The organism is Nocardia sp. JCM 34519.1 (genome assembly GCF_020361265.1).
Classification (GTDB): domain Bacteria; phylum Actinomycetota; class Actinomycetes; order Mycobacteriales; family Mycobacteriaceae; genus Nocardia; species Nocardia arthritidis_A.
In genome coordinates this window covers 57140-249554 of sequence record NZ_JAIRBR010000013.1, presented here as the reverse complement: position 1 = coordinate 249554, position 192415 = coordinate 57140, and the positions used below count along the sequence as shown (strand labels likewise).

At 67.1% G+C, this 192415-nt stretch carries 187 protein-coding genes, 2 tRNA genes, 1 pseudogene and 1 riboswitch (1 of these 191 only partly in view); of the genes and pseudogenes, 62 read left to right on the top strand and 128 right to left on the bottom strand.

Translation table 11 applies throughout. The features are described 5' to 3' along the window. From LGY53_RS28840 to LGY53_RS28830, 3 genes are all read right to left on the bottom strand, one after another. Window positions 1-2646 (bottom strand): SDR family oxidoreductase (locus LGY53_RS28840; protein ID WP_225729827.1); only part of this gene is annotated, 2646 nt, incomplete at its 3' end. Between the two features lie 9 nt (window positions 2647-2655). Then, entirely contained in the window at window positions 2656-4089 is a 1434-nt protein-coding gene (locus LGY53_RS28835; protein ID WP_225729826.1) for an acyltransferase domain-containing protein, read from the bottom strand. Window positions 4090-4247: 158 nt separating this feature from the next. Beyond that, on the bottom strand, window positions 4248-5237 hold the full coding sequence (locus LGY53_RS28830) for an RNA polymerase subunit sigma-70 (RefSeq protein WP_374111252.1): 990 nt from the start codon (window positions 5235-5237) through the stop codon (window positions 4248-4250). A gap of 197 nt (window positions 5238-5434) precedes the next feature. On the opposite strand from LGY53_RS28830, the gene LGY53_RS28825 reads away from it, so the two are divergent. Then, complete coding sequence (locus tag LGY53_RS28825) at window positions 5435-6331, top strand: LysR family transcriptional regulator (protein ID WP_225729824.1); 897 nt, start codon at window positions 5435-5437, stop codon at window positions 6329-6331. 64 nt (window positions 6332-6395) lie between these two features. Continuing rightward, the gene (locus tag LGY53_RS28820; RefSeq protein ID WP_225729823.1) at window positions 6396-7490 is read left to right on the top strand and encodes a low specificity L-threonine aldolase; all 1095 of its coding nucleotides are present in this window, start codon (window positions 6396-6398) and stop codon (window positions 7488-7490) included. Window positions 7491-7519: 29 nt separating this feature from the next. Here LGY53_RS28820 and LGY53_RS28815 read toward each other — a convergent pair whose 3' ends face one another. Continuing rightward, entirely contained in the window at window positions 7520-8410 is an 891-nt protein-coding gene (locus LGY53_RS28815) for a helix-turn-helix domain-containing protein (protein ID WP_225729822.1), read from the bottom strand. A gap of 126 nt (window positions 8411-8536) precedes the next feature. Here LGY53_RS28815 and LGY53_RS28810 point away from each other — a divergent pair, with 126 nt between their 5' ends. After that, window positions 8537-9319 (top strand): SDR family NAD(P)-dependent oxidoreductase, encoded by a 783-nt coding sequence (locus LGY53_RS28810; RefSeq protein WP_225729821.1) that lies wholly within the window; start codon window positions 8537-8539, stop codon window positions 9317-9319. 9 nt (window positions 9320-9328) lie between these two features. On the opposite strand, the gene rlmN is transcribed toward LGY53_RS28810, so the two are convergent. Further along, window positions 9329-10438: a 23S rRNA (adenine(2503)-C(2))-methyltransferase RlmN gene (gene rlmN, locus LGY53_RS28805; protein ID WP_167476949.1), complete on the bottom strand. Its 1110-nt coding sequence runs from the start codon at window positions 10436-10438 to the stop codon at window positions 9329-9331. 124 nt (window positions 10439-10562) lie between these two features. On the opposite strand from rlmN, the gene LGY53_RS28800 reads away from it, so the two are divergent. Beyond that, window positions 10563-10898 (top strand): lipopolysaccharide assembly LapA domain-containing protein, encoded by a 336-nt coding sequence (locus LGY53_RS28800; RefSeq protein WP_225729820.1) that lies wholly within the window; start codon window positions 10563-10565, stop codon window positions 10896-10898. A 28-nt stretch (window positions 10899-10926) separates the two neighbouring features. On the opposite strand, the gene LGY53_RS28795 is transcribed toward LGY53_RS28800, so the two are convergent. The 4 genes from LGY53_RS28795 to LGY53_RS28780 form a co-directional block, all read right to left on the bottom strand. Then, complete coding sequence (locus LGY53_RS28795; RefSeq protein ID WP_374111249.1) at window positions 10927-11907, bottom strand: phosphatidate cytidylyltransferase; 981 nt, start codon at window positions 11905-11907, stop codon at window positions 10927-10929. Window positions 11908-11939: 32 nt separating this feature from the next. Beyond that, window positions 11940-12497, bottom strand: a complete 558-nt coding sequence (gene frr / locus LGY53_RS28790; protein ID WP_167476951.1) for a ribosome recycling factor — start codon at window positions 12495-12497, stop codon at window positions 11940-11942. 52 nt (window positions 12498-12549) lie between these two features. Next, entirely contained in the window at window positions 12550-13278 is a 729-nt protein-coding gene (gene pyrH, locus LGY53_RS28785; RefSeq protein ID WP_167476952.1) for a UMP kinase, read from the bottom strand. Window positions 13279-13378: 100 nt separating this feature from the next. Next, window positions 13379-13921: a LysR substrate-binding domain-containing protein gene (locus tag LGY53_RS28780; RefSeq protein ID WP_255664582.1), complete on the bottom strand. Its 543-nt coding sequence runs from the start codon at window positions 13919-13921 to the stop codon at window positions 13379-13381. Here LGY53_RS28780 and LGY53_RS28775 point away from each other — a divergent pair. Continuing rightward, complete coding sequence (locus tag LGY53_RS28775) at window positions 13910-14398, top strand: putative quinol monooxygenase (protein ID WP_225729847.1); 489 nt, start codon at window positions 13910-13912, stop codon at window positions 14396-14398. The genes LGY53_RS28780 and LGY53_RS28775 overlap by 12 nt on opposite strands. Before the next feature lie 98 nt (window positions 14399-14496). On the opposite strand, the gene tsf is transcribed toward LGY53_RS28775, so the two are convergent. Both tsf and rpsB read right to left on the bottom strand, forming a co-directional pair. Further along, window positions 14497-15321 (bottom strand): translation elongation factor Ts, encoded by an 825-nt coding sequence (tsf, locus tag LGY53_RS28770; RefSeq protein ID WP_167476955.1) that lies wholly within the window; start codon window positions 15319-15321, stop codon window positions 14497-14499. Window positions 15322-15421: 100 nt separating this feature from the next. Continuing rightward, window positions 15422-16237 (bottom strand): 30S ribosomal protein S2, encoded by an 816-nt coding sequence (rpsB, locus tag LGY53_RS28765; RefSeq protein ID WP_167476956.1) that lies wholly within the window; start codon window positions 16235-16237, stop codon window positions 15422-15424. Between the two features lie 403 nt (window positions 16238-16640). Here rpsB and LGY53_RS28760 point away from each other — a divergent pair, with 403 nt between their 5' ends. From LGY53_RS28760 to LGY53_RS28750, 3 genes are read left to right on the top strand one after another with little or no spacing between them, the layout of a single operon-like run. Beyond that, the gene (locus LGY53_RS28760; RefSeq protein WP_225729819.1) at window positions 16641-16913 is read left to right on the top strand and encodes a hypothetical protein; all 273 of its coding nucleotides are present in this window, start codon (window positions 16641-16643) and stop codon (window positions 16911-16913) included. A 6-nt stretch (window positions 16914-16919) separates the two neighbouring features. Continuing rightward, complete coding sequence (locus tag LGY53_RS28755) at window positions 16920-17453, top strand: M23 family metallopeptidase (protein ID WP_225729818.1); 534 nt, start codon at window positions 16920-16922, stop codon at window positions 17451-17453. A 22-nt stretch (window positions 17454-17475) separates the two neighbouring features. Continuing rightward, window positions 17476-17985 (top strand): DUF1990 family protein, encoded by a 510-nt coding sequence (locus LGY53_RS28750; RefSeq protein WP_225729817.1) that lies wholly within the window; start codon window positions 17476-17478, stop codon window positions 17983-17985. Between the two features lie 39 nt (window positions 17986-18024). Here the strand turns inward: LGY53_RS28750 and LGY53_RS28745 are convergent, their stop codons facing one another. The 3 genes from LGY53_RS28745 to LGY53_RS28730 all read right to left on the bottom strand — a co-directional run bounded on the left by LGY53_RS28745 (window position 18025) and on the right by LGY53_RS28730 (window position 19847). Then, window positions 18025-18897 (bottom strand): zinc-binding dehydrogenase, encoded by an 873-nt coding sequence (locus LGY53_RS28745; protein WP_225729816.1) that lies wholly within the window; start codon window positions 18895-18897, stop codon window positions 18025-18027. Further along, window positions 18890-19267, bottom strand: a complete 378-nt coding sequence (locus LGY53_RS28740) for a hypothetical protein (RefSeq protein WP_225729849.1) — start codon at window positions 19265-19267, stop codon at window positions 18890-18892. Before LGY53_RS28740 ends, LGY53_RS28745 begins: the two co-directional genes overlap by 8 nt. 160 nt (window positions 19268-19427) lie before the next feature. Then, entirely contained in the window at window positions 19428-19847 is a 420-nt protein-coding gene (locus tag LGY53_RS28730) for a helix-turn-helix domain-containing protein (RefSeq protein ID WP_255664581.1), read from the bottom strand. 130 nt (window positions 19848-19977) lie between these two features. On the opposite strand from LGY53_RS28730, the gene LGY53_RS28725 reads away from it, so the two are divergent. Beyond that, complete coding sequence (locus LGY53_RS28725) at window positions 19978-21273, top strand: MFS transporter (protein ID WP_225729815.1); 1296 nt, start codon at window positions 19978-19980, stop codon at window positions 21271-21273. 45 nt (window positions 21274-21318) lie between these two features. Next, window positions 21319-21984 (top strand): flavin reductase family protein, encoded by a 666-nt coding sequence (locus LGY53_RS28720; protein ID WP_225729814.1) that lies wholly within the window; start codon window positions 21319-21321, stop codon window positions 21982-21984. 71 nt (window positions 21985-22055) lie between these two features. Here LGY53_RS28720 and LGY53_RS28715 read toward each other — a convergent pair whose 3' ends face one another. The 17 genes from LGY53_RS28715 to LGY53_RS28635 form a co-directional block, all read right to left on the bottom strand. After that, window positions 22056-22682: a hypothetical protein gene (locus tag LGY53_RS28715; RefSeq protein ID WP_225729813.1), complete on the bottom strand. Its 627-nt coding sequence runs from the start codon at window positions 22680-22682 to the stop codon at window positions 22056-22058. A 194-nt stretch (window positions 22683-22876) separates the two neighbouring features. Next, a complete protein-coding gene (locus LGY53_RS28710; RefSeq protein WP_225729812.1) occupies window positions 22877-23242 on the bottom strand; it encodes a GatB/YqeY domain-containing protein in 366 nt (121 codons plus the stop codon). Window positions 23243-23305: 63 nt separating this feature from the next. Beyond that, the gene (locus LGY53_RS28705; protein ID WP_225729811.1) at window positions 23306-25201 is read right to left on the bottom strand and encodes an alkyl/aryl-sulfatase; all 1896 of its coding nucleotides are present in this window, start codon (window positions 25199-25201) and stop codon (window positions 23306-23308) included. A 45-nt stretch (window positions 25202-25246) separates the two neighbouring features. Continuing rightward, the gene (locus LGY53_RS28700) at window positions 25247-25576 is read right to left on the bottom strand and encodes a DUF202 domain-containing protein (RefSeq protein ID WP_225729810.1); all 330 of its coding nucleotides are present in this window, start codon (window positions 25574-25576) and stop codon (window positions 25247-25249) included. Further along, complete coding sequence (locus LGY53_RS28695; protein WP_225729809.1) at window positions 25573-25935, bottom strand: YidH family protein; 363 nt, start codon at window positions 25933-25935, stop codon at window positions 25573-25575. Before LGY53_RS28695 ends, LGY53_RS28700 begins: the two co-directional genes overlap by 4 nt. A 216-nt stretch (window positions 25936-26151) precedes the next feature. After that, window positions 26152-26871, bottom strand: a complete 720-nt coding sequence (locus LGY53_RS28690) for an acetoacetate decarboxylase family protein (protein ID WP_225729808.1) — start codon at window positions 26869-26871, stop codon at window positions 26152-26154. A gap of 74 nt (window positions 26872-26945) precedes the next feature. Then, window positions 26946-27869, bottom strand: a complete 924-nt coding sequence (locus tag LGY53_RS28685) for a tyrosine recombinase XerC (RefSeq protein WP_225729807.1) — start codon at window positions 27867-27869, stop codon at window positions 26946-26948. A 17-nt stretch (window positions 27870-27886) separates the two neighbouring features. Continuing rightward, window positions 27887-28072: a hypothetical protein gene (locus LGY53_RS28680; protein ID WP_225729806.1), complete on the bottom strand. Its 186-nt coding sequence runs from the start codon at window positions 28070-28072 to the stop codon at window positions 27887-27889. 213 nt (window positions 28073-28285) lie between these two features. Beyond that, the gene (gene dprA / locus LGY53_RS28675; protein WP_225729846.1) at window positions 28286-29428 is read right to left on the bottom strand and encodes a DNA-processing protein DprA; all 1143 of its coding nucleotides are present in this window, start codon (window positions 29426-29428) and stop codon (window positions 28286-28288) included. A gap of 153 nt (window positions 29429-29581) precedes the next feature. Continuing rightward, window positions 29582-31090 (bottom strand): YifB family Mg chelatase-like AAA ATPase, encoded by a 1509-nt coding sequence (locus tag LGY53_RS28670; protein WP_225729805.1) that lies wholly within the window; start codon window positions 31088-31090, stop codon window positions 29582-29584. Between the two features lies 1 nt (window position 31091). Beyond that, window positions 31092-31448: a YraN family protein gene (locus tag LGY53_RS28665; protein ID WP_225729804.1), complete on the bottom strand. Its 357-nt coding sequence runs from the start codon at window positions 31446-31448 to the stop codon at window positions 31092-31094. Window positions 31449-31598: 150 nt separating this feature from the next. After that, on the bottom strand, window positions 31599-31904 hold the full coding sequence (locus LGY53_RS28660) for a DUF2469 domain-containing protein (protein ID WP_011210678.1): 306 nt from the start codon (window positions 31902-31904) through the stop codon (window positions 31599-31601). 46 nt (window positions 31905-31950) lie between these two features. Then, window positions 31951-32706, bottom strand: a complete 756-nt coding sequence (locus LGY53_RS28655) for a ribonuclease HII (protein WP_225729803.1) — start codon at window positions 32704-32706, stop codon at window positions 31951-31953. A 158-nt stretch (window positions 32707-32864) separates the two neighbouring features. Then, window positions 32865-33626 (bottom strand): signal peptidase I, encoded by a 762-nt coding sequence (gene lepB / locus LGY53_RS28650; RefSeq protein ID WP_225729845.1) that lies wholly within the window; start codon window positions 33624-33626, stop codon window positions 32865-32867. Between the two features lie 125 nt (window positions 33627-33751). Then, on the bottom strand, window positions 33752-34546 hold the full coding sequence (lepB, locus tag LGY53_RS28645; protein WP_225729802.1) for a signal peptidase I: 795 nt from the start codon (window positions 34544-34546) through the stop codon (window positions 33752-33754). Window positions 34547-34623: 77 nt separating this feature from the next. Beyond that, window positions 34624-34965, bottom strand: a complete 342-nt coding sequence (rplS, locus tag LGY53_RS28640; protein WP_011210681.1) for a 50S ribosomal protein L19 — start codon at window positions 34963-34965, stop codon at window positions 34624-34626. 193 nt (window positions 34966-35158) lie between these two features. Then, window positions 35159-35743 (bottom strand): helix-turn-helix domain-containing protein, encoded by a 585-nt coding sequence (locus LGY53_RS28635; protein ID WP_225729801.1) that lies wholly within the window; start codon window positions 35741-35743, stop codon window positions 35159-35161. Window positions 35744-35817: 74 nt separating this feature from the next. Between LGY53_RS28635 and LGY53_RS28630 the strand changes: the two genes are divergently transcribed. Next, entirely contained in the window at window positions 35818-36246 is a 429-nt protein-coding gene (locus LGY53_RS28630) for a hypothetical protein (RefSeq protein WP_225729800.1), read from the top strand. A 37-nt stretch (window positions 36247-36283) separates the two neighbouring features. Here the strand turns inward: LGY53_RS28630 and LGY53_RS28625 are convergent, their stop codons facing one another. From LGY53_RS28625 to LGY53_RS28610, 4 genes are all read right to left on the bottom strand, one after another. After that, complete coding sequence (locus LGY53_RS28625) at window positions 36284-37213, bottom strand: hypothetical protein (RefSeq protein WP_225729799.1); 930 nt, start codon at window positions 37211-37213, stop codon at window positions 36284-36286. 16 nt (window positions 37214-37229) lie between these two features. Continuing rightward, the gene (locus LGY53_RS28620) at window positions 37230-39623 is read right to left on the bottom strand and encodes a Tex family protein (protein WP_308103007.1); all 2394 of its coding nucleotides are present in this window, start codon (window positions 39621-39623) and stop codon (window positions 37230-37232) included. 124 nt (window positions 39624-39747) lie between these two features. Further along, window positions 39748-41391, bottom strand: a complete 1644-nt coding sequence (locus LGY53_RS28615) for an AMP-binding protein (RefSeq protein WP_225729798.1) — start codon at window positions 41389-41391, stop codon at window positions 39748-39750. After that, a complete protein-coding gene (locus LGY53_RS28610; RefSeq protein ID WP_374111251.1) occupies window positions 41391-43058 on the bottom strand; it encodes an AMP-binding protein in 1668 nt (555 codons plus the stop codon). The genes LGY53_RS28615 and LGY53_RS28610 overlap by 1 nt, the downstream gene beginning before the upstream one ends. 110 nt (window positions 43059-43168) lie before the next feature. Between LGY53_RS28610 and LGY53_RS28605 the strand changes: the two genes are divergently transcribed. Together LGY53_RS28605 and LGY53_RS28600 are read left to right on the top strand one after the other, a co-directional pair. Next, entirely contained in the window at window positions 43169-44014 is an 846-nt protein-coding gene (locus tag LGY53_RS28605) for a LuxR C-terminal-related transcriptional regulator (RefSeq protein WP_225729796.1), read from the top strand. 22 nt (window positions 44015-44036) lie between these two features. Next, complete coding sequence (locus LGY53_RS28600; protein ID WP_225729795.1) at window positions 44037-45218, top strand: PQQ-binding-like beta-propeller repeat protein; 1182 nt, start codon at window positions 44037-44039, stop codon at window positions 45216-45218. 11 nt (window positions 45219-45229) lie between these two features. Here the strand turns inward: LGY53_RS28600 and LGY53_RS28595 are convergent, their stop codons facing one another. From LGY53_RS28595 to LGY53_RS28560, 8 genes are all read right to left on the bottom strand, one after another. Then, the gene (locus LGY53_RS28595; RefSeq protein ID WP_225729794.1) at window positions 45230-46567 is read right to left on the bottom strand and encodes a Fic family protein; all 1338 of its coding nucleotides are present in this window, start codon (window positions 46565-46567) and stop codon (window positions 45230-45232) included. Between the two features lie 257 nt (window positions 46568-46824). Then, window positions 46825-47517, bottom strand: coding sequence for a tRNA (guanosine(37)-N1)-methyltransferase TrmD (gene trmD / locus LGY53_RS28590; RefSeq protein ID WP_225729793.1), 693 nt, complete (start codon window positions 47515-47517; stop codon window positions 46825-46827). Then, window positions 47514-48038: a ribosome maturation factor RimM gene (rimM, locus tag LGY53_RS28585; protein WP_225729792.1), complete on the bottom strand. Its 525-nt coding sequence runs from the start codon at window positions 48036-48038 to the stop codon at window positions 47514-47516. Before rimM ends, trmD begins: the two co-directional genes overlap by 4 nt. Further along, a complete protein-coding gene (locus LGY53_RS28580; protein ID WP_011210690.1) occupies window positions 48039-48281 on the bottom strand; it encodes an RNA-binding protein in 243 nt (80 codons plus the stop codon). An 82-nt stretch (window positions 48282-48363) separates the two neighbouring features. Next, window positions 48364-48789: a 30S ribosomal protein S16 gene (gene rpsP, locus LGY53_RS28575; RefSeq protein ID WP_225729843.1), complete on the bottom strand. Its 426-nt coding sequence runs from the start codon at window positions 48787-48789 to the stop codon at window positions 48364-48366. Window positions 48790-49068: 279 nt separating this feature from the next. Continuing rightward, window positions 49069-49809: a class I SAM-dependent methyltransferase gene (locus tag LGY53_RS28570; RefSeq protein WP_225729791.1), complete on the bottom strand. Its 741-nt coding sequence runs from the start codon at window positions 49807-49809 to the stop codon at window positions 49069-49071. Window positions 49810-49872: 63 nt separating this feature from the next. Then, a complete protein-coding gene (locus tag LGY53_RS28565; protein ID WP_225729790.1) occupies window positions 49873-50967 on the bottom strand; it encodes an amidohydrolase family protein in 1095 nt (364 codons plus the stop codon). Between the two features lie 50 nt (window positions 50968-51017). Then, window positions 51018-51941: a LysR family transcriptional regulator gene (locus tag LGY53_RS28560; RefSeq protein ID WP_225729789.1), complete on the bottom strand. Its 924-nt coding sequence runs from the start codon at window positions 51939-51941 to the stop codon at window positions 51018-51020. Between the two features lie 73 nt (window positions 51942-52014). On the opposite strand from LGY53_RS28560, the gene LGY53_RS28555 reads away from it, so the two are divergent. After that, window positions 52015-52179 carry a hypothetical protein gene (locus tag LGY53_RS28555; protein ID WP_167476987.1) on the top strand — a complete coding sequence of 55 codons (165 nt, stop codon included), beginning with the start codon at window positions 52015-52017 and terminating at the stop codon, window positions 52177-52179. Between the two features lie 47 nt (window positions 52180-52226). Here the strand turns inward: LGY53_RS28555 and ffh are convergent, their stop codons facing one another. From ffh to ftsY, 6 genes are all read right to left on the bottom strand, one after another. Next, on the bottom strand, window positions 52227-53792 hold the full coding sequence (ffh, locus tag LGY53_RS28550; RefSeq protein WP_225729788.1) for a signal recognition particle protein: 1566 nt from the start codon (window positions 53790-53792) through the stop codon (window positions 52227-52229). A gap of 134 nt (window positions 53793-53926) precedes the next feature. Next, window positions 53927-54241, bottom strand: coding sequence for a hypothetical protein (locus LGY53_RS28545; protein WP_225729787.1), 315 nt, complete (start codon window positions 54239-54241; stop codon window positions 53927-53929). Between the two features lie 101 nt (window positions 54242-54342). Further along, window positions 54343-56766, bottom strand: a complete 2424-nt coding sequence (locus tag LGY53_RS28540) for a [protein-PII] uridylyltransferase (RefSeq protein WP_225729786.1) — start codon at window positions 56764-56766, stop codon at window positions 54343-54345. 121 nt (window positions 56767-56887) lie between these two features. After that, window positions 56888-57226 carry a P-II family nitrogen regulator gene (locus LGY53_RS28535; RefSeq protein WP_167479663.1) on the bottom strand — a complete coding sequence of 113 codons (339 nt, stop codon included), beginning with the start codon at window positions 57224-57226 and terminating at the stop codon, window positions 56888-56890. 5 nt (window positions 57227-57231) lie between these two features. Next, window positions 57232-58584 carry an ammonium transporter gene (locus tag LGY53_RS28530; protein WP_225729842.1) on the bottom strand — a complete coding sequence of 451 codons (1353 nt, stop codon included), beginning with the start codon at window positions 58582-58584 and terminating at the stop codon, window positions 57232-57234. A gap of 437 nt (window positions 58585-59021) precedes the next feature. Then, the gene (ftsY, locus tag LGY53_RS28525; protein WP_225729785.1) at window positions 59022-60707 is read right to left on the bottom strand and encodes a signal recognition particle-docking protein FtsY; all 1686 of its coding nucleotides are present in this window, start codon (window positions 60705-60707) and stop codon (window positions 59022-59024) included. A gap of 193 nt (window positions 60708-60900) precedes the next feature. Here ftsY and LGY53_RS28520 point away from each other — a divergent pair, with 193 nt between their 5' ends. Further along, complete coding sequence (locus LGY53_RS28520) at window positions 60901-61290, top strand: DUF2237 family protein (protein ID WP_019048221.1); 390 nt, start codon at window positions 60901-60903, stop codon at window positions 61288-61290. Between the two features lie 159 nt (window positions 61291-61449). On the opposite strand, the gene LGY53_RS28515 is transcribed toward LGY53_RS28520, so the two are convergent. Continuing rightward, window positions 61450-62211, bottom strand: coding sequence for a TetR/AcrR family transcriptional regulator (locus tag LGY53_RS28515; RefSeq protein WP_225729784.1), 762 nt, complete (start codon window positions 62209-62211; stop codon window positions 61450-61452). Between the two features lie 100 nt (window positions 62212-62311). On the opposite strand from LGY53_RS28515, the gene LGY53_RS28510 reads away from it, so the two are divergent. Next, complete coding sequence (locus LGY53_RS28510; RefSeq protein WP_225729783.1) at window positions 62312-63229, top strand: NmrA/HSCARG family protein; 918 nt, start codon at window positions 62312-62314, stop codon at window positions 63227-63229. Window positions 63230-63266: 37 nt separating this feature from the next. Here LGY53_RS28510 and smc read toward each other — a convergent pair whose 3' ends face one another. Beyond that, window positions 63267-66875, bottom strand: coding sequence for a chromosome segregation protein SMC (gene smc / locus LGY53_RS28505; protein WP_225729782.1), 3609 nt, complete (start codon window positions 66873-66875; stop codon window positions 63267-63269). A gap of 231 nt (window positions 66876-67106) precedes the next feature. Here smc and LGY53_RS28500 point away from each other — a divergent pair, with 231 nt between their 5' ends. Further along, window positions 67107-67832, top strand: coding sequence for a hypothetical protein (locus tag LGY53_RS28500; RefSeq protein ID WP_225729781.1), 726 nt, complete (start codon window positions 67107-67109; stop codon window positions 67830-67832). Window positions 67833-67851: 19 nt separating this feature from the next. Here LGY53_RS28500 and LGY53_RS28495 read toward each other — a convergent pair whose 3' ends face one another. From LGY53_RS28495 to LGY53_RS28460, 8 genes are all read right to left on the bottom strand, one after another. Continuing rightward, window positions 67852-68280: a DUF1707 domain-containing protein gene (locus tag LGY53_RS28495; RefSeq protein WP_225729780.1), complete on the bottom strand. Its 429-nt coding sequence runs from the start codon at window positions 68278-68280 to the stop codon at window positions 67852-67854. Between the two features lie 184 nt (window positions 68281-68464). Then, window positions 68465-69631, bottom strand: coding sequence for a glutathionylspermidine synthase family protein (locus tag LGY53_RS28490; protein ID WP_225729779.1), 1167 nt, complete (start codon window positions 69629-69631; stop codon window positions 68465-68467). Beyond that, the gene (locus LGY53_RS28485; protein ID WP_225729778.1) at window positions 69631-70500 is read right to left on the bottom strand and encodes a hypothetical protein; all 870 of its coding nucleotides are present in this window, start codon (window positions 70498-70500) and stop codon (window positions 69631-69633) included. The genes LGY53_RS28490 and LGY53_RS28485 overlap by 1 nt, the downstream gene beginning before the upstream one ends. A gap of 244 nt (window positions 70501-70744) precedes the next feature. Continuing rightward, window positions 70745-71020: an acylphosphatase gene (locus LGY53_RS28480; protein WP_225729777.1), complete on the bottom strand. Its 276-nt coding sequence runs from the start codon at window positions 71018-71020 to the stop codon at window positions 70745-70747. After that, complete coding sequence (locus LGY53_RS28475) at window positions 71020-71460, bottom strand: OsmC family protein (RefSeq protein WP_225729776.1); 441 nt, start codon at window positions 71458-71460, stop codon at window positions 71020-71022. Before LGY53_RS28475 ends, LGY53_RS28480 begins: the two co-directional genes overlap by 1 nt. Before the next feature lie 89 nt (window positions 71461-71549). Then, on the bottom strand, window positions 71550-72257 hold the full coding sequence (locus LGY53_RS28470; RefSeq protein ID WP_167477003.1) for a response regulator: 708 nt from the start codon (window positions 72255-72257) through the stop codon (window positions 71550-71552). 53 nt (window positions 72258-72310) lie between these two features. Then, window positions 72311-74812 carry a sensor histidine kinase KdpD gene (locus tag LGY53_RS28465; RefSeq protein ID WP_225729775.1) on the bottom strand — a complete coding sequence of 834 codons (2502 nt, stop codon included), beginning with the start codon at window positions 74810-74812 and terminating at the stop codon, window positions 72311-72313. Between the two features lie 63 nt (window positions 74813-74875). After that, window positions 74876-75043, bottom strand: a complete 168-nt coding sequence (locus tag LGY53_RS28460) for a hypothetical protein (RefSeq protein WP_167477005.1) — start codon at window positions 75041-75043, stop codon at window positions 74876-74878. 381 nt (window positions 75044-75424) lie between these two features. Here LGY53_RS28460 and kdpF point away from each other — a divergent pair, with 381 nt between their 5' ends. The 5 genes from kdpF to LGY53_RS28435 all read left to right on the top strand — a co-directional run bounded on the left by kdpF (window position 75425) and on the right by LGY53_RS28435 (window position 80664). Further along, complete coding sequence (gene kdpF, locus LGY53_RS44485; RefSeq protein WP_225729841.1) at window positions 75425-75511, top strand: K(+)-transporting ATPase subunit F; 87 nt, start codon at window positions 75425-75427, stop codon at window positions 75509-75511. Further along, window positions 75512-77194, top strand: a complete 1683-nt coding sequence (gene kdpA, locus LGY53_RS28450) for a potassium-transporting ATPase subunit KdpA (protein WP_225729774.1) — start codon at window positions 75512-75514, stop codon at window positions 77192-77194. Beyond that, window positions 77191-79350, top strand: a complete 2160-nt coding sequence (gene kdpB, locus LGY53_RS28445; RefSeq protein WP_225729773.1) for a potassium-transporting ATPase subunit KdpB — start codon at window positions 77191-77193, stop codon at window positions 79348-79350. Before kdpA ends, kdpB begins: the two co-directional genes overlap by 4 nt. Window positions 79351-79354: 4 nt before the next feature. Then, window positions 79355-80320: a potassium-transporting ATPase subunit C gene (locus LGY53_RS28440; protein ID WP_225729772.1), complete on the top strand. Its 966-nt coding sequence runs from the start codon at window positions 79355-79357 to the stop codon at window positions 80318-80320. A 155-nt stretch (window positions 80321-80475) separates the two neighbouring features. Beyond that, window positions 80476-80664, top strand: a complete 189-nt coding sequence (locus LGY53_RS28435) for a hypothetical protein (RefSeq protein WP_225729771.1) — start codon at window positions 80476-80478, stop codon at window positions 80662-80664. A gap of 88 nt (window positions 80665-80752) precedes the next feature. On the opposite strand, the gene LGY53_RS28430 is transcribed toward LGY53_RS28435, so the two are convergent. Beyond that, entirely contained in the window at window positions 80753-82783 is a 2031-nt protein-coding gene (locus LGY53_RS28430; protein WP_225729770.1) for an APC family permease, read from the bottom strand. A gap of 192 nt (window positions 82784-82975) precedes the next feature. Here LGY53_RS28430 and LGY53_RS28425 point away from each other — a divergent pair, with 192 nt between their 5' ends. Continuing rightward, a complete protein-coding gene (locus tag LGY53_RS28425) occupies window positions 82976-83269 on the top strand; it encodes a hypothetical protein (protein WP_167477012.1) in 294 nt (97 codons plus the stop codon). Here the strand turns inward: LGY53_RS28425 and LGY53_RS28420 are convergent. The 9 genes from LGY53_RS28420 to LGY53_RS28380 form a co-directional block, all read right to left on the bottom strand. Beyond that, window positions 83260-83706: a carboxymuconolactone decarboxylase family protein gene (locus LGY53_RS28420; RefSeq protein ID WP_225729769.1), complete on the bottom strand. Its 447-nt coding sequence runs from the start codon at window positions 83704-83706 to the stop codon at window positions 83260-83262. The two genes, LGY53_RS28425 and LGY53_RS28420, sit on opposite strands and share 10 nt — an antisense overlap. A 75-nt stretch (window positions 83707-83781) precedes the next feature. Then, window positions 83782-85317 (bottom strand): substrate-binding domain-containing protein, encoded by a 1536-nt coding sequence (locus LGY53_RS28415; protein ID WP_225729768.1) that lies wholly within the window; start codon window positions 85315-85317, stop codon window positions 83782-83784. Window positions 85318-85511: 194 nt separating this feature from the next. Continuing rightward, the gene (locus tag LGY53_RS28410) at window positions 85512-86573 is read right to left on the bottom strand and encodes a PHP domain-containing protein (RefSeq protein WP_225729767.1); all 1062 of its coding nucleotides are present in this window, start codon (window positions 86571-86573) and stop codon (window positions 85512-85514) included. 5 nt (window positions 86574-86578) lie between these two features. After that, complete coding sequence (locus tag LGY53_RS28405) at window positions 86579-87160, bottom strand: dihydrofolate reductase family protein (RefSeq protein ID WP_167477015.1); 582 nt, start codon at window positions 87158-87160, stop codon at window positions 86579-86581. 62 nt (window positions 87161-87222) lie between these two features. Beyond that, entirely contained in the window at window positions 87223-88083 is an 861-nt protein-coding gene (gene mutM / locus LGY53_RS28400; protein ID WP_225729766.1) for a bifunctional DNA-formamidopyrimidine glycosylase/DNA-(apurinic or apyrimidinic site) lyase, read from the bottom strand. Window positions 88084-88093: 10 nt separating this feature from the next. Beyond that, complete coding sequence (gene rnc / locus LGY53_RS28395) at window positions 88094-88822, bottom strand: ribonuclease III (protein ID WP_374111250.1); 729 nt, start codon at window positions 88820-88822, stop codon at window positions 88094-88096. Between the two features lie 14 nt (window positions 88823-88836). Then, window positions 88837-89019, bottom strand: a complete 183-nt coding sequence (rpmF, locus tag LGY53_RS28390) for a 50S ribosomal protein L32 (RefSeq protein ID WP_167477018.1) — start codon at window positions 89017-89019, stop codon at window positions 88837-88839. Window positions 89020-89021: 2 nt separating this feature from the next. Next, window positions 89022-89699, bottom strand: a complete 678-nt coding sequence (locus LGY53_RS28385; RefSeq protein WP_225729840.1) for a DUF177 domain-containing protein — start codon at window positions 89697-89699, stop codon at window positions 89022-89024. Window positions 89700-89778: 79 nt separating this feature from the next. Further along, window positions 89779-90525 carry a DivIVA domain-containing protein gene (locus tag LGY53_RS28380; RefSeq protein ID WP_225729764.1) on the bottom strand — a complete coding sequence of 249 codons (747 nt, stop codon included), beginning with the start codon at window positions 90523-90525 and terminating at the stop codon, window positions 89779-89781. A 215-nt stretch (window positions 90526-90740) separates the two neighbouring features. On the opposite strand from LGY53_RS28380, the gene LGY53_RS28375 reads away from it, so the two are divergent. After that, on the top strand, window positions 90741-91295 hold the full coding sequence (locus tag LGY53_RS28375; RefSeq protein ID WP_225729763.1) for a GtrA family protein: 555 nt from the start codon (window positions 90741-90743) through the stop codon (window positions 91293-91295). 27 nt (window positions 91296-91322) lie between these two features. Here the strand turns inward: LGY53_RS28375 and LGY53_RS28370 are convergent, their stop codons facing one another. Continuing rightward, a complete protein-coding gene (locus LGY53_RS28370; RefSeq protein ID WP_225729762.1) occupies window positions 91323-91931 on the bottom strand; it encodes an XRE family transcriptional regulator in 609 nt (202 codons plus the stop codon). A 112-nt stretch (window positions 91932-92043) separates the two neighbouring features. Here LGY53_RS28370 and LGY53_RS28365 point away from each other — a divergent pair, with 112 nt between their 5' ends. Then, entirely contained in the window at window positions 92044-92862 is an 819-nt protein-coding gene (locus LGY53_RS28365; RefSeq protein ID WP_225729761.1) for an MBL fold metallo-hydrolase, read from the top strand. A gap of 68 nt (window positions 92863-92930) precedes the next feature. Here the strand turns inward: LGY53_RS28365 and LGY53_RS28360 are convergent, their stop codons facing one another. From LGY53_RS28360 to LGY53_RS28335, 6 genes are all read right to left on the bottom strand, one after another. Next, a complete protein-coding gene (locus LGY53_RS28360; RefSeq protein WP_225729760.1) occupies window positions 92931-93203 on the bottom strand; it encodes a hypothetical protein in 273 nt (90 codons plus the stop codon). A gap of 157 nt (window positions 93204-93360) precedes the next feature. Further along, window positions 93361-93849 (bottom strand): pantetheine-phosphate adenylyltransferase, encoded by a 489-nt coding sequence (gene coaD / locus LGY53_RS28355; protein WP_225729759.1) that lies wholly within the window; start codon window positions 93847-93849, stop codon window positions 93361-93363. A gap of 148 nt (window positions 93850-93997) precedes the next feature. Beyond that, window positions 93998-94570, bottom strand: a complete 573-nt coding sequence (gene rsmD / locus LGY53_RS28350; protein WP_225729758.1) for a 16S rRNA (guanine(966)-N(2))-methyltransferase RsmD — start codon at window positions 94568-94570, stop codon at window positions 93998-94000. After that, window positions 94567-97971, bottom strand: coding sequence for a pyruvate carboxylase (locus LGY53_RS28345; protein ID WP_225729757.1), 3405 nt, complete (start codon window positions 97969-97971; stop codon window positions 94567-94569). The genes rsmD and LGY53_RS28345 overlap by 4 nt, the downstream gene beginning before the upstream one ends. A gap of 162 nt (window positions 97972-98133) precedes the next feature. Further along, window positions 98134-99006, bottom strand: a complete 873-nt coding sequence (locus tag LGY53_RS28340; protein WP_225729756.1) for a glycosyltransferase family 2 protein — start codon at window positions 99004-99006, stop codon at window positions 98134-98136. Between the two features lie 200 nt (window positions 99007-99206). After that, window positions 99207-99923, bottom strand: a complete 717-nt coding sequence (locus tag LGY53_RS28335; protein WP_225729755.1) for a polysaccharide deacetylase family protein — start codon at window positions 99921-99923, stop codon at window positions 99207-99209. Between the two features lie 132 nt (window positions 99924-100055). After that, window positions 100056-100297: riboswitch (cobalamin riboswitch) on the top strand. Window positions 100298-100435: 138 nt separating this feature from the next. Between LGY53_RS28335 and metE the strand changes: the two genes are divergently transcribed. After that, window positions 100436-102703: a 5-methyltetrahydropteroyltriglutamate--homocysteine S-methyltransferase gene (metE, locus tag LGY53_RS28330; RefSeq protein ID WP_225729754.1), complete on the top strand. Its 2268-nt coding sequence runs from the start codon at window positions 100436-100438 to the stop codon at window positions 102701-102703. A gap of 68 nt (window positions 102704-102771) precedes the next feature. Next, a pseudogene (locus tag LGY53_RS44230) lies at window positions 102772-102954 on the top strand (hypothetical protein); the annotation flags it as partial. 80 nt (window positions 102955-103034) lie between these two features. Here the strand turns inward: LGY53_RS44230 and LGY53_RS28320 are convergent. Beyond that, window positions 103035-104381: a serine/threonine-protein kinase gene (locus LGY53_RS28320; protein WP_225729753.1), complete on the bottom strand. Its 1347-nt coding sequence runs from the start codon at window positions 104379-104381 to the stop codon at window positions 103035-103037. 57 nt (window positions 104382-104438) lie between these two features. Next, window positions 104439-107204, bottom strand: coding sequence for a LuxR C-terminal-related transcriptional regulator (locus LGY53_RS28315; RefSeq protein WP_225729752.1), 2766 nt, complete (start codon window positions 107202-107204; stop codon window positions 104439-104441). Between the two features lie 197 nt (window positions 107205-107401). On the opposite strand from LGY53_RS28315, the gene LGY53_RS28310 reads away from it, so the two are divergent. The 3 genes from LGY53_RS28310 (at window position 107402) to LGY53_RS28300 (ending at window position 108769) form a co-directional block, all read left to right on the top strand. Then, complete coding sequence (locus LGY53_RS28310) at window positions 107402-107749, top strand: VOC family protein (RefSeq protein ID WP_225729751.1); 348 nt, start codon at window positions 107402-107404, stop codon at window positions 107747-107749. A gap of 23 nt (window positions 107750-107772) precedes the next feature. Then, a complete protein-coding gene (locus tag LGY53_RS28305; protein WP_225729750.1) occupies window positions 107773-108228 on the top strand; it encodes an iron chaperone in 456 nt (151 codons plus the stop codon). Window positions 108229-108310: 82 nt separating this feature from the next. After that, a complete protein-coding gene (locus LGY53_RS28300; protein ID WP_225729749.1) occupies window positions 108311-108769 on the top strand; it encodes a DoxX family protein in 459 nt (152 codons plus the stop codon). Here LGY53_RS28300 and LGY53_RS28295 read toward each other — a convergent pair. Together LGY53_RS28295 and LGY53_RS28290 are read right to left on the bottom strand one after the other, a co-directional pair. After that, window positions 108756-109520 (bottom strand): glutamine amidotransferase, encoded by a 765-nt coding sequence (locus LGY53_RS28295; RefSeq protein ID WP_225729748.1) that lies wholly within the window; start codon window positions 109518-109520, stop codon window positions 108756-108758. The genes LGY53_RS28300 and LGY53_RS28295 overlap by 14 nt on opposite strands. A 41-nt stretch (window positions 109521-109561) precedes the next feature. After that, complete coding sequence (locus LGY53_RS28290; protein ID WP_225729747.1) at window positions 109562-109981, bottom strand: hypothetical protein; 420 nt, start codon at window positions 109979-109981, stop codon at window positions 109562-109564. Between the two features lie 375 nt (window positions 109982-110356). On the opposite strand from LGY53_RS28290, the gene LGY53_RS28285 reads away from it, so the two are divergent. Then, window positions 110357-110971 carry a hypothetical protein gene (locus LGY53_RS28285; protein WP_225729746.1) on the top strand — a complete coding sequence of 205 codons (615 nt, stop codon included), beginning with the start codon at window positions 110357-110359 and terminating at the stop codon, window positions 110969-110971. 19 nt (window positions 110972-110990) lie between these two features. On the opposite strand, the gene LGY53_RS28280 is transcribed toward LGY53_RS28285, so the two are convergent. Further along, window positions 110991-111410 carry a hypothetical protein gene (locus LGY53_RS28280; RefSeq protein WP_225729745.1) on the bottom strand — a complete coding sequence of 140 codons (420 nt, stop codon included), beginning with the start codon at window positions 111408-111410 and terminating at the stop codon, window positions 110991-110993. A gap of 390 nt (window positions 111411-111800) precedes the next feature. Between LGY53_RS28280 and LGY53_RS28275 the strand changes: the two genes are divergently transcribed. The 3 genes from LGY53_RS28275 to LGY53_RS28265 all read left to right on the top strand — a co-directional run bounded on the left by LGY53_RS28275 (window position 111801) and on the right by LGY53_RS28265 (window position 114976). After that, the gene (locus LGY53_RS28275) at window positions 111801-112238 is read left to right on the top strand and encodes a VOC family protein (protein WP_225729744.1); all 438 of its coding nucleotides are present in this window, start codon (window positions 111801-111803) and stop codon (window positions 112236-112238) included. A 483-nt stretch (window positions 112239-112721) separates the two neighbouring features. After that, window positions 112722-112898: a DUF1737 domain-containing protein gene (locus LGY53_RS28270; protein ID WP_167477040.1), complete on the top strand. Its 177-nt coding sequence runs from the start codon at window positions 112722-112724 to the stop codon at window positions 112896-112898. Between the two features lie 656 nt (window positions 112899-113554). Next, window positions 113555-114976: a short-chain fatty acyl-CoA regulator family protein gene (locus LGY53_RS28265; RefSeq protein ID WP_225729743.1), complete on the top strand. Its 1422-nt coding sequence runs from the start codon at window positions 113555-113557 to the stop codon at window positions 114974-114976. Here LGY53_RS28265 and sigJ read toward each other — a convergent pair whose 3' ends face one another. Next, window positions 114977-115876 (bottom strand): RNA polymerase sigma factor SigJ, encoded by a 900-nt coding sequence (gene sigJ, locus LGY53_RS28260; protein ID WP_225729742.1) that lies wholly within the window; start codon window positions 115874-115876, stop codon window positions 114977-114979. It lies immediately after the preceding gene. A 164-nt stretch (window positions 115877-116040) separates the two neighbouring features. Between sigJ and LGY53_RS28255 the strand changes: the two genes are divergently transcribed. Further along, window positions 116041-117492, top strand: a complete 1452-nt coding sequence (locus LGY53_RS28255; protein ID WP_225729741.1) for an MFS transporter — start codon at window positions 116041-116043, stop codon at window positions 117490-117492. Between the two features lie 2 nt (window positions 117493-117494). Here the strand turns inward: LGY53_RS28255 and recG are convergent, their stop codons facing one another. Beyond that, complete coding sequence (gene recG, locus LGY53_RS28250; protein WP_225729740.1) at window positions 117495-119768, bottom strand: ATP-dependent DNA helicase RecG; 2274 nt, start codon at window positions 119766-119768, stop codon at window positions 117495-117497. Between the two features lie 15 nt (window positions 119769-119783). Then, on the bottom strand, window positions 119784-121367 hold the full coding sequence (locus tag LGY53_RS28245) for a DAK2 domain-containing protein (protein WP_225729839.1): 1584 nt from the start codon (window positions 121365-121367) through the stop codon (window positions 119784-119786). 298 nt (window positions 121368-121665) lie between these two features. Here LGY53_RS28245 and rpmB point away from each other — a divergent pair, with 298 nt between their 5' ends. From rpmB to LGY53_RS28230, 3 genes are all read left to right on the top strand, one after another. Then, on the top strand, window positions 121666-121857 hold the full coding sequence (gene rpmB / locus LGY53_RS28240) for a 50S ribosomal protein L28 (protein ID WP_011210730.1): 192 nt from the start codon (window positions 121666-121668) through the stop codon (window positions 121855-121857). A 78-nt stretch (window positions 121858-121935) separates the two neighbouring features. Next, window positions 121936-122424, top strand: a complete 489-nt coding sequence (locus LGY53_RS28235) for a GNAT family N-acetyltransferase (RefSeq protein ID WP_225729739.1) — start codon at window positions 121936-121938, stop codon at window positions 122422-122424. Window positions 122425-122459: 35 nt separating this feature from the next. After that, window positions 122460-123311 (top strand): enoyl-CoA hydratase/isomerase family protein, encoded by an 852-nt coding sequence (locus tag LGY53_RS28230; RefSeq protein WP_225729738.1) that lies wholly within the window; start codon window positions 122460-122462, stop codon window positions 123309-123311. A 107-nt stretch (window positions 123312-123418) separates the two neighbouring features. Here LGY53_RS28230 and LGY53_RS28225 read toward each other — a convergent pair whose 3' ends face one another. Genes LGY53_RS28225 through LGY53_RS28210 form a run of 4 tightly spaced genes read right to left on the bottom strand, consistent with a single transcriptional unit; the run spans window position 123419 to window position 126432 of the window. Further along, a complete protein-coding gene (locus LGY53_RS28225; RefSeq protein ID WP_225729737.1) occupies window positions 123419-124279 on the bottom strand; it encodes an alpha/beta fold hydrolase in 861 nt (286 codons plus the stop codon). Window positions 124280-124337: 58 nt separating this feature from the next. Then, window positions 124338-124616 carry a hypothetical protein gene (locus tag LGY53_RS28220; RefSeq protein ID WP_225729736.1) on the bottom strand — a complete coding sequence of 93 codons (279 nt, stop codon included), beginning with the start codon at window positions 124614-124616 and terminating at the stop codon, window positions 124338-124340. 50 nt (window positions 124617-124666) lie between these two features. After that, window positions 124667-125350, bottom strand: coding sequence for a uracil-DNA glycosylase (locus LGY53_RS28215; RefSeq protein ID WP_225729735.1), 684 nt, complete (start codon window positions 125348-125350; stop codon window positions 124667-124669). 11 nt (window positions 125351-125361) lie between these two features. Then, window positions 125362-126432, bottom strand: coding sequence for a thiamine-phosphate kinase (locus LGY53_RS28210; protein ID WP_225729838.1), 1071 nt, complete (start codon window positions 126430-126432; stop codon window positions 125362-125364). A gap of 160 nt (window positions 126433-126592) precedes the next feature. Here LGY53_RS28210 and LGY53_RS28205 point away from each other — a divergent pair, with 160 nt between their 5' ends. Next, a complete protein-coding gene (locus LGY53_RS28205; protein ID WP_225729734.1) occupies window positions 126593-127249 on the top strand; it encodes a DUF3515 domain-containing protein in 657 nt (218 codons plus the stop codon). Window positions 127250-127252: 3 nt separating this feature from the next. On the opposite strand, the gene LGY53_RS28200 is transcribed toward LGY53_RS28205, so the two are convergent. Further along, window positions 127253-128350, bottom strand: a complete 1098-nt coding sequence (locus LGY53_RS28200; RefSeq protein WP_225729733.1) for a D-alanine--D-alanine ligase family protein — start codon at window positions 128348-128350, stop codon at window positions 127253-127255. 40 nt (window positions 128351-128390) lie between these two features. Beyond that, on the bottom strand, window positions 128391-129386 hold the full coding sequence (locus LGY53_RS28195; RefSeq protein ID WP_225729732.1) for an NAD(P)H-dependent glycerol-3-phosphate dehydrogenase: 996 nt from the start codon (window positions 129384-129386) through the stop codon (window positions 128391-128393). 31 nt (window positions 129387-129417) lie between these two features. Between LGY53_RS28195 and cofC the strand changes: the two genes are divergently transcribed. The 3 genes from cofC (at window position 129418) to LGY53_RS28180 (ending at window position 133404) form a co-directional block, all read left to right on the top strand. Beyond that, a complete protein-coding gene (gene cofC, locus LGY53_RS28190) occupies window positions 129418-130098 on the top strand; it encodes a 2-phospho-L-lactate guanylyltransferase (protein ID WP_167477048.1) in 681 nt (226 codons plus the stop codon). 199 nt (window positions 130099-130297) lie between these two features. Continuing rightward, entirely contained in the window at window positions 130298-132445 is a 2148-nt protein-coding gene (locus tag LGY53_RS28185; protein ID WP_374111248.1) for an RNA degradosome polyphosphate kinase, read from the top strand. Between the two features lie 17 nt (window positions 132446-132462). After that, window positions 132463-133404: a bifunctional NUDIX hydrolase/histidine phosphatase family protein gene (locus LGY53_RS28180; RefSeq protein ID WP_225729731.1), complete on the top strand. Its 942-nt coding sequence runs from the start codon at window positions 132463-132465 to the stop codon at window positions 133402-133404. Between the two features lie 138 nt (window positions 133405-133542). On the opposite strand, the gene LGY53_RS28175 is transcribed toward LGY53_RS28180, so the two are convergent. From LGY53_RS28175 to leuC, 3 genes are all read right to left on the bottom strand, one after another. After that, on the bottom strand, window positions 133543-134154 hold the full coding sequence (locus tag LGY53_RS28175; protein WP_225729730.1) for an HU family DNA-binding protein: 612 nt from the start codon (window positions 134152-134154) through the stop codon (window positions 133543-133545). A gap of 155 nt (window positions 134155-134309) precedes the next feature. Then, the gene (leuD, locus tag LGY53_RS28170) at window positions 134310-134918 is read right to left on the bottom strand and encodes a 3-isopropylmalate dehydratase small subunit (RefSeq protein WP_167477051.1); all 609 of its coding nucleotides are present in this window, start codon (window positions 134916-134918) and stop codon (window positions 134310-134312) included. Window positions 134919-134985: 67 nt separating this feature from the next. Then, window positions 134986-136410, bottom strand: a complete 1425-nt coding sequence (leuC, locus tag LGY53_RS28165) for a 3-isopropylmalate dehydratase large subunit (protein ID WP_225729729.1) — start codon at window positions 136408-136410, stop codon at window positions 134986-134988. Between the two features lie 158 nt (window positions 136411-136568). On the opposite strand from leuC, the gene LGY53_RS28160 reads away from it, so the two are divergent. From LGY53_RS28160 to LGY53_RS28150, 3 genes are all read left to right on the top strand, one after another. Beyond that, window positions 136569-137270 carry an IclR family transcriptional regulator gene (locus LGY53_RS28160; RefSeq protein WP_225729728.1) on the top strand — a complete coding sequence of 234 codons (702 nt, stop codon included), beginning with the start codon at window positions 136569-136571 and terminating at the stop codon, window positions 137268-137270. Between the two features lie 34 nt (window positions 137271-137304). Next, window positions 137305-137805: a PPOX class F420-dependent oxidoreductase gene (locus LGY53_RS28155; protein WP_225729727.1), complete on the top strand. Its 501-nt coding sequence runs from the start codon at window positions 137305-137307 to the stop codon at window positions 137803-137805. A gap of 126 nt (window positions 137806-137931) precedes the next feature. Continuing rightward, a complete protein-coding gene (locus tag LGY53_RS28150; protein WP_167477055.1) occupies window positions 137932-138132 on the top strand; it encodes a DUF5302 domain-containing protein in 201 nt (66 codons plus the stop codon). Window positions 138133-138532: 400 nt separating this feature from the next. Here LGY53_RS28150 and LGY53_RS28145 read toward each other — a convergent pair. The 4 genes from LGY53_RS28145 to LGY53_RS28130 form a co-directional block, all read right to left on the bottom strand. After that, a tRNA-Glu gene (locus LGY53_RS28145) sits at window positions 138533-138605 on the bottom strand. A gap of 172 nt (window positions 138606-138777) precedes the next feature. Beyond that, window positions 138778-138849 (bottom strand) — tRNA-Gln (locus LGY53_RS28140). A 120-nt stretch (window positions 138850-138969) separates the two neighbouring features. Continuing rightward, the gene (gltX, locus tag LGY53_RS28135) at window positions 138970-140442 is read right to left on the bottom strand and encodes a glutamate--tRNA ligase (RefSeq protein ID WP_225729726.1); all 1473 of its coding nucleotides are present in this window, start codon (window positions 140440-140442) and stop codon (window positions 138970-138972) included. 45 nt (window positions 140443-140487) lie between these two features. Beyond that, window positions 140488-141264, bottom strand: a complete 777-nt coding sequence (locus LGY53_RS28130) for a fumarylacetoacetate hydrolase family protein (protein ID WP_167477057.1) — start codon at window positions 141262-141264, stop codon at window positions 140488-140490. A gap of 173 nt (window positions 141265-141437) precedes the next feature. Between LGY53_RS28130 and LGY53_RS28125 the strand changes: the two genes are divergently transcribed. Further along, the gene (locus tag LGY53_RS28125) at window positions 141438-142622 is read left to right on the top strand and encodes an MFS transporter (protein ID WP_225729725.1); all 1185 of its coding nucleotides are present in this window, start codon (window positions 141438-141440) and stop codon (window positions 142620-142622) included. Window positions 142623-143024: 402 nt separating this feature from the next. Continuing rightward, window positions 143025-143642 carry a TetR/AcrR family transcriptional regulator gene (locus LGY53_RS28120; RefSeq protein ID WP_225729724.1) on the top strand — a complete coding sequence of 206 codons (618 nt, stop codon included), beginning with the start codon at window positions 143025-143027 and terminating at the stop codon, window positions 143640-143642. 266 nt (window positions 143643-143908) lie between these two features. Here the strand turns inward: LGY53_RS28120 and LGY53_RS28115 are convergent, their stop codons facing one another. Both LGY53_RS28115 and serA read right to left on the bottom strand, forming a co-directional pair. Next, window positions 143909-144916, bottom strand: a complete 1008-nt coding sequence (locus tag LGY53_RS28115) for a 3-isopropylmalate dehydrogenase (protein ID WP_225729723.1) — start codon at window positions 144914-144916, stop codon at window positions 143909-143911. A 372-nt stretch (window positions 144917-145288) separates the two neighbouring features. Then, complete coding sequence (gene serA / locus LGY53_RS28110; protein WP_225729722.1) at window positions 145289-146887, bottom strand: phosphoglycerate dehydrogenase; 1599 nt, start codon at window positions 146885-146887, stop codon at window positions 145289-145291. A 148-nt stretch (window positions 146888-147035) separates the two neighbouring features. Between serA and LGY53_RS28105 the strand changes: the two genes are divergently transcribed. Together LGY53_RS28105 and LGY53_RS28100 are read left to right on the top strand one after the other, a co-directional pair. Continuing rightward, window positions 147036-147596: a TetR/AcrR family transcriptional regulator gene (locus LGY53_RS28105; protein WP_225729721.1), complete on the top strand. Its 561-nt coding sequence runs from the start codon at window positions 147036-147038 to the stop codon at window positions 147594-147596. Between the two features lie 72 nt (window positions 147597-147668). Beyond that, complete coding sequence (locus LGY53_RS28100) at window positions 147669-149375, top strand: alpha/beta fold hydrolase (protein WP_225729720.1); 1707 nt, start codon at window positions 147669-147671, stop codon at window positions 149373-149375. A 598-nt stretch (window positions 149376-149973) separates the two neighbouring features. Here the strand turns inward: LGY53_RS28100 and LGY53_RS28095 are convergent. Next, a complete protein-coding gene (locus tag LGY53_RS28095) occupies window positions 149974-150858 on the bottom strand; it encodes a LysR family transcriptional regulator (protein WP_225729719.1) in 885 nt (294 codons plus the stop codon). Between the two features lie 96 nt (window positions 150859-150954). On the opposite strand from LGY53_RS28095, the gene LGY53_RS28090 reads away from it, so the two are divergent. Next, window positions 150955-152154 carry an MFS transporter gene (locus LGY53_RS28090; protein ID WP_225729718.1) on the top strand — a complete coding sequence of 400 codons (1200 nt, stop codon included), beginning with the start codon at window positions 150955-150957 and terminating at the stop codon, window positions 152152-152154. A gap of 37 nt (window positions 152155-152191) precedes the next feature. Continuing rightward, window positions 152192-153001, top strand: coding sequence for a nucleotidyltransferase domain-containing protein (locus tag LGY53_RS28085; protein ID WP_225729717.1), 810 nt, complete (start codon window positions 152192-152194; stop codon window positions 152999-153001). Window positions 153002-153068: 67 nt separating this feature from the next. Here the strand turns inward: LGY53_RS28085 and LGY53_RS28080 are convergent, their stop codons facing one another. The 9 genes from LGY53_RS28080 to LGY53_RS28040 all read right to left on the bottom strand — a co-directional run bounded on the left by LGY53_RS28080 (window position 153069) and on the right by LGY53_RS28040 (window position 161807). Next, complete coding sequence (locus tag LGY53_RS28080; RefSeq protein ID WP_225729836.1) at window positions 153069-153275, bottom strand: cold-shock protein; 207 nt, start codon at window positions 153273-153275, stop codon at window positions 153069-153071. A gap of 151 nt (window positions 153276-153426) precedes the next feature. Beyond that, window positions 153427-155268 (bottom strand): 3D-(3,5/4)-trihydroxycyclohexane-1,2-dione acylhydrolase (decyclizing), encoded by a 1842-nt coding sequence (iolD, locus tag LGY53_RS28075; protein ID WP_225729716.1) that lies wholly within the window; start codon window positions 155266-155268, stop codon window positions 153427-153429. Window positions 155269-155278: 10 nt separating this feature from the next. After that, a complete protein-coding gene (gene iolB, locus LGY53_RS28070) occupies window positions 155279-156172 on the bottom strand; it encodes a 5-deoxy-glucuronate isomerase (RefSeq protein WP_225729715.1) in 894 nt (297 codons plus the stop codon). A 34-nt stretch (window positions 156173-156206) separates the two neighbouring features. Then, on the bottom strand, window positions 156207-157094 hold the full coding sequence (locus LGY53_RS28065) for an aldolase (protein WP_255664842.1): 888 nt from the start codon (window positions 157092-157094) through the stop codon (window positions 156207-156209). Between the two features lie 19 nt (window positions 157095-157113). Next, window positions 157114-158052 (bottom strand): 5-dehydro-2-deoxygluconokinase, encoded by a 939-nt coding sequence (gene iolC / locus LGY53_RS28060; protein WP_225729713.1) that lies wholly within the window; start codon window positions 158050-158052, stop codon window positions 157114-157116. Then, window positions 158049-158834 (bottom strand): ATP-binding cassette domain-containing protein, encoded by a 786-nt coding sequence (locus tag LGY53_RS28055; protein ID WP_225729712.1) that lies wholly within the window; start codon window positions 158832-158834, stop codon window positions 158049-158051. Before LGY53_RS28055 ends, iolC begins: the two co-directional genes overlap by 4 nt. Then, window positions 158831-159883, bottom strand: a complete 1053-nt coding sequence (locus LGY53_RS28050) for an ABC transporter permease (protein ID WP_225729711.1) — start codon at window positions 159881-159883, stop codon at window positions 158831-158833. Before LGY53_RS28050 ends, LGY53_RS28055 begins: the two co-directional genes overlap by 4 nt. Before the next feature lie 9 nt (window positions 159884-159892). Then, a complete protein-coding gene (locus LGY53_RS28045) occupies window positions 159893-160888 on the bottom strand; it encodes a sugar ABC transporter substrate-binding protein (RefSeq protein WP_225729710.1) in 996 nt (331 codons plus the stop codon). Between the two features lie 16 nt (window positions 160889-160904). Then, window positions 160905-161807: a TIM barrel protein gene (locus LGY53_RS28040; RefSeq protein WP_225729709.1), complete on the bottom strand. Its 903-nt coding sequence runs from the start codon at window positions 161805-161807 to the stop codon at window positions 160905-160907. A gap of 265 nt (window positions 161808-162072) precedes the next feature. On the opposite strand from LGY53_RS28040, the gene LGY53_RS28035 reads away from it, so the two are divergent. From LGY53_RS28035 to LGY53_RS44225, 4 genes are all read left to right on the top strand, one after another. Beyond that, window positions 162073-163077 (top strand): LacI family DNA-binding transcriptional regulator, encoded by a 1005-nt coding sequence (locus LGY53_RS28035; RefSeq protein ID WP_225729708.1) that lies wholly within the window; start codon window positions 162073-162075, stop codon window positions 163075-163077. 65 nt (window positions 163078-163142) lie between these two features. Then, entirely contained in the window at window positions 163143-164153 is a 1011-nt protein-coding gene (locus LGY53_RS28030) for a Gfo/Idh/MocA family oxidoreductase (protein WP_225729707.1), read from the top strand. Window positions 164154-164798: 645 nt separating this feature from the next. After that, complete coding sequence (locus LGY53_RS28025; protein ID WP_225729706.1) at window positions 164799-165299, top strand: endonuclease domain-containing protein; 501 nt, start codon at window positions 164799-164801, stop codon at window positions 165297-165299. 159 nt (window positions 165300-165458) lie between these two features. After that, complete coding sequence (locus LGY53_RS44225; protein ID WP_225729705.1) at window positions 165459-166493, top strand: HNH endonuclease; 1035 nt, start codon at window positions 165459-165461, stop codon at window positions 166491-166493. On the opposite strand, the gene LGY53_RS28015 is transcribed toward LGY53_RS44225, so the two are convergent. Then, entirely contained in the window at window positions 166474-167871 is a 1398-nt protein-coding gene (locus LGY53_RS28015; protein ID WP_225729704.1) for a VWA domain-containing protein, read from the bottom strand. The genes LGY53_RS44225 and LGY53_RS28015 overlap by 20 nt on opposite strands. Before the next feature lie 999 nt (window positions 167872-168870). Further along, window positions 168871-169764, bottom strand: coding sequence for a MoxR family ATPase (locus tag LGY53_RS28010; RefSeq protein WP_225729703.1), 894 nt, complete (start codon window positions 169762-169764; stop codon window positions 168871-168873). A gap of 60 nt (window positions 169765-169824) precedes the next feature. Between LGY53_RS28010 and LGY53_RS28005 the strand changes: the two genes are divergently transcribed. Beyond that, window positions 169825-170247 (top strand): PPOX class F420-dependent oxidoreductase, encoded by a 423-nt coding sequence (locus LGY53_RS28005; RefSeq protein ID WP_225729702.1) that lies wholly within the window; start codon window positions 169825-169827, stop codon window positions 170245-170247. Between the two features lies 1 nt (window position 170248). Here LGY53_RS28005 and LGY53_RS28000 read toward each other — a convergent pair whose 3' ends face one another. The 4 genes from LGY53_RS28000 to LGY53_RS27985 form a co-directional block, all read right to left on the bottom strand. Beyond that, window positions 170249-170632, bottom strand: coding sequence for a VOC family protein (locus LGY53_RS28000; protein ID WP_225729701.1), 384 nt, complete (start codon window positions 170630-170632; stop codon window positions 170249-170251). 20 nt (window positions 170633-170652) lie between these two features. Then, window positions 170653-171120: a nitroreductase/quinone reductase family protein gene (locus LGY53_RS27995; RefSeq protein WP_225729700.1), complete on the bottom strand. Its 468-nt coding sequence runs from the start codon at window positions 171118-171120 to the stop codon at window positions 170653-170655. A gap of 25 nt (window positions 171121-171145) precedes the next feature. After that, entirely contained in the window at window positions 171146-171538 is a 393-nt protein-coding gene (locus LGY53_RS27990) for a nitroreductase family deazaflavin-dependent oxidoreductase (protein ID WP_255670239.1), read from the bottom strand. Window positions 171539-171600: 62 nt separating this feature from the next. Continuing rightward, on the bottom strand, window positions 171601-172689 hold the full coding sequence (locus tag LGY53_RS27985) for a questin oxidase family protein (protein WP_225729698.1): 1089 nt from the start codon (window positions 172687-172689) through the stop codon (window positions 171601-171603). Window positions 172690-172753: 64 nt separating this feature from the next. Between LGY53_RS27985 and LGY53_RS27980 the strand changes: the two genes are divergently transcribed. Further along, complete coding sequence (locus tag LGY53_RS27980; protein WP_225729697.1) at window positions 172754-173251, top strand: MarR family winged helix-turn-helix transcriptional regulator; 498 nt, start codon at window positions 172754-172756, stop codon at window positions 173249-173251. A 107-nt stretch (window positions 173252-173358) separates the two neighbouring features. Here LGY53_RS27980 and LGY53_RS27975 read toward each other — a convergent pair whose 3' ends face one another. Beyond that, window positions 173359-174714 carry a DUF2252 domain-containing protein gene (locus tag LGY53_RS27975; RefSeq protein WP_225729696.1) on the bottom strand — a complete coding sequence of 452 codons (1356 nt, stop codon included), beginning with the start codon at window positions 174712-174714 and terminating at the stop codon, window positions 173359-173361. Window positions 174715-174966: 252 nt separating this feature from the next. Here LGY53_RS27975 and LGY53_RS27970 point away from each other — a divergent pair, with 252 nt between their 5' ends. Further along, window positions 174967-175272, top strand: coding sequence for a hypothetical protein (locus tag LGY53_RS27970; RefSeq protein ID WP_225729695.1), 306 nt, complete (start codon window positions 174967-174969; stop codon window positions 175270-175272). Window positions 175273-175338: 66 nt separating this feature from the next. Here the strand turns inward: LGY53_RS27970 and LGY53_RS27965 are convergent, their stop codons facing one another. The 3 genes from LGY53_RS27965 to LGY53_RS27955 form a co-directional block, all read right to left on the bottom strand. After that, window positions 175339-175587, bottom strand: coding sequence for a hypothetical protein (locus LGY53_RS27965; protein WP_225729694.1), 249 nt, complete (start codon window positions 175585-175587; stop codon window positions 175339-175341). Beyond that, window positions 175588-175998 carry a DUF6247 family protein gene (locus tag LGY53_RS27960; protein WP_225729693.1) on the bottom strand — a complete coding sequence of 137 codons (411 nt, stop codon included), beginning with the start codon at window positions 175996-175998 and terminating at the stop codon, window positions 175588-175590. It lies immediately after the preceding gene. A 118-nt stretch (window positions 175999-176116) separates the two neighbouring features. After that, window positions 176117-176590, bottom strand: coding sequence for a MarR family winged helix-turn-helix transcriptional regulator (locus tag LGY53_RS27955; RefSeq protein WP_225729692.1), 474 nt, complete (start codon window positions 176588-176590; stop codon window positions 176117-176119). Between the two features lie 136 nt (window positions 176591-176726). Here LGY53_RS27955 and LGY53_RS27950 point away from each other — a divergent pair, with 136 nt between their 5' ends. Then, on the top strand, window positions 176727-178235 hold the full coding sequence (locus LGY53_RS27950; protein ID WP_225729691.1) for an FAD-dependent monooxygenase: 1509 nt from the start codon (window positions 176727-176729) through the stop codon (window positions 178233-178235). 117 nt (window positions 178236-178352) lie between these two features. On the opposite strand, the gene ilvC is transcribed toward LGY53_RS27950, so the two are convergent. From ilvC to LGY53_RS27935, 3 genes are all read right to left on the bottom strand, one after another. After that, entirely contained in the window at window positions 178353-179354 is a 1002-nt protein-coding gene (gene ilvC, locus LGY53_RS27945; protein WP_225729835.1) for a ketol-acid reductoisomerase, read from the bottom strand. 116 nt (window positions 179355-179470) lie between these two features. Further along, on the bottom strand, window positions 179471-179974 hold the full coding sequence (ilvN, locus tag LGY53_RS27940; RefSeq protein ID WP_167477094.1) for an acetolactate synthase small subunit: 504 nt from the start codon (window positions 179972-179974) through the stop codon (window positions 179471-179473). After that, a complete protein-coding gene (locus tag LGY53_RS27935) occupies window positions 179971-181911 on the bottom strand; it encodes an acetolactate synthase large subunit (protein ID WP_225729690.1) in 1941 nt (646 codons plus the stop codon). Before LGY53_RS27935 ends, ilvN begins: the two co-directional genes overlap by 4 nt. A gap of 365 nt (window positions 181912-182276) precedes the next feature. Here LGY53_RS27935 and LGY53_RS27930 point away from each other — a divergent pair, with 365 nt between their 5' ends. Together LGY53_RS27930 and ilvD are read left to right on the top strand one after the other, a co-directional pair. Further along, window positions 182277-182834 (top strand): PH domain-containing protein, encoded by a 558-nt coding sequence (locus LGY53_RS27930; protein ID WP_225729689.1) that lies wholly within the window; start codon window positions 182277-182279, stop codon window positions 182832-182834. 317 nt (window positions 182835-183151) lie between these two features. Then, complete coding sequence (ilvD, locus tag LGY53_RS27925; RefSeq protein WP_225729688.1) at window positions 183152-184993, top strand: dihydroxy-acid dehydratase; 1842 nt, start codon at window positions 183152-183154, stop codon at window positions 184991-184993. A gap of 45 nt (window positions 184994-185038) precedes the next feature. Here the strand turns inward: ilvD and LGY53_RS27920 are convergent, their stop codons facing one another. Beyond that, window positions 185039-185560, bottom strand: coding sequence for a hypothetical protein (locus LGY53_RS27920; protein WP_225729687.1), 522 nt, complete (start codon window positions 185558-185560; stop codon window positions 185039-185041). A 63-nt stretch (window positions 185561-185623) separates the two neighbouring features. Then, the gene (locus tag LGY53_RS27915) at window positions 185624-186487 is read right to left on the bottom strand and encodes a DoxX family protein (RefSeq protein WP_225729686.1); all 864 of its coding nucleotides are present in this window, start codon (window positions 186485-186487) and stop codon (window positions 185624-185626) included. A gap of 111 nt (window positions 186488-186598) precedes the next feature. Between LGY53_RS27915 and LGY53_RS27910 the strand changes: the two genes are divergently transcribed. Continuing rightward, window positions 186599-187699, top strand: a complete 1101-nt coding sequence (locus LGY53_RS27910; protein WP_225729685.1) for a PQQ-dependent sugar dehydrogenase — start codon at window positions 186599-186601, stop codon at window positions 187697-187699. Window positions 187700-187759: 60 nt separating this feature from the next. Here LGY53_RS27910 and gatB read toward each other — a convergent pair whose 3' ends face one another. The 4 genes from gatB to LGY53_RS27890 form a co-directional block, all read right to left on the bottom strand. Further along, window positions 187760-189265: an Asp-tRNA(Asn)/Glu-tRNA(Gln) amidotransferase subunit GatB gene (gatB, locus tag LGY53_RS27905; RefSeq protein WP_225729684.1), complete on the bottom strand. Its 1506-nt coding sequence runs from the start codon at window positions 189263-189265 to the stop codon at window positions 187760-187762. A 122-nt stretch (window positions 189266-189387) separates the two neighbouring features. After that, complete coding sequence (locus tag LGY53_RS27900) at window positions 189388-190767, bottom strand: S9 family peptidase (RefSeq protein WP_225729683.1); 1380 nt, start codon at window positions 190765-190767, stop codon at window positions 189388-189390. 92 nt (window positions 190768-190859) lie between these two features. After that, window positions 190860-191894, bottom strand: a complete 1035-nt coding sequence (locus LGY53_RS27895; RefSeq protein WP_167477102.1) for an ATP-dependent 6-phosphofructokinase — start codon at window positions 191892-191894, stop codon at window positions 190860-190862. Window positions 191895-192081: 187 nt separating this feature from the next. After that, window positions 192082-192415 carry the 3' portion of a serine/threonine-protein kinase gene (locus tag LGY53_RS27890; protein ID WP_225729682.1) on the bottom strand. Its footprint extends 1526 nt past the window's final position, so only the last 334 of its 1860 coding nucleotides appear in the window; its start codon lies off the right edge, out of view; its stop codon occupies window positions 192082-192084.

The following is a 192415-nucleotide window of genomic DNA, read 5'->3' as shown; positions in this document are numbered from 1 at the left end:
CTCGGCCGCAACGGGCTCGGCCGCAACGGGCTCGGCCGCAACGGGCTCGGCCGCAACGGGCTCGGCCGCAACGGGCTTACCGGGATCGACTGTGGCGGCGACAGGTTCGGTCACCACGAGATGGGCGTTCGTGCCGCCGAAGCCGAAACCGGACACCGAGGCGACCCTGGGTGCGTCGGACGCGACCCAGGGCACCGGAGATGTCGGAATCGCCAAATCGCCGGAGTCGAGGGCGAATTCGTCGGGTGGCGAGGTATAGCGATGCTGCGGTGTGATGGTCTCGTGCTGGAAGCCGAGTAGTACCTGGATCAATGACGCGGTACCCGCCGCCCAGCCCGTATGTCCGATCACCGACTTGTTCGAGGTCACCCGGATAGGCCGGGCACTGTCGAAACTGTTTCGCAGCGTGCCGAATTCGGTGACATCCCCGGCGGGTGTGCCGGTGGCGTGCGCGATGATCCAGTCCGGTGTGCGGTCGGTTCCGGACAGGGCGCGGCGGATGGCCAGTTCCTGTCCGGCGGCGCTCGGCGCGTAGATCGCCTTGCCCTTCCCGTCCGACGAACTTCCGAACGCCGTGATCGTCCCGAGCACCCGGTCACCGTCGGCCCGGGCCCGGCTCAGCCGTTTGAGCACAACGGTTGCGGCGCCGTCGGAGAACAGCACACCGTCGGCGGTCCGGTCCAGGGCGCGCACCTCACCCATGCGCGACAGCCCATTGAGTTTGCCGAACAACACCGAGCCGCGCGGACCCACCGCGAAAGCTCCCGCACAAACCGCGATGTCGTACCTGTTCTCCAGCAGTCCCTTGGCGCCGATATCGACGGCGTACAGCGATGAGGAGCACGCGGTGTCGACCATCACCACATCGGTATCGGCGGGCAATACGCCGGTGATGGCATTGTGCCCGACCCGGTGCGGGAAGAACCGCGATGTCTCGCCGACACTGCGCGGATACCTTGTGCGCAAACGCTTTTCCGCGCGAGCCGCCATGCGGTCCGCATCAGGTACGCCGCGCTGCGCGAGCGCAGTACGCAGCCGCCGCAGCACGCCCGACACAACGGTCGCCTCTTCCAGATGCTGGTTGCCGTCGGCGGTGTAACCGGCCTGAAAACTAACCCGGTCACCCCGGCGCCGACGCACCGAATCCATTGCCTGCAGCACCGAATGGCGCAGCCACAGCGTTGTCGCTTCCATCTCCTTGCCGTCGCGCAGTTCCTCTGCGAGCACCTGGTGCGGCTGGAAATCTCTGATGAAGGCACCATGCCGCGAATACGACTTGTCCTCGCCCGCACCGTCGGCCGAGTAGAAACTGTCGCTGTGCCACCGCTGCGGCGGCGCAGGCTCGAACAGATCCGCACCCGAAATCAGTTCATCCCAATACTGTTCGGGATTGCTGGCGCCGGGCACGACAATGCCCATACCAACGATGGCGATAGCGTCGGAACCGGCGTCGTCGGAAGCGGCGCCCGGATCGGAGACCGCGTCATCATTGAAGGCCGCGTGAACATTCGAGACCGCCGCGTCATCGAAGACCTCGTCATCATCCGGGACCGCCGCACCACCGAAGCCTGCCTCATGATCGAAGGCCTCGCGATCATCCGGCACCGCCGCACCATCGGAGCCCGCGCCATCCGGGACCGCCGCACCATCGAAGCCCGCGCCATCCGGGACCGCCCCACCATCGAAGCCCGCGCCATCCGAGACCGCCCCACCATCGAAGCCCGCGCCATCCGAGACCGCCCCACCATCGAAGCCCGCATCATCCGGGACCGCCCCACCATCGAAGGCCTCGTCATCCTCGGAGCCCGCATCATCGGGAGTCACATCATCGTCGACAGCACCCACGGCAATGTGCGTCCTGCTCATCCTCGGGGCGAGGAGTGCCGCACCCGTTGACATTCCACCGTCGGCGAGCACCACCTGACCGGTGATCCAACTTGCGTCGGGTGAGGCGAGGAATGCGACGAGCGCGGCCAGTTCCTCAGGCGTGCCGAGACGCCCCATCGGCGTGGCATCGACAACGGCCCGCTGCATCGCCTCGGCGTCCGGGAACTGGTCTGCAACAGGAGTTTTCAGCATCCCCGCCGCGGCGGCGTTCACTCGGATACCGTGCTGTGCGTATTCGACGGCCAGGTAGCGGGTCATCGCCTCCACCGCTGCTTTGGCTGGGCCGCACGCGAAATAGTTGGCCATCACCAACTGGCCGCCGCCGACGGTGGAGAGGTTGACGATATTCGCCCCGTCCCGGCCCGCCATCAGCTCGGACGCGCGCTGCGCGCAACCGAACCCGCCTTTCAGGTTGGTGTCGACGGCTTTGTCGATCATCGCGTCGGTGACCTCGCCGACGCCGACGAGCGCACCGTCGGCGGCGTTGTTCACCAGGATGTCGAGGCCGCCATATTCTTGCGCGACCTGATTGAACATTCGATTCCGCTGTGCCACAACGGCTACCGATGCGCGGATCACCGCGCCCCGGCCGCCGCGTGCCTGGATCTCGGCCAGGGTTTCGCGCGCATGAGCCGGTGATCGCCAGTGGTTGACGATGACGAATGCGCCCTCGGCGGCCAGCCGCAACGATATGGCCTTGCCGACGTTTCGGGCTCCACCCGTGACCAGTGCGATCTTGCCTTCGAGCCGTCCAGTCATCCTCATACCTCAGGCCGCGATGATCAGGTCCGCGATGCGGCCGAGCGTATTGTGTTCGCCCACTGCGAAATTGGATGGTCGCGGCGGCAGCCCGCGCTGTTCACCCACCCTGGTCAGCAGTTCGGTCTGCTTGACCGAGTCGACACCGAGTTCGGCCTCCAGATCGGTGTCCTCCTCGAAGACCTCCGCCGGATATTCCAGGGCGTCGGCATAGAAGTTCACCAGCCAGTCGAGAACCTGTGCGCGGGACCCGTCGTCCGCCGTAGGTATCGATGCGGGCGTCGCCGATGCCGCAGGGACCGCAGCCGGTCCAGCAATCGGCACCGCAGCCGGTCCAGCAGTCGGCACCGCCGAGGGCACCACCGCCAGCTCGGCCCGCACGAGTTCGGTGATCCGCGCACCGTGCAGCCGCCAGAGCCGGTCGAAATCCGTCGCGGCGAGTTCCGGTGCGAACAATCGGCGCAACTCGCCGACCTCGGCGGGGATGAGAACACCAGCGCTCGTCAGCGTCGAAATCACGGTGGTGATAGGCGCAGTCGGCAACAGTGTCGCCGTGTTGAGCTCGGCACCAGGGACGAGGTGCCGCACGATCTTCGTCAACGTATCCCCCGCACCACATTCGATGACGATGTCGGCCGGTACCGCACGCATCGTGTCGGCGAAATTCACGCGGTGGGTGAAATGCTCGGCCAGTTCGGCGGCTAGTCCATCGGAATCGACGTAGGCGCGCCCGGTGATCGGCGAGTGGACGGGATGTTCGAGCGACCGTTGCGGCAGATCTTGGATCCGGCTGTGAAAGTCCTTCGCCGCCAAGGTCAACAGTGGACTGTGGAACGGATAGGGCGAGGGCAGTGTGCGCGCGCCGACGCCGAGCACCGCGGCGATGGCGCATGCCGCCTCGACCGTCGACCGACGCCCGGAGATCACCGTCTGGCCCGGGCGATTCTCCACGGCGATAACGGTTTCCGGGTCGCCGAGCAGTGCGAGCAACCGCTCGGCCTGCACGGTGTCGGTGCCCAGCGCGGCCATCGCACCGTCGGGAATCCCCGCCTCGCGCAGTGCGGCGTTGCGGTGGAACACGATTCGCGCGCCGTCGCTTGCGGAGAACGCTCCGGCGGCGACCAGGGCGGCGATCTCGCCGAAGCTGTGCCCTATCAGCACCGCCGGTGTGAGCCCGCGGGCGGCCAGAATCCGATATGTGACAACCGATGTCGTATAGATGGCCAGTTGCAGTAGATCCGGATCGGCGGCGAGCAGCTTGTCGAGGTCCGGGCTGTCGGCGGCGGTCAGGCGATCGGTGATGCGGCGGCCCAGCAGATCGATTGCGGCCGCATCGATCTCGGCGAGCACCTCCACCGCTTCCGGAAAGCTCCGGGCCTCTGCCAATGCCCCCGCGAACCAAGCGCCTTGGCCGGGGAACAGGATTGCGATTCTATTGTTCATCGGATGAACTCCTCACGACGACTTCACTGATACAGACCCCGCGGGAACCCGAAATTCGTCTGTGTGTTCGAAAACTGTTCGTGAACGACAGGTCTCGATCCGGTCACATCCGATCTTGTTCGGGCGGAATGTAATCGGAGGAGTTCGACCGATGTCGGTCAGCGACCGGAGAAGGCGCTGGGCAACCCGAACCGGTGCAGCAGATCGCCGTCGAACCGGACAATCGAGCTGACCCTCGCGTCGGTGATGCCGACGACCAGGAGTCCGCTCCGCCCGCACCCCCCGACCCCGTCGCTCCCGTACACCCCGAACGCCGGCTGCCCGTTGGCCCGCGTCGGCACAAGGCGGTATCTGCGCCCGGCATCGAACAGCATGCCGAGGAATCGCGCTACCGCGTTCAGGCCCTGGTATTCCAGCGGGACCGGCGGCATCGAGAGGAAGACATCGTCGGTGAACAGGGCGATCAGGGCTTGGAGATCCGCGGCCTCGTAGGCGGTGACGAACTTCGCCACGATGGCGTCCTCGGCGGGGGCCTCAGAGGCGGGCGCCGGCAGCCGACGCCGCAGGCTGGTGCGTGCCCGCTTCAGCGCACTGTGCACCGAGTCGACCGTCGTATCGAGCATGTCGGCGACCTCGTTCGCCGGGTAGCCGAGGACGTCGCGCAAGACGAGGACGGACACCTGACGCGGCGGCAACACCTGTAGTGCGGTGACGAAGGCCAGCGAAATGGATTCGGTCTGCTCGTAGCGAGCCTCCGGCCCGGGCGGGATGTGCGGCACACCGGCCAGCAGATGGTCGGGAATCGGCTGGAGCCAAGGGATTTCGCCGAGCCGCGTCGGTTCGGGCGGCTCGATACCGGGCAGATCCCACGCCACCGCCGACCGTCTGCTCGCGGCGCGCCGGACGTTGAGGCATCGATTGGTCGCGATCCGATACAGCCAGGTGCGGATCGACGCCCGCTCCTCGAATCCACCGAGACCCTGCCAGGCCGCCAAAAGCGTGTCCTGCAAGGCATCCTCGGCATCCTGCAGCGACCCGAGCATCCGATAACAGTGCACTTGCAACTCGCGCCGGTACGGTTCGGTCAGCTGACGAAACGCCGCATCATCGCCGGCTCGTGCCCGCAGCACGAGGTCGTCTGTTCCCACCAACACCAGGAACTCCCACTTCTCTTCATCCGGTCATGTCCCCCCTCGTATAGACACCGTTCGCGGGCAGAACTGGGCGGTCCAACAGCGACTAGTTTCGGGGCGTTGTACATCGGCTGGGCGATCGCGACGGCTCTCACATGAGCAGAGTAGGAAGATTACGTTACTGTTTTCTCCTCGAACTGAAAGAAGTTCTTATGCTTGATGTTCGGCGCCTGCGACTGCTGCTGGAGCTCGCCCATCATGGAACCGTCGCCGCGACGGCCAAGGCGATGTGTCTCACCGGACCGGCGGTATCGCAGCAGCTCGCCGTTCTCGAACGCGAGGCCGGCGTGCAACTGCTCGAGAAAGAGGGCCGGAACGTGGTGCTGACCGCGGCCGGTCGGCTTCTCGTATCCCATGCCGACATCATCCTGAGCGATGTCGCGGCCGCGGAATCCGCGCTTGCGACGGTGCGGTCGAACGGCGTCGGCGCAGTGCGGATCGGCGCTTTCCCTTCGGCGGCACGGAATCTCGTGGCCCCGCTGTGGACGAGCGTGCCCGGTGTGTCCCTGCGGCTGGTGGAGCAGGAACCGGACTCGGCGGTCGAATCGCTGATGCGGCGCGAGATCGATATCGCGATTGTGCACAGCTATACGCTGCTGCCGCGGGATACGCCGGTGACGTGCGAGATGCACCCGATCACCGACGACCCGGTGTTATTGGCTGTGCCACCGGACATTTCGCGCAGACGCGGGCTCACGCCGGGGCAGCGGGTTCGCCTCGCCCGATTCGCCGACGCCGCGTGGCTGACACCGTCGAAAGACCTGTCCTGCTACGAGATGACCCAACGTGCTTGCGGCGCGGCAGGTTTCGTGCCAACAGTGGTCGCCGAGGCCACGGACTTCGGGGTGCTCACCGCGCTGGTCGCCGCCGGGGCCGGGGTCGCGTTGCTACCGCGCATGGCCCTACCGCCGGATAACGCACAGGTCGATCTGTACCCGCTGACACATCCGGTCGTGCGCAGGGTGTACGCCATGACGCGCATGAATTCCGCAGGCAGACAAGATGTTCGGGCTGTCTTGGCAGGACTGGGGGCGATCGGCGAAGCCTGAGCTTCTCGGTTCGGAAAGTAGATCGAACTGGTCCCGATCCGGATGAGCGAGCAGTCTCATCGCCATGACGCTCATCGATCTCCGCAGTGATACGTGCAGTCGGCCGACCCCGGCCATGCGCCGGGCAATGGCCAGGGCCGAAGTCGGCGATGATGTCTACGGCGACGACCCCACTGTCAGGGAGCTGGAAGCCGAGACCGCGCGGCTGCTGGGAACAGACGACGCGGTGTACATGCCGACGGGAACGATGACCAATCAGGTCGCTATTCGCACCCACACCGAAGCCGGAGATGCGGTGCTGTTCGACCAGAACGCCCATGTCTACCTACTCGAAGGCGGTGCGCCCGCCGCATACTCCGGTGTCCTCCCCCGACTGCTCCCCGGGGTTCGGGGGATCTTCACTCCGGATGACGTCCGCACCGCGGTCGGCCACAAGCACCCGTTCTTACCGGCGACGATATCGGCGCCGGCAAGTCTGCTGTGCCTGGAGAACACCCACAACCTGGGTGGCGGTTCGATCTGGCCGCTGGAGGCGCTGCGTGACGTTGTGCGCGCCGGACGGGAGGCCGGGCTGAAACTACACCTCGATGGTGCACGGCTCTGGCATGCGAGCGCGGCCACCGGAGTCGAACTCACCGACTACGCCACCCTCTTCGACACCGTCAGCGTCTGCTTCTCCAAGGCCCTCGGCGCGCCGATCGGTTCGTGCCTGGCGGGCCCCGAAGCGGTGATCGCCCGAGCCCGCCGGTTCAAGCAGCAGGCCGGCGGTGGTTTCCGGCAGGCGGGTATCGTCGCGGCGGGCGCACTGTACGCGCTGCGCCACCACCGGTCCCGGCTGACTGAAACCCACTCCAACGCAAGGAGATTCGCGCAAGCGCTGGCCGATATGAACGGTATCGCGATCGACCCGGCCGAGGTCGAAACCAACATCGTCCGATTCCGGCTGACCGGCGCCGATTCGGCCGCATTCGTGCACGAGGCACATCGCCTGGGCGTCCACCTACTACCATCCGGTGCCGACGGGGTCCGAGCCGTGTTCTACCTCGATATCTCGACCGATGACACGGACCGGGCCATTGACGTGGTGGCAGAGGCCCTTCGCAACCAATCCCGAAATGCGAACCGGCACAGTAGCGTCACGGCATCAGGTAATCGGTGAACGTCTCCCCCGGGTACATGGACACACGGCTATCTCGTCTCGACCACCACGACCGGGGCCTCACTCCCGAGTGACGGAGCGGATGCCGGGCCTAGATTCTGCAGACCGATCACTGACAGGAGCCCGAGCTGCTCGACCGCAGCTGTGCCGGGTGGCGCGGTGAACCAGAGCAGGCGCTGGCGGCCGTCTTCGCTGACCAGGGTTAGGCAGTTGAGCTCGAGCACGCCCAGTTGCGGATGCGCGATGCGCTTGCGGTCGTCACGACGTACGGCGACGTCCTGCTGCTCCCACAGCGCGGCGAATTCCTCGCTGTAGCGCAGCAGATTGTCGACGACGCTCCTGACGTCCGCGTCGTGGCCGCGGCGGCCGACCACGGCGCGCAAGTCCGCCACGAAGACACGGGAGTGGTGTTCGTGCTCCTGTTCCGGGTAGATCCGTCGGCTGTCGGGTTCGGTGAACCAGCGGTACAGGAAGCTGGCCCGCAGTCCCCGCGCCTGAATCGGGGGACCGAGCAGAGCTTGGGCCAGCGGGTTCTGCACCAGGACGGCATGCAGATCCGTGATCACCATCGCAGGAGTTCGCTCCAGCCGGTCGAGCAAATCGAGCATCCCCGGCTGGACGTGCGCGCCGGGGCCGCTCGGTAACGGTAGCGGTCGGCCTGCCAGACGGAAAAGGTAGTCGCGCTCGTCGTGGGTCAGTCGCAACGCGCGGGCGAGCGCGGCGAGCATCTGCTCGGACGGCTGGGCGGCGCCGCGCTCGAGTTGCGTGTAGTAGTCGGTGGACGCGCCCGCGAGGTGCGCGACTTCGTCGCGGCGCAGCCCGGTCACCCGGCGCCGTGGGCCTGACGGGAGGCCCACGTCCTCCGGCCGCACCCTGTCACGCCTGCTGCGGAGGAAGGTGGCCAGTGCGTCGAGATCCATTCCCCCAGTATCTGCGGGCGGACGGGCACAAGACAGGGTGCGTCATCCCCTGGGTAGGCGCCCTCTGTTTCCGCACAACGTTCCGGAGCAATCTCGGGTCCGACCATTACGGAAAGAAGGAAATCCATGTCTACACCTAGGATCGCGCTGGTCACCGGAGGGAACCGCGGACTTGGGCGGGCCACCGTCGAGGCACTTGCCACCGCGGGCGTCGACGTCGTGTTCACCTACCGCTCTCACGAAGACGAGGCGAAGCAGATCACCGAGTCGGTGGCCGCCATGGGCCGTATCGCCGAAACGATCCAATTGGACACAACACGCACCGGCACCTTCGCTGAGTTCGCCGAGTCACTGCGCGATACCCTGCGGCGTCGCTGGGGACGTGACAGCTTCGACATCCTGATCAACAACGCCGGTTTCTCGGGCAACACCGTGCTCGGCGCCACCGACGAGGACACGATCGATCAGCTGTTCACTGTGCACTTCAAGGGCGTATATCTGCTGACTCAGACATTGGCGACTGCCCCGGCGGGCGCTACACCGCTATTGGCCGACGGCGGGCGCATCGTCAACTTCTCCTCCGGACTCGCCCGCTTCGTCACCAAACCCTATGCCGTCTATGCCTCGATGAAGGGCGCGATCGAGGTGCTCACACGGTACTGGGCCGTCGAGCTCGGTCACCGTGGCATCACGGTCAACACAATCGCTCCCGGCCCGGTCGCCACCGACTTCGCCGACGGCTATCTGCGGGCCAGCGAAGAGGTCCAGAAAAGTATGAGCGGCATGACCGCGCTCGGCCGGATCGCCCACGCCGACGATATCGGACCGGCCGTGGCCGCGCTGGTCAGCGAGGGTACCGGCTGGATCACCGGCCAGCGCATCGAAGCCAGCGGCGGGTTCCGCCTCTGAGACTCGTCATCAGCCTTCTGCGGCCAACTGCCCGCACGCCGCCGCGATCTCCTGCCCTCGCGTATCCCGCACCGTACACGGCACACCAGCGGCGTTGACCCGCCGAACGAACTCCCGCTCAACAGGTTTCGGCGACGCATCCCACTTCGAACCCGGCGTCGGGTTCAACGGGATCACATTCACATGCACACGCGAACCGAGAGCCTTGTGCAGCTTCGAGCCCAACATGTCGGCCCGCCACGGCTGATCGTTCACATCGCGGATCAACGCATACTCGATCGAGACTCGGCGACCCGACTTGTCGGCGTAATACCTTGCGGCGTCGAGAACCTCAGCCACCGGCCAGCGATTGTTCACCGGCACCAACGTGTCTCGGAGTTCATCGTCCGGAGTATGCAGGGACACAGCCAAAGTCACCGACAGGTCCTCGTCGGCGAGCTTGCGGATGGCGGGAGCCAAACCGACGGTGGAGACCACGACATTGCGCTGGGAGATACCGAGACCGTCGGGAGCCGGGGAGGTGATGCGGCGCACCGCGTTGACCACACGCTTGTAATTGGCAAGCGGCTCACCCATACCCATGAAGACGATATTCGACAGCCGCCCCGGCCCGCCCGCGACCTCACCGTCGCGCAGCGCGGCCGCGGCGGCACGCACCTGGTCGACGATTTCGGCGGTGGACAGGTTGCGGTTGAGTCCGCCCTGGCCGGTCGCGCAGAACGGGCACGCCATACCGCAGCCCGCCTGGCTGGAGATGCACAGGGTGTTGCGGTCGGCGTAGCGCATCAGCACGCTCTCCAGCAGGGTGCCGTCGCCCGCGCGCCACAGCGTCTTCCGAGTTTCCCCGCCATCGCATGCGACATGCCTTACGACATTCAGCAGCGGCGGGAACAGCGCCTCGCCGATTTTTTCGCGCACCGACGCGGGCAGATCGGTCATCTGCTCCGGATCGGCCTGTAGACGGCCGAAGTACTGCCGCGCGATCTGGTCGGCACGGAACTTCGGCAACCCGAGCTCCTCGACCGCCGCCCGCCTGCCCTCGGCATCGAGGTCGGCGAGGTGCCGGGGCGGCATGCCGCGGCGTGGGGCATCGAAGACGAGGGGCAGGGAGGCGGTCATAATTTCTCGATTCTCCCATCAGGGCGAATCCGCCGCACATCCGCCCGGCCGCCGACCGGCCGACATGCGCTTTCGTTGTGACGAAATACATCCGAGTTCAATAGCCATCGGCAATGATCGTGGTATGTCCACCAATGCTGAACCGCTGCCCGAGCCGCAGGTGTCCGACGAGCCGACGGCCACCACCACCGGCAAGAAGGACACCACAGGCAAGAAGGACATCGCCTCGCGCACCGGCTACACCTGGACCGGTCTGATCGCGGGCGCGCTGATCCTGATCGTGCTGCTGGTGTTCATCCTGCAGAACCTGGAACAGGCCCGGGTGAGCCTGTTCTTCTGGGATTTCTCGATGCCCCTCGGCATCACGATGCTACTGGCGGTGATCGGCGGCGCACTGGTGATGGCGCTGGTCGGCGGGGTTCGCATCCTGCAGCTGCGCCGCGCCGCCAAGAAGCACTGACGCCGAGCAGCACCGACCAGGCGGCGCGTCAGAGCAGGGTGCTGAGCACCAGCCAGGCGACGAACGCCGAGGGCAGCATCGAATCGAGCCGGTCCATGATGCCGCCGTGGCCGGGCAGCAGGGTGCCCATATCCTTGATGCCCAGCTCCCGTTTGATCTGCGATTCGATGAGGTCGCCGCAGGTCGCCACCAGCACCAGTCCGATGCCGAGCACCACGCCGATCATCGAATTCGCCTGCAGCAGCAGGGTGACGGTGAGCAGGCCGCCGATCACGCTGAACACCAGCGAACCGGCGAAGCCCTCCCAGGATTTCTTCGGGCTGATCGACGGCACCATCGGATGTTTGCCGAACAGGACGCCCGCCACATAGCCGCCGACATCGGAGCAGACCACCAGGATCATGAAGGTCAGCACCCGCAGATTGCCGTTTGGATCCTCCAGCAACAGCAGCGTCGCGAACGAGGCGAGCAGCGGAATCCAGGCCAGCGTGAAAATGGTGATGGCGGTGTCGCGCAGGAAGTTTCGCGGCGCGCTGCGCAGCCCGTGATCGAACAGCCGCCACACCATGCAGACCAGCGTCGTCGCGGCGAACGCGCCCGCCACCCCGCTCGCACCGTAGGGCCAGCCCAGCCAGAACACCGCTTGACCGCCGACGATCAGCGGAATCCTCGGCACCAGCACATCGGCCTCACGCAGCCGCTTCGCGACCTCCCAGGTGGCCACCGCGACCGCGACACCGACGACGCCGATGAAGACCTTGGGCACGAACAGCAGGATCGCGATGAGCGACAGGCCGAGACCGAAGCCGACGGCAAGCGCCGCCGGCAGGTTTCGCCCGGCCCGCGAGGCAGGTGGCGCGGCACCGCCGGACCCGCCGGCGTCTGTCGCACCGGTGGACCCGCTCCGCGCAGGTGTCTCGCTGACCGGTACCGGATCTCCGGCGGCACCGGTGGCGGCGGCATTCTCGGCCACGATCGTCCCGTCGCTCAAATTCGTCGTTCCGTTCATCCCCCGCCCTGGCGGGCTTGCGCTGACGAGCGTCAGACCTCGAGCAGCTCGGATTCTTTGTGTTTGACCAGCTCATCGATCTGGCCGACATATCTGGCGGTGGTCTTGTCGAGATCCTTCTCGGCGCGCCCGACCTCGTCCTCGCCCGCCTCGCCATCCTTCTGGATGCGACCCAGCTCATCCATCGCCTTGCGCCGCACGTTGCGGATGGCGACCTTCGCGTCCTCGCCCTTGGCCTTGGCCTGCTTGACGAGTTCGCGCCGCCGCTCCTCGGTCAGCTGCGGCACCGAAATCCGAATGATGTCACCGTTGTTCGTCGGGTTGACACCTAGGTCCGAATTGCGGATGGCGGTTTCGATCGCGCCCAGCTGCGACTGCTCGTAGGGCTTGATCACCACCATGCGCGGCTCCGGCACCGTGATGCTCGACATCTGGGTGATCGGGGTCGGCGAACCGTAGTAGTCGATGACGATCCGGGAGAACATGCCCGGATTCGCCCGGCCGGTCCGAATCGCCCCGAGATCGTCTTTCGCGACCGAGACGGCCTTCTCCATCTTCTCCTCGGCGTCGAAGAGCGCTTCTTCAATCACGACCGTTTCCTCCACAGCGTCGTCATCGTCATGATCCGCGATCGGGCGGGTGTCAAGACCGAACCAGTGTGCCGATCTTCTCACCGGCGACCGCTCGGGCGATATTGCCCTTGGTCAACAAATTGAACACCAGCATCGGCATCTGGTTGTCCATACAGAGACTGAAAGCTGTCGCGTCCGCGACCTTCAGGCCGCGTTCGATCACCTCTTTGTGGGTGATTTCGGAGAACATGGTCGCGCCGTCGTCGGACTTCGGGTCGGCGGTGAATACGCCGTCGACCGCCTTGGCCATCAACACCACTTCCGCGCCGATCTCCAGCGCGCGCTGGGCGGCGGTGGTGTCGGTCGAGAAATACGGCATGCCCATACCGGCGCCGAAGATCACCACGCGCCCCTTCTCGAGGTGGCGCTTGGCGCGCAGCGGCAGGTACGGCTCGGCGACCTGACCCATGGTGATGGCGGTCTGCACGCGGGTGTCGATGCCCTGCTTCTGCAGAAAGTCTTGCAGGGCAAGGCTGTTCATCACGGTGCCGAGCATGCCCATGTAGTCGGAGCGGGCGCGGTCCATCCCGCGCTCCTCGAGTTCGGCGCCGCGGAAGAAGTTGCCGCCGCCGATCACCACCGCGACCTGCACGCCGGTGGAAACCACCTCGGCGATCTGTTCGGCAACCGTCTGCACGACGTCGGGGTCGAGTCCGACCTTGCCGCCGCCGAACATCTCACCGCCCAACTTGAGCAGCACCCGGCGATATCCTGGGCGATCGGTCCCCGGGTCCGTCATCGGTGTTCTACTCCTTCGGTGCGAGAGTGGTCACGGTGCGATTCGTCAAGGGCCGCGTACGTCGCGGCGCAGCTTCCGCACAAAGCGACCCTATCCTGCCTTACCGGGGCTCGGCGCCGACGAGCCACCCCCGCTCCAGCGCGAGTTCCCTGGCAACCGCACGGATCTGCTGGGAGACCGGCGCGGAATTCCGGGGCAGTACAAGGTAGGTGCACAGCTCGATACCCGGGTCCCGCAACGGGATCCAGCGCAGACCGGCGGGCTGCGCACGCACCCCCGACTCGCCGACTATGGCGATCGCCGCACCGGAGCTGATCAACCCGCGGGACATCTCGAACGCGATCACCGGTTCGACGAACTCCGGATCCAGGCCCGCGAACAACTTTCGCACCTCGTCGTAGTGCGCCGGATTGTCCGCACGCGGATGCTGCATGATCGGAAACCGCGCCGCCGCAACCAGATCCAGTTCGGCGTGCGCGGTGAGCGGATGATCGGCCGCCAGTTGCCCGCCACGGCGTTCCACTCGCAGCAGAAAGCGGCGTGTCCCGTCGATCGGCTGCGCCGACCTGGTGATGCCCGCATCCGCCGAACCCGAGGCCACCTCGGGGGTGATGAGGGGTGTCGGCAACGGATGCCCCGACAACCGGAATCCCGGCAGCTCCCGCTCCAGCGCGGCCAGCAGCGCGGGAACGGTATCGGAACCATGCTCGCGCTGAATACGATTCGCATGGCACCGGATTCGCCCGCGGCCGTGGCACGCACCCGCGCCAACAACCGATCCCAGGTGGCCAGCGCGGCGGGCCCCTCCTCGGCGAGCAACCGACCGGCCGGTGTCAGCTTGTCCGTCGCCCTCCGCCTGCGCGCCGACGCGCGCCCGGATTTCCTTGCGGCCGTAGCGAAATTGCGCGCGTCCGTGGCCACCGAACCCGGTGTGCTCGACTACCGCGTCGGCCAGGATCCCGACGACGAGACCCGCGTGTACTTCTTCGAGCGCTACCGGGACCAGGCGGCCTTCGAGGCGCACCGCGCGACCGCCGCGGCGGACGACTATCTGACGGCGCTGCCCGGCTGGTTGGCCGAACCGTCGCACGTCGTCATCGAGAACGCGGAAACCGCGTAACCGAATTCGCGGTCGCACCGAAGGCGTGACCGACCCGCAACCGACACGCATCGGCCCCGCAGTCCGAGACTGCGGGGCCGATTCACGCATTCATCGACTCAGTTCTGGCCGACCTCGAAGCGGGCGAAGCGGCTCACGGTGACACCGGCCTCGTCCAGCAGCGCCTTCACGGTCTTCTTCGAATCGGTGACCGACGGCTGCTCCAGCAGCACGTTGTCCTTGAAGAAGCCGTTGAGCTTGCCCTCGACGATCTTCGGCAGCGCGGCCTCCGGCTTGCCCTCCTCGCGGGTGGCCTGCTCCAGGATGGCGCGCTCCTTCTCGACCACGTCGGCCGGAACGTCCTCGCGGGTCAGGTACTTGGCCTTGAGCGCGGCGACCTGCATGCCCGCGGCACGCGCGGCCGCGGCGGCCTCGTCACCCTCACCCTGGTACTCGACCAGCACGCCGACGGCGGGCGGCAGGTCCGAGGAACGCTTGTGCAGGTAGGTGGCGACCGGGCCCTCGAAGGATACGACGCGACGCAGTTCCAGCTTCTCGCCGATCTTCGCGGCGAGCTCCTGCACGGCCTGGTCGGCGGTCTTGCCGCCCAGGTCCAGCGCCTTCAGCGCGTCCAGGTCGGCGGGGCGGGCCTTGGCGGCGGCCGCGACGATCTGGTTGGCGAGACCCTGGAATTCGGCGTTCTTGGCGACGAAGTCGGTCTCGGAGTTGAGCTCGATCAGCACGCCGTCCTGCGCGGCGACCAGGCCCTCGGCGGTGGCGCGCTCGGCGCGCTTGCCGACATCCTTGGCGCCCTTGATGCGCAGGACCTCGACGGCCTTGTCGAAGTCGCCCGCGGTCTCCTCGAGCGCCTTCTTGCAGTCCATCATTCCGGAGCCGGTCAGCTCCCGGAGCCGCTTCACATCGGCAGCGGTGTAGTTCGCCATCCTCGGCGAGCCTCCTTCGGAGAAAGTCGGTGAGTACTGGGCAGCGGTGATCACGATGGCACGGCCTCGTGATCACCGCTGGAACAGCCGGTTACGAGTCTCAGGCCTCGGCCGGAGCGTCGGCGGCGGCCTCGGCGTTCGGCGCGGCCTGCGCCAGCAGCTCCTGCTCCCACTCGGCCAGCGGCTCACCCGCGCCGGCCTCCGGCTTGTCGTCACCGCTGGACAGACCCGCGCGGGCCTGCACGCCCTCGGCGACGGCGGAGGCGACGACCTTGGTCAGCAGGGCGGCGGAACGGATGGCGTCGTCGTTACCCGGGATCGGGTAGTCGACCAGGTCCGGATCGCAGTTGGTGTCCAGGATCGCGATGACCGGGATGTTCAGCTTGCGCGCCTCGCCGACGGCGATGTGCTCCTTGTTGGTGTCGACGACCCAGATCGCCGAGGGCACCTTCTGCATATCGCGGATGCCGCCGAGGGTGCGCTCGAGCTTGTTCATCTCACGCGTCAGCATGAGGATTTCCTTCTTGGTGCGACCCTCGAAGCCACCGGTCTGCTCCATCGCCTCGAGCTCCTTGAGGCGCTGCAGGCGCTTGTGCACGGTGGAGAAGTTGGTGAGCATGCCGCCCAGCCAACGCTGGTTCACGTAGGGCATCCCGACGCGCGTCGCCTCGGCCGCGATCGACTCCTGAGCCTGCTTCTTGGTACCGACGAAGAGGACGGTGCCACCGTGGGCGACGGTCTCCTTGACGAACTCGTAGGCCTTGTCGATGTAGGTCAGCGTCTGCTGCAGATCGATGATGTAGATGCCGTTGCGGTCGGTGAAGATGAACCGCTTCATCTTCGGGTTCCAGCGCCGGGTCTGGTGGCCGAAGTGTGCGCCGCTGTCGAGCAGCTGCTTCATGGTTACGACAGCCATGGCTCTCGTATCTCTCTTTCGTTGCCGGTTGACGCGACGGATCGGCGATCCATCGCCCTGGCGCCGCCGAATCATCGGAACCCGACCACCGTGGCGGATCGGGACCAGCCGACGATTCCCTGTTTCGCGAATGCACTGCGTCGAACGAGCGTTCTCGAACTGGAGCTCGGTTCGAACAGCGCCGTTACGAACAAGCACGGGTGGCGCGCGAAGTCGGTCAGCGTGTGCGGACCGCCGCAACAGTTTACGGGGTTCCGGCGCGAGGTTCTAAATCGGCCCGTCAGGGAGGTGGACTGCGGCCGGTCAGCGGTGCGAAACGGGAGATGTCCACAGTTCGGAAAGTTGTCCACATTCCGCGATTGGGGGTGTTGCCGAAGGGGTCGCGGCGGCTGAGCTGGAAGGCATGAATCGCACATACCTTTCGCTCGGATTGCTCGTTTCGATGATGGTCGGCGCGCTGTTCGCGACCACGGGGTCGGCGGTGGCGGCGCCCCGCGACGATGGCGCGGTGACCATCGGCGCGGGTTCGGTCGCGGTACTGGACCCGGTCGCGGCCGATCGCGGTAAGGCGCGCACGTTGGAGGCCGTGCTCGGCGGCTGCACCGGATCCGCTGGCGGCCTGCCGCTGCTGGCGTGGCTGGTCCGGCTCACTCCGCTGCCGGTGCGGCCGCGCTGATTTCGGATGCTCCGGCGCCGGATAGGTTGGGCGGCAACGGTTTTGCTGCTGCTCACGGTGCTGGCCGCCGAGAACGACCCGGTCGCGGCGGCGGCGCCGGGCGGCCGGTTCGGCTGGCCGTTGCGGCCGCGGCCCGCGGTCGTGCGACCCTTCGACAACCCGGTGCACGACTGGCTGCCGGGCCATCGCGGGGTCGATCTGGCGGGCACGCCCGGTCAGCCGGTGCTGGCCGCCGGGGACGGGATCGTGGTGTTCGTCGGTTCGGTGGGCGGTAAATCCGTTGTCTCGCTGGATCATCCGGGCGGTCTGCGCACCACCTACGAACCGGTGCGCGCGGCGGTTCCGGTCGGTGCGCGGGTCGCTCGGGGCAGTGTGCTCGGAACGCTCGAGCCCGGGCACGCGGACTGTCCGGCGGCGGCCTGCCTGCACTGGGGGCTGCGCGACGAGGGCGGCGGCAGGCGCGGGCGGGTCTACCTCGACCCGCTCCGCCTACTGCATTCGAATCCGCTGCGGCTGAAACCGGTGGATCCGACCGCCTGAGCGTGGGGCAGGATCGATGGATATGGAGTCTCAGCCTGGATTCACCTATCCGGAAGTCGGTGCGACCGCGGGTCCGCCGCCCGCCGGCTACCACCACTTCCGGCTGCGCCGCCGCATCGGGCACGGCCGCGCGGTGTTCGAGCGCGCGGCCGCGGAGGTACTGGCGTACCGAATGCAGAAGGGCACCGGCGTTTTCGAATCCGCCGACACACCCACGGCCGCGCCGGGTACCGGCATCACCGTCCGGCTCGGCCTGGGCCCGTTGGCAATTCACGCGCCATGCCGAGTGGTGTACGTCCTCGACGAACCGAACCGCCGCGGCTTCGCCTACGGCACCCTGCCCGGCCATCCCGAAATCGGCGAGGAACTCTTCGCCGTCGAATTCGACCCCACCGACGAATCGGTCCACGGCCTGGTCGCCGCCTTCTCCCGCCCCGCAACCTGGTACGTCCGCCTAGGCGGCCCGGTGGTACGGGCCATCCAACATTTCATCGCAGGCCGATATATCGCCGCACTGCCGAAATCGGAGTAGCGCAACCGTTTACGGCTAGTCCCGCGACCAAGGCACGGGCTAGCTCACGTCGAGCACCGCCTTACCGGCGACCTTGCGGGTGAGCAGCGCCTCGGCCGCGTCGCCGGCGCGTTCCCAGCCGCTGTGCCAACCCACTTGCGGATCGAGGCGGCCTGCGACTACCAGCGAAGCCAGGTAGGCAAGATCCGGGCCGAAGCCGGGACCGACCGTGAACGCCTCGATCCGAGCGCCCGGATTGGTCAGCCGGGCCTGCTCGAAATCGATCGTGGAAGGTTCCAACGATGCTTTGCCGACGCTGACGGCGAGGCCGTGCGGGGCAAGCAGCCCGAACGCGTCGGCCAATAGCTGTCCGCCCACATTGTCGATCACTGCGGACACCGGCTCGCGCACCTCGGTCAGGCCACCGGAGACCACCTCCGCCGCACCCAGCTCCGTGAGCCCGATGCCGCGCTCCGGCCGGCCGACAACGGCGACCACATGTGCGCCCGCCTGCGCGGCGAGCTGGACGGCGAACCGGCCGACCCCACCGGATGCCCCGGTGATCAGCACACGCTGTCCGAGGATCGAACCCAGTCTGCGCACCGCGCGCAACGCGGTCACTCCGGCCACCGGCAGCGCTGCCGCCGCACTATGTTCGAGGCCCTCCGGCAACACGGCGAGCTCACCGGTATCGACAGCCCGCAACTCGGCCCACCCGCCACTCCAGCCGAAGGTCACTACCCGCGTCCCGACCGCGGGGCCGCTGCCATCCGCCGCCGCAGCCACGACGACCCCGGAGGCGTCCCAGCCGGCCACCCCGCCTGGCGCGTAGTTCTTACTCAGATACGCAACCTCACCGAAGTTGAGCGAAGTCGCCGCGACCTGCACCAACGCTTGCCCGGGACCGGGGACTGGATCCGGCGCTTCACCCAACAGGAGACCGTGCCTGGCAGTCGGGTCGTAAACCAAAGCTCTCACGATCTCGATAACCCGAGACCCAAAGCCTGAATTCCGTGCCCACTAAAACCGACATCCCCGGGGAGTCGAAATCATCCAGCAGGATAAGAACATTGGTGTCGACAAGCACCGCTCGAGTCCAGCCGTCAATTAGCGAACCTGCCTCGACGGTAAGCCCTGTCGTACGGGTCGTACAGCGAATCATCAACGAGGCTGTCAGCATCGCCGTGCGACCATTGCGGTCGAGACGACAACCCTTTGAAGGCAGCGACCACTTCCTCTCGGGGAACGTAGACCCGACGATGCGCATGGCGATGCGGCACAAGGTCGGCAGCAGGGCTGCCATCCACTGTGATGGTGTACGAATGTCCCGCACGGACTTCGCGCAACACCCTCCTCATATTGTTGGGGAGTTCCTGTTGCGGGATCTCCGGAAGTTCGTGCGGTAGCGACATATTCGCAGGTTAGACGATGTGTGATAGCTGTGATCCGGGAATGCCGCGGCCCTAAATTCGCGACCAGCCCTGGTGATCTTGTACTGCGGGTACGGGTGGCAGTGCCTGTTCCTCTGGGGTGGTGGGGTGGGCGGCGGCTAGGTAGTGGCGGCCCCAGCGGGCGAGGGCGTCCATGAGTTCGGAGGTGCTGCCGCCCAGGTCGGTGAGCGAGTATTCGACCTTCGGGGGGACCTGCTGGTAGATGCGGCGGTGGACGAGGCCGTCGTCTTCGAGTTCACGGAGTTGGTGGGTGAGCACCCGCGGGGTGATGGTCTTGATGGCGCGGGTCAGTTCGCCGTAACGGAGTATTCCGTGCGTGGCGAGCAGCTGAATGATGGTCGGCTTCCAGGAGCCGCCGACCACGACGACGGCGATTTCGGCGGCGCACTTCGGATTCCAGTGTGCGACGGCGTCTGCGGTTCTCGGGCGCATGGTATCCATTTTGTGCGTATGGACAAGATTGTGCGTACTGGTTCGAACCGGTGGTATCCACCAAACTGAGCCAGTGATCATTGGTATTTCCCGAAATCGACTGTGGCACAAGTGGCTTCCGATGATTCCGATGCTGCTCGGCATTGCCGTGCAGGGCCTGGCGACGACCATGACCAGTCCGGCGCTGCCCGCGATCGCGGCCGATCTCGGGATGTCACCGCGCGCACGGCTGTGGGTAATCGACGTCGTACCACTGGCTTTGGCCGCGGGCCTGGTCGCGGCGGCCCGCGCGGGCGATCAGTGGGGACGCCGAAAGGTGTTGGCCTGCGGGCTCATCGGCTACGCGATATGCGGCCTGCTGGCGGCCGCGGCAACCACCCCGTGGGTGTTGATCGCGGCGCGCACCGGTACCGGTTGCGCAGCCGCCGCGGTGCTCGCCAGCGTTGTCGCCTCGATCGGCGCGATATACGCCGCGCACGAGCGGGTGCTCGCCTATGGGTTGTGGACCGGAACATTCGGCGCGGCAGCCGGATTCGGGCCGATCGCGGGCGGACTGCTCGGCACCGGCTCCGGTTGGCGCATCGGGATGACGGCCTGCGCCGCCGTGGCCGTACTCGCGGCGGCCCTCACCTTTCGGCTGCTGCCGGACAGCCGCGCCACCGCGGTGCACTGGGATCTGCCCAGCCTGGGCCTCTCGGTCGCCGGGCTGGCCGGATGTGTGACCGCCATGCAGGAGCTACCCGACAACCTTTCGCTCGCGGCCGGACTCGGCTTCGTCGGCGTCGGCTCTTTGACCGGCTTCATCGTGCGGCAACTGCGAATGAGCGCGCCGTTCATCGCGATCCGGATCTTCCGGAATCCCGGATTCACCGCCAACTGGCTGCGGGCCGTCGCCGGGGCCGCGACCACATCCGCCGCCGTCTACCTCGTCACCCAGCATCTGATCCAGAGCCGGGGTGATTCGCCCGCCGCCGTCGGTGCGGCGCTCCTCCCGGAGGCGGTGGGTGTGGTGCTGGGCGCGGTCTGCTCACCGCGCCTGGCGAAACGCTTCGGGCAGACCGTCGTGCTCACCGCGTCGGTGGTGCTGCATACGGCGAGTCTCACCTGGCTGTCGACGGATCCGAGCAGCATTCTGGTGCCGATCACCGGCGTCGGCATCGGTCTCGGCGTGCTCGGCACGGTCGCGGCGGCCGCACTGTTCGACGCGGTCACCGCAGAGGAAGCGGGTCATGTCGGTGCCATCCAGGAGGTCGGCTTCGCACTCGGCAACGGTCTCGGTGTGGCCGTATTCGGTTTACTCGCAATAAGTTTCGATGACGGATACCCGATCGCGATGATCGTCGCCGCCCTCACCATCGCCCCACTCGCCCACTCGCGCCGCCGACCGCGCATCGCGGCGGTAGCGGAGCGGCAGCGCTGCGGGTGAGTTCCTTCGGCGTCGACCGAAGTATTCGACTTCTACGCTCCCCCAATGCATCCCACCGACAGCGACGTTATCTCCCCGTCTTGCACCGCAACCCACCTCGCCGTCGAGCCGAAGATCCTGTACTTCGGGACACCGGTGGCGCTCATCTCGACCGAAAACGAGGACGGTTCATTCAATCTCGCGCCGATGTCTTCCGCATGGGCGCTCGGACAGGTTGTCGTGCTGGGGCTCGGCGCGCAGGGACAAACCGCGCACAACCTCCGCACCCGACCCGAGCTCGTGATCAATCTGCCTTCCGCGGCCCTGTGGCAAGCGGTGGAACGATTGGCGCCATTGACCGGTCGCTATCCGGTGCCGCCCACCAAACATGCCGACTGCCGCTTCGAACCGGAGAAGTTCGCGGCGGCCGGATTGCATGCGGCTCCGGCGGATAGGGTGCGACCGCCGCGCGTCGTGGAATGCCCACTGCAACTGGAGGCATACGCGGACCGGGTCGGCCCGAGTTCCACCGGCGGGTTCGTCATCGTCGAGGCATCGGTGCGAAAAGTGCACGCCCACCGTGACATCGTCGTACCCGGCACCGACCACATCGACCCCGCGGCCTGGAACCCACTGATCTACAACTTCCGCCACTATTTCGGGCTCGGGCGGGAACTCGGCCACACCTACCGGTCCGAAACTCCCCGTGGGACCGAGCATTCCGGCACATGATCACGTAGTGCCGTTGGTGCGAGCCCGAATCGGCACTGGACGCAATCACGATGTGGCGCAAGGGCCGCCGACTATGGGCAGCCGTGCCACGGTGGGGCGGCCTTGAAGTCGGGGTGGAGTTCGATGGTCGGGGCGAGGGTGGATAGCAGTCGGCGGGCGCGAGACAGGGGGTGGGTGGGGTACGCGGCGTCGAGTTCGGGTTCCTCGGAGAGGTTGCGCGGGAGTCCGCCGGAGATGTCGGGGGCGTACGGGTGCACCGCCCACATTCGCATGACGTCGGCGAGGGGACGTCCCTTACCGTATTCGGCGCTGAACTGGGTGAAGACTATCGAGTCGCGAATTCCGGTGGTGCCGTGCTCCGGACAGTGCAATTTCAGCACGACGCTGCGGTCCGCTCGCGGGATGGTGACGGCGGCGATATAGGCGACGCCCAACTCCTTGCCCGGCGGGCGCACCTTGACGATCTGCTGGATGGCGGGCAGCCCATCGATGACGACAACGTCGAGTTCGATGACGCCCGCACCCAATTCGGCGGTGTGCGCGACGATCTCGCGGCGCAGCCGGTCCAGATCGGCGAGCGAAGCGGGTAGGTCCGGCGGCATATCGAAGAACTGCACCTCGGCGAGGTCGTCATCACGATTGCGGAAGACGTTGGGCTCCAACTGTTCCCACCCGGTGGTATCGAATCGCAACGCCATATCGGCGAATCTAGTGCGCCGGGCCGGAATATGCACCGCCGCGCATTCTCAAATGCGCAGCGGCACTACCTATTCCGTTGGTCACCTCGAAGTCCGGCCGCGCGGTCCAGCGCGTCGCCTGACAAGGCGAGGAAGAGCCGGAGTTGCGCCAGCGACGACGCGGCGAACTGGACCGTGCAAGCGCCGGATAGGACTTAGAGCAGCACCTCCAGCGCGGCCGCCTCGGCACGCAGGTCCCCGGCGTGCTCCGGTCGGCCGAGCGCGTCGTATTCGGCTGCGGTGCTGTGGCGATCGGCGATCTCGGCGCGCACGATCGATTCGATATCGGCCTCGGTGAGATCCCGGCGGCGCACCTCCTGTGCGCCGAGCCCGACGGCGCTCGCCTCGATCGCGCCCGCGCGCACGTCGACGGCGTCGACGGCCTCCGCATTATCGATCGCGCCGAGCGCGGAGCGCAGCGCCTTCGTGGCATTGCGGTCACGCGCCTTCATGGCGGTGGGCAGGGCGGCGCGCAGCCGGTCCCGCAGCGGTACGGATCTGTCCACGATCGAATTCGGCATGATCGTGACCGTACGCGCCGCCGGATCACCGGTCGAGCGATTTACTCAATCGAGTAAGGCAGGTCACGGGGTCACGATCGCGAAATCCGGATCCGGTGCATCGAAGACGCCGATCAGCTCGGACAGCTTGGTGACATCGCCATCGATCGCGATATGCCCGGCGGCGACCGCGACGCCGAAATCCTCACCGGCCAGCAACACTCGGATCAGCGTCGGCTTGGTGAGGGTGAAGGTGGCATCGGGATCCGGCAGTCGCACGCCGGCGGGCCGGTCGTAGTGGGTCAGCCTGCCGTTGCGCAATTCCAGCCGGTGCACCCGGTTTTCGTCGCTGAACTCCCAGTCGGTCACCACCCGCTGATTCCACGCCTTCGGCCCGTCGACGCGCAGCGCCACGGCATCGAAGATCTGGTCGACCGTCATCGCGGCGAGCACGGTGGACGATCCGGCCTTGGTGGGCGTGCCGAAGGGGCCGTAGCGCAGTTCGTACGCACCGCTCAGATAGAAGTTGCGCCAGGTGGCGTTCTCCGCACCGTAACCGAGTTGCTCGAACGTGCTGGCCTGCAACGCTTTCGCGGCATCGTTGGCCGGATCGGCGAAGATCACGTAGTTCACCACCTGCGCCACCCACCGGTAGTCGCCGGACTCATAGGCGGCCTTGGCCTTTCGCAGCACCTCGTCCGCGCCACCCATGAATTCCACATGCCGCCTTGCCGATTCGACCGGCGGATGCTCCCAAAGATGCGCCGGATTACCGTCGAACCAACCCATATAGCGCTGGTAGATGGCCTTCACGTTGTGCTGCACCGAGCCGTAATAGCCACGCGCGTGCCATGATTCGGCGATAGCGGGCGGCAGCTCCAGCATTTCGGCGATCTCGCCGCCGGTGTAGCCCTGGTTCAGCCGCCGTAGCGTCTGATCGTTCAGGTAGCCGTATAGATCACGTTGCACCGCAAGATATTCCACCAGTCGGTCGGTGCCCCAGGTCGGCCAGTGGTGGGAGGCGAAGACCACATCCGATTCGCGGGCGAACAGGTTGATGGCCTCGGTGAGGTATTTCGCCCACACCCGCGGGTCCCGCACCAGCGCCCCGCGCAGGGTGAGCAGATTGTGCATGGTGTGCGTGGCGTTCTCGGCCATGCAGAGCGCCCGCCGGTCGGGGAGATAGAAGTTCATCTCGGCCGGCGCCTCGGTGCCGGGGGTGAGCTGGAAGACGAACCGCACCCCGTCGATCGTCTCGTCCTGCCCGGTGCGGACGATATCGACCGTCGGCGCGAGCAGCGTCACGGTGCCGACCGAATTGGTCTGTCCCAGGCCGGATCCCACCGAGCCCTTGGGGCCGCGCGGCAGCACCGTGCCGTACATGTAGCCCGCACGGCGCGCCATCGCCGTTCCCGCGTAGATGTTTTCGGCGACGGCATGCTCCAGGAACCCGTCCGGGGCGAGCACCGGGCAGCGTCCGGCCGCGACCTCCGCCTCGGTGATCACCCCGAGCGCACCGCCGAAATGGTCGACGTGTGAATGGGTGTAGATCAATCCGGTCACCGGGCGCGGTCCGCGGTGCTGCCGATACAGCGCCAACCCGGCCGCGGCGGTCTCCGTGGAGATCAGCGGATCGATCACGATGACGCCCGAATCCCCTTCCACCAGTGTCATATTCGACAGATCCAGGCCACGGATCTGGTAGATCCCCGGAATCACCTCGTAGAGACCCTGTTTGACGACCAGCCCCGACTGCCGCCACAGGCTCGGGTTCACCGAGGCCGGACATGGTTCGCGCAGGAAGGCGTAGGAATCGGCGTCCCACACCACGGCCCCGTCCGCGGCGGTGATCACGCCGGGTTCCAGTGCGGCGACGAACCCGCGGTCGGCGTCGTCGGTGCTGTCGGCGAACGGCAGCGCGGCGGCGACGCGCCGCTGTTCGGCGACGATGTAATCGCTCGGCTCGGTCGCTGTGGTCATCGGTCATCCTCCTCTGGTCGCGGCCGGACAGGTGGGTGTAGCGGATCAGGGTGCGGGATCGGTGAATCCGAGCAGCACCGCGACGACGGCGACGGCGACCACCGCGGCGGCGGCGACGCCGATCACGAAAGCGCCATGGCCGTAGCGGCCTTCGTGCAGGCTGCGGTTGCGCAGGCTGCACAGGACGGCGACCGCGACCATGGTCGCGGCGGAGCCGAGCGTGGCCAGTTGCGCGCGATGCCAACCCACCGACACCGCGTGCTGCAGGAACAGCGCGGCGACCGCCATCGCCGACACCGCGGTGCGGCGCCACGCCAGCGCGGTCCGTTCGACGGCCAGCCCCTCGGGACCCGTGTCTGTGCTCGGCTCATTCATCGCAGCAACACCGCGACACAGGCCAGCACCGCGACGATGGCGATGCCCGCGGACAGAATCGGCACCAGCATGGTGTCCGGCAGCCGGTGGCCCCGGCGCATCGCCGCGCCGACTCGCCGCCAGTGCGTGTAGGCGCCGATCGAGACGATCACCGCCAGCAGCAGGCAGCTCAGCGCGAGCGCCTGGCGTATGCCGGTCAGCCGGAACGGCTGCACCAGCGTATGCACCGCGACGCCGCCCGCGAGCAACCCGAGCGAGGTGCGCATCCAGGCCAGGAAGGTCCGTTCGTTGGCGAGGGTGAACCGATAGTCGAGTTCGGCGGGTTCGGGTTCCGGATCCGCGCCCGATCCGGAATTCATGGCCGGGCTTCCACTGTGGACCGCTGCACGACAGACAACGCTACTTCGGGTTCCGCGAAACCGTGCCGCGCTGCGCCGATCTCGGCGCGGGCATGATCATCGCCGAACACCACGGGCACCTCTTTCGCCGACCGAGTTCCGAGTCCGTAGCTAACTATTCGCAACCCGAGCCTAGTTGGCATATCCGGGAGCGTCCACGAACCGGACCGGCGGGGCTCAGATCGGGGTGGCGTCCGCGAAGGTCATGGCGAGCCGATCGACGGTGGAGCTGGTCAGGGCCCGGCGCGGCAGGCCGAGCGATCTCAGCTCCGCGGCGATCGGGTGGTCGCCGAGGATCAGGCGGGCACCGCCGGGGCGGGCGCGCATGCCCGCCGGATGCATCCGCCATTCGGTGCGCCGGGTGACGCCGTCGATGTGCGAATATGCGGCGAACGCCGCCGACCGGCCGCGCCCACCCGGTACCGAAACACCGTGGCGCAGCGTCAGATCGACGGCGAGCCGTCCGTCCTGGCGCAGCGCGCCGCAGCGCGTCGGGCCGCTGTGGTCGGTGTCGAAATCGGCGAGTTCCTTTGGGAAGCCCCAGATGCCGCGGCCCGCGGCCAGGGTGAACTCGCCGTCGACGGGGAGCCGGTGGATGAAAACGCCCGATCTCCGGGCGATGAGCGCACGCAGATCACCGGAGTCGAGTCCGTGCTCGCGGACCATGAACGACACGCCGAATTCCTGGTACGGCCCCAGATCGCCGTCGCGATAGTCGACGAAGACCAGCGTGCACGCGGCCCTGCCGCCCGGCAATCGCAGTATCCGCAGGCCGGAGTAGTCGATCAGGCGCTGTGCCGCCGCCGCGGGCACCAGGTACGTCGCCATGAACGCACGTGCCGACCGGATTCGCACCGGCATCCGGACTTCCCGGCCGCGGATCGTGTGCGCTGTCATCGGACCGCCCTCCGAAACTAGAACTCGTTTCAGAATAATGGCACAGCCGATCGACCGAATCGGGCGAAAGCCGTTCAGGCGCGCGGATGGGCCTGGTCGTGCACCTTCTTCAAGCGTTCGATGGACACGTGTGTGTACAGCTGGGTGGTCGCCATGCTCGCGTGGCCGAGCAGCTCCTGCACCACCCGCAGGTCCGCGCCGCCCTCCAGCAGGTGGGTGGCCGCGGTGTGCCGCAAACCGTGCGGACCCATATCGGGCGCGCCCGGAATGGCGGAAACCACCTCGTGCACAACGCTTCTGGCCTGGCGCTGGTCCAACCTGCGCCCGCGACGGCCGAGCAACAGCGCGCGACCCGATTCGGCGGCGGCGAAGGCGGGGCGCCCGAACCGCAGCCAGGCCGCCACCGCCGCGTCCGCCGGTCCGCCGAACGGGACAGAGCGCTCCTTGTTGCCCTTACCGAGCACGCGCACCAACCGCCGTTCCCGGTCCACATCCTCGATGTCCAGCCCGCACAGCTCACTGACCCGGATACCGGTCGAATACAGCAGCTCGACGATCAGCCGGTCTCGCAGCGCCATCGGATCCTGCTGGGCCGCACCGGATTCCGCCGCGTCCATGGCCTCGAGCGCCTGCTGTCTGCCGAGGACGGCAGGCAGCACCCGGTGCGCCTTGGGTGAGCCGAGCCGCAGGCCGGGATCGGTGGCGAGCCGCCCGGTCCTGGTGAGCCACGCCGTGAACGTGCGCGCCGAGGACGCCCGCCGCGCCATGGTGGTGCGGGCCGCACCACTCGCCGACTGAGCCGCCAACCAGGATCGCAGCAGCGCCAGATCCAGCTCCCGCACCGCCGAATCCGACGACCGGGCATATAGGTGGCCCAGCAGCGACCGCGCGTCCCCGAGGTAGGCGCGCACGGTATGCGCCGACCGGTTCCGCCCCAACCGCAGATGCCGCCCGTACTCGGCCAGCAGCCCCTCCAGATCCTCCGGCAGTTCCTCCATCCCTCCACCGTCGCGGCTCACTTCTGGTCACGCAAGTCACCGCGCCGCCGCCACCCGCCCACACGTTCGACGTGGCCCGCCCACGACCAACCCGACGCAGCATTCCGCCACAGCACCCGGGCCACAGCGACCACCAGTTCCTGCCACGCCAGTTCCGGCACCGACATCCCGGGTAGCCCGCCGAACGACAGATCCGAATCCACCAGCCGTCGAGCGCCGCATCCTGCTGAGCGGAGGTGACGCGGTGCGTGCCAACCATCGCCCATACCTCACCGCAGGATGCCCAGCCACTTCGTCCCGAGCGCTGCCTATCACCCACTCCGACAACGGATCCGCCGCAACAACAGGCCGAGCCCCGACGACCATCCATCGCCGAACACCGCACCGAACGAGGGCGATCCGAGTGGCCGACCTGCTCATCCGGATTCGCGGCTTACCGCACGACGCCGGGTGACAGCGGTTCGGTGCCAACCGTTTTCGTCGGTGCCGACCAGTTCGGCCAGTTCGAGTGCGGACAGTGCGGCGCGGACGGCGGGCAGGGCGAGGCCGGAGCGGTCGGCGAGTTCGCGGGGTTGGCGCGAGCCGATGGTCGGCAGCGCGTCGAAGACCTGGGCGAGCTCACCGGTGAGCGCGTCGGTGCGGTCGGCTACGGGTGGGCCGTCGGGCAGCGACAGCCGCAGCGGACCGGTCTCGTCGATGATCTCCTCGGCCCTCGTCACCAGCAGCGCCTCGCCGTCGCGGATCATCCGGTGACAGCCCGCGGAACTGGCCGAGGTGACCGGGCCCGGTATCGCCAACGCCGGACGGCCGAGGCGGCGAGCCCATTTCGCGGTGTTGCGGGCGCCGCTGCGCACCCCCGCCTCCACCACGACCACACCGTCGGACAGCGCCGCGATCAACCGATTCCGGGCCAGGAACTGATGTTTGCGCACAACCGTGCCGGGCGGATATTCGCTGAGCACCAAACCGGTTTCGGCGATTTCGGCGAGCAACCGTTCGTGTTCGACGGGATACGGGCGATCCACGCCGCATGCCAGCACCGCGATCGTCGTCCCGCCCACCGCGAGCGCCGCCCGGTGCGCGATGCCATCAATGCCATACGCCGCGCCGGAGACGATCGTCCAATCCCGTTCGGCGAGTTCGCCCGCCACCTCGGCGGTGACCTGCCTGCCGTAACCGCTGTTGCATCGCGCACCCACCAGCGCAACCGCACGTTCCGTCGACTCGGGCAGCGAGCACGGACCGCGCACCCACAGCACCAGCGGCACCACGCCGCCCGGGTCGCGGGCCGCGTCGAGTTGGGCGAGGCCGAGCATGCGCCAGGCGGGCCATTCGATGTCGTCGGGCGTGACGACGCGCCCGCCGATTCGCTCTATCAACTCCAGATCCCGTGCCGCCCTGTCGATTCCACGTCGCTGCTCGGTGGGTTTGCGCAGTGATTCGGGAAGTGCGGACTCCCGCACCGCACGCGCGGCCTCGACCACGCCGACCGATTCGATCAGCGCCGACAGCGCCGCGCACGGCCCCGCCACCACCCGGGACAGGTAAACCCACGCCAACCGCCGCTCATCAACGGAATCCGCATCCAGATCCACCGTCGGCGACCACCCACGCGCCCCCACATCCGCCACCGCCCCACGCGGTTCACCCACAGCACCCTCCCGTGCTCCGCCGCCGTACATTTCGGCACGCAAGCCGATTCATCGCGTCGCTCATGACGCGCTCCGCTGCCGGAAGTTCAGGGCGAGCAGAACGTCCTGTTGGGCAGGCATGGTGGCACCGCGCAGGTCGGCGATGGTCCAGGCGCAGCGGATGGCTCGGTCGGCGGCACGGGCGGACATGCGGCCGAGGCGAAGGGCGGCCTCGATCGGCGCCACCGCGTCGGGCGGCAGCCGGAATCGTTGGCGCAGAATGTGTCCCGGTACCTCAGCGTTGGTGGTCCAGCCGTATTCGCGCCAGCGCTCGATCGCCGCCGACCGCGCGACCGCCACCCTGGCGCGCACCACCTCGCTGCTCTCCGCCGAATCACTGCTCAACGCGGCCCCGGCTTGACCGTGCATCTGCACCCAGATATCGATGCGATCCATCAGCGGACCGGACAGTTTGCCGAGATACCGGCGGCGGGCCAGCGGCGCGCAGATACAGTCCACGTCGCGGGCAGGCGCACACGGGCAGGGGTTCGCCGCCAACACCAGTTGGAAGCGGGCGGGATATCTGGCGACGCCGTCACGCCGGGCGATGCGAACCTCGCCCTCTTCCAACGGTGTTCGCAACGCCTCCAGCACCTTGGTGCTGATCTCTGCGCACTCGTCGAGGAAAAGGACACCGCGGTGGGCCCGGCTGACGGCGCCGGGCCGGGCCGAACCCGTTCCGCCGCCGATCATCGCGGCAGCCGAGGTCGAATGATGCGGTGCGACGAACGGTGGCGTGGTGATCAGCGGTTGTTCGCCCGAGAGCGCGCCCGCCACCGAATGGATGGCCGTCACCTCCAGCGCCTCCGATTCGGTCAGCGGCGGCAGCAAGCCCGGAAGACGTTGCGCCAGCATGGTTTTCCCGATGCCCGGCGGACCGGTAAGCAGCAGGTGATGGCCACCCGCCGCCGCCACCTCCAGCGCCCAGCGGGCCTCGTCCTGGCCGACCACCTCGCTGAGGTCGCCGCCGGGGCGCACGACATCGGGCAGCGTGCCATCCGGTTCGGACAGTGCGCCCTCGCCGCGCAGCCATGCGATGAGAGTGCGCAGGCTCGACGCGCCGAAAACCGTTATCCCGTCCACCAATCCGGCCTCGGCCAGCGCCGCCTCGGGCACCACCACCGTCGGCCGACCGGCATTGCGCGCCGTGATCACCGCGGGCAGGATGCCGCGGACCCGGCGGACGCGGCCGTCGAGCGCCAACTCCCCGAGCAGCACGGACTTGGCGAGCCGTTCGGACGGGATCACCCCCGCCGCATCCAGAACGGCTGCGGCACAAGCCAGGTCGTATACGCTGCCGACCTTCGGCAGGGTGGCCGGGGACAGCGCCAGGATGACCCGGCCGTCCGGCCACTTCTCCCCCGAATTCGCCACCGCGGCGCGCACCCGATCGCGCGATTCGCTCAACGCGGTATCGGGCAGACCGACCAGATGCACCGATGGCAGCCCCTGACCGACATCGGCCTCGATTTCGACCAGCTGACCGTCGATCCCGGTCACGGCGACGGAATAGGCTCGGCCGAGGGCCATTTCAGAACACCCCCCGCAGATGTTCGATCTGCGGCCGGAAGCCGCGGCGCAGCAGCACCGACACCACGTCGAAGCGGACATTCGGCCAACGCCCGTCTTGTTCGGCCAGCCAGAGCAAGGCGAGCCGCCGAATGCGTTGCTGTTTGGTGAACGTCACCGATTCGGCAGGTACGCCGTAACCCATCCCCGTACGCGTTTTGACCTCGACGAACGCGGTGACCGCCGGATCACGGGCGATCAGATCCAATTCGCCGTACCTGCACCGCCAGTTCCGCGCGACGATCTCCATTCCCGCATCCCGCAGGAACCGGGCCGCGAGCTCTTCCCCGTGCGCGCCGAGCGCCTTCTTGTCTGCCACCGGATCAGCGTGACCCGTACCCGGTCCGCGCCTGACGACGCGACCTGGGCGAATACAAACCCTGTTGATAACCGCCCGGCTGTGGACAACCCGCCGCGGCAGGCGCTACGCGCGACGGATTCTGTCGGTGCCGTGCGGTAAGGGCGCGCCTTACTCCGGCAACCGCAGGTCGGGTTTCTCCAACTCCTCGATATTCACGTCCTTGAACGTGATCACCCGGACGTGTTTGACGAAACGCGCGGGCCGGTACATATCCCAGACCCAGGCGTCGCTCATCCGTACCTCGAAGTACACCTCACCGTCGGCGTTCTGCGGCCGCAGCTCTACGGAGTTGGCGAGGTAGAAGCGGCGCTCGGTCTCCACCACGTACGAGAACTGACCGACGATGTCCTTGTACTCGCGATACAGCGAGAGTTCCATCTCGGTTTCGTATTTCTCCAGGTCCTCGGCACTCATCGGGTGGGACTTCCTCCTTCTGGCCGCACTGCGTCGGGTTCTGACATCATCGCGCATGGGCGGCGTCGGTAGCCACTCGGCCTTCGGCGTCGACGCCTTCGGCCAGGACCGCGTCGGCGTAGTCGACCGGCGATCCGCCCGTTTCCCGGACGTTGCGCCAGGATCTGCGGTGCTCGCTGCTCGGTCCGAGGCGGTTCAGCGCGGCGATGTGCTCGGGTGTGTTGTAACCCTTGTGCGCCGCGAAACCATACCCGGGGAACCGTTCGTCCAGCTCGACCATGATCCGGTCCCGGGTGACCTTGGCCAGGATGCTGGCCGCGGCGATGCAGGCGGCCGCGGCGTCGCCGCCGATCACCGGCAGTGACGGCACGGGTATGCCGGGCACGCGGAACCCGTCGGTGAGCACGTATCCGGGCTGGTGTGCGAGTCCGGCGACCGCGCGGCGCATGCCCTCGATATTGGCGACGTGGATCCCGATCGAATCGATCTCCCAGGCCGGGACGACGATCACGTTGTAGGCCAGCGACAGCCGGGTGATGACCGGGAACAGCTCCTCGCGCGCGGCCTCGGTGAGCTTCTTCGAATCGTCGAGCCCGGCCAGCTTGTCGTATGCCTTGGGCGCGAGCAGGCAGGCGGCGATCACCAGCGGCCCCGCGCACGGACCGCGCCCGGCCTCGTCGACCCCGGCCACCGGCCCGAGCCCACCGCGAATCAACGCCGCCTCCAACGTGCGCAATCCGCCGGCCTTCCGCATCACCGCACGCGGCGGCCAACCCGGTGCGGTCCAGCCACGTTGAGCCACCCGACTACCTCGCGCCACTCGCCCTTGCCCCACCGTCCAATTATCCTGCGGCCCTGACGAACTAAATCGTCCGGGGTCCGGCATCGACTTCGGGCCGACGCGTCCGCGAGGCTACATCGCCGACGAGCCCGCTTCCAGCAGACATGGTGATACCCGCGCTACTGCTGTGGGTCCTGTGCGCGCACTGGACCGATTCGGCCCGGCGGCCAGATCTTGAAGACGGCCTTGCCTCGGATGTTGTCGACCGGCACGGTGCCCTGATATTGGTCGGCGACGTGGGCGCGGGAGTCGGCGGATTCGTTGCGGTTATCGCCCATTACCCAGATATTGCCCTCGGGCACCTTGATCGGACCGAACACCCGCCCGGCCGGGTAAACCGCGTTGGCCCCGTTGGGATTCCACGGATAGTCCTTCTTGACGTACGGCTCGTCCAGTGGTTTGCCGTCGACCGTAACCCGGCCCTGCGCGTCGCAGCACTGGACGGTCTGGCCGCCCACCGCGATCACCCGCTTCACCAAATCGTTCTCGTCCGGCGGCACCAGACCGAAGAAGGAGAAGAAGTTCTGCACACCGCGCACAACGACATTGTCCGACCGGATCGACTGGTACCTGGTGTTCCACGATGGCGGACCGACGAACACCACCACGTCGCCGGGTTTCGGATCACCCCAGTAGTAGCTGAGCTTCTCGACGTAAATGCGGTCGCCGGTGCAGCCGGTGCAGCCGTGCAGCGTCGGTTCCATCGACTGCGATGGGATGACGTACGGACGCCCGATGAAGGTGACCATCAGCGCGGCGATCACTGCGGCGATGACGATCAGGATGGGCAGCTCCTGCCAGAACGGGCGCTGCTTCTTGTTCGCCCGCCGCTTGCCGCGGCGCCGACCCGTCCCTTCGCCGTCCGAATCGGACACCGTCATCGACCCACTTTCGTCTGCCACGCGGAACAGAGTAGCCCGGCATCGAACCGAACGTCCGCTGCCGGGCTACCGTGAAGATCTTTCTCAGGAAAGGCGGTTCGACGCCTTTGCCGGCCGCGCCTCGATCAGTGTGATTGCGGGTCCTGTGCATGCACCGGACCGATGCGCGACGGCGGCCAGATCTTGAAGACGGCTTTGCCGCGGACATCCTCGACCGGCACCGTACCCCCGAGCTCATCACCGACGTGTGCGCGCGAGTCCGCGGAATTGCTCCGGTTGTCACCCATCACCCACAGCCGTCCCGGCGGCACGGTGATCGGCCCGAAGATTCGGCCTCGATGCGCGAAGTCCTGGTTCGGTCGATCCGTGTACCACGGGAAGTCGTTCTTCACGTACGGCTCGTCCAATGGTTTGCCGTCGACCATGATCCGGCCCTGGGCGTCGCAGCATTGAACGGTCTGACCGCCGACCGCGATCACCCGCTTCACCAAATCGTTCTCATCCGGCGGCACCAGACCGAAGAACGAGAAGAAGTTCTGGATCCCGCGAACTACGGTGTTGCCCGAGCGAATCGAACGATGACTCCAGTTCCACGACTGGGTGGGACCGACGAATACCACCACGTCACCGGGCTTCGGATCGCTCCAGTAGTAGCTCACCTTCTGCACATAGATTCGGTCCCCTGTACAACCTGTGCAGCCGTGCAGCGTCGGCTCCATCGATTCGGACGGAATGACGTAGGGACGCCCAACGAAGGTCACCATCAGTGCGGCGATCACCGCCGCGATCACGATGAGGATCGGAAGTTCCTGCCAGAACGGACGCTGCTTCTTGGACTTCTTCGCCCTGCGCCGCCCGCGCCGTCCGGTTTCGTTGTCGTCGGGTTCGGAAACCGCCGCCCCCACACTTTCGTCTGCCATGCGAAACAAAGTAGCCCGGCATCGAACCGAACGTCCGATGCCGGGCTACCCGGAAGATCCTCTTCAGGAAAAGGCGGTCAGCGCTTTTCCTTGATCTTGGCGGCCTTGCCGCGCAGATCGCGCAGGTAGTACAGCTTGGCCCGGCGGACGTCACCGCGGGTCACGACATCGATGTGGTCGATGTTGGGGCTGTGGACCGGGAAGGTGCGCTCGACACCGACGCCGAAGGACACCTTGCGGACGGTGAAGGTCTCGCGGATGCCGCCGCCCTGACGCCGGATGACGACGCCCTTGAAGACCTGGATGCGCTCCTTCGAACCTTCGATAACCTTCACATGCACGTTGAGGGTGTCACCCGGTCGAAAGTCGGGAACGTCGCTGCGCAGCGACTTCTCGTCGACGAAGTCAAGGGTGTTCATATCCATCCTTTATGGGTTGGCGCGAACAGAGGACCCTGGCGGCACGCTATGTGCTCGGCCGGTTCATGCTCCGAATAAGTGTGGTCGCCGGGTCGACATCTACCCAGGGCAACCTGAGTATTGTGCCAGATCGGCATACCTGCGGAGAAATCGGACCCCGCGCGGGCGTATCTCCGCATGCGCTCCGGCCATGCTAGGCCGGATCCTCCGGAACGGCGAAGAAGCGGATGTTCATCGCCCGCGCCCCCTCGGGTGCGTCCGCCCGCTGCGTGGCATAGCGCATGACGAGCTCGTGGTACTCGCCGATGAACGCCACCCACTGCTCGTGCGTCATATACGTGCCGGTCCGCCGCACCTGCGCCCAACCGGTCGGACCCGAGTATTCCTTCATGGCACGCAGGTAGAGCTCGATATCCCGACTGGTCTTCAGCCCGGCGAGGTGGGCTGCCGCCGCGTATTCGGCCGGTTCCATCGTCGCCGGATCGGGCGAGGTATGCCCGTACGGCAGCGACTTCCACCAGCGTTCCCGGCCCGCCGACTTCTCCGCGATCTCCTCGATCAGCCCGAGTTCGGCGAGTTTGCGCAGGTGATAGCTGGTGGTGCCGGTGCTTTCGTGCAGCACCTCGGCCAGCGTCGCCGAATTCGCCTCACCGTGTTTGCCGAGGTAGTCGAGGATCTGCGCGCGCAACGGATGCGCGAGCGAGCGATAGAGCGCGGTGCGCTGCGCGCTGGTCATCTGTTCGGCTACGTGTGTCTCTCCGGACCTGTGCGTCGGCATGCGCCCACGATAGCAAAGATTTCTTTGCAAATTCTTATTTGCAGAGATTTCTTTGCGATCGTATGGTTGTCGGCATGACCACTGCGCTCCTCCAGCGACCCAAGCCCATCGGCCGAGCCGTTCGCGACAAGTCCATCCGGGGCAAGGCCCGCAGGCTGATCATGCTCAGCGCCATCGGACTCCTGCCGTGGGCGAGCGTGCTCGCGACAACCCTGCCGAGCAGCACGCACGTCCGGAACTGGTCGACGGCGTGGGTCGGCCTGGATCTATTACTCGCCGCGGGCTGCGGATTGACCGCGATCCTGTTGCACCGCAATGATTCCCGAGCTCGGCTGACCGCGTCCGCGGTGGCGGGCGCGGCGCTGATCGATCTGTGGTTCGACGTGATCACCGCCGAACCGGGCGGGCCGCTGGCCGTCGCGATGCTATGCGCGGTGGCCGAATTCGGTTTGATCGCCGCGTGTATGCACGTCGCACTCGCCACACCGGAACAGCCGGAGTGACGGAAAACCGGTAGACCGCAAACGTTTTCGAGGGCCGTTAAGGCGTACCCGAGGTGCTACGCGCTCCCCCGTCGGCCGAATCCTCCACCGGCGCAGCGGCATCCCCGTCGCCGTGTTCACCGGAGAACAGCCCGTGGTACCGATGCGGTGCGGGCGGCGCCGGCACCACTATCCGGGTCAGCTCCGCCTCGGCCGCACTGCGCACATGCTCCACATCCGGTTTCCCGGCGATCAAGTCCTGTACGAAGATCTTCGCGCGGATCACCGGCCGCCGATAGCGCCGCTCGCGCACGATGGCCCGATACATCAATCGCCTGCGGTCGGCGTAACGCCAGCGCGCCCACGGTGCGCCGGGCCTGCTCAACCGCAGCGCACCGACCACGAGCAGCGGCAGGAAGAACATGCCGAACAGGCCGGTCCAGATCTTGCCCTTGGCGATGACGATCGCGGCCAGCCCGAGATTCACCACCGCGAAGCCGACGACGAAGACCCGCACCTCGGGGCTCGGATCGCGGCGAAAGTCGTTGATATCCAACAACCACAGCGGATGGAAGCCGAGCAGCAGCAGCCCGGTCACCGCGAGCGCGACGAATACCGCGTCGACCGAGGTGCGGCCCTGCTCCTCCCAGTACACGTCGCGCAGATAGAAGATCAGCGCGAATTCGTCGAGCACCAGCGCGGCGCCCACCCCGAAAGCGGACGCCAAAGCGCTGGCGGTGACCGTATCGGCGCTCTGATAGAGGGTGACCATGCCGATGCCGGACAGCAGCACCAGCACCACCCCGAACACCATGTGGTGGATGTGCACGCCGCCGGACCGCAGGTTACCCGGCCACCAGCGCACCTTCTTGCGGATCAGCCGGACGCTGAGCCGGATGAACAGGAACCCGACGATGAACCCGAGCAGGAAGCACAGCAGCGGCAGGCGGCCGTGCGCGATCACATCCTGCTCGAGCCACCGTCGCATGGGGGCCTAAGTCCTCCTACTGCCCGAATCCGGCCCGCCGCAACGCATCCGCCATCGCACCGCTCGGTGCCGGCGCATTGCGGCGCTGGTTGTTGTTGCGGCCCTGCTGGTTTCGCTGACCCTGCTGCTTACCCTGTCCGCCCTGCCGCTGCCGGTTGTCGTTACCGCCGCGGCGCTCGCCCTGTGCCCGTCCGCGCGACTGATCGCCCTTCGGCGCGCCGCCGCTCGGTTCGTCGTCGAGACGCAGCGTCAGCCCGATGCGCTGGCGGGCCACATCGACCTCGACCACCTTCACCTTCACCACGTCACCGGATTTGACCACCTCGCGTGGATCCTTGACGAAGTTGTGCGACATGGCCGACACGTGCACCAGGCCGTCCTGGTGCACGCCGACGTCGACGAACGCGCCGAACGCGGCCACATTGGTGACGACGCCCTCCAGCACCATGCCCGGCTTCAAATCGGCGACTTTCTCGATGCCGGCGGCGAATTCGGCGGTTTTGAATTCCGGGCGCGGGTCGCGGCCCGGCTTCTCCAGCTCGGCGATGATATCGGTGACGGTGGGCACACCGAACTTATCGTCGGTGAATTCGACCGGCTTCAGCGAACGGAGAACCGCTGTGTTGCCGATGATTTCGGAGACGCCGCGCCCGGTGTTCTCCAGGATGCGCCGCACCACCGGGTAGGCCTCGGGGTGCACGGCGGAGGTGTCGAGCGGATCGTCGCCGCCGCGGATGCGCAGGAAGCCCGCGCACTGTTCGAAGGCCTTCGGTCCGAGCCGCGGCACGTCGAGCAGCGCGGTACGGCTGCGGAACGGGCCGTTCTTGTCCCGGTGCGCCACAATGCTTTCCGCGACCGAGGTGGCGATGCCGGACACCCTGGACAGCAGCGGCACCGATGCGGTGTTCACGTCGACGCCGACGGCGTTCACCGCATCCTCGACCACCGCGCCGAGCGAACGGGCCAGCAGCGTCTCCGATACGTCGTGCTGGTACTGGCCGACACCGATGGACTTCGGTTCGATCTTCACCAACTCGGCGAGCGGATCCTGCAGCCGCCGCGCGATCGACACCGCGCCGCGCAGCGACACGTCCATATCGGGCAGCTCCTGCGAGGCATACGCCGACGCGGAATACACCGACGCGCCCGCCTCGGAGACCACGATCTTGGTCGGCTTGTTCTCCGGGATACGCGAAATCAGTTCCGCGGCAAGGGCATCGGTTTCGCGTGAGGCGGTGCCGTTGCCGATCGCGATGAGTTCGACACCGAACCGGGCGACCAGCGCGCCGAGCACCGCGAGCGCCTCCTCGGTCTTGCCCTGCGGTTTGTGCGGGTAGATGACCTGGGTGGCGACCACCTTGCCGGTCGCGTCGACGACGGCCACCTTCACACCGGTGCGGTAGCCCGGATCCAGGCCCATGGTGGTCCTGGTACCGGCGGGCGCGGCCAACAGCAGATCGCGCAGGTTGGCCGCGAATACGTCGACGGCGTCCTTCTCCGCCTGCTGACGCAGCCGCATCCGGGTGTCGATGCCAAGGCTCACTTGAAGTTTCGTGCGCCACGCCCAGCGCACGGTGTCCAACAGCCACGAATCGGCGGGGCGGCCCTTGTCGGCGATGCCGAAGCGCACCGCGATCCGGCCCTCGTAGATGGTCCGCTCGCCAGGTTCGGGCTCTTCGGTGTCCGGTTCGAGGTGCAGCGTCAGCACCTCCTCCTTCTCCCCGCGCAGCAGCGCCAGGATCCGGTGCGAGGGCAGCTTGTCGAACGGCTCGCTGAACTCGAAGTAGTCGGCGAACTTGGCGCCCGCCTCCTCCTTGCCGGGCCGCACCGTCGAGGTGACCTGGCCGCGGTTCCACATCAGCTCGCGCAGCTCGCCGACCAGGTCCGCGTCCTCGGCGAAACGCTCGACCAGGATGGCGCGGGCGCCGTCGAGCTGTTCGGCGGAGTACTGCGCCGGATCGGTGGTCGGATCGTTGATCAGCGCGTCGGCCACCGGCTCGTGCCCGGCCTCGCGGGCGATCTGCGCCTTGGTGCGCCGCTTCGGCTTGTACGGCAGGTAGATGTCCTCCAGCCGGGCCTTGGTCTCGGCCAACAGCAGCTGCCGGTGCAGCGCCTCGTCCAATTTGCCCTGGCCCCGGATGGATTCGATGATCGAGACCCGCCGCTCGTCGAGTTCGCGCAGGTAGTGCAGGCGCTCCTCCAGCGTGCGCAGCTGCGCGTCGTCCAGCCCGCCGGTGACTTCCTTGCGGTAGCGGGCGATGAACGGCACCGTCGAACCGCCGTCGAGCAGATCGACGGCGGCGGCCACCTGGGTCTCCCGCACGCCTAGCTCGTCGGCGATGCGACGGTTGACTCCGGCGATACCGGCTGTGGTGCCGGCCGCCGGGCCGGTCGGTTCGGAACCTGCGATCTCGGGCGCTGTCGTCACAGCCGCAAACACTAGCTCGTCCGCCTCTCCGCGTCTGTTGCCGGTGGTAAGAGCCGCGGCGGTCCGCTCTCGTCGTACGCGACGAATTATCGACGTGCCGCCGAAATCAATTGTCCGGCCTCGCGGCGTCGGCCGGTGCGAGGATCGCCCGCGCGAGTTCGCGCATCCGCGCTTTGCGGATCTTGCCGGTCACCGTCATCGGGAATTCGTCGACGATGTGCACATAGCGCGGGATCTTGAAGTGCGCGAGCTTCCCCGTGCAGAACGCGCGCACCGCGGCCGCGTCCAGTGGGGTCGCGCCCTCGCGCATCCGGATCCAAGCCATCAGCTCCTCACCGTATTTCGGGTCGGGCACGCCGATCACCTGCGCATCCAGAATGTCCGGGTGGGTGTAGAGGAATTCCTCGATCTCGCGCGGGTAGACGTTCTCGCCACCGCGGATCACCATATCCTTGATGCGTCCGGTGATCGCGAGGTAGCCGTCGGCGTCCATCAGGCCGATATCGCCGGTGTGCATCCAGCGGGCCGCATCGATCACCTCGGCCGTTTTCTCCGGTTGTCCCCAGTAGCCGAGCATCACCGAGTAGCCGCGGGTGCACAGTTCACCGGGCTCGCCGCGCGGTACCGTCAAACCCGTTGCGGGATCGATGATTTTGACCTCCAGGTGCGGGCCGACGCGGCCGACGGTCGCGGTGCGGCGATCAATGCTGTCGTCGCGCCGGGTCTGGGTGGAGACCGGTGAGGTCTCGGTCATGCCGTAGCAGATGCAGACCTCGCTCATCCCCATCCGGTCCATCACCCGCTTCATCACCTCCACCGGACAGGGCGAGCCCGCCATGATGCCGGTGCGCAGCGACGAAAGATCGGCCGCCACACCGGAATCCAACGCGTTTAGCAGATCGATGAACATGGTCGGCACGCCGTAGAGCGAGGTACACCGCTCCTCGGCCACCGCGGTCAAGGTGGCCGCCGGATCGAAGGACGGCGCCGGAATGACAATGGCCGCACCGTGACTGGTACTCGCCAGGTTGCCCATCACCATTCCGAAGCAATGGTAGAAAGGCACCGGCACGCAGATCCGGTCCTGCTCGGTATATCCGCACAGCTCGCCGACGAAATACCCGTTGTTCAGGATATTGTGGTGACTGAGCGTCGCACCTTTCGGGAAACCTGTTGTGCCGGAGGTGTATTGGATATTGATCGGATCGTCCATGGACAGGGTCGCCGCGATCTCGGCGAGCCGGTCGGCCTCGATCGCGGTGTGCGCCACCGCATCCCATTCCGGGGTGCCGAGTATCAACACCTGCGCCAGCTCCGGACAGTTCGGACGCACCTGCTCGATCATGCCGACATAATCCGACGACTTGAAGGCGCTCGCGGCGACGAGCAGCCGAATCCCGGACTGGTGCAACACATATTCCAGCTCGCTGGTGCGATAGGCCGGGTTGATGTTCACCAGGATCGCGCCGAGTTTCGCGGTGGCGTACTGCACCAGGAACCATTCGGCGCAGTTCGGCGCCCAGATGCCGACCCGCTCGCCCTTGCTTATGCCCTGCGCGGCAAGGCCGGTGGCCAGGGCGTCCACGGCCGCGGACAGCTCGCGATAGGTCCAGCGGCGCCCGGTCGGGCGGTCCACCAACGCTTCTCGATCCGGATGTGCGGCCACCGTGCGATCGAAATTGCCGCCGATGGTGTCGCCGAGCAGCGGAGTCTCCGAGGCGCCGGAACCATAACTGGGCAGCGCGGACATCACCGGACTCCCTTCTGTCGCAGGATGTATCGCTGCACCTTGCCGCTCGGCGTCTTGGGCAGCTCGTCGACGAAATGCACCCGCCGCGGATAGGCGTGCGCCGCGAATTTCCGTTTGACCAGATCCTGTAATTCGGCCGCCAACTCGTCGCTGCCGTGACAACCCTCGCGCGGCACCACGAATGCCTCGATCACCTCGCCGCGCAGTTCGTCGGGCAGGCCGACCACCGCGGCCTCGGCGACCTGCTCGTGCAGCACCAGCACGCTCTCCACCTCGAACGGGCCGATGCGGTATCCGGCCATGATGATCACGTCGTCGTCGCGGGCGGAGAAGCGGAAGAAGCCGTCGGCGTCGACCGAACCCGCGTCGCCGGTGAGGTACCAGCGGCCGTCCGGGGTGTAGCGCTCGGCGGTGCGTTCGGGTGCGTCCAGGTAGCCGAGGAACCACATCAGGGGGCTGTGCTCGGTATCGATCACCACACGTCCGAGTTCACCCGGTTCGGCCGGTTCATCGATATCCTCGCGCAGCACCCCCAGCGTCCAGCCGGGCAGCGCGCGGCCCATCGAACCGGCCGGGGCGCCCGGGGATGGTAGGGAGGCGGAGCCGACCGGGGGCGGGTAAGCATGAGTGTTCAACGCGTCGTGCCAGGAGTTGCAGATGAGCATGCCGTGCTCGGTCTGGCCGTAGTGGTCGCGCACCGCGACGCCGAGATGCTCGACCGACCAGGCCACCACCTCCGGAGTCAGCGGCTCACCCGCCGACGACGCCCGGCGCAGCGTGAGATGCATTGTGGCCGTTGCGGGATCGCTGCGCAGCGCACGATAGACGGTGGGCGCCGCGGTGAAATTGGTGACGCCGAAACGCTCCAGCACCCGCCGGGTGAGCGCGGGCGCGAAACCGGCGTGCAGCAGCAGGCTGTGCCTGCCGGTGGCGAGCGGGCTCAGGATCGCCCAATACAGCCCATATGCCCATCCGGGATCGGCTGCGTTCCAATACATGTCGTCGGCGCGCACGTCCAGCGCGAATTCCTGGTAGGCGCAGAACGAGGCGAGCGCGCGCAGCGGAATCGGCACGCCCTTGGGCGTTCCGGTGGTGCCACTCGTGAACAGCTGCACCAGGATTCCGTCACCGCCCACGGTCACCGCATCGGCTCGCGCGTCGGCGAGCAGATCCGCGAACGGCACCGCGCCCGCCGGAGCGTCGCCGACGACCACCAGCCGCCACGGCGGATCGGCCGGAATATCCTCGCCCGGGGCGAGTTTCGGCGCTTGGTCCGCGTCGGCGACCACGACGGCCGCATGACTCGCGGCCAGTCGGAACGCGATGGCGGGCGGCGCGAACGCGGTGAACAGTGGGACGTGGACCGCGCCGCGGCGCCAGATGCCGAGCAGCGCGATCACCAACTCCGCCGATTTCGCCATCAGCGTCGCCACCCGGTCACCCGGACCGACCCCGAGTTCGGCCAGACCGGTCGCGAAACGCGCAGAGGCGTCCCGCAATTCGCCGTAGGTGAGCTCGCGCGCCGACAGATCCGGTTCCACGATCGTGAAGGCGACCCGGTCGGCCGGGTGCCGATCGCACAGCAAATCGGCGGCGCACGCCTCGGGTCCGTCGTATTCGTCGATCAACTCGCGCACGCGCGCGGCAAGCTCGGATTCGCCGGTCATCGGTGCCGTACTCATATACCTCTCCTCGACGGGTGATCCAGCCCACCCGATGTCCAATAGGATGTGGGTCACATCACGTTCGCCACTACCCCCGAAAAGGGGTGAATTCTTTGGACACCGCACTGCTGCGCCCCCGCGACGGCGATGCGCTGCGCGCCGAGATCCGCTGGTTGGCGGGCCGGGCCGGGGTGCCGGTGGTGTTCGGCGGCGAGGTGCATCAGGACACGCTGCTCATCTCGGAGCTGGTCGGCACTACAACAAACGCGCTGCGCGGGCTGCCGGTGCTGCGCGCGTCCGGGCTCGGTGGGCGGGTGCTCGACACCAAGCGTCCCGCCTCGGTGGCCGACTACCAGAACGCCTCGACCATCACCCACCACTACGACGGTCCCGTCGCGGGCGAGGGAATTCGCTCGGTGGTCGCCGTACCGGTGGTGGTGGCGGACCGCTCGCGCGCCGTCCTCTACGCGGCGACGCGCGGCGGCATCCCGCTCGGCGACCGCACCACCGATCTGATCATCCAGGCCGGGCGCCGGCTCGCCACCGAGATCACCATTCGCGACGAGGTGGACCGGCGGCTGCGGCTGCTCGAATCCGCCACCCCGACCTCGGCCACCGCGCCCGCGGTGGCCGAGGAACTGCGCGATATCCACGGCGAACTGCTCGGTATCGCGGGCGCGGCCGACGATCGGCTGCGCGGGCGCCTGCACACGGTCTGCGAGCGCCTCGGCCGGGTATTGGTCGGCGAGCCCGCCCCCGATGCACCGCGCCTGTCGAGGCGGGAACTCGACGTGCTGTCGCAGGTCGCCCTGGGGTGCTCGAATCAGGAGGCCGCGCAACGCCTTTCGCTCGGACCGGAAACCGTCAAGAGTTATCTGCGCAATGCCATGATCAAACTCGGCGCGCACAATCGCCACGAGGCCGTCGTGCTGGCCCGGCGGCTCGGGCTGCTGCCCTGACCGGTCTGGTTAAGATCGGCCAATGGGATATCAGGGGTGGAGATCGTTCATGTCGTGTGCGCTCGCCCTGAGCGCCGTCGTCTTGGTGGCCGGGTGCGGAAGTCAGAGCGGCACCGCCGAGCCGACCGGATCGGCGGACGTACCCGCTCTCGATCCGGCCCGGATCCAGAAATTCGACCTCGGCAAATACGATGCGGTCCGGATGACGGCCGCGGGCATCGTCACCATCACCGGTGACGGGCTCAACGGTTACGACCCGCGAACCGGCAAGCAGCGCTGGACCATTCGCCGCGACGGCGCCCAGGTCGACCAGCAGAGCATCTGGCTGCTCGACTCCGGACACGTCCTGCTGGTCGGCTGGAAAAACGTGCCGGAGCGGATCGCCTACGACACCGACAGCGGGCGCGAGCTGTGGCCGACCATGAACCCGTCGTGGAGCGAGGCCGACGTCGTCGCGGGCAATTTCGTCCGCAACGATCCGCGGACCGGACAGCGGAGCTGGTCCATCGACCCCGCGACGGTGGGCTGCGCGGTGCCGCTGCCCGATAAGCCGACGCTGTTCGAAAGCCGCGATGTGCTGCTGTTCCGGTGCCCGAGCAAGGTGGGCAACGATAACGACATGCGCGATCTGCGCATCGGGGCACTCGCCAAGGACACCGGAAAGGTGTTGTGGCAGCGGCAACTCGAAGGGGATCAGAGCATCGCGCGCGGGCCCAGCAATGTCCTCGACGTCCGGCTCGGCGACAAGGCCGACACCGTCGACGTGCGGACGGGTGCGGTGCTCGGCACCAGGAAGCGCCCCGACAGCCCGTGGCGCTACCCCCTCCCCGATGGTTCGGCGCTCGCGATGGACAGCGTGAACCTCGTCGAGGACAAGGAGTTCCGCCTGGTCGCCGCCGACGGCACGGTGAAATGGACGGCACCGTTGCAGGCCGGTGAGCAAACGCTACCCGGCCCGGCCGCCCAGAACGTCGTCCTCGGCACGATGCGTCAACGACAGGGCGACCCCAAGGCCACCTGGATCCTCGCCTGGGACCTGCGCACCGCGAAACGAACCGTCATCCTGGGCCCCGACACCACCGCCCAAAACGAATCCCCTTCCCTGCGTTTCCCCGTCGCCGTCGACACACCTCTGGAGGTTTGGCCTTGGGGTGTCGCCGTAAAGGGAACCGACGGCAGTTTCGCCGTCATACCAGCCGCCTGACCCCGGCGTACTTACCTGTCTGCCAAAACTTTCTCGAAGTTCGGCGCCGGCGACCAAGTGTAGTTGCGTCCTATTTTCGAGCGAACCAGTAGACCGCGCTTCTCGAGATCGTTGAGATCATTTCTGGCCGTCTGATCGGAAACGCCGTGACTGACCATATGAGTCTGGACTGTGTAATGATTACCGGGGTTCTTTATCGACGATTCGATCAGTGCAAGCTGTCGATGGTTGAACTCGCCCCTGCTCGACAGCAAACGACGAGCTTCTTGTAGTTCCGCAGATTTCCTTACAAGATATTGGTTCAGCTCATCCAATGCCTGCTTGATTACCTTCAGGTGATAAATTAGAAAGTATGTGAGGTCGCCCTCGTCCTGCTCGGTCAGAACGAATGAGCGCACATACTGTGCCGGTGCCTTCCTCAGTATTCGAGAGATGGTCAGATATTCGGTGAGCCAGTATCCCTGCTTGAGCATGCTCCAATAGAACAGCGCTCGCGCAGTGCGGCCGTTTCCGTCTTCAAAATAATGATCGTAGCCAGCCATGAAATGTACGATGAGCGCCCGGACCACGGCCGGAACGTATGCCGTTCCGGTACTGGTCGCGTTCGCGAACGCACACAGGGCCTGCAATCTCGCGGGAAGTTGGGCCACCGGCGGTGGTACATGCAGCACGTCGTCTTCTCGGCCGAACACCTTGACCCGGTCGTCCGGGTCAGGGTTGCTTTGTATTCGCCCAGCAGATTCGGGATCGTCCAGAGTGCCGGACGTCACTATTCTATGGAGCTCGCATATCAGCGCGGGCGTAAAGTCTTCATCCCGGTGTTCCGCGACGAACAGCATCGCATTGTAGTTGTTCAAGATCATTCGCTCACTGCGATCGCGTGGCTGACGACCCGACCTGATCAACTCTTTCGCTACGATCCTGCTGGTCGATGCCCCCTCGAGCTGACTCGACGTAATTGATTCCTCGATCAACGAGCTGATGACATAGCGATTTCGGGTAGCCGGATTGGTTACTGGTTCAGGCGCCGCGATCTGCCCGCTTGCTCGCCGAGTTATTTCATCCGTCAATTGGAGCACTTCGTCGGGAAGAGCGTATGTGAACTGCCGACCCCCTATCATCTCGAGTGGCAGGGGTCGCAGCATATTGATTCGCATCATTTTGACCCCGAGCCACCACTCTTGCGGAGTGAGATCCCGAGGTGGCTTCCGGTAGCGCAACTTGTCCCAGGGTAGGTAGGGATCGGATGGGGATGCGATACGAATGGTGGACATCAAAATTGTCGCGAGACGGCCCTTTTCGATCGTGCTCAGCAGCTCGTCGCGGTCGGGTGGCGGCGCCGGGTGCATCAGCCCTCCTCTGGATCGTCAGCCAAAGCCTAACAAATTTTGGTTTTGAGGTTGCTGGCACCGAGCCATCTGGGGTGTCGGTTCCGCACAGTCGTGTGGGCGGCCGATGGCCGGTCAGGTGGTGAAGCCGACAGGTTCGCTATCGCCAAAATTTGGCTGAATTTGGCGTTCGTTTGGGTTTGGGTGCTGCCGGACAAAGCGTTCATCGCGTCCCGCAGGTGCTGGATGCATGGTTCTGCCGAGCGGATGCCGCCGACTCAGTTCGCGTCCGACTCGCCGAGGAGGTCGGGGCGGCGGGTGCGGGTGCGCTGCAGAGACTGTTCGCGGCGCCAGGCGGCGACCTTGGCGTGGTCGCCGGAGAGCAGGATGGGGGGGACTTCGAGGCCGCGCCAGGTGACGGGGCGGGTGTAGCTGGGGCCTTCCAGCAGTCCGTCGGAGAACGAATCTTCTTGGTGGGATTGCTGATTGCCGAGGACGCCGGGCAGCAGGCGGACCACCGCTTCGGCCATGACGAGGACCGCCGCCTCGCCGCCGATCAGCACGTAATCGCCGATGCTGACCTCCTCGACGCGGACGCGGCGGGCGGCGTCGTCGAAGACGCGCTGATCGATGCCCTCGTATCGGCCGCAGGCGAAGACGAGATGTTTCTCCGCGGACCAGCGTTGCGCGGTGGCCTGGGTGAACGGCACGCCCGCCGGTGTCGGGACGACGAGCAGGGCGTCGTCGGGGCAGACGGCGTCGAGGGCGTCGCCCCAGACGGTCGGCTTCATCACCATGCCGGGGCCGCCGCCGTACGGGGCGTCGTCGACCGATTTGTGCACGTCGTGCGTCCAATCGCGCAGATCGTGTACTTCGAGGGAGACGAGTCCCTTATCGATTGCCTTGCCCAGCAACGCCGTTCGCAGCGGTTCCAGGTACTCCGGGAAGATGGTGACTACGTCGAGCCTCATTCCGGATCCAACAGTCCCTCGGGCGGGTCGATGACGACGAGGCCGTCGGCGATCGACACGGTGGGCACGATGGCGGTGACGAATGGGATGAGGATTTCCCGCTCGTCCTCGGCTGCGCGCACCGACAGCAGCTCACCGGCGGCCGAATGCAGCACCTCACGCACGGTGCCGACCGGCGTGCCGTCGGTGAGCTGTACCGTCAGCCCCTCCAGCTCGTGGTCGTAGTACTCGTCCGGATCGTCCGACGGCGGCAGGTCGGCACTGTCCACCACGAACAGCAGGCCGCGCAACGCGTCGGCGGCGGCACGATCGGACACCCCGGCGAGAAAGACCAGGAGTCGGCCCGAGTGTTCCCGGGCCGACTCCACGGTGAAGTCGCGAACCTCTTTCGAGCGCGGCAGCCGGCCACGCAGTCGCGCGCCCGGCGCGAAACGCGCCTCGGGTTCGTCGGTGCGGATCTCGACGACCAGTTCGCCGCGCACGCCGTGCGATTTGGCGACCCGGCCTACGACGAGTTCCATCTACTGGTCGGTGTCGACCACGTCGACCCGGATACCGCGGCCGCCGATACCGGCGACCAGGGTGCGCAGCGCGGTCGCGGTACGTCCGCCGCGACCGATCACCTTGCCCAGGTCATCAGGATGAACATGCACCTCGACGGTGCGTCCGCGGCGGCCGGTGATCAGCTCGACGCGGACGTCATCGGGATTGGCGACGATGCCGCGAACGAGGTGCTCGACGGCATCGGCCACGACCGCACTCACGACTCCGCCTCGCTGGCGCTCGGCTCCGTCGCGAGCGCGATGCGCGCTGCGCCCATGGTTCGCTCGCTACGCTCGCTCACGGTTACTCGGCAGCCTCGGCCTCGGCGGCCTCGTCCTTCTTGGCGGCCTTCTTCTTCGGGGTGACGGCCTCGGCGACCGGCTCGTTGTCGGCGGCGGCCAGCGCGGCGTTGAACAGGTCCAGCTTGGACGGCTTGGCCGCCTTCACCTTCAGCGTGCCCTCGGCGCCCGGCAGGCCCTTGAACTTCTGCCAGTCGCCGGTGATCTCCAGCAGACGCTGCACCGGTTCGGTCGGCTGCGCACCGACACCCAGCCAGTACTGAGCGCGCTCGGAATCGATCTCGATGAGCGACGGCTCTTCCTTCGGGTGGTACTTGCCGATGGACTCGATGGCCCGGCCGTCCCGGCGGGTGCGGGCGTCCGCGATGACGATGCGGTACTGCGGGTTGCGGATCTTGCCCATGCGGGTGAGCTTGATGCGAACAGCCATGCTGTTATATGCCTCTTTCAGGTAGTTGGTCACGGCGCGATTCAGCGACCCGCACGGTCTGCGGGCCCGGTTTCACGCTTGAAGTGTGTGACCGCCGCGCGGTACGTAACCGGAGACGGGCTGACACTGTCCGGAAGGACGGTGCTCCATTCTGCCAGACCGCTGACGCACCCCTGAAATCGGCTCCATCCTGGATCACACCGGCACGTCGAGATCGATCCACAGCGCCACGACTCGGCCTAACCGAACGCACCGGCCCCGCCTCCGGCACGAACGGATTCAGGCCGGTTTGGTGGCGGTGACCGCGCTGGTGGACATCCACGGCCCGGCGAACCACATGCGCCAGCCCAGGGGTTCGATGGTGACGTCGCGGGCGCCGTTGGCGGACAGCACTTCCCGGTATTCCGGCGCCTTGCTGATGTCGGCGATGACCATGCGGCCGCCGGGGCGCAGTACGCGCAGCGCCTCGCGGACGGCGGCGGCGCGGCCGGTGGCGGATTTGATGTTGTGGATGGCCAGGCTGGAGACGACGACATCGAATTCGTTGTCCGGGAACGGCAGCGCGGTCATATCGCCGGTGCACAGCTCGACGCGGTCGGCGACGCCGCAGGCATCGGCGTTGCGTTCGGTGATCTCCGCGCTGTTGCCGGATTGATCGATGGTGCGCCACAGGTCGATGCCGACGACGCGGCCGGTGGACAGCCTGCGCGCCACGGCCAGCAGTACCGCGCCACGGCCGGGGCCGAGATCGAGCACTCGTTCGTCACCGCGCAGCGCGAGCCGATCGAGCAGCTCGCTCCACACCTGGAATTTGCCGCGGCGGGTGCTGTGCAGGAACAGCCCGACCTGGGCGATCATCGCGATGGTGATGATGGCGACCACCCAGAATGCGAGGGCGGTGCCGTATATGCCCACCAGGATCAGTGCGATCAGATAGCCGAGCGCGACGGCGCCGAGTCCGATCAACACATAAGGTGCGTCGAAACCGTAGGACACGCGCGTGGTCCGAGCAGCGATCATCACCTCACTGTAGGAGATTGATCAAAGATGTTCAGCCCCAAGGTATTTGGGTCTGGAGCGAAACTAGCGATGCCCGGTGACCGGACCCCCGCCCTTGACCACTTCGCCGCGCAACACCACATAGTCCGGATTGCCGAGCACCTCGGGATGTGTCCGCGGATCCTCTTGGTAGACAACGAAATCCGCGGGCGCACCGGGCTCGATTCCGGGCCGCCCCAACCAGCCGCGGGCATCCCAGGAAGCCGCGCCCAACGCATCGTGACTCGACAGCCCGGCCCCACGCAGCGCGGCGATCTCGTCGGCGATGCGCCCGTGTCTGATGCCGCCGCCCGCGTCGGTGCCCGCATAGATCGGCACCCCGGCATCGTGCGCGTTGCCCACCGTCTCGCGCACCCGGCGGTGCAGGTCGCGCATGTGCGCGGCGTAGGTGGGGAATTTGGCAGCGCCGTCGGCTATTTCGGGAAACAGCTCGATATTGATCAGCGTCGGGACCAGCGCCGTGCCGCGTTCCACCATCAGCTCGACGGTGTCGTCGGTGAGGCCGGTGCCGTGCTCGAGGCAGTCGATTCCGGCGTTGATCAGTCCGGGCAGCGCGTCCTCGCCGAAGACGTGCGCGGTGACCCTGGCGCCGTTCGCGTGCGCGGCATCGATGGCCTCCTTCAGGATGGCATCGCTCCACAGCGGGCGCAGATCGCCGACGGAGCGGTCGATCCAGTCGCCGACGATCTTCACCCAGCCATCGCCGAAACGGGCCTGTTCGGCGACGATATCGGGCAGGTCACGCTCGTCGTCGAGTTCGATGCCGAGTTCGCGAATGTAGCGTTTGGGCCGGGCGATATGCCTGCCCGCGCGGATGATCCGCGGCAGGTCGGCGTACTCGTCGATGAAGCGGGTATCGATCGGCGATCCGGCGTCGCGCAGCAGCAGCGCACCGGCGTCGCGCTCGATCCGCGCCTGCGCGACGGCACCGGCCCGGTCCTCGTGGCCGCCGCCGTACCGGATGCCGACATGGCAGTGCGCGTCGACCAGTCCCGGCACGATCCATCCTGTGCGGCAAAGGGTTTCGGCGCCAGGCACCGGTTCGAAGGACACCGCGCCCGCCTGCACCCAGATATCGCGGACCTCGTCATCCGGCAGAACAACACCGCGTAGATGCACCGCAACCCTCCTGGACGTCGTGTCCTCAACCTACCTCCGGGAACAAGAACCTAGCCATCGAAGACGACCACACCCGGTCGCTCCCGGCACACCTCCCACACCGCCGCGAGCCCGATTCCGATCAACGGATGGTCGCCGCTTCCCCGCCGCACGCAGATATTGTGCCGCCGGAACGGCCGGGGCTCCCCGTGCAACGGCACCCGGACCACCGCGAGGTCACCGGGCAGATGGGTCAGCCGCGGCACCAGGCTGACCCCGAAGCCCTGCGCGATCATGGCGGAAATCCCGACCCAATCGATCGCGCGATGGCCCACGTGCGGCGTGAACCCCGCGGCGGCGCAGGCGGCCAGCAGGAATTGCTGATGGGCGACGCGATCCGGCGCCCCGATCCACACCTCCCCGGCCGCCTCGGCCAGCGCGATACTCGTCCGCGCGGCGAACGAGTGCCCGGCGGGAACGAGCAGGTCCTGCGGGTCATCCAGCAGGGGCCACTGCTCGAAGCGCAGATCGTCCGGCGGCGGAGTATCAACGGTCGGGAAGACGACGGCGATATCGATATCACCCGCCAGCAGCAGATCCAGGCAGAGCCCGCTCTCGTCGGAGCAGAGCTCGACGGTGAGCCGCGGATGTACCGCGCGCAACCGGGCCGCCGCGGGCGCGACCACCGCGGTCGCCGTCGGCGAGCTGCCGATCCGCAGCACGCCCGCGATGCCGTCGCGATGTGCGGCCAATTCGGTCCGCGCCCGTTCCGCCTGTGCCGCAAGCAGATCCGCGTGCCGCAGCAGGGTGTGCGCGGCTGCGGTGAGCTGGACGCGGCGACCGATCTGTTCCAGCAGTCGCACGTCGAGTTCGTTGGCGAGCTGACGCAACTGCTGGGACACCGTCGACGGCGTCAGGTGCAGCGCCTGCGCCGCCGCGGTCACGGTGCCGTGCTCGCGCACCATGCGAAGGGTATGCAGCCGCGGATCAATCATTCGGTAATTCAACACGATTCGCTGCGGAATCTTTCGATGGACCCGAAAGCCGGATGCGGTGAACACTGCGAATATGACCAGCGAAATCTGCACGCACTGCGGACAACCCATCGATCGCGCCGACCGCACCATGTCCCGCCACCGCACCTCGGAGGGCACCGTCGTCTACACGCGCTGCGCCTGCGGCGGTGTGCACATCTGGCTGGAAGCGCACACCCGCAGTCTGCTCGCCGGTTGAAAACGACTGCGCCGCACCCTAATTCGGGTGCGGCGCAGCGGAATCGGCTACTTCTTCGGGAATTTGAGCTTCGACAGGTCGAAACCCTCCAGCCCCGGTGGCAATTCGTTCAATCCGGCGGGCATATCGGACAGGTCCGGCATTCCGGCGGGCAGTCCACCCATTCCGGGCAGACCGGGGAAGCCGCCGCGCACCTTCGGCGGCGTCGGGCCGCGGCCGCCCTTCTTACCCTTCTTGCCGCCCTTCTTGTTGTTGCGGCGACCCGCACCGGGCAACCCCATCTGACGACCCATCGCCGCCATCATCTTCTTCGCGTCGAAGAAGCGGTCGACGAGCTGATTCACCTCGGATACCGATACGCCCGAACCGTTCGCGATGCGCAGCCGCCGGGAGGCGTTGATGATCTTGGGATTATCCCGCTCAGCGGGTGTCATACCGCGGATGATCGCCTGCACCCGATCCAACTGCTTATCGTCGATCTGGGCGAGCGCGTCCTTCATCTGACCCGCGCCGGGCAGCATGCCGAGCAGATTGCCGATCGGACCCATCTTGCGGATCGCGAGCATCTGATCGAGGAAGTCCTCGAGGGTGAGCTCACCGCTGCCGATCTTGCGCGCGGCCTCCTCGGCCTGCTTCGCGTCGTATACCTGCTCGGCCTGTTCGATGAGGGTGAGCACATCACCCATGCCGAGGATGCGGCTGGCCATCCGGTCCGGATGGAAGACATCGAAATCCTCCAGCTTCTCGCCGGTGGACGCGAACAGGATCGGCACGCCGGTGACCTCGCGCACGCTCAGCGCCGCACCGCCGCGAGCATCGCCGTCGAGCTTGGTGAGCACGACACCGGTGAAGCCGACACCGTCGCGGAACGCCTCGGCGGTGGTGACCGCGTCCTGACCGATCATGGCGTCGAGCACGAACAGGATCTCGTCCGGCTGCACGGCGTCGCGAATGCCGGCGGCCTGCTGCATGAGTTCGGCGTCGATGCCGAGGCGGCCCGCGGTGTCGACGATGACGATGTCGTGCTGCTTCTGCCTGGCCTCCTCGATACCCGAGCGGGCCACGTTGATCGGGTCGGCCGCCGAGATGCCCAACGGGTTTTCGCCGCCGCCGATCGAGGTGCCGGGATGCGGCGCGTAAACGGGGACGCCTGCGCGCTCACCGACCACCTGCAGCTGCGTGACGGCGCCAGGGCGCTGCAGATCGCAGGCCACCAGGATGGGCTGATGTCCTTGGCCCTTCAGCCATTTCGCGAGTTTTCCGGCGAGGGTGGTCTTACCGGCGCCCTGCAGACCGGCGAGCATGATCACCGATGGCGGGTTCTTGGCCAGGTTCAACCTGCGGGTTTCGCCGCCGAGAATGCCGACGAGCTCCTCGTTGACGATCTTGACGACCTGCTGCGCCGGATTCAGCGCCGCGGAAACCTCGGAACCCTTGGCGCGATCCTTGATGCGGGCGATGAACCCGCGCACCACGGGCAGCGCGACGTCGGCCTCGAGCAGGGCGAGCCGGATCTCCCGGCAGGTGGCGTCGATGTCGGCCGGTGACAGACGCCCCTTACCACGCAGATCCTTGAGGGCACCGGTAAGCCGGTCGGACAGGGATTCGAACACCGATCGCGCTCCTGATCTCGGGGACGTCTAAAACACTGCTCTCCCAGGGTAATGGGCTAGCCCGAGTGTTCGCGCACGCGGTTCGAAGTCCAAGGCAGAAACCTTGGGAAATAAGGGGAATTCGCGAAGGCCGGTCAGTCGAGGGAGCGACGGCGCGGTTTGACGGTCTTGCGGTAGTCGTGATTTTCCTCGGCCACCATGAATACCGCCTCGCGGGCGGTCAGGCCTAGCTCCAGGGCTAGGTCGTCGAGCATGGCCCATTCGGTGGTGGTGGGAATCCGGGAGGCGGCGACGGTGGTGGCGATTGTCATCGCGGTCACCGCCTGCTGACCGCTGAGGGTCCGCCCGGGCAGCCAGGAGACGACCCAGCGGTCTCCGCCGACACACCGCGCCATGTGCGTCGTCTCGTCGCTGGTCATCATCGATGCCGAAACCACCTCAATTGCCACCGACCTGCTCCCCTCACGCTTGCGATAGCCAGACGCTCTGATATTAAGGCGCGCGGAGCCCCGCGTATACGGGTTCCAGCAAATCGCGTGCAACAGGTTGGCTAATCGGTGGTCGGGGCCGGCTCCGGTTTCTTCGGCGCGGGCCGCGGAACCACGTCCAGAATGGCCTTTTCGATGGTTTCGCGCCGTTGCGGCCCGTCGTCGGCGCCGAGCTCGAGACAGAACACGTCGACCACCGCGGCGCCCATGGTCACGACCCTGGCCCACCGCACATCGGCGCCGGTCGCGGCGAGCGCCGCGGCGAGTCGGCTCAGCAACCCGATCCGATCCTCGGCGCGCAGTTCCAGGATCACCTGGCCGGGCAATGAACTGTCCGACCAGATCACCCGCGGTTGGGCCTGCGCGAACGGGCTCGGTTTCGCGCCGACCGAGTCACGTTCTCGCTTGGCCAGCAAAGCGGGCAGGTCCAGGTCGCCCGCGATCGCGCGGATCAGCTCCTGCCGCAGCAAACCCGGATCCGGTGGATCGCCGAACTTCGGTGAGACGACGAAGGTGTTGATCGCCGAATCCCCCTCGCTGCCGAGCACCGCGGACAGCACGCGCAGCGAGTGCAGCGCCAGGACACCGGCCGCCTCGGAGAGCAGTCCCGGCGTATCCGGCGCGATGACGGTGACCTCGTGCGTGTGTTTGCCCGCGCCCGGCCGCAATTCGACGTGCACGCCACCCCACTTCGCCTTGGCGACCAGCTCCGGATCGATTTCGGCCGGGGTCGGGAGCCGGTCGCCCGCCATCACCAGGCGGCAGCGGCGGACGAGCTCGCCGATCAGCGAGGCCTTCCAGTCGCCCCAGACGCCGGGGCCGGTGGCCAGCGAATCCGCCTCGGCGAGGGTGTGCAGCAGATCGAGCAGTTGCGCGTCGCCGCCGACCGCGTCGACGACGAGTTGGATGGTCTCCGGATCGGCCAGGTCGCGCCGGGTCGCGGTATCGGGCAGCAGCAGATGGTGCCGGACGATCGCGCTCAGCGTCCGCACATCGGACGGCCACAGGCCGAGTCGGCGGCCGACCTGGGTGGCCAATTCCGCGCCGACGACGCTGTGGTCACCCGCCCGCCCCTTGCCGATGTCGTGCAGCAGCGCACCGAGCAGCAGCAGGTCCGGCCGGGCGACGCGGGTGCTCAACGCGCTGGCATAGGCGACCGTCTCCATCAGGTGACGGTCGACGGTCCAGGTGTGCATGGCATCGCGCGGCGGCAGGTCGCGCACCGCGCCCCACTCCGGAAACAGCCTGCCCCACAAGCCCGTTCGGTCCAGCGCCTCGACGGCATCGATGACGCCGCGGCCCGCGCCGAGCAGTACGAGCAGATCGTTGATCGCCTCCTTGGGCCACGGTTCGCGCAGTTCGGGCGCGTCCTCGGAGAGCCGGTTCAGCGTGGTCGCCGACATCGGCAGTCCGTTCTGCGCCGAGGCCGCGGCCACCCGCAGCACCAGACCCGGATCCCGTTGCGGCCGTGCGTCCCTGGCCAGCACCACCTCACCCGCGTGTTCGACGACGCCCTCGTCGAGCGGCCGGCGCACCGGCATCCGGCGCAACCGCGCCAGCCCGCGCCGCGGCAGTGCGTTGGCGGCGGTGCGCAGGCCGACATCCACCGAATAGCTGACGGTCCGCGCGGAATCGCTGAGGGTGCGGGCGAGGTCGAAGCGGTCGCCGATGCGCAGCGCGCCGCCGATTTCGTCCGCGTCCTGTGCCCGCAGCTGATCCCTGGCACGTCCGGCGACCCGGTGCAATTCCGTGCGAACATCCAGCAAACGTCGTTGGGCCTGTTTGAGACCACCTCCCGGCACGTCCGGACCGAGTCCCGGCATGGCGTCGGTCAGCTGTGCGATAGCCAGCGCGTCGAGCAGTTGGATATCGCGCAATCCGCCGCGGCCATTCTTCAGATCCGGTTCGGCCCGGTGCGCGATCTCCCCGCTGCGCTGCCAGCGCGCCTGCGCCTGGGCGACCAAAGCGTCGAAGCGCGAACGGATTCCGGTGCGCCACTCCCGGCGCACCCCGCCGATCAGCAGATTGCTGAGTTCCTCGTCGCCGACGATATGCCTGGCCTCCAACATGCCGAGCGCGGCGGTCAGATCGTCGGCGGCGACCCGAACGGCCTGCGCTACGGTACGCACGCTGTGGTCGAGTTTGATATGCGCGTCCCAGAGCGGATACCAGAGTCGGTCGGCCACCTCCGCGACCCGCTTCGGATCGACGTCGTCGTGCAGCAGCACCAGATCCAGATCGGAATACGGCAGCATCTCCCGCCGCCCCAACCCGCCGACCGCCACCACCGCCAGACCGCTGTCGCGGGCGATGCCGAGCTCGGCGCCCTTGCCGGTCAGCCACAGTTCATAGAGGTCGACCAGCGCCTGTCGCAGTGATTCGGCGTCGAGGCGCGGATTCCTCGGATGGCCCCCGTCGAGTAGTTGGTCACGCGCCCGAACCAGATCCGCCGCACCGCCGGACACTTCGTACTGCTCACTAGCCACTGCCCACCACCCCAATCGATGCTGGCGGCCCCGTCCCGACCGGTGCTCCGGTGGGAGCGGGGCCGCCGCTCAGCCTCGTTATGCTGTTTGCATTCGCGCCGCTCACGGGCGCACGTCTCGGTTACAGCGCGTCGGTACCGCGTTCGCCGGTCCGCACCCGGATGATCGACTCGACCGGGGTGACCCAGACCTTGCCGTCACCGATCTTGCCCGTCCGAGCCGCCTCGACGATGACCTCGACGACCTTGTCGACCGACGCATCGTCCACGACGACCTCGACCCGGACCTTCGGGACGAAATCGACCGAGTACTCCGCGCCGCGGTACACCTCGGTATGACCCTTCTGGCGGCCGTAACCCTGCACCTCGCTGACGGTCATGCCCAGCACGCCCGCCTGCTCCAGACCGGTCTTCACGTCCTCCAGAGTGAACGGTTTGACGATTGCGGTGATCAGTTTCATTGCGGTCATGCCTCCTTGACGGCCGTACGTGCCGTGCTACCCACAGCAGCAAAATCGTATGCCGTTTCCGCGTGCTCGGATTCGTCCAAGCCGAGCGATTCGGCCTCGTCACTGGCGCGCAACCCGATCGTGAACTTGACGATGTAGGCGATGATCAGCGCCGCGACGAACGAGAAGGCAAGCACCACAAGGGCGCCCACCGCCTGCCGCCATAGCTGATCGATACCACCACCGTAGAACAGGCCCTTGGTGTTCGCGTACAGGCCCGAGGTGGCGGCGGGCGATTCGGGCGCCAGGAACAGCCCGACCATAAGGGTGCCGACCACACCGCCGACCAGGTGCACGCCGACCACGTCGAGCGAATCGTCGAAGCCCAGCTTGAACTTCAGGCCGACCGCGAGCGCGCAGACGATGCCGGCGACCGCGCCGATCGCGAGCGCGCCGAGCACGTTCACCGAGGAACACGACGGGGTGATCGCGACCAGACCGGCGACGATGCCCGAGGCGGCGCCCAGCGAGGTGGCGTGACCGTCGCGCAGCCGCTCCACCAGCAGCCAGCCGAGCATGGCCGCGCAGGTCGCGATGGTGGTGGTGATGAACGTGCTGCCCGCAGCGCCGTTGGAGCTCACCGCGGAACCGGCGTTGAAGCCGTACCAGCCGAACCACAGCAGACCGGCGCCGAGCATCACGAACGGCAGGTTGTGCGGACGGAACGCGGTCTTCGGCCAGCCCCTGCGCTTACCGAGCACCAGCACCAGTGCCAGACCCGCCGCACCCGCGTTGATGTGTACCGCCGTGCCGCCCGCGAAGTCGATCGCCTTGAGATGGTTGGCGATCCAGCCGCCCGCGTGCACCAGGTTGCCGTCCGGATCCTTGACGTCGAAGTCGAAAACCCAGTGCGCCACCGGGAAATAGACGACCGTCGCCCAGATGCCCGCGAACAACATCCACGCGCCGAACTTGAGCCGGTCGGCAACCGCACCCGAGATGAGGGCAACCGTGATGATCGCGAACATCAATTGGAACGCGACGAATACGGTCATCGGAATCGTGCCCGCCAGCGGAATATGCACCTCCGGAGTGGTGATATTGCCCGCGGCGTCTTTCACCGCGTCCGCCGAATTGCCGCCGATCAGACCCTTGAGCCCGAAGAACTGCGCCGGATCGCCGATAACACCGAATTTGTTGTCGCCGAACGCCATCGAGTATCCGTACAGCGACCACAGCACGCCGATGAGACCCATGGCGCCGATGCTCATCATGATCATGTTCAGCACGTTCTTGGAACGCACCATCCCGCCATAGAAAAACGCCAGGCCAGGCGTCATCAACAGCACGAGTGCCGAACTCGCCAGCATCCATGCGGTGTCACCGGTATTCGGTGCTCCGGTCAAGGGAAAAGCCACCTTGAAATCCTCCTCATCTCGGGCCCGGCCGATAACGGCAAACGGACCTGCCCAGAAGGTTCCTCATTCGGTGTTTCATCCGTGAGTTTGCGGTGTTTCGCATATGTGAACGCATGGTGCGGTTTTGTTGCTACCACGTTTCCGTGTCCGATTTGCCGTGCTCCGCACGGCGTGTCCGCGGCCCCGGGAGTCTCGCATCCGAGCGGCCGAGACTCGCGCCTTCGGCGCATGCGCTTCGGCCGCTCGGACGCGAGACGGGCCGCGGACTTCGCTCGCTCCGTGACGATTACATTGGCGACCCTACTTGCTGTTGATGGGCGCACCGTGATCCATTGATCGCGACGGTGCGGCCGAAGCCGGAGCGGGAGCCGATCTCGGCTCGCCGACCGTCAACCCAGTAGCGCGTCCACGAAAGCCGCCGGTTCGAACGGGGCCAGGTCGTCGGCGCCCTCGCCGAGACCGACCAGCTTCACCGGGACGCCGAGTTCGTGCTGCACCTGGAAGACGATGCCGCCCTTGGCCGTTCCGTCCAGTTTGGTCAGCACGACGCCGGTGATGTCGACCACCTCCGCGAACACCCGCGCCTGCATCAGGCCGTTCTGTCCGACAGTGGCGTCGAGCACCAGCAGCACCTCGTCGACCGCGGCCTTCTTCGCCACCACCCGCTTGACCTTGCCCAGCTCATCCATCAGGCCGGTCTTGGTGTGCAGGCGGCCCGCGGTGTCGATCAGCACCGCGTCGACGCCGCGCTCGATACCCGCGGCCACCGCATCGAAGGCGACCGCCGCCGGATCGGCGCCCTCGCGGCCACGCACGGTATCCGCGCCGACCCGCTCGCCCCAGGTCTGCAGCTGATCCGCGGCCGCGGCGCGGAAGGTGTCGGCCGCGCCGAGCAGCACCCGGCGGCCGTCGGCGACCAGCACCCGCGCCAATTTGCCGGTGGTCGTGGTCTTTCCGGTGCCGTTCACGCCGACCACCAGCAGAATCGACGGATGATCCGCATGCGGCAGCGCGCGCACCGCGCGATCCAGATCCGGGCGCAGCGCATCGATCAGCACCTCGCGCAGCACCGCGCGGGCCTGTTCGGCGGTGCGCACGCTGCGGCCCGCCATCTCCTCGCGCAAGCGGTCGACGACGGCGGCCGTACTCGCGGTGCCGAGGTCGGCGAGCACCAGGGTGTCCTCGACCTCCTCCCACGATTCCTCGTCCAGGTCGCCGCCGCCGAGCAGACCGAGCAGCGACTTGCCGACGGCGTTCTGCGAACGGGACAGCCTGCCGCGTAGGCGTTCCAGGCGGCCTGAAGTCGGCTCGATGGTGTCGAGCGGCGGGGCGGTGGCCGCGGCGGCGGCATCGGACGGGGCGGTCACCTCGGGTTCGACGGTGCGCGCTGTGTCGGTGGGCGCGGATTCCGGGGTGGCCGTGCCGGATTCGGCGGCTGCGCCGGAGCCACTGATCGTCGTGCCGGAGCCTGCGGTCGCGCCGCCGGACCCGGCCGCCGGTTCGGCGGTCGTCGTGCCGGATTCGGTCGCGGCATCGGCGGGCGTCGCATTGGACCCGGGCGCGGCCTGAGATTCGGTCGCACCGGATTCGGTGGCGCTTCGGGGTTCGGCGGCTGTTCCGGACCCGGTTGCACCCCGAGGCTCGGCCGTCGCGGTGCCGGATTCGGTCGCGGTATCGCCATCGGCCGCCGCGTCGGGTTGCACGGTCGACGCGGCGGATTCCCTCGCGGCCTCGCTGGATTCGACATCCTCCGTGGGCAACTGGACATTGGTGATGCCGCGCCGCGGTGCGTCCCGCGGTATCGCCGCGTCATCGCCGACGTGCGGCTGACCCTCGGTATCGGTCCGCTCGATCGGGGCGGGTTCCGGTTTGGTCGCGGTCCCGCCCTGGCTGAAGGTGAATCCACCCGACGCCGTATAACCGCCCGACTTGTCGGTCAGCTCTTTCTTCTCGTCGGACGGCGTCAGCGAGACACGCCTGCTCCGGTACCGGACGAAACCGGCGACCAGGGCCACCAACAACACGGCGGCGACGGCGGCGATCAGGATCCACACTTCGGCACTCACGCGCCCCATCCTTGCAGAACCGCCTCGGTCATCGGCGGACCACATCGCCCGGTGAGCTGCGTCACCACCGCCGACGGACCGGTCGATGGCCACTGATGGGCAGGTCCCGCCGGATGACGGGCCGGCAAATTAGTCGGACACACGAGGGGTGAGATTTCTTGTCCTGCGGAACTTCTCGCGACGGGACAATAGGATCGGCGAGGTGACCGATCGAAACGTGCTTGGGGGGCCGCTGGAAGAGTGCGGCACCGATCCACTCACCGGCTTCTACCGGGACGGCTGCTGCAGCACCGGGCCGGAGGATCTGGGTAGCCACACCGTGTGCACCGTCGTCACGGCCGAGTTCCTGGAACACCAGGCATCCATCGGCAACGATCTGAGTACGCCGCGCCCGGAGAACAACTTTCCGGGCCTGCAGCCCGGAGACCGGTGGTGTGTGGTGGCCGTGCGTTGGTTGCACGCGCACGAGGACGGTGTCGCCGCACCCGTCGTGCTGGCGGCGACCCATGAGAACGCCCTGGAAGTGATCTCCATGGATATCTTGCGCAAATACGCCGTCGACGTGCCCGACGACGTCAGCGACCTGCTGTAGCGCCTCGTCCACGAACGACGGTAACCGTCGAGGCGGTCGGCGGTCGGCGGGTGATCCAGAAGGTGGGCACGCGCCGAGCGCCGAGCGCCGCGGTGGCCCGGTCGATGTCGGCGCCGGTACGGCTCGGCGGCGAGTATCGTGGCGGCCCAACCGAAGTCGTCAGCCCGCCGCCCGCTCCCGATCGGCGGCGCGCCTGCGATGCGCCTTCTGCCGGCACGCCGGCGAACAGTAGCGCGGCGGGCGACCGGTACCGGCGGGTCGCATCGCGGTGCCGCAGATCGGGCAGTGCCGGGTGGATCCCATTTCGTTACGCGCGCCAATTTCGTTATGGCGCTTGGCCCGCTCACCGACTTTCGTTACGGCCACCGGCGGCCGCAGTGCGTCGAGCACCAGGCCCGCAGCGCGGGAAAGCCTGCCGTCGGGGCGTCGCTTACGTTGGATGGCAACGCATCCGGTGAAGATATCGGTCACGTCGGCGACGGTGATATCGGCACGCACGCTGCCCTGCGACTGCGCGGCACGCAGCAGGGCGCCGAGCGCCTGATGGAACCGCGCGCCGATCACCGCCTTCGGCCAGCCGTCGTCGGATTGCACCAGATCGCACAGCGCCTGCACCCGTGGTGCGGAAACCACGAGCTCGGTGCAGATTTCGAAGAACGCCGCGCCCGGATCGGCGGAATCGAGCCCGGCGGTGAGCAATTCGGTCATCCGATCGATCCGCTCCTGCAGCACGGCCTGCAGCAGCACGGATTTCGTTGGGAAATGCCGGTACACGGTGCCCGCGCCGACACCGGCCGACCGCGCGATCTCGACCAGCGACACCGAGGTGCCCTGTTCGGCGAAGGCCCGCCGGGCGGCGGCGAGCACCAGCGCGCGGTTGCGCCGGGAGTCGGCGCGCGCCGGGACGGTTGGAGCGGACATTCGTTACGGCCCTTCGGATAGCGCCTGGCCTGCGGGTGCGGCCACCCATATGGTTCGAATACGGGTCGATCGACCCGATTCTACCGAGAGTTAGGCGAACATGTCCCCTCAGCAGTCCCCCGTCCTGGTCACCGGAGCCACCGGCAAGCAGGGCAGTGCCACCGCCCGCAAACTGCGCGCCGGCGGTGTGCCGGTACGTGCCCTGGTGCGCGACCCCGATGCGCCCGCGGCCCGCGAATTGGCCGGGCTCGGCGCGGAATTGGTGGTCGGCGATTTCGACGCACCGGCCACCTTGGCACATGCGGTCACCGGAACGCGCGCCGTATTCCTGGTTCCCCCGGCCACTTTCGGGCCGAACGGCTGGGATACCGAACTGGAGACCGGGCGCGGCATCGCCGTGGTGGACGCGGCGGTCCGGGCCGGCGTCGAACAGATCGTATTCACCGGTGTCGCCACCATGCTCGACAGCTCATGGGGTGCGTTCGGCAAGGAGAATATCGAAAAGGCCATCGCGGCAAGCGGTCTGCGCTACACACTGCTGCGGCCGGTGCGATTCATGGAGAACTACCTCACCGGCGGAGGCCGCGGCCTCGACGGCATCCGGGCGGACGGTGTGCAACGGCACCTTTTCCCCGCCGACCAACCACTGCAGATGATCGCGGTCGCCGATATCGCCGAATTCGCCGCGCTGGCCTTCGCCGATCCGGATCGATTCCACGGCCGCACACTGGAATTGGCGGGTGACGCCCCCACTCCGGTCGCCGCGGCCGAACTGATCAGCGCGGCCACCGGCCACAAGATCACGTATCAGGAGATCACCGAAGCGGAGGCGGACGCCATCGGCGAGCAGATCGGCAGAACCTGGCGACTGACCCGCGAATACGGCGGCTGGCATGCGGATATCCCCGCGCTCCGGGAGATCCTGCCCGGTCTGCACACCCTCGAATCGTGGCTCGCCGCAACGGGTACCGCCCGGATCAAGGCACTGCTCGGTGAACAAGGGCCGACCGCACGCTGATTGGGTACACCGCATCGAATTCCGCGGCCCGCCTCCCTCAGCTCGCCGCGGCGCCGACCAGATTCTCCCCGCGCAACCGCTGCGAGATCACCTGGGTGATGCCGTCGCCGCGCATACTCACGCCGTACAGCGCGTCGGCGATCTCCATGGTCGGCTTCTGGTGGGTGATGACGATCAGCTGGCTCTTCTCGCGCAGCTGCTCGAACAGGCCGATGAGCCTGCGCAGGTTGGTGTCGTCCAGCGCGGCCTCGACCTCGTCCATCACGTAGAACGGCGACGGGCGGGCACGGAAGATGGCGACCAGCAATGCGACGGCGGTGAGCGACTTTTCACCGCCGGACAGCAGCGAGAGCCGCTTCACCTTCTTGCCCGGCGGGCGGGCCTCCACCTCGATACCGGTGGTCAGCATGTCGGACGGGTCGGTGAGCAGCAGCCGCCCCTCGCCGCCGGGGAACAGTTTCGCGAAAACCTCGACGAATTCGCGTTCCACATCGGCGTAGGCCTCGGTGAAGACCTGCAGGATCCGCGCATCCACCTCGGCGACCACCTCGAGCAGGTCTTTCCTGGCGTTCTTCACATCCTCCAGCTGGGTGGCCAGGAAGTTGTAGCGCTCCTCGAGCGCCGCGAACTCTTCCAGCGCAAGGGGATTCACCTTGCCGAGGGTGCCGAGATCCTTTTCGGCGCGTTTGGCGCGGCGCTCCTGGGTGGCCCGGTCGTACGGCTGCGGTTGCGGTGGGGACACCTGGTCGCCGCGTTCCTTGGCCTCCTCGTACTCCCGCCATTCCAGATCGGAGGGCGGCAGCGGGACATCCGGACCGTATTCGGCGATCAGATCGGCCAGCGCGATGCCGAACTGTTCGGCGATGGTCTGCTCCAACTGCTCGATCCGCAAGGCGGCCTGGGCCTTTGCCACCTCGTCACGGTGCACGACATCGGTGAGTTGGGCGAGCTGAGTGCTCAGCGCGCGCACCCGCTCCTTCACCTGGTCGACCTGGGCGGCGCATTCGGTACGGCGGCGCACCAGGTCGTCGCGGCGCGTCGCGGCCTGTGCCACAACGGTTTCCAGTTCGGCGGCCACCCTGGCGCCGGATTCCGCGACGGCCGCCGCCACCTCGGCGGCCCGGCGGCGGGCGGCCTGCGCGCGTTCGGCACGGGCTCGCGTCTCGCGTTCGGCCCTGGCCGCCCGGCGCAGCGAATCGGCTTTGCCGCGAACCGATTCCGCGCGTTCCTCGGCGGTGCGCACGGCCAGCCGCGCCTCCACCTCCATGGATCGGGCCTCGGCAAGCGCGGCCGCGGCCTCCTCGCGCTCCTGGCCGGCGGATTCGGTTGCGGCGCCGTCGTCGTCGGAATCGCCCCGTTCGAGTTCGGCGTTGCGCAAACGGTCTTCGAGTTCGGCGAGTTCGGCGAGCGTTTCCTCGCGACCCGCCTCGGCCTCCAGCCGCTGGGTGACCAGCCGGTCGCCTTCGGCCTGGGCGGTGCGGGCCGCATGGCCGAGCCTGCCGAGCCGGTCGTAGATGCCGATCATGGCCTGATCCGATTCGTGCAGCGCCAGCAGGGCCTGGTCGACGGCCTCCTTGCGGTCGGCCTGCTCGGCGAGCGCACCGGCGAGCGCGGCCTCCAGTTCCTCGGCGCGACGCTGGGACGCGACGAGATCGGCCTTCGCGGCATCGATATCGGCCTGGATCTCCAGCTGACTCGGCGCCCGATCGGATCCGCCGAGCAGCCAGCCGTTACCGGTCAGGTCACCATCGCGGGTGACCACCCGCAGGTGCGGTCGCGCGGCGACGAGTTCGCTTGCCGCGGAAAGATTTTCGACAACCACGAGTCCGGCGGTCAACGCGGCTATGGCCGGACGCACCTGTTCGGAACAGTCGACGACATCGGCCAGCCAGCGGGCGCCGTCGGGCAGCGGCGCATTATCGGCCGCCACCACCGGGCCGCCGCCGAAAACCAGTGCGGCACGGCCGCCGTCGGCCTCCTTCAGCGCGCGCACGGCCGCATGCGCGGTGCTGCCGGTGTCGGCGGTGACGGCATCGGCGAGCGGACCTAGCGCGGCGGCCACCGCGGCCTCGTATCCGCCGTGCACCCGCAGCAGCCCGGACAGCGGGCCGAGCAGGCCCTGCGCCCGGTTCTCCACCAGCCAGGCCGCGCCGTCGCGACGCGCCAAACCCATACCGAGTGCCTCGATGCGGGCGGTCAGCGAGGCGACCCGCTTACCGGCATCGCGATCCTGGTCGCGCAGTTCGGCGACGCGCTCATCGGCCAATTCGAGGGCCTGCACCGCATGTTCGTGCTGAGTGTCGAGGCCGTCCTCGCCCGCCTCCAACTCACCGAGTTCGGTTTGCACCGCGTCGAATTCGGCCTGCGCGGCCTCGTGGCGCTGCCTGGATTCGGCGAGCGCCGCGGACAGCCTGGCGATCTCACCGTCCACCGACTGCGCCCTGATGCGCAGCGTGTCGACCTGCCCGGCCAACCGGGCCGCCCCCTCGCGGCGGTCGGCGATCGCCCGGACCGCCGCCAAGTGCGCCTGTTCCGCGGCCTTGGCGGCGTGTTCGCGTTCGGCGAGCGCGTCGCGGGCGGCCTCCAACGTCTCCGTCGCGATCTCGACGGCCTCGCGGAGCTCGGCCTCCTCGGCCTCCACCCGATCGGCCTCGGCCTCCAACTGCTCCGGATCGCGGCCGGTGCCGACCGGCGTTTCGGTGTCGAGATGCCTGGCCCGATCCTCGGCGATGCGGATGGTCGCATTGACCCGTTCGGCCAGCGCGGACAGCTGGAACCAGATCTGCGCGGCCGCCTCCGCGCTCGGGGTCAGCTTGGCGAGCTGGAATTCCTGTTGCGCGAGTGCGGCATTGGCGGCATCGAGTTCGGCCTGCACGGTGACCTGCTGCTCGCGCGCGTACGCCTCCTTGCTCTGCTGACTCTCCAGCTCGCCGCGCCTGGTCACCAGGTCGTCGGCGGCCAGGCGCAGGCGCGCGTCGCGCAGATCCGCCTGCACCGTCGCGGCGCGGCGCGCCACCTCGGCCTGCCTGCCGAGCGGTTTGAGCTGGCGGCGCAGTTCGGTGGTGAGGTCGGTGAGGCGAGCCAGGTTGGCCTGCATCGCCTCGAGTTTGCGGACCGCCTTCTCCTTGCGTTTGCGATGTTTGAGCACGCCGGCGGCCTCCTCGACGAAGGCCCTGCGGTCCTCGGGACGCGACTCCAGGATGGCGGAGAGCTGGCCCTGCCCGACGATGACGTGCATCTCCCGGCCGATACCCGAATCGCTGAGCAGTTCCTGCACGTCCATCAGGCGGCAGGAGCTGCCGTTGATCTCGTATTCGCCCGCGCCGTCGCGGAACATCCGGCGGGTGATCGACACCTCGGCGTAGTCGATGGGCAGCGCGCCATCGGAATTGTCGATGGTCAGCGTCACCTCCGCGCGCCCGAGCGGGGCGCGGCCCGAGGTGCCCGCGAAGATGACGTCCTGCATCTTGCCGCCGCGCAACGCCTTCGCGCCCTGCTCACCCATCACCCAGGTGAGCGCGTCGACGACATTCGACTTTCCCGAACCGTTCGGCCCGACCACACAGGTGATGCCCGGTTCGAAGCGCAGCGTCGTCGCGGACGCGAAGGATTTGAAACCCTTCAGCGTCAGGCTCTTCAGGTGCAAATTCGACGACCTTTCCGTATGCGGACGATCCGCCATGGTATCCGTCGCTACCCGGCTTACCCCGGACCAGGCTATCGAGTCATCGCCGAAACTCCGGTATTTCGGTGTGCCGCGGATTTGCCCACCATACTGCGCGGCGCGGCGCGATTCCCCTCACCCTGCCCCGGGCGATCGCTGCGCATACGATCCATGCGACCTCACCAGCCGAGTGTTTGTTCGGGAGCGCAGCGCATGCCAGTTCCGGTACTCGAGACCAGCACGGTGCTGCGTCTTGCCCGGATCGGCGCGCTGGTGGCGGGCAGCCTGATCTTCCTATGGGGGTGCGAGGTCAGCAGGCGGCCGATGCTGACGGATGTGTGGACCGAGCTGGTGCTCGCGGCGCTGCTCGGGCTCACCGCGCTGGTCGTCGCCTGGTTCGAGGTGGCTCGGCGCGGACGCCGCCCGCCGCCATCGGAATGCCGGTTCGAGGTCGAGGGTTTCGCGGTGCGGGTGCGCATCGTGGCATCGGGTGAGCTGGTGTTCCGCGGCCGCGAATTCGTCGACGGCCGACCGGAATACGAGTGGGCGTGGACCTTCCACCCCGATACCTTCCCGGCCATTCGCGCCGCGCTCGACGGCAAGGGACATCTGCTTGCGATCCTGGATCGCACAGTGCCGCAACTGGATCCGGAGATCCGGCAGGATCCGGGGGCGTGGCTGTACGAACAGGGCATTCCGGCGGCGTTCCGGGAACGCGGTGTCAGCCCCACCAAGATCACCGCGGACCTGCCGATCGTCCAACCCGCCGGGCGACCGCCCACGCGCTCCCGCGCCGATCGTCGGCCACCGGCCCGTGAACAGTACGGGACGCATCGGGCCCGCGCCGCAACAGGTTACGGTCGATCCGAGGTCGATCCCTATGCGGCCGAAGGAGATCCGGCTCGTCGACGCAGGAGTCGCTACCGGCTCGACTATTGATGTTGTGCGCGTGCGGGTTTCAGCCGCGAGCTCGCCGCGGGTGACCGAAACAACGTCCGGCTTCGAACCCGGCGAGCATCCGGAATACCAGTACCGCACCCCACGGTCCGATCACCCACATCGGCCAGAAGTAGGTCAGCGAGCCGACGCCGAGCGAAATCGCACCCCAGATCACCAGCACGAGCACGCTGACCCCGAACCAGCTGCCGCCCTCGATGCGCTGCCAGATCGGCACGCGCGAATTACGCTGCGCCACCGAATCCTTCAGCCGAGGCAGATCCGACAGCACCACCGACAGCTCCTCACGCGTCGCGGTCGCATACACCCGCGCCACCCGCTGATCGTATTCGGCGAGGTCGATCCGCCCATCCGCCATATGCCGCCCGAGCAACCGCACCACCCGCTCCCGCTCGGCATCCGAGGCGCGAGTCCCGGTCGAGAGTTCCATCCCAGCTCCTAACCAGCTCCAACCCTCCATAGTGGAATATATCCAGCCTGAACCGTCCAAAGTGGAATGTCAAGGCTTGGCGCCTGACTTCAGGAACCGGAGCCATTCAGCGCAGACCGGGGTCGCGGATTCGGATCGTCGCGACGATGAAAGGGCCGACCTTCGACCGCCGCGAACGGCGCGGCTATTCCGTGATGATGCGGTGCGGGATGAAGGCGGAGCCGTCGTCGGTGATGGGGCCCGCGGATTCGCGGATGCCCATGCCTGCGGCCGAGTCGCCGACGATCCAGGCGCCGATGACCGGGCGCATATCGTCGAAAAGCGGTAGGGGGTCCAACAATTGGTAGATGTAGCCCTCTTCGCCGTAGACGCCGCCGGTGGCGGTTTCCAGGCCGGCGCCGACGATGGTCATATTCGCGCCCTCGCGGCCCAGTTTCGGCTTGCGAATGTATTCGGTGAGCTCGTGCGGCTCATCGATGTAGGCGGGCAACAGATTCGGATGGCCGGGATACATCTCCCACAGCACCGCGAGGATGGATTTGTTGCTCAGCAAGGTTTTCCACAGCGGTTCGATCCACATGGTCTGCGGCAGACTCGACACCACCCGCTTGCCGAAGTCGTCGTCGAGCGCCCACTCCCACGGATAGAGCTTGAAGATCGCCTCGATCGGCGCCTCGGCCAAATCGACGAAACGCTCCAGCTCCGAATCGAATCCGACCTCCTCGATGGGCAGCGCGACGGTATCGAAACCCGCCTCGGCGGCGGTCTCCTGCATATAGGCGGTGGTCACATTGTCCTCACCGCTGGAGTCCGCGCCCGACCAGCTGAAGTGCAGCTGGGCGCCGGGCAGGATGTCACGCAACACCTTCCAGCGATCGACCAACTGCTCGTGCAGCGAATTCCATTGGTCCCCACCGGGATAGGAGTCGGTGAGCCAATGCCACTGCACGATCGCCGCCTCCAGCAGCGAGGTGGGCGTATCGGCGTTGTACTCCAACAGTTTCGGCGGCCGCCGCCCGTCGTAGCGCAGATCGAAGCGGCCGTACACGTGCGGGTCCCGGCGTCGCCACGATTCGGCGATCGGTTCCCAACTCCATTCGGGCAGACCGAAATCCCGGTACCGCTCGGTCAGGATGATCTGGTCCACCGCGTCCAGGCACATCGAATGCAGCAATTCGACCTGGGATTCGAGGGCGAGTATCTCGTCCATATCGAATTCGTAGTGCACCGATTCGTCCCAGTACGGCCTGGGACGACCGGCGGCGTCCCTGGCGGGCACACCGTAGACCAGGCCCTGACTCTGAATGGTCTGCTGCCATCCACGCCGGGGCGTCCCGCGCACGCGTCGCACTACGAGCCACCGCCGCTCTTGCTGCCGAGCCCGCCGCGCTGAATGGTGGTGCCGCTCTTGGTGGTGATGTGCGCGTTGCTCGGACGGGTGAAGGTCCCGCCGGATGGTGGGTGGCCGACGGTGCCGGTGCCGCCGTAGTAGTAGTGGTACTGCGGACCGATGCCGGGCAGGAAAATAAGTCCCGGACCGGGTACATAGCCGTTGCTGTCGTCGATGAAGCCGGGACGGCCCGGACCGCAATTGGTGTCGTCGACGACTGTCTGCTGGCCGTTCTCGTTCTTCACACAGGAGGCGTTCACCGTCTCGTAGTCCGGTGCCGACGCGGTGCGGTACGCCAGATAACCGCCGCCGACCAACGCCGCGACACCGACGATGGCCGCGCCGCCGATCATCACCCGTTTACGGTTGCGCCGCTTGGTTTCCGCTGCCGCCTCGGCGGCGAGCCTGGCCTCCTCGGCGCGTTTGCGGGCCTTGTCCCTGGCCCGCGACTCGGCGAGGGTCGGCGGGCGTGGCTGCGTGACACCCGCCTCCTGAACCTGGATCCGACCGCGCGACGCATCGGACTTCTCCAGCGACACTGTCGGGGAGTCCGCTGCCGCGGGATTTTCCGTATCGGCGCCGCGGATCGCGTCCAGCAGAACCCCATCCACCAGCGTCGGATTCGGCCGGTCGGCGAATGTCGAATCGGGCCGGGTCGGCTCCGGCGGCGGGTAGCTGGGATATACCGGCATCGGATCCGGGACCAGGAGCGTCGGATTCGGCGCGACCGGCTCGGCCCACCACTCCCGATTCGCCGATTCCGAGACCTGCGGCAATAACGGCGTGGTCGGTTCGGGCGCAGGCGATTCCGCAGCCGCCGATCCGGACACCGGCGATCCCGGCATCGCCGATTCGGGTGCGGATGGCTCCGGTCCAGTCGGTTCGCGCGCGGCCGATTGCGAGGCAGCCGATTCCCGCACCCCCGACTCGAACGAAGTACGCTCGGGCTCAGGCGCTTTCGCCGACCCAGAACTCTCAGATCCAGCAGCGTCGTCGCGCAACGAATCCGACCGATCCGGCATGCCGGGATCCCGTGTGCTCATCCCGTCTTGCCCCCGTTCGCCCGAAACTTCATCAGCGCTCCTCGAATCCCGCCAAATCTCCCCGCGCCGTCTCCCAGTTTTCCACGACCAGGGTGACCCTGCCCGGAGTTTCACCGGAGCGCAACAGCCCGAGCAATCGCTCGCAATTCGGCCGTGATCCCTCCGCGATCACATGCACCCGCCCGTCCCGGGCGTTGGTGGCATGACCGGTCAGGCCGAGTTCCAGCGCCCGCGATCTGGTCCACCAGCGGAATCCGACGCCTTGCACCCGACCGTGCACCCAAGCGCTGAGTCGGACAGCTTCCATCAACCCTCCACGGCGAAATTCAGCGTCACCTTGGTGCCCGCCTTCAGCGTCCGGCCGACGGTGCACGCCCTGTCGACCGCGCGCTGCACGGTGACCAGCAACCGCTCGCGATCCTGTTCGCTGAGCTCCGACAGATCCAGCTCGAACTCCTCGTCGAGCTGCGGGTACAGCTCGTTCTCCCGGTCGGCGTCACCGGAGACGTGGATCGTCGCGTCGAAATTGTCGCCGAGTTTGCGGCTGAGCGAGAAGTCCGCGCTCAACCCGGTGCAGCCCGCCAGCGCGATCTTCAACAGTTCGCCGGGAGTGAAGCGGCCGGGGACACCCTGCGAGCCGATCAACACCTCGGCGCCGCGCGAACTGCGCCCGGTGTACTCGCGGGTGCCGGTGCGCTCGACCCATAGGGAGGTGGGGACAGTGGTGGGTGCGGTCTGCTCGGACATGCTCTCGATCCTGCCATTTGAGTAGGTATGGCTGCATGCCCGGCAACACCGCGACGGCCGCCACCCTTCCCGCGACGTGACCGAGCGCACTACTCCTGGAAGCGGTAGCCCATGCCCGCCTCGGTCAGCAGATGCTTGGGATGCGACGGATCATCTTCCAGTTTGCGCCGCAACTGCGCGAGATACACACGGAGATAATGGGTTTCGGTCGCGTAGGAGGGCCCCCACACCTCGCGTAGCAGTTCGCGCCTGCCCACCAGCTTGCCCTTGTTGCGGACCAGCATCTCGAGCATGCCCCATTCGGTCGGGGTCAGGTGCACCGTCTCACCGTTCTTGGTGACCTTCTTGGCGGCGAGGTCGACGGTGAACGACGCGGTCACCACCACCGGGTCGGCGGTGTCGGCGTCGGTGGCGCCGCGGCGCACCGCGGCCCGCAGCCGGGCGAGCAGTTCGTCCATACCGAACGGTTTGGTGACGTAGTCGTCGGCGCCCGCGTCCAGCGCCTCGACCTTGTCGGCCGAATCGGTGCGCGCCGAGAGCACGATCACCGGCGCGGTCGACCAGCCGCGAAGTCCGGCCAGCACCTCGATGCCGTCCATATCCGGCAGGCCGAGGTCGAGGATCACGACGTCCGGATGTTTGTCGGCGGCGGCACGCAGCGCCGCGGCGCCGGTGGCCGCGGTGATCACCTCATATCCGCGAACCGACAGGTTGATGCGCAGCGCGCGCACGATCTGCGGCTCGTCGTCGACCACCAGCACCCTGGTGGCCGGGGTTTCCTGCGTCTTATCGGTCATCGCCGCTTCCTGTGTTGGTAGGGCTGTCCGCGTCCGGTCCATTCCCAGCGTCATCATTGTTCCTGCTCGCTTTCGTCCGCGGGCAGGTCGACCAGCATGGTCAGGCCGCCGCCCGGAGTCGGTTCGGCATGCACGGTGCCGCCCATCGCCTCGACGAAGCCGCGCACCACGGACAGGCCGAGGCCGACGCCCGTGGTGTTGTCGCGATCGCCGAGCCGTTGGAACGGTTCGAAGAGTTGTTCCTCCGAGCCGGGCGGGATTCCGGGTCCGGTATCGACGACCGCGATGATCGCGCGGTCTCCGTCCCGTTCCGCGGTAACCCGCACCGGCGTGTCGCGCGGCGCGTGGCGCAGCGCGTTATCGATCAGGTTGGCGACCACGCGCTCGAGCAGGCCGGCGTCCGCGCGGACGGAAACCTCGCCGACCTCCACCTTCACCCGGTCCATCGCGGCGCGGCGCAACCCGCGCGCACCCATCCCGACGCTCACCAGCGCCCGGTGCACGACCTCGTCCAAATAGACGGTGCGCAACTGCGGTTGGACGACGCCGACGGCGAGGCGCGACTGGTCGAGCAGGTTGCCGACCAGCGCGGTGAGCTGATCCACCGATTCCTCGATGGTCTCCAGCAGTTCCGAGGTGTCCTCGGGCGAGAATTCCACGTCGTCGCTGCGCAGACTGGACACCGCGGCCTTGGCCCCGGCCAGCGGGGTGCGCAGATCGTGGCTCACCGCCGAGAGCAGCGCCCGGCGCAGCCGATCGGCCTCCAGCAGCGCGGCCGCGGCGCTGGCCTCCTCGGCCAGGCGGGCCTGACGAACCAGTCCGGCCGCCTGGTTGGCCACCGCGTTCAGCACCGGCCGTTCCCCGACCTCCATCGGTTTGCCCGCGAGCAGCAGCAGGCTGGTGGCGTCGCCCGCCTCGATGGCAATATCGGCGTCGGCCGGGCGCCGCGGCGGATCCGTCCCGGCCTCGCCGACGACCGTATCCCCGCACAGCATGCTCACCGCGCGCTGCCCGTACGTCTCGCGAATCTGCTCGAGCAGATTCGGCAGATCGGCGCCGTGCAGCACCGCGCCCGCGAACATGGTGAGCAGTTCGGCCTGCCGAGATGCCTTGCGCGCCTGACGCGTTTGCTTCGCGGCCACATCGACCAGCGCCGCGACCGCCACCGCGACGATCAGCAGCACGACCGCGGTGATGAAGCTGTTCGGCTCGGCGATGGTCAGGCTGTAGCGCGGGTCGGCGAAGAACCAGTTCAGTAACAGTCCGGACAGCACCGCGGAAAAGGCCGCGGGCAGTACGCCGCCGAGCAGCGCCACCGCGACGACACCGACCACGAAAATCGCGCTGATGCCGCCGAGGTCCAGTGTGCCGTCCAGGAATTCGGAGCAGATGCCGCACACGATGAACGGCACAAGCACCGAGGCCAGCCAGGCTCGCACCGGTTGCCGCGGCCACAGCGAGTACCGGCGCAACCCCCGATGCGCCTCCTCGTGGGTGACCATGTGCACGTCGATGCGGCCGGAGCGCTGCACGACGGTCGCGCCGATGCCCTCGTCGAGGATGCGCGCCCAGCGTGAGCGCCGGGAGGTGCCGAGCACCAACTGGGTGGCGTTCACCTCACGGGCGAATTCCAGCAGCGCGGTCGGCACATCGTCGCCGGTGACAGTGTGCAGCGTGGCGTCCAGGCTGGTGGCCAGATCGCGCAGCCGGTTCATCCGCTCGGTCGAGACACCGGCCAGCCCGTCGCCCCGAACCACGTGCAGCACAACGAGATCCGCGCTCGACTTGGTGGCGATGCGGCTGGCCCTGCGCACGATGGTCTCCGATTCGGGACCGCCGGTCACCGCGACGACCACCCGCTCGCGGGCCTCCCACAGATCCTTGATCTTGTGGTCGGCGCGGTATTTGGCCAGCGCCGCGTCCACCTGATCGGCCAGCCACAGCAGCGCCAATTCCCTTAGCGCCGTGAGGTTTCCGGGCCGGAAGTAATTGCGCAGCGCGGCGTCGACCTTATCGGCGGCGTACACGTTGCCGTGGGAGAGCCTGCGCCGCAACGCCTCCGGCGTGATATCCACCAGCTCGACCTGTTCGGCCTGGCGCACGATGGCGTCCGGGACGGTCTCCTTCTGCTGGATGCCGGTGATCTGCTCGACGACGTCGTTGAGGCTCTCCAGATGCTGCACGTTCACCGTCGAGATCACGTCGATACCCGCGTCGAGCAGTTCTTCGATGTCCTGCCAACGCTTTTCGTGCTTGCTGCCGGGAGTGTTGGTGTGCGCCAACTCATCCACCAGCACCACCGCCGGATGCCGTGCCAGCACTGCTTCGACGTCGAGTTCCGGGAAGGCGGTACCCCGGTACGGGACCATCTTCGGCGATATCCGCTCGATTCCCTCGAGCAGTTCGGCGGTCTTGGGCCGCCCGTGCGTCTCGACCACCGCGGCCACCACGTCGCGGCCGCGCTCCAGCCGCCGGTGCGCCTCACCGAGCATGGCGAAGGTCTTGCCGACGCCCGGCGCAGCACCGAGATAGATCCGTAGTTGTCCGCGCTTCACGCCACCATCATCGCGCGGTGCGCGTCCTGTGTGGGACACCCGTGCCGTAACGGGGTCATGTGGTCAGGCATCGGCGCCACGCCCCGGACCGCGCCGCCGCGCGAAGAGTCCGGATTCGGCCCGCGCCGCCACCCGATGCGCTTGACGTTCGTAGTCGCGGGCCCCGAGCGCACGGATCAACAAGGCGCAGCAGACGAAGCCCAGCAGAACAGCGACCGTGACCGTGGACATGGCAACCCTCTCCTCAACCGATGGGAACACCGGTCGCGTTGGGAGTGGTCCGCCTGGGCCGGCTCTCCACTTCTACCGCCGTGATCCAGGCATAAGAGGGTATTTACGGTGTGTTTACGGCATCCGGACACACTTTGACGGCATCCTTTCAGTTATCCCATGACCCGCTGTAAATGAAACGCAAATGCGGTGGTCGACTGCGCAAAGGAGTCGTAAGGGACCGCCGCTTGATGTCTCATGGACGTTTGACTCCTCCTGTTGCGCCCCACGACAGGGGGCGTTGATGAAAGGTGTGTATCCAATGTCTGTAGTCGTGTTCACGGTGGTCACCGTGGCCGTCTTCGCCCTGTTGGGCCTCATCCAGCGAGGGGTGGAGCGACTGTGACCGAGAACATCATCGGTCTGGTTCTGGGCATCCTGATCGCCATTTACCTGGTTGCCGCCCTGCTTGCCCCCGAAAGGTTCTAGGTGAACACGACTACCTCAGGGATCGTCTTCGCGGCGACCCTGATCCTTGCGCTGGCCCTGGTGCACATTCCGCTCGGCGACTACATGTATCGGGTGTACGCGAGCGAGAAGCACAACCGGGCCGAGCGAATCATCTACCGCGCCATCGGCGTTCAGCCGGGCGTCGAGCAGACCTGGCCGGTGTACGCGCGCAGCGTGCTCGCATTCTCCGCGATCAGCGTGCTCTTCCTCTATTTCCTGCAGCTGCTGCAGAAGCATCTGCCACTGAACCTGCCCGCCGCGGAGCAGACCACCGAGATGAAGCCGGATCTGGCCTGGAATACGGCCATCAGCTTCGTCACCAACACCAACTGGCAGAACTACGCCGGTGATTCGACCATGGGCCATCTGGTCCAGATGACGGGTCTGTCGGTGCAGAACTTCGTCTCCGCCGCCGTCGGTATGGCCGTCGCGGTGGCGCTGGTTCGCGGATTCGCCCGCAGCCGCACCGGCGATCTCGGCAACTTCTGGGTGGATCTGGTGCGCGGCACCATTCGCATCCTGCTGCCGATCGCCTTCGTCGGCGCGCTGGTGCTGGTCGCCGGTGGTGTGATCCAGAATTTCCACCTCTACGACCAGATCGCCGAAACCGTCGGCAACACCGGTAAGCAGATCCTGCCCGGCGGCCCGGTCGCCAGCCAGGAAGTCATCAAGCTGCTCGGCACCAACGGCGGCGGATTCTTCAACGTGAACTCCGCGCACCCGTTCGAGAACCCGACGGCGTGGACGAACTGGATCGAGATCTTCCTGCTGCTGGTGATCAGCTTCTCGCTGCCGCGTACCTTCGGCCGGTTGGTCGGCGATCGCAAGCAGGGCTACGCGATCGCCGCCGTGATGGCCACCCTGGCCATCATCAGCCTGACGCTGCAGAACTTCTTCCAGCTGCGCCACCACGGCACCGTGCCGACTGCCGTCGGCGCCGCCATGGAGGGCGTCGAAACCCGTTTCGGCGTCTCGGATTCCGCGACCTTCGCCACCGCCACCACGCTCACCTCGACCGGCGCGGTCGACTCGGCGCACGACTCCTATTCCAGCCTCGGCGGCATGATGACCATGTTCAACATGCAGTTGGGCGAGGTCGCGCCGGGTGGTACCGGTTCGGGTCTGTACGGCATGCTGATCCTTGCGGTGATCACGGTCTTCATCGCGGGCCTCATGGTCGGCCGCACCCCGGAATACCTCGGTAAGAAGATCACCCCGAAGGAGATCAAGTTCGCCGCCGCGTACTTCCTCACCACGCCGCTGCTGGTGCTGACCGGCACCGCCATCGCGATGGCACTGCCCGGTGAGCGCGCGAGCATGGCCAATTCCGGGCCGCACGGTCTGTCCGAGGTGCTGTACGCCTTCACCTCCGCGGCCAACAACAACGGCTCCGCCTTCGCCGGTCTGTCCGGCAATACCGTGTGGTGGAACACCGCGCTCGGCCTCGCCATGGTGTTCGGCCGGTTCCTGCCGATCATCTTCGTGCTCGCACTCGCCGGTTCGCTGGCGCAGCAGGGCCACACCCCGGCATCGATCGGCACGCTGCCGACGCACCGGCCGCAGTTCGTCGGCTTGGTCGTCGGTGTGACCGTCATCCTGGTCGCCCTCACCTTCCTGCCCGCGCTCGCGCTCGGGCCGCTCGCCGAAGGAATTCACGCATGACCACCCCAACCGTCGACGCGACGTCGACCACCGAGCAGCAGGCTGCGGAAAAGCACAAGGGCGGAAGGGTTTCCGGCGGATTGTTCGATCCGCAGATGCTCTACAAATCGCTGCCGGACGCGCTGAGGAAACTCGATCCGCGCACGCTGTGGCGCAACCCCGTCATGTTGATCGTGGAGATCGGCGCGGTCTGGTCCACCATCCTCGCGCTGGTGCATCCGACCTTCTTCGCCTGGGCGATCGTCGTATGGCTTTGGCTCACCGTCCTTTTCGCGAATCTGGCCGAGGCCGTCGCGGAGGGGCGCGGCAAGGCGCAGGCCGATACGCTGCGAAAGGCCAAGACCGACACCATCGCCCGGCGGCTCGTCGAATGGCATCCCGGCCAGGAGCGCATCGTCGAGGAGAAGGTGGCCGCGCCCGAACTGCAGCGCGGCGACCATGTGGTCGTCGAGGCGGGGCAGGTCATTCCGGGTGACGGCGATGTCGTGGAAGGCATTGCCTCCGTTGACGAATCGGCCATCACCGGCGAATCCGCCCCCGTCATCCGGGAATCCGGCGGCGACCGGTCCGCGGTCACCGGAGGCACCACCGTGCTGTCGGACCGGATCGTCGTCAAGATCACCCAGGAGCCGGGCGGCAGCTTCATCGACAAGATGATCGCGCTCGTCGAGGGCGCATCGCGGCAGAAGACGCCCAACGAGATCGCGCTGAACATCCTGCTCGCCGCGCTGACGATCATCTTCGTCTTCGCGGTGATGACACTGCAGCCGCTGGCCATCTTCTCGAAGGCGAACAACCCTGGCGTGGCCGACAGTTCGGCGCTCGACGTCAACGGCGTCACCGGAATCGTGATGGTCTCGCTGCTGGTGTGTCTGATCCCGACCACCATCGGCGCGCTGCTCTCGGCCATCGGCATCGCCGGTATGGACCGCCTCGTGCAGCGCAATGTGCTCGCCATGTCCGGCCGCGCCGTCGAGGCCGCCGGTGACGTGAACACGCTGCTGCTGGACAAGACCGGCACCATCACCCTGGGCAACCGCCAGGCGTCGGACTTCGTCCCGATGCCCGGCATCACCTCCGACGAATTGGCCGATGCCGCACAGCTTTCCAGCCTCGCGGACGAAACCCCCGAGGGCCGCTCGATCGTGGTGTACGCCAAGCAGGCCTACAACAAACGCGAGCGCACCCCTGGCGAACTGAAGGGCGCCACCTGGGTGGAATTCACCGCCCAGACCCGCATGTCGGGCGTCGACCTGGCCGACGGGCATCAGCTGCGCAAGGGTGCGGCCAGCGCCGTCACCGAATGGGTGCGGGCCAACGGCGGCGCGGTGCCGGACGAGGTCGGCATCACCGTCGACGGCATCTCGGCCTCCGGCGGCACGCCGCTGGTGGTCGGTGAGATCGTCAAGGGCGAGGCCCGGCTGCTCGGCGTCATTCATCTGAAAGACGTTGTGAAGCAAGGCATGCGGGAACGCTTCGACGAGATGCGCCGGATGGGCATCCGCACGGTGATGATCACCGGCGACAACCCGTTGACCGCCAAGGCGATCGCCGACGAGGCGGGCGTCGACGATTTCCTCGCCGAGGCCACCCCCGAGGACAAGCTGGCGCTGATCAAGCAGGAGCAGGAGGGCGGTCGCCTGGTCGCGATGACCGGTGACGGCACCAACGACGCCCCCGCGCTGGCCCAGGCCGATGTCGGCGTCGCGATGAACACCGGCACCTCCGCCGCCAAAGAGGCGGGCAATATGGTCGATCTGGATTCGGACCCGACCAAGCTGATCGAGATCGTGGAGATCGGCAAGCAGTTGCTGATCACCCGCGGCGCGCTCACCACGTTCTCCATCGCCAACGACATCGCCAAGTACTTCGCGATCATTCCCGCGATGTTCGTGGCGCTGTTCCCCGGCCTGGACGTGCTGAACATCATGCGGCTGCACAGCCCGCAGTCGGCGATCCTGTCCGCGGTCATCTTCAACGCGCTGGTCATCGTCGCGTTGATTCCGCTGGCACTGCGCGGTGTGAACTACACGCCGTCCAGCGCGTCGAAGTTGTTGAGCCGCAACCTCTACATCTACGGCATCGGCGGCATCATCGCTCCGTTCATCGGGATCAAGATCATCGATCTCGTCATCCAATTCCTCCCAGGGATGTAGTCATATGCGTATTTCAACCTGGATCCGCCAACACATCGCGGCGCTGCGCGCGCTGGTCGTGCTCACGGTGATCACCGGAATCGCCTATCCCCTGGTGGTTTTCGCGGTCGCCCAGCTCCCCGGCCTGAAAGACAAGGCCGAGGGATCGCTCATCAAGCAGGACGGCAAAATCGTCGGTTCGAGCCTGATCGGCCAGGCCTTCACCGATGGTCAGGGCACACCCAAGAATCAGTACTTCCAGACCCGCCCGTCCAACGCCGTACCCGCCGCCGACCCGACCACCGGCGTCAGCGCCATCCCCGATGGCTACGACGCGACCGGCTCGAACTTCGGCAATATGGGTCCGGAGAGCATCGCCGACAGCTACGTCCTCGATCCGAAGGATTCGACCAAGGTGACGGCGAAGACTACCAGCCTGCTCACCACGGTCTGCCAGCGCAGCCAGGCGGTCGGCAAGCTGGAGGGCGTCGACGGTTCGCGGCCGTTCTGCACCAAGGACACCGGCGTCGGCGCGGTGCTGTCGGTCATGGGTCCGCGCAACTCGCGCGGCGAGGTGACCACGCCCACGAGGGTGATCAGCATCAACGAACCGTGCCAGAACACGACGACGCCGTTCATCACCACCTATCGCGGGATCAAGGTCGAATGCGCCAAGGTCGACGCGAACGGTCAGGAGGACTACTCGGCGGGCCTGATCGTGCCGATCCGCGGTGACGCACCGACGGCGACACCGGTTCCCACCGATGCCGTCACCGCCAGCGCCAGCGGCCTGGACCCGAATATCTCCCCGGAGTACGCCGCCATCCAGGTGGCGCGAGTCGCCAAGGCCCGCAACATCTCCGAGGATCAGGTACGTGACCTGGTGGCCAAGCACTCGCAGGGTCGCGATCTCGGATTCATGGGCGAACCTCGGGTGAACGTGCTGGAGCTGAACCTGGATCTCGACAGCAAGTACCCGTTCCGCGGCTGATCGCGGTCCTTTACCGGCCGGAGGCCGCCTCCCGTACGGGAGGCGGCCTCCGGCTTTTTTACGCCTTACATGCGCCCAAAAGCGTTCTGACACAACGGATTCGATCATAGGATGAATTATTTCCCATTGGTAATACCGAGGTAAGGAGATATCCCTTGAACGGCAAAATCCTCGACATCGGACTCTGGGTCGTCCTGGCCGCGATCTGGCTCGCCGTCGCCACCACCCACCCCGGCGTGGCCAACCTGCTGATCGCCTATTTCGGCCTGACCGCACTCGGGTACTACAACTCGTTCGTCCGCCACCGCCACGCCGACGACGAACTCCGCCCGGCCTGGCGCTGAAACCGGCCATCGGCCATGCCGCTCTCGGCGGCATGCTCGGACTCGTCGCGTACTTCGGCGACCAGCAGCTGCTGGTCGGCTGAAATCCCTACTGCCGGGCCGTGGTTCGGCTCGGCGGTAGATCCGGCCGGGCCGGGGCGATGCCGCGACGGACCTCACCGGGCGAGTGTTCGACGCGGGTATCGGCGCGCGCCGCCGAGGAACGCAACTGCCAGGGGACGCTGGTCACCATCACACCGGGGACGAACAGCAGGCGCGCCTTCAAGCGCAGCGAGCTCTGGTTGTGCAGCAGATTCTCCCACCAGTGGCCGACGACGTATTCGGGGATGAAGATGCTGACCACGTCGCGCGGCTGGGTCTGCCGCATGCGCCGGATGTAGTCGAGCACCGGACGGGTGACCTCACGGTACGGCGATTCGACCACCTTCAGCGGAATGCTGACGCTGTGCTGCTCCCAATCCCGGTGCAGCGCACGGGTTTCCTCATCGTCCACATTGACGGTGATGGCGGTCAGCGTATCCGGCCGGGTGGCCCTGGCGAACTGCACCGCACGCCGGGTCGCCTTGTGCCAACCCGAAACCAGCACGATCGCATGCACCCGCGGCGGCAGCGTCTCCTCCTCCGCGTCGACGGCCAGCTCCGCCTTGACCGCGGTGTAATGCCGGTTGATCAGATACATCAGCGCGACGAGCAGCGGCATCGCGAACACCACCAGGTAGGCGCCGTGGTTGAACTTGGTGATCATCACCACCACCAGCACCACCCCGGTGAAGCAGGCGCCGAACGCGTTGATCAACCGGGCGCGATGGATCCGCAACCGCTCCGAAGCCGTTGTCGCCGAAACCAATTCGCGATTCCAATGCCGCACCATACCCGCCTGGCACAGCGTGAACGAGGTGAAGACGCCGACGATATAGAGCTGGATCAGCCGGGTGACCGAGCCGTCGAAGGCGTAGATCAGCACGCCCGCGACCACCGCGAGCAGGATGATGCCGTTCGAGAAGGCCAGCCGGTCGCCCCTGGTGTGCAGTTGCCGCGGCATGTAACGATGTTGCGCCAGAATGGAATTCAGCAGCGGGAAGCCGTTGTAGGCGGTGTTGGCGGCCAGGATCAGGATCAGCGCCGTTGTCACCATGATGTAGTAGAAGGGCAGGCTGTCGCCGCCGAATACAGCCGCCGCGATCTGCGCGATCACCGTGCGCTGCGGATCGGTTTCGCAATTGCCGGGAAAGCCGATCAGGTCGCAGGTGTTCTCCACCACCCGGGTCTTGGAGATCATGGCCAGAAAGGTCACCCCGGCGAACATGCTGATCGCGATCACACCCATCGCGGTCATCGTGCGGGCGGCGTTGAGCGCCTTGGGTTTCCGGAACGCGGGCACGCCGTTGGAGATCGCCTCCGCACCGGTCAGCGCGGTACAGCCGGACGAGAACGCCCGCAGCACCAGGAAAGCCAGCGCGGCCGTGCCGAGTCCCACCTGCTCGGGCCGGATTTCGTAGTGCGCGCTCTCGGCGATCGGCGCATGCCCCAGCAGCGCCTCACCGATGCCGACCACCACCATCACCATGACGCCGATGATGAAGCCGTAGGTGGGTATCGCGAAGGCGCGGCCCGATTCCCGGACACCCCGCAGATTCATGCCAGTAAGGAAGGCGATGAAGCCGAGGTTGATCGCCACCCGATACGGGTTCAAATCCGGCACCGCCGAAATGATGTTGTCGACGCCCGCGGCGACGGAGACCGCGACGGTCATGACATAGTCCACCAGCAATGCCGCAGCAACCACCAGCCCCGGGATCGCCCCGAGGTTCTCCGAGACCACCTCGTACGAACCGCCGCCGGACGGATACGCCTGCACCACCTGCCGGTACGACAGCACGACCACCGCGAGCAGCACGATGACCGCGCCCGCCACCCACGGCGCCAAATGCAGGTAGGCCAGCCCGCCGAGGGTGAGGATGAGCAGGATTTCCTGGGTCGCGTACGCCACCGAGGAGAGCGGATCGCTGGCGAAGATCGGCAGCGCCAGCCGCTTGGGCAGGAGGGTTTCACCGAGCCGATCGCTGCGGAACGGGCGCCCGAGTAGGACACGTTTTGCCAGGTCGATCGGTGAAGCCACGATGTGCCAGCCTAAGCCCGGCAAACCTGCGCGACCGCGACACCTGACGTATTGATTCCGTAAATACTTCCTGGGCGGACCTCAAAGATCACATAAAGAGCCGGTGCGTAGCGCATCCGTCGAGACTAAGCTTCAGCCCTTCGTGTCTCGCGACGGATAGACACTAAGTATACGCATACATACACTATATGCATGCTCGATCCAATCACTCTGATCGTCGGCGCCGGAATCGCGGGCGCCGGCTGGGCCGTCGGAAGGTTCGGCCGACCGAAGGCGAAATCGGCCGAATCCCTCCCCGCGACCTGCGGCTGCGGTCACGACCTGGCCATGCACGACCCGCAGACCGGCGCATGCCATACCGAGATCGGCCGCAAAAGCGTTGTCGGCCTGCGCGAGTGGGTGCGTTGCGGCTGTCGCCGCTACACCGGGCCGCAACCGCTCGAGGAGCTGTTCAACAGGCCGCTGCTGCCACCGACTCAGCCCTGAACGGGTTCGGGCTGTTTGCGCAGCGGCACGCCGAGCCGATTCCACAGGTTGATCATCGCCGTCACCGCGACCAGGCCCGCCCGGGCCTGCTCGTCGAAATGCTTCACCACCTCATCCCAGATCTCGTCGCTCACGCCGTGCTCGGTCAGCCTGGTCGTCGCCTCGGCGTACGCGAGCGCGGCGCGTTCGGCCGGGGTGTACAGCGCCGACTCACGCCAGGCGTTGAGCTGGTAGATGCGCTTTTCCGTCTCACCGGCCAGCCGGGCGTCGGTGGTGTGCATGTCGATACAGAACACGCAGCCGTTCATCTGCGAGACCCGGATCTTCACCAATTCGCGCACCACCGGATCCAGCGGATTGCGGTGGATCGCCCGCTCCACCTCGAACCACGCCTTGTACATCTCGGGCGCGACCTCGTTGAGGTTCATCCTTGCCATCGGGACCGGTCCTTTCGTCGTCATACCTGATAGATGACAGACGATGCGGCGGCCACCGGTGTGACATTCGGCCGGTCAGGAGACCGGCTGGCACAGTGCCGGATTCGGCAGATCCGCGCACGGCAGCGCGCCCGCGGCGCGCAGCACATCCTTGCCACCCTGATCGGTGAGGTAGCGCAGGAATCCGGCCGCGAGCGAATCGGCGGGCAGATCGCCGTTGCTGTAGGCGAATTCGACACCCCAGAACGGATACGTCCGGTCGAGCACCGCCTCCTTGCCCGCGGCATGGCCGTCGATGGCGACCGTTGTGATGCCCGAAGCCTTTGCCGCATCCGCGAATTCGCTGTACCCGATGGCGCCCGGCGTTTCCGCGACGGCCGCCAGCATGTCCTTGGTCGACGCCACCTCGCAGTGCGCCGGGCTCGGCGGTGCGGTGTAACGGATCTCACGGCAGGTCGCCGCCGGGTAGAGCGGCTGCGGTTCGTCGAGCATCCGGTGCTCGAAGGTGTCGCGGGTGCCGGAGCCGTGCATCCGATTCACCAGGCGCACCGGCAGATCCGCGCCACCGACCTGATTCCAGTTGACGACCCGGCCGGCATACAGATCGCGGATCTGCGCGACGGTCAGCTCGCGCACGCCGACGTCCTTGTGCACGATCACGCCGTACAGCGCGGATGCCAGCGGCCGGGACAGCAGCGTCGGATAGCCGACGCCCTTCGGTCCGTCGGTGATCGCCAGCAGGCCCGGATTACCCTTGCCCTGCTCGTCCAACCGGTCGAGCCCCGCACCGCTACCCGCCATGGCGAAGTCGAATTCCGCTCCGGCACAACGCTTCCGGTATGAATCGGCGGCCTGCCGGACGAGCGGCTCGAAGGTCGTCGACCCGACGAGCGTCAGCTTGCCCGTCGCGCAGTCGAGCGGTTCCGGCGCGGACGGCGAATCCAACGCACCGACCGCGAACTGCACCGCGATCACCACGGCGAGGAAGGCCGTCAGCCCGACCATGAATTTGGAAACACCGGTGCGGCTGCGGCTTTCGGCCACCCGGCCGCCCCGCAACCGCCCGCGCAGCTGCGGATTCGGATACTCGCCCACCCCGGACGAGCGCTGCAGAATCGCCAGGATCTTGTAGTGGTCACCGCGATTCAGCTGCACCTTGGGCAGGTCGATGATGCCGAACTGACCCACCGGATCCTCGCGCACCGCGATACCCGATGTGCCGTCCAGGAATTCGCCGAGACCGGGATCGCTCAACTCGGTGACCGCCATGCCGATCACCCGGCGCTGCGGGAAGTGCAGATGCAGCCCGACCCGAACATCGTCCGGCACGGCGTAATCCGCCGGATCGATGGTGGTGATGCCGCTGTTCTCGATGCGGAACAGCACCACCGACAGATCCTTGAGCTCCGGGCTGCGGCCGTTCTCGTCCGGCCGCAATTGCGGTAGCACGCCAGGGAATACCGAATCGATCTCACCGGTGACCGGCGTGTCCATCTGCACCCGGTAGCCCAGCCGCCGCCTGCCGACCAGCACGAACTCCCAGACGAATGCGACGATCGGCACCGCGATACCGATGAGCGCGACAATCAGATCAATCGGAAAACCGCTCACGGCGCCTCCTCGCTAGCGCTCGTCGGCACCGTGCGCGGTGCGCGCTGCGCCCATGGTTCGCTCGCAAGCTCGCTCACCGGCTAAACCCACTCCCCAACTATGCGCTGTGCCAACCATTTTCACGGTCGATATATCGGGCAGGAGGTTAACCCAGCGGGTGCCGGACACGCCAGCTCAGGCGTGTCGCGCGTGTTTCACTGTGCGCGCCGCGTCCAGGCCAGCAGTTCGTCCAGCGGCTTGGTATTGATGATCCGTTCCGGCGCAACGCCGTTCGCGATTGCCCTCTCGCAGCCATAGCCCTGCCAGTCCAGCTGCCCCGGCGCGTGCGCATCGGTGTCGATCGCGAATTCGCAGCCCATCTCCACCGCCAGTTTCAACAGCCGCGACGGCGGATCCAGCCGCTCCGGGCGGCTGTTGATCTCCACCGCGGTGCCGTACTGCCTGCACGCCTCGAACACCACCTCGGCGTCGAATACCGATTCCGGGCGGGTGCCCCGCTCCCCCGCGATCAATCGGCCGGTGCAGTGGCCGAGCACGTCGACGTTGGGATCGGCCACCGCGTAAACCATTCGCCGCGTCATGGTTTCGCTGTCGGCGCGCAGGTTGGAATGCACGCTGGCGACGACGATATCGAGTTCGGCGAGCAGGTCGGCGCGCTGGTCGAGTGTGCCGTCGTCGAGAATGTCCACCTCGATTCCGGTCAGGATCCGGAATGGGGCCAGCCGCTGGTTCAGCTCGGCGACCACGTCGAGCTGGCGGCGCAGCCGGTCCGCCGAAAGTCCGTTCGCCACCTTCAATCTCGGCGAATGATCGGTCAGCGCACAGTATTCATGCCCGAGTGCGGCCGCGACGCCCATCATTTCGGCGATCGGGCTGCCGCCGTCCGACCAGTCCGAGTGGGTGTGCAGGTCGCCGCGCAGCAGGGTGCGAATCGGCCTGCCCGGCACGCCGATGGGCTGTGCGGCGCGGCGCAGCTCCACCAGATAGTCCGGCACCGCACCCGAACAGGCCTGTGCGATCACCGCGGCCGTCTTCGGCCCGATCCCGGAAATATCCTGCCAGTTACCGGAATTCCGGTGGGCCGCGAGTTCATCGTCGGACAATCCGGCGACGATATCGGCGGCCCGCCGGTAGGCCTTCACCCGATGTGTCTGCGCGCGTGCGCGTTCCAGCCAGAACCCGATCTCGCGCAGCGCCCGCACCGGCCCCGGCGCCGCGGCCGGATCCGGTGTTGCGGTCGAATCCTGTTCGGCCACTTGGCTTATCGAATCCTGCTGTACTTCAGGAAGGCCACCCCGTCCTCGAATACCCGACTGGTGATCACCCGGAACCTGGCCGCCTCCGGCAGCCGCGGTCCCGATCCGAACAGCGACCGGCCCCGACCGAGCACGATCGGATACAGCTTCAGGTAGATCTGGTCGATTTCCGGCAGCAGCGCCTGCGCCAACTCGCCGCCGCCGCACAGCCAGATCCCCAAACCCTTGGCGCGCTTGAGCTCTCGCACCTTGCCCAGCGGATCGCCGTCGATGAGTTCGACGGCGGCGTCCGGGCACTCCGGCAACGTGGTGGACACCACATACTGCTTCAGATGCGCGTACGGACTGGAGGTTCCGGTCCGCACGCCGAAATCGTGTGTCTTGCGGCCCATCAGCACCGTGTCGAAATTCGCGTTCGGCTTATCGATCCCGAGCGCCTCGCGCACCTTCGTCGGCACTGTCTCCGGATACAGCGCGTTGATCGCGGGGCCGTGATCCCCGCCGACCGGAAAGAAATCGACCGACCCGTCCTCGGTGGCGATGAACCCATCGATGGTCGATGCGACGTAGTACGTGAGCTTGCGCATATGTCCTTCCTCTACGGCCGTCATGTCCCGGTCCGCATAGAAGAAACGGTAGCTTGCGCGGCTCAGCGCCCGCGAGGCTTCGGCTGGCAGCGCGGGCAGGAGTACGAAGAACGATTCATGAATTTTTCGCGCAGAATCGGCGCGCCACACCGGCGGCACGGCTCGTCGGCCCGCCCGTAAACAGCCAGCGAACGCTCGAAGTAGCCGGACTCACCGTTGACGTTGACATAGAGCGCGTCGAACGAGGTGCCGCCGGCGAGCAGCGCATCACCCATCACGGTGCCGACCTCGGTGAGCAGTGCGTGGACGGCGGGCCGGGTGAGTCCGGAGGCGAGCCTGCCGCCGTGCAGTTCGGCGCGCCAGAGGGATTCGTCGGCGTAGATATTGCCGACGCCGGAGATCACGGACTGGTCCAGCAGCACCCGCTTGATCTCGGTTTGTTTGGCGCGCAGCGCCCTCACCGCTATGTCTGGATCGAAGAGGGGGTCGAGTGGATCGCGCGCGATATGGGCGACGGGTTCGGGCACCGAGGTGCCGTCCACCTCGACCAGCGGCGCCAGCGCCCACCCGCCGAAGGTGCGTTGATCGACGAAGCGCAGTTCGGAGCCGTCACCGAGCCGGGCCCGGATGTGGGCGTGTTTCTCGACCGGCGCGTCCGCGGGCTGCACCAGCATCTGCCCGCTCATCCCGAGATGGACGACCAGCGCGGTATCGGGCTCGTCGAAGGTGAGCCAGAGATATTTGCCGCGCCGCTGCGCGGCCTCGACGCGTAGACCGGTCAGGCGCGCGGCCAGATCGGCGGCACCTTCGAGATGCCGCCGCACCGACCGCGGATGGGTGATGGTGACCGAATCTATGACGCGACCGACCACATGTTCGGCCAGCCCACGCCGGACGACCTCGACCTCGGGAAGCTCTGGCACCGGCCTCTTTTCAACCTTCGGAGGTGAGCGCTTGATACGCGGCGCCCGCCGCCTTCTGCTCGGCTTCCTTCTTGGAGCGGCCGACGCCCTTGCCGTAGGCCCGGCCACCGATCACCGTCGTCGCGGTGAACTCTTTGTCGTGGTCCGGTCCGGTCGAGGTGATCTCGTAGCTGGGCACGCCGATACCGCGCTCGGCGGTGAGCTCCTGCAGGCTGGTCTTCCAGTCGAGTCCGGCGCCCATGCGGGGCCCGCGCTCGAGCAGTTCGGCGAACAGGCGCAGCACCACGCCGCGCGCGACCTCGATGCCATGCTCCAGATGGACCGCGCCGAGCAGGGATTCCATACCGTCGGCGAGGATGCTCGGCTTATCTCGGCCGCCGGTGAGTTCCTCACCCTTGCCGAGCAGCAGGTGTACGCCGAGACCGCCCTCGCCCAGCCCGCGCGCCACCTCGGCGAGCGCATGCATATTCACCACGCTCGCGCGTAGCTTGGCCAACTCGCCCTCGGATTTGTCCGGATGCTCGTGGTACAGGCGCTCGGTGATGCTCAGGCCGAGGACGGAGTCGCCGAGGAATTCCAGGCGCTCGTTGGTCGGCAGGCCACCGTTCTCGTAGGCATACGACCGATGGGTCAGCGCTAGCCGGAGTAGATCCGGCCGCACATCCACGCCCAAGGCTGCGAGCAGGCTCGCGTGGTCACCAGTCGAGTCGGGTTCGTTGCCGGCGGTCACGTCGTGTATGACAGGTCGAGCGGTCAGACGGCGGGGGTGACCTGGCGGCCCTTGTAGGTGCCGCAGGACGGGCAGGCGATGTGCGGCAGCGTCTGCTGCCCGCACGCGCGGTTCGGGCAGGTGATCAGGGTCGGCGCGGTGGCCTTCCACTGGCTGCGCCGCGACCGGGTGTTGGAACGGGACATCCGGCGCTTGGGAACGGCCACGACTAATTCTCCTCTGTCCTATTGCTTGCCAGTTCGGCTGATTGGTCTGCTTGCTGTCGACCCGCACCGGCGCCCGCGTTCGGGTCGTCGGCGCCGGGCGATCCGGCGGCGAACTTCGCCAACCCGGCCCAGCGAGGGTCAAGTATCTCATGCCCATGGCCGGAACCCGCAATCGCCATCCGGACACCGCATTCCGGACACAGTCCGGCACAGTCGGGTTCGCACAGCGGCTGCAGCGGGAGTTCCAGCCCGATCGCGTCGATGATCACCGGTTCCAGGTCGATGGTGTCGTCGACCAGGCGGTAGATCTCGGCCTCTTCGGTGGTCTGCTCGGTGGTGCTGTCCGGGTAGGCGAACAGCTCGGTGAGCCGCAGTTCCACCGAATCGGTGAACGGTTCGAGGCAGCGCGAGCATTCGCCCTCGGTCGGCGCGGATACCGCGCCGGTGACCAGCACACCCTCCGAAACCGCCTGCAGCGTCAGGTCGAGGGCGACCGGCGCGCCCGCCGGGATCGCGATCAGATCCAGCCCGATCCGCTCGTCGGTGGTGAGCTCGCGACGCAGTTCCCGCATGGTGCCCGGCCTGCGGCCGAGGCTGCGAACGTCCAACACGAAACCCGCGTCCGGCAGGCGGCGCGACGCCGCACGGGGACGCGAGGCGGGACCGGATCCGGCGGACATGACGAACTCACTCACGTTTCAAGAGAAATGGGCAACCACTCAACAATACCGAAGTGGTCAGGCCCGGCTCAAACCGGGTTCAGCGGCGGTACTCCGCGGCATAATCCGGCACGCTCGTACCGGACCGCAGCTGATGCCGTCCGCGGCCGACGGTCCGCAGGGTGCCGTTGAGCAACTCCTCGAAATCGGCCAGCTTGCCGTCGACGTACTCGTCACACTCCTCGCGCAACCGGTCCGCCTCGGCCTGCGCGCCGTCGATCAGCCGCGCCGACTCGGCGTGCGCGGCCCGCACCACCTCGGTCTGCGCGACCAGGCGGGCCTGCTCGGCCTTGCCGTCGGCGACCGAGCGTTCATAGGAGGCCTTGCCCGCCTCGATCATCCGCTCGGATTCGTCCCGCGCCCGGGCGGTGACCTCCTCGAATTCGGCATTGCCGTCGGCGATGACGCGGTCGGCCTCGGCCTGCGCGGAATTGACCAGGTGATCGGCGTGCGCGCTCGCCTCGGCGACCATGCGATCGGCGTGCGCCTTGGCGTCGGCCAGGATGCGGTCGGCCTCCTCGCGGGCGGCGGTGATGGTCTCGTGCGCCTGCTTGTTGGCGCCCGCGACGGTGGCCTCGGCGCCGTTGCGGGCATCCGAGACGATCTTGTCGCGATGGTCGAGCACGTCCTGGGCGTCGTCGAGTTCGCCGGGCAGGGCGTCGCGCACGTCGTCGAGCAGCTCGAGCACGTCGCCGCGCGGGACGATGCAGCTGCGCGTCGGCGGAATGCCGCGCGCCTCTTCGACGATGGCCACCAGTTCGTCGAGTGCCTCGAATACGCGATACATGCTCACTTACCCCGCTCTCGGTGCAGATTCACGGCAACAAACTCGCCATTGTCGCCCAGTGTGCCCCGCATCACCGGCAACGGCCGAATCACTTTCCGGTGTGTCGCGCCAGTGTCTCGCACACCACACAAATCAAGTGGAGGATTCTCCTCCACTTGGTGTTAAATTTGATCACGCAGATCGAAAGACGATTTTGACGACGTATCGGAAGAGCCATGGCAGTACTGCAAGCACCCCGCCCCTCGGTGTTGTCCACCGTGGGGTTGTTGCTGCCTTGGGGCATTCCCTTCCCGCCGGTTCAAACGCCGGGCCCGGCATCGCCCGCCCAGGCTCCGGCCCGCACTCCGGTGCGCGATTTCACCCAGCGGACGCTGGCCTATCTTCGCGGTGATCGCGCCTTCGCCCAGCTCATCCGCTTCGCTCTAGTCGGCGGCACCAGCAATATCGCCTATGTGCTGTTGTTCTTCGCCATGCACGGCATCGGGTCGCTCACCGCGAACGTGGTCGGTTCGGTGGTCAGCACGATCATCGCCAACGAACTGCACCGCCAGCTCACCTTCCACGCCGCGGAGCGCGTCGGCTGGTTCACCGCGCAGTGGGAGGGCGGCGGACTCGCGCTGGTCGGCCTCGGCATCAGCACCGCGGCCCTGGCCGCACTCGACCTGTGGGCCCCCGGCATCGGCGGCGCCCTGCAGGCCGTGGCCCTGCTCGCCATCACCGCGGCCGTCGGCGGAATGCGCTTCCTGGCTCTGCGCGGCCTGGTCTTCTGAGACCCTCGCCGGTCAGCACCTCGCCGATCAGGTTCTGCGCGAGATGACCATGAGGTATTCGCAGGGCGCCTTCGTCCGGTTGGCGAAGCCGTGGTCCGCGTCGGCCTGGAAGAACAGGGAGTCGCCCGCGCTCAGGGTCTCGCTGATCCCGCCGATCAAGACGGTGACGGTGCCGTCGAGCACCACGAGCTGTTTCTCCGTACCCGGCGGATAGGCGGGCAGCAGCCCGGTGGAGACCTGTGCGGGGAGGTGGTGAAAGATCATCTCACCCGTTCCCGCGCCCGGGGCCGCCGACACAATATGCCGTTCGAAGCCGGTTTCCGGGTCACGGAAAATGGGGCGCTCGCTCTTGCGCATGACGACTGCCGCACCGGATGCGGCAGCGGCGGCCCCACCGATCAGGTCCGAAAGCGATGCGTCGAGCGCGTGGGCGATCCTGGACGCGACACCGATCGTCGGGCTCTTCTCACCGCGTTCGACCTTGGACAGCATCGCCCGGCTGACCGACGACTGTATCGACAGTTGTTCCAGCGTCAGACCCGCTTCCTCGCGGCGTCGCCGCACATTGCCGCCGAACGCACCGGCCAGGTCGTCACCGTGCTGTGGTTCTGCCGCGTTTGCGTCTTGCTCGACCACCGTGCTCCTCGATCAATGGGTAACTCGCCGCCCACAGTGTATGTTTCTTCTAAAGAAGATACAGTCTTCTATCGAAGACGGGCGATATGCGCCCGGTACGACGGAGGGTTCCATGCGTTTCATCTCGAGCGGCCAGCACCATGCCACGTTCGAATTCGGCGATCTGCGGGTGATCTCGCTGCGAGACGGGTACATCGACATGCCGCCGACCCGGCTCCGCGACGAGGAAGGGCGCACCCTCCCTGTGCTGCCGACCGCCGTGCCACTGGTCGGCGACAACCTGCGGCTGTCGGTCAACGCCTTCTTCGTCACCGACGGCACCCGGTCGGTTCTCATCGATACCGGCGCGTCCAACGCCTGGCACGACCCCACCATGGGCTTGATCTACGACGCGCTCGACGAAGCGGGAATCGACCGTGCGGATATCACCGATGTGGCCATCACCCACAATCACGAAGACCATGTGAGCGGCCTGATCGCGCCGGACGGTTCGGAGGCCTTCCCCGAAGTCGAGCGCGTGTGGATCGGCGCGGGCGACACCTCGGTGTTCACCGGGCGGCTGGAGCCGATCCGCGACCGGGTGGTACCCGTGTCGGAGCGAGTCGCGATCAACGAGTGGACCACCGCGATACCGACACCGGGCCACACACCCGGTCACACCGTCTACGACATCAGGAGCGGCACCGGCCACCTACTCGTCTGGGGCGACACCGTTCACGTTCCCACGCTCCAATTCGAACGGCCGAACGTGACCTGGGAGCTCGACGGCGACCAGTCCCAAGCCCGCGCCGCGCGAGCGGGCCTCCTCGAACGACTGGCCCAACCACACCACTTCGTGGCAGGCGCGCACCTCGACTCACCCGGCATCGCCCGCGTGACCCCGTCCGGCGACGGTTACGCGCTGGAGTATCTGGCGCCACCGATCGGCTGATCGAGCCTGCCCGCATATGAATTCGCCCCGGCGCCAATGGATTCGGCGCCGGGGCGAATTCGGTCCCGCTATGAGCTGCCCGCGGATCCGGTGCTCGGCCTACTTCCGGGCTTGCCCTGCTTATCCCAGTCCACGTTCAGGGTGTAGACATCGCCGTGCAGCAGGCTGCAATTGGCGACACCCGGCGGGTAGCCCTTCGCGGCCTGATTGCACTGCGTCCTGCCATCCCTGCCGGAGAAGTGCCCGACGATCTGCTCGGTCGCCGACGCGGTGCCCACCGCGCAGACCCCGGCGAATATCGCGCCCGCGATGGCACCGGCCACCAGCGGCTTCCTCATCATTTGAACCAAACTCCCCTTCTTGTTCGCACCGTGCAAACCGGAACGAGCTGAGCCCCTTCGTACTCAACTCGAACCACTCGGCACCGCTCTCCCTAGGTGCGGGTCAGGCGTACGCTCCGGCCGTGCGCAGGTCTGCGGACGGCTTCGCAGACAGTGCCTATTGGGCGCGGCGCTCCGCGATGCGGGCCAGCAGGCGTTTGTGCACGGCGGCGGGCAACATTTCGGTGACATCGCCGCCGAAGGTCGCCACCTCCTTGACCAGCGAGCTGGACAGGAAGCTGAGGGCCGGGTTGGTCGCGATGAAGAAGGTGTCGACGCCGGAGAGCTTCTTGTTCATCTGCGCCATCTGCAGTTCGTAGCCGAAATCAGTGGCATCCCGCAGACCCTTGACGATCGCGCTGATGCCCTGCTCCTTCGCGAAGTCGACGAGCAGTCCGTACCACGATGCCACCCGCACATTGGGCAGGTGGGCGGTGGCCTCGCGCAGCATCTCCATGCGTTCCTCGATGCTGAACATGCCCTGCTTGTTCTTGTTGATCGAGACGACGATCACCACCTCGTCGAACTGGGCCGCGGCCCTGGTGAAGACGTCGATATGCCCATTGGTCACCGGGTCGAAGGAGCCCGGGCACAGCGCTGCTGCCATAGCTTCCGACCGTAGCAGCGAGCCACACAGAGATAAGAAGCGGCAACTGATTTCGTGAGGACATGGGTAACTCGCCGGGTACCGGCTGACCCGACCACCTGGCCTACCGCCGGTCGCCAGCGCAAATCTCGCGGCACACGAGTCTGGCCTAAAGTCGCGGGGAGGCGGGGGAGTATTCCGCGAGCTCGATCCGGGTTTCGCCGTATTTGCGCGGCTTGGTCGCGGAATACCCTGCGGGCCAATCGATTTCCGGTGACCGGCTGGAGCGTTCGACGATCACCAGCGCCTCGGGCGCGAGCCAGCCGTGCGCGGCGAGCAGCCGCAGGTCGGCGAGCACCGCGGCGTTGTCCAGATCGTATGGCGGGTCGGACAAGACGAGGTCGAATTCGCCCGCGCCGCCCGCCGCCAGTACGGATCCGACCGCGCCGACGCGCAGTTCCGCGCCGGGCAGCCCGAGGTCGGCGATATTGCCGCGGACGACAGCGGCGGCCTTGCGATCGGATTCGATCAGCAGCACGTGCGCGGCGCCACGGGACAGCGCCTCCAATCCCAGCGCGCCCGATCCGGCGTACAGGTCGAGCGCCCGTACGCCGTGCAGGTCCAGTCGCGCGTCGATGGCGCTGAACAGCGCCTCGCGCACCCGGTCGGAGGTGGGGCGGGTGCCCGCGGGCGGCACCCGCAGCCTGCGCCCGCCGACCGCCCCCGCGACGATTCGCGTCATTCCGCGGCAGCCTCGTGTACGCGCAGTTCGACGAGCAGATCCCCGCCCTCGACCTGCTGCACCGTCCCGATCGCGATCCGGCCGACCACACCTGCCCGGGGCGCGGTGATGGCCGCCTCCATCTTCATCGCCTCGATGGTGCCGATGATCGCGCCCGCCTCGATCGAATCGCCTTCGGACACAACGAGGGTCACCACACCGGCGAAGGGCGCCGCGATATGGCCCTGGTTGTTCTTATCGGCCTTCTCCGCCGCGGGAACCTCGCTGGCGATGGACCGGTCGCGCACCGCGACCGGCCGCAGCTGGCCGTTGAGGATGCACATCACCGTGCGCATACCGCGCTCGTCCGGTTCCGAGATGGCCTCCAGGCCGATCAGCAGCGTGACACCCTTCTCCAGTTGCACCCGGTGTTCCTCGCCGTGCCGCAGGCCGTAGAAGAACTGGTTGGCCGAAAGACCCGTCGTATCACCGTATTTCTCACGGTGGGCGAGGAATTCCTGCGTCGGGCCGGGGAAGAGCAGGCGGTTCAACGTCGCCCGGCGCTGCTCCGGCGTACCGGCGAGCAGCTCCTCATCCTCTTGGGAGAGTTGGACTTCCGGCTTCGCCTGCCCGCGTCCGGCCAGTGCGTGCGTACGGAACGGCTCCGGCCAGCCGCCCGCGGGTGTGCCGAGTTCGCCGCGCAGGAAACCGATCACCGAATCCGGAATGTCGTAGCGGCCCGGGTCGGCGGCGAAATCCGCGACGTCGACGCCGGTGCCGACGAGGGCGAGCGCGAGATCGCCGACCACCTTCGAGGACGGTGTCACCTTCACCAGCCGGCCCAGCAGCCGGTCCGCCGCCGCGTATTTCGCCTCGACCTCCTCGAATCGGTCACCGAGGCCGAGCGCGATGGCCTGCTGACGCAGATTCGACAGCTGACCGCCGGGGATCTCGTGGGTGTATACCCGGCCGGTGGGCGCGGGCAGTCCGGATTCGAAGGGCGCGTACACCTTTCGCAGCGCCTCCCAGTACGGCTCCAGATCGCAGACGCTCTGCAGGTTCAGCCCGGTGTCGTATTCGCTGTTGGCCGCGGCCGCGACGATCGCGGAAAGCGCTGGCTGACTTGTGGTTCCGGCCATCGCCGCGCTCGCGCCGTCCACCGCGTCGGCGCCCGCCTGCCAGGCCGCGAGGTAGGTGGCCAACTGGCCGCCCGGGGTGTCGTGGGTGTGCACGTGCACCGGCAGATCGAAGTTACTGCGCAGGGCCGTAACGAGTTTCGCCGCGGCGGGGGCGCGCAGCAGGCCGGCCATATCCTTGATGGCGAGCACATGCGCGCCCGCGTCCACCATCTGCTCGGCCAGCTTCAGGTAGTAGTCGAGCGTGTACAGGGATTCGTTCGGGTTGGACAGGTCGCCGGTGTAGCTCATCGCGACTTCCGCGATGGCCGTTCCGGTTTCGCGCACCGCGTCGATGGCCGGACGCATCTGGTCGACGTTGTTGAGCGCGTCGAAGATGCGGAAGATATCGATGCCGGTCGCCGTCGCCTCCGCGACGAATGCCCTGGTCACCCGCTCCGGGTACGGCGTGTAGCCGACGGTGTTGCGCCCGCGCAGCAGCATCTGCAGACAGATGTTGGGTATCGCCGCGCGCAGGGCGGCCAGCCGCTCCCACGGGTCCTCGTACAGGAATCGAAGCGCCACATCATAAGTCGCGCCGCCCCAGCATTCGATGGACAGCAGCTCCGGCGTTAGCCGCGCGACGTGGCCCGCGACATCGAGCAGGCCGTTGGTGCGCACCCGGGTGGCCAGCAGCGACTGGTGCGCGTCGCGGAATGTGGTGTCGGTGACGCCGACCGCCTTCTGCTCGCGCAGCGCCTGCGCGAAACCCTCTGGGCCCAAACGCAACAGCCGCTGACGCGAGCCGTGCGGCGGCGGCGCGGCCAGGTCGATGGCGGGCAGTTTGTCGTGCGGGTAAAGGGTGGTCGGGCGTTGGCCGTGCGGTTTGTTGACGGTGATGTCGGCCAGGTAGTTGAGGATCTTGGTGCCGCGGTCGGCCGAACCGCGCAGCGCGAGCAGCTGCGGGCGCTCGTCGATGAACGAGGTGGTCACCCGGCCCGCCTGGAAGTCGGGATCGTCGAGCACCGCGAGCAGGAACGGAATATTGGTGGTAACGCCGCGGATCCGGAATTCGGCGAGCGCCCGCTTGGCCCGCGCGATCGCGAGGCCGAAATCGCGGCCGCGGCAGGTGAGTTTGACCAGCATCGAGTCGAAGTAGGCGCCGATCTCCGCGCCGAGGTTGGCGCCGCCGTCGAGTCGGATGCCCGCGCCGCCTGGCGTGCGGTAGGCGGTGATGCGGCCGGTATCGGGGCGGAAGCCGTTGGCCGGATCCTCGGTGGTGATCCGGCATTGCAGCGCCGCGCCCCGGATGGCGATCGAATCCTGGCTCAGGCCAAGGTCTTCCAGCGTCTCACCGGCGGCGATGCGCAGCTGCGACTGGACCAGGTCCACATCGGTGATCTCCTCGGTCACCGTATGTTCGACCTGGATGCGCGGGTTCATCTCGATGAAGACGTGGTTGCCGCGCTCGTCGAGCAGGAATTCGACGGTACCCGCGCAGCTGTAGCCGATCTGCCTGGCGAAGGCCACCGCGTCGGCGCAGATGCGTTCCCGCAGTTGCGGATCCAGGTTCGGCGCGGGCGCGAGCTCCAGCACCTTCTGATGCCTGCGCTGCACCGAGCAGTCGCGCTCGAACAGGTGCATCACATTGCCGTGCTGGTCGGCGAGGATCTGCACCTCGATGTGGCGCGGGTTCACCACGGCCTGTTCGAGGAAGACGGTCGGGTCGCCGAAGGCCGATTCGGCCTCCCTGGACGCGGCCTCGATCGATTCGCGCAGCTGTGCGGGTTCGGCGACCCGGCGCATACCGCGACCGCCGCCACCGGCCACCGCCTTGACGAAGATCGGGTACTCCAGCTCCCGCGACGCCGCGAGGAGTTCTTCGACATCCGCCGACGGCGCACTGGACCGCAGCACCGGTAGTCCGGCCGCCCGTGCCGCCGCGACCGCGCGGGCCTTGTTACCCGCCAGCTCCAGCACCTCCGCCGACGGGCCGATGAAGGTGATGCCCTCGCGGGCGCACGCCGCGGCGAGGTCCGGATTCTCGGACAGGAAGCCGTATCCCGGATAGATCGCGTCGGCGCCCGCGGACTTGGCCGCGTCGATGATCGCGTCGATCGACAGGTAGGCGCGAACCGGGTGCCCCTGTTCACCGATCTGGTAGGACTCGGCCGCCTTCAACCGGTGGACCGAATTGCGGTCCTCGTACGGAAAGACGGCGACGGTCCCGATGCCGAGCTCGTAGGCGGCACGGAAGGCACGGATGGCGATCTCACCGCGATTGGCAACCAAGACTTTGGAGAACATTGGCCTAAGGTACCTGCCCCCAACACACGCACAGATGGGGAATGGCGCTTCGCATGGTTCTTCACAAGATGGCTTGGCAGCCTTGCGAAGTTGTGTTCATCGGCGCGTCACATACGACGCGCCGATGGACATCCGTCGGCTACCGAATTCCGGCAAACCGAGTCACAACCAGCGCAGGGTGTGATACCTCGCACCGCCGCGCAACTGACCCACCGCGATGCCGAGCAGCAGCCCGCGCTCCTCGCTCACCAGCCCGCGGGCCACCGCGAGTCCGCAAATACGCACCAGTAATTCCGGCAGCCTGATTTCCGGCATACCGTTACCCGGATATTCGGCGTTCAACCGGGCGAGCCCGATGCCCCGGCTGCGTCCCTGCCGGTAGCCGGGTTTGAATCCGGGCCGATAGCGATAGGCCAGCAATGCCTCGGGCAGGAATCCGGTGCGGTATCCGGCATTGTGCGCACGCCAGCCGAATTCGACATCCTCATTGGCCGGATAGGTCACATCCATGCCGCCCAGTTTGCGGTAGACCTCGGCGCGGCATGCGGTGCTTCCGGCAATGATGATCGGGGCGAAGACACCGGCCGGTTGGAATTTGTCCGGCGCGGGCACATCGGCGACGCCGCGCGGATTATCCGCATTGAGCGATTTACCCTCGACGGCCGAGCAGACCGGGTCGTAACCCTCTTCCAGGAATTCGACGAGCCGCCTCGCCCAATTCGGATACGCCTTGTCGTCGTGATCGCAGAAAAGAAGTATCTCGCCCTCGGCGTGGTCTGCACCAATATTTCGGGCAAAGGCGGCGCCCTTGTGCGCCGACGCATCGACCCATTTCAGGTCGAGTTTTTCCCGCAGCGGATGCTCGAGTATATGTCGACGCACGAAAGTCGGCGATCCATTGTCCGCCACGACTACCTCGAGCGGGCCAACGTAGTCTTGCTCGGCTATTGCACCGAGTTGAACGTCGAGGAAACCCAGACCCTCGGCATCCGAAATGAAAACGGGAATGACGATCGAAATCGATCGTGCGACCACGGTAACCCCACATCCAAGCTACAAGCGGGAAGGCACTCCCCCACAGACTGAGCAGAATTTAGTGCATCGGTCAGCATAGGGGGAATCCAACGTTTAGTGACGATTCTCACACCATCCACCATTACCTGGCCGCCGAACGCATCGCCGGGCGCACGGCGGGCAACGGAGGAGATGTGAAAGTTGCTGGCGCTGAAACTATCTCAGCGAACCAGCCAAATGTTACGAACCGAACTGCCGTGTGCGAGCGCATCGCCCAACGAGGCGGCGGCCAGACCGCGCTCGGCCAGACCGTCCAGCACGAGGCGCGAGAGCGCACCCCGATCGAAGGTGGGCGCCGGACCGTCGTCCGCGCCGTCGGCGGCATTGGCGAATCCGTCGTGCAGCAGCAGCACATCGCCGTCGCCGATGCCCTCCAGCGCCTGCCCGGCCAGCTTCCGGACATCCTCGTCGACCCAGTCGCCCGCGAACCGGCTCCACACCACCGGGGTCAGACCGGCGGCGCGAATCGCGGTCCACGTGCTCGCGATCTGCGCGCCGTACGGCGGCCGGAACCAGCGGACCGGTCTGCCACACAAATCCTCCAGCTGCCGCCGGGCATCCCTGGTCCGCCGGTACACCTGGGTGGCGGGCAGGGTGGTCAGCCGGATGTGGTCGTAGCCGTGCAGGCCGATCTCGTGACCCGCGGCCAGCACATCGTTCAAGAGCGCGCGCTGCTCCATGGCGCGCCGGACCAGGACGAAGAAGGTCGCCGTCACACCGGCGTCGGCCAGCGCGGCCAGCACCGGCTCGGTGCTGCCGGGCTCGGGCCCGTCATCGTAGGTGAGCACCACGGTGGGGCGATCCACTCGCACCAATTGAACAGACCCCACCCCGGCCGCAAGTGGTGCGAGTGCGCGGCCAACCACAGATTTCAACACGCGCCCATGCTAGGCGAATCGGCGTGTGATTCATGGCCAACTTAAGAAAGGTCCGGCCCGATTTGATGACAACTATGTAGTTGGACATATGCTGGATGACGCAGCTGGTTCACCGGGCGCAGGCGAGATGGAGCCCCTACGTCGCGTACCGGTGTCGAAACCCGAACGCTCCCTTGGGCGCACGGGCAAGAGGGAACCCGGTGAGAATCCGGGACTGTCCCCGCAGCGGTGAGCGGGAACGACCGCCGTCATCACGCACTGGGCTCATCGGCCTGGGAAGCGACGGCCAGTAGGACCTTCCGGCGGTCTGCCGGATCGGCCGATTCGGCCGGTGCCCGCGAGTCCGAAGACCTGCCGGTTGTACCGGGTACGCCGTATCCGGTGGCCACCGCCTCGTGGAGAGGGCGCGCGGGTCCGAAGCGTTTTCGCCGGATGTGTTCCCGGTTCAGGGCTCCTGTTCGGCAGATCGCTGGTCCCGCTTGCCGATTGGGCGTTGGCCCAGGTCCAACACAATGGAGCACAACGTGACTGTTTCACATACGCCGTTCACCGCAACGGTTCTCGGTCTCCCGCGGGTGGGGCCGCGACGGGAACTCAAGCGCGCCACCGAGTCCTACTGGGCGGGTCGCATCGATGCCGAACAACTGCACACCGTCGCCCGTGAGCTGCGGCGCGCCCAGTTGTCCGAATTGCGTTCCGCCGGGCTCGATTCGGTGCCGGTCGGCACCTTCTCCTACTACGACCAGATGCTCGACACCGCCGTGCTGCTCGGTGCGCTGCCCGCGCGGGTGGCCTCGATCGCCGATCCGCTCGACCGGTATTTCGCCGCCGCGCGCGGCACCGACACCATCGAACCGCTGGAGATGACCAAGTGGTTCGACACCAACTACCACTATCTCGTTCCCGAAATCGATTCGGGTACAAGCTTTTCGCTGAATCCGGAGCAGCTGCTCGCACAACTGGCCGAGGCGAGGGAACTCGGCGTCGCCGCCCGGCCGGTGGTGATCGGTCCGATCACCTTCCTGAAGCTGGCCAAATCCGCCGGGGAGCGCACGCTCGATCGGCTGCCGGAATTGGTGCGCCTGTACCGGGAGTTGCTCGCTCAGTTGGCCGCGGCGGGCGCCGAATGGGTGCAGATCGACGAGCCGGTGCTGGTCACCGACCTGACCGAGGACGAAATCGCCCTGGTGCGGCTCACTTACACCGAGCTGGCCGCGGCCGAGCGGCGCCCGGCCATCCTGGTAGCCACCTACTTCGGGCGGCCGGGCGCGGCGCTGCCCGCCTTGGCCGAGACCGGAATCGATGGCGTCGCGGTCGACTTCGTCTCCGGCACAACGGTTCCCGAAGTGTCGGTGCTGCGTGACAAACTGCTGGTCGCCGGTGTGATCGACGGGCGCAATGTGTGGCGCGCCGATCTGGACCGTGCGCTGGAAACGCTGCGCGACCTCGCGGGATCCGCGGGCGCCGTTGCGGTTTCGACCTCGTGCTCGCTGCTGCACGTGCCGTACGGGCTGGCCGCCGAGACCGGACTCGACGAGAGGCTGCGTTCCTGGCTGTCGTTCGGCGCGGAGAAGGTGACCGAGGTCCGGACGCTGGCGACCGGTCTGCACCAGGGCACCGACGCCATCGAGGATCGATTGGTCGCGACGCGTGCGGCTTTGGCCGCACGGCGGGCCGATCCGCGCCTGCACGATCCGGCGGTACGGGCCAGGTTGGCCGCGCTCGGCCCGGACGCCGCGCGGCGCGCCCCCGCCGAGCAGCGGCGCGAATTGCAGTCCGAGCGACTGCGATTGCCCACGCTGCCGACCACGACGATCGGATCGTATCCGCAGACCTCGGCCATCCGGCAGGCCCGCGCCGCGCTGCGCAAGGGTGAGATCGATCAGGCCGAATACGAGCGCCGGATGCGCGCTGAGATCGCCGATGTCGTTGCGCTACAGGAGAAATTGGGCCTCGACGTGCTCGTGCACGGCGAACCGGAACGCAACGACATGGTGCAGTACTTCGCCGAACAGCTCGACGGATTCGCCGCCACCGAGAACGGCTGGGTGCAGTCGTACGGCACCAGGTGCGTTCGGCCGCCGATCCTGTACGGCGATGTGGCGCGGAGGAATCCGATGACCGTCGACTGGATCACCTACGCGCAGTCGCTCACCGACAAGCCGGTCAAGGGCATGCTCACCGGCCCGGTGACCATTCTCGCGTGGTCGTTCGTGCGCGACGATCAGCCGCTCGCCGATTCGGCACGTCAAGTGGCCCTTGCCATTCGGGACGAGACGGTGGATCTGGAGGCGGCGGGCATCCGCATCGTCCAGGTGGACGAGCCCGCCCTGCGGGAGACGCTGCCGCTGCGTGCCGCCGACCAACCCGGCTACCTGGAGTGGTCGGTCGGTGCGTTCCGGTTGGCCACCGCCGGTATCGCCGACAGCACCCAAATCCACACGCATCTCTGCTATTCGGAATTCGGTGAGGTCATCGACGCGATCGCCGGACTCGACGCCGACGTCACCTCCATCGAGGCGGCCCGGTCGCGCATGGAGATCGTCGAGGATCTCCGGTCCGCCGGATTCGACCTCGGCGTCGGGCCCGGTGTCTACGATATCCACTCGCCGAGGGTGCCCAGCGTCGAGGAGATCACCGCTTCACTGCGGACCGCACTCAAAGTGATCCCCGCCGAACGACTTTGGGTGAATCCGGACTGCGGCCTGAAGACCCGCGGCCCGGCCGAGGTGGAGTTGGCGCTGCGCAATATGGTGACCGCCGCCCAAGCGGTGCGCTAGTCGATACGGGTCCCGCTTCGTCTGATCGGCGGAGCGGGACCCGCTGACGCTCGTGTGGCGAAAATCCCGTGAGCCGTAGCTCGGCACGCGGCGAACCCTGGCGGAAGTCGATAGCCGAATTCCCGAGTAGGCCTGTGACCACCTCCATTCTCGAAATCGAATGGGAGCGGCACAGATCCGTGGTATTCGGGGCGGCCTACCGACTGCTCGGCGGGGTCGCCGATGCCGAGGACATCGTCCAGGACGTGCGGTTGCGGGCGTCCGCGGCGGATCTGCGGGCGACCTCGTCGACGGCGCCGATCAGGCGCACCTACTCCGGCCACTGGTACGACTACTCCGGCCACTGGTACGAGCGCGTCTGCGGAACCACCGGCCCGGGCTGCGGGGCGGGGGCCTGCTGCGGCACGGTGGTGATGCGCCGCGGTGGCGGTTGCGGCGGGGCGGTGGTGATCGGCGGAATGTCCGCCGGGGTGGGGGCTTCGGTCGGCGGCGCGGGCGGTGGCTGCGTGGTCGTCGGCGCACTCGATGTGGTGGTCGTCGTAACCGGTTGCGGCGCAACCTTGGACGTTGTCCCAGGGTTGGACGATCCACCGTCGTCGCGCATCACGAATGCCGCACCCACCGCGACACCGACACCGGCCAGCAACAGTCCCGACGCCACCACGAATCGCATGCGCCGAGGCTTGCCGCCGGTCACCGGCTCCACCCACCGCGGCTGTTCGAACGGTATCGGCGGTGCGGGCGCCGCGGCGCGGATGACGGTCGGGATCACCGCCTGATCCGGCAACGCATTACCCGAAACCAGAACCGGCCGTGGCGATTCCGCGCGCACGGTGACCGCGGCCGGTCGCAGCGCGTTCGCCGCGGCCTCGGCGAACGCGGTGCAGGTGGCGTATCGGTCCTCCGGCGATTTCGCCAGTGCGGTGGCGAGCACGGCGTCCAATTCGGCCGGGAGTTCGGGACGTAACTCGCTCGGCGCGGGCGGTGGTGCGCTCAGGTGCGCGGCGATCACGGCCGCCTGTTCCTTGCGCGGGAACGGCTGCCGTCCGGTCAGCAGCTGAAATAGGGTGCAGCCCAAGGAATAAAGGTCGGCGCGGTGATCGGTGGGCGCGTCGGTGAATCGTTCCGGTGCGACATAGGCGAAGGTCGCGGCGATACCGGATAGCGTGACGGTGTCGTCGAGGGTGCGCGCGATCCCGAAATCGGTGAGCACCGCGCGCCCGCCGCCGCGCCGATCGTGCTCGACGAGCAGATTGGCCGGTTTCACATCCCGGTGCAGCACACCCTGCGCATGCGCGTAATCCAGTGCGTGCGCGGCATCTTCGAGTAAACGCAGGGCTCGCTCCGGTGCGAGCCCGTCCGGATGCGCGCTCAGCAATCCGGCGACATCACCGCCGTCGATATAGCGCATCGCCAACCACAGCGCGGGATCGTCGGCGGCGCTACGGTCGTATACGGGAACGATATTCGGGTGATCGAGTCCGGCGGCGAGGGTCGCCTCGCGGTCGAATGCGGTGCGGGTCTTCGGATCACCGGTGAACGCGTCGGCCAGCACCTTCAGCGCGACCCGGCGCCGCAGCCGCGGATGCGTGGCCAGATATACCGACCCCATCCCGCCGACACCGAGCAGTCGCTCGATGGCGAACCCGGCGAATACCGTCCCCGGCCGCAAACCCATGATCCTCCCCGGCACGCATCGGGCCGAAACACGCTGCGGCCCCGAGCAAATGTAACGTCACCTGGCCATCGGAGCGAGGCCGAGGGCCGCGAGTTCCTCGGCGTGGTCGCCACCGGCCAGCATCCGGGTCCGCAGCGACTGGTAGCGGCATCCGGCGGCGTCGAACACGGCGACCGTTGCGAGCATCCGCTGCCGGTCCCCCGTGCGCAGACCCTCGGCCCGTTCCACCAGCGCACCGGCGACGGGATTCCCGGCCACCAGTTCCCTGGCCCGCGCCGAATATGTTCCGGCGTCGGCGCTTTCGGCGAGCACGGCCGCTTCCGCGCGCAGCGCGACATACCAGTGCAGCCACAGCCAGGTGATCGAACGCCACACCTCGCCGGGTTCGGCCGCCAGCCGGTCGTGGGCCGCGCTCGATTGTCCGTTGTGCAGCAACAGCATTGCGTCGAACACCGCGCGGTATCCGTACGCGTGCTCGGGCGCGGTGTCGAGCCGGTTCAGCACGGCATCCCATTCGCGGCGCGCCGCGTCGTCGCCGCGCAGGCCGTTGATCATCGCGACACCGGCCACCGCGGCGCCGAGGACCGGCCCGGTCGGGTTACCCGCCCGCTGCCACGACTCGAGGAATCGCGCGCCGTTGACGAGCACCTCGCCGACATTGCCCGCCAGCGCGTCGACCACCAGCAGCCAGCACGTCGCACGGTGGCCGACCTCGGCGAGCATCGGATGGTCGGCGAGCTGGCGCGCCGAGCGCCGCGCGCCGGGCAGATCGCCGACGCCGAGCGCCGCCTCGGTTGCCTCGCCGAGCGCGTCGATCAACTCGTGGGTGCCGAGCGGTGTGTCCGGCGCGGACGCGAGCCGGTTCACCCGGCGCCGGGCCGTCGCCGCGGCGGCGAACGCGTCGCCCGCCCAGCTCTGTGCGCCGGCCAAGGTGTCGAGCGCGGCGGATTCGGCGAGCGGATCGCCGGTGCGACGCGCGAGTTCCACCGCACGCTCGGCGTATTCGATGATCCGCGCCGCAGCGCTGTCGGGTGCGGCGGCGAACGCATCGGTGAGCGCGCGCCCGGCTTCGGCCAGCGCCACCGCGGCCTGCGCGGCCAGGTCATCACCCGCCGATTCCCGCGCGTCGGCGATGAGTGCGGCGGCCTCCGCCTGCGGCAGCGTCCTGGCGAATTTGCTGGCGAACCGGTAGGAGTTGGCGGCGGCGGTCGCCAGGTCGGTGGCTGCGCCCGCGGCATCACCGGCCCGGCGGGCGGCCGCGGCGGCCGCGCGGTAGAGCCGGTCCATATCGTCGCCGCGCAGCTGGCACGCGGCCGCCGCGGCGGCCTGCCGCAGCATCGATGCGGCGTCGGCCGGGTCGTCGGCGAGCACGGCCGCCTGCTCGAAGCGCCACTGGGATTCGCCGATCAGATTGCGGGTGAACAACATTCCCGCCAGACCCCTGGCGAAACGGTATGCGTCCGCGCGCTGCTCCCGCCGGTCCGCCGCCCATGCCATCGCGGCACGGAAATCATCGGCCGCGGCATCGAATCGGGGCCGCCATTCGGCGCGCACCACAGCCAGCTCGGCGGCCTCGGTCAGGCACCAGCGCAGGTGCCGGGACCGGGTGATATCCAATTCGTCCGCCTCGGCGAGTCGCTCCATCCCGTACTGGCGGATGGTTTCCAGCGCCCGGTATTCGGTCCCGCCCGGCGCGGCCGAGACCAGCAGCAGGCTCTGTTCCACCAGCCGCGCCAATCCGTCTGCGACAACGCCCTTTTCGGATGCGGCGACCTGCGCGGCGGCCGCGACGGTGAACGACTTCATGAATACCGACACCCGGCGCAGCAGCAGCCGGTCGGCCGGGTCGAGCAGGGCGTGACTCCAGTCGAGCGCGGCCCGCACCGACCGGTGCCGGTCCTCGGCGCGCGCGCCGCCCGCGAGCATCCGGAGTTGATCGGACAGTCCGGCGGTCAGGCCGTCCAGCCCGAGCGTCGTCCAGCGCGCGGCGGCCAGCTCGATGGCGAGCGCGACGCCGTCGAGCCGCGCGCAGAACGCCGCGACCTGGTCGCGCAGTGCGTGATTCGGCGGCCAACCGCCGGCCGCGGCCCGATCCATGAACAGCGCGACCGCATCCGAGGCGCCCGCACCGTCCAGTGACATCGGCGGCACCTGGTAGACCCGTTCGAACGGCACCAGCAGCCGGGCCCGGCTGGTCGCGAGCACCGTCACCTTCGGGCAGGCCGCGAGCAGCCGTTCGATGAAGGGTGCGACACCGTCCCGCACATGCTCGCAGTTGTCCAGCACCAGCAGGGCATGCCGGTCGGCCAGCGCGGTGAGCACCGATTCGTCCATGCCCCGGCCGGGTTGTTCGCCGAGACCGAGTGCGAGCGCGGCCGTACCGGCGACGACGCAGATATCCGGCTCGGTGGTCGGGACCAGGTCCACGAACCACACCCCGTCCGGATACGCACCCGCCACCTCGGCGGCGACCGCCAACGCGAGCCGGGTCTTCCCGACCCCGCCGGGGCCGACCGCGGTCACCTGCCGATGCTTCGCGAGCAGCTCGGCGAGTTCGGCCCGTTCGCGGTCGCGGCCGATGAACGAGGTGAGCGGTGTCGGCAGCACCGGATGCGCTCGGTCGGCAGGCGCGGGCGTGGATGCGTGCCGGGCGAGCGCCCGCCGATCCGCAACCTCCAGTTTGCGCAGCAGCGAGGAGACGTGACTCTCCACCGTTCGCACCGAAATGAACAGTCGCGCAGCGATTTCGGCGTTGCTGAGATGTTCCCCCACCAGCGAGAGCACCTCGGCCTCCCGAGCCGAGATCTCCACTGTCACTGCCATAACGCCACTCTCCCGTATCCGGCCGGTCCGATACTTCCCGGTCGGTTCTGCGCGCGACGATACCGACGACGCGCAGGTCACGGTACCCGCCGCCGGTGATCCGTGCGGCGATCCGTGGCCGATTCCGTGGTCGGCACGGATGTGGGCGGACCGCCGCGGCGGCGATGCTTTGGGCACCAACGAATTCAGGAGGGATCATGACCACCCAGGGCATCAAGACCGTGCTGCATCCGGTCTCCGACCTCGCGACCGCCAAGGCCCTGTACACGGCGCTGCTCGGCATACCGCCGCAGACCGACTCGGCCTACTACGTCGGCTTCGACGCCGAGGGCCAGCACATCGGGCTGGTGCCGAACGGCGGGCCGCAGCAGATGACCTCCCCGGTGTCCTACTGGCACGTCGCCGATATCGCGGCGAAGCTCGCCGAGCTGACCGCCGCGGGCGCGACGCTCCGGGAGGACGCGCACGAGGTCGGCGCCGGCCGCCTGGTGGCCACCGTGACCGATACCGACGGCAATGTCCTCGGCCTGATCCAAGACCGCTGAACTTTCGAGCAGGAGAACGAACCATGACCACGAAAACCAAGACCAACACCGGATTTTCGGCCGACGAGGTCGCCGCGATGAAGGAGCACGCCAAGGAGCTGAAGACGGCGGCCCGCCGCGGCGCCCGCGCCACCGAGGCGGATGGCGAGCAGGACGTGCTGGCGAAGATCGCGACGATGGACGCGCCCGATCGCGCACTGGCCGAACGGATACACGCCATCGTCACGACCAACGCGCCCGGTCTCGCCCCGAGGCTCTGGTACGGCATGCCCGCCTACGCCAAGGACGGCAAGGTCCTGTGCTTCTTCCAGAGCGCGGGAAAGTTCAAGGCGCGGTACGCGACGCTCGGCTTCAACGACGTCGCCCAACTGGACGAGGGCACCGTGTGGCCCACCGCCTTCGCACTGACGCGGCTCACCGTCGAGGACGAGGCGCGGATCGGCGAGCTCGTGCGGAAGGCGGCCGCTCGAGCCTGCTGATCGAACGATTCACCTGACCCGATCGTGGTCACAGGTACGGATGACCCTCCGGCATCCGCTGTCCACAAGATTCGAGACCGTCATGCACCTGTTAGCTACCGATAGGAGTGCCGGACCCGCGCCGGGCAGTGCCGGTGCGCTGGTTCTCGGTCTGTTTCGCATGCTGATCGGTATTTCGTTCGCCATCCACGGGCTTTCCGAACTGTTCGGGAAGCCCGTCGCGCCGTTCGGCGGCCATATCGCCACCTTCGGCAGCTGGCCGCAGTGGTGGGCCGGGATGATCGAACTCGTCGCCGGCGCGCTCGTCGCGGCGGGTATCGGCACCCGGGTCGCCGCGCTGCTGTGCTCCGGCGCGATGGCCTATGCCTATTTGTCCGTCCACCTGAAGCACGGTCTGCTGCCGATCCAGAACGGCGGCGAGCTCGCGGCGCTGTTCTGCTGGTCGTTCTTCCTCATCGCGGTGATCGGGCCGGGTGCGTTGGCGGCGGCATCGCTGTTGCCGTCCACCGCTCGGCGCAACACCGTATCTACTCACAGATAACGGGATCGCCCGCCCGCTCCGCGCAGTACCGGGTGGCGAACCGGTACAGGATCCGGCGCGGCACCGTCACCGATTCCCGATGGCCGAGCGCGATCAGGTATTCGGCCTCGGCCGGATCGAAATAGCCTGCGTGCCGGTAGGTTTCGATGCGGATGGCGAGCCCGTCGCCATCCAGTTCCGGATGGAACTGGGTCGCGTACACGTGCTGCCCGGCCCGGATCATCTGCACCGGGCACTCGGCCGATCCGGCCAGCAGCACCGCACCGGGCGGGACGTCCTGGCAGGCCTCCTTATGCCCGACGAACGCGCGGAACCGCGTCGGCAGGCCGCGCAGCAGCGGATCGGTGGCGGCGCTTTCGGTCAGCTCGATCGTCGGGGCGCCGACTCCCTCGCCGTACCGCTCCCGCCCGACCACGCCGCCGAGCACATCCGCCAGGATGCCCAAGCCGTAGCAGGCGCCGAGATACGGGAAGTCGCGCGCGACGATCTCGGCGACCAGCTTCTTCAGCGTCGGCTCGAATGCCCGCTGATACTCGTACTTTTCGTCGTCGGGGCTGCTGACATTGCTCGGCCCGCCGCCGACGATGACCGCGGCGAACTCGTCGAGATCGATATCGGGCAGCCCACGATCCATCTGGATCCGCACGAACCGATCCGCGGGCAGATCCGCACCGCGCCGGATGGCCTGGTACTCGTCGTCGGCGGCCGACCGCTCCGGCCGCAGCTGCAGCAGTAGGCAAGGCTTCGGCATGGGTCACATTCTGGTGCAGGGTCCGGCGGCGCGGTTCGGGTTCAGCTCACGATGTGGACCGGTTGCGAGCCGGTGCTCGCGATGACGGTGGTCCCCTGCCCGAGGTTGGCCGTCAGCATGCCGCCGGATTCGTTGGGCAGCGCGCGGCCGGGCGCGATCAGATGGCCCGACCAGTCGTGCGGCGCGCCGTCGCAGTCGACCATGACCGCGCCGTCGAGCCGGATGGCGATCGGGCCGCCGATGCCGCCGCGGAACATCTGCTCCAGCGTACCGTCCACCACGTCGACCCCGGCGGTGCCCCCGCCGCCGCAGGTGGCAGACCCGCTGACGGTCAGCGTGGTGACGTTGTAGACCAGCTCGGGCGCAACGGATATCGATGCGGGCGGCTGGGCCGCGACGGTCGCCGGGACGATCCCGAGGCAGCCGGTCGTCGCGGCGAGAACGATCAGGGTGCGGAACATGGTTGTCCTCCTGTCGGTGCGCGAATCGCGAGATCGGAGACCACTACATCATCCCAGTTCGCCGGTCGGCGGAATTTCGGGGCACCTGTTCGTTCGCGATCGCTCCGCGATCGCTGCCCGCCCGGAATGCGGCCGACCTTGCATCACGGTTCGATGATCAACGAAAGGAATAGCGGCACTTGACTATTCGCCGAAATCGGCGCTACCAGGCGTCCTTTTCCGCGAATCATGGCCGCGCACATTGCGTTATGGCCACCGTATAGTCCGCCGATATAACTGTTTCGCCAGAAATCAAGAACGCCAGCAATTTCTGGGTACATCCCGCACAAGCCGGGCCGGACCCGGAGGCATCGAAAAATGAAGAAAGTTACGACCATGCGTAGAGCAACGGCGCTCTTCGCCGCAGTATTGTTGGCCATCCTCCTCTCCCTCTCCTACGGAACGACGCCGAAGGCTGCCGCCGATGACTGCATCGGCGATTGGGCCATCGGTATCGGCGGTCTCGGCGACAACAACTCATCGGTGGTAGCGCCATACGTGGATCAACCCGTCGGCTACAACTCGCTCGATCCGATGTCGGGATTGAATGAACTCGACCGCCTGTTCTGGCTGCACCGCAACGAATGCCCCGGCGACCATATCCGGCTGATCGGGCACAGCGAGGGCGCCGGCATCGTGCACGCCTGGGCCACCGCCCATCAGGACGTGGACAATGCCAACGCCATACTCCTTTCCGATCCCAAGCGGGCGCCGGGACCCGGCTGGGGCGGCCTTTCGTCCACCCCGGGAAGCGGGATCGTCGGATATCCGCTGGCCGGCGTCGACGACTGGTTCGGCGGCTTCCCGGTGCTGACCGTGTGCAACCACGACGACCAGATCTGCGACACCTCCGCAGGCTGGCAGGGTTATCTCTTCGGCGGCGCGCACACCCGTTACGATTTCAACGTATGGGATTACGGTGATTGGGATTCCGGCGTCTGGTACCGGTGAACCGATCGGCCCGAGGGGATCAGTAGCCCTGCGCCACCGATCCCCATTGGCTGAATCCGTGCCCCATCGAAGTACACACCGCCACACCCTGATAGGTGATTTGGCAATTCGCTCCGGCATATGACACCGAATACTGCGGGTCGTGGTAATTGCCGGGCGCCGCGCGCAGCAGCGCCGGATTTCCACCGGGCAATGTATGGCTGCCGTTGGAGTTCCACTGCGGATGCGCCGGCGACATCGTCGAATCGATGACGATGGCCGGCACATTCGGCAGCGATACCTGCATTCCGGCGTACAGCACATTCATCGCCGACGCCGGGATCGCGAGGTCACACCCCACCGCCGCATTCGCGGCGATCGAACAGTTCCATCCACCGATCGCGAAATACGCTGTGCCATCGACAACCGTCGGCCCCGCTCCGTCGGCGGCATCAGCCACGCCCATCCCCGGCAGGGCCGCGACGCCACCCAGAATTCCTCCGCAAACCGTTGCGACGGCCAATTTTCCGGCCCTCCACACAACATCTCCCTCGAACGCACGACCAGCTCGGGTCAAGTCGAATATAGAGAAAAGCTATCACCATACGGTGCAAAGGCAAGCAATCTCGTCAACGGCCCTTGTCCGATTCCTTCAAGACCTCTTCCCCTGCTCTTCGATTGACTGGCCGCGCACAACATCGTTCAACTGAGGAGGCGCACCATTTTCCGGCTACGAACCCTGGCTCCGGCGGCCGTCGTGGCGGCGTCCATCGCCTTGACGGCCTGCTCCGGCACGCAGAGCGGCTCCGCATCGGCAAATACTCAACCGCCCGTTCAGAGGAGTAACGACATGAAGGTCGATATCGGCGCGATCACGCTCGCCGTGCGAGATCTGGACCGCTCGCTGCGCTTCTACCGAGAAGCGCTCGGATTGTCCTCGCCCGGGATCATCGGCACCGAATACGTTGGCGACCAGAACAATCCGAGCGGCGCGACCGCGCAGTTCAAATTGCCGACAGGGCAGATCTTTTCGATCTACTCGCGCGACGACCTCGCGAAGGATGCGGGCGTGCCGCCCGAGCGGGTAGCGGGCTCCGGGTTCAGCCTCGGCTATTTCGTCGACAGCCGGGACGATGTGGACCGCGTCCTGGAAAACGTGCGGAAGGCGGGCGGCACGATAGTCCGCGCCCCGCTGGAACGTCCGTGGGGGATATACGCGGGCTACTTCGGCGATCCGGACGGACACCTCTGGGAGGTGGTCTATTTCCTGAACGGTAGGCCGAGCTGACCGGGTGTGCGCCTCGATTTGCGTTGTGGCACTGCCACTTCGGTGTTATCGAGGCGCACACCCACCGGCGAAACGGGATCCTTCAGTCCGGCTCGTTCTCCGGTCGCGGCCTACGCCTCGGCCGCGCCGGATATTTCACGCACGGCTCGGTATGCGCCGCCGGTCGCGGTCGTATCTTGGACAACCCCTGCCGCAACGCCGGATGACACCCACGCCCCATGACAACTCCCCTCCCGATCGGTCGAAGAGCACCTTCAATCCCCTGATCAGATTCGACGCACGGGCGTGCGGATCGGTTCCATGGATTCGCGCCGAATTTGCGCCGGGCCGGTCGAGGGCGGGTTATCCGGGGTTCAGAAGCCGAACGCTCGGGTGGACATACGTGGCTCACTTCCTGCTAGGCGACGTGCACCGATTCAACCGAGCACTCACTTGGCATGAAAGTCACGTGATCGAATGCGGTCGACCCCCTAAGCTGGGCGCATGACCGACGAACGTCCTCTGCCCTACCGGCTCATCACCGGCGTCGACGACGCGGCCTTCTGCGAGCGCATCAGCGCGCTGCTGGATCAGGGCTACAAACTGCACGGCTCACCGGCCGTCACCTACAACGGCGCGAATGTCATTGCCGCGCAGGCGGTTATCTGGGATCCGCAGTAGTTTTCGCTCGGCGGGCAGTGCTCACGACGTACAGCCGTCCAGTATTGCCCGCTTGACTTCACCGGGCGCGACAACGCCGCCCTTCGCTGCCGAATCCCGGGCGTCCAGCAACCTGTCGAGACGCACCGGGTCGGCTCGAGCTTGCCAGCGTCGCGCATGGTCATCGCGCCGACGCATGCGGCGCGCTCTGCCGACCGGAGATCCGCACCGCGCCTGATGGGAGCTCGTCCACAGACCTGCGCACGGACGGAGCGAATGCGGAGGTACCCCTGACCCGCACCCCGTAGCCGGGCTCGGTATCGAATTCGAACGGCCCGCCACCGACAACCCGAACATCAACGCGCACAACCGAATTCCGCGCACCGAGCCGAAGCGCACAGCGTAAACCGTTGCGAATCAAGGAATAAGTCCGCCGACACCACGACCACACACCGAGCGGCAACCACTCCGGCAATCTTGGTTGCCAGCGGAGCCGCATACCGCGGCCGCTCGGCCGCGCACCGGCCGCAGCCGTTTCGGTCCGCCCGGACGCCAGCCGTCCACTTCGCACGCTACGCAGCAGCAACCACGGGCAAAACTCCTCGCAACGCGCATTCCGGTGACCAGCATCGGCCCGGTTGCAATGTTTGCGAAGGATCGGGACTACCATCTTCGGCGTGCGCAAGATGTACGCGGGCGCCCGCCTACGGCGGTTGCGCGAGGAACGCCGGATGACCCAGGCGGCGCTGGCGAAGACCCTCGACCTGTCACCCAGCTACCTCAATCAACTGGAACGCGACCAGCGGCCGCTGACCATCCCGGTCCTGCTCAAGCTGAACTCCACCTTCGACCTGGATGTGCAGTTCTTCGCGGCCGACTCCAACGCGCGCCTGGTCTCGGACCTACACGAGGTGCTCGTCGACGCCGCGGGCGGCGATACCGCGCCGATGACCGAGGTGGAGGAGCTGGCCACCCGACTACCCGAGGTGGCCAGGATGGTCGTCGCGATGCATCGCAGGCTACGCGCGGCCACCGACCAGCTCGACCTGCTCTCCGCCAGGGTCGCCGCGCCGACCGGCGCGCCCGGGGTGCCCATGCCGTACGAGGACGTGCGCGACTTCTTCTACGACCACCACAATCACATCCCGCAGCTGGATCTGGCCGCCGAGCAGCTGTTCGAGGAGTGCGGGCTGACCATCGGCTCGCTGGATCGCCAGCTCGCCAGGGTGGCCGAGGAGCGCGCGGGCGTCACCGTGCTGGTGCGCGGCGACGGCGCCGACCCGAATATCCCGAAGCGCCATTACGAACCGGACAATCGCACCCTCACCCTGGCCCGCAGGCTGCGACCCGGCCAGCGCGCCTTCCAGATCGCCACCACCATCGGATCGCTGTTGTACGGCAAGGAGATCGATGCCGTCCTCGACGAATCCCGTTCGCTCACCGGCGAATCCAGAACGCTGGCGCGCATCGGGCTGGCCAACTACTTCGCCGGTGCGCTGGTGCTGCCATACGGTAAATTCCTGCGCTCGGCCGAGGAATTGCGCTACGACATCGACCTGCTCGGACTGCGTTTCGAGGTCGGCTTCGAAACCATCTGCCACCGGTTGAGCACCCTGCAGCGGCAGGGGCAGCGCGGCATCCCGTTCTTCTTCGTCCGCACCGACCGCGCGGGCAATATCTCGAAACGCCAGTCCGCCACCGCATTCCACTTCTCCAGGGTGGGCGGCAGCTGCCCGCTGTGGGTGGTGCACGAGGCGTTCGCGCATCCGGGCCGCATCCTCACCCAGATCGCGGAGATGCCGGACGGGCGTCGCTATCTGTGGATCGCCCGCACCGCGCACGCCGCGCCGCACGGATTCGGCACGGCGACAAAGAATTTCGCGATCGGCCTGGGCTGCGACATCGAATACGCCGAGCGCATGGTGTATTCCACCGGCCTGCAACTGGACAATCCGGCCGCGACGGTGCCGATCGGCGCGGGCTGCAAGGTATGCGAACGCCCCGCCTGCCCGCAGCGGGCCTTCCCGCAGATCGGCGCGCCGCTCGCGGTCACCGAGAACACCAGCACCGACCTGCCCTATCCGCGGATCGGTCGGTGATCAGTCCTCGATGCCGGTCAGCTTGTCCGGATTGGTCACCGCGTAGATGCCGAGCACCCGCGCGCTCTCCGGATCGATATCGAGAACCACCACCGCGTACGGCCCGCCCTCGGCGTAAACGACCACGGATGGATCACCGTTGATCGACCGGTACTCGAGCGTGGCCTCGTTGAAGAATTCGACCAGCTTGGCATTGGTGAGCAATCGCGAGACCTTTTCCGCGCCGTAGATCGTCCGCAGCGCGGCCCGTCGCTTGCCGCCGCCGTCGGACCAGAAGGCCACGTCGGGAGCCAGTAACTCCAGCAGCCCGGCCACATCGCCGTCGTGCTGGGCGGCCAGGAACTTCTCGGTCACCCGCCGCTGCACCCGCGGATCGGCCGTGCCGCGCGGACGGCGGGCATGCACATGCTCGCGGGCCCGGTGGGTGAGCTGGCGCACGGCGGCGACGTTGCGGCCCAGTATCTCCGCGATCTCCGCGTGCGGATACCCGAAGACGTCGTGCAGCACGAAAACCGCGCGCTCGAGCGGGGACAGGGTTTCCAATACGACCAGCATCGCCATCGACACCGATTCGGCGCGCAGCGTCCGCTCCGCGGCATCGTCGGCCGGATCCGACACCAGCGGTTCGGGAAGCCAAGGGCCGACATATGTTTCGCGGCGACGATTGATCGTGGACCGCCGATCGAGGCCCCGGTTCACCGCCGTGCGCACCAAGTAAGCGCGGGGATGTTCGATCTCCGCCGCCCCGGCCCGATAGCGCGCCGCCCAGGCCAGCCACGTGTCCTGCAGCACGTCCTCGGTGTCGGCGACGCTGCCCAGCACGTTGTAGACGATGGAGAACAGCAATTCCCGGTGCTCGGCGAACACCCGGGTGGCGCGGTCGTCGTCGGTCTCGATCATCGATCCTCCTCGGTTATCTGCAACCTAGAGTCCGGCACGCACCGAAATGTGACATGGCTTGGCGATTTGTGACCTGACTCTCTTCATGTCACACCGCGCGCACTGCCCGCCCTCTCAGATTCACAGCGGATGAACCGCGTCCCCGAAATCGGAAGGGCAACACCGTGAACGCAACCCTGGTGACGGATACACCGTCGTTCCTGGCCACCCGCCGCGGCAAACTCACGTTGACGCTGCTGTGCGCGGTCGCCTTCCTCGACTTCGTCGACAGCTCGATCGTCAACGTCGCACTGCCGACGATCCAGCGCGAACTGCGGCTCCCGGTACCCACCCTGCAGTGGGTCACCAGCGGCTACCTGCTCACCTACGGCGGTCTGATGCTGCTCGGCGGCCGCCTCGCCGACCTGCTCGGACGGCGGCGGGTGCTGATTCTGGGCACCGTTATCGTCGGAGTGTCCTCGGCCTTCGGTGGCATGGCGCACTCGAGCGGGCTGCTGATCGGTGCGCGCTTCGCGCAAGGCGTCGGGGCGGCGCTCATGCTGCCCGCGGCCCTGTCCATCCTCACCACCAGCTTTCGCGAGGGCTCCGATCGGCACACCGCGCTGAGCGTATGGGGCGGCGCCGCCGGCCTGGCGTCGGCGGCCGGCGTATTCCTCGGCGGCGTACTCACCCAGGGGCCGGGCTGGCGTTGGGTGTTCTATGTCAATACACCGGTGTGCGTGCTGGCGCTGGCCGCCGTTCCGGCGCTGCTGCCGAACGATCGCCGCAACGAAATCCGCAGTGGCTTCGATGTTCTCGGCACTGCACTGGCCACCGGAGGACTGATGCTGCTGGTGTACGGATTGGTGAAGGCGCCCGACCAGGGCTGGGGCTCGACCCGGACTATCGTCGAACTCGCGGTGGCCACCGCCCTGCTCGCCGCCTTCGTCGTCAACGAGCGCTACACCGCGAATCCGCTTGTCCCCCTTTCGATTTTCCGCATCCGCGGGCTGGCCGCCGCCGATATCACGCACCTGATCCTGGCCGCGGGCATGCTGGCGATGTTCTTCTTCGTCACGCTGTACATGCAGGAGGTGCTCCGCTACGGCGAGTTCGAGGCGGGCAGTGCGTACCTTCCGCTCAGCCTCACCGTGGGTATGGCGGCGGGCGTTGTCGCGAAGATTTTCCCCCGCACCGGAACTCGGCCCGTCATCGTGGTGGGATCGCTGATCAGCGCGGCGGGCGTCATCCTGCTGTCCCGGCTGCCGATCGGCGGCTCGTACGCGAAGGACCTGCTGCCGGGCATGCTCATCATGGCGGTCGGACTCGGCGCGGTATTCGTCGCCAACACCACCGCGGCGAATGCGGGTGTGCCCGCCGAACAGGCCGGGCTCGCGGCCGCGCTACTCAATACCGCCCAGCAGATCGGCGGCGCGCTCGGCATCGCGGTGCTCACCGCGATAGCCACGTCACGCACGAACGACCAACTGGCGCAAGGCCACAACCCGATCGACTCGATGACCTCCGGCTTCCGCTACGGGCTGCTGATCGGCGGGTTGATCGCGCTCGCCGGTGCGGTGGCCGCGTTGTGGACGGCCAACTCACGCGGCGAAGAGCCCGCCCGGTCCCGGCTTTAGTCTCACGACTTCGCCAGATACTCCAGCCGCTCGCCGTCGACGGCCGCGTGCATCATGCTCGCCAATCCGGGATGGCGCTGCAGCCCCGGATCCTGCTCGACCACCTTGCGCGCCAATTCCTGTGCGGCGGTGATGACTTCGAGATCGTCCAGCAGGGACAGCAGCCGCAGCGACCGGGCGGTGCCGGACTGCGCGGCGCCGAGCACATCGCCCTCGCGCCGCTGCCGCAGATCGAGCACCGCGAGCTCGAAGCCGTCGGTGGTCGCGGCCACCGCCTCCAGCCGCGCCATGGCCGAACCGCCCGGCGCGGCATCGGTGACCAGCAGGCACAGCCCGGCATGCTTACCCCGGCCGATGCGGCCGCGCAGCTGGTGCAGCTGGCTGACGCCGAACCGGTCGGCGTCGAGGATCACCATCACCGTCGCGTTCGGCACGTCGACGCCGACCTCGACCACCGTCGTGCACACCAGCACATCGATGGTCCCATCGTTGAAAGCCCGCATCACCTGGTCTTTTTCATCGGCGGGCAGCCTGCCGTGCAATAACCCGACCCGCACGTTCGCCAGCGGACCGTGCCGCAGCATATCGAACACCTCGACAACGGCCTGGGTGCTCGGCCCCTCCTTCTCCTGCTCGGATTTCTTCGCTTTTCCGTTGCGGCCCTTCGGATTCTCTTCGTCATCACCGATGCGTGAGCACACCACGTAGGCCTGCCGCCCGGCTTCGACCTCCTCGAGGATCCGCTCCCAGGCCCGGTCCACCCAGTTCGGGTGCAGTTTGCGCGGCACCACCCGCGAGGTGATCGGTGAACGGCCCCTTGGCAATTCGGTGAGGGTCGAGGTCTCCAGATCACCCAGGGTGGTCATCGCGATGGTGCGCGGAATCGGGGTGGCGGTCATTACGAGCAGATGCGGGGTGGTCCCCGGTTTCGCCTTGGCGCGCAACGCGTCCCGCTGTTCGACGCCGAAGCGGTGCTGCTCGTCCACCACCACCATGCCCAGATCGAAGAACTCCACCGCGTCCTGGATGAGCGCGTGCGTGCCGATGACGATGCCCGCCTCGCCGCTCACCGCGTCGAGCAGCGCCGCCTTCTTCGCGCCCGCCGACATGGACCCGGTCACCAGCACCACCTTGGTGGACCGCTCCGCCGCACCGAGTTCACCTGCGGTCCCGAGGTCGCCGAGCATCCCGCGCAACGACCGATAATGTTGGGCGGCAAGCACTTCGGTCGGGGCCAGCAGCGCGCACTGCTGGCCGCTGTCCACCACCTGCAGCATGGTGTGCAGCGCGACGATGGTCTTACCGGAGCCCACCTCGCCCTGCAGCAGCCGATGCATCGGGTGGCTGCGCGCGAGATCTCCGGAGATCTCCTCGATCACCTGCCGCTGCCCCGCGGTGAGTTCGAACGGCAGGCGTTTGTCGAATTCCGCCGCGATACCGTCGGCGCGGGGCGGACACGGCCGCGCGGCCCGGCCCTCCGTCTCGTGCCGCCGCTCGGCCAGCACCAGTTGCAGGGCCAGCGCCTCGTCGAAACGCAAACGCTCCCTTGCCTGTTCGATATCCGACTTGCGTTCGGGCAGGTGGACCAGCCGCAGCGCGTCGGATATCGGCAGCAGCCCGCGCTCCGCACGCAGGTCGGCCGGGAGCGGATCGTCTATCGGGTCGAGTTGATCCAGCACCTGCCGCACGCAGGCCAGCAGCGTCCAGCTCTGCACCTTCGCGGTCGCCGGGTAAACCGGGATGTACTCCCGTTCGAAGAACGAAACATCGACGCCCTCCGCACCTTTGGCGCTCTGCGCGAGTCCGCGCAACGCTCCGCTGCCGCGCACGGTCGTGAGATTCTCGACCGAACCCTCCCCCTTCTCGGGCAGGATCAGGTAATCCGGATGCGACAGATTCCACCGGTCCGGCCGCCACCAGTGCACGGTGCCCGACATCATCGCTCGAACCCCTTCGCGGACAAGGTAACTCACCTTGTCGCCATTGAAGAAGGTGATATCGATCGGGCTGGTGGAGCCGGTGTCGAGCACGACCTTGAGCATCTTGCCGCGACGGTTCTTCATCGGCCGCAGTTCGGTTTTCGTCACCCGGCCCACCACGGTGATGTGCTTGCCCTCCTCGGGCAGTTCCTCGGTGAGCGGCTGACCCTGCGTCGCGTAACGCAATGGATAGTGCCGCAACAGATCCTCGACCGTATGCATGTCGAACGCGTCGGCCAGCGGTTCGGCCGCCTTCGCGCCGAGCAGACGATCGAGCCGATCGCTCAGTGTCGCCATAGCTATCGCACCGTCCTACTCCACCCCGATCTGCACCAGATCACCGTGCTGCCCACCGGAATACACGATGACCTCGACACCGGGGAAACCGCGTCCGATATGCGCGGTCAGTTCATCGGCCAGGCCTTCGGGGGCATCCGCACCCATCAGCAACGTCACCAATTCGCCACCGAGACCGAGCATCCGGTCCAGCAGGGTCTGCCCCGCCGCCCGCACCTCCCGGTCGATCACCACCACGTCGGCCCCGACCAGGCCGAGGCCGTCACCCGCCGCGCACGTGCCGACCATGGTGAGCGCGCGTTCGGTCGCCGTGCGCAGCGCACCCCACCTGGTGCCCGCGGCCGCCTCCGACATCGCGAAGGCGTCGTCCACCGCGATCCGGCCGCGATCGTGTACCGCGAGCGCGGCCAGCCCCTGCACCATCGACGCGCTCGGCAGCAGCAGCACGTCACGGTGCGCGTCGCGGGCCGCGACACCGACCGCGACCAGTTCGTGCGCGGGCAGCGCGCCGTTCGGCAGCACCAGCACCTCGCGATTCGGCAGGCGGCGGATCGCGGTGAGCAGCGAATCCGTCGTCACCGGACCATCCGCGCCGAGGACGACCGCACCCGCGGTCTCGAACAATTCGACGGCGCCCGCGCCATCGGCGACGGCGAGCACCGCGCGGTCGTGTTCGGCCCGCGCCGAACCGATCGAATGCCCGACCGGCGCGGTGATCGCGAAACTCTCGATCCGGATCCGGTGCACCGCCCCCGCCGCCAGCCCGGCCTCGACGGCCGCACCGGCATCGGCGCAGTGGACGTGCGCGGACCAGGTCCCGGAGCCGTCGCCGACCACCACCACCGAATCGCCCAGCTCGGCCAGGCGACCGCGCAGCGCGGCCGCCTGCGATTCATCGGATGCACCGACCAGGTACATGACCTCGAAATGCGGTGCGCTGGAAGGAAACTCATCATCGATGGGGGCCGGATTGCCGGACGCCGCGTACTCCGGCCGCACCGGCACCTCGCCGAGCACCACCTCGACCAGGCAGTCCAGCATCACCACCAGCCCGCGCGCGCCCGCGTCCACCACACCGGCCGCGCGCAGCACGCCCAACTGTGACGGTGTATCGCCGAGCGCCTTCGCCGCGCCGTCGGCCGCCGCCACCGCGACCTCGGCCAGCGCCGCATCCGGGCAGCTCGCCGCGCAGGCCGCGGCGCAGTCGAGCACCGTGAGAATGGTGCCCTCGATCGGCACGCTCAACGCCGCGCGCACCAGCTCCGCCGCCCTGGCCAGCGCGATACGCAGCGCGTCACCGGTCAGCGGGCCATCGCGCACCGCATCGGCCATACCGCGCAACACCTGCGACAGCAGGATTCCGGAATTGCCGCGCGCGCCCGTTATCGCCCCGCGCGCCAGCGCCGCCGCGACCGCATGGGTATCGGATACGTCCACCGCGACCGCGGCATCCACCGCGGCGCGCATCGTGGCGAGCAGATTGGTTCCGGTATCGGCATCCGCGACGGGGAAGACATTGAGCGCGTTGATCTCCGCGCGCCGCTCGGCAAGGCCGGTGAGACAGGCCCGGCCCCAGCGCAGCAACGCCGTGCCGTCCATCACGTCCCGCACCTCGGGCACCCGTCACCCCTTTTCCCATCCGCCAACGCCCGTCAGGTTAGCGATCAACACCGACAGTAGGATTCCACCGGTCGAACCGCGTGTCCCGCTCCCGTGACCGAATACCCCGGTTTGGCGGATCGAAGGCCTTCCGGCTACCCTTGCAGGGTTGCCTCGCGTGGCCACCCCATGGTTCACGCTGGTCGGCGTCAGTCGGCAGGCACATCACGACATTGTTCCCGGACATGCTGCACCGCGAATGCGGCGGTCCCCACATGACATGAAGGAGTTCGCGACTATGGCTGCCGTCTGCGACGTCTGCGCCAAGGGCCCCGGCTTCGGGAAGTCGGTCTCGCACTCGCACCGGCGCACCAACCGTCGTTGGAACCCGAACATCCAGACCGTTCGTGCGCAGGTCGCGCCGGGTAACACCCGTCGCATGAACGTGTGCACCTCCTGCCTCAAGGCGGGCAAGGTCGTCCGCGGCTGATTAGGGCCCAGTTCGACGAAAACAGCGCCCCGGTACCGCAAGGTGCCGGGGCGTTGTTGTACCGACCATCATGGATCCATGACCCGACCGTGGCGGATCGCGCCGCTTACCGCCGAACACACCCGCGGCCTGGCCGAATGCCATATCGAATGCTGGCGTGAGGCGTATCGGGGCTTGGTTCCCGATCACATCCTGGCCGCATTCGATCTCGACCACCGCGCCGACCAGTGGGAACGCCGTCGGCTCCGCTACCCGGGCGCCACCCACCTCGGCCTCGTCGACGACGAGGTGATCGGCTTCGCCAGCGCCGGTCCGGCGCGCGACCCGGATCCGGCGACCGCCGTCGAACTGCACGCGATCTACGTCCGGACAGCCTGGCACGGCACCGGCATCGCCGACGAACTCATCCGCACCGCGATCGACCCGGAAGTTCCGTGCCACCTGTGGGTGTTCGAGGAGAACCCGCGCGCGCACGCGTTCTACCGCAGACACGGTTTCGTCCTGGACGGAACGCGCCGGATCGAGGCCTTCGCACCCGTCACCGAGGTGCGCATGGTTCGCGGGTGAGATGCGCGATCCGGACCCGCGATAGGGTGCTGGACATGACCGCCACCGAGACCGAGTACGTCACCGTCGTCGACGGCGTGCTCACCATCACCATCGCCACCGCGGCCAACGGCACCTCGATGGATTTCACCGGAATCAACGCGGGCACCGCCGCACTGCGCGAACTCGGTCCCGAGATCGGCGCGGTGCTGCTGACCGGATCCGGTGCCAATTTCTGCGCGGGCGGCAATGTGCGCGGCTTCGCCGCGGCCGCCGACCGCGGCGCGCATATCCACGGTCTCGCAACGGATCTGCACGAATTCGTCCGCGCGTTGGCCGCGACACCGGTACCGGTGGTCGTCGGTGTGCACGGCTGGGCGGCCGGTGCCGGCATGAGCCTGGTACTGCTCGCCGATATCGCCATCGGCGGTCCCGGCACCAAACTGCGCCCGGCCTATCCGGGTATCGGGCTGAGCCCCGACGGCGGTATGTCCTGGACGCTGCCGCGCGTCGTCGGCGCGGCCCGCGCCCGCGAAATCCTGCTCACCGACGCGGTTCTCGACGCCGACGAGGCCGTCCGCCTCGGCATCATCGGCCGCCTCGTCGACGACGCCGCGGTGCGCGACGAGGCGCTGCGGGTGGCCCGAACACTGTGCACCGGACCGCGATCCACCCACGCGAGCATCAAATCCCTGCTCGCCCAATCGGCTTCGTCGAATCTCACCGATCAACTGGATCGCGAACGCGATGCCATTGCGGTCGCGGCGAATTCGGCCACCGGCCGCGAGGGAGTCGACGCCTTCGTCGAAAAGCGCAAGCCCGATTACGCCCGCCCGTCACCCGACCACCACCCCTCATCGAATCGCTTCGCGATGCCAGATCACTCGTCACCGGACCACCGCCCCTGATCGAATCACCGTGCGACGCTGGCCCACCCGTCGCCCGACTCGAATCGCCGCACGACACCAGGCCCACCCGTCGCCCGACCTCGAATCACGGCACGACGCTTGGCCGTTCAGCGGGTCCGCAGTACGAATTTCGCGACGGCTTCGGTGAACGAGTCGTTGTCGTCGCCTGCCGCCGTATGCGCGGCGCCGCCGATTTCGGCGAGCTGCGCGTGCGGCACCAATTCCTGGAAGGCCGCCGCACCCTCGGCGCTCACCACATCCGAGCGCATTCCGCGCACCAGCAGCACCGGAATGGTGAGCGCGCGGGCCGCCGCCTCCATTTCTTCCACCATCAGGCTGGGATCCTCCACCCGGTCGCGCAGCATGTCCGGATCCCAGTGCCAGTACCAACGGCCTTCGCGCAGGCGCAGATTGCGCAGCAGCCCGTCGGTGTTCTTCGGGCGGGGCCGGTGCGGCAGATATTCGGCGACCGCGTCGGCGGCCTGATCCAGCGTGTCGAAGCCGTCCCGATGCCTGCTCATGAAGTCGATGACGCGCGCGACGCCGGCGGTCTCCGGTCTGGTGACGATATCGACGAGAACCAGTGCGGCGATCCGGTCGGCATCGGGAGCCGCGGTGGCGAGCAGTCCGGTGATGCCGCCCATACTCGCGCCGACCACTACCGCGGGCGCGCCGAGCTGTTCCAGCACCAGCAGCAGATCTCGGACCATGGTGCCGCGGGTGTAGTCGCGATCCGGCGCCCACTGGCTGTCGCCGTGGCCGCGAGCGTCGACGGTGACCACCCGCATACCGGCGGCGGCCAGCTTCACGCCGGTCTGCTTCCACGAGTGACGGGTCTGACCGCCGCCGTGCAGAAAGACGACGAGCTGGCCGTCGACCGGTCCGTACTGGTCGGCGGCCAGCTCCAGTCCGCCCGAACCGCGCAATCGGAGCGGAGTCGGTTCGAGAAGATTGTTCGCATCACTCACGATCCGAGGATCGCACAGTGCCGTTGCCGGGCAGCGGCGAGCCCGGCGAAAACTGTAACTAGTTGCAGTCCCACTTGCCCTGTGCGCTGAGGGTGCGCTGCAGCAGGCAGGTGACCTTGGCGTTGATCGAGGAGGAAAGGCTGGACGACCCCGAGGTGGTCAGCAGATCGGTGACCGGCTTGGCGTTGCTGTCGACGGTGGTGGTCGTCGCATCCGTCGCGGGCTCGAGCGGCAGCGGGGCCGCACTCGCCGCCGCGGCGCCACCGGTCAGTGCGGCGCAGACGGCGATGGTTGCGGTGGCGCCGCGCAGTGCGCCGCGAACGGTCTTGTCGTGCATGGGAACAAGCTCCTAACTCGGTTTCAATTTTCGACTACCCTCGGCGAGCTTCAGGGCAGCCGCCAGTCCACCGGTTCGGCACCCAGTTCGTCAAGCAATTCGTTGACGCGAGAGAACGGACGCGAACCGAAGAAGCCGCGCGACGCGGACAGCGGTGAGGGATGGGCCGATTCGATATACGGCACCTCGGCCGCGGCCAGCGTCGGCTTCAGCGTCGACGCGTCGCGGCCCCAGAGAATGGCGACGAGCGGTTCGTCCCGCCCGACCAGCGCGCGAATCGCCTGCTCGGTCACCGGTTCCCAGCCCTTGCCGCGATGCGAGGCGGGCTGTCCCGGCTGCACCGTGAGCACCCTGTTCAACAGCAGCACACCCTGATCCGACCACGGACTCAGATCGCCGTTGGACGGTGTCGGATGGCCGAGATCCTTGCTGTACTCGGCGAAAATATTCGCCAGGCTGCGCGGCACCGGCGAAACATCAGGCGCCACAGAGAAACTCAGGCCCATCGGGTGCCCCGGCGTCGGATACGGATCCTGGCCGACGATCAGCACGCGCACCGCGTCGAACGGACGCTGGAAGGCGCGCAGCACATTCTCGCCCGCCGGTAGATAGCCGCGGCCCGCGACATTTTCGGCGCGCAGGAACTCGCCCATGGCGGTGATCTGATCCGCCACCGGTTCCAATGCCTTCGCCCAACCGGGATCGATGATTTCCGACAGTGGTTTCGCACCCATGACCGCACAACTTAGCGCGGGTCGCCGACGGATGCCGCGTCTGCCCCGCCGAACGATTCCCAACCGCCGCCGCCCGGCCGCGCGACTCCGTCCACGGTGACACCGCGACCGGCGCGAACCCGGCCGATCGCCACCCACCCAGGCGGCAGGCTCCGGTCGGCCGGAAAGGTCCCGGCAAAGGCGTGATCCTCGCCGCCGGTCAGAATCCATTGCGCCGCATCGGCATTCGAGCCAGCCGAGGACAACCCGGCCGGATCCGGCACGGCGGCCGAACGCAATGCGGCCGCGATCGACTCCAGGGCCGGATCGCGCAGCGCCGCATAGTCCAGATCGATCGCGACGCCCGACGCGTCGGCGATGTGGCCGAGGTCGGCGAGCAGGCCGTCGGAGACGTCGGTCAGTGCGTGGGGTGTCACTTCCGTTGCGGCCGTTGCGGACTCGACAAAGAGATCGAGCACGGCGGCGTATCGCGGCCGCGGCGCACGGTGGTCTGCAAGCACACCCGCAAATTCATCGCGACCGTCCATATCGCTTGACAGCACGGCGAGTCCCGCCGCCGACCGGCCGAGTCGCCCGGCGATCGCGACCGTATCCCCCACCCGCGCACCGGATCTCGTGATCGCCGCGCGCCCGCGCAGATCACCGAACGCGGTGACCGAGATGACCAACTGCCCGTTGCGCACCAGATCTCCGCCCGCGATCGAACCACCGGCCCGCGCCGCCTCGTCCCACATGCCGTCGGTGAGACCGTCGACGAAGGCGACCGGCGTATCGGCCGGGCAGCCGAGCGCCACCACGAACGCCGTCGGCGCCGCGCCCATGGCGACGATATCGGCCGCGTTCTGCGCGATCGCCTTGCGCCCGATCTCCACCGGACTCGACCAGTCCAACCGGAAATGCCGGTCTTGCACGAGCATGTCGGTGGACACCACGAACCGGCCGTCCGGCGCGGCGACCACGGCGGCGTCGTCACCCGGCCCGAGCTGCACGGCCGCCGCCTGTACCCGGTTGCTGTTGATGCGCTCGATCAGCGCGAACTCACCTAGTTCGCCGACCGTGGCGGGCTGCGTACTGTCGCTGATGACCGGTCCCTCCGGGCGCTGTGTCGGATCCGCGCCGGGCCCGTCGTACCGCGCGGCTGATTCAAAACGACCCGACGGTACCCTTGCCGAGGCAATCAACTGTTACCGGGCTGGTCCGGCCGCCGCCTGATCCAGCCCGACGAGGAAGGAGTCGGTGACGATGGCGGAGCCGGACCGCGATTCGACGACCGATGCGGACACCACGGCCCCAACGTCCGCCGATAACTCGCCCGCCGACTCCACGACCGCGCCGGATGCGGCGACGTCCGCCGCGCCGACCCGCGCCTACCCGCCCGCGCTCATCGCGACCGCGGTCGCCCTGCCGGTCATACTCGTCGTCGCCGTCCTGGTCGCCGCGATTCTGGCCCGCCGCGCACCATCCGAACGCGAGCCGCTGGCCCTCGGCCCGGTGGCCGCGCCCACCGCCGACGGACCCGCCTGTGCCGCACTGCTTCCCGCACTGCCCGCCGACCTCGGCGACTTCACCAAATCCACCCTGGTGGAGCCGTCGCCGCCGGCCACTCGCGCCTGGCAGCGCAAGGACGGCGGCGATCCGATCGTGTTGCGCTGCGGCCTGGAACGCCCGCTGGAATTCAACCGCGCGTCCGCGACGCAGTTCGTCAACGGCGTGCAGTGGTTCGAGGTGCGCGACCAGACCGCCAAGGCGAGCACCTGGTTCGTCGTCGACCGCGGCCCCAGCTATATCGCGCTGACCTTGCCCGACGGCACGGGTCCCACACCGATGCAAGAGGTTTCGGACACCGTCGCCGCGCAACTGCCCAAGCGGGACATCGATCCGGGCCCGCTGCCCAACTGAGCGTCAGCGCAGCCCGGTACCCCTGGCCAGCGCGGTCTCGATCAGCGTCGAAAGCAGTGTCGGATAGTCGATTCCGGTGGCCTCCCACATCCGCGGGTACATCGAGATCGAGGTGAAGCCGGGCATGGTGTTGATCTCGTTGATGATCGGACCGGCGTCGGTGACGAAGAAGTCGACGCGCGCGAGCCCTTGGCAGCCCAGCGCTTCGAACGCGCGCACCGCGAGTTCCCGTATCCGGTCCGACATTTCGTCGTCCAGTTTGGCCGGAACGTCGAATTCGCAGACGTCGTCGAGGTATTTGGTGTCGAAGTCGTAGAACTGCGGCGCCTCGGCCGTCATATCCTCCTCCGGCATCCTGATCTCGGCGACGACGCTGGCCGCGACCCGGCCGTCCGGGAATTCCAGTACGCCGCACTCGACTTCGCGTCCGATGATGCCCGCCTCGACGATCACCTTCGGATCGTGTTCGCGCGCCGTCGCGACGGCGGCGTCCAGCCGATCCCACGAGGTCACCTTGGTGATGCCGATCGATGACCCGCCGCGCGCGGGCTTCACGAACACCGGCAGCCCGAGCCGCGCCCGGTCGGCCTCGCTCAGCGTGGTCTCACCGCGGCGCAGCACCACCTGGGTGCCGATCGGAAGTCCTTCCGCGGCAAGGAGTTTCTTGGTGAACTCCTTATCCATGCCCGCGGCGCTGGCCAGCACACCCGGCCCGACGTACGGGATGCCGGCGAGTTCCAGCATGCCCTGCAGCGTGCCGTCCTCGCCGAACGGTCCGTGCAGGATCGGGAACACCACGTCGACCGCGCCCAGCGCGGCGCCGGGTTCGTCGAGTGCGACCAGCGCGCCGGAGCGGCCCGCGGCCAGGGTGAGTGCGGTGCCCGCGCCGTCGACCGACGGCAGCTGGTCGTGGCCGAGTTCGAGCTCCCTCGGGTCGGCGCTGCCGAGCACCCAACCGCCCGCTGTCGTGATGCCGATCGGCACCACCTCGAACTTCGCCGGATCCAGGTGCCGTAGGACGCTGCCCGCCGAAACACACGACACGGCGTGCTCGTTACTGCGCCCGCCGAACACCACAGCCACCCTGATCCGGTTCGTCATGCCCCGAACCGTACCCGTAGCGGCGGATGTGACGGGGCGCCTACTCCGGCTTGATCCGCCTGCCGAGCAAATTGCCGACCGCCTCCGGCACCGGCAGGCCCTCATGGCATACCTGATGCACGGCGCTGGTGAGCGGCATCTCCACCCGGTGTTTGATGGCGAGCGCGCGCACCGATGTGCACGACTTCACGCCCTCGGCCACCTGACCGTGAGTCGCCTCCTGCGCGGCCTCCATCGATCCGCCCCGGCCGAGCACCCGCCCGAACGAGTTGTTGCGCGACAGTGGGGAAGCACAGGTAGCCACCAGATCGCCGACGCCGGCCAATCCCGCCAGCGTCGCGGGTTCGGCGCCGAGTGCGACGCCGAGCCGGATGATCTCGGCGAGCCCGCGGGTGATGATGCTGGCCCTGGTGTTGTCGCCCAAACCCATCCCGGAGGCGATGCCACAGGCCAGCGCGATGACGTTCTTCGCGGCGCCGCCGACCTCGCAGCCGATCACGTCGGTGTTCGTATACGGCCGGAAATAGCCCGTGGCGCAGGCATGTTGGACGGCGACCGCGCGATCGGTATCGGTGCACGCGATCACGGTGGCCGCGGGCTGGCACTGCGCGATCTCCAAGGCCAGATTCGGCCCGGACAGCACCGCGATCCGGTCCGCGCTCGCGCCGGTGACCTCGCCGATCACCTCGCTCATCCGCAGCAGGCTGCCGTTCTCGATGCCCTTGGCCAGGCTCAGCAGCGTGGCGTCCGGATCGATCAGCCCCTTCCATTCCGCGAGGTTCACCCGCAGCGACTGCGAGGGCACCGCGAGCACCACGATGTCGGCGCCGTCCAGCGCGATCGCGGGATCGTGGGTGGCGGCCATGGGGGGCAGCGGAATATCCGGGAGGTAGAAGCGATTGCGATGTTCGGAGGACAGCGCCTCGGCGACCTCCGGCCTGCGCGCCCAGATCGTGACCTCGGTTCCCGCGTCCGCCAACACCTTTGCGAACGCGGTGCCCCACGATCCCGCGCCCATAACCGCCGCCCTCGTCATCAGCCCAATATGCCATGGAAGGATTGGTCGCATGCGCCCGCACGCCGTGCACGCCGTGATCGCGGTCAAGAGCCTCGAACACGCGAAGACCCGCCTTGCCGACCGGCTGCGCCCGCCGGATCGGGCGCGGTTGGTGCTCGCCATGCTCGCCGATACGGTGGCGGCGGCGGTGGCGGTGCCACAACTGGTTTCGGTCACGGTGGTGACTCCCGACGCCGCGGTCGCCGAGCTGGCGCGCGGGCTGGGCGCCGAGGTCCATCCGGAGCCGCCCGCCGTCGCCGACGCGCTGAACTCGGCGCTGGCCGACGCCGCGGCCGCGGTCCGGCGGCGCAACGGCCCCGCCGAACTGCTCGCGCTGCAGGCCGATCTGCCCGCGCTGCGCCCGGAGGACCTGGCCGAGATGCTCGCCGCCGCGCCGCCGGGCCTGCGTTCACTGGTGGTCGACCACGCGGGAACCGGAACCGCCGCACTGCTGGTCCGCGACCCGCTCGCCGCGCTCGACCCGCGCTTCGGCCCGGATTCGGCGCGCAGGCATATCGAGGCGGGCGCGGTCGATCTCGCCGGTGATTGGCCGGGGCTGCGACTGGATGTCGATACCGCCGACGACCTCGACCTCGCCGTGGCGCTCGGCGCGGGTGACGCGACCCGCGCCGCGCTGCGCGATATCGGCTGGCCGCAGCGGGTACCCGAGTCCGCGCGACGGGTGTGCTAGCCGGTCGCCGGGGTGGCGTGATACTGGCGGCAATACCGGTGTCGGACTGCACACCTACCCGGTAGTAAGGGATGATCGTTGGCGTGAACGAGGGTCAGCGAGTGAAGAACAGGCACGGCGCGCCATCGCGCACAGCGGCCGAGAGCGCCCCACCGGCGCGGCCGATGAGCGGCAGGATCGAGCAGAGCGAGGCGCAGTCGTGAGTGATACACATCAGCTATTGCCAACGCCGCCGCCCGCGGCGTCCACGCTGCCGACCGAAACCGCGACGGAACGGTTGCCCGCCGATCGCTACCTCAACAGGGAACTGAGCTGGCTCGATTTCAACACCCGGGTGCTCGCCCTCGCCGAGGACGCCTCGCTGCCGCTGCTGGAGCGCGCCAAATTCCTGGCCATCTTCGCCTCGAACCTCGACGAGTTCTATATGGTCCGGGTCGCCGGACTGAAACGCCGCGCGGAGACCGGATTGCTGGTGCGCTCGGCCGACGGCCGTTCCCCCGGTGAGCAATTGGAGCTCATCGCGGCCCGCGCCCAGGAGATCGCCGACCGCCACGCGCGCGTCTTCCTGGACCACGTGCTGCCCGCGCTCACCGCGGAGGGCATCGCCATCATCGACTGGTCCGATCTGGACGACGATGAGCGCCAACGACTTTCGGGACACTTCCAGGATCAGGTGTTCCCGGTGCTCACCCCGCTCGCGGTGGATCCGGCGCACCCGTTCCCCTACATCAGCGGCCTGAGCCTGAATCTCGCGGTGACGGTGAAGGATTCGGCCACCGGTGGGGAACACTTCGCCCGCGTCAAGGTGCCCGACAACGTCGACCGGTTCGTCCGGGTCAGGCGCACCGAATCCGCTTCGACCATCGCGGCCTTCCTGCCGATGGAGGAGCTCATCGCCGCGCACCTGGATCTGCTGTTCCCCGGCATGGAAGTCGTTGAGCACCACTCGTTCCGGATCACCCGCAACGCCGATTTCGAGGTGGACGAGGACCGCGACGAGGACCTGCTGCAGGCATTGGAACGGGAATTGGCGCGCCGCCGCTTCGGATCCCCGGTGCGGCTGGAGGTTTCCGACGATATGACCGAGCACATGCTCGATCTGCTGTTGCGCGAACTCGACGTCGATCCCGGCGATGTCATCCAGGTGCCCGGCCTGCTCGACCTGTCCTGCCTGTGGCAGGTCTACGGGGTCGACCGGCCGAATCTCAAAGACGCACCGTATGTTCCGGCCACCCCGCCCGCCTTCGGCGAGCGCGAGACCCCGCGCAACGTCTTCGCCGCGCTGCGCGAGGGCGACGTGCTGGTGCACCACCCGTACGACTCGTTCTCCACCAGCGTGCAGCGGTTCATCGAACAGGCCGCCGCCGATCCGCAGGTGCTCGCCATCAAGCAGACGCTGTACCGCACCTCCGGCGACTCGCCTATCGTCAACGCGCTCATCGACGCCGCCGAGGCGGGTAAGCAAGTGGTGGCGCTGGTCGAGATCAAAGCCCGCTTCGACGAACAGGCCAACATCAAGTGGGCCCGCGCGCTGGAACAGGCAGGCGTGCACGTCGTCTACGGCTTGATCGGTCTCAAAACCCATTGCAAGACCTGCCTCGTGGTGCGCCGCGAGGGCGCGACCATCCGCCGCTACTGCCACATCGGCACCGGCAACTACAACCCGAAGACGGCGCGTCTCTACGAGGACGTCGGATTGCTCACCGCCGCACCGGAAATCGGCGCCGACCTGACCGACCTGTTCAATTCGCTCACCGGATACTCGCGAAAGGCCAACTACCGCAACCTGTTGGTGGCGCCGCAGGGTGTGCGCGCCGGGATCATCGAACGTATCCAGCGCGAGACCGAGCTGGCCCGTCAGGGCAAGCAGGCGCGAATCCGGATGAAGGCCAACGCGATCGTCGACGAACAGGTCATCGACGCGCTGTACCGGGCGTCGCAGGCCGGGGTTCCGGTGCAGATCGTGGTGCGCGGCATCTGCGGGCTGCGTCCCGGAGTACCGGGGATGAGCGAGAACATAGAGGTGCGTTCGATTCTCGGTCGCTTCCTGGAACATTCGCGGATCATGCACTTCCAGGCGCAGGACCAGTACTGGATCGGCAGCGCCGACATGATGCATCGCAACCTGGATCGGCGAGTGGAAGTCATGGCGCAGGTGAAGGATCCGCGGCTGAGCGAACAGCTCGGCTCGATCCTCGACTCCGCGCTGTACCCGACCACCAGATGCTGGGTGTTGCAGCCGGACGGCAGCTGGCAGGCCTGGCCGGAGAAGTCCGACGAGGACGGCGAGCAGGTGCGCGACCACCAAGAATTCCTCATGCGATTGCGGAGACCTGATCAGCAGTGAACGACGCGGGGTACGAGATGGACGGAGGGTCCTTCTGGGATCCCCGGGTACGAGCCAACATTCACGCCGCGGGCACGGTGCTGTGGCGCCGGGCCACCGACGGCTCCGGTGTCGAGATAGCCATCGTGCACCGGCCCAAATATCAGGACTGGTCGCTGCCCAAGGGCAAGCTCGATCCGGGTGAGACGCCGGTGCTCGCCGCGGTACGGGAGACCGCCGAGGAGACCGGGCTGGATTGCCGGCTCGGCCGATATCTCGGCCACGTCACGTATCCCATTCCGGGACACCGGAAGTTGAAGCGGGTCGACTACTGGGCCGCCGAGGTGGCCGGTGGCGCGTTCACCGCCAACTCGGAGGTGGACGAGCTGTCCTGGTATCCGATGGACCGGGTGATGGATCAGCTGTCGTATCCGATGGACCGGCAGGTGGTGCGCACCTTCATGCGGCTGCCCGCGCGCACCAGCACCGTGCTGCTGGTGCGGCATGCCAAGGCCGGACGCCGAGATCGCTTCTCCGGCCCCGACTTCGAGCGTCCGCTGGATCGGGCGGGCCGCGCCCAGGCCGACGCGCTGGTGCCGAATCTGTTGGCGTTCGGGGCATCCGAGATCTTTTCGGCCGATCCGCTGCGCTGTGTGCAGACGGTGACCCCGCTGGCCGAGAAGCTCGGCACCGATATCCGGCTCGAACCGCTGCTGTCCGAAACCGGTTATGCCGCAGCGCAAGACGAAGGCCGTGCCCGAGCGGTCGAGCTGGTCTCCGACACGGCGGTGCGCGTTATCTGTAGTCAGGGCAAGGTGATTCCTGATCTTCTCGCGTGGTGGGCTGAAAAGGACGGTGTCACAGTGCCTTCCGCTCGCAACCGGAAGGGCAGCGTCTGGGTGCTCTCGTTCGTCAAGGGCAGGCTGGTGGCCGCCGACCATCTGGACCGGTCCCTCTCGGTGGACATCGTCGGATCCTGATCCACGGCTCAGCCCAAAACCCGCTCCACACAACGAAAACGGCCCCAGGGTGTTTCCCTGGGGCCGTTTCCTACAGCGTGGCTTGGTGATTCGGCTGGGAACCGATCACCCAGCGGCTAAACGCCGCTGTCGCAGTGCCTACCGACGCCTGGCAGTGGCCTTGCGGGCCGGAGCCTTCTTGGCGGCGGTCTTCTTGGCGACGGTCTTCTTGGCAGCCGTCTTCTTGGCGACGGTCTTCTTGGCTACGGCCTTGGTGGTGGTCTTCTTGGCCGGTGCCTTCTTCGCAGTTGTCTTGCGAGCGGCCGCCTTTGCGGGCGCCTTCTTGGCCGCCTTCTTCGCCGTGGTCTTGGCCGGCGCCTTGGTGGCGGCCTTCTTGGCCGTCGTCTTCTTGGCCGCCTTCTTGGCGGTCTTCTTGGCCGCCACCGGCGCGTTCGCGCCGCGCTTGACCGCAGGGCCGCTGGCGGTCAGCTTCTGCTTCCCCGCGATTACGGCCTTGAATTGCGCACCCGGACGGAACGCAGGCACCGAAGTGGGCTTCACCTTGACAGTTTCACCGGTACGCGGGTTGCGAGCCACGCGCGCCGCGCGCTTACGCTGTTCGAACACACCGAATCCGGTGATCGTGACGCTCTGGCCTTTATGCACCGCGCGCACGATGGTGTCCACAACATGCTCGACTGCCGCTGTAGCCGTGCGCCTGTCTGTACCCAACTTTTCGGTCAGAACGTCGATCAGTTCCGCCTTGTTCATTGAATCCTCCGCAGACTAATGGCCCGTCGTCGGACCGACTAGGTACCAGGGTAAACCCAGTTTGGGCAAGAGTCTATGTGCCACGCCAAAATTCATGTGGTTTAGCACACGTCCAGCTACCGGCGAAGCCGTCGTACAGCTAACGAAGACGGTGATTACGCTTGCGAAATACGTGCCGGGAGGGTGGTGGGTTTCCAACTCGGCCTTGCCTTTTCGAACTGCCCGATCACGTCACTCCGGCGCAACGTCAGCCCGATGTCGTCCAATCCCTCGAGCAGACGCCACCTGGTGTAGTCGTCAATATCGAACGGCAACACGACGGTTCCGGCCGTCACGGTCCGACTCTCCAGGTCCACAACCAATTCCAGCCCCGGCTGTTCCTCGAGCAACTTCCACAGCATTTCGACATCGTTCTGTGACATCTGGGCGGCCAGCAGCCCGCCCTTGCCCGCATTGCCGCGGAAGATGTCGCCGAAGCGGGACGAGATGACGACCCGAAAGCCGTAGTCGGACAGTGCCCATACGGCATGCTCGCGTGAGGATCCGGTGCCGAAATCCGGACCGGCGACCAGCACACTGCCCCGGTTGTAGGGCTCGGTGTTCAGAATGAAGTCGGGATCCGTGCGCCACGCCGCGAAGAGGCCGTCGTCGAATCCCGTGCGCGTCACGCGCTTCAGGTACACCGCCGGGATGATCTGGTCGGTATCGACATTGGACCGGCGCAGCGGCACACCGATCCCCTTGTGCACGGTAAAGGCTTCCATTTTCGATTCTCCTGTGAGTTGACTGGGTGACCCGACTCGAACTGGGGGCGGAGGGATTTCGTCCCGCTCAGTCCAAATCAGCGGGCGAAGCGAGCGTTCCGCGTACCGCCGTCGCCGCGGCCACCAGCGGGGAAACCAGATGTGTGCGGCCACCTTTGCCCTGCCTGCCCTCGAAGTTGCGGTTCGAGGTCGACGCGCAGCGCTGACCGGGCGCGAGCTGATCCGGATTCATTCCCAGGCACATCGAACAACCGGCCTGCCGCCATTCGGCGCCCGCCGCGGTGAAAATCTCGCCCAGTCCTTCTTTTTCCGCCTGCGCACGCACCCGCATCGAGCCCGGTACGACCAGCATCCGCACACCGTCGGCGACCTTGCGGCCCTTCAAAATCCCGGCCACGGCGCGCAAATCCTCGATGCGTCCGTTGGTGCACGATCCGACGAATACCGTGTCGATGGCCACCTGCCGAAGCGGAGTACCCGGCTCCAAATCCATGTATCGCAGGGCCTTCTCGGCGGCCTCACGGGTCACCTCGTCGGCGATCTGCGCCGGATCGGGCACCGATTCACCCAGCGGCGCACCCTGTCCCGGATTCGTGCCCCAGGTGACGAAGGGGGTCAACGTATTCGCGTCGATGCGCACCTCGTGGTCGAATACCGCGCCGTCGTCGGTCTTCAGCGCCTCCCACGCGGCCACCGCGGCATCCCATTCGGCCCCCTGCGGCGCATGCGGACGGCCCTTCAAGAATTCGTAGGTGGTCTCGTCCGGCGCGATCATGCCCGCCCGCGCGCCCGCCTCGATCGACATATTGCAGATCGTCATTCGCGCCTCCATCGACATGGCGCGAATGGCTTCGCCGCGGTATTCCAGCACATAACCCTGGCCGCCGCCGGTGCCGATTCGCGCGATGACGGCCAGAATCAAATCCTTGCTCGTGACGCCGTCGGGCAGTGCGCCGTCCACCGTGATGGCCATGGTCTTGAACGGCCGCAGCGACAGCGTCTGGGTGGCGAGCACATGCTCCACCTCACTGGTGCCGATACCCATCGCCAGCGCGCCGAACGCGCCGTGCGTCGAAGTGTGGCTGTCACCGCAGACCACCGTCATACCCGGCTGGGTCAGACCGAGCTGCGGCCCGACGACGTGCACGATGCCCTGGTCCAGATCGCCCATCGGGTGCAGGCGCACCCCGAATTCGGCGCAATTGCGCCGCAGGGTCTCCACCTGGGTCCGGGAAACCGGGTCGGCGATGGGTTTGTCGATATCGACCGTCGGGACATTGTGGTCCTCGGTGGCGATGGTGAGATCGGGCCTGCGCACGGGCCTGCCCGCCGCGCGGAGGCCGTCGAAGGCCTGCGGGCTGGTCACCTCGTGCACGAGGTGCAGGTCGATGTAGATCAGGTCCGGTTCGCGGGCGGCGCCCTCCCCCTCGCCGCGGGCAACGACGTGTTGCTCCCACACCTTCTCGGCCAAAGTACGCGGGCGTTCGGCCATTCTTCGATCACCTTTCGGAACGCGCAGCCTGGTCCGCATCGTGGGCTGATGACACGACAATCGGCTGCATCGAATTCGGATATCGCGGGCGTAGCGGGCTGTCGAGACACGATCTGTTCGATGTGCAATCTCAACATCCGAGACGCTAATATCGTTGTATGAGACAGCATAGCGGTATCGGCGTCCTCGACAAAGCGGTGGCGGTGCTCCATGCCGTCGCCGAGCAGCCCTGCGGTCTCAACGAGCTCTGCACCCGCACCGGCCTGCCTCGGGCGACCGCGCACCGCCTCGCGGTGGGGCTGGAGGTGCACCGACTGCTGGCCCGCGACAACAACGGCCTGTGGCGGCCCGGCCCCGCCCTGGCCGAGCTGGCCACCAGTGCCGCTGATCCGCTGCTGGACGCGGCCGGAGCGATCCTGCCCCGGCTGCGCGAGATCACCGGCGAGAGCGTGCAGCTCTACGTCCGCGACGGGAATGCCAGGGTCTGCGTCGCGGCGATGGAACCACCGGTCGGCCTGCGCGACACCGTGCCGGTCGGGGCGCGGCTGCCGCTCACCGCGGGATCGGCGGCCAAGGTGCTGCTCGCCTGGTCCGATCCGGAATTGCAGCGCGCCATCCTGGCCGACGCGGTCTTCGGCGAGCGGCAGCTGGCCGAGGTGCGCAGGCGCGGCTGGGCGCAGAGCGCGGCCGAGCGCGCGGCCGGTGTCGCCAGCGTATCCGCCCCGGTGCGGGATGCGGCGGGCAATGTGATCGCGGCCGTTTCGGTATCCGGCCCGATCGACCGGATGGGCCGCAGGCCGGGCGCCCGCTGGGCCGCCGATCTGGTCGCCGCGGCCGATGCCTTGCACAAGCGTTTGTAAGGCAGTCTCAAATCGGAATCGCTAGTGTTTGCGCATGGGAGTCAACCAGCGGGCGCAGATCGTCATGTCCGATAGCGAAATCACCGAATTCCTGCAGCGCAGCCGCATCGCCACCATGGCGACGCTCGGGCGCGACGGCAGGCCGCATCTCACCGCGATGTGGTACGGCCTCATCGATGGCGAGATCTGGTTCGAGACCAAAGCCAAATCGCAGAAAGCCGTCAACCTGCGCCGCGATCCGCGGATCACCTGCATGGTCGAGGCCGGCCAGACCTACGACCAGCTGCGCGGCGTCGCCATCGAGGGCCGCGCCGAGATCCATGACGATCCGGACCGCCTGTTCGCCGTCGGGGTGAGCGTCTGGGAGCGCTACACCGGCCCCTACAGCGAGGAGGTGCGGCCGATGGTGGCGGCAATGCTGAACAAGCGGGTCGCCATCCGGGTGGTGCCGGAGCGGCTGCGCAGCTGGGACCACCGCAAACTCGGTCTGCCCGCACTCCCGCTCGGCGGCACCACCGCAACCCCTATCGACTGACCCGCGCGGTAAAGCACCTGACAACGCGGCATCCGCCAGCTACCGTCAGGCACGTTCGACACCAATGGCCGGGCGTCGCCGCCCAACCCGGGGGCGCCGCGCGCGGCCCGACGACGAGGAGCAGGCATGGCGCAATCGGGCAGTTCCAACGGCTCTGGCAGTACCAACGACGGCGCCGACGAGGTCAAACGCAAGTTCCGCGAGGCGCTGGAGCGTAAGAACCAGCAGCACGCCAGGTCGGCCGACCACCTCGACGGCCGCTCCAAGGCCAACTCCACCCACGGCAGCGCCACCCACAAGCGCGAATTCCGGCGCAAGAGCGGCTAACCCACCCCGCGAAAACAAAAAGACCCTCCAGTCCCCCTGGACCGGAGGGTCTACTCATATCTCCCACCTGCGCTTTACACCACAAAGTCAACAACCCGCCCCCACTCGCCACCCGCAAACAGCCCACATCACAAACCCCACCAGCGAACTTCCACCCACCGAAGCTCCAAACCCCCGAAACCCCCGCACATTAACCCAGCGACAACGTGAAGTCAGCCCAAACATAAACCCACCAACAAAACGCAACCCCCAACAAATAGGGGGCCAGGGGGCGAAGCCCCCGGTAGGGGGGTCCGGGGGGTGAAGCCCCGCCGGGCGGGGTGTGGGGGTTACACCCCCACAAAATGCGCGGAAATGAGCAATGGCGAGTGCTCTCCACGAGCACCCGCCACCCCGAATGTAGCCCCGACGGGATTCGAACCCGCGCTACCGCCTTGAGAGGGCGGCGTCCTAGGCCGCTAGACGACGGGGCCAGGACTGATCTCTCACTTCCGTGAGTGACCGCTCTGTCGATCTCGGAGCGGGATCCTTCGCTCTCTCGATCAGTGGAAGCTCGGCTAGCTTAACCGGCCGAAGCTCGGCGACCAAATCGCCGATTGCTGAACTGATTTCGGCCGCGAACCGAAGCTAGAACAACAATCTCCGCTGGGGTACCAGGACTCGAACCTAGAATGGCTGAACCAGAATCAGCTGTGTTGCCAATTACACCATACCCCATTGACCAGGGATTCCGACCTCGCGTCTGGTTGACTCGAGACCGTGTTCCGGGCCGAGAAGAAGATTACCCTACGGCTACCGGTTAACCACAAATCGCCTGGTCAAGGCCACATTTGAGCTTCAGCCCGCCGCCTGCCAGCCCTGCGCGGCGCGCAGCCTGGCGAGCGAGGTCTCGCGCCCGAGCAACTCCATCGACTCGTACAGCGGTGGGCTGATGTGCGATCCGGTTACCGCGACGCGCACGGGCGCGAAGGCCTTGCGCGGTTTGAGGCCCAGTTCGTCGATGAGCGCGGTTTTGAGCGCGTCCTCGATTGCGGCCGTCGTCCACTGCGGCAACGGCTCCAGCGCGGTAATAGCGGCCCGCAATACCGGTGCGGCTTCGGATCCCAGATTCTTCGCACCCGCCGCCGGATCAATTGCGAACTCGGCCGCGGGCGCAAACAGGAATCGCAGCAGATCCCATGCGTCGGCCAGTACCACGATCCTGGTCTGCACCAGTTCCGCGGCCGCGGCGAACATCTTGTCGTCGATTTCCGCGCCGATGTGTCCGTGTTCGGTGAGGTACTCACGCAAGCGGTGCGTGAAATCGCCCGGCTCCAGCAACCGGATGTGCTCGGCGTTGAGCGCATCCGCCTTCTTCTGATCGAATCGGGCCGGATTCGAATTCACTTTCGAAATGTCGAATGCCTCGACCATCTCGGCCATGGAGAACACATCGTGATCGTCCGAGATGCCCCAACCCAGCAGTGCGAGGTAATTCAGCAAACCTTCGGGAATGAATCCACGATCGCGATGTGCGAACAGATTCGACTCGGGATCGCGTTTGGACAACTTCTTGTTGCCCTGACCCATCACGAACGGAAGATGTCCGAACTCGGGGGTGAACTCGGCAACACCGATCCGGCGCAACGCGGCATACAGCGCGATTTGTCGCGGCGTCGACGAGAGCAGATCTTCACCGCGCAATACGTGGGTGATCTTCATCATCGCGTCGTCGACCGGGTTGACCAGCGTGTACAGCGGATCACCCGTGCCGCGGGTGAGTGCGAAGTCGGGCACACTGCCCGCCTTGAAAGTCGTTTCACCGCGCACCAAGTCGTGCCAGACGAGATCTTCGTCGGGCATCCGGAGCCGAATCACCGCGGGGCGACCGGCATCTCGGTACGTCTGGATCTGCTCGGGCGTGAGATTTCGGTCATAGTTGTCGTAACCCAGCTTCGGGTCACGTCCGGCTTCGCGGTGACGTTGCTCGACTTCCTCTGGCGTGGAGAAGGATTCGTACGCCTCGCCCGCCTCCAACAGCCTGCGCACGACGTCGCGGTGGATGTCGCGCCGCTCCGACTGCCGGTACGGCCCGTACGGCCCGCCGACCTCGGGACCCTCGTCCCAGGTGAGCCCGAGCCAGCGTAGGGCGTCGAGGATCGCGTGGTAGGACTCCTCGGAATCGCGTGCGGCATCGGTGTCTTCGATGCGGAAGACGAATGTGCCGCCGTTATGGCGGGCGTACGCCCAGTTGAACAGCGCCGTCCGGACCAGGCCCACATGCGGGGTCCCGGTCGGCGACGGGCAGAATCGGACCCGTACTCGTGTCATGGCTCTCTTTCGATCTGGCCTCTTCGAGCGACCTGCGAGCGGTCGCTAACGATGTTTGGCGGCAACAGGATTGGTGAGGGTGCCGATGCCCTCGACGGTCACCGTCACGCGCTGCCCGTCCTTCATCGGACCGACGCCCTCGGGGGTTCCGGTGAGGATCACGTCACCGGGCAGCAGCGTCATCACCGTGGTGACCCACTCGATGAGCTTCGGAATGTCGTGCAGCAGAAGCGAAGTGCGGCTGCGCTGGCGCACATCGCCGTCCAGTTCGGTGACGATCTCCAGATCCGATGGATCCAAGGCGGTTTCGATCCAGGGGCCGAGCGGGCAGAAGGTGTCGTACCCCTTGCCCCTGGTCCACTGGCCGTCGTGGCGCTGCTGGTCGCGCGCGGTGACGTCGTTGGCGACGGTGTATCCGAGCACGACGTCGAGCGCGCGGGCGGCGGGCACGTCCTTGCACGGCCTGCCGATGACGATGGCCAGTTCGCCCTCGTAATCGACCTGAGATGAGCTGGGCGGCAGGATGATCGGCGCGTTGGGGCCGATGATCGACGTGCTCGGTTTGAGGAAGATCACCGGATCTTCCGGTGCGGGCCCGCCCATCTCGGCCGCGTGCGCGGCATAGTTCTTGCCGACGCAGACCACCTTGCTCGCCAGAATCGGGGCGAGCAGGCGAACGTCGGCCAGCGGCCAGCTCCGCCCGGTGAATGTCGGCGTACCGAACGGATGTTCCGCGATCTCTTTGGCGATGCTGTCGCTTCCCTCCCCTTCGATGCTGACGAACGCGACCCCATCGGGACTGGCAACTCGACCTAGACGCATGGCTGGCAGTCTATCGACCTGCTCGAACGCGTCCGACCACGCGGTACGCGGGAGCTCGTCCCAGGTGTTGAGAACGACGCGTCACGACATGCCCGGCCGGGTGTACGGTAAACCTCGTTGTTCATTCAGTGGGACATGATTCCCAAATATTGAGATATACCGAGGTGATGCCGATGACTGCCGTGACTCAGCTTCCCGAGGTCCGGCGGTGGGCGATGCTCGGCCTCGGCGTCTTCGCCCAGGCGAGCAGCGCGATATTCGTACACGGCCTCCCGTTCCTGCTGCCCGCGCTGACCGATCGCGGCATGACCCTCGCCACCGCCGGTCTGCTGGTGGCCATGCCGACAGTCGGGCTGGTCTGCACGCTGATCGCATGGGGTTACGTCGTCGACCGGATCGGCGAGCGCCGCGTGCTGATCGGTGGGCCGCTGCTGATGTGCGTCGCGGGAGCGGCGGCGGCCGCGACGCACACCGATATCGCCTTGGGCGCACTGCTGTTCGTCGCAGGGGTCGGTGCGGGAAGCACCAACGGGGCCAGCGGTCGGGTGATCGTCGGCTGGTTCCCGCCCCGACAACGCGGGCTGGCCATGGGAATTCGGCAGGCCGCCCAGCCCGCCGGTGTCGCCGTCGGCGCGCTGGCGATCCCGTCCGTCGCTTCCAATCACGGTGTCGCCGCGGCGATTCTGGTACCGGCGGTAATGGCGGGCGCGGCCGCGCTCGGTTGTCTGGTCGGCATCGTCGATCCACCGCGACCCGCGGGCGCAGCGGATAAAGACTTGCGCGCCAACCCCTATCGCGGCGATTCGACGCTGTGGCGCATACACGCCGTTTCGGTACTGCTGGTCGTACCGCAGGGAACGGTGTGGACCTTCGCACTGCTGTGGCTGCACCGCGAGATCGGCTGGTCGCTGCCCGCCGCAGGCCTATTGGTCACCGGCACCCAAATCCTCGGCGCCCTGGGCAGAATCGGCGCCGGAGCATGGTCGGACCGGGTCGGCAGTCGACTGGGCCCGCTGCGCACGGTGGCGATCGCGGCCGTGATCTCCATGGCCGCACTGGGTTTCACCGCGTGGACGCACTGGTGGTTCGCGGCCGTGCCGCTGCTCGTCGCGGCCTCGGTCATCACCGTTTCGGATAACGGGCTGGCCTTCACCGCGGTCGCCGAAATCGCCGGACCCTACTGGAGCGGACGAGGATTGGGCATTCAGAACACTGGACAAAACCTTGCGGTCGCAGCGGTGCCTCCGCTGTTCGGCGCTCTCATAACTGCGAGTGGCTTTCCGGCTGCCTATTTGATGGCCGCCGCGCTGGCGGCGGTGGCGGTTCCGTTGGTACCGGCCGACAGGCGCACCGAATAGTGGTGCATACCTTATATATTCGCCCACCTCGTCGACGTGGCCCGCGTCATCCGAACCGGCCGGGTTTCGGTCACGGTGACGAATAAGGGTGCCCTACTTACGATTTCGTGCCCGCCTCGAATGTCCGAGGCGGGCACGAGGTCGGATCGTGGGATGATCCCACTCACCATTACCCGCTCATCCTTCTCTGAAACCTCTTGGTCCCAACAACTTCCGGCGATCTTGACGCGGCGGGCGCTCACATCCCCACCATGACAGGCGTCTGAAACCCGTCGTTCCCAACAACTTCCGGACTAACCCAGCAGAGAACATTTCACTTCGGTCGCGGTATCCCCAATTTGGCGACATAACGTCGCCAATGCGCTACGATAGCGACAGATCGTCGCCAACGACGGGAGCGAGATGCCGAAGATCGACGCACCGACCATCGCCGAGCATCGCGCGAACCAGGAGAACGCCCTACTCGCGGCGGCCCGCGCACTGCTGCTTTCCGAAGGGCCGCACGGGGTTACCCCCGCCGCGGTCGGTGCGGCCGCCGGGCTCGCCCGCAGCAGCGTCTACAAGTATTTCCGCTCCGGCGACGAGATCCTGACCAGAATCGTCGCCGACTCCTTCGCCGAGTGGGGGGCGCAGGTTCGCGATACCGTTGAACGCGCGGAGACCGCGGCGGGCCGGATAGAGGCATATGTCCGAACGACTTTGGCGCTGGCCGCGGCGGGCGACCATCGCATCGCCGTGCTCGGCGGCGGCCTGCCCCGCGACGAGGAGAGCCGCGCCCGACTCGCAAACGCCCACCACGATTTGGCCGCCCCGCTGCGCTCGGCCCTCACCGAACTCGGCGTCTCCGACCCCGAACTCACCGCCATACTCATCGACGGCGCCCTCGCCCGCGCCATCGACCTGCTCGACGCCGACCACCCGTCCGCCGAAATCATTCCGAAGACAGTCGGTTTCATCCAGCGCGCGGTCGGCATCACACATCACCGCCACCGCCCCCGCCCGCGAACCCATAAAGAATAAGGAAGGAACGCGCCTGCGCGTCGCCCGCCTACTCACCCCGCGGGAACCGGACCGCCCCTATCTGTCCATCCTCGAATTCACCGACGAGCCCGCGAATTCCGCTACCGCGCCTCCGCTGCCTTCCATGCCTGGCCAGACCATACCCCCATCGACGGTGCCCGCCTCACCACTGCCATGGTCCCCGAATCCCGCAGCGTCGACTGAACATTCAGCCGTCCGCACCGCCTATGCTTCAGAGCTCGATCAGGTCGCCGGTCGTCGTGCCGCTAGAGAACGGCGGTGATGCGGGCGCCGATCTCGGAGGTGGACGACGGGCCGGTGCGGGCGGCGAGGTCCTTGGCTACGGCGGATTCGATGCGGGCGGCGGCCTCGGTGTTGCCGAGGTGGTTGAGCAGCAGAGCCACCGAGAGGATCGCGGCGGTGGGGTCGGCCTTGGCCTGGCCCGCGATATCGGGTGCGCTGCCGTGCACCGGCTCGAACATGCTCGGGTTGACGCCGGAGGCATCGATATTGCCGCTGGCGGCGAGGCCGATGCCGCCGCTGACCGCGGCCGCCAGGTCGGTGATGATGTCGCCGAACAGATTGTCGGTGACGATGACGTCGAACCGGCCGGGATCGGTGACCATATGGATGGTCGCGGCGTCGATGTGCTGGTAAGCCGTTGTGACATCCGGGAATTCGGCACCGACCGCGTCGACGGTGCGCTGCCACAGCGAACCGGCGAAGGTGAGCACGTTGGTCTTGTGCACCAGGGTGAGGTGCTTGCGGCGGGCCTGCGCCTTGGCGAAGGCGTAGCGCACCACCCGCTCGATGCCGAACCGGGTATTGGTGCTGACCTCGGTGGCCACCTCGTGCGGGGTCTGCACCCGGATCGCGCCGCCGGTTCCGGTGTACGGGCCCTCGGTGCCCTCGCGCACCACCACGAAATCGATATCCGGATTGCCGGACAGCGGGCTGGTCACTCCGGGAAACAGTTTGGACGGCCGCAGGTTCACATGGTGGTCCAGCGCGAAACGGGTGCGCAGCAGCAGGCCGCGCTCGAGCACGCCGCTCGGCACCGACGGATCGCCGATCGCGCCGAGCAGGATCGCATCGTGCTGCTTCAGCTCGGGCAGTACCGAATCGGGCAGGATCTCACCGGTGCGGTGGTAACGCTTGGCGCCCAGGTCGTATTCGGTCTTCTCGACACCGGGAACCACCGCGTCGAGCACCGCGAGCGCCTCCGCGATGACCTCGGGGCCGATTCCGTCGCCGGGGATGACTGCAAGCTTCATGGCACAGGGCTCCGTTCAGTTTCACTGGCCGCGGATCACCGATTCGGCTTCCGAGCGGCCGGACCGCAAGCACCGCAACATTAACCGGTGCCCGCTCCGACCTGGCCACCAGGGCGACCTGCTCCCACATCGTGGGATTTACGGCCCACTTGCCGATACGACTCGCGCGGAGCCCGACCGCTGGCCGGACCCCGCGCGGGCCTAGGCCCTGTGTCGAAGTCCGGCCGGATGCATCCGTGGCTCAGCTCGTCGCCTGGCAAGGCGGAGGAGGAGCCGATACCGGGTTTGTATCGGCGACGACGACAACGCGGCCAGGCGGCGAGCTGGGCCGCGGAGGCGCCGGATGGGACTTCGACACAGGGCCTAGGAGTATCAGGAGAGGTCGACCAGCACGACCTTGGCCGCGCCGACCGCATCGGCGATGGCGGCCTGAACATCGGCGGGCACCTCGCGGTTCACCCGCAGGATCACCGTGGCGCCCTGCTTGTCGACGTCCTGGCTGAGCTGCGCGGCGAGGATGTCGATCTCGGATTCGCCGAGTTTGGTGGCGATCCGGCCGAGCGCACCCGGCTTGTCCGAGTAGTTCAGCACGCCCAGGTTCAGACCCTCGGCCCGCATGTCGTAGTTGCGGCCGTTGATGTTGACGATCTTCTGCACCTGCTGCGGCTCGGTCAGCGTGCCGGCCACATTCAGGGTGCGGCCGTCGCCGAACACTGCGCGCAGGTCGACCAGGCTGCGGTGGCTCGGGCTGTCGGTGATCGTGGTGACCTGCGCGGTGATACCGCGATCCCGGGCCAGCGTCGGCGCGTTGACGAAGGTGACCTGCTCTTCCACCAGCGCCGAGAAGATGCCGCGCAGCGCCGAAAGCTCCAGCACCGCAACGTCTTGCGCGGCCAGCTCACCGCGCACCTGCACCTCGATGCTCACCGGCAGCTCGTTGGACACCGCACCGAGCAGAGCGCCCTGCTTGCGCACGATATCGAGCCACGGCGCGACATCCTCGTTCACCGCTCCGCCGGTGACGTTCACCGCACCGGGCACGAATTCGCCTGCCAGCGCGAGCAATACGGACTTCGCGACATCGGTGCCCGCCCGGTCCTGCGCCTCCGCGGTGGACGCGCCGAGGTGCGGGGTGACGACGACCTGCGGCAGCTCGAACAGCGGGCTGTCGGTGCACGGCTCGGTCTCGAATACGTCGATGCCCGCGGCCCGGACGTGGCCCGACTTGATCGCATCGGCCAGCGCGGCCTCGTCGATCAGGCCGCCGCGCGCGGCGTTGACGATGATGACGCCCGGCTTGGTGAGCGCCAGCTTCTCCTTGCTGAGCAGGCCCTTGGTCTCGGGGGTCTTGGGCAGGTGCACCGAAATGAAGTCGGCGCGCTGCAGCACCTCGTCCAGGCTCAGCAGTTCGATGCCGAGCTGGGCGGCGCGCGCGGGCGAGACGTAGGGGTCGTACGCGACGATCTTGGTTTCGAAGGCGGCCAGGCGCGCGGCGAAGAGCTGCCCGATGCGGCCGAGGCCGATCACGCCGACGGTCTTGTCGAAGATCTCGACACCGTTGAACTTGCTGCGCTGCCAGGTGTGTTCGCGCAGGGTGGCGTCGGCGGCCGGGATCTGGCGGGCGGCCGCGAGCAGCAGCGTGACGGCGTGCTCGGCCGCGGTGTGGATATTCGAGGTCGGCGCGTTGACCACCATGACACCGCGCTCGGTGGCCGCGGGCACGTCGACGTTGTCGAGGCCGACGCCGGCGCGCGCGACGATCTTCAGGTTCTTGCCCGCCTCCAGGACCTCGGCGTCCACCGTGGTCGCCGAGCGCACCAGCAGTGCGTCGGCCTCGGGGACAGCGGCGAGCAGCGCCGGGCGGTCGGGCCCGTCGACCCACCGAACCTCGACACCGTCACCGAGCGCGTCGACGGTCGACTGGGCGAGCTTGTCGGCGATCAGAACAACAGGACGACCTGCTTGGCTCACTGTGCGGTACTCCTGGGGAAATGGGGTCGGCAATTACCGCCGCCCAGCTTAGTTGGCCCGTTTTCATCGCCGTTTCCGCCCTGGTTGGCGGCCGTCGTCAATTTCAAGGGTTCGCAAAAATATGATGACCGGTCTATAGTTTCGAGCCATGGGAGCGAAGGGCGACGAGACGCGGGGCAAACTGATCCAGGCCACCCGCGCGCTCGTCGAGGAACAGGGCTATTACGGCGCCGGACTCAACCGCATCATCGAAACCAGCGGTGCGCCACGCGGATCCGTCTACTTCCACTTCCCCGGCGGCAAGGACGAACTCGTCGCCGAGGCGATCAAACTGTCCGGCACCGAGATCGCGACGCTCATCGATTCCGTCGCGCTGGCCGATGCCGGTGACGCGGCGGAGCAGCTGCTCACCGCATTCGGCGACCGGCTGGCCGCATCCGGCTGGCGCAGCGGCTGCCCGGTGGCGACCGTCGCACTGGAGGTTTCCGCAGACAACGACGCCATCCAGGCCGAATGCGCTGCCGCGTATACGGCTTGGGAGCAGGCCCTCCGAATCCGGTTGCGCGGCGCGGGACGCGCCGATGCCGACGACCTGGCCGCATCGATCCTGGCGCTGATCGAGGGCGCGCTGCTGCTGGCCCGGTCGCGGCGCAGCAGGGAGCCGCTGGAGCGGGTGGCCCGAACCATTCGAACCCTCATCGGTAACTGAACCAATTGCCTTGCTAGGCAAGGCTTTTCGCAGGTCTATAAAATATGTAGACCAGTCCATTTAGGAGATGGGATGTCCGATAGCATCGTCTTCGGGGCCGCCGGATTCATCGGGCGCGCCGTTGTCGCCGAGTTGCTCACCAAAGGTCACGCGGTAATCGCCGCACTGCGGCCGGGAACGCAGCGACGGCTCGTCGAATACCTCGAAGAGCGCGACGTGCCGCGCGACGAATTGACCATTGCCCCTTGCGATATCGTCGCGCCGGACCTCGACCTGCCGGACGGGCTCGACGTCAGCGGCATCCGCGACGTATACAACTGCGCCGCCCGCTATGCCTTCGGGCTGGCGCACGACGACGCCCACACGGTCAACGTCACCGGTGCGGTGAACGTACTGGATTGGGCCGCAGGGCTATCCGGACTGCGGCGGGTGGTCCACATCACCGGATATCGCGCGGCGAGCGAGGCCCGGCCGACCACCGCCCCGCTGGGCGCGTACGAGTCGACGAAGCTGGCGGCCGACCCGCTGGTGCGCGAAACCGCCGCGCGGCACAATATTCCGTTGACGGTCGCGAATCCGAGCGCCGTGCTCGGACCAGGTCAGTACATCGGGCTGACCGATACGGTCGAGCGCCTGTGGAACGGTAAGTTGCCCGCGTTGCCGGGCGGCCGCGAAACCTTTGTTCCGGTAGTCGATCTCGACTACTTGGCCGCATTCCTGACCGCGCTGCCGGAACAGCACGACACCGCAGGACAGTCGTATACGGTGCTCGACCCGGCGACTCCCGTTCTGCCCGAAGTGATCCGGCTGCTCGCGGAGCATATGGGGGTGCGGGCGCCGCGGTTCTCGGTACCCGTTTCGATGCTCGAACGGCTGCCGCGGGCGCTGACGGGCGCCGATCCGGAACAGTTTCCATTCCTCGTCGAGGATCGGTACGACACGAGCGCGGCCGAGGCCGTCGCAAACCGCGCCGGACTCGTCATGCCGCCGGTCGAATCCGTCCTGCGCACATGGGCGGATCACTTGGTGGCCGGTCGATTCGGCACCGTAACCGCCGAATCGGACGCGGGATTCGCCGACGGCGTCTGGCTGTCGGGCGCCAGGGAACTGCCGGAATATGTGCTGCTACACGGGATTCCGCTGGACGGCAGCTCGTGGCTGCCGGTCCGGGACGCACTCGGCGCACCGAGTCTGGCCGCGGATCTGCCCGGCCTCGGCCGGTCCGCGCCCGGACGGATCGAAGAATTGCTGCCCCGGCTCATGCGGTCCATCCGGAGCGAGCCGGTACTGGTCGGACATTCGCTCGGCTGCTGGCCGGTGCTCGAATACGCCGCGGCACACCCGGATCGGGTGTCCGGGGTGGTGCTGATATCTCCCGCGTTTCTGCAGAAACCGCTGAGCCCGCTACTGCGTTCGCCGTTGACGGAACTGGCATTGCGCCGAATGTCGGCCGCCACCTTGGCAACTCGGCTCGGCGTACCCGAGGGCGATGCGGTGGCGAGCGCATCGGCCAACCTGCGGCGGGCCGGTGTCGCGCACCGGACCGCGGCGGCATTGCGGGCGGCATCTGCCGAATCACACCGAAAGGAGTTGCGCGCCTTACTGGAGCGCGTCCGGGTTCCGGTGCGGATCGTCATCGGCGCCGATGATCCACTGGTGGCGCCGGTGTCGCTACCGACGACGGTTGTCGCCGGTGGCGGGCACTATCCGCAGTTGACGCATCCGGAAGTGGTCGCGGCCGCGATATCCGCCGTCCGAGTCGAGGCGAGCCGCACGTAGTCCCCGGATACGACGGAGGCCGACCTCCCGCGCCGCGCGCGCCCGGAGGTCGGCCTCGAGTCGAATTCAATCGACCATCACGTCGGTGATCAGCGACCGAAGGATCCCGTCCACAGGGTGTCGATGATGCCGTGGAACGCGGCGCCGAAGGTGTTCAGGAAACCGTTCAGAGCGGCGCTACCGGTGTCGATGATAACGGGGATCATTGAAATACCTCTTCGTTGGAACAACAACCCAGTTGAACTGGCTGACACATGGCACATCGGGCCGTCGACAAATACGGTTACAAAATTCTCGCGGATAGTGACGCAGACTACATTCGGCCGCCCGATGTGACATGGTCAACCGTCCAGAAGGGTTTGAACTGGGGAAATAGCCTCTCACCAGCGCAAACGATGCAAATTCGGACGTTAATTTTCCTCGCTAACGAACAATTATGAGAATCCGATAAGACACGCCGCTACGCGGCCGAAAAACTAACCGCGCACGATCGATTCATGCCCATGGAACTGACGGCATCCGGCGGGATGCGGCCGGAAAACCCCTATCCGGGAAACGACCCCGAGGCCAATCACGATCAGATCTCGATGGCGGGTGATCAGCCCAGCTCGCCGAGCACGTCGGCGAACGCGCGCACCCGCGCCGTCTCGCGACTGCGATGCCAGCACAGCCCGAGCACCGAATCGTCCAACCCGTCGACCGGCACGAAGGACACCGACGGCCGGGCCCGGTGGTCGCTGGTCGGCTTGCACAGCAGCATGGACCCGCGCTCGGTGGCCACCAGCGCCAACCCTTCCTCGAGCGTGCGCACCACGGGCCCGGCCGGAATCGCCCGCCCGCCCGGCGTGCTGCTCGGCGCATGGGCATCGCGCCAGTACTGCGGAGCCGGGCCGCGAAACCCGATCAACCGCTCCTCGGCGAGTTCCTCCGCATGGATACTGTCCCGGCCCGCCAGCCGATGCCGAGCCGAAACGGCAAGCTGCTGAGTCTGTTTCGCGAACACATGGCCGAGCACCAGATCCGGCTCGCGGATCGGCGTCAGGATGAGCGCGACATCGACCTCGTCGCGGTAGAGCGGGCCGAACGGATCGGCGAGCGGAATTTCCCTGAGATCGATGGCACAGTCGGGGTATCGCCGCTGGAAGTGCTCGATCGCCGCCATCAGGCCCAGATCGGTGCTGCCCTGAAATCCGATGCGCAGCAGGCCGTGCACGCCGCGCGCCGCATTGCACGCCCGGTCGAGGGTGTGGCCCAATGCCTGATAGGCGGGCCGCAGCTCGGCGGCGAATTCGGCGCCCAGCGGGGTGAGGCTCACCCGGCGGCTGGTGCGATCGACCAACCGGCCCCCGATCCTTCGCTCCAATGACCGCAGCAGCTGACTCACCCGGCCCTGTGAGATATACAACCTCTCACCCGCGCGCCCGAAGTGCAGTTCCTCGGCCAGCACCAAAAAGGCCTCCAGTTCACGCACTTCCAGCCCCATCGGCGTCCGCTCCCTCCATCGATCAATGAGCCCGGCTCATAGAACAATCCGCGAATCGTCATTGTTTCCGCTTGGCAGGATCCGTTGGCTGGAGTCATGACTGATCTTCGAGAACGCGTCGATGCCCCACCGGCGCCGGGGCATTCGATCCGGCGCGGCTGGTTGGGCGTCGGCACGCTCGCCGTCGGCACGTTCACGGTGGTGACCTCCGAGATGCTGCCGGTCGGCCTGCTCACGCCGATGCGCGACGACCTGAATATCAGCGAGGGCACCGCGGGTCTGGCGATGACCGAAACCGGGCTTGTCGCAGCCGTTTCCGCGCCGCTGCTCACCGCGGCGCTCAGCCGGTTCGACCGGCGCTGGGTGATGACGGGGCTCATGGCGGTGCTGATACTCGGCAACCTGACGGCCGCGGCGGCGCCGAATTTCGGCGTGCTCACCGTCGGCCGGGTACTCGTCGGCCTCGGGATGGGCGGCGTGTGGTCGCTCGCGGCCGGGCTCGCGACCCGCCTGGTACCCGAAAACCGCACGGCCACAGCGGTTTCGGTGGTGTTCAGCGGGGTCGCGATCGCCTCGGTGCTCGGTATTCCGGCCGGTGCGTACCTCGGCGCGGTCGCGGGCTGGCGGGCCGCGTTCCTCGTGACGGCCGGGCTGGCCGCCGTGCTGCTCGTCGCGATGCCCGCGATCCTGCCGCCGCTGCGGGCGCAGGGCGATGTCGCGCTGCGCGGCGTCTTCGGATTGGTCGGCAATCCGGCGCTGCGCACCGGACTGCTCATCGTCGCATTCCTGGTGGCCGGGCATTTCGCCGCCTACACCTATGTGCGACCGGTGCTGGAGGACGTCACCGGTGCGGATGCGGGCCTGATCGGATCGCTGCTGGTGGTATACGGAATCGCCGGAATCGCAGGCAATTTCGTCGCCGGACCACGCGCGTCCCAGCGACCGCGGGCGACACTGCTCGTGATCAGCGGGGTGCTCGGCGTCGCGGTACTGCTGCTGCCGATGCTGGGCGGTACGGCACTGATCGCCGGGGTGTTCATCGTGATCTGGGGTATCGCGTACGGCGGTGTTACGGTGAGCACGCTCACGTGGGCGATACTGTCCGAACCCGGCGCGCGCGACGGCGCGGCCTCGCTGCTCACCGCCGTCTTCAACTTCGCCATCGCCGCGGGCGCGCTGCTGGGCGGGCTGGCGGCGAACGGTCTCGGCAGCAGCGCGGCCATGTGGCTGGGCGGCGCACTGGCCATCGCCGCCGTCCTCACCACGGCATTCGGCAGCGCACCGGCGCGAAATTGAGCTGCGCCGCCGCCGATGCGGCCATAGCATCGCCGTCATGTCTTTGCGCGCGATTCCCGCCTCGATGGACCCGGCCGTCGTCGGGTCCATCGACGCCGAGCTGGACCGAATCGCGGCCGAACATCGGGTATCGATCCCGCTCGCCATCGAAAGCGGAAGCCGCGCTTGGGGTTTCCCGTCACCGGATTCGGATTACGACTGCCGGTTCGTCTACGTGGCGAGCCTGGACACCTACCTGTCGCCGTGGCGGACGCGCGATGTCATCGAGACGCCGCTGATCGGTCTGCTCGACGTCGGCGGGTGGGATCTGGCGAAGGCGCTGCGGCTGCTGGTGCAGGGCAATGCGGCGATCGTCGAATGGCTGATGTCGCCGATCGTGTACCGCGGCGATCCCCGCTTCCGCGACGAGCTGCGGGCGCTGGCCGATGCGGTCGCCGACCGGAACAAGGTGGCCAGGCACTATCTGCATCTCGGCGCCAAACAGTGGGAGCTGTTCGGCGGCAATGGCTCGTTGAAGAAGGTGTTCTACTCGCTGCGGCCCGCGATCGCGCTGCGCTGGCTCCGCCAGCATCCGGACGCGGCCGTCGCGCCGATGCATCTGCCGACGCTGCTGGCGCAGTGTGAGCTGCCCGCCGATCTGGTGGCCGCCGTCGCCGAGCTCACCGAGCTCAAGTCACGCACGAGGGAGATGGGCAGCGGCGCGGCGCCCGCGCCGGTCTCGGCCTTCATCGAGGACGAATTCGCCTGTGCGGCAAGCGCTTTCCTGAAGGTCCGGGATCGCGATCTCGACCGGGCGCGCGAGCTCACCTCGGCGTTCTTCCGGAAAACGGCGCTCGCGCAGGGCTGATCTGTTTCGAATACAAAACGACCCCCGCACTCCATCGGTGCGGGGGTCATTTCACGCCACTCTAGAGTTAGGCGACCACACGAACATCCTGGGCCTGCGGGCCCTTCTGTCCCTGGCCGATCTCGAACTCCACACGCTGACCCTCATCGAGGGAGCGGAAGCCGTTACCGGTCACAGCGGAGTAGTGCACAAAGACGTCGGGACCGCCGCCGTCCTGGGCGATGAAGCCGAAGCCCTTCTCGCTGTTGAACCACTTGACAATGCCTTGAGCCATTTCAAACTTTCTGTAGACGAGCCAGGCAATCACTTCAATTCACTGGTCTCGTAGATCAACCATGCCATGGTGGGACGATTTCGGCCACATCGACCCCCACTTTATGTGAGGTATATGACCCTGACCTGTCGTTGTGGCGCCCACCTCGCCGTCAGGATTGCAGATAGCGCAACTGTCCGGGCTTGGCCGCGTCATAGCCGACCCGGCCGGACAGGTGCCGTGGCACCCCGACCTCCCACCACGCACCCGCCTCGGTCCAGGCGGAAGGCTGGGTGCGCACAATAACCACCGCGGGACGCGATTCACGCTTCGCCGCCGTTCTGGCTTCCGCATAAGCGATCCGGAATTCCGCGAGATCCGTCGCGGTGTGCACCGAACAGCCGAGCGCATGAGCGTGGTTCGCGAAATTCACCCGGGGCGGATCTTTCCGGTTGGTACGACAGTCGGCGTACATATTGTTGAACGCCGCGCCGCCCTGTCCCTCCTGCAGCCGGGCGATCACCGCATAACCGTCGTTGTCGCAGACCACGGCCACCATCGGATGGCCGGCGAAGGCGGCCGAGAACAGTTCGGAATTCAGCATCAGGTACGAACCGTCACCGAGCATGGTGGTGACCAGACCATCGGTATGCGCCATCGCCGCACCCCAGGCGCCCGCGAGTTCATAACCCATACATGAGAATCCGTATTCGACATCCATCGTCGGCGCGCCGCCGGTCGCGCGCCAGCCACCGATGAGCTCACCGGGCAGACCACCCGACGCGGTCATCACATAGTCCCCCGGCCCGCTGAGATCGTTGACGATGCCGACGATCTGGGCATAGCTGGGGATGCCGTCGGTGGGGGCGCGGAGTTTATCGATGTGCGCGTCCCAGATACTGCGCAGCGCAGCGGGTTTCCGAGCCCATTCGTCCTGCGTGCGCCAATCCCCGATGGCGGCCGTCAGATCCGCGATGGCCGCGGCGGCGTCGCCGACCACCGCGAGCGCGCCGTGTTTGACCGCGTCGAAGCGGGCCGTGTTCACCGTCACCAACCGGACATCCGGTGCGAAGACCGTCCACGACGCGGTGGTGAAGTCCTGCAACCGGGTTCCCACGGCCAGCACCAGATCCGCTTCGGCGGCAAGCAGATTCGCCGATTCCGAACCGGTGATGCCGAGCGGCCCCGCGTACCCGGGGTGTTCGTGCGGCACCAAGGTGCGGCCCGCGGTGGTCTCGGTGACCGGAATGCCGTGGCGGTCGGCGAATTCCAGTGCCTGCCCGCCCGCACCCGAATAGCGGACGCCGCCGCCGAGCACCAGCAGCGGACGTTCGGCGGCCCGCACCGCCGCGGCGGCCTCGGCGATTTCGCGAATATCCGGGCGCTGCCGTGGAATTCGGTGCATCCGCGGCGCGAAGAGGTCATCCGGGAAGTCGTAGACCTCCGCCTGCACATCCTGCGGCAACGCGATGGTCACCGGCCCGGCCTCGGCCGGATCGGTGAGCACCCGGGCCACCTGCGGCAAGGTGGCGATGAGCTGCTCCGGGCGGGTGATCCGGTCGAAGTAGCGGCTGACCGCGCGGAAGGCGTCGTTGACCGTCGCCGTCGCGTCACCGAAATGCTCCACCTGCTGCAGCACCGGGTCGGGCGCCCGGCCGGTGAAGGTGTCACCCGGAAGCAGCAGCAGCGGAAGACGATTCGCATGTGCGACGCCCGCCGCGGTCACCATGTTCAGCGCGCCGGGTCCGATCGACGAGGTCGCGACGCCGACCTGACGGCGATGCGTCGCCTTCGCGTAGCCGACCGCGGCCAGCGCCATGCCCTGCTCGGTATGTCCACGCCAGACCGGGATTTCGGCGCGGCGCTCGTGCAGCGCGGTACCGAGACCGAGCACATTGCCGTGTCCGAAGATCGCGAAAACCGCCGGGAAGAGCGGGACTTCGCGGCCGTCGATGGTCTCGGAGCGCTGCGCGACGAGCCAGGCGACGAGGGCTTGTGCGGTGGTGAGCTTCACGGATCCGTCCTTAATTATTGTCGCGCCTGCCGCGATGGTCGGTGACCGGGCAGCGCGGGTCGAACTCCTGACCGGCCCAGGTGTCGCGGACCCAGCCGTGCGCGGGATCGTCGCAGAAGGCCATGGAACGCGCGGCCGCCGGACCGGCGAGCACGTTCAGGTAGTACATCGGGTATCCGGGCGCCGCGATGCACGGCCCGTGGTAGCCGTGCGGCACCAGGAAGACGTCGCCGTCGCGCACCGCGACGTTCGCATCGAGCGCGCCGTCGGCGGTGTAGGTGCGGTGCATGCCGAAACCCGTTGGCGACGGCGTGATTCCGTCGCGATCGGCGATGCGGAAGTAGTAGATCTCCTCATTGACCACCTCGCATTCGCTCGCCTCGTCGTGCTTGTGCGGCGGGTAGGACGACCAATTGCCGTCCGGGGTGATCAGCTCGCAGGCGTTGAGCTTGTCGGCGTGTTCCCACACCCCCGGTGTGCCGAAGTTGGTGACCTGTCTGGTGGCCTGGCCCGCGCCGCGCACCTCGACCGGAACCTGCTCGGCCGGACCGTATTTCGGTTCCAGGCGGCGGGTGCAGCGGGCCATCGGCAAGGCGACCTCGATGCCGGATTTCGTGGTGAGCCGCAGTTCGGCGTCGCGCGGGACGTAGGCGAAGTCGGTCACCCTGGTGAAAACCGAGTCACGGCCGGTCAATTCGATGGTGTGGCCGTCGACCTGTACCGTGCATCCGCCCGCCAACGGCAGCACGAACGCCTCGAATTCGCCGGTGTGTACCGTGCGGGATTCGCCTGCGGCCAATCGGAGTACGCGCAGGCCGGTGAATGTCCAACCAGCGGCCTCCGGGGTGAGGTAGATGGGGTCGGTTCCGTCGGCCAGTGTGCCGGACGGTCGGTGCAGCTTCATCGGGCCCTCCGGGCAGGGGATTTCGGCGTGCGGCTCATCGGGCGTCTTTCAGCAGCCGCGCCGCCGCGTCGACGGCCGCCGCGACATCGCCGTCGGGCGGATACAGCAGGGTGCGGCCGACGACCAGGCCGCGCACGACATCGTGGCTCAGTGCCCCGCCCCAGGACGCGAGATCGGCGGCCGGATCGCCGGACGGTGCGCCGCCCAGCACCACGACGGGCAGGGTGGTCGCATCCAGAACCGAGATATCATGCGGCGCTGGAATTTTCAGCCAAGTGTAGGCAGAGGTGACGCCCAATCCGGACGCGACGGTGATCGCGCGGGACAGCGAGGGCGCGTCCCTGCTCATGATGAGCGCACCGGATTCGTCGCGGTGATACGGCAGCGGCTCCACCATCGCCATCAGGCCCTGCGCGGCCAATTCGGAAACCGCCTGTGCGCAGGCGTGCAACGTCGGGATGGTGCCCGCATCGGAATCATCCAGGCGCAGCAGCATTTTGCCGCCGTCCAAGCGGAACCGGGCCAGTGCGTCGGCGTCGTAGCCGGTGAACCGATCGTCGATCTCCCACTCCGCGCCCGCCAAACCGCCACGGTTCATCGAGCCGATCACGACCTTGTCGTCGAGCGCGTCCAGCAGCAGCAGCTCCTCGACCACGTCGGGAGATCCGAGCACGCCGTCGACATCCGGGTGCGCGAGCGCGATGAGCAGCCGCTCCAACAGATTTCGCCGATCGGCCATCGCGGTGCGATCCGAACCGACACCGAGCGCGCCGCGGGCCGGGTGGTCGGCGGCGACCAGGAACAGGGTGTCCTTGTCCGACAACAGGCTCTGCCGCCGGACTCGCTTGTTGTACGCGCGCTCGACCGCCGCCGGGTCGGTGGCACGCACCCGGAGTAGGTCACGCCAGCGTTCGTCGCTCAGGTACACGGGATCTCCTCCTTCAGCGGCACAGCAGTGCCTCGATCTCGGTATTCGTCGGCATCGCGTCGGCGCACGCCAGCCGCGAAGCCACCAGCGCGCCAGCGGCATTCGCATATCCCGCGATCCGGCGCGGATCCCAATCGGAGAGCAGGCCGTGGATCAGCGCGCCGCCGAAGCCGTCACCGGCGCCGAGCCCGCACACCACCTCCACCCGGCACGGCGGCACCGTCCACCGTTCCCGTTCGGTCGCGATGAGCACGCCGTCGCCGCCCCGCTTGATCACCGCCAGCCGCACACCGCGGGCCAGCAGCAGATCGGCGGCGGCATCCGGATCGTCGGTGCCGACCGCGACCCGAACCTCGGTTCGGTTGCCCACCACCACATTCACGTGATCGAGCAGCCAACCGATCTCGGCCCGCGCGGTCGCCTCGTCGGGCCAGAACATCGGCCGATAGTCCAGATCGAGCACGGTGTGCCCGCGCCCGGCCCGGCGTTCCAGCACCGCGCGCTGCGTCGACCGGCTCGGTTCGACGCTCACGCCGGTGCCGGTAACCCACAGCAGCGGAACGGAATCCACCACATCCCACGGCACGTCGTCCGGGGTGATGGTCAAATCGGGTGCGATGGGCGCGCGGTAGAACAGCAGCGGCGGATCGGCGGGTGGATTCAGTTCGCAGAACACGATGGGCGTCTGCAGATCCGGCGCGGTGCCGACGAAATCCGCCGAAACACCGAAACCTTCGAGCGCCGAGCGCACATACGCGCCGAATCCATCGGGACCGACCTTCGTGAGCACCGCACTGCGCCTGCCCAGCCGCGCGGCGGCCACCGCGACATTGGTCGCGGTGCCGCCGAGGAACTTCGCGAACGAGCGCACATCGGCCAGCGCGACACCGGTCTGCTCGGGGTAGAGATCCACCCCGACCCGGCCGATGGTCAGAGCCTCGAGTTCCGTCACGGGTTCGCCACCACCCGCTCCAATTCGTGCTGCAGCGCGTCCAATTCGGCGCCGCCCGCCATCTGCCTGGTCAGCTCGGCGACATCGATTTCCGACTTCTCGTACGCGCCGAGCATCGCGCCGCGCTTGAGCAGCAGGAACCGATCGCCGACCGGGTAGGCGTGATGCGGGTTGTGCGTGATGAGAATGACGCCCAGCCCCCGATCACGGGCCTGCACAACATATTTCAGCACCACACCGGCCTGCTTCACGCCGAGCGCGGCGGTCGGCTCGTCCAGGATCAGCACCTTGGCGCCGTAGTGCACGGCCCGCGCGATGGCGACGCACTGTCGCTGACCGCCGGACAGCGTGCCGACCGGCTGCTCCATATCGCGGATCTCGATCCCCATATCCGTCAACCCTTTTCGGGCTATCTCCTGCGCAGCACGGCGATCGATCAGACGGAACGGGCCGTAACCCTTCGTCGGCTCGGAGCCGAGCACGAAGTTTCGCCAGACGCTCATCAGCGGCACGACGGCCAGATCCTGGTAGACGGTCGCGATGCCGCGATCCAAAGCCGCACGCGGCGAGGAGAATTCGACCTCCTCCCCCTCGACCAAGAGTTTGCCCCGATCGTGCTGGTGCACACCGGCGAGTATCTTGATCAGCGTCGACTTGCCCGCGCCGTTGTCGCCGAGCACACAGGTCACCTCGCCCGCGTTCACCACGGTGGAAACATCCTCCAGCGCGACGACTCCGCCGTAGCTCTTACCGATGCCGACGGTCTCGACCAAGGTGTTCATCTGCGCACCCTTTCGGCTCGCTTCTGGAATCGGTTGTTCACCAGCACCGCGGCCAGCAGCAGCACACCGAGGAACAACATGAACCAGTCACTGTCCCAGCGGGCGAAAACGATGCCCTGGCGCGCCATTCCGAAGATGAGCGCGCCGATCGCGGCACCGATGGCCGAACCGAAACCGCCGGTCAACAGGCAGCCGCCGACCACGGCCGCGATGATGTAGTGCAACTCCAGCCCGACGCCCTGATTCGCCTGGACGCTGGAAAAGCGCAGAATATTGCACGATCCCACCACCCAGCCCGCGAATGCGGTGCCCATGAACAGCACGATCTTCGTCCGCACCGCGGGCACACCGACGGCCCGCGCGCTCTGCAGCGCGCCGCCGACCGCGAAGATCCAGTTGCCGAATCTGGTGCGCACCAAGATGAGTGCGGCGATCGCCGTCAACACGATCCACCACAGCACCGAGGCCTGGAACCGCACTCCGCCGATATCGATGGTCGAGGCGAATACCGAACCCGCCGATTCGTAACCCGGCGCGCCGCGCACGCCCGACACCTGCACGGTATTCGTGACCAGCCGTGTCACACCGAGATTCAGGCCCTGCAGCGCGAGAAACGTACCGAGCGTGACGATGAAGCTCGGCAGGCCCGTACGCATCACCACCCAGCCGTTGAAAGCTCCTACGGCCAAGGCGAATACGAGCGAGACCAGCAGCGCCAACCACACATTCCAGCCGGCGTGCACCGAAAGCAGCGCGGTGACCAGCGCGGTGGACGCGGTCATCACGCCCGCCGACAGATCGAATTCACCGCCGATCATCAACAGCGCCACCGCGATCGCCATGATGCCGAGCGTCGACGAATCATCCAGCCAGGTGGCGACGCCGAGCGGGCTGAGGAACCGGTCGGTGATCACCGAGAAGAACACGAACACCAGCAGCGCGCCGAGCGCCGCACCGATCTCCGGCCGAACGATCATGCGCTGCATCAGCGTCGGACCGTCCGGCCGCCGCTCCGGCGCGATTTCGGATGCTTTCGTGGCTACCGTCATGTCAGCCACTCACCGGGTGCCCTTGGCCACGAGCGCGGCAACGGCATCCACATTGGACTTGTCGACGAAGGCCGGTCCGGTCTGCACCGGGGCGCCGCCGCCGACGGTATTGGCATTGGCCTTGTACAACTGCAGCAACACGATCGGCAGATAACCCTGCTCGAATTGCTGCTGGTCGATGGCGAACAGCAGCTTGCCCGCCTTGATCGCGTCCACCACATCGGTGTTCAGATCGAAGGTGGCCACCGTCGCGGCGGAACCGGATTCCTTCACCGCGTCCACCGCGCGCGCCGCCACCTGCGAATTCAGCGTCAGCACCGCGTCGATCGACTTGTCGGCCTCCAGCGCGCCCTTGATCCGCGACTGGGCGTCGGTCGGGTTGTTGATATCCACCTGCAGTGTGGTGGCATTGCCGAAACCCTTTGTCGCGCCGTCACAGCGCTGGTTCGCGCCGATATTGCCCGCCTCGTGGATCACGCACAGCAGCTTGGTCTTCTTCGCGTCGGCCAGACGCTTGCCTGCCAGCTGGCCCGCGAGGGTTTCACTCTGTCCCACATGGCCGATCGCGCCGAATTTGGCGCTCTGATCCTCGCCCGAATTGATCGTCACGACGGGAATGCCTGCGGCGACGGCTTTTTCGATGGATGATCGCAGCGCGTCCGGGTTCGCCATCGAGACGACCAGACCGTCCACCTTCTGCGCGACCGCGTTGTCGATCAGCTTTGCCTGCTGTCCCGGATCGCCCGAGGATTGGTAATCCACCCGCACGCCAAGGTCTTTGCCCGCCTGCTGGGCGCCGTTCTTGACGACGTTCCAGAACGCGTCACCCGCGCTGCCGTGCGTCACCACCGCGACCGAACCCAATTTGCCCGCGGCGACCGGAGCCTGGCTCGGGGCCGGCGACTCCGAACTCGGGCCGCTGCACGCGGTGAGCACCGCGACCGCCGCCGCGGCGGGCAGCAGCAGCGCGCGCCATCCGATGCGGCGCGAACGTATCGACGTCATTGTCATCACTTCCCAACTAGATTCGTACCGAGGCGAGTGCGGAGCCGATGCCCGCGAGGTGACGCAGGCTGCGTTCGGCATCCCGGCTCGGCAGCTCTGCCGAGTCGGTGGGGCGCAGGGCGGCGTCCTGTTCGATGACGTACCAACCCCGGTAACCCGCGGCGTGCAGTGACCGCACCAGCGCGTCGATATCGACATCGCCGTCGCCCAGTGGGACATACAGTCCCTGGCGCACGGCCTCGCTGTATTCTATTGCGCCACTGCGGATTTTGTCCGCCAGCTCGGCGCGAACATCCTTGAGGTGAATGTGGCCTATCCGATTCGCGTGCCGCTGCGCCAGTTTCACCGGATCGGCGCCGCCGATCAGCAGGTGTCCGGTGTCCAGGCACAGGTCGAGGTCCGAATCGGCGACGAAGCGCTCCACCTCGGCCTCGCTCTCGACATGCGTGCCGACATGCGGGTGCAGCACCGTGCGCAGACCGTGCCCGGCGGCGAGATCGCGGATCGCACCGGCGGTTTCGATCAGCGTGCGCCATTCGGAATCGCTCAGCTGGGGCCGCGCATCGTAGCCGTCGAGGCCGGTGGCCGCGGCCAGCACGAGCACCTCGGCGCCGGTCGCGGCGAACAGGGCCGCGGTCTCCTCGGCCGCCGCGATCGCCCGGTCCGGATCCCGATGTAGCGCGACGGCGAGGAAGCCGCCGAGCATCGTCATGCCGAATTCGCCTAGTAGCGTGCGTAATTCGCCGGGGTCGCGCGGAAGATAGCCGGGCGGGCCGAGTTCGGTCGCGGTGAGCCCGAGCGCGGACATGGCGGACAGGACGGTGCGCGAGTCGAGCACATGGCCCCAGCCGGGCACCTCGCAGACTCCCCAGGAGATCGGCGCGGCCGCGATGCGCAGCGGGTTGAGCGGTTGGGTCATCGAGATTTCTCCGACCTTCGGTGTGATCGAGTTGTTGCCCAAACGTATTGGAGCGCTCCAACTATGTAACGTGGACCACAGGGTGTCAAGAGGTTCCGCCGGACTCTTGAAAATGTCCCTACCTCGGAAAATCCTACCTTCCATGCAAAACGCAGGTCGCCGATGTCGCGAGAATTGTCTTATTAGAGCGCTCTATTGATTGGCGCGCGACAACCTTGTAACCTCCGTCACGGCACCTGATCGACGGATGCGGAACGGAGGCGAGATGGCGCGGCCCACCATGGAAGACGTCGCCGCCAGGGCGGGCGTCTCGCGCGCACTCGTCTCGCTCGTCATGCGCGATTCACCCAAGGTGAGCGAGCATCGGCGGCGCGCGGTACTGGAGGCCGCCAAGGAACTCGGCTACCAGCCGCACATCATGGCCAGATCGCTGGCCAGCCGCACCTCCAACATCGTCGGCGTCATGGTGTCCGACCTGCGCAACGCATTCTTCGCCGATGTGGTGGAGGGTATGGACGCCGCGGCGCAGGAGGCCGGGCTGGAACTGATCCTGAATACCGGGCGGCGCAGCGCGGCCCGGGAACGCACCGCGCTGGAAAGCCTGCTCTCGTTCCGGCCCGGCGGCATCATCCTGCTCTCGCCGGTCCTGCCCGCCGCAGCCATTCGCGATGCGGCGCAACAGGGTCCGGTCGTGCTCGTCTCGCGCACCTCCGCCATCGCCGACGTCGACACCGTCAACGACGACGGTGAGGTCGGCGCCGCACTTGCCGTGGATCACCTTGTCTCCCTTGGACACCGGCGCATCGTGCACCTCGACGGCGGCGGCGCGTTCACCTCGGCGGCCCGGCGCAAGGGCTACCGTGCCGCCATGGAGCGGCACGCACTGGAACCGATGATCATTCCGAGCGAGCACACCGACTCGGCCGGGATGGCCGCGGTACACAAACTGCTGAACCTGTTCTCCCGCAACAACTTTCCCACCGCACTGGTGAGCAGCAACGACTTCAACGCCGTCGGCGCCATGTCGGCCCTCGAGGAGGCCGGATTACATGTGCCAGACGACGTTTCGGTCGTCGGATACGACAACACCTCACTGGCCGCACTGCGGCATGTCGCACTGACCACCATCGATCAGCCGCGAATTCAGATGGGGCGCTTGGCCATCGAGGCGATCACCGAGCGGCTGCGGCACGGCCGGACCGAGCCGGTGCGCAGGCGATTACAGCCGTCGCTGGTCGTTCGATCGACCACGTCGGCGCCGCGATCCTGAACACAACCGAAGAGCTCAATCACCCGGCGTGTACGCGCGTCGGCATCGCATCAGAAGGAGAGTCGATGAACGCCGTCACCATAGGCCTCGCGGGGACCGGGCGGATCGGGACCGCCCACGCCGAAACACTGAAGAACCTGGCCGGCGTCGGCACCGTCGTGGTCGCCGACGCCGACGCCGAACGCGCGCGCACCGCCGCAACCAAACTCGGCGTCGAATTCGCCGCCGATATCGACGCGCTGTTCGCCACCCGCCTGGACGGCGTCGTGATCGCGACCGCCACCGACTCCCATCCCGAACTCATCACCAGGGCAGTCGATCTCGGCATTCCGGTGTTCTGCGAGAAACCGGTCGCCGCCGATATCGCGGGCACCGTCACCGTCCTCGACCACCTCCGGGACGCGACCGTCCCGGTGCAGATCGGCTTCCAGCGCCGATTCGACGCCGGCTACCGGGCCGCCCGCTCCGCCGTCGCCTCCGGCGACCTCGGCTGGCTGCACACCCTGCGCGCGACCACCCTCGACCCGGCCCCGCCGCCCGCCGAATACATTCCGCGCTCCGGCGGCATCTTCCGCGACTGCGGCGTACACGATTTCGACATCATCCGCTGGGTCACCGGCCGCGAGGTCACCGAGGTATACGCCGTCGGAGCCAACCGCGGCGACGAATTCTTCACGGCCGCAAACGATGTCGATACCGCCGCGGTAACCCTGACCCTCGACGACGGCAGCCTCGCCACCGTATCCCTCACCCGCTACAACGGCGCGGGCTACGACGTCCGGCTGGAGGCGCTCGGCTCCCGCGCCAACGCCATCGTCGGCCTCGACGATCGCGCCCCCCTACACTCCGTCGAACCCAACTACCCCCCTTCCCCTTTCCCCGCCTACCCGGGTTTCATGGACCGCTTCCGCAGCGCATACACCGACGAACTCGCCGCCTTCCTCTCCGTCGTCCAGGGCACCATCGAAAACCCCTGCACCCCATGGGATGCCCTCGAAGCCTTCTACATCGCCGAGGCCTGCGAACTCTCCCGCGCCGAACGCCGCCCCGTCCCCGTCGCCGAGGTCCGGCGCTAGCATTCGATCGCCGACGGACTCCCCGGATTCCGTCGGCAACTCCCACCCCTCGGCGCCTTCACCCAAGCCTCATCCCCACCCGGCCCCCTCCACCACCGCCCACCCCATCACTCCCCCAAAAACACCACCAGCTCATAGGGATCGGCACAGTCGAACGTCACATTGTGAATGAGCATGCCGCCGAGCGTAGGTGCGGATGCCTGACATACGAAGCCCTAACCACGAACTACCCAATCTCCGAACGGTTTCCGACTTCCAGAGACCGGCGCCGTGGGTCCTTCGTCGGCTATGCGCCATCACCTTCGGTTCCGCTGCCACCTCCCCGCTCCGCACCGCGAGATCCAGCTGCCGAGCCGCCTCTTCCCGATCAATGTCCATCCGAAAGAACATCCCCGCAGCCACATCCTCGCTCACGCGCCAGCCTCGGCCGCACCAGGCAGACTCGCCGCGCCTGCACCGCCCAACCCGACGACTCCCGTGCCTGCGCCATCGGGCAACGCCTGAAGTCCCTCCGCCTCAGGGTTTTCCGGAAGTTGCCTGGACACTCGCTCAGCGAATTTGTCGCCTGGAAACTACAGCGGCACCGGGAACTCGCTAGCCTGCCGCCGAAACCTACCGTCCGACACCATCGTCGAGGCATGGGGCTTGCCAACGGTCGGCGCCGCCCAGACCCTGCTCGATTGTGTTTCGGTGCTACGTTCCGACAAGGCCGACCAGCTGATCGACGAACATGCCGGTCGCTCCATCGATCTGAACGATCTATTTGAACTTTCCCGCACCGGACGACATGGAGCGCCAGCCCTGCGCAAGCAACTCCGCGAAGCCGCCTTGAACGCCGCGTCCGACCCGGAGGGTCTCTTCGCCCGCGCTTTGGCGCGCCGCAACCTACATCTACTCTCGAACCACCCCGTCGGACCGTACTTCGGTGACTTCGTCGACGAACGCTCACGCACCATCATCGAGATAGACGGACGCGAATTCCACAGCGAGTCAAGCGCATTCCGCCACGATCGCCGCCGCCAGAACTGGCTACTGCTGCACGGCTGGCCGGTGCTGCGCTACGCCGCGGCGGACGTGTACACCGCGATCGATACCTGCGCCGACGAGGTCGTTGCCGTTATCCGTCAGCGACGGCAGACTTCGTGATCCGACGCCTGCACCGACGAGGTTGCCAACGGCATGCGACACCAACGCAAGCCTCGTAACCCCGGCCTGAGCGGACACTTTCGGCCCCTGAAGGCCCTGTCAGGCCCTTCAACGGACGAAAATGTCCGCTCAGGCCGGAGGGTATGCCAGACTCGGTGCGTGGAAATCGGGGAAGAACTCGACCTACGGCTGCGGATCTTTGATCGTCTCGCGCAGGAACTTGCCGCGAAAGGTTCATTGACCAGGGACGAACTGACAGAATTCCCGGTCGACGGAACGAGTTATCGGCTCATCGACCGCAATAGAGGCATCTGGAACCCACGGGGGTTCGCGGCAACTCTGTCTATTCTGTCCAAACCCGACAGCCAATATCAGGATGATGCAGTCGGCGAATCGCTCTTCGGATACGCATATCGTGCCGGGAGCATGCGAGGTGACAACACCAAACTCCGACGCGCAGTGGAGCTGAAACTGCCTGTGATCCTGCTCCGGTGGATTGCGGACGGTATATACGTCCCGATAGCTCCCGTTTATGTGGTAGCGGATGATATGCCGAACCAGCGGGTCATCCTGGCGATGGATGAGACTTTGCGGGAGGTTGCCGATCCGCTACACCTGCAACCGCTCGAGCGGGCGTACGCCACCCGGATCACCAGACAGCGGCTACACCAACCGGAGTTTCGCGCCCGAATACTGCAGGCATATCAGCATCGGTGCGGAGTCTGCAATTTGGGGCATCCGCAACTGCTGGATGCGGCTCATATCATCGCGGACACCGCATTCCACGGATTGGCCAGCACCGAGAACGGGCTTTGCCTGTGCAAGTTACATCACGCTGCTTACGACACGAATCTGCTCGGAATATCACCCACCTTCGAGATACGAATCGCACCAAAACTAATGAGAGATCGGACCACCGGCCCGACGCTGCAACATGCCTTACAAGGGGTGAATGGCACCATGCTGGTACTTCCGAAACGACGAGTGGATCATCCCGCGCCGAAGCGATTGGCAGAGCGCTTCATGGAATTCGAAAAGGCCAATGGTGTCGGCCAAGTGGATATTTCCTGGCCGACGTCGACAGCAGTTGTTCCAGCCATCGGCGCCACGTCACCGAATACTCACAACGAGGCCGGGGGTCGGGTCACCGAATACTCACAACCAGCTCGGGTGTCTACAACAGGCGGGAGATGACCTCGGCTAGCTGTTTTACGTTGCGGCATTCGTGCATGGTGATGTGGGTGGCGTAGAGGTGGGCGGCGGAGTCGCCGGTGGACCAGGAGCGGGCGGGTTCGGGGTTCAGCCAGTGGGCGTGGGTGGCGCGGGTGCAGATTGTTTGTAGGGCTTCGAGGTTGGGGGTGGTGCGGTTGGTGCGGGCGTCGCCGAGGATTAGGAGGGAGGTGCGGGGGCCGATGGCGTCCAGGTAGTTGTCGGCGAAGGTTTGGAAGGATTCGCCGTAGTTGCTGCTGCCGAAGCGGGTTACGTTGGCTTCTCGGGTGATTCGGGTTGCCAGGCCGGGGAGGGGTGGGTCGCCGGGGGTGAAGAAGGGGGTGATTTCGTCGCAGGTGTCGATGAAGCCGAAGCTGCGGACTCGGGTGAACTGGTCTTGGAGGGCTTGGACGAGTTGGAGGGTGAATTCGGCGAAACCCGTTACGGAGCCGGAGAGGTCGGCCAGGATGACGAGGTCGGGGCGGCCGTGTTTGCGGGCGCGGAGGACGGGGGTTACCGGGACGCCGCCGGTTGCCATGGAGCGGCGGAGGGTGCGGCGCATGTCGATCCGGCCGCGGACCGATTTGCGGCGGCGGGCCGCTAGGCGGGTGGCCAGTTTGCGGGCCAAAGGGGTTACGAGGCGGCGCATTTCGGCGAGGTCCTGTTCGCGGGCGCCGAGGAAGTCGATCTGGTCGGTGCTGGATTGGACGCCGCGGCGGGCGATGTAGTCGGTGCCGCGGAGTTGGGCCGAGCGGAGGCGGGCCTCGGTTTGCAAGGCGGTGCGGAAGGCGGTGAGGCGGCGATTCGCCTCGATGGTGTGCACCGCGGTGTCGAATTCGTCGGTGCGGCTGCCCATTTCAGCGACCAAGCGGTCGGCGAGATCTTCCGGGCGCAGCGCCTTCAAGGTGAGGTACGAGGACCAGCCCGCACCGGAGGCGGTGGTGACGGGCGCACTCGGTTGGCCCGCGCCCGCACCGCCGTACGCGCCCAGAGCGGTGAGGGCCTGCCTCGCCAACTCGGTAAGAGCGGCCGGATCGTCTTGCGCCAGTACCGATACCAGTTGATCACGCAGGGCTGCAACGGATTCCGGCGCTTCGTCCCGAATCGGTTCCACGCCGAGGAAGTAGAGGTCGAACAGCTGGTCGAAGACGGCGCGTTGTCCGTTGCGGCGCAACAGGGTTGCCGCCAAACCGGACCGCAGCCGGTTCGGGTCCGCTGTGCCGAGTGCGAGGATCGCTTCGGCGGCATCGACGGTTTCGCCTGGGCCCGCGGTGATCCCGTGTTCCCGCAGTAGACCGACGAAGTCGACGAGCCGGTCGGTCATCGTCTGTGCGGCGCTGCCGCCGCTGCGCACCACGGTCACCGCGCGCCGTCCGCGCACGACGCGGCGGGGGCATTCCGTTCACCCGCGCACATACATTCCGCCACAAGCGGATCCAGACGAACCGCCGTACCATCCGAGGTCGGCGCAGCCCGCAATGAACCGATGCTCACCGGCCGCACATCGAAAACCCGCCACTGTTGGTCGACGGCGACGGGTCTCCACCCCGCAATGCTTTTCGCGAGCCCAGTCGTCGGGGACGAGGATCCACCCGTGAGATCGACACCCCCGGTCATGCCGAACCCTTTCGCGCATCGTCGCGAAGCAGCGCCAACGCCCGTCGCAAGCCGTTGGTTGACTTGGCACACCCAGCCTGGAGTGGACCCGCCGGATCATGCCGAATCCCCCTCGTACACCGGTCTCGTCGTTCAGCGAGGCCAACCGCTGCGCCGCAACCCGATCGTCGGCCTGGCACACCCAAACTGGCGTAGACCTGCCGGATCATGCCGAACCCTCTCGCGCACCGATCTCGTCGTTCAACAAAGCCAACCGCCCGTCGCAAGCCGATCGCCGGCCTGGTATATCCGGACTGGAGGAGACCCGCCGGATCATGCCGAATCCCCCTCGTACACCGGTCTCGTCGTTCAGCGAGGCCAACCGCTGCGCCGCAACCCGATCGTCGGCCTGGCACACCCAAACTGGCGTAGACCTGCCGGATCATGCCGAACCCTCTCGCGCGCCGGTCCCGTCGTTCAACAAAACCAATCGCTGCGCCGCAAGCCGATGATCGGCTTGACACACTCAGACTGGAGCGGACCTGCCGGATCATGCCAAATTCCCTCGCGCACTGGTCTCGTCGTTGAGCAAAACCAGCCGTTCCGTCGCAAGCCGATGCTTCAACAACACACCCAGGTTGGGGCGGACCCGCCGGATCATTCCGAATCCCCCTCGCACACCCCTCCCGTCGTTCAACAAAGCCAACCGCTGCACCGCAACCCGATCGTCGGCCTGGCACACCCAAACTGGCGTAGACCTGCCGGGTCATGCCGAATCCCCTCGCGCACCGTTCTCATCGCGAAGCAAAGCCAACCGTTCCGTCGCAAGCCGATGATCCGCCTGGTATTTCAACAGCACGCCCAACGTGGAGCGGACGACACCGCTGGTCAGGTTTCGCGCACCCAGGGCGACCAAAGTCTTTGCCCAGTCGACGGTTTCGGCGATCGACGGCGCTTTTCGCAAGGGTAGTTCACGCAACGCGCCGACGACGCGCACCACGGGTTCGGTCAAGACGGCGTCGAGCTCCGGCACCTTCAGCCGGACGATGGCCTTCTCCAATTCCGCTGTGGGGTAATCGATGTGGAGGTACAGGCAGCGGCGTTTCAATGCCTCGGAGAGGTCGCGGTTGGCGTTGGAGGTGAGGATGACGAAGGGTTTGCGGACGGCGGTGACGGTGCCGAGTTCCGGGATGCTGATCTGATAGTCGCCCAGAACCTCGAGCAGCAGCCCCTCGAGCTCGACATCCGCCTTGTCCAGTTCGTCGATGAGCAGAACGGTGGGCGAAGAGCTTCGGATGGCGGTCAGCAGGGGACGGGCCAGCAGGAATTCCTCGGTGAAGACGTGATCGCGGGTGGCGTCCCAGCCGTCTTTTTCGGTCGAGGTGATGCGCAGCAGCTGCTTCGCGTGGTTCCACTCGTAGAGCGCGCGGGCCTCGTCGATGCCCTCGTAGCACTGCAGACGCACCAGATCGGCGGCGGCCGCGGTGGCTACGGCGCGCGCCAGTTCGGTCTTGCCGACACCGGCCGGACCCTCGATCAGGAGGGGTTTGCCCAGGTGGGCGGCGAGAAAGACGGCGGTGGCGATATCGGTGGACGGCAGGTAGCCGGCGTCGGTGAGCCGCCGCGTCACCTCATCGACCGAACCAAAGAACTTACTCATCGGTAACAGTCTAGATCGCCGGCTTGACCTGAACGAAGGTATAGGTTCTACCGTCACATCATGACTTTCACCGATGCCGAACGCACATATCTGGCCGGACAGAGCCTCGGGCGGCTGGCCACCGTCACCGCCAAAGGAGCGCCGCAGGTGCGCCCGGTCGCCTTTCAACTGAATGCGGACGGCACCATCGATATCGGCGGGCCGGATATGACCAACTCGCAGAAGTACCGGAACTTACAGAAGAACCCGCAGGTCAGCCTGGTGGTCGACGATATGACCCCGAATGAGCCGGAGCAGGTCAAGCCGGGTTGGGGCCGCGGCGTCGAGGTGCGTGGCGTGGCCGAACTGCTGACCGTCGAGGTGCCGCCGATCGCACCCGAATTCTTCAGCAAGGAGATCATCCGGATCCACCCGCGCCGCATCTCGAGCTGGCATATCGATCCGGCCGATCCGCAGGGCGGCGTGCGTAGCGTCGGCCAGTAGGTCAGCGCGCGAATCCGGTGAGCGAGAAGACATTTCCGTCCGGATCCGGGAACCAGGCGATCTTGTCGCCGCCGGGTGTCGTCCAAATACCGTCGGCGTCTTGGCCCATGCCCTCGTAGCGGAGGAATGTCACACCCGCCGCGCCGAGTTCGGCGACAGTCGCCGCGATATCCGCGACCGTCCAGCCGAGAATGGTGAACGGTTGCGGCACAAGGCTTTCCACTGCGGTAATCCGGATGGTCGCATTGCCGCCGCGAACCACACAGGCGAACGGCGTCTGCTCGACGATCGGCAAACCGAGCACGTTGCCGAAGAACCGGTGCGAACGATCCAGATCCGTCGACGGCGCGAACGCGATGACCTCGGCGGCGGCGAGTGTGCGCATGGCCCGACGCTACCCGCGCCTCACCGTGGAGACAGCCGAACGACCGAGGTCCCGCGCTCGATGGCCCGACGCAGTTGGTCGTGGTCGACGCTCCCGTCGGAAGTCAACGAAACTTGGGCGAATTTCCCGTGCGTCGGATTGCGGCGCAGGATGACCGAATACAGGTCGGTCAACCGTTCGAAGTCGGTGATCACTTCCGCATCGGCCTGAAGCTCCTTGCCGCGCAGCACAATTCGTACCGGCACCGAAGGCCGTACGTTGCGGCGCCAATTCGCCCTGGTACCGATGATGATGCGGCCCCCATATTCGGCGTATCCGACGGGATTGGTGTACTCGCGGCCGGTCTTACGACCGATGACAGTGATGAGCAGCAGTCTGCCGCTGAGCAACGGATGCAGCGGTGAGCGCAGCAGGAAGCCGACGACCGCATCGCCGATGCGCTGTAAACGGGATTGTCCGGTCGATCGAGCCTGGGTGGCGTTGGACATGTCCATTCCTTCTGTCGAATGTTCGTCATCTGCCATTCGGGATGACCCGGAACAAAGGGCAATGCGGGGCGGCCGCGGCGAAACCGTCCGGGGATTCCGAGGCGACAACGCCGTTTCTGACGAATGCCGCGACGCCTCTGGGGTTCTGGATGGGGAATTCGCGAAGGATAGAGCCGCGCTCGGCTTGCGGCACCTCCACCAGATTCACCCATTCGATCTGGCGACCTCGTGCCAGGGTTCCGTACCCGGCCGCACGAACATTCTTGACCCAGTCGGCATTTGGATACGCCTGGACGAGATAGTGCGTTCCATCGACGAGTACGGGCGCGACCGGAGTCGTGTACGGTCGCCCCGTCTTGCGTCCGGGAACGGTCAGCAGCCGCATCGGACCGAACGGCAGCCCGATCCGATGGAACAAGACGACGACCCGATTGCGAATCTTGTTCCGAGTTGTGATGGTACTCAACGGGATTCCCCTGTTCAGTGGCGAGAGATGCGCCGCTGTGCGGACATCACCGCCGCGGCGTAGCGCGGATCGGGACGAAGCAGGTGCTCTCGGAGGCAGGCTTCGGTGAATTTGATGACGTGTTCGTCGCGGTGTTCCGCTGCGCGGGCGGCCAATTCGCCGAATGCGGGCACCTCGGCGGCCCGTGCGGCGGCGAGCGCCGTGTCCTCGCCTTTCGCATCGCCGGTGGCGGTGAGCAGTAGGGCCAGATGCATCTGCCACAGCGCGGCGACTGTCGGCATGTGCAGTTCGGTCGGCAGGTGCGGCAGGACAAGCCGGGCGGCGGCGGGTGCGGTGACCGCATGCACCAGCGGAACCGGATTCCCTTGTGGGTGTGCGAGATACACGCCGGCGAATTCGGCCGTCAGCTCGGAGAGCAGCCTTTGCGGATCGAGTTCGGCCAGGGCATCCAGGTTCTCCTGATATCCGGGGCGCGTGGGCGCCAGACGCAATCGTTGCGCCAGCACTCCGATCGGCGCGGGTTTCGGCAGTGGTACGCGGGGCAGCGCGGCGACCGCCTCGGCGACCGTGCGATCACCCGCCATGCGGGCCCGCCCCGGCAATTCGTGAAATCTGGCCGCCCAGAAGGCAAGTCCCCTCGCCAGCTCGGTCAGTTGCGCCGGGCTGGGCGCGGGGGCGGCGGCCAAACCGCGTACCGCGTGCGCCGTGCGGATGAGACCGTGGGTGAGCGAGGCCATCAGGCCTGGGAGCAGCCGCGGCCACCACCGCACCAGAACTGTGCGCCAAGGAGATTCGGCCAGCTCGCGGGCGAAGAGCTGTTCCCAGTCGCCCGCTCGATCGAATTCGCCGAGCGCGCTGCGCCATGACGATTCGTCCGATGGATCGATCGCGAACCGCGGCCGCGGCGGATCGTAGAACGGCATCACGTTTCGGTAGTACTCGGTCCACGGGCCGACCTCGTCGACGAATCCGAGCGTGGCCAGCGCCTCCGCGCCCATCGGGCCGTGATTGGCCAGGTCACCGTCGGTACCGCGCTCATATCCGAGGTCATCCATCCGGGCCAGGGCCTCGTTCATCGCATCGGAGTAGTTGAGCGATCCCACTGTCGCCCACCTTTCATTCGATTTTTCGAACAGTTTGGAAATTCGAACTGTCTAAGATGGGACGGTGCCACAAGACGCCGAACCACGCAAGACTCCGCATCCGACACCGAGCGACCTCGAGATCCTCGGCTATATACCGCTACTGTCCGGCTACTTCCGGAACGTGCGGGGCGAGATGCCCGAGGAAATGCGGGCGATCTTCGAGCAGCACAAGCTGACGGCCAGGCACGGCGCGGTGCTCCCCCAGCTCATGAGCGGAGAAGCGGTGAGCGTGAGTGAGCTCGCCGGACGGCTCGGCGTATCCCTTTCGACCGCGAGCGAACTCGTCGGCGACCTGAGCCGCGCCGGCTTGGCCACCCGGCAGGAAGATCCGGGCAACCGGCGGCGCACCCTGGTGACATTGCCGGAGCAGCATCGGCGAGCGGTCGAATCCTTCATCGCCGCCCGTTCGGCGCCGCTGCTGCGGGCGCTCGCGCGCCTATCTCCGCGTGATCGAGTCGGTTTCCTCGCGGGATTGACCGAATGGGCACACGAGGTTCAGGGGTACGGCGCCGACTGCTGAGCACATTCCGCACGCTGGAGCTCGGCCCCGCGAGCGGACGACGTCGATCATGCGAGTACCTCTCGCAAGAACTCCGCCGCACCGACGGCAGCGCCCATCGAACCTGATCAATACGCCGTCGCCGCGGCCTTCACCCGCCCCGACTCGATCGCATCGAGCAGCGCCTTGTGATCGGCCAGCGTCTGATCCGCGTACGCGAGCGCGAAATCGCCCATGGCACGGTCGAATCCGTCACCGGAGCCGAGATAGGCGGCGATGGCGACACGGTCACCGGAGCGCGCGTGGGCGCGGGCCAGCGTATGCCCGCAGAGCGCGGCGTACTGGCGCAGCGTCGGACGGGACAGATCCTCGATGGCGGCGGAACCCTTCATATCGCGCAGCTGTCGCCAGTAGTAGTGGTGGTCGTCCGGGCCCGTCGCCCAACCCAGAAAGATGTCGCTGGATGTTTGCATGAGCCGCTGCCCGTGCACTACCCGGTGGCCCTGATGCTTCTGTTTGCTCGGCCGCAGATGCGGCGCGAGCACCGATTCCTGCGCCTCTTTCACCTGGAGGAAGAGCGGGCTGCCGGTGGTGGTATCGGCAAGCAGCGCAATGAAACACCGGGTTCCGACGCTGCCGACGCCCACTACCTTCCGCGCGGCATCCACCAGCCGGTATCGGTCGATCAGCACCCGTCGTTCCTCGGGCAGCGTGCTGCGGTAGGCCGACAGCACGGTCTCGACCCAGACATCCTCGCCGGTCTCGATCGGAACCAGCAGCGGCGGTTGATGTTTGATCTTCGGCGTGCCGTCGGCATCCGGTTCGGTGAGCTTGCGCAGCGCCTGCAGGCTGGTGCTCTTGCGCGCGGTATCGATGGCCTGCTCGATATCCTTGCGGCGCTTGGGTTTCTGGATCAACTCACTGATCTGCTGGGTATCGACCTGCTCGTACCACACCGCGACCGCATCGGCCTCGGCCAACCGAGCCATCGTCTCGCGATAGCGCTGAGCCGCTGCGCGCACGAAATTTCCGGCCTCGTCGTCGCCGAAACCGTTGGCGCGGGCGGCAACCGCGATACTGGCGGCGAGACGTTTGACATCCCATTCGAACGGGCCGGGCAGCGTCTCGTCGAAATCGTTGAGATCGAAAACGAGTGCGCGCTCGGGCGAGGCGTACACGCCGAAGTTCGACAGGTGTGCGTCACCGCAAAGCTGAACCGTCAGTTCGGTATTCGGCGATGCCGCCAGATCGGCGGCCATGATGGCGGGTGCGCCGCGCAGGAACGGGAACGGTGCGGCCGCCATTCTGGCGTAGCGGATGGGCACCAGCTCCGGCACGCGGGTGGCGGCCTGCTGTTCGAGGATGGCGATGGGGTCTGGACGGTCGGCGGACGGCTGCCAGACGCCGAGCGCGGAGCGCGAGATCCGCTGGCGCGCGGCACGTCCGGCCGCGGCCGAGTCACGGGCGGTCGTCGCGGTTGTCATCGAATCAGTGTCGCGCGATCGTCGGCGACGCGCAATCAACCAGCTACTTCTCGGCGATTTCAGCGCTCAGGGAATCCCCCTAGTACCGCAGATGGAAGTTCCGCGAAGTCGCGTCTACACCCGTGACCTTTGCGGCGAAGTAGGCCAGAGTGTAGGCGTGCCGTTGGCGTTTCGTCGGAAAACCGGGTCGGGGCCTGGAAACGACAACGGCTTGGTGAGTAGGAGCTCACCGGAGAGTTGAAAGGATTCACGTTGTTCTCGACAACCAAGTCCAGCGCTGCCCGGCGGACCCTGGCCCGCGTGGCCGTCGCGGGTGCGCTCACGGCGATTCCGTTGACCGCGCTGGCGATCCCCGCCTCGGCCGATCCGGCCCTGCCCGGTGCCACCGAGGTGCACCACCACTGGCGCGACTGCGATGATTTCGGCCCGTTCCGCGACTGGAACTGCGACGACGGCCTCGGCCCGTTCGACAACGACTGGCATTGGCGGCACCACGACGACCCGTTCTGGCAGTTCTTCCACGGTCGTCCGTCCACCGGATCGTTCGGCAGCAGTTAGTCCCATCTCGATATGAGGCTCGGCACCATCCGAATGCCGAGCCTCATACCGTTTCGTGGCAGCGGACTACCCCACCCACTGAACTCTGATGACACTGACCAGCCGCTCCTGCTCGACGACAAGATAGGTGATCATTCCGAAGCTGCCGAAAACCAACTGACGAAGCGGCGCATCCGGATTGCGCTTGTTGACGCTGAGGCCATTCCATGGAGCCAACTCCAGCACTACCGCTGCCTCCGCATACGCGAGAAGCGCATCATCCGGAAGGTTGGCAATTTGGTCGGTCGCCTCGCCGGAGGTGTCGACCCGGTACACCTATCGCCTGTCCAATCGGGCATTGATCATGGCTTTGATGTCGGCGCTGGAGACCCATGTTCCGCGCCTCCGCCCGGCACGCATGTCCGCCATAGTCTGGTCTGCTAGTTCGAGAAGCCGGAAATAGCTACCCGGATCGGTCATCTCCGCGTGCGCTGTGATCCGCCACTGGGCAAGGAAATCGTGCACGACAGTGAGATCGCACTCGTCTCTGGCCTGATCCATTGTCTCTCGCCAAAGGCGATCGAATTCCACCGCGACATCAGCTGGCAGGCACGCCCGAATCGCCGCAGGATCGGCATCCGGGATCCGGGGCGGCTCAGGCAGGGCGGCAGAGGTCATGCAGTAGATCATAGCCGCTGCGTATCCGATCAACGCCGCCTTCAGTTGGCCGACAGCAGCGATTGTCATCGGCCGGGCAAAGCCTTGGCAGCGCACCAGTCCTTGATGGCCCCACCAGCCCGATAAACTCGGGCATACACTGACCCAGCGGATCCGATGGCAGGACTTGCACCGATTGCGCTCTCGCTCAACCCTTTTCGGTCGTCGACCGATGTGCAACGAGATCGTCGACGAGCCGTCCGAGTAGCGTGGCCAACTGCCGCCGGTCTGCTGCGGACCACCCCGATAACGCTCCGGCGAACCAAGCCCGGACCTCGCTTGTGTAGCGGTCGACCAGTCGCTGTCCCTGTGATGTCAGCGCGACTCTTCGTGCGCGCCGATCGTCCGGGTCCACCACCCGGGCCACCAGCTCACGTTGTTCCAGCCCGTTGATGTGCCGGGTCACATGCGGTCCTTCGACCTGCATCTGTGCGGCGATCTCTCCGACCCGCAGCGGTTCTCCTGCCCCGTCGAGGATCACCAGAATCGTCATGGCGGGTCGTTCCAGCGACAGTCCGGCCGAGCGAATGATGTTGTCGTATAGGCGTCCTCGGTTGAGGACCGCGCTCAGCAGCGTCAGCCGGGGGAACAGCTCTCCCATGATGTCGTCGGATTCCGGCACACACCCTCCTTGTTAGATACCTAAGTTAGGTATACAGTTCTCTCATCCCCAACAGCGACAGCGGGAAACTTCAACCCGGAAAAGTATACCTAAGTTAGGTAATAGAGTCTCGCGCCCAGATCTCCGAGGAACCACCATGACCACCACCGATGTACTGATCGTCGGCGCGGGCCCCACCGGACTGACCCTGGCCTGCGAACTCGCCCGCCGCGGCGTCGCCCACGAGCTCATCGACAAACTCCCCCAACATAATTCGGCGTCTCGCGCCAAGACCATCCAGCCGCGTTCACTCGAGATCGCCGACGATCTCGGTATCGCGGAACGCATCGTCGACCGGGGCGCGATCCACGTGCCGACCCGTCACTACAGCGGGGCTCGAATCCTTTCCGAGGCCGTGGAGGCGGCGATCGGCGTACCAGCGACACCCGCGACGCCGTATCCCGCACCGGTCTGGATCGCGCAGCCGTATGTCGAAGCGGCACTGCGGGATCGGCTCGCCGAACTTGGCGGCGAGCTACACCTTGGCACCGAAGTCGTTGACCTTGAACAACACCCGGACTTCGTCACAGTGACGGTTATGAAAGGCGGTCGGCGCGAAGAGATTCGGACCCGATACGTCGTCGGCTGCGACGGCGGGCGCAGCGCGGTTCGCGAGCTGGCCGGGTTGCGGCTCACCGGCACCTCGTACGAGCGGCACCGCTGGTACCTCGGCGATGTGCGGATCACCGGTCTGGATCGCGGCGCGCAACATCTATGGATGAACGACGGCGTCCTGTCGCTGTTTCCGTTGCCGCACACCGATATCTGGCAATTCCAGGCCAGCATTCCGGCCGACGACGAGCAGCCGGCCGCGCCGTCGCTCGCGCACTACCGGAGGATCTTCGCCGAACGCGCCGGACTGCCCGGCGTCGAGATCACCGACCCGACCTGGCTGTCCCTGTATCAGATCAATGTGGCCATGGTGGACCGCTACCGAACCGATCGGGTATTCCTGGCGGGCGATGCCGCACATATCCATTCGCCGGGCGGCGGCCAGGGCATGAACACCGGCATACAAGACGCGTACAACCTGGGCTGGAAGCTCACCGCCGCACTACGCGGCACCGACGACATACTGGAAACCTATGCGGCGGAACGTCTTCCGGTGGCCCGCGCGGTGCTCGACGATTCGACGGCCCGCCTGCACATGGTCATGCGCGCCGCCGCGGTGAACGACGGCTCCGCCGCACAGCGGCAACTCACCGACGAATTCGCCACCGGACTCACCATCGCGTACCCGGACAGCCCGCTGACGGATCGCGCACAGCTGCCGGAATCCGGTATCCGACCGGGTGAGCGCGCTCCCGACGCCATCTGCCGCGACCCCGAAACCGGCCGCAAGACAAGGCTTTTCGATCTCTTCCGGGGAACCCACTGGACCCTGCTGGATTTCGGCGGCCATGCCGAGCCCGCGAAATCGGCCGGCCTGCGGGTCTATCGAATCACGCAGCGCGAGAAAGGTCCCGGAGCGATCGTGGATACCGACTGTCTCACGCGCGAAAGCTACGGCGTTGATGACGGAGAGCTTGTCCTGGTACGCCCGGACGGGTATGTCGCGACGAGGACGAAATCATCGGCGGATATCGAGCGTTGGATCCCGGCCTGAGCGGACAATATCCAAACCAATTCGCTGAAATCCCGCATCAGACAGCCGATTTTGTCCGTCTAGGCCGGAAACGCCGCTGGCCCGCCCCAATAAGGAGCGGGCCAGCGGCGTCGAACCTTAAGCGGTTTCGGTGATCGGCCGGTCGACCCAGCTCATCAGCCCGCGCAGCTTCGCACCGGTGACCTCGATCGGGTGCTCGGCGTTCTTCTTGCGCAGCGCCTCGAGCTCCTTGTTGCCGCCCTCGACATTGGCGACCAGTCGCTTGACGAAGGTGCCGTCCTGGATGTCCTCGAGGATGTCGCGCATCCGCTGCTTGGTGTCGGCGTCGATGACCCGCGGGCCCGACAGGTAGCCACCGAATTCGGCGGTGTCGGAGACCGAGTAGTTCATCCGCGCGATGCCGCCCTCGTACATCAGGTCGACGATCAGCTTGAGCTCGTGCAGCACCTCGAAGTAGGCCATCTCGGGCGCGTAGCCGGCCTCGACCATGACCTCGAAACCGGTCTTGACCAGTTCCTCGGTGCCACCGCAGAGCACGGCCTGCTCACCGAACAGGTCGGTCTCGGTCTCCTCCTTGAAGGTGGTCTTGATGACGCCGGCGCGCGCGCCGCCGATGCCCTTGGCGTAGGACAGCGCCAGCGCCTGACCCTCACCCTTCGGGTCCTGATCGATGGCGATGAGACAGGGCACGCCCTTGCCGTCGACGAACTGGCGGCGCACGAGGTGGCCGGGGCCCTTCGGCGCGACCATGCCGATGGTGATGTTGGCGGGCGGCTTGATCAGGCCGAAGTGGATGTTGAGGCCGTGGCCGAAGAACAGCGCGTCGCCGTCCTTCAGGTTGGGCTCGATGTCGTTGGTGAAGATCGATGCCTGCGCGGTGTCGGGCGCGAGCAGCATGATCACATCGGCCCACGCCGAAACCTCGGCCGGGGTGCCGACGGTCAGGCCCGCCTCCTCGGCCTTCGGGCGCGACTTCGAACCCTCCGCGAGGCCGACCCGGACCTCGACGCCGGAGTCGCGCAGGCTCAGCGAGTGCGCGTGCCCCTGGCTGCCGTAGCCGATGACAGCGACCTTGCGGCCCTGAATGATCGACAGGTCGGCGTCGTCGTCGTAGAACATCTCGACTGCCACTTGGTAGGTCCCTTCTTTCCTTCTTTTTAGGTCTGTAGGCCCACGATCATTGCGGGCCAACACAATTCGATTCGTCGCCGGTCCGCTCACCGGACCGGGTACAACTAGCGAGTCGCGGTAATCGACTTCGGCCCGCGACCGACCGCGACCACACCCGACTGCACGATCTCCCGGATCCCGTACGGCTCCAGCATCCGCAGCAGCGCGTCCAGCTTGGACCGGGTTCCGGTCGCCTCGACGGTGAGCGCGTCCGGTGAGACGTCGATCACCTTCGCCCGGAAGAGCGTAACCGCCTCGATCACCTGGGTCCGCACGCTGGCGTCGGCGCGCACCTTGACCAGGATGAGTTCGCGGGCCACCGAGCTGTCCGCATCCTGTTCGACGATCTTGATGACGTTCACCAGCTTGTTGAGCTGTTTGGTGACCTGCTCCAGCGGCAGATCCTCGACGGTGACGACGATGGTCATCCGCGAGATGTCCGGGATCTCGGTGCCGCCGACGGCCAGCGATTCGATATTGAAGCCGCGCCGGGAGAACAGGCTCGCCACCCGGGCCAGCACGCCCGGCTTGTCCTCGACAAGCACACTCAGCGTGTGGGTGGTGCTCATGCTTCGCTCCCCTTGCTCTTCTCGTGCAACATCGCCTCGTGGATCACCGCGGGTTCGGCGGCCTGCTCGTCCTCGTCGAACAGCGGGCGGATGCCGCGGGCGGCCATGATCTCGTCGTTGCTGGTGCCCGCGGCGACCATCGGCCACACCTGGGCGTCCTTGCCGACGATGAAATCGATCACCACCGGCCGGTCGTCGATGGACTGCGCCTCGCGGATCGCGGCCTCGACATCCTCCTCGCGCTCGACCCGGATGCCATGGCAGCCAAGGGCTTCCGCGAGTTTGACGAAGTCGGGGATGCGCAGCGTATGCGTGCCGAGATCGGTGTTGGAGTAGCGCTCCTGATAGAAGAGGGTCTGCCACTGCCGGACCATGCCGAGGTTGCCGTTGTTGATCAACGCGACCTTGATCGGCACGCCCTCGACGGCGCAGGTGGCCAACTCCTGGTTGGTCATCTGGAAGCAGCCGTCACCGTCGACCGCCCACACCTCTTTGTCGGGCGCGCCCATCTTGGCGCCCATGGCGGCCGGAACGGCGTAGCCCATGGTGCCGAGACCGCCGGAATTCAGCCAGGTGCGCGGCTTTTCGTATTTGATGAACTGCGCGGCCCACATCTGGTGCTGACCGACGCCCGCACAGTAGATGGCGTCGGGTCCGGCGAGGCGGCCGAGCGCTTCGATCACGAATTCCGGTGAGAGCGAACCATCTTTCGGCGGCGTCCAGCCGAGCGGGTACTGCTTGCGGATGCCGTCCAGGTACGTCCACCATTCCGAAAGTTCCAGCAGCGGAGCGTTTCCGGTGGCCGGATCGGCCTTCAGCGTCTCGATGAGTTCGGCGATCACCTCGCGGCAGTCGCCGACGATCGGCACATCGGCGTGCCGGTTCTTTCCGATCTCCGCCGGATCGATATCGGCGTGAATCACCTTGGCGGCGGGGGCGAATGAATCCAGCTGACCGGTGACCCGGTCGTCGAAACGCGCGCCGAGGGTGATCAGCAGATCCGACTTCTGCAGTGCCGCAACGGCTCCCACGGTGCCGTGCATACCGGGCATACCCATGTTCAGCCGGTGGCTGTCCGGGAACGCGCCGCGCGCCATCAGCGTGGTGACCACCGGGATGCCGGTCAGCTCGGCCAGCTCCAGCAGTTCCTTCGAGGCGTCGGCCTTGATGACGCCGCCGCCGACGTACAGCACGGGCGCCTTCGCCTCCAGGATCATCCTGGCCGCCTCGCGCACCTGCTTACCGTGCGGCTTGGTGACCGGACGGTAGCCGGGCAGCCGCAGCTCCGGCGGCCAGGTGAAGGTGGTCTGCGCCTGCAGCACATCCTTCGGGATGTCGACGAGCACCGCGCCGGGACGGCCGGACGCGGCCAGGTAGAACGCCTCGGCCAGGATGCGCGGGATGTCGACGCCCTCGGTGATGAGGAAGTTGTGCTTGGTGATCGGCATGGTGATGCCGGAGATATCCGCCTCCTGGAAGGCGTCCGTGCCGATCAGCCCGCGGCCGACCTGTCCGGTGATCGCGACGATCGGCACCGAATCCATCTGAGCGTCGGCGATCGGGGTGACCAGGTTGGTCGCGCCGGGACCGGAGGTGGCCATGCAGACGCCGACCTTGCCGGTGGCCTGCGCATAGCCGGTGGCCGCGTGACCGGCACCCTGCTCGTGCCGGACCAGCACGTGGCGGACCTTCGTCGAGTCGAAGAGCGGGTCGTAGACCGGAAGAATCGCGCCGCCCGGAATGCCGAAGACCGTATCGACGCCGAGTTCCTCGAGCGAACGAATCACCGACTGCGCGCCGGTGACCCGCTCGGGCGGGACCTGGCGGCGGTTGGCGGTATTCGTCGCAGCGGGCTGGCCGGCGGCAGCGGGCTGCTGATTCGCCGAGGGCGCTGGCCTGCGGGCCGATGGCCCGGGCCGGGCGGTTGGTGCGCTCACCGTCTTCGTTCCTTACTGCTTGTCGTTCTGACCCCGGATTTGTGCGTGACATGCGGTGTCTTGCGACTCGCCATGTGCCGGACATTACTCCGAACAACAAAAAACCCCCGACCAGCGCATAGCTGTTCGAGGGTGGCGCGTCGCAACGCGAGCTGACGTATTCGACTCAGACTGTCAGGCTCAACGCTGGACGCGCCGGCCGATTACGAGAAGCTCGTTTCGATTCACGCGGACGACGTTAAGCGGGCGTGAACCTCGGAGTCAAACAGATGACCCATGACATCCCATTATGTGGGACTGCGGCGGCTGTATGTGAGCCTGCACCAGGATGCGAGGATGGTGGTGTGTCATCACCGCATCAGTCCGTGCCACCGGTTGAATCGTCCCACACCGCCGACTCGGGACCGGATACGGGTCGGGCGTCCGAACCACGGATCATCCGGATTCCGCAGCTGGCCTACCTAGGCGTGCTGGTCCTGCTGTTCTGCGTATTCTTCTTTTTCGTCGGCTGGCCCGTCGGGCTGTGGTGGCTGCTGTTGATCCCGGCGGCCGCGGTGGTCTGGGTGGCCAGGACGCGGACGGTGATCTCGGAGTCCGGACTGGAACTGCGCACGGTCTTCAAATCCCGGCATGTGGACTGGGCGGAGCTGAAGGGCGTCAGCATTCCCAAGCGCGGGTTCGTGCGGGCGCATCTGACCGACGGCTCCGAGGTGAAGCTGCCCGCGGTGAGCTACGACCGGCTGCGCGATCTGATCGCCGCGTCCAACGGGCGGATCCCGGACCTGTTCGCGGCGGCTGCCGAGGCGCAGAAGGCCGCGGCTGAGCAGACGGAGTCGACGGCAGCCGAGCCGGACGCGAACGCCGCCTCGGACCAGGACTCGACCGTCCCGGAAAAGGATTCGCCCGCCTCGGACAAGGACTGACGGGAACTCGCCCAGACAGCAAGCCGATCGGGGGGCGTATTCCCCCGGTGGGTATGCGGATACTCACTGGCTCCGCCGGATGCGGCGGCGCTAGGCTGGTTCGCATCAAGCGGTGCCGGAAGCGACACAACCGATGACACCGTTCGCGCCGACGACACCCTGCGGCGACACCGATATCAGCGCCGAGCACCGGCCGAGCGACCGCCAACAGCCGTCGCCACCGGCGAATAGGCCGACCCTCCCCGCGAGTACCGTGGAGAGGCCGCCGAGCAAACTCGGCGCCGTCGCACATCAGCCCCCGCGACCACGAGGACACCATGCCACCGCTTCGTTCCCGAACCACCACCATCGGCCGCAATGCCGCGGGCGCGCGCGCCCTCTGGCGCGCCACCGGAATGACCGATTCCGACTTCGGCAAGCCGATCGTCGCCATCGCGAACTCCTACACCCAGTTCGTGCCCGGGCACGTCCATCTGAAGAACGTCGGTGAGATCGTCGCGGACGCTGTACGCACCGCGGGCGGGGTGCCGCGCGAATTCCACACCATCGCCGTCGACGACGGTATCGCCATGGGCCACGGCGGCATGCTGTACTCGCTGCCCTCGCGCGAAATCATCGCCGACTCGGTGGAATACATGGTGAACGCGCACACCGCCGATGCGCTGGTGTGCATCTCGAACTGCGACAAGATCACCCCCGGCATGCTGAATGCCGCACTGCGACTGAACATTCCGACGGTTTTCGTCTCCGGCGGGCCGATGGAGGCGGGCAAGGCGGTCGTCGTCGGCGGGGTCGCGCAGGCGCCGACCGATCTGATCACCGCGATCGCCGCGAGCGCGAATCAGGCCGTCTCCGAGGACGGTCTGTCCGAGGTGGAGCGCAGCGCGTGCCCGACCTGCGGTTCGTGTTCCGGCATGTTCACCGCCAACTCGATGAACTGCCTCACCGAGGCGCTCGGACTCGCGTTGCCGGGCAACGGATCCACGCTGGCCACCCACGCCGCGCGCCGGGCGCTGTTCGAGCGGGCGGGCACGGTGGTCGTCGATATCGCCAACCGCTGGTACCGCGCGGACGACGCCTCGGTGCTGCCGCGAAATGTGGCCAATGCCAAGGCTTTCCGCAATGCGATGGCGCTGGATGTCGCGATGGGCGGGTCGACCAACACGGTGCTGCACACGCTGGCCGCCGCGCAGGAGGGCGAGATCGACTTCGATCTGGGCACGATCGATGAGATCTCGCGGAAAGTGCCGTGCCTGTCCAAGGTTTCGCCGAACTCCGACTACCACATGGAGGATGTGCACCGGGCCGGCGGCATCCCGGCGATCCTGGGCGAGCTGCGCCGCGGCGGACTGCTCGAGACCGACGTGACCACCGTGCACACCCGCGGCCTCGACGAATGGCTCGACACCTGGGATATCCGCTCCGGCAAGGCATCCGAGGAGGCCATCGAGCTCTTCCACGCCGCGCCGGGCGGGGTGCGCACCACCGAACCGTTCTCCACCGAGAACCGGTGGTCGTCGCTGGACACCGACGCCGAAAAGGGCTGCATCCGCGATATCGCGCACGCGTACACCGTCGAGGGCGGGCTCTGCGTGCTGCGCGGCAATATCGCCCCCGACGGCGCGATCCTCAAAACCGCTGGTATCGACGAGGATCTGTTCACCTTCCAGGGTCCGGCCGTCGTGGTCGAATCGCAGGAGGAAGCGGTTTCGGTCATCCTCAACAAGAAGATCAAGCCGGGCGATGTGATCGTGGTTCGCTACGAGGGGCCGTCGGGCGGGCCGGGTATGCAGGAAATGCTGCACCCCACCGCATTCCTGAAGGGCGCCGGGCTCGGCAAGCAGTGCGCGCTGATCACCGACGGCCGCTTCTCCGGTGGCACGTCCGGACTTTCGATCGGTCACATCTCGCCCGAGGCCGCGAGCGCGGGCACCATCGGCCTGATCGAGGACGGCGACCAGATCCGCATCGACGTGCACACCCGCGCGCTCGAACTGCTGGTCCCCGACGAGGTGCTTGCCGAGCGTCGCTCGAAAATGGAAGCGTCCGAACGTCCTTGGCAGCCCGCACATCGCGACCGTCCGGTCACCACGGCCCTGCGCGCCTACGCCGCGCTCGCCACCTCGGCCGATAAGGGCGCGGTCCGGCGAGTGCCGTAAATCGTTGGCGGCCCGCATATTCGATATGCGGGCCGCTTTCGTCCTTCAGACGATTTCCAACTGATACGCCGCCTCGACCCAGAAGCCGCCGGGTTCGTACTCACCGCCGAAGGTGAGAACGTAGTCGCCGCGCGAAAGGTCGTCGAGGCGGCACCACAAACCCCAGGCCGTCGCCTTGAACCGGCCGGTGACGCCGAATGGGCCGCCCGCCGCGCCGGTGATGCCGAACGGGGTCCGGTTGGCCACCTCGCGCACCGGCAGCGAAACGCCGTTCAGCTCGGCATGTCCGGTCGCCGCGGGCGCCACCGGAACCTGGCTGCCGAATAACGAGAACCCCTTGACCCGCTGGAAGATATTGAAGGTCGGGAAGAAGATCGGCCGTCCGTGCGGTACGGCACACCGCCGAGAAACCTTGCCGCCGAAGGTTCCCGCGAGAAACCAGACGTCCTCGGGTTGACCTTCGGCGGCGTACTCCCCGCTCTCGTCACAGACGGGATTCTTGGCGTTCGGTATCGACATCGCCCACTGCCACCATCGGGCGGCCAACTGATCGTCCGTATGCCGCATCCCACTCCTTCGGCCGCCGATCTCGACCCAGCATAACCGAAGTGGGAATCGTTGTGGGACTTGTCAATTGAAGGGGCCGACGCCCCGCAACGGATTTCCGCCGTGCAGGAAGTACCAGGTGACCACCGCGGCGGCGATCGCGAGGACCAATACGACGAAGGAACCGTAGGCCGGGCGGGTGGCCCAGCCGCGGGCGCGGTCGAAGGACCAGCGGCCGGGGCCGGTCAGGATGAGCGCGGCCGCGGCACCCGCGAGAATGCTTTCCAACTCGACGCCGGTGCGCACCGTCGAGCTGTATTGGAATCCGGGCAGCATGCCCTGCTTCCATGCCCACGCGTCGAGGATCACCGCGAGCACCGCACCGGCGGCGAGCGGGGTCGCGACGCCGATGGCGAGCAGCGTGCCGCCGCCCAGCTCGCCGACGGTGACCATGATGGTGGCCAGCGTCGGATGATCCCAGCCGCCCTGCTCCATCATGTGCCGGGTGCCGTCGAGGCCGGGGCCGTGGAACCAGCCGGTGAGCTTCTGCAGACCGTGATAGACGAAGGTGCCGCCCACCACGAGGCGCAGCAGGAACAATCCGAAATCCAGGGTGCCTCGGCGGTTTTCGCCGTTGCGCCGGCGCAGCTTGGCCGTCTCGCCCGGCGGGCTGGCCGCGGGCGGGATGCTTGCGTACGGATAGCTGGCGGTCTCGGGCGCCGCGGACTCGCCGATCCGGCTCTGGCCGACGGTCGGCACCTGCGGGTCGAGACCGAGCTCCTCGTCGGTGCGCGGCACATCCCTGATCGCGGGCATCTGCTGCGTCGGGTTGTCGAAGGGGCTGCTCACCCCACGTCCGGTAAGCGTCACCGTCGGCTGGTCCGGCGTCGGCGGCACCGAACCGCCGCTCGCCGCGCCCCCGGAGGTTTCATTCGGCTTGTCCGTCACGGCCCATACCCTATGTCGCCGGGCCGATAACGGGGCGGTAAACGGTAACGGCGTGTCAACACCCCACCCCGGAGGGGGCGCGTCGGGAAGTATTTCCGTAACGTCTCAACCATGAGTTTGGTTGTCGCGGGCCGCGTCGCATTGAGCCTCACGCTCGGCGCTGCCCTGCTTGCCGGATGCGCCCGGTTCGATGATTCGGCGTCCAGCCCGTTCACCCCGGAACCGACCATGCACGCGGCCGATCTCGACCCGACGAAGCCGGCGCCGCCGACCACCTCACGCGTACTCGGCCCGTGTCAGGATCCGGACCAGAATGTGATGGCAACCTGTCTCGACACCCTCGGCGGACTGGTCGCCGTGCCCGACGGTGTACTGGTCGCCGAGCGCCGCACCGGCCGCATCCTGAAGGTGAGCGATCCGAATATCCCGCCGCAGGAGATCACCAAGCTGGATGTGGACGGCTCCGGCGACGGCGGACTCGACGACCTGGTGCTCTCCCCCACCTACCACGAGGACGGCCTGCTCTACGCCTACATCACCACCGCCACCGACAACCGGGTGGTGCGGATCGCCGAGAACGGCCCGCCGAAGGATATCCTGACCGGAATCCCCAAGGGCCCCACCGGAAATCACGGCGCGATCGAATGGGCGACACCGACCCAGCTGCTGGTGCTCACCGGCGATGCGGGCAATCCCGGTGCGGCGTCGACGAATTCGTCGCTGGCCGGAAAGCTGCTCCGGGTGAATTCGCCCGCGCCGGGCGCGTCGACGCCCGAGATCGCGGTATCCGGCATCGGGGTCGCGGGTGATATCTGCCGCGATCCGAAGGACGGCATCTGGATCACCGATCGCACCGCCACCGAGGACCGGCTGCAGCGCCTCGCCCCCGACGGCACCGTGACGACCGCGTGGACCTGGCCGGATCGGCCCGGGGTCGGCGGCTGCGCGGCGGGCGCCGACGTGGTGGCTATCGCACTCAGCAACGCGAAAGCGGTGGCGATGGTCGCGGCCGATCCGAATACGCATGCGGTGACGACCGCGCCGTCGCTCACCGTGCAGGACCGATACGGGCAGCTCTACGGCGCGACCACCGGCCCGGACGGAAATGTCTGGGTGACAACGTCGAACAAGACCTCCGGCCCCGGCGGGCCGAACGACGACCGAGTCGTCCGGATTCCGCCGCCGTCGCCGGGCGGCGGCTCGCCGGACTAGTCGCCCGAGTTCGATCGGCCCCGCCGCGGCGGGGCCGATCGTGCTACGGGGCAGCGATTCTCAGCTGCAGGCCGCGATCACGAGTTCGCGAACCCGGGCGGCGTCGGCCTGGCCGCGGGTCGCCTTCATCACATCGCCGACGATCTTGCCCGCGGCCTGCACCTTGCCGGAGCGGATCTTCTCGGCGATATCCGGATTCGCGGCCAGCGCCTTTTCCACCTCGGCCTGCAGCGCGCCCTCGTCGCTGACCATGCCGAGACCCTTCGCCTCGACGATGGCGGCCGGTTCACCCTCGCCCGCCAGCACCAGATCGACCACCTGCTTGGCGACCTTCGAGTTGATGGTCTTGGCCTCGACCAGCTTGATCACCGCGGCGACCTGTGCGGGCGTGATCGGCAGGTCCTCCAGGGAAACCTCACGCTCCTTCGCCTTTTCGGTCAGGTAGGCGACCCACCAGGAGCGCGCGTCGTCGGCGGGTGCGCCGGCGTCGGCGGTGGCGATGATCAACTCCAGCGCGCCCGCGTTCACCACATCGCGCATCACCTCGTCGGCCCAGCCCCATTCGGACTGCAGGCGGGCGCGGCGCAGCCACGGGTACTCCGGGATGGTGCCGCGCAACTCTTCGACCCAATCCGCCGACGGCGCAACGGGTTCCAGATCCGGCTCGGGGAAGTAGCGGTAGTCCTCGGCGGACTCCTTGAGGCGGCCCGCCGAGGTGGTGCCGTCGGCCTCGTGGAAGTGCCTGGTCTCCATGATGATGGTGCCGCCGTCGGCGAGCACCGCGGCCTGGCGGCGCATCTCGAACCGTACCGCGACCTCGACGCTCTTGAGCGAGTTGACGTTCTTGGTCTCCGTGCGGGTGCCGAATTCCGTTGCGCCCTTGGGCATCAGCGAAACGTTGGCGTCGCAGCGCAGCGAGCCCTGCTCCATTTTCACGTCGGAGACGGCGAGCGCCCGCAGCAGATCACGCAGCGCGGTGACGTATGCGCGGGCCACCTCGGGGGCGCGCTCGCCCGCGCCGGTGATCGGCTTGGTGACGATCTCGATGAGCGGCACCCCGGCCCGGTTGTAGTCGAGCAGCGAGTGGCTGGCGCCGTGGATGCGGCCGGTCGCGCCGCCGACGTGCACCGACTTACCGGTGTCCTCCTCCATATGCGCGCGCTCGATCTCCACCCGGAAGGTGCTGCCGTCGTCGAGCACCACATCGAGGTGGCCGTTGCTGGCGATCGGCTCGTCGTACTGGCTGATCTGGTAGTTCTTCGGCTGGTCGGGGTAGAAGTAGTTCTTGCGCGCGAACCGGCCCCACGGTGCGATGGAACAGTTCAGCGCCAGGCCGATTCGGATCGCCGACTCCACCGCCTGCTGGTTCACCACCGGCAGCGAACCGGGCAGGCCGAGGCATACCGGGCACACCTGGGTATTCGGCTCCGCGCCGAATTCGGTCGGGCAACCGCAGAACATCTTGGTCGCGGTGGACAGCTCGACGTGAACCTCCAAGCCGAGCACCGGCTCGAACCGGGAGATAACGTCGGCATAATCCATCAACTCGACCGTGGGTGCGCTCATGCCTGAGCCTCGCTAGCGCTCGGCTCCGCCATGACCGCACTGGCGGCTGTGTCTATGATTCGCTCGCTGCGCTCGCTCATGGCCGTAAGTTTATGCAAGCGGCGCTCCCCTATCGCGCCCGCCTACTTGGTCGGGAACCGCTGCTTCAGCCAATCGGTGACGTAGGTCAGCACCTCGGGCGCGATGGTGGTCTCGATATCGATGTACTCGCTGGGCTTCCCGGTTTGTGTGGGCTGCATCAGATGGTTGAGTCCGGGGAAGGTGTGCACGGTCGCATCCGGATCGGCGCGCAGATGGTCGCGCATCGGCTGTTCGTTCTGGGCGGCCGACACCTGGAGATCCTTGCCGCCGTAGCACGCGAGCACCGGAACACGCAGCGCCTCCAGTGCCGGGGCCGGGTCGTAGCTGACCAGGGCCGCCAAATAGGGCGTGATCTGCTCGGCCGCCTTGTCATCGGGTATCCGGCCGTGGTGCAGTTCGCCATTCATCTGCTTGGTGTAGGCCTTCGCACCCTCGAGATCACCCGCGCGCAGCAGCCTGGTCAGTTCGGTGTTGTACCGCACCTCGGTAGCGATCTGATCGGCGGGTGTGCCCTCGGCGGCGCCGATCAGCTTGGTCTGCTCGACCAGCGCATCCCCGCCGAGCACCGACGGACCCGCCATCGAGATGACGAACGCGACCCCGCTGTCCGGGCGCGCCGCGGCCAGCGGCGCGGTGTATCCGCCCTGGCTGTGCCCCATCAGACCGATTCGGGCCCCGTCGATTTCGGGCCGGGACTTCAGGAAACGAACCCCGGCGAGGATATCGTCGGCGAGATCGTTGTAGTTGGCGTCGTCGAGTTTGCCGCCGGTACCGCCGACGCCGCGCTGATCGGTGCGCAGTACGGCATAACCGGCCCGGGTGAACGTATCGGCCAACAGTAGGAAGGGCTTGTGCCCGTCCACTTCCTCATCGCGATTGTTCGGACCGCTGCCGACGACGAGCAGCACCGCGGGGAACGGTCCGCTCCCGTTCGGTTCGGTGAGCGTGCCCGCGATGGTGAGATCACCGCTGCGGTAGGTGACGTCGTCGGATCTGTACGGGAACGGCGACTTCGGTTCCTGCGGACGAGCCGGGGGCACGAGTTTGCCGTGCTCGAGCTCCAGCGGGAATTCCCGCGTGCCCTGATGGAAGGTGCCGGTGATCTTGTCGCCGTCCAGCTTGCCGTCGAACTTCGGATCGCCCGGCACCTCCGGAATTGCGAACCGCACCCGATCCGGTTGTGTCTCAACGTCTTTCAACGCCAAGCCTTTTACGCCCTGCGCGGGGATATCGATGGTGGCCTTGCCCGCGTCCAGAAAGCTCACGCCGACCTGGAGCGGTTTGTCCGGCAACCGGATGGACCCACGCCAGTCGCCGAGTACGGATGGCGACTTACCCGGCTCGGACTTCGAGCAGGCGGTGCCCACCGCCATCGCGGCAATTACGAACAGAGCCAACGCAATCAGTCGACCGGCGCGCATGCGGTCCACCCTACGGCTGGTCGGCGTCGATCGATATGAACGCGACCGAAGACCATACCTTCGGATGACCGGGTCACAGGGTTCCCCCTGACTCAGCCGAAGAACGCCTCGGCCTCCCGGTACCGGTCCTCCGGCACCCGTTTGAGCTGTTTGGTGGCCTCGGACAGCGGAACCAGATCGATCGCGGTGCCGCGCAGCGCCACCATCTGACCGAACTGTCCGGCGTGCACCGCCTCAGCGGCGTGCAGACCGAAGCGGGTGGCCAGCACCCGGTCGTACGGGGTCGGGCTGCCGCCGCGCTGCACATGGCCGAGCACGGTGGTGCGCACCTCCTTGCCGATGCGCCGCTCGATCTCCGCGCCGAGCTGTTGCGCGACACCGGTGAACCGCTCGTGGCCGAATTCGTCGATACCACCCTCGCGCAGCGCGAATCCGGTGTCCGGCGCGGGATGCGAACCCTCGGCGACCACGCAGATGAAATGCTTGTCGCCGCGCTGGAAGCGCCGCTTGATCATCTGGCACACCTCGTCGACATCGAACGGGACCTCCGGCACCAACGTCAGGTGCGCGCCCGCGGCGATGCCGGAGTGGATGGCGATCCAGCCCGCATGCCTGCCCATCACCTCGACGAGCATGACGCGCTGATGCGATTCCGCGGTGGTGTGCAGCCGGTCGATCGCCTCGGTGGCGATGGTGAGCGCGGTGTCGTGGCCGAATGTGACGTCGGTGCAATCGATGTCGTTGTCGATGGTCTTGGGCACGCCGACCACGGGCACACCCTCATCGGACAGCCAGCTCGCCGCGGTGAGGGTGCCTTCGCCGCCGATCGGGATGAGTGCCTCGATACCGTTGTCGTCGAGGGTCCGCTTGATCTTGCCGAGTCCGGCGCGCAGCACGTCCGGGTTGGTGCGCGCGGTGCCGAGCATGGTGCCGCCCTTGTTGAGCAGCCGGTCGGTGCGGTCGTCGTTGAGGATATTGATCTTTCGATCCTCCAGTAGGCCGCGCCAGCCGTCCTGGAAGCCGACGACGGCATCGCCGTAGCGTCCGTTCGCGGTGCGAACGACGGCACGGATCACCGCGTTCAGGCCTGGGCAGTCTCCGCCTCCGGTCAAGACTCCGATGCGCATGGCCGATATCTTGCCTGCTTGCGCGGCACCGGAGAGCCGCGCCCCCGAGTACTCCGGGTAACGGGAAGGATTGCTCGCTGCACCTGCCATGATCGGCCACACTTTCGTCGCGCTCTGCGTCGTTTCAGGAGTCGTTCGGGACCATCCTCGCCGGGTGCGGACCCACCCGCATCCGGTGCGGACGGCGTCAGTAGAGGTAGACGATGGCGTTCTCGCCACCGCTGCAGGTGACGAGGTCGCCACCCATCGTGCAGATCATTTGGTAGTCCTGGTCTTTGGCCGGGCTGTGCGCGGTGACCGTGACGGAGCCCGTGGTGACGCCGGTCGCGTTGAACGCCTTGCGCACCTCCTCGGCGAACGGACACGAGGTGACCGTGGTGCCGACGGCCGAGGCGGCGAAGCGGCCCGGTTGCGGAAACAACTTCGCGCACGGCTGTGCGTTCGCGGGCAATTGCACTACGTGCGTCGGCTCGGCGGGCGGTGTCGGCGTCTGGGCGGGCCGCAGCCGCAGCCAGCCGATA

Bases quoted from the DNA above. Each gene is read 5' to 3' on its own strand.
- LGY53_RS28835 (WP_225729826.1), bottom strand. From the start codon at position 4,089: ATGAACAATAGAATCGCAATCCTGTTCCCCGGCCAAGGCGCTTGGTTC.
- LGY53_RS28825 (WP_225729824.1), top strand. From the start codon at position 5,435: ATGCTTGATGTTCGGCGCCTGCGACTGCTGCTGGAGCTCGCCCATCAT.
- LGY53_RS28820 (WP_225729823.1), top strand. From the start codon at position 6,396: ATGACGCTCATCGATCTCCGCAGTGATACGTGCAGTCGGCCGACCCCG.
- LGY53_RS28815 (WP_225729822.1), bottom strand. From the start codon at position 8,410: ATGGATCTCGACGCACTGGCCACCTTCCTCCGCAGCAGGCGTGACAGG.
- LGY53_RS28810 (WP_225729821.1), top strand. From the start codon at position 8,537: ATGTCTACACCTAGGATCGCGCTGGTCACCGGAGGGAACCGCGGACTT.
- rlmN (WP_167476949.1), bottom strand. From the start codon at position 10,438: ATGACCGCCTCCCTGCCCCTCGTCTTCGATGCCCCACGCCGCGGCATG.
- LGY53_RS28800 (WP_225729820.1), top strand. From the start codon at position 10,563: ATGTCCACCAATGCTGAACCGCTGCCCGAGCCGCAGGTGTCCGACGAG.
- LGY53_RS28795 (WP_374111249.1), bottom strand. From the start codon at position 11,907: ATGAACGGAACGACGAATTTGAGCGACGGGACGATCGTGGCCGAGAAT.
- pyrH (WP_167476952.1), bottom strand. From the start codon at position 13,278: ATGACGGACCCGGGGACCGATCGCCCAGGATATCGCCGGGTGCTGCTC.
- LGY53_RS28775 (WP_225729847.1), top strand. From the start codon at position 13,910: ATGCCCCGACAACCGGAATCCCGGCAGCTCCCGCTCCAGCGCGGCCAG.
- tsf (WP_167476955.1), bottom strand. From the start codon at position 15,321: ATGGCGAACTACACCGCTGCCGATGTGAAGCGGCTCCGGGAGCTGACC.
- rpsB (WP_167476956.1), bottom strand. From the start codon at position 16,237: ATGGCTGTCGTAACCATGAAGCAGCTGCTCGACAGCGGCGCACACTTC.
- LGY53_RS28760 (WP_225729819.1), top strand. From the start codon at position 16,641: ATGAATCGCACATACCTTTCGCTCGGATTGCTCGTTTCGATGATGGTC.
- LGY53_RS28755 (WP_225729818.1), top strand. From the start codon at position 16,920: ATGCTCCGGCGCCGGATAGGTTGGGCGGCAACGGTTTTGCTGCTGCTC.
- LGY53_RS28750 (WP_225729817.1), top strand. From the start codon at position 17,476: ATGGAGTCTCAGCCTGGATTCACCTATCCGGAAGTCGGTGCGACCGCG.
- LGY53_RS28740 (WP_225729849.1), bottom strand. From the start codon at position 19,267: ATGGCAGCCCTGCTGCCGACCTTGTGCCGCATCGCCATGCGCATCGTC.
- LGY53_RS28730 (WP_255664581.1), bottom strand. From the start codon at position 19,847: ATGCGCCCGAGAACCGCAGACGCCGTCGCACACTGGAATCCGAAGTGC.
- LGY53_RS28725 (WP_225729815.1), top strand. From the start codon at position 19,978: ATGCTGCTCGGCATTGCCGTGCAGGGCCTGGCGACGACCATGACCAGT.
- LGY53_RS28720 (WP_225729814.1), top strand. From the start codon at position 21,319: ATGCATCCCACCGACAGCGACGTTATCTCCCCGTCTTGCACCGCAACC.
- LGY53_RS28715 (WP_225729813.1), bottom strand. From the start codon at position 22,682: ATGGCGTTGCGATTCGATACCACCGGGTGGGAACAGTTGGAGCCCAAC.
- LGY53_RS28710 (WP_225729812.1), bottom strand. From the start codon at position 23,242: ATGCCGAATTCGATCGTGGACAGATCCGTACCGCTGCGGGACCGGCTG.
- LGY53_RS28705 (WP_225729811.1), bottom strand. From the start codon at position 25,201: ATGACCACAGCGACCGAGCCGAGCGATTACATCGTCGCCGAACAGCGG.
- LGY53_RS28700 (WP_225729810.1), bottom strand. From the start codon at position 25,576: ATGAATGAGCCGAGCACAGACACGGGTCCCGAGGGGCTGGCCGTCGAA.
- LGY53_RS28695 (WP_225729809.1), bottom strand. From the start codon at position 25,935: ATGAATTCCGGATCGGGCGCGGATCCGGAACCCGAACCCGCCGAACTC.
- LGY53_RS28690 (WP_225729808.1), bottom strand. From the start codon at position 26,871: ATGACAGCGCACACGATCCGCGGCCGGGAAGTCCGGATGCCGGTGCGA.
- LGY53_RS28685 (WP_225729807.1), bottom strand. From the start codon at position 27,869: ATGGAGGAACTGCCGGAGGATCTGGAGGGGCTGCTGGCCGAGTACGGG.
- LGY53_RS28670 (WP_225729805.1), bottom strand. From the start codon at position 31,090: ATGGCCCTCGGCCGAGCCTATTCCGTCGCCGTGACCGGGATCGACGGT.
- LGY53_RS28660 (WP_011210678.1), bottom strand. From the start codon at position 31,904: ATGAGTGCCGAGGACCTGGAGAAATACGAAACCGAGATGGAACTCTCG.
- lepB (WP_225729845.1), bottom strand. From the start codon at position 33,626: ATGACGGTGTCCGATTCGGACGGCGAAGGGACGGGTCGGCGCCGCGGC.
- lepB (WP_225729802.1), bottom strand. From the start codon at position 34,546: ATGGCAGACGAAAGTGTGGGGGCGGCGGTTTCCGAACCCGACGACAAC.
- rplS (WP_011210681.1), bottom strand. From the start codon at position 34,965: ATGAACACCCTTGACTTCGTCGACGAGAAGTCGCTGCGCAGCGACGTT.
- LGY53_RS28635 (WP_225729801.1), bottom strand. From the start codon at position 35,743: ATGCCGACGCACAGGTCCGGAGAGACACACGTAGCCGAACAGATGACC.
- LGY53_RS28630 (WP_225729800.1), top strand. From the start codon at position 35,818: ATGACCACTGCGCTCCTCCAGCGACCCAAGCCCATCGGCCGAGCCGTT.
- LGY53_RS28625 (WP_225729799.1), bottom strand. From the start codon at position 37,213: ATGCGACGGTGGCTCGAGCAGGATGTGATCGCGCACGGCCGCCTGCCG.
- LGY53_RS28615 (WP_225729798.1), bottom strand. From the start codon at position 41,391: ATGTCCGCGCTGCCCAGTTATGGTTCCGGCGCCTCGGAGACTCCGCTG.
- LGY53_RS28610 (WP_374111251.1), bottom strand. From the start codon at position 43,058: ATGACCGGCGAATCCGAGCTTGCCGCGCGCGTGCGCGAGTTGATCGAC.
- LGY53_RS28600 (WP_225729795.1), top strand. From the start codon at position 44,037: ATGGGATATCAGGGGTGGAGATCGTTCATGTCGTGTGCGCTCGCCCTG.
- LGY53_RS28595 (WP_225729794.1), bottom strand. From the start codon at position 46,567: ATGCACCCGGCGCCGCCACCCGACCGCGACGAGCTGCTGAGCACGATC.
- trmD (WP_225729793.1), bottom strand. From the start codon at position 47,517: ATGAGGCTCGACGTAGTCACCATCTTCCCGGAGTACCTGGAACCGCTG.
- rimM (WP_225729792.1), bottom strand. From the start codon at position 48,038: ATGGAACTCGTCGTAGGCCGGGTCGCCAAATCGCACGGCGTGCGCGGC.
- rpsP (WP_225729843.1), bottom strand. From the start codon at position 48,789: ATGGCTGTTCGCATCAAGCTCACCCGCATGGGCAAGATCCGCAACCCG.
- LGY53_RS28570 (WP_225729791.1), bottom strand. From the start codon at position 49,809: ATGATCGCTGCTCGGACCACGCGCGTGTCCTACGGTTTCGACGCACCT.
- LGY53_RS28560 (WP_225729789.1), bottom strand. From the start codon at position 51,941: ATGATTGATCCGCGGCTGCATACCCTTCGCATGGTGCGCGAGCACGGC.
- LGY53_RS28555 (WP_167476987.1), top strand. From the start codon at position 52,015: ATGACCAGCGAAATCTGCACGCACTGCGGACAACCCATCGATCGCGCC.
- LGY53_RS28535 (WP_167479663.1), bottom strand. From the start codon at position 57,226: ATGAAACTGATCACCGCAATCGTCAAACCGTTCACTCTGGAGGACGTG.
- LGY53_RS28530 (WP_225729842.1), bottom strand. From the start codon at position 58,584: ATGCTGGCGAGTTCGGCACTCGTGCTGTTGATGACGCCTGGCCTGGCG.
- ftsY (WP_225729785.1), bottom strand. From the start codon at position 60,707: ATGGGGCGCGTGAGTGCCGAAGTGTGGATCCTGATCGCCGCCGTCGCC.
- LGY53_RS28515 (WP_225729784.1), bottom strand. From the start codon at position 62,211: ATGTCCGCTCCAACCGTCCCGGCGCGCGCCGACTCCCGGCGCAACCGC.
- LGY53_RS28510 (WP_225729783.1), top strand. From the start codon at position 62,312: ATGTCCCCTCAGCAGTCCCCCGTCCTGGTCACCGGAGCCACCGGCAAG.
- LGY53_RS28500 (WP_225729781.1), top strand. From the start codon at position 67,107: ATGCCAGTTCCGGTACTCGAGACCAGCACGGTGCTGCGTCTTGCCCGG.
- LGY53_RS28495 (WP_225729780.1), bottom strand. From the start codon at position 68,280: ATGGAACTCTCGACCGGGACTCGCGCCTCGGATGCCGAGCGGGAGCGG.
- LGY53_RS28480 (WP_225729777.1), bottom strand. From the start codon at position 71,020: ATGGAAGCTGTCCGACTCAGCGCTTGGGTGCACGGTCGGGTGCAAGGC.
- LGY53_RS28475 (WP_225729776.1), bottom strand. From the start codon at position 71,460: ATGTCCGAGCAGACCGCACCCACCACTGTCCCCACCTCCCTATGGGTC.
- LGY53_RS28470 (WP_167477003.1), bottom strand. From the start codon at position 72,257: ATGACCGATAAGACGCAGGAAACCCCGGCCACCAGGGTGCTGGTGGTC.
- LGY53_RS28460 (WP_167477005.1), bottom strand. From the start codon at position 75,043: ATGTCCACGGTCACGGTCGCTGTTCTGCTGGGCTTCGTCTGCTGCGCC.
- kdpB (WP_225729773.1), top strand. From the start codon at position 77,191: ATGACCACCCCAACCGTCGACGCGACGTCGACCACCGAGCAGCAGGCT.
- LGY53_RS28440 (WP_225729772.1), top strand. From the start codon at position 79,355: ATGCGTATTTCAACCTGGATCCGCCAACACATCGCGGCGCTGCGCGCG.
- LGY53_RS28425 (WP_167477012.1), top strand. From the start codon at position 82,976: ATGCTCGATCCAATCACTCTGATCGTCGGCGCCGGAATCGCGGGCGCC.
- LGY53_RS28420 (WP_225729769.1), bottom strand. From the start codon at position 83,706: ATGGCAAGGATGAACCTCAACGAGGTCGCGCCCGAGATGTACAAGGCG.
- LGY53_RS28405 (WP_167477015.1), bottom strand. From the start codon at position 87,160: ATGCGCAAGCTCACGTACTACGTCGCATCGACCATCGATGGGTTCATC.
- LGY53_RS28385 (WP_225729840.1), bottom strand. From the start codon at position 89,699: ATGTCCGCCGGATCCGGTCCCGCCTCGCGTCCCCGTGCGGCGTCGCGC.
- LGY53_RS28380 (WP_225729764.1), bottom strand. From the start codon at position 90,525: ATGTATCGCGTATTCGAGGCACTCGACGAACTGGTGGCCATCGTCGAA.
- LGY53_RS28375 (WP_225729763.1), top strand. From the start codon at position 90,741: ATGGCAGTACTGCAAGCACCCCGCCCCTCGGTGTTGTCCACCGTGGGG.
- LGY53_RS28365 (WP_225729761.1), top strand. From the start codon at position 92,044: ATGCGTTTCATCTCGAGCGGCCAGCACCATGCCACGTTCGAATTCGGC.
- LGY53_RS28360 (WP_225729760.1), bottom strand. From the start codon at position 93,203: ATGATGAGGAAGCCGCTGGTGGCCGGTGCCATCGCGGGCGCGATATTC.
- coaD (WP_225729759.1), bottom strand. From the start codon at position 93,849: ATGGCAGCAGCGCTGTGCCCGGGCTCCTTCGACCCGGTGACCAATGGG.
- rsmD (WP_225729758.1), bottom strand. From the start codon at position 94,570: ATGACGCGAATCGTCGCGGGGGCGGTCGGCGGGCGCAGGCTGCGGGTG.
- LGY53_RS28345 (WP_225729757.1), bottom strand. From the start codon at position 97,971: ATGTTCTCCAAAGTCTTGGTTGCCAATCGCGGTGAGATCGCCATCCGT.
- metE (WP_225729754.1), top strand. From the start codon at position 100,436: ATGGAGCACAACGTGACTGTTTCACATACGCCGTTCACCGCAACGGTT.
- LGY53_RS28320 (WP_225729753.1), bottom strand. From the start codon at position 104,381: ATGGGTTTGCGGCCGGGGACGGTATTCGCCGGGTTCGCCATCGAGCGA.
- LGY53_RS28315 (WP_225729752.1), bottom strand. From the start codon at position 107,204: ATGGCAGTGACAGTGGAGATCTCGGCTCGGGAGGCCGAGGTGCTCTCG.
- LGY53_RS28310 (WP_225729751.1), top strand. From the start codon at position 107,402: ATGACCACCCAGGGCATCAAGACCGTGCTGCATCCGGTCTCCGACCTC.
- LGY53_RS28305 (WP_225729750.1), top strand. From the start codon at position 107,773: ATGACCACGAAAACCAAGACCAACACCGGATTTTCGGCCGACGAGGTC.
- LGY53_RS28300 (WP_225729749.1), top strand. From the start codon at position 108,311: ATGCACCTGTTAGCTACCGATAGGAGTGCCGGACCCGCGCCGGGCAGT.
- LGY53_RS28295 (WP_225729748.1), bottom strand. From the start codon at position 109,520: ATGCCGAAGCCTTGCCTACTGCTGCAGCTGCGGCCGGAGCGGTCGGCC.
- LGY53_RS28290 (WP_225729747.1), bottom strand. From the start codon at position 109,981: ATGTTCCGCACCCTGATCGTTCTCGCCGCGACGACCGGCTGCCTCGGG.
- LGY53_RS28285 (WP_225729746.1), top strand. From the start codon at position 110,357: ATGCGTAGAGCAACGGCGCTCTTCGCCGCAGTATTGTTGGCCATCCTC.
- LGY53_RS28275 (WP_225729744.1), top strand. From the start codon at position 111,801: ATGAAGGTCGATATCGGCGCGATCACGCTCGCCGTGCGAGATCTGGAC.
- LGY53_RS28270 (WP_167477040.1), top strand. From the start codon at position 112,722: ATGACCGACGAACGTCCTCTGCCCTACCGGCTCATCACCGGCGTCGAC.
- sigJ (WP_225729742.1), bottom strand. From the start codon at position 115,876: ATGATCGAGACCGACGACGACCGCGCCACCCGGGTGTTCGCCGAGCAC.
- recG (WP_225729740.1), bottom strand. From the start codon at position 119,768: ATGGCGACACTGAGCGATCGGCTCGATCGTCTGCTCGGCGCGAAGGCG.
- LGY53_RS28245 (WP_225729839.1), bottom strand. From the start codon at position 121,367: ATGGACGGCACGGCGTTGCTGCGCTGGGGCCGGGCCTGTCTCACCGGC.
- rpmB (WP_011210730.1), top strand. From the start codon at position 121,666: ATGGCTGCCGTCTGCGACGTCTGCGCCAAGGGCCCCGGCTTCGGGAAG.
- LGY53_RS28235 (WP_225729739.1), top strand. From the start codon at position 121,936: ATGACCCGACCGTGGCGGATCGCGCCGCTTACCGCCGAACACACCCGC.
- LGY53_RS28230 (WP_225729738.1), top strand. From the start codon at position 122,460: ATGACCGCCACCGAGACCGAGTACGTCACCGTCGTCGACGGCGTGCTC.
- LGY53_RS28220 (WP_225729736.1), bottom strand. From the start codon at position 124,616: ATGCACGACAAGACCGTTCGCGGCGCACTGCGCGGCGCCACCGCAACC.
- LGY53_RS28215 (WP_225729735.1), bottom strand. From the start codon at position 125,350: ATGGGTGCGAAACCACTGTCGGAAATCATCGATCCCGGTTGGGCGAAG.
- LGY53_RS28205 (WP_225729734.1), top strand. From the start codon at position 126,593: ATGGCGGAGCCGGACCGCGATTCGACGACCGATGCGGACACCACGGCC.
- LGY53_RS28200 (WP_225729733.1), bottom strand. From the start codon at position 128,350: ATGACGAACCGGATCAGGGTGGCTGTGGTGTTCGGCGGGCGCAGTAAC.
- LGY53_RS28195 (WP_225729732.1), bottom strand. From the start codon at position 129,386: ATGACGAGGGCGGCGGTTATGGGCGCGGGATCGTGGGGCACCGCGTTC.
- cofC (WP_167477048.1), top strand. From the start codon at position 129,418: ATGCGCCCGCACGCCGTGCACGCCGTGATCGCGGTCAAGAGCCTCGAA.
- LGY53_RS28180 (WP_225729731.1), top strand. From the start codon at position 132,463: ATGGACGGAGGGTCCTTCTGGGATCCCCGGGTACGAGCCAACATTCAC.
- LGY53_RS28175 (WP_225729730.1), bottom strand. From the start codon at position 134,154: ATGAACAAGGCGGAACTGATCGACGTTCTGACCGAAAAGTTGGGTACA.
- leuD (WP_167477051.1), bottom strand. From the start codon at position 134,918: ATGGAAGCCTTTACCGTGCACAAGGGGATCGGTGTGCCGCTGCGCCGG.
- leuC (WP_225729729.1), bottom strand. From the start codon at position 136,410: ATGGCCGAACGCCCGCGTACTTTGGCCGAGAAGGTGTGGGAGCAACAC.
- LGY53_RS28160 (WP_225729728.1), top strand. From the start codon at position 136,569: ATGAGACAGCATAGCGGTATCGGCGTCCTCGACAAAGCGGTGGCGGTG.
- LGY53_RS28155 (WP_225729727.1), top strand. From the start codon at position 137,305: ATGGGAGTCAACCAGCGGGCGCAGATCGTCATGTCCGATAGCGAAATC.
- LGY53_RS28150 (WP_167477055.1), top strand. From the start codon at position 137,932: ATGGCGCAATCGGGCAGTTCCAACGGCTCTGGCAGTACCAACGACGGC.
- gltX (WP_225729726.1), bottom strand. From the start codon at position 140,442: ATGACACGAGTACGGGTCCGATTCTGCCCGTCGCCGACCGGGACCCCG.
- LGY53_RS28130 (WP_167477057.1), bottom strand. From the start codon at position 141,264: ATGCGTCTAGGTCGAGTTGCCAGTCCCGATGGGGTCGCGTTCGTCAGC.
- LGY53_RS28125 (WP_225729725.1), top strand. From the start codon at position 141,438: ATGACTGCCGTGACTCAGCTTCCCGAGGTCCGGCGGTGGGCGATGCTC.
- LGY53_RS28120 (WP_225729724.1), top strand. From the start codon at position 143,025: ATGCCGAAGATCGACGCACCGACCATCGCCGAGCATCGCGCGAACCAG.
- LGY53_RS28115 (WP_225729723.1), bottom strand. From the start codon at position 144,916: ATGAAGCTTGCAGTCATCCCCGGCGACGGAATCGGCCCCGAGGTCATC.
- LGY53_RS28105 (WP_225729721.1), top strand. From the start codon at position 147,036: ATGGGAGCGAAGGGCGACGAGACGCGGGGCAAACTGATCCAGGCCACC.
- LGY53_RS28100 (WP_225729720.1), top strand. From the start codon at position 147,669: ATGTCCGATAGCATCGTCTTCGGGGCCGCCGGATTCATCGGGCGCGCC.
- LGY53_RS28095 (WP_225729719.1), bottom strand. From the start codon at position 150,858: ATGGGGCTGGAAGTGCGTGAACTGGAGGCCTTTTTGGTGCTGGCCGAG.
- LGY53_RS28090 (WP_225729718.1), top strand. From the start codon at position 150,955: ATGACTGATCTTCGAGAACGCGTCGATGCCCCACCGGCGCCGGGGCAT.
- LGY53_RS28085 (WP_225729717.1), top strand. From the start codon at position 152,192: ATGTCTTTGCGCGCGATTCCCGCCTCGATGGACCCGGCCGTCGTCGGG.
- LGY53_RS28080 (WP_225729836.1), bottom strand. From the start codon at position 153,275: ATGGCTCAAGGCATTGTCAAGTGGTTCAACAGCGAGAAGGGCTTCGGC.
- iolB (WP_225729715.1), bottom strand. From the start codon at position 156,172: ATGAAGCTGCACCGACCGTCCGGCACACTGGCCGACGGAACCGACCCC.
- LGY53_RS28055 (WP_225729712.1), bottom strand. From the start codon at position 158,834: ATGAACACCTTGGTCGAGACCGTCGGCATCGGTAAGAGCTACGGCGGA.
- LGY53_RS28050 (WP_225729711.1), bottom strand. From the start codon at position 159,883: ATGACGGTAGCCACGAAAGCATCCGAAATCGCGCCGGAGCGGCGGCCG.
- LGY53_RS28045 (WP_225729710.1), bottom strand. From the start codon at position 160,888: ATGACGTCGATACGTTCGCGCCGCATCGGATGGCGCGCGCTGCTGCTG.
- LGY53_RS28040 (WP_225729709.1), bottom strand. From the start codon at position 161,807: ATGACCCAACCGCTCAACCCGCTGCGCATCGCGGCCGCGCCGATCTCC.
- LGY53_RS28035 (WP_225729708.1), top strand. From the start codon at position 162,073: ATGGCGCGGCCCACCATGGAAGACGTCGCCGCCAGGGCGGGCGTCTCG.
- LGY53_RS28030 (WP_225729707.1), top strand. From the start codon at position 163,143: ATGAACGCCGTCACCATAGGCCTCGCGGGGACCGGGCGGATCGGGACC.
- LGY53_RS28010 (WP_225729703.1), bottom strand. From the start codon at position 169,764: ATGAGTAAGTTCTTTGGTTCGGTCGATGAGGTGACGCGGCGGCTCACC.
- LGY53_RS28005 (WP_225729702.1), top strand. From the start codon at position 169,825: ATGACTTTCACCGATGCCGAACGCACATATCTGGCCGGACAGAGCCTC.
- LGY53_RS28000 (WP_225729701.1), bottom strand. From the start codon at position 170,632: ATGCGCACACTCGCCGCCGCCGAGGTCATCGCGTTCGCGCCGTCGACG.
- LGY53_RS27995 (WP_225729700.1), bottom strand. From the start codon at position 171,120: ATGTCCAACGCCACCCAGGCTCGATCGACCGGACAATCCCGTTTACAG.
- LGY53_RS27975 (WP_225729696.1), bottom strand. From the start codon at position 174,714: ATGACAACCGCGACGACCGCCCGTGACTCGGCCGCGGCCGGACGTGCC.
- LGY53_RS27960 (WP_225729693.1), bottom strand. From the start codon at position 175,998: ATGACAATCGCTGCTGTCGGCCAACTGAAGGCGGCGTTGATCGGATAC.
- LGY53_RS27950 (WP_225729691.1), top strand. From the start codon at position 176,727: ATGACCACCACCGATGTACTGATCGTCGGCGCGGGCCCCACCGGACTG.
- ilvC (WP_225729835.1), bottom strand. From the start codon at position 179,354: ATGTTCTACGACGACGACGCCGACCTGTCGATCATTCAGGGCCGCAAG.
- ilvN (WP_167477094.1), bottom strand. From the start codon at position 179,974: ATGAGCACCACCCACACGCTGAGTGTGCTTGTCGAGGACAAGCCGGGC.
- ilvD (WP_225729688.1), top strand. From the start codon at position 183,152: ATGCCACCGCTTCGTTCCCGAACCACCACCATCGGCCGCAATGCCGCG.
- LGY53_RS27920 (WP_225729687.1), bottom strand. From the start codon at position 185,560: ATGCGGCATACGGACGATCAGTTGGCCGCCCGATGGTGGCAGTGGGCG.
- LGY53_RS27910 (WP_225729685.1), top strand. From the start codon at position 186,599: ATGAGTTTGGTTGTCGCGGGCCGCGTCGCATTGAGCCTCACGCTCGGC.
- gatB (WP_225729684.1), bottom strand. From the start codon at position 189,265: ATGAGCGCACCCACGGTCGAGTTGATGGATTATGCCGACGTTATCTCC.
- LGY53_RS27900 (WP_225729683.1), bottom strand. From the start codon at position 190,767: ATGCGCGCCGGTCGACTGATTGCGTTGGCTCTGTTCGTAATTGCCGCG.
- LGY53_RS27895 (WP_167477102.1), bottom strand. From the start codon at position 191,894: ATGCGCATCGGAGTCTTGACCGGAGGCGGAGACTGCCCAGGCCTGAAC.